The sequence below is a fragment of the Ohtaekwangia kribbensis genome (genome assembly GCF_042676245.1).
GTDB classification, from domain to species: domain Bacteria; phylum Bacteroidota; class Bacteroidia; order Cytophagales; family Cyclobacteriaceae; genus Ohtaekwangia; species Ohtaekwangia kribbensis.
The window spans coordinates 2,191,512-2,377,027 of the sequence record NZ_JBHTKA010000001.1 but is presented as its reverse complement, the minus strand read 5'-3'; the positions used below and the strand labels follow the sequence as shown (position 1 = coordinate 2,377,027).

145 protein-coding genes, 1 tRNA gene and 1 pseudogene (1 of these 147 only partly in view) are annotated in these 185,516 nt (G+C 43.6%); 75 read left to right on the top strand and 72 right to left on the bottom strand.

Going from position 1 to position 185,516, the window contains the following annotated elements:
- Positions 1-82: 82 nt before the first annotated feature.
- A tRNA-Asn gene (locus tag ACFQ21_RS09585) sits at positions 83-156 on the bottom strand.
- Between the two features lie 135 nt (positions 157-291).
- On the bottom strand, positions 292-1,056 hold the full coding sequence (locus tag ACFQ21_RS09580) for a S1/P1 nuclease (protein ID WP_377578221.1): 765 nt from the start codon (positions 1,054-1,056) through the stop codon (positions 292-294).
- Positions 1,057-1,269: 213 nt separating this feature from the next.
- Between ACFQ21_RS09580 and ACFQ21_RS09575 the strand changes: the two genes are divergently transcribed.
- The 11 genes from ACFQ21_RS09575 (at position 1,270) to ACFQ21_RS09525 (ending at position 23,717) form a co-directional block, all read left to right on the top strand.
- Positions 1,270-2,070, top strand: a complete 801-nt coding sequence (locus tag ACFQ21_RS09575) for an RMD1 family protein (RefSeq protein ID WP_377578218.1) — start codon at positions 1,270-1,272, stop codon at positions 2,068-2,070.
- A gap of 101 nt (positions 2,071-2,171) precedes the next feature.
- Entirely contained in the window at positions 2,172-6,302 is a 4,131-nt protein-coding gene (locus ACFQ21_RS09570) for a hybrid sensor histidine kinase/response regulator transcription factor (RefSeq protein ID WP_377578215.1), read from the top strand.
- Between the two features lie 580 nt (positions 6,303-6,882).
- The gene (locus tag ACFQ21_RS09565; protein ID WP_377578212.1) at positions 6,883-9,717 is read left to right on the top strand and encodes a TIM-barrel domain-containing protein; all 2,835 of its coding nucleotides are present in this window, start codon (positions 6,883-6,885) and stop codon (positions 9,715-9,717) included.
- Positions 9,718-9,780: 63 nt separating this feature from the next.
- Positions 9,781-12,840 (top strand): SusC/RagA family TonB-linked outer membrane protein, encoded by a 3,060-nt coding sequence (locus ACFQ21_RS09560; protein ID WP_377578209.1) that lies wholly within the window; start codon positions 9,781-9,783, stop codon positions 12,838-12,840.
- Positions 12,841-12,851: 11 nt separating this feature from the next.
- Positions 12,852-14,459 carry a RagB/SusD family nutrient uptake outer membrane protein gene (locus tag ACFQ21_RS09555; protein ID WP_377578206.1) on the top strand — a complete coding sequence of 536 codons (1,608 nt, stop codon included), beginning with the start codon at positions 12,852-12,854 and terminating at the stop codon, positions 14,457-14,459.
- A gap of 18 nt (positions 14,460-14,477) precedes the next feature.
- Complete coding sequence (locus ACFQ21_RS09550) at positions 14,478-15,326, top strand: hypothetical protein (RefSeq protein ID WP_377578203.1); 849 nt, start codon at positions 14,478-14,480, stop codon at positions 15,324-15,326.
- 96 nt (positions 15,327-15,422) lie between these two features.
- Positions 15,423-17,837 (top strand): beta-galactosidase GalB, encoded by a 2,415-nt coding sequence (gene galB / locus ACFQ21_RS09545; protein ID WP_377578200.1) that lies wholly within the window; start codon positions 15,423-15,425, stop codon positions 17,835-17,837.
- Between the two features lie 161 nt (positions 17,838-17,998).
- The gene (locus ACFQ21_RS09540; RefSeq protein WP_377578196.1) at positions 17,999-21,046 is read left to right on the top strand and encodes an Ig-like domain-containing protein; all 3,048 of its coding nucleotides are present in this window, start codon (positions 17,999-18,001) and stop codon (positions 21,044-21,046) included.
- A gap of 65 nt (positions 21,047-21,111) precedes the next feature.
- Positions 21,112-21,966, top strand: a complete 855-nt coding sequence (locus tag ACFQ21_RS09535) for a hypothetical protein (protein ID WP_377578193.1) — start codon at positions 21,112-21,114, stop codon at positions 21,964-21,966.
- 9 nt (positions 21,967-21,975) lie between these two features.
- Positions 21,976-22,755 carry a hypothetical protein gene (locus tag ACFQ21_RS09530; protein ID WP_377578190.1) on the top strand — a complete coding sequence of 260 codons (780 nt, stop codon included), beginning with the start codon at positions 21,976-21,978 and terminating at the stop codon, positions 22,753-22,755.
- A gap of 167 nt (positions 22,756-22,922) precedes the next feature.
- Positions 22,923-23,717 (top strand): hypothetical protein, encoded by a 795-nt coding sequence (locus tag ACFQ21_RS09525; RefSeq protein WP_377578187.1) that lies wholly within the window; start codon positions 22,923-22,925, stop codon positions 23,715-23,717.
- Between the two features lie 99 nt (positions 23,718-23,816).
- On the opposite strand, the gene ffh is transcribed toward ACFQ21_RS09525, so the two are convergent.
- The 3 genes from ffh to ACFQ21_RS09510 all read right to left on the bottom strand — a co-directional run bounded on the left by ffh (position 23,817) and on the right by ACFQ21_RS09510 (position 27,661).
- Entirely contained in the window at positions 23,817-25,148 is a 1,332-nt protein-coding gene (gene ffh / locus ACFQ21_RS09520; RefSeq protein WP_377578184.1) for a signal recognition particle protein, read from the bottom strand.
- Between the two features lie 147 nt (positions 25,149-25,295).
- Entirely contained in the window at positions 25,296-26,423 is a 1,128-nt protein-coding gene (locus tag ACFQ21_RS09515; protein WP_377578181.1) for a glycerate kinase, read from the bottom strand.
- 47 nt (positions 26,424-26,470) lie between these two features.
- Positions 26,471-27,661, bottom strand: coding sequence for a molybdopterin molybdotransferase MoeA (locus ACFQ21_RS09510; protein ID WP_377578178.1), 1,191 nt, complete (start codon positions 27,659-27,661; stop codon positions 26,471-26,473).
- A gap of 38 nt (positions 27,662-27,699) precedes the next feature.
- Here ACFQ21_RS09510 and moaC point away from each other — a divergent pair, with 38 nt between their 5' ends.
- The 3 genes from moaC to mobA are packed head-to-tail and all read left to right on the top strand — an operon-like array spanning position 27,700 to position 29,555.
- On the top strand, positions 27,700-28,182 hold the full coding sequence (gene moaC / locus ACFQ21_RS09505) for a cyclic pyranopterin monophosphate synthase MoaC (RefSeq protein ID WP_377578175.1): 483 nt from the start codon (positions 27,700-27,702) through the stop codon (positions 28,180-28,182).
- Position 28,183: 1 nt separating this feature from the next.
- The gene (locus ACFQ21_RS09500) at positions 28,184-28,969 is read left to right on the top strand and encodes an ion transporter (protein WP_377578172.1); all 786 of its coding nucleotides are present in this window, start codon (positions 28,184-28,186) and stop codon (positions 28,967-28,969) included.
- Between the two features lie 13 nt (positions 28,970-28,982).
- Positions 28,983-29,555 carry a molybdenum cofactor guanylyltransferase gene (mobA, locus tag ACFQ21_RS09495; protein ID WP_377578169.1) on the top strand — a complete coding sequence of 191 codons (573 nt, stop codon included), beginning with the start codon at positions 28,983-28,985 and terminating at the stop codon, positions 29,553-29,555.
- Positions 29,556-30,191: 636 nt separating this feature from the next.
- On the opposite strand, the gene ACFQ21_RS09490 is transcribed toward mobA, so the two are convergent.
- Both ACFQ21_RS09490 and ACFQ21_RS09485 read right to left on the bottom strand, forming a co-directional pair.
- Positions 30,192-30,620 carry a molybdenum cofactor biosynthesis protein MoaE gene (locus tag ACFQ21_RS09490; RefSeq protein ID WP_377578166.1) on the bottom strand — a complete coding sequence of 143 codons (429 nt, stop codon included), beginning with the start codon at positions 30,618-30,620 and terminating at the stop codon, positions 30,192-30,194.
- Between the two features lie 142 nt (positions 30,621-30,762).
- On the bottom strand, positions 30,763-31,005 hold the full coding sequence (locus ACFQ21_RS09485; protein ID WP_377578164.1) for a MoaD/ThiS family protein: 243 nt from the start codon (positions 31,003-31,005) through the stop codon (positions 30,763-30,765).
- A 167-nt stretch (positions 31,006-31,172) separates the two neighbouring features.
- Here ACFQ21_RS09485 and moaA point away from each other — a divergent pair, with 167 nt between their 5' ends.
- From moaA to ACFQ21_RS09470, 3 genes are read left to right on the top strand one after another with little or no spacing between them, the layout of a single operon-like run.
- Positions 31,173-32,165 (top strand): GTP 3',8-cyclase MoaA, encoded by a 993-nt coding sequence (gene moaA / locus ACFQ21_RS09480; RefSeq protein WP_377578161.1) that lies wholly within the window; start codon positions 31,173-31,175, stop codon positions 32,163-32,165.
- A gap of 40 nt (positions 32,166-32,205) precedes the next feature.
- Positions 32,206-32,727, top strand: a complete 522-nt coding sequence (locus ACFQ21_RS09475; protein ID WP_377578158.1) for a hypothetical protein — start codon at positions 32,206-32,208, stop codon at positions 32,725-32,727.
- Between the two features lies 1 nt (position 32,728).
- Positions 32,729-33,490 carry a sulfite exporter TauE/SafE family protein gene (locus ACFQ21_RS09470; protein WP_377578155.1) on the top strand — a complete coding sequence of 254 codons (762 nt, stop codon included), beginning with the start codon at positions 32,729-32,731 and terminating at the stop codon, positions 33,488-33,490.
- On the opposite strand, the gene ACFQ21_RS09465 is transcribed toward ACFQ21_RS09470, so the two are convergent.
- Complete coding sequence (locus ACFQ21_RS09465) at positions 33,459-33,818, bottom strand: hypothetical protein (RefSeq protein WP_377578153.1); 360 nt, start codon at positions 33,816-33,818, stop codon at positions 33,459-33,461. The genes ACFQ21_RS09470 and ACFQ21_RS09465 overlap by 32 nt on opposite strands.
- 153 nt (positions 33,819-33,971) lie before the next feature.
- Between ACFQ21_RS09465 and ACFQ21_RS09460 the strand changes: the two genes are divergently transcribed.
- The gene (locus ACFQ21_RS09460; RefSeq protein WP_377578150.1) at positions 33,972-36,413 is read left to right on the top strand and encodes a YfhO family protein; all 2,442 of its coding nucleotides are present in this window, start codon (positions 33,972-33,974) and stop codon (positions 36,411-36,413) included.
- 160 nt (positions 36,414-36,573) lie between these two features.
- On the opposite strand, the gene mdh is transcribed toward ACFQ21_RS09460, so the two are convergent.
- Both mdh and tilS read right to left on the bottom strand, forming a co-directional pair.
- Positions 36,574-37,503: a malate dehydrogenase gene (gene mdh, locus ACFQ21_RS09455; protein WP_377578147.1), complete on the bottom strand. Its 930-nt coding sequence runs from the start codon at positions 37,501-37,503 to the stop codon at positions 36,574-36,576.
- Between the two features lie 168 nt (positions 37,504-37,671).
- On the bottom strand, positions 37,672-38,997 hold the full coding sequence (tilS, locus tag ACFQ21_RS09450) for a tRNA lysidine(34) synthetase TilS (RefSeq protein WP_377578144.1): 1,326 nt from the start codon (positions 38,995-38,997) through the stop codon (positions 37,672-37,674).
- 55 nt (positions 38,998-39,052) lie between these two features.
- On the opposite strand from tilS, the gene ACFQ21_RS09445 reads away from it, so the two are divergent.
- The 9 genes from ACFQ21_RS09445 (at position 39,053) to ACFQ21_RS09405 (ending at position 47,736) form a co-directional block, all read left to right on the top strand.
- On the top strand, positions 39,053-40,678 hold the full coding sequence (locus ACFQ21_RS09445) for an OstA-like protein (RefSeq protein ID WP_377578141.1): 1,626 nt from the start codon (positions 39,053-39,055) through the stop codon (positions 40,676-40,678).
- A 90-nt stretch (positions 40,679-40,768) separates the two neighbouring features.
- The gene (locus ACFQ21_RS09440) at positions 40,769-41,473 is read left to right on the top strand and encodes a T9SS type A sorting domain-containing protein (protein WP_377578138.1); all 705 of its coding nucleotides are present in this window, start codon (positions 40,769-40,771) and stop codon (positions 41,471-41,473) included.
- A 129-nt stretch (positions 41,474-41,602) separates the two neighbouring features.
- Positions 41,603-42,415: an outer membrane protein assembly factor BamD gene (locus tag ACFQ21_RS09435; RefSeq protein ID WP_377578135.1), complete on the top strand. Its 813-nt coding sequence runs from the start codon at positions 41,603-41,605 to the stop codon at positions 42,413-42,415.
- Between the two features lie 4 nt (positions 42,416-42,419).
- Positions 42,420-42,731 carry a DNA-directed RNA polymerase subunit omega gene (locus ACFQ21_RS09430; protein ID WP_377578132.1) on the top strand — a complete coding sequence of 104 codons (312 nt, stop codon included), beginning with the start codon at positions 42,420-42,422 and terminating at the stop codon, positions 42,729-42,731.
- A gap of 81 nt (positions 42,732-42,812) precedes the next feature.
- Entirely contained in the window at positions 42,813-44,015 is a 1,203-nt protein-coding gene (coaBC, locus tag ACFQ21_RS09425) for a bifunctional phosphopantothenoylcysteine decarboxylase/phosphopantothenate--cysteine ligase CoaBC (protein WP_377578129.1), read from the top strand.
- Positions 44,008-44,907: a type IX secretion system protein PorD gene (gene porD, locus ACFQ21_RS09420; protein ID WP_377578126.1), complete on the top strand. Its 900-nt coding sequence runs from the start codon at positions 44,008-44,010 to the stop codon at positions 44,905-44,907. The genes coaBC and porD overlap by 8 nt, the downstream gene beginning before the upstream one ends.
- A gap of 120 nt (positions 44,908-45,027) precedes the next feature.
- The gene (locus tag ACFQ21_RS09415) at positions 45,028-45,252 is read left to right on the top strand and encodes a hypothetical protein (protein WP_377578123.1); all 225 of its coding nucleotides are present in this window, start codon (positions 45,028-45,030) and stop codon (positions 45,250-45,252) included.
- The gene (gene recN, locus ACFQ21_RS09410) at positions 45,252-46,904 is read left to right on the top strand and encodes a DNA repair protein RecN (RefSeq protein WP_377578120.1); all 1,653 of its coding nucleotides are present in this window, start codon (positions 45,252-45,254) and stop codon (positions 46,902-46,904) included. Before ACFQ21_RS09415 ends, recN begins: the two co-directional genes overlap by 1 nt.
- A gap of 283 nt (positions 46,905-47,187) precedes the next feature.
- Positions 47,188-47,736, top strand: a complete 549-nt coding sequence (locus ACFQ21_RS09405) for a hypothetical protein (protein WP_377578117.1) — start codon at positions 47,188-47,190, stop codon at positions 47,734-47,736.
- Between the two features lie 6 nt (positions 47,737-47,742).
- On the opposite strand, the gene ACFQ21_RS09400 is transcribed toward ACFQ21_RS09405, so the two are convergent.
- Positions 47,743-47,919: a hypothetical protein gene (locus tag ACFQ21_RS09400; RefSeq protein ID WP_377578114.1), complete on the bottom strand. Its 177-nt coding sequence runs from the start codon at positions 47,917-47,919 to the stop codon at positions 47,743-47,745.
- Between ACFQ21_RS09400 and ACFQ21_RS09395 the strand changes: the two genes are divergently transcribed.
- From ACFQ21_RS09395 to ACFQ21_RS09375, 5 genes are read left to right on the top strand one after another with little or no spacing between them, the layout of a single operon-like run.
- Positions 47,913-48,476: a carboxymuconolactone decarboxylase family protein gene (locus tag ACFQ21_RS09395; RefSeq protein ID WP_377578111.1), complete on the top strand. Its 564-nt coding sequence runs from the start codon at positions 47,913-47,915 to the stop codon at positions 48,474-48,476. The genes ACFQ21_RS09400 and ACFQ21_RS09395 overlap by 7 nt on opposite strands.
- 40 nt (positions 48,477-48,516) lie before the next feature.
- Positions 48,517-51,288 carry a TonB-dependent receptor gene (locus tag ACFQ21_RS09390; protein WP_377578108.1) on the top strand — a complete coding sequence of 924 codons (2,772 nt, stop codon included), beginning with the start codon at positions 48,517-48,519 and terminating at the stop codon, positions 51,286-51,288.
- Positions 51,285-52,550 (top strand): MFS transporter, encoded by a 1,266-nt coding sequence (locus ACFQ21_RS09385; protein WP_377578106.1) that lies wholly within the window; start codon positions 51,285-51,287, stop codon positions 52,548-52,550. Before ACFQ21_RS09390 ends, ACFQ21_RS09385 begins: the two co-directional genes overlap by 4 nt.
- 15 nt (positions 52,551-52,565) lie before the next feature.
- Entirely contained in the window at positions 52,566-53,117 is a 552-nt protein-coding gene (locus ACFQ21_RS09380; protein ID WP_377578103.1) for a carboxymuconolactone decarboxylase family protein, read from the top strand.
- On the top strand, positions 53,117-53,665 hold the full coding sequence (locus tag ACFQ21_RS09375; protein ID WP_377578100.1) for a carboxymuconolactone decarboxylase family protein: 549 nt from the start codon (positions 53,117-53,119) through the stop codon (positions 53,663-53,665). Before ACFQ21_RS09380 ends, ACFQ21_RS09375 begins: the two co-directional genes overlap by 1 nt.
- A 115-nt stretch (positions 53,666-53,780) precedes the next feature.
- On the opposite strand, the gene ACFQ21_RS09370 is transcribed toward ACFQ21_RS09375, so the two are convergent.
- The gene (locus tag ACFQ21_RS09370; protein ID WP_377578097.1) at positions 53,781-54,509 is read right to left on the bottom strand and encodes a LytR/AlgR family response regulator transcription factor; all 729 of its coding nucleotides are present in this window, start codon (positions 54,507-54,509) and stop codon (positions 53,781-53,783) included.
- On the bottom strand, positions 54,506-55,471 hold the full coding sequence (locus ACFQ21_RS09365) for a sensor histidine kinase (RefSeq protein ID WP_377578094.1): 966 nt from the start codon (positions 55,469-55,471) through the stop codon (positions 54,506-54,508). The genes ACFQ21_RS09370 and ACFQ21_RS09365 overlap by 4 nt, the downstream gene beginning before the upstream one ends.
- 355 nt (positions 55,472-55,826) lie before the next feature.
- On the opposite strand from ACFQ21_RS09365, the gene ACFQ21_RS09360 reads away from it, so the two are divergent.
- Positions 55,827-58,820, top strand: coding sequence for a TonB-dependent receptor domain-containing protein (locus tag ACFQ21_RS09360; RefSeq protein ID WP_377578091.1), 2,994 nt, complete (start codon positions 55,827-55,829; stop codon positions 58,818-58,820).
- Between the two features lie 232 nt (positions 58,821-59,052).
- Here ACFQ21_RS09360 and ACFQ21_RS09355 read toward each other — a convergent pair whose 3' ends face one another.
- Positions 59,053-59,799, bottom strand: a complete 747-nt coding sequence (locus ACFQ21_RS09355; RefSeq protein WP_377578088.1) for a copper homeostasis protein CutC — start codon at positions 59,797-59,799, stop codon at positions 59,053-59,055.
- Between the two features lie 219 nt (positions 59,800-60,018).
- On the opposite strand from ACFQ21_RS09355, the gene ACFQ21_RS09350 reads away from it, so the two are divergent.
- The 3 genes from ACFQ21_RS09350 (at position 60,019) to ACFQ21_RS09340 (ending at position 62,231) form a co-directional block, all read left to right on the top strand.
- A complete protein-coding gene (locus ACFQ21_RS09350) occupies positions 60,019-60,549 on the top strand; it encodes a DinB family protein (RefSeq protein WP_377578085.1) in 531 nt (176 codons plus the stop codon).
- Positions 60,549-61,664 (top strand): winged helix DNA-binding domain-containing protein, encoded by a 1,116-nt coding sequence (locus ACFQ21_RS09345; protein WP_377578082.1) that lies wholly within the window; start codon positions 60,549-60,551, stop codon positions 61,662-61,664. The genes ACFQ21_RS09350 and ACFQ21_RS09345 overlap by 1 nt, the downstream gene beginning before the upstream one ends.
- Positions 61,665-61,817: 153 nt before the next feature.
- Complete coding sequence (locus ACFQ21_RS09340; RefSeq protein WP_377578079.1) at positions 61,818-62,231, top strand: hypothetical protein; 414 nt, start codon at positions 61,818-61,820, stop codon at positions 62,229-62,231.
- Between the two features lie 77 nt (positions 62,232-62,308).
- Here ACFQ21_RS09340 and ACFQ21_RS09335 read toward each other — a convergent pair whose 3' ends face one another.
- From ACFQ21_RS09335 to ACFQ21_RS09300, 8 genes and pseudogenes are all read right to left on the bottom strand, one after another.
- Positions 62,309-62,779, bottom strand: coding sequence for a DUF3347 domain-containing protein (locus ACFQ21_RS09335; protein ID WP_377578076.1), 471 nt, complete (start codon positions 62,777-62,779; stop codon positions 62,309-62,311).
- A 19-nt stretch (positions 62,780-62,798) separates the two neighbouring features.
- Positions 62,799-63,425 carry a DUF3347 domain-containing protein gene (locus ACFQ21_RS09330; protein ID WP_377578073.1) on the bottom strand — a complete coding sequence of 209 codons (627 nt, stop codon included), beginning with the start codon at positions 63,423-63,425 and terminating at the stop codon, positions 62,799-62,801.
- Between the two features lie 40 nt (positions 63,426-63,465).
- Entirely contained in the window at positions 63,466-64,686 is a 1,221-nt protein-coding gene (locus tag ACFQ21_RS09325) for an efflux RND transporter periplasmic adaptor subunit (RefSeq protein ID WP_377578070.1), read from the bottom strand.
- Between the two features lies 1 nt (position 64,687).
- Entirely contained in the window at positions 64,688-65,968 is a 1,281-nt protein-coding gene (locus tag ACFQ21_RS09320; protein WP_377578067.1) for an efflux RND transporter periplasmic adaptor subunit, read from the bottom strand.
- A 10-nt stretch (positions 65,969-65,978) separates the two neighbouring features.
- Positions 65,979-67,238 carry a TolC family protein gene (locus ACFQ21_RS09315; protein WP_377578064.1) on the bottom strand — a complete coding sequence of 420 codons (1,260 nt, stop codon included), beginning with the start codon at positions 67,236-67,238 and terminating at the stop codon, positions 65,979-65,981.
- Positions 67,222-70,446, bottom strand: a pseudogene (locus tag ACFQ21_RS09310) (efflux RND transporter permease subunit). Before ACFQ21_RS09310 ends, ACFQ21_RS09315 begins: the two are co-directional and overlap by 17 nt.
- Positions 70,447-70,553: 107 nt before the next feature.
- The gene (locus ACFQ21_RS09305) at positions 70,554-70,961 is read right to left on the bottom strand and encodes an HYC_CC_PP family protein (protein ID WP_377578061.1); all 408 of its coding nucleotides are present in this window, start codon (positions 70,959-70,961) and stop codon (positions 70,554-70,556) included.
- A 215-nt stretch (positions 70,962-71,176) separates the two neighbouring features.
- Entirely contained in the window at positions 71,177-73,387 is a 2,211-nt protein-coding gene (locus ACFQ21_RS09300) for a bifunctional alpha,alpha-trehalose-phosphate synthase (UDP-forming)/trehalose-phosphatase (RefSeq protein ID WP_377578058.1), read from the bottom strand.
- 361 nt (positions 73,388-73,748) lie between these two features.
- Here ACFQ21_RS09300 and ACFQ21_RS09295 point away from each other — a divergent pair, with 361 nt between their 5' ends.
- Positions 73,749-75,233 (top strand): sensor histidine kinase, encoded by a 1,485-nt coding sequence (locus tag ACFQ21_RS09295; protein WP_377578055.1) that lies wholly within the window; start codon positions 73,749-73,751, stop codon positions 75,231-75,233.
- Positions 75,230-75,652: a response regulator gene (locus ACFQ21_RS09290; RefSeq protein WP_377578052.1), complete on the top strand. Its 423-nt coding sequence runs from the start codon at positions 75,230-75,232 to the stop codon at positions 75,650-75,652. Before ACFQ21_RS09295 ends, ACFQ21_RS09290 begins: the two co-directional genes overlap by 4 nt.
- A gap of 23 nt (positions 75,653-75,675) precedes the next feature.
- Here the strand turns inward: ACFQ21_RS09290 and ACFQ21_RS09285 are convergent, their stop codons facing one another.
- Complete coding sequence (locus ACFQ21_RS09285) at positions 75,676-76,104, bottom strand: SRPBCC domain-containing protein (protein ID WP_377578049.1); 429 nt, start codon at positions 76,102-76,104, stop codon at positions 75,676-75,678.
- A 570-nt stretch (positions 76,105-76,674) separates the two neighbouring features.
- Between ACFQ21_RS09285 and ACFQ21_RS09280 the strand changes: the two genes are divergently transcribed.
- Positions 76,675-77,127: a DUF2716 domain-containing protein gene (locus ACFQ21_RS09280; RefSeq protein WP_377578046.1), complete on the top strand. Its 453-nt coding sequence runs from the start codon at positions 76,675-76,677 to the stop codon at positions 77,125-77,127.
- Positions 77,128-77,163: 36 nt separating this feature from the next.
- Here the strand turns inward: ACFQ21_RS09280 and ACFQ21_RS09275 are convergent, their stop codons facing one another.
- The 5 genes from ACFQ21_RS09275 to ACFQ21_RS09255 all read right to left on the bottom strand — a co-directional run bounded on the left by ACFQ21_RS09275 (position 77,164) and on the right by ACFQ21_RS09255 (position 84,572).
- Positions 77,164-77,583, bottom strand: coding sequence for an Rrf2 family transcriptional regulator (locus tag ACFQ21_RS09275; protein ID WP_377578043.1), 420 nt, complete (start codon positions 77,581-77,583; stop codon positions 77,164-77,166).
- A gap of 166 nt (positions 77,584-77,749) precedes the next feature.
- Positions 77,750-78,592: a universal stress protein gene (locus ACFQ21_RS09270; RefSeq protein ID WP_377578041.1), complete on the bottom strand. Its 843-nt coding sequence runs from the start codon at positions 78,590-78,592 to the stop codon at positions 77,750-77,752.
- A 298-nt stretch (positions 78,593-78,890) separates the two neighbouring features.
- Positions 78,891-80,081, bottom strand: coding sequence for a glycoside hydrolase family 88 protein (locus ACFQ21_RS09265; protein WP_377578039.1), 1,191 nt, complete (start codon positions 80,079-80,081; stop codon positions 78,891-78,893).
- A gap of 11 nt (positions 80,082-80,092) precedes the next feature.
- Positions 80,093-81,493 (bottom strand): RagB/SusD family nutrient uptake outer membrane protein, encoded by a 1,401-nt coding sequence (locus ACFQ21_RS09260; protein ID WP_377578036.1) that lies wholly within the window; start codon positions 81,491-81,493, stop codon positions 80,093-80,095.
- Positions 81,494-81,518: 25 nt separating this feature from the next.
- Positions 81,519-84,572: a SusC/RagA family TonB-linked outer membrane protein gene (locus ACFQ21_RS09255; protein ID WP_377578034.1), complete on the bottom strand. Its 3,054-nt coding sequence runs from the start codon at positions 84,570-84,572 to the stop codon at positions 81,519-81,521.
- A gap of 259 nt (positions 84,573-84,831) precedes the next feature.
- On the opposite strand from ACFQ21_RS09255, the gene ACFQ21_RS09250 reads away from it, so the two are divergent.
- The 4 genes from ACFQ21_RS09250 to ACFQ21_RS09235 all read left to right on the top strand — a co-directional run bounded on the left by ACFQ21_RS09250 (position 84,832) and on the right by ACFQ21_RS09235 (position 89,448).
- On the top strand, positions 84,832-85,164 hold the full coding sequence (locus ACFQ21_RS09250) for a PadR family transcriptional regulator (protein ID WP_377578032.1): 333 nt from the start codon (positions 84,832-84,834) through the stop codon (positions 85,162-85,164).
- On the top strand, positions 85,161-87,761 hold the full coding sequence (locus ACFQ21_RS09245; RefSeq protein WP_377578029.1) for an ABC transporter permease: 2,601 nt from the start codon (positions 85,161-85,163) through the stop codon (positions 87,759-87,761). The genes ACFQ21_RS09250 and ACFQ21_RS09245 overlap by 4 nt, the downstream gene beginning before the upstream one ends.
- Before the next feature lie 314 nt (positions 87,762-88,075).
- Positions 88,076-89,110, top strand: coding sequence for an SDR family NAD(P)-dependent oxidoreductase (locus tag ACFQ21_RS09240; RefSeq protein ID WP_377578026.1), 1,035 nt, complete (start codon positions 88,076-88,078; stop codon positions 89,108-89,110).
- A 53-nt stretch (positions 89,111-89,163) separates the two neighbouring features.
- A complete protein-coding gene (locus ACFQ21_RS09235; protein ID WP_377578023.1) occupies positions 89,164-89,448 on the top strand; it encodes a hypothetical protein in 285 nt (94 codons plus the stop codon).
- Between the two features lie 269 nt (positions 89,449-89,717).
- Here ACFQ21_RS09235 and ACFQ21_RS09230 read toward each other — a convergent pair whose 3' ends face one another.
- Complete coding sequence (locus ACFQ21_RS09230; RefSeq protein WP_377578020.1) at positions 89,718-90,659, bottom strand: SDR family NAD(P)-dependent oxidoreductase; 942 nt, start codon at positions 90,657-90,659, stop codon at positions 89,718-89,720.
- 199 nt (positions 90,660-90,858) lie between these two features.
- Here ACFQ21_RS09230 and ACFQ21_RS09225 point away from each other — a divergent pair, with 199 nt between their 5' ends.
- The 4 genes from ACFQ21_RS09225 (at position 90,859) to ACFQ21_RS09210 (ending at position 96,435) form a co-directional block, all read left to right on the top strand.
- Positions 90,859-91,134 carry a hypothetical protein gene (locus ACFQ21_RS09225; protein ID WP_377578018.1) on the top strand — a complete coding sequence of 92 codons (276 nt, stop codon included), beginning with the start codon at positions 90,859-90,861 and terminating at the stop codon, positions 91,132-91,134.
- A 243-nt stretch (positions 91,135-91,377) separates the two neighbouring features.
- Positions 91,378-92,184 (top strand): SRPBCC family protein, encoded by an 807-nt coding sequence (locus tag ACFQ21_RS09220; RefSeq protein WP_377578015.1) that lies wholly within the window; start codon positions 91,378-91,380, stop codon positions 92,182-92,184.
- Positions 92,185-92,517: 333 nt separating this feature from the next.
- Positions 92,518-94,731 carry an outer membrane protein assembly factor BamB family protein gene (locus tag ACFQ21_RS09215; RefSeq protein WP_377578013.1) on the top strand — a complete coding sequence of 738 codons (2,214 nt, stop codon included), beginning with the start codon at positions 92,518-92,520 and terminating at the stop codon, positions 94,729-94,731.
- A gap of 192 nt (positions 94,732-94,923) precedes the next feature.
- Positions 94,924-96,435 carry a PAS domain-containing protein gene (locus ACFQ21_RS09210; protein WP_377578010.1) on the top strand — a complete coding sequence of 504 codons (1,512 nt, stop codon included), beginning with the start codon at positions 94,924-94,926 and terminating at the stop codon, positions 96,433-96,435.
- A gap of 135 nt (positions 96,436-96,570) precedes the next feature.
- On the opposite strand, the gene ACFQ21_RS09205 is transcribed toward ACFQ21_RS09210, so the two are convergent.
- Positions 96,571-96,972: a universal stress protein gene (locus ACFQ21_RS09205; RefSeq protein WP_377578007.1), complete on the bottom strand. Its 402-nt coding sequence runs from the start codon at positions 96,970-96,972 to the stop codon at positions 96,571-96,573.
- Positions 96,973-97,098: 126 nt separating this feature from the next.
- Between ACFQ21_RS09205 and ACFQ21_RS09200 the strand changes: the two genes are divergently transcribed.
- Together ACFQ21_RS09200 and ACFQ21_RS09195 are read left to right on the top strand one after the other, a co-directional pair.
- Positions 97,099-98,346 carry an ATP-binding protein gene (locus ACFQ21_RS09200; RefSeq protein WP_377578004.1) on the top strand — a complete coding sequence of 416 codons (1,248 nt, stop codon included), beginning with the start codon at positions 97,099-97,101 and terminating at the stop codon, positions 98,344-98,346.
- Between the two features lie 17 nt (positions 98,347-98,363).
- A complete protein-coding gene (locus ACFQ21_RS09195; RefSeq protein ID WP_377578001.1) occupies positions 98,364-99,425 on the top strand; it encodes a response regulator in 1,062 nt (353 codons plus the stop codon).
- An 87-nt stretch (positions 99,426-99,512) separates the two neighbouring features.
- On the opposite strand, the gene ACFQ21_RS09190 is transcribed toward ACFQ21_RS09195, so the two are convergent.
- From ACFQ21_RS09190 to ACFQ21_RS09145, 10 genes are all read right to left on the bottom strand, one after another.
- The gene (locus ACFQ21_RS09190) at positions 99,513-100,205 is read right to left on the bottom strand and encodes a sulfite exporter TauE/SafE family protein (RefSeq protein ID WP_377577998.1); all 693 of its coding nucleotides are present in this window, start codon (positions 100,203-100,205) and stop codon (positions 99,513-99,515) included.
- A 6-nt stretch (positions 100,206-100,211) separates the two neighbouring features.
- Positions 100,212-100,640, bottom strand: coding sequence for a FixH family protein (locus ACFQ21_RS09185; protein WP_377577995.1), 429 nt, complete (start codon positions 100,638-100,640; stop codon positions 100,212-100,214).
- Between the two features lie 43 nt (positions 100,641-100,683).
- The gene (ccoG, locus tag ACFQ21_RS09180; RefSeq protein WP_377577993.1) at positions 100,684-102,171 is read right to left on the bottom strand and encodes a cytochrome c oxidase accessory protein CcoG; all 1,488 of its coding nucleotides are present in this window, start codon (positions 102,169-102,171) and stop codon (positions 100,684-100,686) included.
- Positions 102,172-102,231: 60 nt separating this feature from the next.
- A complete protein-coding gene (locus tag ACFQ21_RS09175; RefSeq protein WP_377577991.1) occupies positions 102,232-103,170 on the bottom strand; it encodes a cbb3-type cytochrome c oxidase N-terminal domain-containing protein in 939 nt (312 codons plus the stop codon).
- 4 nt (positions 103,171-103,174) lie between these two features.
- Positions 103,175-103,369, bottom strand: a complete 195-nt coding sequence (locus tag ACFQ21_RS09170; RefSeq protein WP_377577988.1) for a cbb3-type cytochrome c oxidase subunit 3 — start codon at positions 103,367-103,369, stop codon at positions 103,175-103,177.
- A 40-nt stretch (positions 103,370-103,409) separates the two neighbouring features.
- Complete coding sequence (ccoN, locus tag ACFQ21_RS09165; protein ID WP_377577985.1) at positions 103,410-105,539, bottom strand: cytochrome-c oxidase, cbb3-type subunit I; 2,130 nt, start codon at positions 105,537-105,539, stop codon at positions 103,410-103,412.
- Positions 105,540-105,724: 185 nt separating this feature from the next.
- A complete protein-coding gene (gene hemN / locus ACFQ21_RS09160; RefSeq protein WP_377577982.1) occupies positions 105,725-107,098 on the bottom strand; it encodes an oxygen-independent coproporphyrinogen III oxidase in 1,374 nt (457 codons plus the stop codon).
- Between the two features lie 44 nt (positions 107,099-107,142).
- A complete protein-coding gene (ccoS, locus tag ACFQ21_RS09155) occupies positions 107,143-107,340 on the bottom strand; it encodes a cbb3-type cytochrome oxidase assembly protein CcoS (protein ID WP_377577979.1) in 198 nt (65 codons plus the stop codon).
- 4 nt (positions 107,341-107,344) lie between these two features.
- On the bottom strand, positions 107,345-109,744 hold the full coding sequence (locus ACFQ21_RS09150; protein ID WP_377577975.1) for a heavy metal translocating P-type ATPase: 2,400 nt from the start codon (positions 109,742-109,744) through the stop codon (positions 107,345-107,347).
- On the bottom strand, positions 109,741-110,595 hold the full coding sequence (locus ACFQ21_RS09145) for a universal stress protein (RefSeq protein WP_377577972.1): 855 nt from the start codon (positions 110,593-110,595) through the stop codon (positions 109,741-109,743). Before ACFQ21_RS09145 ends, ACFQ21_RS09150 begins: the two co-directional genes overlap by 4 nt.
- A gap of 210 nt (positions 110,596-110,805) precedes the next feature.
- Here ACFQ21_RS09145 and ACFQ21_RS09140 point away from each other — a divergent pair, with 210 nt between their 5' ends.
- Positions 110,806-112,203: an MBL fold metallo-hydrolase RNA specificity domain-containing protein gene (locus tag ACFQ21_RS09140; RefSeq protein WP_377577969.1), complete on the top strand. Its 1,398-nt coding sequence runs from the start codon at positions 110,806-110,808 to the stop codon at positions 112,201-112,203.
- A 6-nt stretch (positions 112,204-112,209) separates the two neighbouring features.
- On the opposite strand, the gene ACFQ21_RS09135 is transcribed toward ACFQ21_RS09140, so the two are convergent.
- Positions 112,210-112,671, bottom strand: coding sequence for a pyridoxamine 5'-phosphate oxidase family protein (locus tag ACFQ21_RS09135; RefSeq protein ID WP_377577966.1), 462 nt, complete (start codon positions 112,669-112,671; stop codon positions 112,210-112,212).
- Between the two features lie 149 nt (positions 112,672-112,820).
- Between ACFQ21_RS09135 and ACFQ21_RS09130 the strand changes: the two genes are divergently transcribed.
- A complete protein-coding gene (locus ACFQ21_RS09130) occupies positions 112,821-114,257 on the top strand; it encodes a L,D-transpeptidase family protein (protein ID WP_377577964.1) in 1,437 nt (478 codons plus the stop codon).
- Here the strand turns inward: ACFQ21_RS09130 and ACFQ21_RS09125 are convergent.
- The 4 genes from ACFQ21_RS09125 to ACFQ21_RS09110 form a co-directional block, all read right to left on the bottom strand.
- Complete coding sequence (locus tag ACFQ21_RS09125; protein WP_377577961.1) at positions 114,240-115,379, bottom strand: toll/interleukin-1 receptor domain-containing protein; 1,140 nt, start codon at positions 115,377-115,379, stop codon at positions 114,240-114,242. The genes ACFQ21_RS09130 and ACFQ21_RS09125 overlap by 18 nt on opposite strands.
- Positions 115,380-115,438: 59 nt before the next feature.
- On the bottom strand, positions 115,439-116,155 hold the full coding sequence (locus ACFQ21_RS09120; RefSeq protein WP_377577958.1) for a LytR/AlgR family response regulator transcription factor: 717 nt from the start codon (positions 116,153-116,155) through the stop codon (positions 115,439-115,441).
- A 3-nt stretch (positions 116,156-116,158) separates the two neighbouring features.
- Positions 116,159-118,048 (bottom strand): tetratricopeptide repeat-containing sensor histidine kinase, encoded by a 1,890-nt coding sequence (locus tag ACFQ21_RS09115; protein WP_377577956.1) that lies wholly within the window; start codon positions 118,046-118,048, stop codon positions 116,159-116,161.
- 80 nt (positions 118,049-118,128) lie between these two features.
- Positions 118,129-118,260: a hypothetical protein gene (locus tag ACFQ21_RS09110; RefSeq protein WP_377577953.1), complete on the bottom strand. Its 132-nt coding sequence runs from the start codon at positions 118,258-118,260 to the stop codon at positions 118,129-118,131.
- A 353-nt stretch (positions 118,261-118,613) separates the two neighbouring features.
- Here ACFQ21_RS09110 and ACFQ21_RS09105 point away from each other — a divergent pair, with 353 nt between their 5' ends.
- The 4 genes from ACFQ21_RS09105 to ACFQ21_RS09090 all read left to right on the top strand — a co-directional run bounded on the left by ACFQ21_RS09105 (position 118,614) and on the right by ACFQ21_RS09090 (position 129,399).
- Positions 118,614-119,384 (top strand): hypothetical protein, encoded by a 771-nt coding sequence (locus ACFQ21_RS09105; protein WP_377577950.1) that lies wholly within the window; start codon positions 118,614-118,616, stop codon positions 119,382-119,384.
- A gap of 436 nt (positions 119,385-119,820) precedes the next feature.
- Complete coding sequence (locus ACFQ21_RS09100; RefSeq protein ID WP_377577948.1) at positions 119,821-126,759, top strand: T9SS type B sorting domain-containing protein; 6,939 nt, start codon at positions 119,821-119,823, stop codon at positions 126,757-126,759.
- Between the two features lie 2 nt (positions 126,760-126,761).
- A complete protein-coding gene (locus ACFQ21_RS09095) occupies positions 126,762-127,820 on the top strand; it encodes a PorP/SprF family type IX secretion system membrane protein (RefSeq protein ID WP_377577946.1) in 1,059 nt (352 codons plus the stop codon).
- A gap of 364 nt (positions 127,821-128,184) precedes the next feature.
- Positions 128,185-129,399 carry an FAD-dependent oxidoreductase gene (locus ACFQ21_RS09090; protein ID WP_377577943.1) on the top strand — a complete coding sequence of 405 codons (1,215 nt, stop codon included), beginning with the start codon at positions 128,185-128,187 and terminating at the stop codon, positions 129,397-129,399.
- A 126-nt stretch (positions 129,400-129,525) separates the two neighbouring features.
- Here ACFQ21_RS09090 and ACFQ21_RS09085 read toward each other — a convergent pair whose 3' ends face one another.
- Both ACFQ21_RS09085 and ACFQ21_RS09080 read right to left on the bottom strand, forming a co-directional pair.
- On the bottom strand, positions 129,526-133,035 hold the full coding sequence (locus ACFQ21_RS09085) for an Ig-like domain-containing protein (protein WP_377577940.1): 3,510 nt from the start codon (positions 133,033-133,035) through the stop codon (positions 129,526-129,528).
- A gap of 25 nt (positions 133,036-133,060) precedes the next feature.
- A complete protein-coding gene (locus ACFQ21_RS09080; protein WP_377577937.1) occupies positions 133,061-134,584 on the bottom strand; it encodes a hypothetical protein in 1,524 nt (507 codons plus the stop codon).
- A 542-nt stretch (positions 134,585-135,126) separates the two neighbouring features.
- On the opposite strand from ACFQ21_RS09080, the gene ACFQ21_RS09075 reads away from it, so the two are divergent.
- The gene (locus ACFQ21_RS09075) at positions 135,127-135,600 is read left to right on the top strand and encodes a YybH family protein (protein ID WP_377577934.1); all 474 of its coding nucleotides are present in this window, start codon (positions 135,127-135,129) and stop codon (positions 135,598-135,600) included.
- Positions 135,601-135,653: 53 nt separating this feature from the next.
- Here ACFQ21_RS09075 and ACFQ21_RS09070 read toward each other — a convergent pair whose 3' ends face one another.
- Both ACFQ21_RS09070 and ACFQ21_RS09065 read right to left on the bottom strand, forming a co-directional pair.
- Positions 135,654-137,930: a carbohydrate-binding protein gene (locus tag ACFQ21_RS09070; protein WP_377577931.1), complete on the bottom strand. Its 2,277-nt coding sequence runs from the start codon at positions 137,928-137,930 to the stop codon at positions 135,654-135,656.
- Between the two features lie 311 nt (positions 137,931-138,241).
- Entirely contained in the window at positions 138,242-140,836 is a 2,595-nt protein-coding gene (locus ACFQ21_RS09065; RefSeq protein WP_377577928.1) for a cation-translocating P-type ATPase, read from the bottom strand.
- A gap of 451 nt (positions 140,837-141,287) precedes the next feature.
- Between ACFQ21_RS09065 and ACFQ21_RS09060 the strand changes: the two genes are divergently transcribed.
- The 4 genes from ACFQ21_RS09060 to ACFQ21_RS09045 all read left to right on the top strand — a co-directional run bounded on the left by ACFQ21_RS09060 (position 141,288) and on the right by ACFQ21_RS09045 (position 147,054).
- Positions 141,288-142,655 (top strand): PAS domain S-box protein, encoded by a 1,368-nt coding sequence (locus ACFQ21_RS09060; protein ID WP_377577925.1) that lies wholly within the window; start codon positions 141,288-141,290, stop codon positions 142,653-142,655.
- Between the two features lie 97 nt (positions 142,656-142,752).
- Positions 142,753-143,487: a carboxypeptidase-like regulatory domain-containing protein gene (locus ACFQ21_RS09055; protein ID WP_377577923.1), complete on the top strand. Its 735-nt coding sequence runs from the start codon at positions 142,753-142,755 to the stop codon at positions 143,485-143,487.
- 24 nt (positions 143,488-143,511) lie between these two features.
- On the top strand, positions 143,512-144,519 hold the full coding sequence (locus ACFQ21_RS09050; RefSeq protein ID WP_377577919.1) for a transglutaminase domain-containing protein: 1,008 nt from the start codon (positions 143,512-143,514) through the stop codon (positions 144,517-144,519).
- Between the two features lie 156 nt (positions 144,520-144,675).
- Positions 144,676-147,054 (top strand): ABC transporter permease, encoded by a 2,379-nt coding sequence (locus ACFQ21_RS09045; protein WP_377577917.1) that lies wholly within the window; start codon positions 144,676-144,678, stop codon positions 147,052-147,054.
- 19 nt (positions 147,055-147,073) lie between these two features.
- On the opposite strand, the gene ACFQ21_RS09040 is transcribed toward ACFQ21_RS09045, so the two are convergent.
- From ACFQ21_RS09040 to ACFQ21_RS09030, 3 genes are all read right to left on the bottom strand, one after another.
- Positions 147,074-148,012, bottom strand: coding sequence for a proline dehydrogenase family protein (locus tag ACFQ21_RS09040; protein WP_377577914.1), 939 nt, complete (start codon positions 148,010-148,012; stop codon positions 147,074-147,076).
- Positions 148,013-148,078: 66 nt separating this feature from the next.
- Positions 148,079-148,645, bottom strand: a complete 567-nt coding sequence (locus ACFQ21_RS09035) for a Crp/Fnr family transcriptional regulator (protein ID WP_377577912.1) — start codon at positions 148,643-148,645, stop codon at positions 148,079-148,081.
- 151 nt (positions 148,646-148,796) lie between these two features.
- On the bottom strand, positions 148,797-149,465 hold the full coding sequence (locus ACFQ21_RS09030; RefSeq protein ID WP_377577909.1) for a MarR family winged helix-turn-helix transcriptional regulator: 669 nt from the start codon (positions 149,463-149,465) through the stop codon (positions 148,797-148,799).
- Positions 149,466-149,570: 105 nt separating this feature from the next.
- On the opposite strand from ACFQ21_RS09030, the gene ACFQ21_RS09025 reads away from it, so the two are divergent.
- The 5 genes from ACFQ21_RS09025 (at position 149,571) to ACFQ21_RS09005 (ending at position 156,074) form a co-directional block, all read left to right on the top strand.
- On the top strand, positions 149,571-149,951 hold the full coding sequence (locus ACFQ21_RS09025) for a DoxX family protein (protein WP_377577906.1): 381 nt from the start codon (positions 149,571-149,573) through the stop codon (positions 149,949-149,951).
- Between the two features lie 15 nt (positions 149,952-149,966).
- Positions 149,967-150,443: a hypothetical protein gene (locus ACFQ21_RS09020; protein WP_377577904.1), complete on the top strand. Its 477-nt coding sequence runs from the start codon at positions 149,967-149,969 to the stop codon at positions 150,441-150,443.
- A gap of 176 nt (positions 150,444-150,619) precedes the next feature.
- Positions 150,620-151,759, top strand: coding sequence for a serine hydrolase domain-containing protein (locus tag ACFQ21_RS09015; protein WP_377577902.1), 1,140 nt, complete (start codon positions 150,620-150,622; stop codon positions 151,757-151,759).
- Positions 151,760-151,871: 112 nt separating this feature from the next.
- Positions 151,872-153,065 (top strand): hypothetical protein, encoded by a 1,194-nt coding sequence (locus tag ACFQ21_RS09010; RefSeq protein WP_377577899.1) that lies wholly within the window; start codon positions 151,872-151,874, stop codon positions 153,063-153,065.
- Between the two features lie 228 nt (positions 153,066-153,293).
- Complete coding sequence (locus tag ACFQ21_RS09005) at positions 153,294-156,074, top strand: RICIN domain-containing protein (protein ID WP_377577897.1); 2,781 nt, start codon at positions 153,294-153,296, stop codon at positions 156,072-156,074.
- A gap of 105 nt (positions 156,075-156,179) precedes the next feature.
- Here ACFQ21_RS09005 and ACFQ21_RS09000 read toward each other — a convergent pair whose 3' ends face one another.
- From ACFQ21_RS09000 to ACFQ21_RS08980, 5 genes are all read right to left on the bottom strand, one after another.
- Positions 156,180-156,962, bottom strand: coding sequence for an isocitrate lyase/PEP mutase family protein (locus ACFQ21_RS09000; protein ID WP_377577895.1), 783 nt, complete (start codon positions 156,960-156,962; stop codon positions 156,180-156,182).
- Between the two features lie 235 nt (positions 156,963-157,197).
- Positions 157,198-158,253 (bottom strand): cellulase family glycosylhydrolase, encoded by a 1,056-nt coding sequence (locus tag ACFQ21_RS08995; protein ID WP_377577892.1) that lies wholly within the window; start codon positions 158,251-158,253, stop codon positions 157,198-157,200.
- Positions 158,254-158,636: 383 nt separating this feature from the next.
- Positions 158,637-159,452, bottom strand: coding sequence for a DUF6597 domain-containing transcriptional factor (locus ACFQ21_RS08990; protein ID WP_377577890.1), 816 nt, complete (start codon positions 159,450-159,452; stop codon positions 158,637-158,639).
- 96 nt (positions 159,453-159,548) lie between these two features.
- Entirely contained in the window at positions 159,549-160,457 is a 909-nt protein-coding gene (locus ACFQ21_RS08985) for a helix-turn-helix domain-containing protein (RefSeq protein WP_377577887.1), read from the bottom strand.
- Positions 160,458-160,531: 74 nt separating this feature from the next.
- Positions 160,532-161,326, bottom strand: a complete 795-nt coding sequence (locus ACFQ21_RS08980; RefSeq protein WP_377577884.1) for an SDR family oxidoreductase — start codon at positions 161,324-161,326, stop codon at positions 160,532-160,534.
- Between the two features lie 272 nt (positions 161,327-161,598).
- Here ACFQ21_RS08980 and ACFQ21_RS08975 point away from each other — a divergent pair, with 272 nt between their 5' ends.
- The gene (locus ACFQ21_RS08975) at positions 161,599-163,164 is read left to right on the top strand and encodes a WG repeat-containing protein (protein ID WP_377577882.1); all 1,566 of its coding nucleotides are present in this window, start codon (positions 161,599-161,601) and stop codon (positions 163,162-163,164) included.
- 100 nt (positions 163,165-163,264) lie between these two features.
- On the top strand, positions 163,265-164,011 hold the full coding sequence (locus ACFQ21_RS08970; protein WP_377577880.1) for a metallophosphoesterase: 747 nt from the start codon (positions 163,265-163,267) through the stop codon (positions 164,009-164,011).
- A gap of 1 nt (position 164,012) precedes the next feature.
- Here ACFQ21_RS08970 and ACFQ21_RS08965 read toward each other — a convergent pair whose 3' ends face one another.
- Both ACFQ21_RS08965 and ACFQ21_RS08960 read right to left on the bottom strand, forming a co-directional pair.
- Positions 164,013-164,495: a thermonuclease family protein gene (locus tag ACFQ21_RS08965; RefSeq protein ID WP_377577877.1), complete on the bottom strand. Its 483-nt coding sequence runs from the start codon at positions 164,493-164,495 to the stop codon at positions 164,013-164,015.
- A gap of 57 nt (positions 164,496-164,552) precedes the next feature.
- Positions 164,553-164,855 (bottom strand): hypothetical protein, encoded by a 303-nt coding sequence (locus ACFQ21_RS08960; protein WP_377577874.1) that lies wholly within the window; start codon positions 164,853-164,855, stop codon positions 164,553-164,555.
- Positions 164,856-165,011: 156 nt separating this feature from the next.
- Between ACFQ21_RS08960 and ACFQ21_RS08955 the strand changes: the two genes are divergently transcribed.
- The 3 genes from ACFQ21_RS08955 (at position 165,012) to ACFQ21_RS08945 (ending at position 167,099) form a co-directional block, all read left to right on the top strand.
- Entirely contained in the window at positions 165,012-165,221 is a 210-nt protein-coding gene (locus ACFQ21_RS08955; protein ID WP_377577872.1) for a helix-turn-helix transcriptional regulator, read from the top strand.
- A gap of 290 nt (positions 165,222-165,511) precedes the next feature.
- Positions 165,512-166,123 carry a hypothetical protein gene (locus ACFQ21_RS08950; RefSeq protein WP_377577869.1) on the top strand — a complete coding sequence of 204 codons (612 nt, stop codon included), beginning with the start codon at positions 165,512-165,514 and terminating at the stop codon, positions 166,121-166,123.
- A gap of 82 nt (positions 166,124-166,205) precedes the next feature.
- Entirely contained in the window at positions 166,206-167,099 is an 894-nt protein-coding gene (locus ACFQ21_RS08945; RefSeq protein WP_377577866.1) for a putative phage abortive infection protein, read from the top strand.
- 183 nt (positions 167,100-167,282) lie between these two features.
- Here ACFQ21_RS08945 and ACFQ21_RS08940 read toward each other — a convergent pair whose 3' ends face one another.
- The 9 genes from ACFQ21_RS08940 to ACFQ21_RS08900 all read right to left on the bottom strand — a co-directional run bounded on the left by ACFQ21_RS08940 (position 167,283) and on the right by ACFQ21_RS08900 (position 175,878).
- The gene (locus ACFQ21_RS08940) at positions 167,283-167,561 is read right to left on the bottom strand and encodes a hypothetical protein (RefSeq protein WP_377577863.1); all 279 of its coding nucleotides are present in this window, start codon (positions 167,559-167,561) and stop codon (positions 167,283-167,285) included.
- A gap of 34 nt (positions 167,562-167,595) precedes the next feature.
- Complete coding sequence (locus tag ACFQ21_RS08935) at positions 167,596-167,961, bottom strand: hypothetical protein (protein ID WP_377577859.1); 366 nt, start codon at positions 167,959-167,961, stop codon at positions 167,596-167,598.
- Positions 167,962-168,143: 182 nt separating this feature from the next.
- Positions 168,144-168,521 carry a hypothetical protein gene (locus ACFQ21_RS08930; protein WP_377577857.1) on the bottom strand — a complete coding sequence of 126 codons (378 nt, stop codon included), beginning with the start codon at positions 168,519-168,521 and terminating at the stop codon, positions 168,144-168,146.
- Positions 168,522-168,526: 5 nt separating this feature from the next.
- Positions 168,527-169,543: a hypothetical protein gene (locus tag ACFQ21_RS08925; protein ID WP_377577854.1), complete on the bottom strand. Its 1,017-nt coding sequence runs from the start codon at positions 169,541-169,543 to the stop codon at positions 168,527-168,529.
- A complete protein-coding gene (locus tag ACFQ21_RS08920; RefSeq protein ID WP_377577852.1) occupies positions 169,512-170,309 on the bottom strand; it encodes a hypothetical protein in 798 nt (265 codons plus the stop codon). Before ACFQ21_RS08920 ends, ACFQ21_RS08925 begins: the two co-directional genes overlap by 32 nt.
- 190 nt (positions 170,310-170,499) lie before the next feature.
- Complete coding sequence (locus tag ACFQ21_RS08915) at positions 170,500-170,706, bottom strand: bacteriocin immunity protein (protein WP_377577849.1); 207 nt, start codon at positions 170,704-170,706, stop codon at positions 170,500-170,502.
- 36 nt (positions 170,707-170,742) lie between these two features.
- On the bottom strand, positions 170,743-174,228 hold the full coding sequence (locus ACFQ21_RS08910; protein ID WP_377577847.1) for a fibronectin type III domain-containing protein: 3,486 nt from the start codon (positions 174,226-174,228) through the stop codon (positions 170,743-170,745).
- A gap of 354 nt (positions 174,229-174,582) precedes the next feature.
- Positions 174,583-174,993, bottom strand: coding sequence for a hypothetical protein (locus ACFQ21_RS08905; RefSeq protein WP_377577844.1), 411 nt, complete (start codon positions 174,991-174,993; stop codon positions 174,583-174,585).
- 63 nt (positions 174,994-175,056) lie between these two features.
- Positions 175,057-175,878: an alpha/beta fold hydrolase gene (locus tag ACFQ21_RS08900; RefSeq protein WP_377577842.1), complete on the bottom strand. Its 822-nt coding sequence runs from the start codon at positions 175,876-175,878 to the stop codon at positions 175,057-175,059.
- Between the two features lie 272 nt (positions 175,879-176,150).
- Between ACFQ21_RS08900 and ACFQ21_RS08895 the strand changes: the two genes are divergently transcribed.
- Entirely contained in the window at positions 176,151-176,906 is a 756-nt protein-coding gene (locus tag ACFQ21_RS08895) for a helix-turn-helix transcriptional regulator (RefSeq protein WP_377577839.1), read from the top strand.
- A gap of 496 nt (positions 176,907-177,402) precedes the next feature.
- Here the strand turns inward: ACFQ21_RS08895 and ACFQ21_RS08890 are convergent, their stop codons facing one another.
- Entirely contained in the window at positions 177,403-177,630 is a 228-nt protein-coding gene (locus ACFQ21_RS08890) for a helix-turn-helix domain-containing protein (RefSeq protein ID WP_377577837.1), read from the bottom strand.
- Positions 177,631-177,633: 3 nt separating this feature from the next.
- Entirely contained in the window at positions 177,634-178,170 is a 537-nt protein-coding gene (locus ACFQ21_RS08885; protein ID WP_377577834.1) for a DUF2975 domain-containing protein, read from the bottom strand.
- A 310-nt stretch (positions 178,171-178,480) separates the two neighbouring features.
- On the opposite strand from ACFQ21_RS08885, the gene ACFQ21_RS08880 reads away from it, so the two are divergent.
- The 3 genes from ACFQ21_RS08880 to ACFQ21_RS08870 all read left to right on the top strand — a co-directional run bounded on the left by ACFQ21_RS08880 (position 178,481) and on the right by ACFQ21_RS08870 (position 182,205).
- Complete coding sequence (locus ACFQ21_RS08880; RefSeq protein ID WP_377577831.1) at positions 178,481-178,831, top strand: PadR family transcriptional regulator; 351 nt, start codon at positions 178,481-178,483, stop codon at positions 178,829-178,831.
- Entirely contained in the window at positions 178,828-181,458 is a 2,631-nt protein-coding gene (locus ACFQ21_RS08875; RefSeq protein ID WP_377577828.1) for an ABC transporter permease, read from the top strand. Before ACFQ21_RS08880 ends, ACFQ21_RS08875 begins: the two co-directional genes overlap by 4 nt.
- Before the next feature lie 177 nt (positions 181,459-181,635).
- Positions 181,636-182,205: a biliverdin-producing heme oxygenase gene (locus ACFQ21_RS08870; protein ID WP_377577825.1), complete on the top strand. Its 570-nt coding sequence runs from the start codon at positions 181,636-181,638 to the stop codon at positions 182,203-182,205.
- A gap of 17 nt (positions 182,206-182,222) precedes the next feature.
- On the opposite strand, the gene ACFQ21_RS08865 is transcribed toward ACFQ21_RS08870, so the two are convergent.
- Positions 182,223-184,481: an ATP-binding protein gene (locus ACFQ21_RS08865; RefSeq protein WP_377577822.1), complete on the bottom strand. Its 2,259-nt coding sequence runs from the start codon at positions 184,479-184,481 to the stop codon at positions 182,223-182,225.
- Positions 184,478-184,891 carry a response regulator gene (locus tag ACFQ21_RS08860; protein ID WP_377577819.1) on the bottom strand — a complete coding sequence of 138 codons (414 nt, stop codon included), beginning with the start codon at positions 184,889-184,891 and terminating at the stop codon, positions 184,478-184,480. The genes ACFQ21_RS08865 and ACFQ21_RS08860 overlap by 4 nt, the downstream gene beginning before the upstream one ends.
- Positions 184,892-185,138: 247 nt before the next feature.
- Between ACFQ21_RS08860 and ACFQ21_RS08855 the strand changes: the two genes are divergently transcribed.
- Positions 185,139-185,516 carry the 5' portion of a helix-turn-helix domain-containing protein gene (locus ACFQ21_RS08855; protein WP_377577815.1) on the top strand. Its footprint extends 615 nt past the window's final position, so 378 of the gene's 993 nt are visible here — the first part of the coding sequence; it begins with the start codon at positions 185,139-185,141; its stop codon lies beyond the right edge, outside the window.

The window sequence follows — 185,516 nt, the reverse complement described above, 5'->3', positions numbered from 1 at the left end:
AAGAATGTAAGCACAATAACTCATAACGAATCAAAACAACTACACAATAAAAAAGCCACCGGACTGGTGGCTCTCTCTTTTGCTCCTCCTCTTGGACTTGAACCAAGGACCCTCTGATTAACAGTCAGATGCTCTAACCAGCTGAGCTAAGGAGGAATTCGTTTGAATTTGGGAGTGCAATATTACGGACTTGTGGTTTAAATTTCAAAATCCTCACTAAAAAATCTGATAATTTTTATTCAATTTTTTCAGTGATCCTATTTCACTCCCTTATTCGTGATACAAATATAATTATCCGTAGATCTCATTTAAAATTCCTGCCAGTCTAACACCAGCCTGCAGTAAGCGTGCACGTACGATGTTAAAATGTTTGTAGCCATACTGGTAGCCAAGTTTTCCTGCACCATAATCATATACCTGTTTGCGATAGGCCATGCTCTCGTAAGCCCAGTCGCGAACGGAAGTATTTTGCCAGCTTGTGAGTTGTACCGGTGTTGGTTTGTCGAGTGATTGTGCCAACTCGGTGTAACTCAGTTTTGTATCATCGATCATATCGCTGTCCCATACACGGTGCAGGTTGCTGTCAACGCGAAACCACATGATCTTTACATCATTACCACCACGGTCATTGCCACCGCCTACGTGTAACGGCTGGTGAATATCGCCCACCAGGTGAATGAGCATTTTAATTCTCTCAGCTTCTTCTTTGCCCGTAAATTTTTTGGATTTCAATTCACTGATGATGCGTTCGATTGTCTGGATCACGTCACCATTCGGATTTTTTACACTTTGCTCGTAAGTCTGGCCATCCTGGATTGTTACCCAATGCCAGTCGGCCGTGTAATTATAGGTAGAGTCGGAGCGAATCTCATCCATCCAGGTACTCGCTATCGCAAGCGACTGACCGGAAAGAATCCGATCGATTTCCCGCTTTGCTTTTTTGGATAGGTATTTTTCAGCAATCCAGCCCGTGGCACGGTGGCCGGTTTGTCCCCAGGCGTGGGCATATCCGTAGCTCAAAAGTGTAAGCAGACAAAGTGTAGCAATTTTTTTCATGGAGGTTCGATTTAAATACAAGACTCTGCCGTAACAGCAGTATTTATAGGTTAATTGATTTTTTATAGTCGCAAATCTCGATTTTATAACCAGTTTTCAAATATCCGTTTATATAAAAGATATGTTATCGGTTTATTACGGGCAATGTTACACGCGGGCCATCGCCTTTCACTGTAACGCTATTCTTTTAACTTTATAGGCAGTAAGTTGCGTATGACACAAACCGTAAAACTTTCGGCATTTCTTATAGCCAGTCAGTTGGATATAAAGGGAATAAAATCGTTCCTGGATATTAAACCGCTGGCCGATTCATCTTCCGAGCTATACTATAATTTCAGCGGAGGCAAGTATCAATATTACTGTAACTACGGGGTTGTGGTATTTGCCGGTTACAACGAAGATGAAATGAAGTGGGCTATAAAAACCGTGTCGGGTTTTCAGAAGAACCCGTCCCTGAACTGGATGCGCGATGACCACGAGGTGATTGTTGAAGATCGAACCGGTATTGCATTTGACTTTGATCGCATCGTGCTCGATCGTCTTGACGACAAAGTGATTCGCATTGCCATGCTCAACCTCGCGCAATCTGTAGCGCTCGATTATTACCATGGCGTAAGCGAGACACTTCTCACAGAAGTAAAAAGTTTTGCCCGTCAGTTGGAGCTCACCGGTAAGCTGAAGATCAGTCGCAATAATATGATGCGGTTTATCGGCAAAGCACTCAATACACAAAACGACATAGCTGAAAATATTTACATCTTCGATGCGCCCGATTTGGTGTGGGACGATGAGTATCTTGATAAACTTCACCAGGGATTGATGAAGTATTTTGATTTGCGTATACGGTTTAGTGAGGTAGAATATACCTTGCGCATTATCGAAGACAACCTTTCTGTGTTTCGCGAAATCATTCACCAGCGTGAAAGCAGCTTGCTGGAATACATCATTATTATCCTGATTCTGGTAGAAGTATTTGATCTGCTGATCTCAAAGATTCTTAAACTCACCGCCTGACAGCCTCGGTTTGTTAATTTTCATATATCGTTAGCGGCATAATACATATAATTTTAATAGTATGCATTCTGTAAATTGCATGCAGGTTAGTGATTGGTTGAATGGATAAGAGGATTTTTTGCACAGTAGTTTTGCTCGCTTGTGCGGCCGGGGTAATGGCGCAACCGGAGCCATACAAGTTTATGCATGTGAATGTTAACGATGGACTTTCACATAACGAGGTACTGTCTTTTCTGAAAGACAAACGTGGCTTTCTGTGGATCGGCACGGCTGCGGGCCTCAATCGGTATGATGGCTATACGGTCAAAGTATTTCAGCACGACTCGCGCGATACGACATCGATTATCCATAATGCTGTACAGGATTTATTTGAACTTCCGGACGGCCGTATAGGTGTACTCACTACAGCCGGACTTACACTATATGATCCGCAGACTGAAAAATTCCAGAAAAACCTCTCTGCTTTTTATGATATCTATAAAATCCCGCAGGGAGCTTTAAATAATGTTGTGAAAGATTATGAAGGTAACTTCTGGTTTATTCATGCCTCTGCCGGGCTTGTTCGCTATACAGTATCAAGTGGTGATGCGGTTTCAATACGACATCATGAAAAGGATGCACAGAGTATAGCATCCGATTCAGTTGTATCTCTGGTGCAGGACGTAAAGGGAAGTCACTGGATTATTCATGCTAATGGTATCATTGAACAGATCGGAGTAAAAGGTAACAAGCATTATGTTACCTATAGGAATGACTACCTCTTTAAACAGAATAAAGCCGCTATACGGAAATATCGTTTGCTAACCGATAAGGATGGTGACCTCTGGATTTTTATAGCAGATGATAATCAGGGCGTTTTCTATTTCAATAGCGGCAATAAATCATTTACACATATACATAAAGATAGCCCGGGCGCGCATCTCAATACGAACATTGTGCGCGACATGGAGCAGGATAATAAAGGACTTATCTGGGTAGGTACAGATCATGGAGGTATCAACCTGATCGACAAACGGGATTTTTCCATTCGCTATATCACGCACAATGATGAAGATGAAAAGAGCCTGAGTCAGAACAGTATCAATACTCTCTATAAAGATACCGATGGTATTATCTGGGTAGGCACCTATAAACGCGGTGTGAGTTATTATCATGAAAATATTGTTCGCTTTCCGCTATATAAACACTCGCCCACCAATCCGTACGGACTGCCTTATGCGGATGTAAATCGTTTTGTAGAAGATGATAAAGGAAATATATGGATCGGTACGAACGGAGGAGGATTGCTATATTTTAATCGCGCCACCGGCAGGTTTACACAGTACCGGTATAATCCCGCGAATACCAATAGTATAGGTAGCGATGTCATTGTAAGCCTATATATAGATCACACGAAGAAGTTGTGGATTGGTACATATTATGGCGGACTCACCTGTTACGATGGCACTAAGTTTATACGCTATAATAACAACCCTTCAGATCCCTCAAGTTTGTCCAATCAAAGTGTCTGGGAGATATATGAAGACTCACGGCACCGGCTGTGGGTTGGAACACTGAACGGTGGTCTTAATTTGTTTGATGAACGTACGCAGTCTTTCTCGCATTATCGTGCCACTGATCTTAACTCTGTAGGCTCGGATTATATAGCGGCAATAACGGAAGATCGCGAAGGTGATTTGTGGATCGGCACAACGGCCGGGGTAGACGTCCTAAGTCGCCAGCGCGGACGGTTTATTCATTACGAAAGTGAAAGCAGTAATCCGCAAAGTCTAAGTAACAATGCTGTGCTTGATATTCGTGAAGATTCAAAAGGTCGTATATGGATTGGTACTGCCGGTGGGCTGAATTTGTTTAATCGCAAAAACAATTCATTTCAAGTGTTTACTAAGGAAGATGGTCTCCCGCACAACACTATATTAACCATACTGGAAGATGATCGCGGTGATATCTGGATGAGTACACCGAATGGATTGTCGCAAATGAAAATTACATCGGCACCTGATGGTAAGTCAATCTATACCTTTAGCAACTACGGTGAGCCTGAAGGTTTGCAGGGGAAACAATTCAACGAGAATGCTGCTTTTAAGACATCGCGCGGAGAACTTATATTCGGAGGTTCTAACGGGTTTAATATTTTTAAACCGTCACAGTTAGGATTAAATAAAGATGTACCCGAAGTAGTCTTTACAGATTTTCAACTTTTCAATGAGAGTATAAAAGCAGAAGAGCTGGTGGATGGAAATATACTGTTACCAAAAGATATATCGACCCTATCCGAAATCAGGCTTCCACCGGGTAAAGATGTCTTCTCGATCGAGTTTGCGGCATTGAATTTCTTTCACCCGGAGAAGAACAAGTATAAATACAAACTTGAAGGTTTTCATACCGATTGGTTGCCGGCTGATAGTAAATCGAGACGTGTAACGTTTACAAACCTTGATCCGGGCGAGTATACATTTCGCGTTATAGCCGCCAACAACGATGGCTTTTGGAACGAGAAAGGCGCTACACTAAAGATAGCAGTGTTGCCTCCATTCTGGAAAACACGCACGGCACTGGTTATATATTTTGTGTTGATCATTACCGGATTGCTCATCACGCGGAGACTTGTTCAGCAACGCGAGAAAATGAAGTTCATCATTCAGCAGGAGCGACAGGAAGCCATGCGTATGCACGAGCTGGATATGATGAAGATAAAATTCTTCACCAACGTAAGTCACGAATTCAGAACTCCGCTAACACTCATTCTTACACCGATCGAAAAGATCTTGAAGCAGGTGAAAGACACGGAGCAGCAAAATCAATTTCTGCTGATACAACGCAATGCCAAGCGACTGCTCAACCTCGTAAACCAGTTGCTTGATTTCAGAAAGCTTGAAGTGCAGGAAATAAAATTCAATCCGTCAGAAGGAGACATTATTCATTTTATAAAAGAGGCGGTATATTCTTTCTCAGACTTATCGGAAAAGAAAGCGATACAGTTGAAGTTTAATTCATCGGTAAACTCACTCGTGACTATTTTCGACCAGGATAAACTGGAAAAGATTTTATTCAACCTGTTAAGCAATGCATTCAAATTTACTCCTGAACACGGGGCTGTAACGGTAGGGGTAGAGCAAAAGACTGAGGTTGATGGCAAGTGGCTTTGTATAGATGTGAAAGATACTGGTATAGGTATAGCGCCTGACAAACAGGAGCGAATTTTTGAGCGCTTCTTTCAGAACGAACTTCCCAAGAGTATGGTGAACCAGGGAAGCGGTATAGGACTTTCCATCACAAAAGAATTTGTGAAGATACACGGTGGAAGTATATCCGTAGAGAGTGAATCGGGTAAAGGAAGTCGTTTTATAGTACGGCTACCGTTGCAGGATGCTTCAAGCCAGGCCGAAACCATTACTCAGGAAATTATAGAACCGGTGGATGAAGAACCGATAGCAGAAAGTGCAGGTGCCCGACTGGTTAAGAAACCTTTATTGTTGTTGGTAGAAGACAACGAAGATTTCAGATTCTATTTGAAAGATAACCTGAAGGCAGATTACCAGATTGTAGAAGCTGCAAATGGAAAAGAAGGCTGGAAGAAAGTGCAGGAGCAATTACCCGACCTGGTAGTGAGTGATATCATGATGCCGGAAATGAATGGTATTGATTTTTGTAAGAAAATTAAGTCCGATCAACGTGTATCCCATATACCGGTTATACTTTTAACAGCACGCGCTGCCGAAGAGCAAAAGGTAGAGGGTTTTCAATCCGGAGCGGATGATTACATCACCAAGCCATTCAATTTTGAAATACTGACTTCAAGGATTCAGAACCTGATCATGCAGCGCGAGAAATTTCATCGTGCGTTCCCGAAACAACTGGATGTAAAGGCAAGTGAGTTGAACATTACTCCGCTGGATGAAAAATTTATTCAGAATGCAGTGAAATGTGTGGAGGACAACGTATCGAAAGCAGACTTCTCGGTAGAAGACATGAGTCGTGAGTTGGGCATAAGTCGCGCTCATTTGTATAAAAAGATCATTGCACTTACCGGTAAATCACCATTGGAGTTTATCAGAACCATTCGTTTGCAGCAAGCCGCGCAGTTGCTGGAGAAAAGTCAGTTAACTGTGGCCGAAATTGCTTACCAGGTTGGTTTCAACAATCCGAAATACTTTGCCCGCTACTTTAAAGAGCAGTATCATGTGCTTCCTTCCGCGTATGCCGCGGGAAAAAGGAGGCGTGCAGTATAATTATCACCCAAAAAGAGACAATTCGAACCTATATCAAAGCGATTCTGTGACCTTCGCCTGCTGTTTCAGTTAGTAGATTTGACCCGATTAATGTAGGGAATGTCACACGAGAAACTGAAACGCATGGGCAGGATTATGCTTGCCATTGAGATCGCGATTTACATTGCAATTGCTGCTTCGTTATCCTTTATTATTTTTTATTGATTGAGATGATTTTTTCTGTGGATGTTCTGAGATCCTGAGATCTGTATCCGATCGGTCTGTCGAGACTTCGACTTTTTTCGAAATTCTAGGAAACAACGCCATGGCTAGGGGACAAATGTTTTTCAGGCAGGGGAGTTCCGTGTCAACACACGCGAGGACTATTGTTTCTCGTTGCGACAATTTTGAAAACAAAATTTCCTTCTTTGAATCGATTTCAACCAGTGTTTTGCAACATTTTGATACCGTCTGAAAACGATTGAGCCTCTAGGATCAGACATTTGAATACCCATTCAAGGCCACTTCTCAGTCTACCTTTACTGCAATCGATTACGAGTTTTTGTGCTTGGAAACCGGTTGCATTGAAGATCAAATGAGAATGAAAAAACTACTACTGTTAAACCTTTTGTTGGCGCTTTTAATAAGCGCATGTTCAACCAAATCAAACTACGAGAAACTTCAGGATGGCGTTATTGTAACCCTCAACTCTAAAGAGGGTGGTGCAAAGCGTGTAAAACTCCAGGTTATTTCAGATGACATTATTCATGTAACAGCAACTCCGGCTGATACTTTTTCAACAGCACAAAGTCTGGTCGTACTTCCAGAAGTAAAAGGATCAACGTCCTGGAAACTGGAAGAATCGGCTGATGCGCTTTCATTAATCACAAAAACACTTCGCGCCAAGATTTCACTCACTTCGGGTGAAGTATCTTTTAGTGACACAACCGGCCAGGTAATTCTGCAAGAGCGTCAGGGAGGAGGCAAGTCATTCACTCCGGTTACTGTGGACAATCTGAAATCATACGCCATCCGCCAGGTTTTTGAATCACCTGCTGACGAAGCCTTCTATGGTTTGGGTGGCCATCAGAACGGACAAATGAATTATAAAGGAGAAGATGTTGACCTCGTGCAGCATAACATCGTTGATGTAATTCCTTTTGTATACTCCAGCAAAAACTATGGTTTGCTTTGGGATAACTATTCGATCAGCAAGTTTGGTGATCCGAGAGAATATCAGCCGCTGAGCACACTTAAACTTTTTACGAAGGATGGTAAAGAGGGTGGTCTTACTGCTGACTATTATGTAAAAGACGATAAACTGAAAGAAACGAAAGTAGAGAATAAGATTGATTTTGAGTTTCTCGAAACACCTCAGGTTGACAGCTTTCCGAAAGATGTTTCCGGTGAAGGAAAAGTAGTATGGGAAGGTTCTTTTACTTCTGATGCTGCAGGTGCTCACAAGTTCCTGGTATACTCTTCAGGCTATATAAAAATATGGGTTGACGGTGCGCTGGTTATTGACAAGTGGAGACAGAACTGGAACCCATGGACAAACAAATTCAATGTTGATGTTAAGCCCGGTGAAAAACATACGCTTAAAATAGAATGGAAACCAGACTATGCCGGTTATCTGGGGGTAAAACATCTCGATCCATTTGCACAAGACGAACAAAGCCGCCTGTCACTTGCCAGTGAAGTAGGCGATGAAATCAATTACTATTTCATTAAAGGTAACAATGCAGATGAAGTAATTAGTGGCTACCGAAACATCACCGGTAAAGCTCCTATAGTTCCGAAGTGGGCTATGGGCTTCTGGCAAAGTCGCGAGCGCTACAGAAACCGCCAGGAGATGGTGGATGTAGTAAAAGAATATCGCAAGCGAAATATACCGGTTGATAACATTGTACTCGACTGGCAATATTGGGAAGATCCGAAATGGGGTTCACATGAATTTGATCTCAAACGCTTCCCGGATCCGAAAGGCATGATCAACGAATTACATAATGATCTGCACGCAAACCTGATGATTTCGGTGTGGCCTAAATTCAATAAAGGCACAAAGAATTATGAGGAGATGGAAAAGAATGGCTTCCTATACATGCACAATATCGAGAAGAAAAGAAAAGACTGGGTTGGTGTAGGATATGAATCTACTTTCTATGATCCATTTAATCTCGAAGCCGGTAAACTCTTCTGGTCACAAATTGATAAAAACTTAAACTCTATAGGAGTAGATGCATGGTGGTTGGATGCTACCGAGCCAGATATTCACTCGAATATATCTATAGAAGAACGCAAGATAAACATGAGCACGGCCATGGGCCCAGGTGCTAAATACTTCAACGCGTATTCACTCATGAATGCAAAAGGTGTTTATGAAGGACAACGTAAATCAAGTCCTGATAAGCGCGTGTTCATCTTGACTCGTTCTGCATTTGCAGGTCAGCAACGTTATGGCGCAGCAACCTGGAGTGGAGATATAGTATCACGCTGGAGCGATCTGCAAGATCAGATTGCTACGGGTATAAATTTCGCATTATCTGGTATTCCATACTGGACGATGGATATAGGAGGATTTGCCGTTGAAAAAAGATATTACAACCTGACCGGTGAAACTCAAAGCGAATGGCGCGAGTTGAATACCCGCTGGTTCCAGTTTGGAACGTTCTGCCCGCTGTTCCGTTCACACGGTCAGTTCCCGCTGCGTGAGATATATAACATTGCTCCACAAGGCACAACGGAGTATAACAGCTTGGTATACTATGATAAACTCCGATACTTGTTGATGCCGTATATCTATTCACTGGCTGGTCATAGCTACTTTGATAATTATACCATCATGCGCGGACTTATCATGGATTTCCACGCGGATAATAAAGTGTATGAGATCGGTGATCAGTTTATGTTTGGTCCAAGCCTGCTTATCAGCCCGGTATATACTTATAAGGCCAGGACCCGCGATGTATATCTGCCATCAACTACAGGCTGGTATGATTTCTATACCGGTGCTTATTTAACCGGTGGCCAGACTGTGAAAGCTGTAGCTCCGCTGGATCGGATTCCGGTATATGTAAAAGAAGGTTCGATTATACCAGTTGGTCCTGAGATACAATATACCAGCGAAAAACCTGCAGATCCGCTTACGCTCTACGTGTATACCGGTAAAGCCGGAAATTTTACACTTTATGAAGATGAAGGTGTAAACTATAACTATGAGCAAGGTAAGTATACTTCTATACCATTTACTTACAATGAAGCCGCTAAGACATTAACGATTGGTGAGCGCCAGGGCTCATTCAATGGAATGCTTGAGAAACGGACTATAAATATAGTCTGGATCACGCAAGACCACGCTGCTGCAGTAGCTGCTACTACCAAGGCAGACCAGGTGGTAACGTATGACGGTAAATCTTTAACCGTAGAACATAAATAGAATTCAAATTTCCGCAAGGAAACTGGAGATAAACAACTAAAACAGCTAAACCAAAATTAACCTATGATTAAACAAGTCTACAGAAGCATATGGTTTGCTTCCGTATGTTTCTTCCTGGTAGGACTAGCTTCGGCCCAGGCGCAGAAGCAAGTAATAACCGGAAAAATCACGGACGCAACCGGAGCTCCACTGCCAGGTGTAAGTATCCTTATAAAAGGTACAACGATTGGAACGTCCGCAGATGTTGAAGGTAATTATTCACTCGAAGCATCTCCGAACGATGTGCTGGTGTTATCTTTTATTGGTTATACTACAAAAGAAGTATCTGTAGGTAATCAGTCTCAGATAAACGTATCGATGGAAGAAGATATATCTACCCTGCAGGAAGTTGTAGTGGTTGGATACGGTGAACAGAAGAAGGCATTGAACACAGGCGCAAACTTGCAGATTAAAGGTGAAGACCTTTTAAAGCAAAGTTCAACCAACGCATTACAGGCGTTGCAAGGGCAAGCTCCGGGTGTGCAGATTACGTCTACATCCGGTCAGCCAGGTGAAACGATGAAAGTAATTGTGCGTGGGGTTGGTTCTACCATTGGCAACACTCCACTATACGTAGTGGATGGAGTAATTACCGGTGATATCTCGTACCTGAACAACGGAGATATAGCTTCGTTGACTGTATTGAAGGATGCTGCATCAGCCGCTATATATGGCTCGCAAGCGGCAAACGGTGTTGTGCTGATCACGACTAAAAAAGGTAAGGCAGGTCATGCACAGGTTACATTCGATTCTTACTATGGTGTACAAAATGTGGCACGTAAAGTAGATTTGTTAAACGCGAAAGAGTACGCAATCATTGCTAACGAAGCAGCGGTAAACTCTGGTAACTCGCCAATCTATAGCCAGCACGTAATCGATTCATTAGGTTCAGCCGGTACAAACTGGATGGATGAGATGTTTGCAAAAGATGCAGTAACGCAGAACTATTCAATCGGTGTTACAGGTGGTAGCGAAAATTCAGTTTATTCAACTTCACTTTCATACCTGTCGCAGGCCGGTATAGTGGGCGGTAAAGGTTTGTCAAACTACGAGCGCTATAATTTCAGATTTAACTCTGAGCATAAATTGTTCAAAAATATTTTGACGATTGGACAGAACCTGAATGTTGCATTTACAAACAATAACGGTATCGGTGTTGGCAACCAGTACAACAACTCGCTTCGTGGAGCATTTCAAACTACGCCGCTATTGAAAAACGATCCGCTAGATACAGCAGGATTGTACAATCAGGCGAATCCTTACTATCAAATGGTGTACAATAACCAGAACAGGAACAAGAATCAACGCGTTATAGGCAATATATACTTCGAAGTTGAGCCTATCAGTAAGTTGAAATTCAGATCGAGCTTAGGTATAGATTATTATAATTATGATGGCCAGTCTTATAAGCCTGAGTTTAAGTTGTCGATATACTCGTTCAATACAAATCCACAAGTGACTCAATCTATGAGTAAATCACAAACTATTCTGTGGGATAATTTATTGAGCTACTCTTTTACATTGGGCACACAACATAAGTTTGATGCTATGCTGGGTACGTCGATGTATCAATATGGTGGGAGCTCTCTGAGTGCGACTAAAACAGGTTCTGTATTTAGTGATGTAGAGCACGCATGGATAAGTAACGGTACCAGCAATACTGCAACGGCAACCGGTGTAGCGTACGATCCTGATCACCGAGCATCTTTTTTTGGAAGACTTAACTATAATTTTGAAGAAACATATTTGCTGAACGCAACATTCCGTGCAGACGGTTCTTCCAAGTTTGCAAAAGGTAATCAGTGGGGTTACTTCCCTTCTGTTTCTGCCGGCTGGGTTATTACTAACGAAGAGTTTATGGATAACACTTCAGGTTGGTTGAACTCCTTGAAATTTCGTGCGAGCTGGGGACAAGTTGGTAGTCAGAATGTATCTGCATTCCAATACCAGTCACCTATAACCTTCACCAATACATACTATATTTTTGGTGGAACAGAAGGAACTCTTACACCTGGAGCATATCCAAGCAGATTGTCTAATACCAATTTGAAATGGGAAACATCCGAGCAGACGGACATTGGTTTTGATGCAGCATTCCTGAATGGTAAATTCAATGTAAACGTTGATTGGTATGTTAAGACTAATAAAGACTGGTTAATTAAAGCTCCGGTGTTAGCTACCGCTGGTGCAGAAGCTCCTTACATCAACGGTGGTGGTGTTAAGAATAAAGGTGTGGAGTTGGCTCTTGCCTATAACAACAGCATTGGCGATCTCAACTATCGGGTAAGTGTTAACGGTGCATACAATAAGAATACAGTAAGTCATATACCTAACGCAGACGGTATCATTCATGGTCAGGCGAACCAGATATATGACAACTCTACTGAATTTAACAGAGCTGCCAACGGTTACCCTATTGGTTATTTCTGGGGTTATAAAACCAACGGAATCTTCCAGAATGAACAAGAAGTTCAATCCTATACTTCAGCAGAAGGTACACAGCTGCAACCTTCGGCAAAGCCGGGTGACGTACGTTATGTAGATGTGACTGGTGATGGCTCAATCACTGAAGCAGATAAGACTATGATCGGTAATCCAAATCCTGACTATACATTTGGTTTCTCGATTGGTGCAGATTATAAGGGTTTTGATTTTTCTATTCAGGCAAGTGGTGTAGCGGGTAACCAAATTGTTCAATCGTACCGTAATCCTGCAAGCAAGTATGGAAACTATACCAGCGAAATTCTGGATCGCTGGCACGGTGAAGGTACATCGAACAGAATGCCACGTGTAACCGAAACAAATGAAAACTGGACCAATTTCTCAGACCTCTACATTCACAATGGCGATTACCTGAGAATCAACAATGTTACGCTTGGTTACGACCTGAAAAGAGTTATCAAGCAAAACTTCCTGACACAGTGCAGACTGTATGTTTCAGCGCTTAACCTCTTCACATTTACCAAGTACAATGGTATGGATCCTGAGGTAGGTTACGGTACCGATGGATTTACTTCCGGTGTTGATGTTGGATACTATCCACGTCCGAGAACCTATATGGTAGGATTGAACGTGAAATTCTAAAATTGAAAAGTATGAAGAAACTTAATATATATACTGTAGTTTTTAGTCTGCTGGTATTAGGCGGATGTAGTGACTTCCTTGAGACGGAGTCGTTATCCAATTCTACCGTTGATAACTATTACAAAACTCCTGAACAAGCCTACAATGCGCTTGTTGGATGTTATGATGGTGTACAGGCCCTGTGGTCATCAGGTGTTTCCTTCCCAGTTGCATCAGAAGTACTTTCGGATAATGCATTCGGTGGCACGGGTTACTCAGATGGATACGGATATCAATTGCTGGATGAGTTTGATAAAAGCCGATCTCCTTCTGATCTGAATATGTTTAATAATAACTGGATTGCTTACTATAAAGCTATTTATCGCTGCAATATTTTACTTCAAAAACTGGATGATGTAGAATGGGGAACTGATGCAGATCTAAGAAATATATACGAAGCAGAAGCGAGATTTTTGCGCGCCTATATGTACTTCGATATGGTACGACTTTGGGGAAATGTACCTTTGTTAACAGAGCCTTCAACAGAAAACCTTCCTCAAGCAACTCCGCAGGAAGTATATGCACAGATCGCTGAAGATTTGAAGTTCGCCACCGAGAACTTAGAGGCAAAATCGTATGCGAGCCAATCTTCATCTGAGCGTGGACGTGTTACTAAATGGGCGGCAGAATCTCTGATAGGTCGCGTTTACCTATACTATACCGGATACTATGGAGCGAGCGATCTGGCGGGCGTAATTAGTAAAACACAAGCCTTAGCTTACCTGGAAGATGTAATTGCAAACAGTGGCCATGGTTTAGTGGAAACTTATGCAAATCTATGGCCTGCGGCTTCTGGTACTAACTACGCAAAAGAAGATAACAAAGAAACAGTCTTTGCTATAAAATATACCTATACCAGCGATTATACCACCGGAAATGATGACGGCAACAAATGGCTAGTTATGTTAGGTATGCGTAATTACTCCTCTTATCCCTATGGAAAAGGATGGGGAGGAGTAACTGTTAATCCAAATCTTTGGGATGCTTACAGCAGCACAGATACACGTAAAGCTGCATCAATTATATCCATCGAAGACGAAAACATTGCTTTTGATCAGCAGGCCGATCAGCGTGAATATACCGGTTACTATAACAAGAAGTATACCCCGATGATTAATTTGAACGGAGAAAGTGTATCGGCAGAGTTAGCCTCAGAACTTGGTCTTAACAGCGATTTTCAGATCAGTCAGTTTCAGGATTATGTTGTTATCCGTTACGCAGATGTACTGTTAATGGCTGCTGAACTTGGAAGCTCAAGTGCACAGAATTACTTCGATCAGGTTAGAGAGCGTGCCTATGGAGATGACTTCGTTCAGATACCCATTACGCAGCAAAGCATTATGAATGAACGCAGACTCGAATTTGCATTCGAAGGTATACGTTACTGGGATCTGCTTCGTCAAGGGGTTGATGTTGCTGCGAATACTATAGCTGAAACTACGCAGGTATTGAATGGCGGTGTTGAAACCACGAAGACGATTACGGCTTCAAAAATTCAGGAAACAAAAGGTTTACAACAGATACCTAACACGCAGGTTAGTTTATCAAATGGCGTATTGAAACAAAATAATGGTTGGTAATATTTAATGAATGAAAATATGAAGACGTTTATAAAGATACTGTCCGCATCCCTGACGCTTGCATTTGTAATGTCGTGTCAGGAGGAGCATGAATTAGACGCTCCTTTAGATAAATCTGAGATTACGTTTGAAGTAACACAAGACTTGGCAGCTGATCCAGGTGGAAATACTGTGATTTTGAAAAACACAACCCCTGGTACAATTTCGATCTGGGACTATGGTACAGGTAAATCCAATAGAGTTCAGGATACCGTTCGCATTGCATTTAAGGGTGAGTATAAAATTAAGTTCTCAGCCGTTACTGACGGTGGTATAGTGGAGATGGATCCTGTTACTGTAACGGTTACAGAAGACAATCTCAATTATGTAAACGACCCACTTTGGACAGCTCTTTCCGGAGGTGTTGGTAACGAAAAAACGTGGATATTGGATATCGATGCAAACTACTTTGCTGGTCCCATGTTCTTTTATGGAACAGATAATGGCTGGCAAGGCGGCTGCTTGAAAGATGGTGGCGATTGCTGGAATTGGAGTCCAAAATATTCCGAAAATACGTGGCTGATGCCGGATGGCGACTACGGTACCATGACATTCAGTTTAAAAGGAGGACCTTTTGTAACCTCCAACCACTTGATGATTCCAAGCAGAGGAACGGAAAGCGGAACATATTACCTTGATAAAGATGCTAAGACATTGACGATGACAGGTGCAACTCCTCTACATGATAAAGGGCGCGATGAATGTGTTGGCGCTTGGGGTTCTATCAGGTTATTCGCTTTAACAGAGAATTTTATGCAAATCGGTGTTTTGCGTACTTCCTGTGATGGACCATGCTATCTTGTTTACAATTTTGTTCCTAAAAAGTAAAAACAAATTTTTTAATGGTTGACCAGTAAAGACTTCTCGTAAACTCGAGAAGTCTTTACTTTTTTAATAGAGTATATGATATTCGCCTTAACCCATATGAAGTTTTTTTTTAAGTTTTTCGTGCTTGTCTCGGTGTTTGTGTTTTTTTCTTGCTCGCAAAAAAAAGCAACACGTACTCAGGAGGATTTCAACAACGATTGGAAATTTCAACTAAGTGATTCACTTCATGAAGCCGATGCATTCTCTGACGACTCGTCATGGCGCACACTAAATCTTCCGCACGATTGGAGTATAGAAGGCGAATTCAGTGAAAAGAATTCTGCTGGTGTTGGTGGCGGTGCGCTTCCTGGTGGAATTGGCTGGTATAGAAAAATATTTACACTTGATTCACTCGATAATAACAAACGAATTGCCATTCAGTTCGATGGTATATATCTGAATAGTGAAGTCTGGATAAACGGACATTCTGTAGGGAAGCGTCCGAATGGGTATATATCTTTTGAGTATGATATAACTCCGTTTGTCAGGTTCGGACAGCAGAATATTGTTGCTGTAAAAGTTGACAACTCAAAACAACCCAACTCACGTTGGTATTCCGGTTCAGGCATATACCGTGATGTTCGCCTCGTGAAGACATCTAAAGTATATGTTGGTTATAACGGTGTATTTATTCGTACACCGAATGTTGCGGCTACGTCAGCTTCTGTTCAGGTAACAGCAACCGTAAAAAATGATTTGAAAGAAAGTCAAACCGTAAAGCTCGTAACGGAGATTTACGATCCGGAAGGTAAGCTTGTGGAAGAGATCGAATCTTCTCAGCCTATAAAAGCTAATGAGTCAATTGATGTTGAGCAGTCTACAGATGTTCAACAACCACAATTATGGTCTGTGCAATCTCCTAAACTATATAAAGCTATAACAAGAGTTATAGTAGATGGTGATGTTGTGGATGATTACGAAACGATCTTTGGTATACGAAGTTTTGACTTCGATAGCAAAAAAGGATTCTCTCTTAACGGTGAATCATTAAAAATAAAAGGCGTTTGCTTACATCATGATTTGGGATGTCTCGGAGCTGCATTTAATGTGCGTGCAGCCGAACGTCAATTGGAGATTATGCGCGAGATGGGCGTAAATGCAATACGTACATCGCACAATCCTCCGGCACCACAATTTCTTGATCTCTGCGATCGCATGGGATTCATTGTGATGGATGAGATGTTCGATATGTGGAAGAAGAAAAAAACTGATTTTGATTATAGTATATATTGGGATGAATGGCACAAGCGTGACCTGGAAGATTTTATAAAGCGCGATCGCAATCATGCCAGTGTTATGATATGGAGTGTGGGTAATGAGATTGGTGAGCAATGGGATACTACAGGTATAGCTATTACCAAAGAGCTTGTAGATATAGTGCATTCACTTGATAAGACACGACCGATCACAACGGCCAATAATGACGTTGGATTGGGGAATAGCCTTATAAAATCAGGTGCGCTTGATGTTATTGGCTATAACTACAATCACACCAAGTTTGAGGATTTTCCGATCACGTATCCGGATAAGAAATTTATAGCAACGGAAACAACATCGGCACTGGCAACACGTGGGCACTATGATATGCCTTCGGACAGTGTTCGTGTCTGGCCGCTTGCATGGGATAAAGTATTTACGCAAGGTAATACCGATAACTCCGTATCCGCTTATGATAATGTGCGTGCTCCGTGGGGATCAACACACGAAGAAACCTGGAAGGTTATAAAGAAGCATGACTATCTCTCCGGTATGTTTGTTTGGACTGGCTTTGACTACATCGGGGAACCTACTCCATATGTATGGCCATCGCGCAGTTCATATTTTGGTATCGTAGATCTTGCTGGTTTCCCGAAAGATACATACTACATGTATCAAAGCGAATGGACTGACAAACCTGTGCTGCATCTATTTCCACATTGGAATTGGACTGCCGGGAAAGATGTAGATGTATGGATATATTATAACCAGGCTGATGAAGTTGAATTGTTTCTGAATGATAAATCGCTTGGTATAAAGAAGAAAACGGGCGATGATCTTCACGTAATGTGGCGTGTGCCTTTCGAAGCAGGAGTGTTGAAAGCTATTTCCCGTAAGGGTGGTAATGAAGTACTGAGTAAGGAAATTCGTACGGCATCCAAACCCTATAAAATTATACTTGAAGCTGACAGAAGTAACATTAACGCTACCGGTAAAGATCTTTCCTTTATAACAGTAAAAGTTGTGGATGAGAAAGGTACAGTCGTTCCGGATGCCCAAGATCTCATTACTTTCGAAGTAACCGGAGCAGGTTTTATTGCGGGCGTTGATAACGGAGATCCGGTAAGTCACGAGTCGTTTAAGTCGAATAAGCGAAAAGCTTTTCATGGCTTGGCGCTACTCGTTGTGAAGTCGAAAACACAGGCAGGCAAAATTCACGTGAAAGCAACATCAGGCGGAATACAATCTGCTGAAATTGATATTGACGTAAATTAAGGTATATAATACGTTGTTGTGATGAGGGGCAGTGCGTTAAATAACTCGTGTAAAAAACATTCATCATCTTGCGCAGTTACAAAGCGTACAACGAAGGTATAAGGAGTACAATGGACACCTTAAATAGTGAAGAAGAGAATAGACTGCATAATTATTATAGTATGAAAATGAAATATACCGGAAGGGTTGAGAAGCGAAGCATAGTACAGAAGGTATATGCGATGGTGTGGTGCCTGCTAATAACAAGTACTTTTCTAACGAACAGCGTATGGGCGCAAACCGAAAGCTATACGTGGAACAACGTAGCGATTGGTGGCGGAGGTTTTGTTTCAGGTATAATTGCCAGTAAAACGAAGCAAGGTTTGATATATGCGCGGACGGATGTAGGTGGTGCATATCGCTGGGATGCCGATAACAGCAAATGGATTCCGTTGCTGGACTGGACATCCGAAGATCAGGTTGGATACCAGGGCGTAGAGTCGCTGGCTACCGATCCCGTTGAACCCAATAAAGTATATATGCTGGTAGGCACGTCATACTTTAACAACGGTAAGACTGCTATACTTCGCTCGTCTGATTATGGTAATACATTTTCGATAACAGATGTTACTTCGCAATTTAAAGCTCACGGTAATGGTATGGGAAGACAAACCGGAGAGAAACTGGTGGTTGACCCGAATAGTAATAATATACTTCTGTGTGGAACACGGTATAACGGTTTATTCAAAAGCACAGACTCAGGTGTAACGTGGACGCGATTGTCCGGATTGAACATCACAACTACGCCTACACCAACATCAACGAACAGCGCGAGCGATGCCAACGGAATCAGTTTTGTTGTGCTCGATCCTTCTACAGGCTCATCAGGTTCTGCTACTCAAACGATCATTGCTGGTGTTAGCCGCACAGGTGATAATAATCTTTATCGCAGTGATGATGGTGGCGCTACCTTTTCGGCTATCACTTCAGCGCCTACGTCACTAATGCCGCATCGCGCTGTGTTGGCAAGCGATCGTAATCTATATATCACGTATGCAACAGGGTTAGGTCCTTGGGATGTACAAGGCAGCGGTCAGATATGGAAGTATAATTTGCAAAGCGGAACGTGGACGAATATTACTCCTTCTTTTTCGGGATCATTCGGAGGTATCAGCGTTGATCCTGCAAATCCTAATCGCTTGGTTGCTTCTACCGTTAATATATACTATACACAGGATAAGACTTATGGTTCGTATGGTGATCGCATGTTTCTGAGTACAGATGGCGGTACTACCTGGACGGATGTTGTTGACAGAGGATTCAGTGTAGATCCCCAGGGAGTAACCTGGATAAATGGTCAGTCTATACATTGGGCAGGTTCTATAGAATTTGATCCGTTTGATACCCAAAAAGTATGGGTAATTTCCGGTAACGGTGTTTTTCAAACAGATAATATAGACGCAACAGCAGGTGTGTGGAAGTTTCAGGTTAAGGAATTGGAAGAAACTGTATTACTGGATATAGTAAGTATACCAAACGGACCGATGGTTAGTGTGATTGGAGATTATGACGGATTCAGACACACCGATGTAACACAATATGCACCTCGCCATACACCGAGTGTAGGAACTACAACTGGTATAGCGTACGCTTCACTCAATCCAAACATTATGCTTCGGGCAGGAGCAAAGACTGTAAATAGTGTGCAGGTTGGTGCCCTGTTCTACTCTACGGATATGGGTATATCTTGGACTGAATGTGCAACGACTAAAGGATACAGAGGAAATATAGCTATAGCTGCCGATGGCGGAACATTTTTACATTGTCCTGAAGGATCAAGTATAACCTACAGGTCAGTCGATCAGGGAAAAACGTGGACTGCCGTTACGGGATTAAGTATCAGTAATGCGCGTCCGGTAGCCGATCCGTTGGTGCCTGCTAAATTCTATGCTTACAATAGTAGTTCAGGAGCTTTATTTGTAAGTACAAACGGAGGAACTTCTTTTATTTCATCCGGTACTCCCGGAGCAAGTGGTTCCGCAATAATCCGAACAGCTCCATATCGTGAAGGGGATGTATGGGTGCCATTATATAGTGGTGGATTGACACGTTCAACCAACTCCGGTCAGACTTTCGTAAAGCTTAGCAATGTTACCTATTGCGCAGCTGTTGGTTTTGGTAAAGCTGCTTCCGGACAATCATATCCTGCGATCTATATATGGGGAACGGTAAACAGCATTCGCGGAGTACACCGCTCCACAGACGAAGGTGCAACCTGGACACGCGTAAACGATGATGATCATCAATACGGTGGTCTTGCCAACGGTCAGGCTATAATTGGAGATATGAATGTGTTCGGAAGATTCTATATGAGCGCTTCAGGAAGAGGTATTATCTATGGAGAATCAAGTGAGACTTGTGTCCCAACGAACATTATTCCCTATATATCTGTAAACGGAGAAACAGCTAGCGAAACTGCGTATACTTCTGTTGTAAACGGAGCGACTGTTAAGTTAAGTCCGGAGCCAACATCAGGCGGATCGTGGAGCTGGACAGGACCAAACAGCTTTACGTCTTCAGACCGGGAAGTTTCGATTGCCAATATTCAATCCAGTGCTATATATACCGCTACCTATACAGATGCCAATGGGTGCGTAAGTGCTGCACAAACATTTGCTCTGGCGGTAGTGGCGCAGGCTGTATTGGTAAAAAGTATATCAGTAAAAGGAACAGGAGATCTTGCCACGATTGATCAGAAAAGTGGTACGCTTCAATTAGTCGCGACTGTTAGCCCGGTAAACGCCACCAATCAAAGTGTAACCTGGAGTATACCTAACAATACAGGTATCGCTACAATATCTTCAACCGGATTACTTACAGCCGTTGGCGATGGCGTTGCAACGGTACGCGCCACAGCGAAAGACGGCTCTGGTATTTACGGTGAAGTTGCAATAACGATCACAAATCAAACCGTAACTTCAATTGAAGAAGATATAAGTGCACGTTTCGGCATTTATCCGAACCCGGTATCAACAACGCTTACGATCGACAATGCGAGTACGGTAAAACAAGTAACGTTTCATGATCTGCGCGGACAACAAATCAAATCGTTGTCCAACAACAAAAGCTCTCTTATAATTTCATTGGATAATGTGCCGGCAGGCGTTTATATCATGGAGTTGACAGATAGTAAGAATATCCGGTATGTTAAAAGAGTAGTGAAATATTAGCTATATTAAACTATAAATTGCAAGCTTCCATTCTGTTTGAATGGAAGCTTTTTTTATACTATAAAATGAAAGATTCTATGTTGGCACGTTTTGCGATTGTACTTATTTTTATTGTAGGATGTTCGCATGATAAAGTCCGCTCAGACAGAGGCAGGTATAATCAGTTAGCCAGTGTGGCATTCGTTGATAATTTTGAAAAATATGATTTCGGAACTTTGAGTGGTTCTGAGAAATGTATTCTCAAGGAAACAATAGCTAACGATTTAGACGAATTGAATGATTGGCGCTTCGTTGAAGTTGATAATAGGTTTAGGATTCGGACTTACCATGCTCCATATCTCGACTTGGATTTCGCTTTTGTAAAGCATGGAGATCGATTTAGTTTCATTACTCTTCCTGATGTTGTGAAATACATATATGGTATTAGACACCGCTATAAGGAACAACATAACAAATGGGTCCTGAAAGACTCTTCCGCAGTTTTTACACTGAACTCAGTGTTATTAGATAATTTTCTAAATGATAACGCCATAGCTATTAAAGAATTATCTCCATTTGAAAAGGCAACGTTACTCAATCGTCTACTGCCTGAGATATTTTCTTCGCCATTTTTTCGTCCGATCAGTCGATTTGAGTTTAAAGATATGATTGATGCTCAAATCAATGCAGGTGAAATGACAAATTATGATTATGAGAAAATAAGAGGGCTTATCGACCATGCTCACCCATCAGTTGTTGAGTTATGCAACATCTTTTTTATGGAACGTGTTGGCTGGGTGTTATTAAACTATCCGGACAAGAACTTAGAGGAGAATAAAGTGAAGGTGGATGCTTATTTTATAGTTTTTAGGGAGCGGGTAATTATTACACGTGCTGACGAGAATACTAAGTATATTAGGTGTAGAGAACAATACGAATAAGGCGACACGATGAAAAAGTTACTTGCTATGATGCTGGCGACATCTGTTCTATATGTTGCCTGTTCCGATTCTGATGATGTTCAGCCACGACCAAAGCCAGGAAGTATAAATGCCGTATACCTGATTGATAAAGAGACGCATACTCCGTTGAATGTAGTGGGTGGCAATTCTAAATTCGAATACGCGGGTGATAAGGTAATAAAACGTATCGGAGGATTTATCGCGATTCCTACTTCCAGTGGTTTTTCGTGGCTCTATACTGAAAGTATCTATGACTCGGTTCAGTATCTCAATAAGAATACAGTCCGGATATTCACAGCCGATAATTTTGAAGAACTGAATGTCGCTTCCAATGAGCGGGAGATAACGTTAGAGGACGGACGCATGGTTAGAAAAATAACAGCTACCGATCTTGAAACCGGTGAAGCCGCTGACACAATCTTCTACTATTACAATGCACAAAACCGGATTGAGAGAACCGAACAGCATTTTGAGTGGACTATAATTACCAGCACCTATACATTTGATGCTGGCGGCAACCTGACGAAAATATCCGGTGTGAAAAAATATCGCGATGGTGAAGTTGCTATAACCACGGAAGAAACCTTTGGTGGTTATGATAATAAACCGAACCCACTTAAAGGACTTTGCTTGTGGCAAGACTACTACTACCGCTCACTTTCCAGTAATAATTTTACATCCTATACCTATACTTCCGGCAGCACAGAGGAAACCAAGAATTGGACCCTCGTTTACGACATTAACGGAAATGTAGATTATTCGAAATAAGATATTTCCTGTAAACGAAGCACAGTGTTTTGTTTTTATATAATCTGCATAAATCTCTGTCTGCGGGAGAATGTATAGGGGTGTCTATAATTTGGCAAGGGTAATGTGCTCTGGCATTTGCCTGTTTTTAAAATAGCGCTATCTTGCTATACTAACTCTGCCGAGCGATGAAGAAGTTATTTGCTATGATACTGGCAACGTCTGTGTTATATGTTGCCTGCTCTGATTCTGATGATGTTCAGCCTCGGCCGCACCCTGAAAGTATAAGTGCTGTGTACCTGATGGATAACGAGCAACAACATAATCCAATCAATTTAGTGGGTGGCAATTCTATATTCGAATATACCGGTGATAAAGTGATAAAGCGCATAGGAGGATTTATCGTCACTAATCCCGCCACAGGTTTGCCATGGATCTATACCAAAGACGTCTATGACTCGGTTGTGTATCTCAATAAGAATACAATCAGGATATTTGCGGCTATTAATTTTGAAGGACGGACTATAGAGCCTAACGAACGAGAGATAACGTTAGAAGATGATCGCCCGGTTAGAAAAATAACAGCCATCGATCTTGAAACCGGTAAACGTGCTGATACAATCTTCTACTACTACGATGCGCAAAATCGGATCGAAAGGACCGAGCAACATTTTGATTGGATTATAATTACCAGAACCTATACGTTTAATGCAACTGGCAACCTGATTAAAATCTCTGGTGTGATAAAAAACTCGGGCGGAGTAATGTATACGACAGAAGAAACCTTTGGTGGTTATGACGACAGGCCCAACCCGCTCAAAGGACTTTGTCTATGGCCAGACTATTTCTATCGATCACTCTCTAATAATAATTTTACAACCTATACCTATATCGCCGAAGGCGCATATTTCGGAGTCAAAGAAGAATCCAGGAACTGGACACTCGTCTATGACAGCAATGGAAATGTAGATTATTCAAAATAATATATACCTATAAAACAAAAGGTGTTGCTCATTTGAACAACACCTTTATTTATACTCTGTGTAAATCTGTCCCGATAACTATCGGGAGTCGGAACCCAATTACTTCCCAAACGGATTCAAAGCCGACAGCGCGCGCTTACCGCCACCCATTTTGTTCATCGTCTTCATCATTTTGCGCATGTCGCTGAATTGTTTCAGCAGTTGATTTACCTGTTGGATAGATGTACCGCTGCCTACAGCAATTCTGTTCTTGCGACTGCCGTTGATGATATCCGGATTCTCGCGTTCTTCCAGTGTCATGGAGCGGATGATGGCTTCTACCGGTTTGAAGGAGTTATCATCTATATCTATATCTTTTATAGCCTTGCCCATGCCAGGGATCATGCCTAAAAGATCTTTCATGTTACCCATCTTCTTTACCTGCTCGAGTTGAGACAGGAAGTCGTTGAAGTCGAACTGGTTTTTACGGATCTTCTTGTTGAGTCGCGCAGCTTCTTCCTGGTCGAAAGCTTGCTGAGCTTTTTCAACGAGGGTTACAACGTCACCCATACCGAGGATACGACTTGCCATACGATCGGGATAGAATCGATCGATCGCTTCCATCTTCTCACCTGTACTTACGAACTTGATCGGCTTGTCAACCACTCTGCGAATAGAAAGCGCAGCACCACCGCGTGTATCACCATCAAGCTTGGTAAGAACAACACCGTTGAAATTCAAACGATCATTGAATGCCTTCGCTGTATTCACGGCATCCTGACCCGTCATCGAGTCAACAACGAAAAGTGTTTCTGAGGGATTGAGCGCTTCTTTCAAACGCGCAATCTCATTCATCATCTCTTCGTCAACCGCGAGACGACCTGCTGTATCGACTATAACAATTCTATGATTGTTTTTCTTGGCGTGTTCGATCGCGGCTTTTGCAATCTTGACAGCGTCTTTGTTTTTAGGCTCTGCATATACTTCTACACCTACCTGCTCGCCTAATACTTTCAATTGGTCGATCGCAGCCGGGCGGTATATATCGCAGGCTGTTAACAACACCGAGCGACCCTGGCGCTTCAGGTAGTTGGCGAGTTTACCGGAAAATGTAGTTTTACCAGAACCTTGCAGACCGGCAATAAGAATGATAGCAGGTGAGCCGTCAAGCTTGATATCTTCACTCTGACCGCCCATCAGACCTGTCAGCTCATCGTTCGTGATCTTTATCAGCAACTGGCTTGGCGAAATGGATGTAAGTACATCCTGACCCATCGCCTTTTCTTTGATCTCGTCTGTTACCTCTTTGGCAACTTTATAGTTTACGTCCGCATCGATAAGAGCCTTGCGGATTTCTTTTACGGTGGAGGCAACGTTGATTTCGGTGATGCTTCCCTGGCCTTTGAGGGTTTGAAAGGCCTTCTCCAGTTTATAACTTAAATTATCGAACATGGTGTTTGTAATATCTTGATTTAATTCTTGCCCGCAGATTTCGCTGATTTTCGCAGAAAATACTCAAAAAGCTCCCTGCTATGGTCGATGGAAATCCGGCAAGGGTGCAAAGTTAACCCTCCCCGGATAGGGAAGCAAATTGAGTTTTTACACCGTTAAATTTTGTAGCAGCGCTTCGCGGATGCGTTGCTTCAACAGCTCAGCAGCGTGTTTCATGGCGTAGTCTTCTGAAATGTGCTCGCTGGCGATTGTAATTACTTGGGAAACGCCAAGGTTCTCAAGTTCCTGCGCTGACAGTTCGCACGAACCCGCCACCACGATCAAGCGCTTGTGATATTTTTGGGCAAGCTGAGCTACACCATTAATAACTTTACCCGACAATGTCTGGCGATCAATTTTCCCTTCGCCTGTTATGATGATGTCGGCTTGCTTCACGTGCTCTTCAAGTCCGGTAAATTGCATGATGAACTGTATGCCCGGCACAACGGTAAGGCTGGTGAAAACTTGTAGCGATGCCGGTAATCCACCACCGGCACCGGCTCCCAGAAAATTTACAGAACGATGAAAAGTTTTTTCGAGAAGTGATGCGTAATGCTTGAGACCTTCATCCAATGTCGTGACCATTTTCTCATCAGCACCTTTCTGCGGAGCAAAAACATGTGCGGCACCATGAGGTCCGAATAACGGATTGTCTACATCACAAAATATAGTCAGTGCTATATCAGCAAATCGCGGATGTAGTTGAGAAGTATCGATGGCCTGTATATAGCGCAGACTTTCGCCTGTCGGCTTGAGTTGATTACTGTGGGCATCGAGAAACCGTATACCCAACGCTTCTGCCATACCTGTACCTGCATCGTTGGTGGCACTGCCGCCTATACCAAGATAGATTTTTGTTATGCCATGGTCAAGCGCATGCCGAAGGAGTTCACCGGTTCCGCGCGTGGTGGTGATCATCGGATTGCGTTCTTCTTTCTTCAGCAACTGCAATCCTGATGCTGCCGCCATTTCCATAAAGGCAACAGAGCCGTTACCGGATATACCATAAGCAGCATTGATTAATCTGTCTAGTGGATCGTGTACCCGTACCGTTGTAAATGTACCGTGACTGAATTTCGTTAAAAGCTCGCAGGAACCTTCACCGCCATCGGCCAGTGGAAGTGTGGATATCGTTGACGTTTCATTTAGCGCCAGCAACGCACACTTTATCGTATCACAAACTTGTTGTGCTGTAAGTGAACCTTTGAATTTATCGGGCGCGATCAGGATGTTCATGTAGCTATACTATAGACTGAACGATATCTTCTGTACAGACTACCGATTTATCGGAATGAGTAGTAAGGAAAAACTTCGCCCGCTTTAAATATACTTTGCTCCAAAGGTAATTCGAGGAAGCCTGTTACATTTTTGAGATTGGCAAAGTCGCCTGAACCACCGCCGGCATCCGGGTAGGCCATCAGTCTGCCGCCTTCATTCTTTATCGTTACCTGGAGGAAGTAGGTAAGCTTCGGTTGGAAGGTGAAGTCTTTTGCCAGCACCGCGTACTGTTCTTCTTTCTTAACGTGCAGACTTTTCCATATCCATGGAAGTATATAGCGATAGAAGCACATATAGGTTGAAACCGGATTGCCCGGAAGGGCAAAAACAATTTTACCTTTCTTCGACTCACCAAACCAAAACGGTTTACCGGGCCGCTGACTTACCTGGTGAAAAAGCTTTTTTACGTTGATACTTTCCAGCGCTTCGGGTATAAAATCAAATTTACCTTTTGAGACACCTCCGGAAACGATGAGTACATCGTGATCTTCGGCAATTACTTTGAGTGAGTCGATCACGAAATCCTTCTGGTCGTAAATGTGATACTGGGTTGATTGCCACCCGATCATTTTCATGGCAGCATCTATAGCATAGGTGTTCGATCGCCTGATCTGGTGTAACTCCGGCACTTCGGTAACTTCAATCAGTTCATCACCGCTCGATATGATAGCCGTACGCGGAAATGAAAATACAGGAACATCGATTATACCAACTGAAGCAAGTAATGCAATCTCAGCCGGTGAAAGTATAATGCCGGGCGAGAGGAGGGTATCATTACGTTCAGCATCCTGGCCCTGCACATGTATATTCTGACCTTCTTCGATGGTATCGACCAGCAGCGTTGCAACGTTACCTTGTATGGATACATCTTCGTAACGGATTACCGTGTCGGTGCCTTCCGGAAGTATAGCTCCGGTCATTACCTCCATGCAGTTCTGCACATCCTTCAGACTCTTCTGCGGCTGACCGGCTCCCTGGGTTTCTTCTATATAAAATTCGCGCTTGCCGTTTTTCCATTCATCATACCAGATGGCGATGCCATCCATTGCTACACGGTTGAAAGGAGGGAAGTCGCGGTCGGCCTTCACAGCTTCAGCCAGCACTCTTCCAACAGCATCATTCAGATCAACCTTGGTTACTGTGGGTTTAAAGAGATGTGATAACACAACGTGGGTTGCTTCTTCTACCGTTACCATGTTCAATAATTATTAACTTTGTTTTGTTTCGAAGATACATGAGTAAAAAGACATTTACACACGTTTCGTCCAGCGGACTTCCGCAGATGGTAAACGTATCGGATAAAAACAGTACCAGGCGTATTGCCAAAGCGCAGGCCACTATCAACGTGGGGCCGGAGATAATTGACCTCATCCAGCACAACGAAATCATCACTAAAAAAGGGCCGGTGTTCCAAACCGCTATCATTGCCGGAGTTATGGGGGCAAAGAAAACAGCGGAGCTTATACCGTTCTGCCATCCGCTGGGCCTGGAAGATTGCCAGGTACACATCCGGGTAGTTGATTCAAAAATTGTGATTGATACCGAGGCTGTCATTACCGGTAAAACCGGTGTGGAGATGGAAGCGCTCACGGCAGCATCGGTTGCTGCGCTTACGGTTTATGATATGTGCAAGGCACTCTCTCACAACATTATCATCGAAGAAGTAAAACTCATGGCGAAGAGCGGTGGTAAAAAAGATTTCAAACGCAAGAAATAGCATGACGCTGCGCAAACGACTCTACCTGACGCTGGAACCTACGGAGAAAGGCGGCATCATCGAACGCATTTTCGAGTTTTGTCTTGTTACCATTATCATTCTCAACATCCTCGCGATTATAGCAGATTCGGTAGAGGAGGTTCGAAGTAAATATGACGTGCTCTTTATAAAATTTGAATACTTCACCATTATCTTCTTTACGGTTGAATATATAGCACGTATATACTCCATCGTAGAAAATCCGGAATTCAGTCACCCGGTAAAAGGACGACTCAAGTATATAACACAACCGCTGGCGATTATTGACTTGCTGGCGTTCCTGCCATTCTATTTTGTTTTTCTGGACTTGCGTTTCCTGCGGATCTTCCGGCTGATGTCGCTCTTTCGGTTGTTCAAGATTGCGCGTTACCTGCATGCACTTAAAATTTTTAAACGTGTTCTGGCTGATCGGAAAGAACAACTTATCCTGAGCTTTCTGTTTATACTCTTCGTGCTTACCATTATATCGTTCATCATGTTTTATACTGAGCATGAAGCGCAACCGGACAAGTTCAGCAGTATACCGGCTACTATGTGGTGGGGCATTGCTACTATTACCACCGTTGGGTATGGCGACATGGTGCCCATTACAGCGTTGGGTAAATTTCTGGGAGGTTTGTTTGCTATAGCCGGTGTAGGTTTACTCGCATTGCCTGCCGGTATTTTGTCGTCAGGATTTTTTGAGTCGCTGCATAAAGATGCTGTAGTAAAGAAATGCCCGCATTGCGGAAAGGATATTCATGAGTGACACTATACCTGAAATGAACCCTGCCATATATGGCCTGGTGCTGGCGGGAGGCAGGAGTTCGCGCATGGGACGCGACAAAGGTCTTATCGTTTACAACGACAAACCGCAGCGCGAATATATAGCAGACCTGCTGCGTAAATTTTGCGCGCAGGTATATGTCTCCTGCAAAACGAGAGAATATATACCGGCAGAGCTTAATCCTTTACCTGATCAATTTGAACTGGAGAGTCCGTTGAATGGAATCTTATCTGCCTTCAGAAAGAATGATACGGTAGCATGGCTTACGGTGCCGGTAGATATGCCCTATGTAGATGAAGCTGCACTTGCCTGTCTTCTCAATCATCGTGATACAAATAAAATGGCTACTTGCTTTGTTGATTCCGATGGAAAGCATCCAGAGCCGTTGCTTGCACTATGGGAAGCAAGAGCCGCTGCACCGTTGAAAAAGTACTATGAAAGCGGAGGTATAAGTCCGAGAGAATTTTTGAAACAACAAAATATACTCTTGCTGCAACCGCCGGATAAACGCATCTATCAAAATATCAATACACCAGACGAACTGAACGATTTCTTGAATAAGTCGTGAAGAAATTTACCCGAACAAAATGCCGTCATGTTTTTGTAACAGTCTTTTCGAACGGAGCGATACAAAAAGCTGAATCTCTGAACAGAATCTTACGCTAGGGTATAGGGTTGAAATTAAAATCAGATAAAGCGGGTAGGGTAATAGTGCTTGCCTGCATTATACTAAAGATATACTGTATGGTAAAATAGCGCAGGGCTTGTAAAATGCTCTGCCTCAACACCTGTTTGTGATATAGAAAATTGTAGTTACCGTATTTCTCCGGTATAGTATATGTAGTATAAATACGGATATCATATACGTGTTATTTCGCTGTTTGCTCACCGGAATAAGGGATTCGAAAACGATATTGTTACAGGAAGAAATTTTTCTGTACAGATTTATTACATCATCACATGTAGGATATTTTTCCACAACTTTTATGGAAGGGTGTGTTTAGTTTAGTACAAATTTTTATTGGTACATGAAGCCAATTGTTAAACCGCACTCTAATCGTATACACCGTGATCTGATTATTGTGCTCAGCGCAAGCCTGGTGGCTGCTATACTCCTGGTATCAGCGGCTGTGATGTTGATCGGATAAAATAAAGGAGGCCGTTAAAGCCTCCCTTTGTTTTTTTACGGTGTCGTAAAACTTACTCACGAATTAACAGCTACTGCCGGATGTGCAGATATCCATTCTTCGCCATCTTCAAATACTTCTTTTTTCCAGATAGGCACTTTCACTTTTAGTGTATCAATAATGTACTGGCAAGCTTCAAAAGAATCCTTTCGATGTGGCGTTGAAACGGCAACTGCTACAGCAACTTCACCAGGTTTCAACGTACCGATACGATGACTCACCGCCCACCCGAGCAACGGCCATCGATGCGATGCATCATCAATAATTTTTCTGATCTCTCCAACCGCCATGGTTTCGTATGCTTCATACTCCAACCATACTACATTCTTTCCGTGCGCATTGTTACGCACAGTACCTACAAAAACATTTACAGCTCCGGCATTCAAGCTCGAAGCTGTATCGATGACTTTCTGAACGTCAATTGGTTTCTCGGTGATCTTAATCATGTTCTATAAAGGTTGGTTGAACATTATCGTGAAGGACGAATGAAGTTAGCGATTTTAATAGTGAATATCAAGGAAAAGCCTTCCTCGCTTTCAGTCTCTGTTTAACGGTGTAACCTTGTTTACTCTTGTTTATTGTAAAAAATTACCCTCCGCTTACCGGAGGTATTAGTGCGATCTCATCGCCTTCGCGGATCTCCGCTGTCTCAGCCGCGTAACTATTATTCACAGCAATGAATAATGAACGCAGCCCGGTAAGTTTAGGATATTTTTCATTCAGGGCCGAGCGCAGATCGGCTACCGTCACGCCTGGAGCCTCAATAACCATTTCCTTCCCACCGAGGATATCTTTTGTAATACCGAAAGCTTTAACCCGGAACGTATGCATGCGTTTAATTTTTTCTGATCAATTCGTCAAATATCAAACAAATTTTAAATGCCTGCAGAAAAAATCAAAACGTTTCGGTGGCATCTGGCATTTTTACGATCCGGAGTTTGTTTTTTGTTTGTATTTTGTGATCTGCTTGTAACTTTTATTGTAAACGATCTGGCACTTTGACTTTGTTCGACAACCATAACAGGCCCATTAACTACCTGCGTCTGGCAGTAACCGACCGCTGTAACCTGCGCTGTTTTTACTGCATGCCGGAAGAAGGTATACATTATCTGCCCAAGAAGGAGTTGCTTTCGTTCGAAGAGATCTATCGCCTTGTGTCATTACTGGCAAGCATGGGTATAACCAAGGTGCGCTTAACCGGAGGCGAACCGTTTGTGCGCACAGACCTGATGAAGCTGATTCGCTCGATTGTAGAGATACCCGGTATAAAAGATCTTCACCTTACTACCAACGGTGTTCTTACTTCAACCTTTATTCCGGAGTTGAAAAAGATTGGTATAGCATCGGTTAATCTTAGTCTGGACACACTCGACAGGCAACGTTTTAAAACCATTACCAGGCGCGATGAATTTGAGCCGGTACTCAAAACGCTTGATCAATTACTGAAATATGATATACCGGTAAAGATCAACGCAGTGGTAATGGATGGAAAGAATATTGATGATATAGTGCCGCTCATTGAGCTTACCAGGAATAGCAAAGTAGATGTTCGTTTCATTGAAGAAATGCCATTCAATGGTGAAGGTAATCACTACCCGGTGCTGAACTGGACGTACAAAAAAATACTAAGCTATATACAGGAGCACTATCCTTCGCTGCATAAAATTCCGGATCCTGATTTCTCAACATCCTATAATTATACCGTGCCGGGATACCAGGGAAATATAGGTGTTATCGCAGCGTTTAGTCGCACGTTCTGCGGAACCTGTAATCGCATTCGTGTGACGGCGCAAGGCGTATTGAAAACCTGTTTGTACGATGAAGGTGTGCTGGATATAAAACAACTGCTTCGCACGGATCAAGATGACAGTGCTGTGAAAGAGAAATTATACGAGGCTTTTCGTCAGCGCACGAAAGATGGCTTTGAAGCCGAGCAAAAACGAAATAGCAACTTGCCTGTACATGAGTCGATGTCTACCATCGGTGGATAAACGAGCTACTGCACTAATTTTTAAAACCGATATTTCTTTCATGGTTCGTATATACCTCACAGCTTTTCTGTTGCTACTGGTTACGTCTAGTGTTGTTGCCCAGGAGCACAAGAGTAAACCAACATTCTCCATTACTATAAACGGTCGGGTTAAATCACCCAAGACATTTACCGCTGATGCTATCCGCCAGTATAAAGTATATAACATTGGCGATGTGGTGATCACCAATCATAAAGGTGAAGTAAAAGGAACCGCAAAGGAACTAAGCGGCATTCTGTTGAGAGACTTGTTGCAAAGTATAGAGCCTGATGCGGAAAGTCAGAAAGTACTCAGCGAGTACTACTTTACCTGCATCGCATCTGACGGCTATAAAGTTGTATTCTCGTGGAACGAATTGTTCAATACAACGACAGGTAATACAGTATATATTATTACATCGAAAGATCATAAGTCCATTGATACGTTGGATGAAAGTATACTCCTGATCTCCACAGCGGATATTCATGCCGGCAGACGTTACGTAAAGAATCTTCAATCGATTATTGTTCGCAGGGCCGAGTAGTATGGATACCGCGCAGATTATTCTTATCCTTAGTTTTTTTGTAATCGCCCTGGTATATGCTTCGGTTGGTTTTGGCGGAGGTTCAAGCTACCTCGCCTTGCTGGCGCAACCTGTGTTTATGCTGGCTCCGGAAGTTATCCGCCCCACCGCATTGCTTTGCAACATTATTGTTGTTACCAGTGGTACCATCATTTTTTATCGCGAGGGTAAAATTGTATGGAAAGAAGTGTGGCCCTTTTTGGTGGTAAGTATACCAGCTGCATACCTCGGTGGCTTCTGGAAACTGCAAGATGCTATATTTTTTGTGTTGCTGGGTATTACGTTACTCATTGCTTCGCTTCTGCTGTGGATACAACCCGAAAAAATAACTGCCTCATCCGGTAAGTATAACACCACCGGTATAAATATAGTATTAGGGGGAGGCATCGGTTTTCTCTCCGGACTGGTAAGTATCGGTGGAGGTATCTTTCTATCTCCGATATTGCATTTTCTGCGGTGGGCCGATGCAAAAAAGATCTCTGCGCTCGCGAGTTTATTTATACTGGTTAATTCAATCAGTGGTTTGGCTGGTCAGTTTCAGCACGGTCTTCCGGATCTTCAATGGCAATATATAGTGCCGTTGCTTGCAGCCGTTTTTATAGGAGGACAACTCGGCTCACGCATGGGTGCCCGCAGATTCAACCCCATCTACATCAAGCGTATAACCGCTGTGCTCATGTTACTGGCAGCCCTCAATATCCTGAAGGACCATTGGTATTGGTAGCAACCGGTGTTTTAACAACCTTATGGATGAGCATGAATAAACCGATAGCAAAAAGAACAGCTCCAATCGTACTGATGATGCCAACCGGCAAGAGATAGGCCTGATACATTGAATAGGAATCAACGCCTCCGTTTCGGGTAATCAACGGAATGCCTACTGTGTAAAACAGGTGTGTTAACAATCCGATGAGCGAACCAATGGCCATCAGGTATCCTTCCGGTGCAGAACGTTTACTGATATAGTAGATCGTAGCCGCCAGTACAGCCACACTGGGCACAACGCTTATCACATTTTGTAGTACACTCAGAACGGTATCCAGTAATCCCATAGCGAAATAATTTTGATTGACGGTGCAAAGTAAAGATTCATTCGGGAGTATCCACAATCCTTCCTATTTTGCACGACTAAAAAATTAGAGCAGGTAAGCTTTCATTCAGTATTCAGTAAAGCCAGTCCTGCAAATAAAAGTCTTAATCAACGCATGAAAAAAATCAAATTCACTGAACAGGTACTTCCGCACCTGGTAGCTGTTGGCGTGTTCCTGGTTATTACAGTATTCTTTTTCAACCCTGTATTCTTTGATAACAAAACCATCAGTCAGTACGATATCCAGCAGTGGGAGGGATCATCCAAAGCGCTGCGCGATTATCGCGACAAGACTGGCGAAGAAGGTCTCTGGGCCGATGCCATGTTCAGTGGTATGCCGGCTTACCTGGTAAATACACACTGGAGCAACGGGCCCGTAAGTTTCCTGAAACGTGCACTGTCGCTGTCGTTGCCACATCCTATAGCAAACATTTTCCTGGCCTTTATCAGCTACTATATTTTGTTGCTGGCGTTTCGGGTGCGGCCCTACCTGGCTATAGCGGGTGCGGTTGCTTTTGGACTTTCATCTTATATGATCATTGGTTTTGGTGCAGGTCATAATGCCCGCATCGGTGCCATCGCTTTTATGCCGTTGGTTATGGCCGGTATACACCTTGCCTTTTCGCGCAAGTGGATTTTAGGATTTGGTGTAACTACCGCGGGCCTTGCGTTGCATTTGAAAGAAAATCACTTACAGATAACATACTACCTGCTGTTTATTGTATTGGTATACGGACTTATACAGTTGATAGACTTTTTGAGAGAGAATCGTGCGGCTGATTTTTTCAAAACGATTGCTATACTCGTTGTAGCGGCTGTGATAGCAGCCGGTTCATTTATAGGACCGATGTGGGCTGTTACAGAATATAGTCAATACTCGATCCGCGGGGAAACACAATTGGTTTCGGCCGAGCGCAAGGAAGGACAAAGCGGTTTGGATAAATCGTATGCCTTTCGCTATAGCTATGGTATATGGGAACCGATGACGTTGCTCGTGCCTAACTTTTATGGAGGGCTCAGTTCCAATTACCTTGTTCAGGATCCGAACAGTGAAGTATATAAAGCACTGTCACGCTCGGGCGATGAACAGATGGCCAATCAACTCGCACAATATACTTCTGCGTACTGGGGTATAAATCCATTGAACGCTCCATATTATGGTGGCGCGATCATCTTCTTCCTCTTTGTATTGGGTATCGTTTTCGCGGATGGTAAATATGTTGGGTGGCTGATACCCGTAATTATATTCGGAATTATGGCGAGCTGGGGCGACAGTGCCAAATGGTTCAATTATGCTTTATTCGATTACCTGCCCGGCTATAATAAATTCAGATCGGTAACATTCCTTATGATTTTGCCGCTCTTTGCATTTCCGTTGCTGGGGATGCTGGGACTTGAAAAATTATTTACAACCGGTGTTGATAAAGCGGCCCGTAAGAAATTGCTGATCGTGCTGGGCGCAACGGGTGGGCTGTGCGTTTTGTTGTTCCTCTTTGGCGGCATGATGAGTTTCATGTCAGCGCACGAAAGTCAGTTGCCGGCATGGTTTACCAGTGCATTGGCTGACGACCGCAAGAGCCTGTTCCGCAGCGATGTGTTCCGCTCGCTCGCATTTATCGTAGCTGCATTTGTGGTGATATACTTTGAAGTATGGAAGAAGATATCACCAATAGCGTTCTATGCTTTCCTCATCATCATGATCACACTCGATCTGGCCATTGTTGATAAACGCTACTTCGGCAAAGATAAATATCAGCGTAAGCGCGAGAACACCATGTTCGCGATGAATGCTGCAGACCAGGAAATCTTAAAAGACAAATCGCACTACAGAGTATATAACCTGCAGGGTACATTTGAAGAGGCGCGCACATCGTACTTTCACAATTCTATTGGTGGATACCACGGTGTGAAGATGAGACGATACCAGGATCTCTATGACACCTGCCTCTTCCGCGAAACGAACGAGTTTATTCAGGATGTGCAAAGTGGTAAGGCCGACTTTTCGAAGTATGGTGTTATGAATATGCTCAACGTGAAATATATAGTGTTTGGTCCTGAGCGAAACAATATTATACCGAACCCCGCTGCCAATGGCAATGGCTGGTTTGTAAGCGAAGTGATCACGGTAAGTTCACCGACTGAAGAAGTACTGAAAACATGTGGCGTAAATACGCGCACAACAGCAGTTATAGATGGCTCGCGCTTTAAGGTGGAATCAGTGCAGGCCGATACCACAGCAACGCTCACACTGGCAGATCGTAATCCGAATTACCAGAAATATGAAAGTCAGTCGCAGGCAAGTGGATTAGCTGTATTCTCGGAAATATACTATCCCAAAGGCTGGAAGGCTTTTGTAGATGGTAAAGAAACCGAGATCATCTGTGCCGACTATGTATTGCGTGCCGTACAAGTGCCGGCTGGTAAACACGTTGTTGAATTCAAGTTCGAGCCTGCTGCATACTATACCGGTAACAAAATTACCATGATCTCATCCTGGCTCATGCTTGTTGCGCTGCTGGGCAGTGTAGTGTGGAGCGTGCGCAAGGAAGATGCCTAGTACATATACTATATATTGATATTTACAGGAAGCTGCTTCACCATGAGGCAGCTTCTTTCTTTTAGAGGATGTCTTTGAGACATGACTATAAACGAAAATGCCAGGCGTTAACCTGGCATTTGTTATACTATATGCTAATCTGGTTATAGCGGGCGATTTGTTATCCCAGATTCTCCAATACATCCATTACTTCGCGTACGGCTTTGCGGCTTGATTCCATCAAGGCGCGTTCTTCAGAATTAAGATCGAGTTCAATTACTCTTTCAATTCCGTTTTTACCCAGTATAACCGGTACACCGAGGTAGCAGTCTTTTATACCATACTCACCATCCAGTCGTATGCATACAGGGAATACTCTGCGCTGATCTTTTACAATGGCTTCTACCATTTGCGCGGCAGCAGAACCCGGGGCATACCATGCCGATGTACCCATGAGTTTTACCAACTCGCCACCACCTACTTTGGTGCGCTCCAGTATAGCATTCAGTTTGTCTTTGTCGATCAGTTCCGTTACCGGTATACCAGCTACGGTAGTATAGCGCGGCAGCGGCACCATGGTATCGCCATGACCACCGAGTAACATAGCCTGTATATCTTTCGGAGATACATTCAATGCTTCTGCGAGGAACGCGCGATAGCGTGCTGTATCCAGTATACCGGCCATACCAAATACTTTGGTGCGTGGCAATTTGGATGTTAAGTGAGCCTGGTAAGTCATAACATCCAGCGGGTTTGATACTACAATAATGATTGCACGAGGCGAATACTTAATGATATTCTCCGTCACCGACTTTACAATACCCGCGTTGGTTCCGATAAGATCATCGCGGCTCATGCCCGGCTTGCGCGGAAGTCCTGAAGTAATAACCACAACATCCGAGTTCGCAGACTTTGAATAATCGTTGGTAGCACCAATCGTACGGCTGTCGTATAAATCGATCGGAGCTTTTTGCCAGATGTCAAGCGACTTCCCTTCTGCGAGACCCTCTTTAATATCAACGAGTACAATTTCGTTGGCCACTTCGCGATAGGCCAGTACATCGGCACATGTAGCGCCTACATTACCAGCGCCCACTACAGTTACTTTCATAAGAATAATGATTTATGGGTTTGAATATTGACCTCAGCGGATTCACTGAATGATAATTGAGCACACAGTATAACGTTGAAAATCTGCACCTTTTTACATCAGGCAGGAATATAGTTCTGGTCTGCCATGACACCAATTTAGGATACTACCCGTCAAAAAAAAATGTTATTACAGAAAATGTGGATATAGGGTAAAGATCACAACCTCGCGGGTATGGTCGGTAATTTTAAAACGGTTATCAATTCTATAACCTGCTACCCATATAATTTCTCCCTGCGACTCCAGCACCGTAACGGAGTCTTTGTCTGTGCGTGAGAGCTTTAGGTCAATAAGAAAGTCACTTACCTTCTTGCGCTGACGCATGCCCAACGGGTAAAATGCATCGCCCGCTTTCCAGGTGCGCCACGTCACGGGAAAGTTAATATGAGCAACATCCAGGGTTGCCTGGTTAGGTATCGCTGACTTCTGAAAGGTGGTAGACCGACTGATCTCCATGCGCCATGAACCGAGTTGTGCTTCCGACTGACCCGCTCCTATAGTTATATCATGCAACGCCATACTATGCGGAGTGATGAGCAGCAGATCGCGATCAATAACAAGCTGATGCGAAGAAGAGAAAAAGCGTTTGCCCGATTGCCCGGGCAGCGATCGCACAACATCAGCACAGGTATCGTAATTGAACCCGAACATCTTGGTGAATTTCCAGAGAACGGATGCTTCGTGCGACAGGCCGGTAAAGTACTTTTTTTGTATTGTTACTTTGTCGTGAGTAATAGCGGTATATTTTCTTTTCCAGTCATCAAAACCTTCCTGTATCCAATGTACTTCGGCTGCTGATTTGGCAAAGCCACGCTGCACGGTGCTTTCCAGTGAAGGGTTAATTTCCTTTAACGCAGGGATGATCTGGTGTCGGATAAAATTACGTTGATAATCATCGCTCTGGTTGCTCACATCTTCGCGCCAGGTAATGTTATGTTGCTGTGCATACTGTTCAATCTGCCCGCGCGTAGCAAACTGCAACGGACGAATGACACCATCATGTTTTACAGGTATACCGGTAAAGCCTTCCAACGAGGCGCCATGCACCCAGTTGAGCAAAACGGTTTCAAGCGAGTCGTTAAGGTGATGTGCAGTAGCCAGTACGTTGAAACTGTATTTCTCCATCAGTTCTTCAAACCACGCATAGCGCAGTTCGCGTGCCGCCATTTGAATAGAGAGCTTCGTTACTTCTGCATACTGCGCTGTTTCAAAGCGGTTAACAAAACAGGGTATATTGAGTTGTTCGGTTGTAGCAGACACAAACGCTTCATCACCATCAGCATCTTTACCACGCAATTGAAAATTGCAATGCGCTACCGCGATGGTAAAGCCCGCCTGTTGAAACAAATGAAGCATAACCATGGAGTCAATGCCACCGCTGACGGCCAGCAGAATGCGATCCGCAGGTTTACACAGACTGTGCCGCTCAATATGGTTCAGAAATTGCTCTAACACGCTCAAATGTACGATTTACGATTTTAGAATTACGATTTGTAGCTTGCACCTGAATATGGATAGTTTTCGATTTTATAAAAATGATACACAGAACCCGAACAGCAAAACGCTATATGGTGTGAAGGGTATGCATCTGTTTGTTTCGCTTGTGTTTTTTTTGCTGTTAATGGCCGTATCGTTTCCGGGGGTTGCCCAAAAGAAAGTGAAGCTTAAACAAGCTGATCAGTTACGCGGAGGACGGGATGGTGACGAACGTTTCGATCGCCTGATCGGTAATGTGATCCTGACGCAAAATCAGACGACTATCTATTGTGACTCGGCATACTTTTTCAAGAAGCGAAATTTTGTGGAGGCTTTTGGCCGTGTAAAAATTCTGGAAGGTGACTCTGTTACGATTACCGGCCGCAAGCTGGAGTATGATGGTAACACGAAAAAAGCCAAGCTCCGCTCGAACGTGGTGTTCACCAAACTGGCAACGGCTACACTATATACCGACTTCCTCGACTTTGACCGTAATACAAATGTTGCCAACTATTTTAATAACGGAAGGCTGGTGGATAGCATCAACATACTTACCAGTAGCAAAGGGTATTACAATGTGAGCTCCAACCTGGCATCGTTCAAGCGAAATGTACATGTAAAGAATCCTGACTATACCATGACGGCTGATAGTCTGCAGTATAATTCGCGAAGCAAGATTATATACTTCGTAACACCCACTACGGTGGTTGATAAAGACAGCAGCACGTTTGTATATGAGAACGGTTTTTATGAAACCACTTCGAAGCAATCGGATCTTAAATTAGGAAGTGCTGAAACACCGGAGTATAAACTTGATGCCGAGAACTATAAACTTGACGACATCCGGAAGAAATATCTTTTCCGGAAGAACGTAGTGATGACTTATAAGAAAGAGAACCTGGTTATCTACGGGCAATCGGCCGACTATTTCAAGAGTAAGGGCATAGCAAAAGTCTACGATCATGCATACCTGGCGAAAGTTACCGAGAACAACGACACCCTTTTTATTTCGGCCGATACACTAGTATCTATTGATAGTCCCGATCCGGCCAAGAAAAGATTGCTGGCCTATCACAATGTGAAGATCTATAAAAGCGACATGCAGGGGCTGGCCGATTCGCTGGAGTATCGCTCGCTCGATTCAACTATATATTTCTACAAAGATCCTATACTCTGGTCGCAAGACAACCAGATGACCGCTGACTCTATCAGCATGCTTATCAAGAACAACACCATCGATCGCATCTATATGGTGGCTAATTCTTTTGTAGTGTCGCAGGATACGCTCATCAACTTTAACCAGGTGAAAGGGCGGAAGATGACGACCTTCTTCAAGAATAAAAAGATTGATCACGTGGTGGTGGATGGCAACGGTGAAAGTTTATACTTCGCAATGGACGAGAAGACGAACAAGGCGATGGGGATGAACAAGATTATTTGCAGCAGCATTACCATTCGCTTTAAGGAGGGTAAAGTGAACAACATGAGTTTTTATGTGAGGCCCGAGGCCAGCTTTATTCCGCCACACGAGCTTAAGATTGAAGACACCAAGCTGAAGGGATTTGAGTGGCGCGCCAAAGAAAAACCGAAGCGCGAAGATGTTGTTAAAACACCGGTAGTCAGTTCTACGAGCCCTTCATCCGAGCGTAAACGTTTGTAACAAAATTTAACAGAGCGGTGAACGAAAAAAAACTCGATCTATTATGACAATCCATATAAAAGTTTAAATTTTGTACAATATGCTGTTTCTATGAGAAGACTCTTGTTGTTGGCAATAATCATAACCCTGAGTAGGTTTTCCTACGGGCAGGGTTTTGAAATTGTCGGTTTGCAAGAGACTCACGCTGGGCTTATCGGTGAAACCATCAAGGCTCCTGTTCGATTCAAGAACACCACCGAAAAAACACTCACACTGATCATTCGCAGAGTAGATGCTCAAATAGGAAGTACACAGAAAAGCTACTTCTGTCACGATAACAATTGCCTCGATCAAAAAACAGAAGACTATATTTTAAAAGTTGAGCCCGGACAAACTCTATCTGGTTTTCAGATTGCGCTTGAAGCAGGTTTGGTTTCAGGAGAAAGTACCGTTCGCTATGTTGTGTTCAGTCGCTCTAACCCCACGCTGGCGCTTGACTTTGCCGTTAACTTTACGGTGACTGAAAAACCGGAGAAACAAAATCTATATTCATCCAGCTTCATAAACCTGCATGATGTTTACCCGAACCCAGTAACGGATTATGCTTTTGTGGAGTATAAAATCCTGAACGAACAGGTAAAAGCCAAAATCATTATGCATAACCTGCTGGGTAATGCCGTGGGCGATTATCCACTTCCGTACTCTGAAAACCGCGTTCGCATCCGCGTTGACGATTTAAGTGCCGGTATCTATTTCTATACCCTCTACCTCGATAATGAGGGGGTGATGACGCGCAAGCTCATCGTAAAAAAATAAAATCCTTAATTCTGCTCGTCCTGCCCTTAACTTTCTGCTGAAAAGAAACTTTTTAATGCCTGCTTTCATCCTATTTCGGTGAAATCAGCGTTTTTCAGTTCTAAACTCTTATATTATATTTGCGGGCTTATGCGGAATCATTCAGCGTCACTCTTTTTAATTTTAATCTTGCTGGCAGCAGCTTCGTGCAGCAAATTCAGGCGAATCGAAAAAAGCCAGGATTGGCGCGTGAAGTATGAAGGCGCTCTGAACTATTACAACAAGAAGGATTACTACAAGGCTTCTGTGTTGTTCGAGCAGATTCTGCCCATCGTTCGTGGTTTGCCCGAAGGTGAAAAAGTGCAGTTCTACCTGGCGTATTGCCAGTTTTACGATAAACTATATTTGCTGGCGTCTGAGCAGTTCAAAACATTTTACGAAACCTACGGTCGCAGTACACTCGCAGAAGAAGCGCGGTATATGTTTGCTTACTCGCAGTATGCATCATCCCCGAAAGCAAACCTCGACCAAACCAACAGCATCAACGCCATGGCAGCGATGCAGGAGTTTTTGAACCGGTATCCCAACAGCAAATTCAGAGAGCAGGCAGTGGAGGTTATCTTCACTACGCAGGCTAAATTGGAAAAGAAAGGATTTGATAATGCATATCAGTACTACCGCATGCGCAGCTACAAAGCAGCCGTGGTAGCGTTGAATAACTTCAAGAATAACTTTCCGGATTCAAAGTATGTTGAAGAAGCTTCGTACCTGGTAGTAGCAGCAGAATATAAACTGGCGCAGCAAAGTATATATTCCAAGCAGACCGATCGCTACAAGGCCGTGGTAGAACACTACAAAGAATTTATTGATCAATACCCTGAAAGTAAATTCCTGAAAGACGCTGAGAAGATGTATGCTGAGAGTCTTGAAAAATTAAACAAAACGAAAAACACAAATTCATAAACATATGGCAGCTCAATCATCAATTGTAACACGCGACATCGAAAAGATCGCAGCACCAAGCGGAAACCTGTACGAATCGGTGGTGGTTATCTCCAAGCGTGCACGCCAGATTGCCGTTAACCTGAAAGAAGAGCTTAACAATAAACTTGCTGAGTTTGCTACTACCGTAGATAACCTCGAAGAAGTTTTTGAAAACCGCGAGCAGATCGAGATCTCTAAATTTTATGAGCGTATGCCGAAACCTACCAATACAGCAATTGAAGAATTTCTGGATGGTGAGTTAAGCTTCCGCATGCGCAACGAAGATTTAGCGTAAGTTCGTTATAGGTTTATTCGTTAATCGTTATAGTTGTATTGACGATTAACGAATAACCAATCACGGATAACGGTTCATCCCATGCTGCGAGATAAAAAAATTTTACTGGGTGTAACAGGAAGCATTGCAGCCTACAAATCTGCCGTGCTTACCAGGCTGCTTGTAAAAACAGGTGCAGTAGTAAAGGTGGTGATGACCCCCGCTGCTGCAGATTTTATCACGCCTCTCACATTATCCACCCTCTCTAAAAATCCCGTACTAACCGAGTTTGTTAAGGATAACACCGGCCAATGGAACAATCACGTTGAACTTGGCTTGTGGGCAGATGCTATGGTAATTGCTCCGGCAAGCGCCAATACACTTGCGAAAATGGCAAACGGTTTATGCGATAATCTTTTATTAGCTACTTATCTCTCGGCACGTTGTCCTGTATTTTTCGCTCCGGCTATGGATCTGGATATGCTTCAGCATCCATCAACACAAAACAATATTCAAAAGCTGAAAAGCTATAGCAACATTCTTATTGATGCTGTCTTTGGTGAACTCGCCAGCGGACTTGTAGGCAACGGAAGAATGGCCGAACCTGAAGAGATTGTAACAGCGCTTGAAAATCATTTTACGTCTGAACAAAAACTCAGCGGTAAAAAAGTACTGGTAACAGCCGGTCCTACCTACGAAGCGATCGACCCGGTTCGCTTCATTGGCAATCACTCAACCGGTAAAATGGGATTCTCTATAGCAGAGGAGTTCGCCAGACAAGGTGCTGTAGTAAATTTAGTGACGGGACCTACACAACAACATATCAATCATCCTCGCGTCAACGTTATTCCGGTAACATCGGCAGAGCAAATGTATACATCCTGTGCATCGCTTTTTCCTTCTACAGATATAGCGGTACTGGCTGCAGCCGTGGCAGACTATCGCCCGGTGGAGGTGGCATCACAAAAGATAAAGAAGAAGGAAGCAAACCTCACCATTGAACTTACCAAGACGCACGATATAGCGGCATCGCTGGGTAAGCTGAAACACAACGGCCAGGTAATGGTTGGTTTTGCACTTGAAACGGAAAATGAGCAGGCTAACGCTCAAACCAAACTTGAAAAAAAGAATTTTGATCTGATCGTATTAAATTCACTCAACGATAAAGGTGCCGGCTTCGGTCATGACACGAATAAAATCACCATTCTGGATCGCGAGCAGCATGTGAAGTCGTTCGAGTTGAAAAATAAAAAGGAAGTAGCGAAAGATATTGTTAAGGCTATTATTGAAAAACTGCATGATTAAGCGAGTACTTCTGATCGGTTTTCTTTTTGCATCGCTTGCGTCACAGGCGCAAGAGTTGAACTGCACGGTTTCCATTAACGCAACGCAGATACAGACTACGGAACGTACTGTTTTTCGTGATATGAAAACAGCGATCGAACAGTTTATGAATTCACGCAAGTGGACGAACGATTCGTACAAGAATTATGAGAAGATCAACTGCAACATGCTGATCACCATAACGCGTATGCCCTCCGTTGGCAACTTTGCCGCCTCGGTGCAAATACAGTCTGCGCGCCCGGTATATAACACCAACTACTCAACACTGGTATTTAACTTTGCCGATCGCGATTGGGAGTTTGAATATGTAGAGTCGTTGCCGTTGGAGTATAACGACAATACCTATACTACCAATCTCACGTCAATGCTCGCGCTATATGCCTATATGATTATAGGTGTTGATTATGATACCTTCAGTGAACTGGGAGGTTCACCCTATTTCCAACGTGCATTGCAGGTGGTAAACAACGCGCAGCAATCCAACCGCCCGGGATGGCAGTCGATGCAGAATAACCGGAGCCGTTACTGGATCGTAGAGAATTTTAATAATCCGCAGATGACCGATCTGCGCAAGGCACTATATTCCTATCACCGCCTTGGTTTGGATACATTTGATAAAGATCCAGACAAAAGCCGCGAAGTAATTCTGAAAGGCCTCAAAGACATTAAGAAAGTACGCGATGTCAACCCGACAGCCGTTATTATAGTAAGTTTCTTCGATGCCAAAGGAAAAGAGCTTGCCAATATATTCTCATCCGGCAACATACAGGTAAGGCGCGAAGCGTATGACGTTATCAAGGCTATAGATCCATCCTCCAACCGCGCCAACTACGAGAAGATCATTCAGAATTAATCGTTAACCGTTAATGGTTTAATCGTTATGCGGAATAAAACCAGATACGATTCGTGATTAACGATTAACGTGTAACCCATAACGATTCACGGATAACCAATAAGGATTAACTTTACCTCCATGGGTACACGACAACTTCGTCTGAATGATGCAGCACTGATTCAGAAACGCATGCATGAGTTCGTTGGGAAAACTATTAACGTGGTGTTAACCGACCAGACGACCATGGTAGGCGTGCTGATGAAAGCAGATGATTCAAAAATCATTTTAAAGAATATGCGGATGAAGGATGTTTCGTGCACATTTGATAAAATTGCTGAAGTTTATTTTGACACGAACGCCTGATGTTAAAGCATCTTACCATAAAAAATTATGCATTGATCCGCCACCTCGAGCTGGAGCCATCGGCACACCTCAACGTGGTTACCGGCGAAACCGGGGCGGGTAAATCCATTATGCTCGGAGCCATTGGTTTGTTGATGGGAAACCGTGCTGAGACGAAAGTACTGTGGGACGAAAACGAGAAATGTGTTACCGAAGGAGTCTTCAATATCAAAGACTATAAACTCAAATCGTTTTTCAAATCCGAAGATCTTGATTATGATGACAACACCGTAATTCGCAGAGAGATTAGTCCGGGAGGGAAATCGCGCGCCTTTATTAATGATACACCCGTTACACTCGAAGTAATGAAGCGTGTAGGCAGTCTGTTGATGGATATACATTCACAACACGAAACATTGCTGTTGGGCAACCAATCGTTTCAATTGAAGTTGATTGATGCCTACGCAGAAAATCAATTACTGCTCGAGCAGTATGCCGAAGTATGGAGTGAATATCTCAAGGCAAAAAAAGAATATGAGACACTTACCTCCGAAGCAGAAACACTGCGGCAGGAAGCAGACTATATTCGTTTTCAACTGGATGAACTGACAAAAGCGAACTTCGAGGAAAATGAACAGTCAACGCTCGAGTCGGAAATAAAAATCATGGAGCATGCGGAAGAAATTAAAAATCGCTTCCAGACGGTGCTTGAATTATTGTCGCGCTCAGAGTATGCATCGCGCAGCAGTCTGAGTGAAGCGCGCAGTCATTTGCAAAGTGTCTCATCGTACGCTGATAAATATAGCGGTCTCTTTCAGCGTCTCGATAGTGTGTTGATTGAGCTTGATGATTTGCTGGGCGAGATAGAAAATGAGGAGGAACGGATCGAGTTTGATCCGGAACGTTCCGAGTTTGTAAAAGAACGTCTCAGCGTATTATATCGCCTGCTGAAAAAACATCGTGCAGCAGATTTGAAAGAGTTACTGGTAATCCAGGAAAACCTGCGCGAAAAGGATAGTATAACTTCGAATGTAGACGAAGCATTGAGCAAAGCAAAAAATGCTTTTGATACTGCCGACAAAAAAGTAAGAACATTAGCGGCCAAGATCAGCGATACTCGCAAGAAGACCTTGAAGCCCCTGAGCAATCAACTGGTAAAGTTATTGCAGGAGGTAGGTATACTCAATGCTACCTTGCAGATTGATGTACAGCCGACAGAGCCGACATCAACCGGTATCGATAAAATAGATATACTCTTCAGTGCCAACAAAGGTATAGCACCGCGACCGCTGGCACAGGTAGCATCGGGTGGTGAATTTTCGCGACTCATGTTTTGCATCAAATATGTAATGGCCGAAAAGACCGCGATGCCTACATTAATCCTCGATGAAATTGACAGCGGTATATCCGGAGAGGTAGCCATTAAACTTGGAAACCTCATGAAGTCCATGTCGAAGACACACCAGTTAATTACCATCAGTCACTTGCCACAGGTAGCAGCCAAAGGCGATGCACATTACTTCGTATATAAGGATAACTCCGCAGCGAAGACAATGAGTAACATCCGCGAGTTAAAGAAAGAAGAGCGCATACAGGAAATTGCCAAAATGATAGGAGGCGAAAACCCATCCAAAATAGCGCTTCAAAACGCGCAGGAGCTACTAACTGTATAAATTCTATTTTCCGCAGAGGACACAGATTTACGTACACTATTTTACTGAAAGGAATGTTATACCGAGCATTCCTTTTTTTGTTGTTGTAAACTCTCTGTGAGATATGATTTTATCAGTTGTTTGTGAAAGAAACAACGCCGTGGGTATATGCCAGTGCATTTTTATCTGCGTATATCTGTGTCCTCTGCGGGAAATACTTCCTGCGCCAGTTCTGTCGTCAAATTCGTTACCCCGGCAGTATCAATTGTCACTTTTTTTTGCTATCTATGATTACCCAAACCCTGTGCGAAGAGCTGCCGCCATATTGCTCCTGCTCGTCTTTACATTTAATGTAATAGGCTATTATGGTATATATTGGTATGCCCGAAACCACTACGAGTCCATTATGCTCCAGAAACTGGATGCTGATAATTATACTTCATACGAATCCATTACCCTTAAAATCCCGCTTTCACTTCCGTACCAGCTAAATTCAGGTAATGCCGATTTCGAGCGCATCAACGGATCGTTTCAATACAAGGGAGAATTCTACAAGCTTGTGAAACAGAAGATGAAGGCGGATACCCTCTACGTTGTGTGTATTAAAGATCACCAGGAAAAACATCTTCAGACAACCATGTCTGACTTCATGAAGATTTCGAATGATACACCTTCAGCCGGAAACATAAAAGTACTGGGTGGTTTTGTTAAAGACTTCGAAGAAATTGCGTTCGTTGAAATTACCACCGACCGCAATCCTATTTCTTATAAAGTATACATCTCGTATACCGATAGCCTGCTGAATTTGTCACGGGCTGTTCTTTCTCCACCACCGAAATTTTTCCAAGGCTAATCTTCATCAATCATCAATACGATATATAGTATACATCTGTATGCTATAGCCTGTATTTTTTATAATCACCAGCAGCGATGGTGATTTTTCGGTACCTCCTTTTTTAATCAATGTAGTAAGACGTTCTGTGCTTGTTGCGTGGTAACATCTGCTGCTATATATAACCCAAAATACAAATGCCATACATTCCAGTAGAGGAGCATTTGCCGGGCATTACCGGCTTGCTCGAGTATCGTAAAGATTCCGCTGAACCTATTCGTAACCTTACACAGGTTTTACTCCGCGGACCATCAACCCTGACCGAAGGCGAACGGGAGCTTATTGCCACCATCGTTTCGCATAACAACAATTGTCGTTTCTGTACATCGGCACATACAGCAGCAGCCGACCTGTTGTACGAAGACGCTTCTGTTGCTGAACAGGTAAAGCGAGATATAGAATCAGCACCTGTTAGTGAAAAGATGAAAGCATTGCTGACAATTGCCAAGCAAGTACAGCAAAGCGGCAAGAACGTTACGGCCCAGGCGGTAGACAGAGCAAAAGGTGCAGGGGCAACTGACATCGAAATTCACGATACCGTTCTGATTGCGGCTCTCTTCTGTCTCTATAATCGCTATGTAGACGGTCTTGCAACGGTAACCCCACACGCTCCCGAGTTTTATGAAGGGCTTGCCGAGCGCATCGTGAACCATGGCTATACCCGCCTGCCACAAGGGTACGATCATCTGAAAAAGAAATAGTTAAAATCCTAAAATCCTGAAATCCTCGACCTGACTCCCTATGAAAAAAATAATACTCTATATAAATATACTCCTGTTGTGGAGTGCTGCTGTGTATGCGCAGACTTCAAAGATCACGGGTACTGTTACTGATCCGGAAACCAATGAACCTGTACCCGGAGCTACCATCGTTATCAAAGGTAAACTTACCGGAACCATGAGTGATGCTCAAGGAAATTTTGAATTGACCACCGGTGTCAAACCTCCCTTTACATTATCGATCTCTAGTATAGGATATGAAAACCAGGAGGTACAGGTTTCATCTGAAGAGAAGATTGCGATAAAACTTCTTCCGAAGAGTGAACTGATGAATGAAGTAGTGTTTTCCGCTTCGCGCGTGGAGGAAAATATACTGCAGTCGCCTGTGAGTATAGAGAAGCTTGATTTGAAAGCTGTGCGTGAGACGCCTTCCATCAGTTTTTACGATGGTCTTCAGAATCTGAAAGGTGTTGAAATGGTAACGAGCGGACTTACCTATAAGCAAATCAACACGCGCGGCTTCAATAGCACGGGTAATGCACGCTTTCTTCAATTGGTAGATGGTGTAGATAACCAGACCCCCGGATTGAACTTTGCCGTTGGTAATCTTTTTGGTTCGTCTGACCTCGATCTGGAGAGTGTAGAACTGATACCAGGATCTGCATCAGCACTCTATGGGCCGGTAGCGTTTAACGGTGTGTTGATGATGCGCACCAAAGATCCATTTCTGTATCAGGGTATAAGTGCACAGGTAAAGACCGGTGTCAATCACATCAAAGAAGAGTACGCAGACCCGCATGCACTCTATGATTTTTCGTTACGCTATGCCAAAGCATTCAACAATCGTTTTGCGTTCAAGATCAATGCTTCTTATTTCAGTGGACTCGACTGGTATGCTACCAATTATACCGATGTAGATCCGCAGACCTCACCGGAACAACGAGGTGCCAACAACCCTTCGCGAAATGCCTTGAATATATATGGTGATGAAGTGGTACGAACCATCAATGGTATAGGACGTGTATCGCGTACAGGTTATGAAGAAAAAGAACTGATGGACTATGATGTGAACAGCCTTAAGCTGAATGCATCGCTTCATTACCGTATTCACGATAACATGGAAGTGTTATACCAGTACAATATCGGCCGTGGTAAAGCATCGTATACCGGCAGCAACCGCTTTTCGCTGAATAACTTCGTGCTGCAGCAACATCGCTTGGAGTTACGGGGTAAACAATATTTTCTGCGCGCCTATAGTGTGATTGAAAACTCACACGACTCGTACAACGCAAGAGCTTTAGGGCAACAGATAAACCGCACGTGGGTGCGCGATCTCAACGGAAATATAGTATCGCCAGACCAGGCCGATGCTATGTGGTTCACGCGCTATACCGCAGCGTTTAACGGTAATGTTAACGGTGTTACAGCCGGAAACCACGGTGCTGCCAGAACCTTTGCCGATGAAGGAAGATATATACCCGGCTCCGCTGCTTTTGAAACTGAAAAAGAACGACTGGTAAATATCGATGGACTCAACGGTGCCGGTGTTTTCAGTAATAGCAAATTCTACCATGCCGAAGGTCAGTATGATTTTAGTAGTCTCATAAAAATATTCGAAGTACAGGTAGGTGGTAACTTCAGACGGTACGATATGTTTACCAATGGAACCTTGTTCGATGATAAAGACCAGGAGATTACCATTAATGAAGGCGGAGCCTTTGTACAAGTCAGTAAGAAGTTGCTAAATGATAATCTGAAACTGACGGTCTCAAATCGCTACGATAAGAACCAGAACTTTAAAGGAAGAATGACACCGCGTGCATCCGTAGTTGCTACCGTTGCCAAGAGCCATAACTTCAGAACATCATTCCAGACAGGGTTCAGAAATCCTACTCCGGTAGATCAGTATATAAAACTCAATGCAGGCCCGATAACCATTTTAGGAGGCGTGCCGGATAACAGCACCGGTATGAATGTATATGAGAACTCCTTTACGTCTGCATCGGTAAGTGCTTTCGGTGCTGCGTTTGGTGCAGCCGTTGCCAGCGGAACGCCACCGCAGGAAGCTGTTATGCAGCATAAGGATAAACTCGTTAAATCAAATGTGGCGTATATAAAGCCGGAGCGCATCAAGACATTCGAGATTGGCTATAAAAGTTTGATAGGCGAAAAAGTATTGATCGATGCAAACTACTACTATAGCAGCTATACTGATTTTATATTGAATACAGTGGTTATCCGTCCGCAATCAGATGTTATGGGAGGGGATGGTACTGTAAATCCTGCTGCTGCACAGGATATACTGAATAGCAACGCACATGCATTCCAGTTATATACCAATGCTTCCGATAAAGTATCTGCACAAGGTGCTACACTCGGTATTACTTATATGCTGCCAAAAGGGTATACGGTAGCTGCAAACGGTACGTGGGCATCGTTCGATATTAAGGATGCGAACCCCAACAATGTACCGGCCTTCAATACGCCTAAGTACAGAACAACCGTAACGGTAGGTAACAGCGAAGTATTTAAAAATATAGGATTCAACCTCGCATGGCGCTGGCAGCATTCATTTGACTGGTATGGATCATTTAATGAAATGCGTCCAGGTCGTATCAAAGCATACTCACTGGTAGATGCACAGGTAAGTTATAAAGTGCCATCACTGAAAAGTATTGTGAAAGTTGGTGCTAACAATCTGTTCAACTATCATATATACCAGGCTTATGGTTCGCCTACGATTGGTGGAATTTATTATGTAAGTGTAACCTTCGATGAACTGTTTCATCCATGAGCAATAATCTTGAATTTACAACCATTACACCCGCGGTGCCGCAGCGCATTGCTGTGTACTGCTGGTTAACATTTGCGGTGTGCCTACTGAGTAATATACTCGGGGGTACCGTATCAACGTTGATGTCTGTTTACCTGCCAACGGTGGTTAAGTCGTTCGCGCTTACCAACGATGACCAGCAACTCAATGATATAAGTGCCTATATTAACGCCCTATATATAGTAGGCTGGGCGTTTGGTGGTATAACCTGGGGTATCATCAGTGATAAAATCGGTCGGTCGCGATCGCTCGTGTTATCCGTAGGCTGCTTCGGGCTTTTTACCTTACTGATTTCATTCGCGCCTTCGTGGGAGTTTGTAGTAGCCTGCAGACTTCTATCGGGTTTTGGTGTAGGTGGTGTACTCGTTATCTCAACAACGCTACTCTCTGAAATATGGCCACAACGTTCGCGCGCTATCGTGATCGGAATTGTCTCAATTGGTTTTCCTATAGGTGTTTTTTCTGCCGGCCTGGTAAATTATATAGTTTCCGACTGGCGATCAGGGTTCCGAATGGGCATACTGCCACTGGTACTTGCGGTAGTGGCGTTTATAATCGTAAAAGAATCGGAGTTATGGAGGAATGCACGTAATGAATCATCTGTTAAAAGTATAGTTTCACTGCAGCGCGATCATCGCAGCAACTTGTGGAAAGGCTCGGTTATTTTTGGTTCCATGCTCATCGGACTTTGGGCTATATTTTCATGGCTGCCTACCTGGGTGCAAAGTTTACTCACCAACAGTGATGGACAAACTGAACGCGGACTCACCATGATGTTGCTCGGAGCCGGTGGACTTACCGGTGGCTTTTTCTCTGGGTGGATATCCAACGCACTGGGTGTACGCAAAGCGATGATTCTGTGTTTTGGCGGATGTATGATTATGTCGGTATTGCTGTTCAAGTTTAATACTACTTTTTCATCTATAGTATATATTGAAACTGCCGGGCTAGCCTTGTTCTTTGGTATCAGCCAGGGATTGCTGTCTAATTATATACCGCAGCTCTTCCCTACGGCCGTGCGTGCGACAGCAACCGGTTTTTGTTTTAATATCGGGAGACTCGTAACAGCAGCCGCTGTATTCTTTGTCGGTACGCTTGTTACCACACTTCATGGATATGGTAATGCGATCTTTACCTTCTCCATTGTCTTTTTGATAGGCTTCCTTACACTGGTCTTTACCAGCGACCGATCACTTCAACATGAATCACAATTACAATCTTAAAAAAGTAAAATTACAATGGCATATATAACAGTACCAGAAGGTGTCCCCGGCATTCGCAGCCTGGTCATGTTTCGTCCGGAGACAGGGAAATATTTGTATGAGTTGGCGCAGGTTCTGTTGAGAGGGGATTCACCGCTCTCGCAGGCCGATCGCGAATTAATAGCTACACATGTATCATCGCGTAACAATTGTATGTTCTGTATGAGCAGTCATGCTGCTGCAGCACGCGAACTATATGGCGAAGGGCGATATGTTGTGGACTGCGTGATTCAGGAAGTTGACACAGCTCCTGTTAGTGAAAAACTAAAAGCATTACTCAACATTGCCGGCAAAGTACAGCAAAGCGGTAAAGCCGTAACCGAAGCAGATATAGCAGCAGCGCGTGAACAAGGCGCTACCGATCGTGATATACATGATACGGTGCTGATTGCTGCAACGTTCTCGATGTTCAATCGCTATGTAGATGGATTGAATAGTTATACACCTGTCGATCCGGCTGCATACGCAGAGATGGGCAAGCGCATGACAACCCTGGGATATGTATTACCTCAACCTGCGAAAGTATAATGGCCTATATAGAATTACCCGATGAACTTCCCGGCATCCGTGGCCCGATGGCATTTCGTCCGGAGACAGCCAAACCGTTGAATGATCTTGCTGAAGTGCTGCTGCGAAGTGATAATACACTGTCGCGCGGTGATCGCGAGTTGATTGCAACGTATGTGTCCTATCTCAACGATTGTTTCTTTTGTCAGAATGCGCATGGTGGCCTGGCTCAACACTATATGCAGTGCGATATGAACTATATAGATGGAATTAAGAAAGATTATTTAGCGTCTGATCTGTCTGACAAATTGAAAGCTTTACTGGCAATAGCGGCCAGCGTTCAGAAAGGAGGGAAGCATGTTACCAGCGAGCAGGTTGAGAAGGCGAGACAACTCGGAGCAACCGATCGGGAGATTCACGATACGGTATTAATTGCAGCATCATTCTGCATGTTCAATCGTTACGTTGACGGTCTCAATACCTGGGCGCCCCGCGATCGTAACTTCTATATAGAACGCGCTCCGCGCAGAGCTGTGGAGGGTTATGCTAACTACGATCCGCATAGCTGAAAAAATGTTTTCCCGCAGAAGACGCAGATCTACGAAGACTAAATACAGAAAAATAAAATGCCGGATATATATACCGGCATTTTTTCTGTCCCGATAACTATCGGGAGGCAATAATCTACAGCATTTGGTTTTTGTCAGTGAAATCCTTGAAGGCTTTTCTATAGGTATCGCTTACCGGAATGTTAACGGTACCAATCTGAACCTCGCCTTTGTGAATTACATCGATCGCATCTACGGCTACAATATAGGAGTGATGAATGCGAATGAATTTATCCGGTGGTAATTGCTCCTCCAGCGATTTGAGACGTTGCAGCGTAACAATTTTTTGAGTGCGGGTATGGATCGTTACATAATCTTTCAATCCCTCTACATATAGTATATCATCCCAGCGAAGCTTTACCAGCTTGGTTCCATCTTTTACAAATACAAAAGGTTGGACATTCGCATCCGGTAAACTTTTAGGTGCTGCAGGTGACAGTGTCGGGGCCGTTAACCGTTGATTTACTTTTTCAACAGCGCGAAGAAAACGCTCGAACGTAATCGGCTTCAGCAGGTAGTCGATCACATCGAGCTCATATCCTTCCAGCGCATACTCCGAGTAAGCTGTAGTTAATATTACCAGCGGCTTTTTCTGTAACGCTTTTAGTAAAGATATACCGGTGATCTCCGGCATTTGTATATCGAGGAAGAGTAAATCTACCGGGGTGTTTCGCAGAATCTCGATGGCTGCCAGGGGATTCGAAGTAGCGTCCAGTAAATTCAGGTATGGCACTTTCTTTACATAGTCTGTCAGGAGACTGCGTGCCAGGGGTTCGTCATCAACAATTAAACACGAGATGCTCACGATAAAACAAGTTTCAGTTCCACTGAGTAGCGCTCCGGAGTTTCCTGTATAGTCAGTGTGTGGCGCTCCGGATAACTTAAAGCTAATCTACGCTGAACATTTTGCAATCCAATACCCGACTTCCCCGCAGCATCGGTTTTAACGGTGTTGTGCTTACTGTTCTCAACTTTATAGGTGCAGGTATTGCCTTGTATAACAATATTCGCCTTTACCCATGCTTCGGTATTGTTACCACTCACCCCATGCTTAAAGGCATTCTCGAGAAAGGTGATAAAGATGAGCGGTGTAATGCGTATATCCTGTACGTTGCCTTGTATGGTAAATTCAATTGGTATCTGGTTGCTGAGGCGTAAGCGTTCCAGGCTGATATAGTTCTGCATATACTCAATCTCTTTACTAAGCAACACTTTCGGGTGGTTGGTATCGTATATCATATACCGCATCATCTGCGAAAGCTTTGCTATCACTTCGGTAGTGTTGGGCGATTGTGAATACGCCAGGTAGTATAGATTGTTGAGTGTATTAAAAAGAAAGTGTGGATTGATTTGCGCTTTCAGAAAATTGAGCTCTGCCTGTAGTCTTTCGTTTTCTACTTCTTTTTTCTTCGCTTCAAATTCAAACCACTCTTTGGCAAACCGCAGCATGGCAACAAAAATTACAATGAACAAACTGGTAGCCGCTGCCTGCACTATAAATGTAGTAGTATAAAAGAAGTGCACCTGGTGCGTATAACCATCAATCACATAACGTTGCAGGTGAACACGAAAGAACATCAGAATGGCAAAGGGAATGGAGAACTCCAGCAGGTATTGTCCAATCTTTTTCTTTTCCAGGAATCGCGGCAAAAAAATGAAGTAGTTCATATAGGCCACGATCATGTTGAAAACCCCGTTCATCGTGGCATGCAGCACCACTTCGGTTATGTCGATTTCGCGCTTACGGTAAGATGTGATCTGGTACACGAAAAAGGACAGGTAAACACACCAGAAGGAAATGTGGAGTAGTAATACCCGGTTACGTTGAATGAAGGTCTGCATGATAAACGGCAATACCGGTAAATTTAATTTTTAGTGCGCAGGGGAAGCGCTATTCTCACTGATTTTCTACCGTTAGCGGAATTTTATCGACCGATCCGCGGGGTTGTCCGTACCTTTCGGCACGGTCGAAAATGTGGCCGGAATGTCGAACCTAAATGCCTGATTGTATAAAAAGCATCATCTGTCGTCAACAATGAATTTTCTTTGCCGTTGACTTTACCCATAAGCAGGCGTTAAACCCTTTTTTTCAGGAAAACTTATTACTCTTCTTAAATATACTATGAGAAAACTATTATCTCTTTTGGTTTTTGTTACGGGCAGTGTTGCGGGCTTTGCGCAAGGACAAAGCGGAGGGAGTGCCGGTGCCAATTCGCCCGCAGCGAAGGATGCCGGCAGCAGCAAGATCACCGGGGTGGTGTTGGATGCAGAAACTCAAAAGCCGGTAGAATTTGCAACCGTAGCGCTTACACCTGTTGATTCTGAAAAACCGCTTGATGGTACCGTGTGTGACGACAAAGGTAAATTTACCATCACCAAAGTAGCAGCCGGTACATACAACCTGGTGATTTCGTTCATCGGGTATGAGACACAGACTATAAAAAGTATTTCCGTTCCGGATAAAAAGGACGAAGTAAATGTTGGTATCGTGAAGCTCAGCACCGGTGCCAAAGTGCTGAACGAAGTTGTTGTGGAAGGACAGAAGGCATTGATTGAAGAACGTGTGGATCGCACGGTATATAATGCCGAGAACGATCAGACGGCACGCGGTGGTGATGCTACCGATGTATTGAAAAGAGTACCGATGCTTTCGGTTGACCTGGATGGTAACGTATCCATGCGCGGAAGTCAGAACGTACGCGTGCTCATCAATAATAAACCGTCAACCATTATGGCATCCAGTATAGCGGATGCATTAAAGCAGATTCCGGCCGACCAGATTAAATCAGTGGAAGTGATCACATCGCCTTCCGCTAAATATGATGCAGAAGGATCAGCCGGTATCATCAACATCGTTACCAAAAAGAATACACTCGAAGGACTTACGCTGAACATCGATGCTGGTGTCGGCTTGCGCGGATCGAACCTTGGTTTGAACGGTAACTACAGAAGAGGCAAGATGGGCTTCTCGCTTGGCGGATGGGGTCGTGCAAACTATAATGTAACGGGTAAATTCTCCAGTGATCAGTATACCAAGTCATCTCTGAACGATACAGAGCCTACCTATAACATGCAACGTGCTGATACACGTAACAGCGGTCTATTCGGTAATTATAATTTTGGTTGGGATTACGACATCAACGATAAAAACTATATGGCGGCTTCGGTTCGTTTCGGAGCACGCAATGGTAAAAATCGCCAGAATGATTTGTACACCATGATCGATACACTCATCAACGATCCGGATAACGCTGTGGAAAGCAGTCTCCGAAATACGTTATCGGAAGATCTTTCCAACAACGTAGATGTAAACCTGAGCTTCACGCACCTTTATGAAAAGCCACAGCGTGAATTGAGTTTCCTCGGAAGCTATAGCCGCAACAACCGTGAGAATAATTTTGAAAACCTGATCCGCCAGGTAAATGGTGTGGACGCATTCAGCGGTATACGAAACGACAACGACAGCTATAACCAGGAAATGACATTCCAGGTTGATTACCAGACCCCGATCGGAACAAACCAGATGCTCGAGTTCGGTGCAAAAGATATTATGCGTAAAGTGTTCAGTGAGTATACATACTTTACCGATGAAGATGGCGATGGTAATTATGTGCCTTCCACCAGTTCATCATTGTCCAATAACCTGAACTATAATCAGAATGTTGTAGGCGGTTACTTATCGTATACCTATACTACCAAAACAAACTATAGCATTAAAGCCGGTACACGCTATGAGTATACCACCATTGATGCCTATACACAGACAGAGGATAATATAGAGATACCTTCCTACGGTGCGTTGGTGCCAAGTGTAAATATATCGAAGAAGCTTGCGAACGGTAAGACGATCAAGGCAGCCTATAACCGCAGAATTCAGCGTCCGTCCATACGATACCTGAACCCGAACATCCAGGCACAAAACCCGTACGATGTTTCCATTGGTAATCCATCACTCGATCCGGAATATACCAACAACTACGAAGTAGGGTATAGCACCTTTATTAAAGGTACATCGTTGAACTTCGCTGCCTTCTGGCGCAATACCAATAATGCGATACAGGATGTGCGTACGGTAGAAGAAACTTCAAGTGGCTTACAGCGTGTTGTTACTACCTATGACAACATAGGACAGGAAGACGCAGTAGGTGTGAATATATTTGCCAACGTAAGCCTGGGTAAACTTTCCCTGAACGGTGGTACCGATCTATACTACTCGATGCTTGATAACAACATTCCGGTTGATCCGAATAATCCGGATGATCCGAATCGTCAGTATCGCGCAAGCAATGAAGGATGGGTTGCTTCCTACAGAATGTTTGGAAGTTATAACCTGAACAAAGGCTGGGGCTTTCAATTCTTCGGATTTTATCGTGGTCGTCAAGTGCAGCTACAGGGTACACAAGGAGGATTCGGTATATATAGTCTTGGTTTGAAGAAAGACCTGAACAATAAAAAAGGAAGCATTGGCTTTGGTGCTGAGAACTTCTTTACAACAGCATTCAAGATCAAAGGTGAACTGAACTCGCCACTGGTGCAACGTAACACGTTAACGGAACTTCACAACATGAGCTTCCGTGTTAACTTCAGCTACCGTATTGGTAAGATGAGCATGGACGCTAAACCGAAACGTAGAAAATCAATCAGCAACGATGACCTGAAAGAAGGTGATGGTGGCGGAGGCGGTGGTGCTGACGCTGGTGGTGGACAAGCTGCCGGTGGCGGTGGTGGTAACTTCCGTCAGGGTGGTGCAGGACAAGGCGCAGTAAGCAAACCTGTAAATACACCTCCGGCTGATCCTGCTGCCGTAGTAAATGCAACCGGTAAATGGGACTATACAATCGAGTCGCCACAAGGCGGAGCTGGTTCACTTAACATTACAAAAGAAGGTGATGTATATGGAGGTACCATTAAGAATAACCGCTTCAACAGCGAGAATAAACTTTCGGATGTTAAACTGAATGGTAATGAATTAACCTTCAGCTACGAAGTAAATATGGGCGGCAACCAGATGCTGATCAGCGTAAAAGCAATCATCACAGGCGATGCCCTCACCGGTAATATGACCGTAGGTCAGTTCGGTACGTTCCCGATCAACGCCAAACGCGCAGCGCAGTAGTTGCATCGATCGCTATATATAGTATAATAAAAAAGAGAGGCACTGCCTCTCTTTTTTATTACCAGGGGGGAGTGTTGTTATCCGTTAATGGTGAATCATTATCCGTACCAAAATCCCCTTTGTGTCCGCTGAGTCTCCTTTGCGATCTCTGTGCAATTGGATTTTATAAAACGCTATAGTGTATAAAATCGTAGTAGTTCACCGTAATCTATATATCAGTTACGATTGACGGTTAACGCGTCACCGCTTCTGCGAGCGACCGCATCTTCCGCACACGCTCCGGATCCACCGTGCGCAGCTTGAACTCAGCACCTTCATCCGAGCCCATACCCGCTATCTTTTCATTCCGGTATACCATCGCACTGTTATCGAAAGCTGTTGCTGAGAAATGTATTTCTTTCGCGCCTGTCTTCGATACAATTTCTTCTACAGTATTCTCATTTACACCAGAGCCCGGCATAATAGCAATTCTTCCATTAGCACGCTTGATCAGTTCAGCAATCAGGTCAACACCTTTTACGGCATGTGTCTGGTGGCCTGAGGTAAGGATGCGATCGAAGCCCACTTCAATACAATCTTCGAGTGCTTCGAACGGATCGCGCGTCATATCAAATGCACGATGGCAGGTAACTTTCAACGGACGTGCTTTTTCGATCAGTTCCTTGCAACGCTTCTTATCCAGTGTCCCATCCGGGTTAAGTATACCGAGTACAACACCATCCACACTTAACTTCTGACACATCGATATATCACGCTTCATCGCATGAAACTCATAGCTGTCGTAATGAAAGTCACCACCCCGCGGGCGGATCATCACAAATACATCCATGGTCACGTGTTGACGCACGGTTTCAATAACACCATACGAAGGCGTTGTTCCTCCTTCACCGGGGTTATCACAAAGTTCAATACGATCTGCTCCACCTTCCTGCGCCTTGCGTGCAGACGTGATGTTGTAAACGACAATCTCGATAGTCATAGAGTAAATGTTATAACGTCAAATATCTGATAATTCAAGCGAAACAATATAATCTGTACGCACTTTCAAAGAATTATTAAAAGTGTGTCTGTGTGCTTCCGTATATACCGTTTGTTTTATAGCGCTTGCAGAAAATATAGTAATAAATTTAATGTGCTGACATAAGGCTGTCACGTATGTGTAGTTACTTAGAGTCATCAAACCCCAAACACCTCAACAATGATACAAACAGCAGAAAAATCAACTACCGCCCTGGAAGGTCTCATGAAGAACTTTGCGAAATACAACGCATGGGCTAACAGAACCCTGGTGAACTGGCTCAAGACAAAGCCTGCTGACGTAATGGACCAGGAAGTTGCTTCCAGCTTTCCAAGTATACAGCAAACCCTCGTGCATATATGGGACACCGAGCGCTTCTGGTCATCGGTTCTGCAACAGCAACCGGCACCGGTATCATTCCGGATGGAAGGTTTTCATGGAACGCTGGAAGAAGTATTGGAGGGAATCGTGCAGCAATCGGAGATACTTGCCAATTATATATATACTTTGTCTGATGAAGCGATCCAGGAAGAAGTTGAATTTAACAGTCCGTGGGTATCAGGAAAAGCCGCGCGTGCAGAATACCTGATACAGGTATTAAACCACAGTACCTATCACCGCGGGCAGGTTGTTACTATTGGCAGACATGTAGGGCTGACGGATGCACCGATGACCGACTATAATTTTTACCTGCTCTATGGAAAACAATAATGGTTCGCCTCACTAAAAAATATAACCCTATCGATACCGGCATGACACTCTCATCCATTGCACATCAACGTCTTCAGCAACAACATATAGCGCAGGCAGATTTTGAAAAGCCCGAAGATGTTGTGTCGTGGATGGGAGCTATGCAGGCGCAGGATTACCTGGGCGCATTGTGGGCAGTTGGTTTACGAATGCAGGATGTCAGCCAAGTTGATATTGAAGATGCACTGGCCAACCGGACGATCATCCGCACGTGGCCGATGCGCGGCACACTACATTTTGTAGCGCCTTCCGATGTACGCTGGATGCTAAAGACATTTACTCCGCGCGTGATCGCTAAATCTGCAGGTATATATCGCCAGGTTGAACTCGATAAGAAGATATTTACCAAGAGTGCAAAATTACTCGTGGCTGCATTGGAAGGTGGTAATCAACTTACACGCAAAGAAACATACGAAGTATTGGAGCGTGGTAAAGTGACTTCTATTGAGAAACGTGGCCTTCATATACTAGGACATCTGGCACAGGAAGGATTGATCTGCTTCGGACCACGCAACGGAAAGCAACCGACTTTTACATTGCTGGATGAATGGATACCTCCTGTAAAAGCAAAAGCAGCAGATGAAGCCATGGCTGCATTTACCTTGCGTTACTTTACAAGTCATGGCCCGGCAACCATCCAGGACTATGCCTGGTGGACAGGCCTCACAGCAACGGAAGCAAAAGCAGCACACGAGCTGATAAAGTCTTCGCTCGTATCAGAAACCATACAAGGTATAACGTATTGGATGTCGAACAGTGCTTCAGTAAAGGCTAAATCTCCAGGAGTATATTTACTCCCCGGCTTTGATGAATACCTGATGGGCTATACCAACCGCACACCGGCTATTGACACAACCCGCTTTAAAAAAATAGCAGGCACAGGCAATGGTATATTAAGCTCCACCATCGTAATAAATAGCCAGGTAGCAGGCACCTGGAAACGCACCATCCAAAAAGACAAAGTAACAATTGAGACAACTCCCTTCGAGTCATTCAACAAAACGCAGAAGACTGCGATAGCGGGAGTAGCGAAACGCTATGGCAAATTCCTTGGAACTGAGGTGTTAATTTGTTAATGTGTTGATGTATTGATGTATTGATGTTAAATGCACTCCAACATAAACACCTGAACACATAAACACCTAAACACGTCTTTCGGGAATGATTTTTTCTCCTCTATTCGTACAAAATGATTTACGAATATGAAGTTAAAAATCAACACTTTGATAATGAGCCTGGTCATGGTTTTCGTTGCAACGGGCTCATTTGCGCAACAGGCCTCCCAGACGGGGCAGAAAGTCATCGATCTGATGGTTGGCACTTGGCAGATCAGTAAAGTTTTTGATGGGAAGAAGGAGTTGAAGAGTGATGCCGATTCAACCATACAAACCATGGAGTTTACACGCGAGGCAAAGTATATATCGCGTACCAATCAGCAGAAAGTTGATTCGGGATTATTCCGGGTAAATGAAAATCACAAAATCCTTTACCTGGAAAGTGCCGGTGATGCTGATGCGCCTCCGGTAGAATGGGCCATAACCATTAAGGATAACATCCTTACGCTGGCCGGCAGGGGAACACCGCATGCTGCTCGCTTTAAATATCAGTATATCCGCAAGGGTGGAACGAAGAGCAGAAAATAACAAACAACTAAATATAGTATATATAATTTTGAAATGAATGCCTGCATGAACATTGAATCATGCAGGCATTTGTGTTTTTATTGAATGGTTTCTTTTACAGAACCACAGTGTAACATCGCATCGCCGAAATACGGATTCATGATCTTCTTTTCGTTGGAGAGCCAGTAAGCGCCTGTGTTGTTGTTCGCCATAGGACAGTATTCCAGGTATAGCGATCCGGAAGATACATTACCCGTTACCAGTGTTTTCATTTCGTTGCTTAACGATGAAAATGCTTTGCGTTGTGCAGCCAGGTCAGCCGATGTTGCAATAGCAGCTGCTTGTTCAGACGCCTTCTTTCCGTTCTGTATATCGGCCAGTGATTTTTGCAGGGCCGTTGCAGCCTGCTTGGCATCGCTTGCTTTCGAAGCCACTAACGCATCTTTCAGTGTTATATACTGTGTGTAGGCTGTATTGAGTTTCGCATCTTTAAACGATGGAGCAGGTGTTTGGGCGTGCATACCGGTACTGGCCAGTAGCACCATGCAGAATACGATTATATTTTTCATAGCTATATATAGTTTGGTGTTATTGCAGTTTTTCTTTTACAACACCACACGTTAGCATTTGATCGCCAAAGTATGGATTACGGATTTTTTCCTGATCGCTTAACCAGTAAGCACCTTCATCGTTAAACGCCATCGGACAGAACTCATAGTAAGCCGTTGTGCCGTCCAGTCCAAAAGCCTTTATGCTCTTGTACAGGTTGTCCGAAAGTTTGCTGAATGCCTTGCGCTGTACCTCGATATCTTTATTGGTCTGAATCTCTTTCAATGATGATTCAAGTCCTTCGAGGTAATGCATCCAGTCATTATGGGCAGCACCGGAAAGTAATTTCATATCTGCTTTGGAGAGCTGATTTTGAACAGAGGTTGCTTCGGTTCTTACTTTGTCATCATCCGATGAGACAAACGCTTCCTTCAATGAAATATAAGAGTTGAAAACAGCAGCGAGTTGTTGCTGAAATGTTTTGTCAACTTCAAACTGTGGTTTACCGGCTTCAGGAGTCGTTGTCGAATCTGCCGTTGTTGCTGTTTCTGTAGCTGCATGATCATGATCGTGGTCATGCTCATGTTCTTTTTTACCGGAACAATTCGTAAGCACCAACAGCGATGCTGCGAATAACAATGTGTAAAAGGTTGACGTGGTTTTCATACGTATATGTAATTATAGTTTTGTTTAAATACAATAGTTGTTAGTGTGCGTGTTGATGGCCGGCCATCGGATCGGTTCCGTTCTTGAGTATCATTTCTGAATATAGCAGGTAAGCACCGGTAACCGCTACGGTATCGCCCGCCTGCAATCCCTCCGTAATTTCAACCATGCTGAAATCTTCGAGACCGGTTTTAACCATGCGCGGCTCAAATGTATTACGTCCTTTCTGGATATATACATGTGTTCCTTTTTCAGTGCGGATAACGGCATCTGCCGGAATAGCCAGCGATTGTCTGGATGAATGATGAAGTATAACCTGTGCCTGCAAGCCAGGCGTATAGCGGTGTTGCGTGTTGTCAAGTATCGCCCGCACGATTGTTACCTGCGTATTACCTTTATACTCCGGACTTAAAAACGTTACGGTTGCTTCTGCCGGCTCTGTCTCAAAACCGCTGATGCGTAAATTTAATTTGTCACCGGTGTTAATATAGGCTGTTTCATCCGGGTATAGCTCTGCCTCAACCCACAGCTTGTCTATATTCTCGATGCGGTAGAGCATAGATCCTTCCGCTATATATTGGCCTTCTGTTGCCTGTATCTCTGTAACAATGCCCGATGCCGGGGCTACAAACGTAACGCGCGGTTGAAGTGAGTTAGAGTTTAACTGATCAATCTGTTGCTGTGTCAATCCATAGAGCAATAGCTTTCGCTCCGATGCTTTGAAAAAGGATTCGTAGCGCGGCTCCTGTTTGCCCAATGTCTCAAATTGCTCTTTGGCAAGTAAATACTCGCGTTGTAACGTGAGCAGGTTCTCGCTATAAAGTTCGTATAGTGGTTCACCTTGTTTTACAGAGCGACCGGTTTCCTTGATGAACAAGCGTTCAATTCGCCCGGCAGCGCGACTGCTGATGATCTCGGTTTTCTCTTCGTTCGCAACCAGCCGTGCATTTACAATGGAGGTTTCACCCACAGGGCGTATGCCCGCTTTTTGCGTGGTAATGTTCGCGAGCCTGATCTGACTGTTGCTTAACATGATGCTGTTAGAAGACGCCTGTGCTGAAGTAACAGGCACGAGGTCCATGCCGCATATCGGACAAGTACCCGGAGCATCTTTAATAACCTGTGGGTGCATCGGACAGGTATATTTAGCCACTGTTGATTTTGCAGCAGCATGATCATGCTCATGATTATCCGTTGCTTCGTTCTTGCTGCATGCAGATATGAGCAAGGTTATAAGTGCTATATATAGGAACGCTTTCATATCAGTCTTTCGTTTTAACAAAGCTTTCACTGTCTACCAGGTATTGCGCGTTGGCGGCAACCTCGTCTGCAGATGAAATGCCTTTTACCATGATGAAATTATTAGCGGTAATACCGGCAGTAACTTGTTGAGGTTTAAATACACCACGCTTTTTTATAAAAACAATTTTTTGCAAGCCGAGGTCTTGTACAGATTCTTGGGGCAACCAGAGTGCTTCTTTCGCTTCTACAAACACAGTTGCGTTCACCAGTTTTCCAACGGGCAGGCTCGTATTCTTCAGATATACTCTTACTTTCAGAAAGTTGTCCTGTTGGTTAAAGAAGGGTTGTATAAAATCGATCGTTGCTTTTTGTTTGCCTGTGTTGCCAAGATCTAGTTCTATAGCATCGCCTTTTTTGATCAGGTCAGTATCCTGAATGGGTAAATCGAGTTCAATGCGCAGGGCCGATGTATTTACTACTTTGAACAACGTTGCTCCGGTAGAAACATACGTGCCTTCGCGCAGGATCGTTGAGTTTGTTGTACTTGGTGCTGTCGTATTGCTGCTACTCGAATTTGATGCACTTCCCATCGCATCGCCCATACCACCCGCAGTTGCTCCCGGAGTTGTAGCGGAAGAAATAGCAGGCGCATTACTCTCACTAACAACATAACCATTGTACGGACTATAAATCGTAAATGTATTGGACAACTTCTGCTGCCGGACCAGGTTATCTACCTGCTGCTGCGATGCACCTAATAAATATAGTTTGCTTTTGGCGCTTTCGATGAGGGACGTATTAGCAGCATCGTGCTGTACCAGGTATAGTAATTCGCGTTGCGCGGTTAGTAATTCCGGGCTATAGATCTCCGCGATCTTCTGCCCCTTGCGCACAGGTTGATAGGCATATTTGATATATACTTTCTCCAGGCGTCCGCCAACACGGGCCGGTATAGTATAGCTGTTGCGTGTATCGTAGGTAACAATACCTTGCACGGTTAATGCTACCGGCAATGCCCTGTGCTCTGCCTTAACTGTTTTAATCGATGCTATAACAACTTCGTTGGGCGACTTGGTGCGTTGCACAAGATCTTCTGTGATCTTTACCTCTTCACCTTCACGTGCCTTGCGCACCAGGTCCATGCCGCACACCGGACATGTGCCCGGTTTGTCGGATACGACTGTAGGGTGCATGGGGCACGTATAGGTGTCGTGCTGCGCAGTTTCTTTTGTATTGCATGCGAATACCAACACCATCAACAGCAATGTAACACTATAGGCGAGCCATGCAATTGTTCTCATATTCGCAGATTTACTTTTCAAGTTCTTTTTCATAGCGAACAATCATGATATAATACTCTTCCATCTTTTCAAGATATTCCATCTGTGCCATGTTCATGGCTTCCCATCCATCAATAACTATCGGCAATTGCTCGCGGTTCTCTTCATACGCCAGCATAACGGTTTCATAGTTCTTTCGGAGGGCGGGTATAATCCTGGTTTCGTAATTGTTCAATTGTTGCTTCATGCGCGTAAGTTGTGTTGCCATGCCTGCGAGCATACCCCGTGCTTCGTTGAGAATAGCTTCGCGATTTTTCTTCATGGCTTCTATATCATACCGCATGCCTTTCACTTCGGCTCTATACATGCGTGACGACCACGGGGCTATCGGTATAGATACCATCGCCATAGCCGTAAATTGAGACGGCATCATGCTACCGATCGGTTCCATGTGCTCAAACCGCAATTTGAAATCTGGTTTAGCCTGGTATTGTTGCAGTTGCTGGTTGAGCCGCATCACTTCAATAGTCTGATCGATCTGTTTAATATCACTGCGGTTCGCACGAAGCGCGGCTGTATCATATATACTCTGGTTAGACTGAAAATCAACAACCGTAGCCGTATCAATCATGATCGAATCTGTAGCCGGTATATTCATCAGGGTTTTTAACCGGTAACTTTTTTCTTCGATGGTCGCCTGCGTCATTAGCAGCATATTCTGAACTTCACTCAGGCGGCCTTCTACTTTATATATATTCCCGAGACTTCCCTGGTTATAAGGGTATCGTATTTTGGCGAGTTTCAGCATGAGGTCTGCAATGCGTTCATTCTCGTGTAACACGTTTACCTTTTGTGCTGCCACCAGCCATTGATAGTATAGTGTCTTGGCTTCTGCACGTAATGCGTTGTATTGAAATGCGCGCGCCTGCTGCTCAACACCGGCCTTTGATTGCAGGTAATTTTTATTGGCACTGAGCTTGGCCGGGTTCGGTATTTCCTGTTCGAAGGAAAACATCACATAACCGCGATCACGTTCTTCCATAACCTTCTTGCCGGGATAAGGCGTCATAAAGGTTCCCGCACCTACCATCGGGGCCATCCAGCTGCGTGCACCTTCGGTATAGGCATTCAATGCTTTTACTTTTGCATCATACTCTTGTAGCATCGGGTTTTGCTTGTCGATGCGGTGCAGCACCGTGTCCAGGGTTACCACCTGGGCATATACCGGTGCTGTTACGAATAGCAACAGGATCGCTATACTATATATCGAACGATCAATGCTTAATTTCATATACTTCCATTTTACCAAACTTTCTCAATTCGTATTCTTTCGTCATCAGGAAGATGAGCGGTGTTACCAGCAGAATGTGGGTAGACGATGTTATCACACCTCCGATCATCGGTAACACAATGGGTAGCATGACATCACTGCCGACTCCGGTTGACCACAGCACTGGTATCAATCCAAACAATGCCACCGATACCGTCATGATCTTCGGACGCAAGCGTTTGGCGGCACCATTTATAACAAACTCTTTCAGCTCAGCAAAAGATATAGTCTCGCGCGAGTTGCCGCGAGCCTTTACCAGTTGCTGCATGGCATCGTTGAGGTAGATCACCATCACCACACCGGTTTCTACTGCTATACCAAACAACGCTATAAAACCAACGGCAACAGCTACCGATAAATTTACTCCGTAGAAGTATACCATGTAGGCACCACCAATCAAAGCAAACGGAATGGTGATAAGACTCAGAAATGCTTCGCGGATGGATTTAAACGCCAGGTATAGCGAAATAAAAATAATGATCAGCACGACTGGTAAAATGACCATAAGCGTTTCTCGACTGCGGATCAGGTTTTCATATTGTCCGCTCCACTCCAGGTAGTAGCCATTCGGTAGTGTACCCATACCGTTGTTAAGTACTTCCATTGCTTCTTTTACGGTGCTTCCCAAATCGCGGTCGCGAACGTTAAAGAGTACCGCTCCGCGCAGCAAGGCATTTTCGGATACGATCATCGGCGGGCCATCTTCAAATTTTATATCAGCAACAGAAGAGAGCGGTATGGTACCCAGCGCTGGTGTTTTTACCGGTATACGTTTCAATTGCGATATACTGTTGCGATAGTCTTGCGCCAGGCGTACGCTGATGGTAAACCGCTGGCGTCCTTCAATCGTCTGTCCAATGGGTGTACCTCCGATCGCTGACTCTACAATCATGTTCACATCATTTATAGTCAAACCATAGCGGCCGAGTGCTTCACGGTTTATATCGATCGTGAGATATTTACCTCCGGTGATCGGGTCAACATATAAATCTTTTACACCCGGTACATTTGCTAATGTCTTCTTGACACGCTCGGATACAGCTTGTATACTGTCCAGGTTTTGTCCGTATACTTTTACACCTACATCGGTGCGTATACCGGTAGCCAGCATGTTGATGCGGTTGATGATGGGTTGTGTCCAGCCATTCACCACGCCCGGTATCTGCATCTTGGCATCGAGTTCGTTAATGATATCTTTCTTCGTTATACCTTCCCGCCATTCTGATTTTGGTTTCAGCATAATGATGGTCTCAATCATGCTGATCGGGGAGTTGTCGGTAGCGGTACTTGCGCGGCCTGCTTTACCCAACACCTTGTCTACTTCCGGAACCGATTTAATGATTTTGTCCTGTACCTGCAGTATGCGCTTGGCCTCTTCGTTGGATACATCCGGTAATGTTACCGGCATAAATAAAATAGATTGTTCATCCAGGGGGGGCATAAACTCACTTCCCAGGCTAAACAGTAATGGTATACTGATGGCAAGTGCCAGTATATTTATACCGATGGTTGTTTTACGCCAGTGGAGACACGCGCGTATCACCGGGGTATAGATGCGTTCGAGAAAACGATTGACGGGGTTGTGTTTTTCGTCACGGAATTTACCTTTCATGAAGAATGATATAATAACCGGGGCCAATGTTACCACCAGTATAGCATCCACCAGCATAATAAAGGTTTTGGTATAGGCTAGCGGATGAAATAATTTTCCTTCCTGCCCGGTAAGCATAAACACGGGGAGGAAAGATGTGATGATGATGATGGTTGAGTAGAATACTCCGCGCGATACCTGTTTGGACGATCGTTCAATGATCGCCAGGCGTTCGGCTTCATCAATCTTTGTATAAGACTTTCGTGAAAATATCTTGTTGATCATACGCCTTTACTTTTCGGTTTCAGGGTTCAGTTCGCTGTAGCGATGTGATAAATTCTTGTAAGCATTCTCTGACATGATAATGCCGTTGTCTACAATAACACCAATGGCCAGAGCAATACCGGTTAGCGACATGATGTTGGATGTTATCCCAAAGGCATTGAGCAGTATAAAGCTTGTAGCGAGCGTAATGGGTATTTGTATAATGATGCTGATCGCGCTGCGCCAGTGCAGCAGAAAGATGAAGACCACCAGCGATACCACGATCATCTCTTCGATAAGTGTTGTCTTTACAGAAGACACAGACTCTTCGATGAGATGGCTGCGATCGTATACTATATTAAACTTTACACCCTGCGGAAAACCCTTCGCTACATCTTCCATTTTTTTCTTCACCTGGCGAATTACTTCATCAGCATTTTCACCATAGCGCATCACTACAATACCACCTACTGCTTCACCTTCTCCGTTTACATCAAATATACCGAGGCGGGTTTCTCCGGTCATTTGTACAGTGGCTACATCGCGGACTTTTACGGGTATGGTATTGATGGTTTTTACCGGTATATTTTCAATCGCCTCGATGGATTGCAAGTAGCCTGTGGTTTTAATAATATACCCGATATCGCTCATCTCAAATTTACGTCCACCGGCCTCGTTGTTATTGGCTCGTACAGATTGAATTACTTCTTGTGTAGAAAGTCCATAGTACGTGAGACGATTCGGATTAACCGTTATCTGGTATTGTTTCTGAAAACCACCGAAGGATGCGATCTCGCTTATACCCTGTACATTCTGCAATGCAAACTTTATATACCAGTCTTGCATGGCACGCTGTTCCCCCAGGTCCATACCCGGAGCATCCAGGGTATACCATAGAATATGTCCCACACCCGTACCATCTGGCCCGAGTGTTGGCGATACACCCTCCGGTAATAATCGCGATGCATAATTGAGGCGCTCGAGTACACGTTCGCGGGCCCAGTATATATCCGTAGCATCCTGAAAGATGACGTACACGAAGCTCATGCCGAACATAGAAGCACCGCGAACATATTTTACCTGTGGAAGCCCTTGCAGGTTGGTAACAAGCGGGTAGGTCACCTGGTCTTCAATGATCTGCGGGCTGCGTCCCATCCATTCGGTAAAGACGATCACCTGGTTTTCGGAAAGATCCGGTATAGCGTCAATCTTGTTGATGCGTACCGAATATATACCCCAGGCAAACAATGCCGCAGCAATGAGTAACACCAGGAACCTGTTTCGTAACGACAGGGATATTAAATTTTCAATCATGGCAGTAAACCGTGAAGAATAAAAAAAGAAAATGATTAAAGAGAATCGCTATAGTATAGATAAAGCGATACGAGTGAACCGGATCGGCTCAGAGAAGGTTAAGAAAATCAGATCAGGAAAATACTATGCGTTACGATGCGGTCTTCGGATCGTAAAGGAGGATCGTAGTTATAATAACGGGTTTGTGCCTGTTCGGATGCCGGGATGATCTCCGCTAACAATACAGGAGTTTGCGCTATATCTGTAACCGGTGAAGCAGCAATGGTGATGTCTGAAGAGGGGGTCTGGAAGCTTTGTCCTTCATGTACAATCGTCTCGTCTTCGCAGCAGGGCGCGGCTTTATGACGATGGCACGGAGGTAATTTCATTTCGCGTTCACAACTCTCCGCTTTTGTAAAGAAGGCCAGGTTCTTTACTTTACCCTGGCAGAAATGAATGCCGATCGTAAGGCTGCTTGCTGAAAATAACGTCAGCAACGCGAGCACAATGGATACTATCGGACGGATTCGTTTCATATACTGCCTCAAATATACGGATTTTACCGGAAGAAGGATTTACATTTTAGCGTTGGAGATTTTCATAATTTCTTCGATAGTGGTAAAGATGTTGAGTGTCTTTCGGCCCGTGTTGAAGTGTTGGTTTGTTGATGCTGGGGGTCGGGGCTCGAATTGCGTCAAAAACAACAATAGCGGCCGAAAGCCGCTATTGTTTTGTATTTTACATTAACACATCAACACAATTCATGAAGCAGTCGGATGACATCTCGTTGTGAGGCAATCGAATACTGAGCCGCTGAATGTCCGGGGCCGACTTTAATCGTAATGGCGCGGTCGGCCAGTGTCCGGAACATGTCTTCATCGGTTTTGTCATCGCCAATGGCCAGGATAAAATCAGGATTTATCTCATCAACCAGTTTGCGCGCAGCAACACCTTTGTCAACACCGGAAAGCCGGACTTCAATAACTTTGTTACCGTCCATGATCTGCAACTGTCCGTTGCGCACCAGGTGAAAGAGTGTATCGAGTAATTCGCGCGAACGTATAAAACCAAGTTCCGGTTCTACCGTGCGATAGTGCCACGCCAGGGTATGGTTCTTCTCTTCAATGAACGAACCCGGAGATCGTTTGGTAAACATTTCAAGTGTAGGACGGATGACCGCTTTCCAGCTCTGATCAATTTCTTTTTCCTGACTCCACACATGATCGATTCTGCGTATAGCCGCCCCGTGTTCTGCCACCAGCGTTGCTGGTATATCATGAAACCAGTTTTCAAGTATACCTGAATCGCGACCGCTGATAATGGTGAGATTGGTTTTCGGATCAGTACCCAGGCGCGCCAGCAGTTGTAAAAGGTTCCGGTCGGGTACCGCTTCACGCGGATGCTTTGCGAACGCTACCAAAGTGCCGTCATAGTCAAGGAGTAAATTTCGTTTATGGGCATCGTGAAATGACTGAATGATCTCTCTGCGGATAGACGGAGTAACAAATTTCTGCTCTTCTGCTTTTTGTTGCTGTTTGATGTCGTTGAGCTGTAACATAAAATCATTTACCCAGCTGTGTACATCGTAGTCGATCAGCCGCTTTTGCATCAGCGAAAGTTTTCGTTGCTGCTCTTCCACGGGCATCGTTAGTGCCTGTTGTATAGCCTGCGATATTTCATCCGCATCCAGCGGATTTACCTGTAGCGCTTCACTCAGTTCATTGGCAGCTCCGGCAAGTTCACTTAATATCAGTACACCTTGTTGTTCTGAACAGCACGCTACATATTCTTTTGCCACGAGGTTCATGCCATCGCGCAGCGGAGTGATCAGAGCTACATCGGCTACATGATATAGTGCACACAGTTCTTCGAATCCCAAATGATTATAGCGGTATATAACCGGCTGCCACGAGAGTGTTGAATATTTACCGTTGATGCGCCCTACATTTTCTTCAATGAGCATGCGCCTTTCATTATACTTGGAGATGATCTGCCGCGAAGGTACCACCACCATCACGAAAACAACTTTCTCGATCCACTCCGGGTGTGTCTTCAATAAACGTTCAAAGCCCAGTAACCTGTGTGTTACACCCTTGGTATAGTCGAGCCTGTCGACTGAGAATATAATTTTCTTGTCAGGGAAATTTCTGGTGATCGCTTCCATTTGCTGTGTTACTTCCGGCTGCGTGGAGGCGGTACTGAACTTTTCATAGTCAATACCCAACGGAAACATTTCGATCTTAACAAGTCTGTCTTGCATGGCAATGGTGCGGTAATGATGATCATATCCCAGCACCATGCGCACTGTTTTTAAAAAGTGCTGTACATACTCATGCGTGTGAAAACCGATGAGATCTGCCCCGAGCAGGCCGCGAATAATTTTTTCTTTCCACGGGCGGTGCAGTAATCGAAACACTTCGTAGGAAGGAAAAGGTATATGCAGGAAAAATCCGATGGAAGCTTCCGGCATTTTCTCCCGTATCAACTGTGGTAATAAAAAGAGTTGGTAATCATGAACCCATATCGTGTCACCAGGTTTAATAACTTTTAAAAGTTCATCCGCAAAGATCTTGTTTACCTCTTCGTACTTCTCGAAGAACTCCTGGTCGTATACTACATACGAAGGAAAGTAATGGAACAGTGGCCATAGCGTTGCGTTGCAAAAACCATTGTAGTATTTGTTGTAAACTTTTGTCTCGATGAACAAAGGCTCTACCGTGAAGTCGTCTGGAACAGAAGATTGTTTCTTGAATTTATTCCAGCGCTTCTCCGGGAAGTCGGCAGCACCAAACCATTTCTTGTGTTTAAAAACATCGCGGTTTGATTCTGCGTTGAAATAACTTTTAAGAGCAGTCACCAATCCGCCATCGCTCTGTTTCAGTAGTAGCTTGCCGTCCTGTTCCAGTAACTGGAATGGTAAGCGGTTAGAAACAAGTATCAGACTTTTGTCAGAATTTTCCATCTTAACGGTTATTTAAAATGATACACCTTCCGATAAAAGAATTGAAGAAGGCTATTCCATACACCATGATGAAAATCATGCCAGCCCTATGGAATATAAAAAGCGCACTTGCGGAACTCCCGCAGATCATACAAATATACCTTTGCGAAGCCTGAATTGAAAACCGGTTGTGTAATCAAAACAATTAAATTGATATCTATAGCATCTGCAACAGGCCTTTTATAAATCATGATAAGACATTTATCATGAAAGTGCTTGGTATTTAAACCCGAAGCGTTTAAACTTTGTACTTTCTGTTAACATACAGCTATACCTGCCGCAGGTATTTGTACTACTTCCTGTAAATGAAAATAAGAGCAACATGAAGATTTCGTACGCTATTCTTTTTGGTTTCCTGATGATACTCTTGCTCTTCGCTGCAACCACCTATATAAATTACAAGCAATCGGAGAAGATAAATGAGAATCATGAGTTGCTCGCGCGATCATCTGTTATTCTCAAACAAAGTAATCGCTTTCAACGCAACGTTCTGAACATGGTGAGCGGGTTGAGAGGTTATCTGCTTACTAACGAAGCGTTCTTTATACAGTCGTACGATTCAGCCATGATCGAGAACGATGAGATACTCAATGAGCTCTCGATGTTGATTGCAGACAGCGTGCAACAAAAAAATCTGCTGGAAGATATTCTGGAGTTGAATGAATACTGGATCAATGAGTTTGCTCTTCCGCTGATTGAGGCCCGAAGAAATGCATCACTCTCCGATAGTAGTATGGCTGCTTTCAATAAGCTCTATCGCGCTAAACTTGTAACCGGTCTTGAAAAAGATATCAACCGAAGTCTTCAGAAGAAATTTAAAGAGTTCAGTAATCATGAATATGCTGTACGCGAACAACAGAAAGTAGCGCTGTCCAAATTTATTCAGCAGACCAAAAATATTTCATTCTCGCTGATGGCGTTCTCGTTTGTAGCGGGTATGGGTATTGCGATTTTCATTGCTTCCTATATCTCTTCGGGTATTGTGAAAATGGTGCAGATGGCCGAGAGTATTTCGAAGGGTGAGTACGGTGTGTATATGAAGGCGGACGGTAAAGATGAGTTGAGCAAGCTCGGGCGCTCATTGAACAATATGGCGAAGATACTCGCTGAAAATATTTCACTGCTGAAAAGAAAGAATGAAGAACTCGATCAGTTTGCCTATATCGTTTCGCACGATCTGAAAGCTCCGCTGCGCGGTATCGACAATGTTATAACGTGGATACAGGAAGATCATTTACCAGAGCTTTCACCAAAGGTAGTCGAGTACCTCGAAGTGATTAAAGGTCGCATTGTACGTGCAGAGAATCTGTTGAACGGTATATTGTCGTATTCGCGTGTAGGCCGGGAGTTGCAACCCAACGAAGTGGTGGATGTAAAGGATTTGATAGAGGAAATACACGGATATTTGCCTAAGAAGACTGGTATAACATTGCATGTGGAAGAAAATATGCCGAGGCTGTTTACAGAAAAACTGCCGCTGCTGCAGGTATTTACAAACCTGTTGGTGAATGCCTACCGGTATCATGATAAGCCTGATGGTTATGTGAAGGTATATCATAAAACGCTGGCCGGGTATTACGAATTTTATGTAGAAGATAACGGTCCTGGTATATCGAAGGACTATCATAAAAAAATATTTGTGATCTTTCAGACCCTCGAAAACAGAGATGCATTTGAGAGCACTGGTGTGGGACTGGCGATCGTGAAAAAAATACTCGATGATCGTAAGTTATCGATACGGTTAATATCAGAACCTGGTAGGGGTTCTGTGTTTATCTTTACATGGCCTTTAAATGAAATAGTATGATGCGTGTAGTAAATATTCTGCTGGTGGAAGACGATAGTCTGGATGTTATTGATGTGAAGCGAACGCTGGATAAGCTGGCAATTGTTTACAATATGAAGGTGGCCCGTAATGGCGAAGAAGCCATTCGCCTGTTGCATGATAAAAGAAGTGATTCCTTTACGGTAAAGCCTGATTTTATTATCCTGGATCTGAACATGCCGAAGATGAACGGCCTGGAATTATTGCAGATACTGCGCGGCAGCGAAGACTGGAAAGACATCAAGATATTTATACTCACTACATCAGAAGACAGTGGTGATAAGCGAGCAGCTCAGCAATATGGTATATCTGGCTATATTGTTAAGCCGCTCAAATTCAATAGTACCGGATCGATGGATGCGTTTAACCTGATGATCGATTTGATGAACATGCAGAATTAGCGTACAGCCTGTCCGTTGTAACGCTATACGTATTGGTTCGGGTAGGCGCTTCCTGAACCCGACTCGCAATATCGCTTGAGACTTCGCAGGTATAGTGCCCAGTTAAAACTCCATTCAGCAAACTTGCGCGAGGAGTCCTGCCAGTTACTGTGAATAAATTCAACGATGGTAACTTCCGGATGTGATTCGAGAATGAAGTCTACCTGTGTATTAACCCATTCATACTCACCACCGGTGCATTGCCACTGCACCCACAAGCCTGAGTCCAGCTTGGTAACTTTCAGGTCCACGGTTTCTCCGCCGAACGCAAGATTAAAAGTACTGTTAAGATAAGGTTGCCCCTGTACGGCTGGCGTGAGCCACGCTTCAAGGTCTTGTTTGGCTGTTAAGGCTTCATAAACTTTTTGTCCGGAAGGATCAATGATACCGAGCAAGTGACGAATTTCAGGCATGATGTTGAGGGGGTTATAATAGCGTTTAAAAATTAAAAACAGGGTTTGTTATATATAGTTAATCGTTAGCCGTTAATCGTTATATATAGCATACAATGACGAAAGAAAATTAAGCATACAAAATCAATTTACCCAAAACCGTTGCATGCGCTTCGCAAGCCGATAAAATTATACCGTAACCGTCAACGCTATATCCTATACCTTAAAAATCCGGTATTGCTTCAGGTGTTATCCCTACACGATTGATTTTTTACAATTAACGATTCACGAATAACTGATAACGATTACTGTTAACGGATAAGATTAACGCGTATTGCAGACAATTTGCATCAAACATAGTATAAACAGGCAGCCAAATAACCCGCTTTACCATCTTAATACAGAAATTGATCGATTAATTTGGGGAATTTCGTGGACATTTCTATACATTTGTATCTCTTACCTGAGACACAGGTAGGTTAGGTTAAAAGCAGGCCATATCAGACGGATATAACCTGCTTTTTTTATTCCCGGCACAGAAACCAATAAGTAAGTTACTATTACACTTCTGGAGTGATTCAGGAATTATATATGAAAATCTGGGCTGCATTAAGCGAAGAGGAATGCAATGACGTATGGGAAAAGCTGCATCTACACTACAACTTCCCCGCGATCAACACCGACAAACCTATTCTCACCTTCTCCATTCAGGATGTATGGGAGAATGATTACTTCCGCGAAGACCTCGAACGAAAAGCACTGGATATACTGATCTCTATTACCCGGCCGGGCGAAAAACTGCTGGCGCTCGATTGGGAGCATACCTGTTATCGTGTTGATCTGCGACTGCACAAAGAAAATCCGCACGCTGAAAACATCTTTCACATTCCGTTTATACCGGATGGCGATTACTATATATTCGTAACAGAAGATTTTGAGAATGTATGGTTCGGTCATCCGTGGAAAGAGACCATAACCGTCATTGGTGAAAAACTGGCGGCTGCTGTAAACAAGAATTTACCGGAGGTCTTTAAGCAATTCTGATCAACGGTATACCTGCAAAAAAACAGGAGAACTTCATTACTGATGTTTGGCCAGATCCGAGAGTGAGTTGCCGGAAAGTATCTTTAACGTTTCGTCACGCACTTGCCCGAAGAGGCGATTGATAGAGCATTCATGCTCATTAGTACACATGCCGCACGACTCGTAAAAGTTTAACGAAACACAGGGCAGCATCGCCACGGCACCATCAATGATGCGGATGATTTCGATGATGCGGATGCTGTCGGCACTGCGCTTCAGGTAGTAGCCACCACCTTTGCCTTTTTTGCTTCCCAGTACACCCGCGTTTTTAAGATCAAGGAGTATAACCTCGAGAAATTTTTTCGGGATGCGTTTGGTCTCCGCGATCTCGCTAATGGTAACAGAATCTTTCTGTTGATCTTTATCTGCTAAATACAGTAATGCGTGTAACGCGTATTGACATTTTTTCGACAGCATAGTAGCGTTCTTTTGAACAAGCAGGTTGCTGGCTTCTTACGGCCGGCAGATTAGTATATTCTGCAAAGGTATTGATTTCAATTCATAACGCTATACCTTTTGCCACAAGCAAAAAGGCTTCCCGTGGGGAAGCCTTTCGCGGAGCACAGGAAAACGCTCCGAAACGTTACGATGGCTTTAGTATATAGGTCCATATCGGACAGCTAACATGGTTTACCAGATCTTCGGCAATGCTGCCCGCAAAGAAATGGGCAAGGCCTTTGCGACCGTGCGTTGCCATGGCAATCATGTCGGCATTAATGTCGTTGGTAAAGCGCATAATGCCGTTCTCTTCTGTAGTATCGTTTATGATGTTGAGGGTATAATCGGTAAGACCGTAATACTGGATATAGTCGTTGAGCGATGCCTTTACCTTGCGTTCATCAGCCGCGTGAATAGTGGTGTTTACGTGCAATACATGCAGGTGAGCACCCATAAAATTCTGAAGTTCCTTGATCCGGTCTATAAAATCCTGCTGGTGCAGATCCGGATCTACCGGAAATACAATGTTTTTAATGGACTTCAGGTTTACCTGGGATTTAACCGACAGCACAGGCACATGTGAGGAACGCACTATTTTTTCGGTGGTGGAGCCTATAAAGAATTCTTTTAAGCCACTCGCACCGTGTGTACCCATTACCACCAGGTCTATATTATGATCGTCTATAAACTGTCTAATAGTGTCTGTTACCGGGCCGTGGTCAGTGTAAAAACCAACGGTTAATTCGTCCAGGTTATGCGCGTGTATCATTTCATCAAAGCTCTTACGGGCATCGTTCTCCAGTTCTTCTATAACCGTGGAGTTAAACGCATAAGGCTGTGCTACAAAAGATGTTTCGTAGGCCGGAACAAACTCGATCGCGTGTAATACCATTACTTCACCTTGATGGATGGCGGCAATTTCGGCCGCTAACTCAAATGCCTGAACGGCTGTAGAGGAGAAGTCGCAGGGAACAAGAATTTTTTTCATGGGGTTTGAAGGTTGCTGTTGATGAGAACTGCAAAATTCAGAATTACCTATTCAGGCATGCTTGATCTATTGCTAGATCCTACTGTGCAAGGCATAAAAATGTATATATCTGAAAAAGATATGCCACCCACTTTTTCACACAACAAAATTTAGGGATTTGTTGTTCGTATACATCGGTAAATGTTGCAGCATGCATTTGCGAAATTATAGTGCATCTATAAAAAAACGGCTGATCGAATCGACCAGCCGTAGAAACCATATAACCCAAAATCTATTTCGTCTTCTTATTTTTCTTTTCTTACTTCTTCTTTGGTTTTGCTTTCATCCGGTCGTAGCGCAACAAACCTTCTATATAGTAGTAATCAGCATATACAAGCGGTACATCTATTTCTGACTTGGCAGGTTTGTGCCCTACACTGTGCATCAGCACAAAGTAATTATTGGCTCCCGGCTTGGCGAGGTACGTTGGTGAACTGAGGCTCGCCAGCATCTGCTCGGCTGCGGCTATATATGCTTTACCATTTTTTGTATAGCCACTCAATTCCAGCAAGGCAGATGCAGCTACTGCACCGGCCGAAGCATCGCGCTCTTCATTTGGTATACCCGGTGCGTTAAAATCCCAGTACGGAATTTTATCCGCTGGCAGATTCGGATGATTCAAATAGAAGTCAGCAATCTTAACAGCCTGCTCCAGGTACTTTTTGTCTTTTGTTTCGCGATACATTACTGTATAGCCATAGAGCCCCCACGCTTGTCCGCGGGCCCAGGCCGACTCATCCGCAAAGCCCTGGTGTGTTACACGCGCCAGTACGTTGCCGGTAAGCGTATCATAGTCTATAACGTGATAGCTACTGTTATCAGCTCTGAAATGATTCTTCAGTGTAGTGTTGGCATGCGTAACAGCGATCTTGTAAAAACTTGAATCGCCTGATACACGTGTGGCCCAAAACAGAAGCTCCAGGTTCATCATATTATCGATAATTACCGGGAACTGCCATTTGCCATGATCCCACGAACGGATACACCCGGTCTTCTCGTTGAAGCGCGTGCAGAGCGAACGTGCACCCTGCAAGAGTATATCTTTATAGGCAGGATCATTCGTAAGTCTGTATCCGTTGCCGAACGAGCAGTATAGCATAAAGCCAAGATCGTGCGTGCGCGTGTTCAGCTTTTCTTTTTCAAGTCCGGCTGTCCAGCGCCTTGCAGCAGTCTCCCATTTTTTATCCCCGGTATATTCATACATATACCACAGACTTCCGGGGTAGAACCCGCTGGTCCAGTTGGAAGAACCCGTGCCGTTAAAACTACCATCGGGTTTAGTACTTCGCGGAAACGCCAGCGGATCTTTATAGGAATCAAGACTCAGGCTGAGTTGTTCTTTCGCTTTATCAAGATTACCTCGTGCATCCAGCTTGGTCTTTACCACGAACGCGCACAATGTCAGCGTGGCTATACCTATATATACTATATTTCTGCTCCTTCTTATCATACCCGTTTTTGCTATTGAGGATAACCGTCATTCTGTGGTTTGAGACTTTGATTCAGATCGATTTCAATTTGTGGTACCGGAAATACATTGTGATACTCTTGTGTATTGGGAATACCTTTCGCATGCATGGTGGATACCAGTCGGCCGGTGCGTACCAGGTCATACCAGCGATGTCCTTCGAAGCACAGTTCAAGGCGTCTTTCCTGCAACACCGCGTCTCTGAATTCATCTTTTGTCAGACCGGCAAGATCGGCCAGTCCGGCACGCTCGCGAATCGAGTTAATAGCATCGTATGCTTCCTGCGTTGGTGTATCGCTCACTTCATTGGAAGCTTCCGCAAAGATCAACACAACTTCAGCAAAGCGCATGTGCGGAAAATTATTGTCGGACTGATTTGCTGTTGTTGCATCGGAGTCAATCCATTTGTTGCAATAATATTTGCCATCGGTACCTTTCGTAAAGAATACAGGCAAACGTTTATCGGTCGGGTCAAAAGCATTATATATATCGGTGGTGGGTTGAAACGAACCGAAGCCACGGCCTGCTACACTATTGTTCTCTTGTGCCCAGAAGGCGATCAGGTTGCTGCCTTGTCCGGTCGGACCGCTGATAAACTGTGCATCGAAGATGGCTTCTTTACCAAACTCATTCGGTATAGCAAATACATCTGTATAGTTTGCCCACAGTCCATAACCAAATTCTGGCGCCATCACTTCTTTTGCTTTCTCGGCAGCTTTGGCGTAATCTTTCATGGTGAGATATACCAGGGAGAGATAAGCTTTGGCAGCACCTTTTGTAGCACGACCGCGATCTGCACCGGTATAGGACACAGGAAGTACTCCTTCGGCAGCCTGGAAATCCTGGATGATCTGTGTATATACGGCACTTACTTCTGCGCGTGAAGGATATACAATGTTGGAGAGTGATTCGGTAACTTCAGTAACCAATGGAACTTTACCAAACAGCCTTACCAAGTGAAAATAATAGAAGCCGCGCAGGAAGTATGCTTCCGCTACAAGTCTTGTGCGCAGTGTTTCATTCATCTGAATTTCAGGTACACGTTTTATTACTTCATTGCATCGTGTAATGCCGAGGTAAAAATTCTGCCACGATTCACGGAGAATTGAATTTTGTGGTGTATGCGTATACTGATCGAGTTGCACACGGTCGTTGTTGTTTTGCAGGGGCGATACATCATCGGTGGTTACGTCACCCAGAATGTTGAAGTTCCGGTTTGTGTCACCGTTTGTTTTATTGGCCGTATAGGCACCGGTTACAGCTGTAATAGCATCGCTTTCTGTTTTATAGAATTTATCGTATGCTATAAAAGATTGAGGATCTTCTTCCAGAACGTTGCAGGCTGACAGCACAAGCGCAGCTGCGAACATGTATATATACTTTGAATTTTTCATGGTTGAATCTGTTTTCTGTTATACACTAAAAACCGATGTTAATACCTACGAGATACATTTTGGCTGTAGGGTAGCTTCCGTAATCTATACCCTGGCTCAGGTTGTCCTGACCAAAGCGGCTTACTTCCGGATCATATCCTGAGTAATTCGTTATTGTTAGCAGGTTCTGGCCGCTGATATATACTTTGGCACTTGAAAGCTTGATGCGTTCCACCAGCGCTGTCGGGAATGTATAGCCTAACTGGATATTTCGCAGACGTATATAGGAACCATCTTCAACCTGCCGGCTTGTAACCTGGTACGGTACACCGGTAGATAGTGCGCGTGGAATTTCGTTGCTTGGGTTTGTTGGTGTCCAGCGATCCAGTGTGGCAGCAGATTGATTACTTACACCTGTGAGCGACTCCAGTTCATAGCGGTTGATATTATACACGCTGTTGCCTTGTGAGCCCATGAAGAAAATGCTCAAGTCAAAACCTTTATAGGAAAAGTTGTTGGTGAAACCAAAAATGAAATCCGGTTGTACATAGCCGAGAATCGTGCGGTCTGCAGAATTGATAGCACCATCAGGATTCAGATCTTTATACCGGCGGTCGCCAGGCTTGGCCGTTTTCTGCGCTGATGCATTGATCTCTTCCTGGTTCTGGAAAATTCCATCCGTTACCAATCCGTAGAACACCCCTATCGGTTCCCCTATACGCAGAATACCCGAGTTGGCAAGTTGCAAGTGTCCACTCGCACTACCAGCAGGTATATCTCCGCTAACATTGCCGAGGTCCAGTATCTTGCCGCGGTTTGCCGAGATGTTGAAGTTGGTTGTCCAGCGTAACGCACGGTCTACGTTTACAGTGCTGATGCTAAATTCTATACCCTTGTTTTCAACCTTACCTATATTTTGAAGCGAAGTAGAGTAACCAGTAGTGATAGGCAACGGAACACTATAGAGGAGGTCACGTGTCTTCTTGTAATACCAGTCTGTTGTGATGATTACGCGATCATTGAAAAGTCCGAGATCAAGACCTATATCTAACTGTGCCGTAGTTTCCCATTTCAGATTCGGATTTGAAATGCGGTTTGGAGCATAACCAATGGTAAATGTATTTCCATAGTTATAGTTCTGCGTACCCATAGAACCTATCGATTGATAATTACCAATCTCTTGGTTACCGGTTAATCCGTAGCTGGCGCGCAACTTCAAATCACTCACTTGTCTGATGTTTGACATGAACGATTCATTTACAATCCTCCACGCCACGGAACCAGATGGGAAGAAACCATTTTTATTTCCTTTACCGAATTTGGATGAACCATCAATACGGGTGGTTAACGTCACCAGGTATTTACCATCCATGTCGTAGTTAACACGACCGATGTAAGAGCGCAGTCCCCAGTCGTATGTGTTGGATGTACTGGTGTTGGTTTGTTGTCCTGTACCGAGGTTGTGATACTCTAATATATCATTCGGAAAATTCTGTGCACTGGCGCGATACTCTTCCACATGTGCTGCCTGCAAAGTATATCCCAGCAGAAAATTGAGTTTGTGGCGTTCGTTCAACGTTGTCTGGTAGTTTAGCGTATTTTCATTTAGCCACTCGGTGTGTTGCGAAGAGTTTATATAGGCAGAACCTTTCGTTCCAACACCGGCATATACCGTACGCGGTTGATAGAAATTTGTTTTGTTGTTGATCAGGTTGGCACCCAGTAATACTTTAAAGGTAAGGCCTTTTGCCAATGTATACTCTCCGGATATATTTCCGAGCATACGGGTTATCGTATTGGCGTTGGTAGTTTCGTTGGCAAGCGCTACCGGGTTGCTGATCTTGATACCACCTATACGGTTATCAATAGTGTAGGAACCGTCTGCATTATATACCGGTACGGTAGGTGAGAAATTCAACGCAGCATATACTACCCCCGCACTTCCACCGCCATCGGTATCAGTAGCTACCGAGTTGTTAACGGCTCTGGATATAGTCAGGCTATTGCTCAGCTTTAACCGGTCATTAACCTTTCGGTCGAGGTTTACGCGGAAGGCAGTTCGTTTGTAGTTAGAGTTAATTACAATACCATCCTGATCATATATATTTCCGGAAATGGAATACTGTGTCTTGTCATCTCCACCGGATACCGTCAATTGATAATTTTGTACAGGAGCTGAACGGAAAATTTCGTCCTGCCAGTTTGTGCCCGTGCCTAACCCGGCAATCTGCTCATCGGTAAAGGCAGGAGGATTAGCAGGGTTTGCATTGGATATACCTTCATTAACAAGCAGTGCCAGTTGTGTAGCATTCAGCATGTCTAATTTCTTGCGCACTTCCTGTACACCGTAATAACTTTCAAAGAGTATACTGGGTTTGCCGGCTTTACCTCTGCGGGTTGTAATGATCACCACACCGTTGGCACCACGTGATCCATAGATAGCCGTGGCCGAAGCATCTTTTAAGATCTCGATCGACTCAATATCATTCGGACTGATGGTAGGACCGTTCTCATTATATACCGGGAAGCCGTCAATTACATACAATGGTTCATTACCACCTTGAATGGAATTACCACCGCGTATACGAATCGATACACCGCCACCAGGGGCATTGGAAGTTTGAGACACCTGCACGCCTGCAGCACGACCTTGCAACGCCTGCGATAAAGAAGCAACCGGAACCGTCTTTATATCTTTGGAGGTTACGGATGATACAGAACCCGTGAGATCACTTTTCTTTTGTGTACCATAACCAACCACTACCACTTCATCGAGTTGAGATACATCAGCATCCATCGTCATGTTAACAACGGATTGGTTATTGATATTTACTTCCAGTGTTTTCATACCAATGAAGGAGAATACCAGCGTGCCGGCAGGAGGCGCATCGAGACTATATTTACCTTCGGCATCTGTAACGGTACCGGTACTGGTTCCTTTCACCAATACATTTACTCCGGGAAGTGGAGAGTTGTCTGAGGATGTTACCGTTCCGGTAACTAAAACATTCTGTGCCTGTATATATAAAGGCACGATCATCGCTACAAAGGTGAGACCTAGCAGCCACACTCTTCGGCAGTACAGTAAAGTTCTAATCATAAATAATTGAGGTTTGGGTAAATTAATTGTGTTAATCAATCGCTTACATAAATAGGAGTTATAAGGGTTGCACGATAAACATAACAGCCGCGGCATGCTCCGGGCATTCATAGGTTATGACGTACTTCACACGATTGTTCCCTGACGATGGGCATAGAAAAAAATCTACAGTGCAAGAAAACGATGTCATGATATACGTTGTCACGTATTTGCTCTTTTCGAAAATCTTTGTTTTATTTACTTAACAAAATATAAGGAAATGGGCAAGGAATATCTTGGTGAGTTTGAAGAGCTGATCTTAACGATGGTGGGTGCGCTGCAGGAAGATGCCTACGGTGCGGCCATAACGGAAGAGATTGAAACGCGATTGAAACGCGAAGTAAATCTGAGTGCCGTACACGTTACGCTCTATCGCCTGGAAGACAAAGGGTATATCAAATCGAAAGTAGGCGGTGCAACAAATGAGCGGGGCGGAAGACGCAAACGAATATATACTATTACCAGTGGTGGCCTGGCTATGTTACGCAATATGAAAGAGGCCCGCCTGGAGCTATGGAAAATGATTCCGCAACTGAAAATGTCAGGACAATGAAAGACGCCAGACCTGCGTGGGCATGGCGCCTGCTAAGTATACTTTGTCCGGATTACCTGCTGGAGGAAATTGAAGGTGATCTGTTGCAACGCTTTCATAAAGATACACGGTTACTGGGTGAACGAAGCGCGAGAAGGAGGTTGGTGTGGAATATACTTCGTTATTGCAGACCCGGTATTCTGTTTCGACATAGATTCTCGCTTGATCTAATCCCCATCTATATGCTTGCCAATTATTTTAAAGTTGCTTCGCGCGTCATGGTGCGTAATAAAAGTTTTTCTGTCATTAATATACTGGGCCTTACCATGGGGCTAACCGGTGCCTTGTTGTTGTTTCTTTGGATCGGCAAAGAGTTTACATACGATGAATTTCACGCAAACAAAGACAACATCTATAAAGCGTGGAACCGTGCGCGTGTAGACGGTGCGTTGCAATGCTGGGACCGCACACCGCGCGTGCTGGCACCTACGGTGACGCAAGAGTTCGCTGCGGTTGAACGTGCCGTGAGCTACGCCGATTATAACACCGCGTTCCTGTTTACAAAAGGTGATGTGCGCATCATGAAGAACAGTGGTGCATTTACCGATCCGCAGTTTCTTACCATGTTTTCATTTCCATTGGTGAAAGGTGATCCGTTAAAAGCTTTAGGTAATCCGAATTCCATTGTGCTCACGGAAGATTTTGCCCGCGAGCTGTTTGGAGGCAAGGAAGCGTTTGGAGAAGTTATTACGATATGGGAAGAGAATAACAGCTTTGATTTTACCATCACCGGTATTGTGAAAGAGTTACCGGCCAATACATCATTCAGTTTTCAATACCTGATTCCGTTTCAATTCCTGGAGAGTATAGGAGAGAAAGATACCTATTGGGGCAATAATTCGGTTGATACCTATGTGCAGTTAAAACCTGGCACCGATGCTAACCGGTTTAACGAAGAGATCAAAGACATTACGCGCAAACATACTTCCGGTGAAAACATCACAGAAATATTTTTATATCCGCTCACCAAGATGCGCCTATACTCGCGGTTTGATAATGGTGTGCCGGCCGGTGGTCGTATTGAAGTTGTGCGGCTGCTGGGTATCCTGGGTATATGTCTCATTGTTATAGCCTGCATCAATTTTATAAACCTGAGCACTGCGCGGGCACAAAAACGTTCGCGCGAAGTTGGTGTTCGTAAAGTTACCGGTGCGCATCGCTATTCGCTGGTGGTTCAGTTTCTGTGCGAGTCCATACTCATAACAGCATTGGCGGGTATACTGGCCGTTGTATTCGTTATGCTTCTTCTGCCAGCCTTCGGTGCACTGGTAGAACAGAAGCTTACATTAGACTATACCAACGTAGCGGTATGGGGAGCTATCGGTATCGGCATTCTAACGATAGGTATACTGGCAGGAGGTTATCCGGCTTTTTACTTGTCATCATTTAACCCGGTGCGCGTGCTGAAAGGTTCTCCATCAACAGGTACCAGTCGTAATTTCTTTCGCAAGGTGCTGGTGGTATTTCAGTTTTCGTTTGCCATGACGCTCATCATCGCTACACTTGTAGTGCAAGAGCAGATCGAATATGCGCAGCAGCGTGATGCCGGCTATGCGCGCGAGAATATGATATACCAGTATATAACCGGTGACCTGGAAAAAAATTATGAGGCTTATAAAAATGAATTGCTGCAATCGGGTATAGCGGTGTCTGTAACCAAAACAAGTTCTCCCATTACCGAGGTGTGGAGTAACTCGTGGGAGTTTGGATGGAATGGAAAAGATCCGCAAAGTAAAATTGCAGTCGATCGTTTTTATACCGATGAAGATATAGTTTCCACAGCAGGATTAACGCTGGTTGCCGGGAGAGATATGGATCTGGATAAATACCCTACTGACTCAACAGCGTTGTTGTTAAATGAAGCAGCCGTAAAAGCAATGGGTTTTGATAATCCGATCGGAGAACTTATTACCGATAGCGGTACCGAGTGGCACGTGGTAGGTGTAGTAAAAGATTTCTTACTGCGTTCTCCGTTTCAAAAAGTAAAGCCTATGGTGTTGCAGGGAAGCAAAGGTTGGTTTACAGTAATCCACATGCGATTGAATCATAACCGTCCGTTGCAGGAGAACCTGGCGACTTTGGAGAAGTTATATAATAAGTATAACCCGGTATATCCGTTTGATTACAACTTTGTAGATGATGTATATAAAAACAAGTTTATTGACCAGGAGAAAACGCAAACCATCACTACCATTTTTACTTCGCTCGCTATTTTTATTTCATGCCTCGGTCTACTGGGATTATCAACCTATATTATTGAATCGCGTGTTAAAGAAATCGGGATCCGAAAAATACTCGGAGCTTCCATTGCCAATATAGCGCAGCTGTTGTCGAAGGACTCCATGCGAATGATCATCGTTGGTATATTGTTGGGATGTCCTTCCGCCTGGTGGGGACTTAATCAATGGCTGATGTCATTTGAATATCGCACTACGCTTGAACCGTGGATATTCCTGGTGGCTGCTGCTGCTATCATCATCATAGCCGGTCTCACCATTGTTGTACAGATCGTACGCGCTGCGCGTACCAATCCAGTTTCCAGTTTAAAGCAGGAGTAACGTCTGCTATAATTAGCACATAGAATACTATAATTAGTACATAAAAAGAGCACATTCATAGACGGATGTGCTCTTTTTTTATTTTTTTTCTTTTTGTCAGAATATCAGAACGTTATATATACTTAATATTTCTAATGCGAAATTAATGTCGTTCCGGGATACCAATGCCCGCGGTTCCTGCGTTTAAATTGTAACAGTCTTGTGACTTTCTTCTTTTACATCCATCCAACGGATGCACGGTGGAAATATTCTAGGGGCTATATGTAAGCCCCGAACACCAGTATGGAGGTATGTTTTTTTAACAGCGGCATAATATGTCATTGATTCAGAAACTAACATCCCTAAATCGTGGTTTGCTGTATGGTGCAGCAGGCGTAACGGTACTGCTGGCTGCCCGTGCATTGTATAAAGAAGCTACTAAATATAGCTTGAAAGACAAAGTTGTGCTGATCACCGGAGGTTCGCGAGGATTGGGCCTGGTGATGGCGCGTATGCTGGCAGCGAAAGGTGCACGACTTGCTATATGCGGTCGCCATGCAGAGTCGCTGGAAAAAGCCAAGGAAGAGCTTGAAGCAACCGGTGCCGAAGTTATAGCGATTACAGCAGATGTAACGCGGGTAACGGAAGTAAACCGGATGATCGCAAAAATAATTCGTCACTATGGTGTGCTGGATGTACTGATCAACAATGCCGGTATAATTCAGGTTGCACCATACGAGGCAACGGAAGTGAAAGACTATAAAGAGGCTATGCAAACAAATTTCTGGGGACCTCTTTACACTATATTTTCTGTTCTTCCACACATGCGTAACCAGGGTGGTGGCAGAATTGTAAATATAACTTCTATAGGAGGTAAAGTAGCGGTGCCACATTTACTTCCCTATACCGCTAGTAAATTTGCTTTGGTGGGCCTATCGGAAGGATTGCACGCAAGCCTGAAAGAAAATAATATACTTGTTACAACGGTAGTGCCTACGCTGATGCGCACCGGTAGTCCCGGAAACATTACGATAAAGGGCGATCATGCAAAAGAATATGCATGGTTTAAAGTATCATCATCGTCTGCATTGCTCTCGGTGAAAGCAGAAACGGCTGCTTCAAGTATAATTAAGTCCATCGAGTATGGACGATCAGAAGCCACAATTGGTTTAACAGCCAAACTCGCTACGGTTATGCAGGGAATTGCTCCCGGTTTGGTAAGTGAAGCGATGGCAATGGTTGAGCGTTTATTACCACAACCTGGTGAAAATTATACCGAGGCAAAAACAGGCTATGAGAGTGAATCAGCTCTGTCTGCCGCACTTGGTAAGCGCACTGCGGCGGCTGCCCTGAAAAACAATGAAACTTAGTCTGTATTGGCATGATAATTTAATTACTATTCAATCCATTAAAATTTATAACCATGCTTACATTTGAACCGGAACAGGGGTATACCGAGGTGTTTGAGCCCAATTACAACACCATGTCGTTAATGGTAGAAGCGAAGACAGCGTGTAACGAGGTTTATCTGAAGACTGGCGCCAATGCGAATCGTACGTATAATATGCGATTCTGCCGGGCGGCTACTACAGAGGAAGTTGAAAGATATACTGCGCTGAAATATAGCTCACCATATTTTCCATATAGCAGCTACCAACAAAAAATTGCTGTACCTGAAAAACCAAAATTCAAACATATATATGCCTGATCGCAGGCCGCGCTCCGCGCGATATTAATTGTCACAGCATTTCCTGGAGAAATACAATAAACGTAATTTCTCCGGGTATTTTGCTGCCGACAGTCCATCAAATTTCTCTGCATAGTTTCCTCTCATTCGCATAGCCATCAAACTCTTGTCACGTACCAGTTTGATAATTTTTTCAATCTCCTCATTCGGAAAAAAACTTATGGGAATTCATAGCTGTAGTACTATAGTTTATGTTTATACTCGCGGCACAAAAGGCTCACAGCTCGAAGCTAAATATACTTCGCACTCGAGCCGGAAGATGACGATGTTGTTGAGTAGTCTCCGCTTTCACCACCGGTCGTCTGGTTGATGTGCTCGCGTGCAGCACGTGAAGGAGCATGATCCGATCGCACGCGACCTTTTGGTTCGATCTCATCGCTCGGTTCCATAACATTTCTGCTGCTGGCAGCATTACTTTCGTCAGACATCAGTTTCGACTTGAATACATTCATCTTCGTCCTTGTTCCGGATATCACACTGCTCTCACCACTCATCATTGCCTCATAACCATCTTTGGCCACATCTTCAGCAGGCGCAAGTTTTTGCTCTTTATAGGTCACTGTATTTTCGGCATGTGCTTTATGAAAGAAATCAGTATCACTCGCGCCTGGTAACAACACGGTTATGGTTATGTTCGTATCCTGCAACTCGTTGGCCAATGCTTCTCCAAATGAAACTACAAATGCCTTGGTGGCTGCATATATAGATAAAAGCGGCATAGGCATTTTGCCCGCTTCTGATCCTAACTGTAAAATTCTTCCACGGTTATTTGCTATCATATCATTCAGGAAATATTTAGTCAGGGATACCAGTGAGATAATGTTGAGTTGTATAATGTCCAGACTGCGCTTCAATTCGATATCTGTAAATTTACCCCACTCACCCTGACCGGCATCGTTTACCAGAAACTCTACCTCAATTCCTTTTTGTTTAACCGTATTATATATTTCGCTTGCAGCATTTGAATTGAACAAGTCTTTCGCAAGGGGTATAATATCTACAGTACTATGTTGTCCTAATTCATCAGCAACTTGCTGAAGTCTTTCTCCACTTCTCGAAACAAGCACAAGGTTATAGCCATCGCTGGCAAATAATTTTGCAAGTTCATAACCTATACCGCTCGAAGCACCTGTAATCAGAGCATAGGTTGATTTGTTATTTTCTGCTTTCATACTATTCAATTTTTAGATGAATAAAATAAAATAGTGCCCGTGAGTATTGTGACTTTTTATCGATGTGGAATAGTATTTGATTTTCAGAACTATAGAAATAGAATAAGAATATTGGCAACGCGTATTTCTGTGGCTGATCTCATAGAAATGGTTGCCGGCAGATTAGTAATTATAGATCTGGAATTGAAGTATAAATTGAATGAATACGAGTCATCCTACACAACAATTTTATGAAGCATTTACTGGCGAAGAAGCTGCTTTAATCGAACTTACACTTGATGCGTTGGGTATTTCATACACACGTATCGATAATCACATGGATACTGCGCAGAAGTCCATTCGATTTTACGTAACGGACAAGCGTCATTATTTTGAAGATATGAAAGTAAATGTTGTAGATAGATGTCTCAAGAATAAAGATCTGAATTCGAAGTTTGAATCGCTGCTGACAGATTACCAGAAAGTTTTGTCGTGAAGGATGGTAAGCGTAGCGTGCTATAGATGAAGTCTGCTGACTAGTGTAGAAAACGCTTGAAGTTATGCAACGGTATAGGCAACGGCCTACCAGACAATGTAGATAAGCATCTGGGAGGGAATAGTTTTTACACTGGTTTGGATAAGATAAAGTGCATGTAAAAACATTGGTCGCACCACTGGCAATGGTGTTAGACGTGTACAACATTATGATAATCGTAAAACGCTATAACTATATATAACTATGCTCGATCGAAATTCAGACGAACTGAATTCAGTTCAGCTTCCCCCGGCTACCGGGTCAAGCGTTATTAATATAGGCATGGGCGAGCGTATAGCTTCCGTATTAGGCGGGCTTGCGTTGGCATCATTAGCACTGCGCGATATCAAGCGTCCTAAGAATATAGCGATGCTGTTGAGTAGCGGCTACCTGGTGGTGCGCGGTGCAACCGGCTATTGTGCTTTAAACACAAAGCTGCAACGAAACACAGTCAACAAGCGTGCATCGGCTATTCAGATTTCGAATGTGCTGACGATTAACAAGCCGCGTGCTGAAGTATATGCTTTCTGGCGCAAGCTTGAAAATCTTCCGCGATTTATGAAGCACCTGGCTGATGTAACGCAGATTGACGAGACGCGTTCGCATTGGACAGCTGCAATGCCACATGGCCTCGGAAGAATTTCGTGGGAAGCCGAAATTACAGACGATCGCACGAATGAGTATATAGCGTGGCAATCGCTGCCGGGAAGTCTCATTGATAATGCGGGCTCCGTTGTGTTTCGGGATGCGGCTGGTATAGATGGCACTGAAGTGAAAGCCGTTATATCGTACAGGCTACCCGCTGGCGATGCAGGAGCACTGGCTGCAAAGTTGATCAACCCGGTTGCCGAGCAGATCATCCGCAAGGACTTACTTCGTTTCAAAACATTTTTGGAAACCGGTAAAGTGCCCGAAGAAGAGCAGAATTCCGGACGCTTTAAAGATAAGATACGCGCCAAAATATCACGGATGAAACGTCACGAAGATGCTATTTTGAAGAGAAGTCAATAAGTATATATAAGGTATATATGTTTTACGTTACACAATATAGCTATGCCGCTATAGAGCAAGATTTGTTTGGTAAGTCTTCTCTATAGCGTTTTTTATAATTTAGCATACAGGGCTTGAATTTTTTTGAGCAGCCTCGTCAATACCAATATCTAATCTTTTGACGTTACGCGGTGGTGTAAATGTTTTTATGCCGGAGTCCTTTACGTGGTAAAAGCAATAGTATCAGCAACCGCTTGTCTCATAACACGATTTGAATTTAGCAGGATATTGCTATTTTTAATAGCTGTGTGATGACGATGTTGAGATTGCACAGCCGAAAACAACCAGCCTTTTATGCCCACGTCACAACGCTACCACTATGCTCATCGGGTAATCTTCCGGATGAGACAATCGCGCTTCATCTTGTACTTTTTTATCACTATACTTCTGGCAGCCTGTTCAAAGCCGGATGCAAAATATAGTCGCTGGGAAGTTACCGGGGGAACGCGTGAAGGCATCCGGTATTCGTCACTTACGCAAATTGATACCACCAATGTCCAACAATTGCAGGTTGCATGGACTTATCGTACAGGAGATGCCGATACGGTAAATCACTCGCAGATACAATGCAACCCGATCATTATTGATGATATACTCTATGCGACTACGCCTCAATTAAAACTGATCGCGCTGCACGCTGCTACCGGTAAAACGAAGTGGGTATTCGATCCGCGACAGCCGACATCGGATAACCGCGTGCTGGATTTTATACTTAACAACAATCGCGGTGTTACCTATTGGACAGATGGAAGTGCAGCTACTATATTTTATGTAGCCGGTTCAACGCTATATGCCGTAGAAGCAGCGACCGGAAAATTGAGTGAACCATTTGGTACAGGAGGTAAGATTGATTTGCATGATGGACTTGGTGAAGATGTTCACGATCTTTTTGTAACCGCTACATCGCCCGGTGTCATTTATAAAGATCTGTTTATTATAGGATCACGCGTGTCGGAAGGACCTGATGCTGCTCCCGGGCACATTCGCGCCTATGATGTACGCACGGGTAAACAGAAGTGGACCTTTCATACCATTCCGCAGCCCGGTGAATATGGTTATGATACCTGGGAGAACCCCGATGCCTGGAAATTTACAGGTGGTGCCAATGCATGGGCAGGGTTCACATTGGATGAACAACGCGGTATACTCTTTGCGCCTACAGGCTCTGCATCTTTTGATTTTTACGGAGGCAATCGCAAAGGCAATAATCTGTTTGCAAATTGCATACTCGCACTCGATGCGGCTACCGGTAAACGCATCTGGCATTTTCAATATCTGCATCATGATATATGGGATCGCGATATACCTACGCCACCGGCATTGGTAACAGTAATGCATGAAGGTAAAAAGATCGATGCAGTAGCACAGCCTACGAAGACCGGGTTCATCTATATATTCGAGCGGGAGACCGGAAAACCTTTGTTTGACATCAGGGAAGAACCTGTGCCACCTTCAACTATACCCGGAGAGAAGATATCGCCAACGCAACCCCTACCCGCCAAACCGGAGCCTTTTATGCGGCAATCCTTTACGGAAGCTGATCTGAATGATTTGTTGCCGGCAGCATCATTTGATACGATCCGCAAACAGTTTCACGCTTATCAAAAAGGACACATGTTTACTCCGCCTTCGCGGGAAGGAAGTATATTTTTCCCGGGCCTGGATGGTGGCGCAGAGTGGGGCGGACCTTCTGTTGATCCCGCTACCGGTATACTCTATGTGAACGCTAACGAAATTCCGTGGGTAATAACAATTGCCGATGTTGAAAAGAGTAATGCAACAAAAGAAACGTATGCTATTGCAGGCAAACGGCTATATTTGAATCACTGCAGCAGTTGCCACGGTGTTAATCGCGAAGGCGGTGGTAATTACCCGGCCCTCACCGGTATAAAAAGTAAGTATACCACACCGCAGTTTACTGATTTGGTCGCTACGGGCAGACGGATGATGCCCGCCTTCAAACATTTATCGGAGCAGGAGCGAGAGGCTATAGCATCCTTTGTGCTGAATATAGAAATGCTTCAGAAGAAAGAATTTATACCGCAGGATTCATCGGTTGATCTGCGCGCGATACCATATCGTATTACCGGCTATAACAAATTTGTGAGTAAAGAAGGATACCCCGCCATTAAACCACCGTGGGGAACATTGAATGCTGTTGATCTTAACTCCGGCAATATTGTGTGGCGTATTCCATTCGGGGAGCACCCGGAGTTTCCGCAGGCAACAGCGCCTACCGGAACAGAAAATTATGGTGGTCCTGTGGTAACAGCGGGAGGGGTTTTATTTATAGCAGCTACGCAGGATGGAAAATTCAGAGCTTTCAACAAACGTACCGGTAAGCTTTTGTGGGAGACAAGATTGCCTGTTCCCGGTTTTGCAACGCCTGCGGTATACGCTGTAAAGGGTAAGCAGTACGTGGTGATAGCCTGTGGCGGTGGAAAGCTGAAAACAAAGTCAGGCGATACATATATAGCTTTTGCCTTGCCGGAAGATCTTGCAAACTAGTATCCATTGATACCTATACCTGTTATAAATCGTACCGGAAAAATATTTTACCTGATTTTTGTCATGTTTTACAGGAGATAAGATTCCCACCTTGGCTTTCGAAAAAGGCTGTTGGAAATCCTGAACAACCCCACTGTGTAGAGACGGCCTGTTATTGTTGAATAACTATTCTCAATTCAGACTATATATACTATGGAATCTTTTTCGAATACGTATAGTGGTACGTATAACTTTCTGTCACTCAATAATCATACGTTCAAATATCGAATGGCTTATCTCGGTGCATTTCTCGGGGTAACGCTTATCATCATCGCGATGGTGGTAGATCTGTTTGCCAAAGACCTGCCGTTTACTTTTGAAAGCGTAGATATTTTGTACACATCCAATCCCACGCACTGGATCATTCTCACATCTCCTTTTTTTCTTACCACACTGTTCTACGCCATGGGCAGAATGATAGGAGAACAGGAGTATAAAATCGAGCAGCAACTTCAGCGCGAGAAGGATCAGTTTAGTATGCTCGAGCAATTTATAGCTGAACTCGAAAATGGAAATTATACAGCTTCGGTGTCGCAGGAATTTGAAAACGCAACGGTAGCAGGACAGCTCGAACACTTCCGTGACAAACTGTTGGAAGGAAAAAGTGCCGAAGAAAGAAGAGCATGGGAGAACCAGGGGCTCGCTTCTTTCGGAGATTTACTTCGCTCCGTCAGTGATATAGATAAATTATCGGATGACGCGATCCGGTATATCGTAAAATATTTATCCTGCAACCAGGGATCGGTCTATATCCTGAACGAGCATGATGCCGATACGCTGGATATGAAAGCCTGCTACGCATTTGATCGCAAGAAATTTGGTTCACAAACGATAGGTGTAGGACAGGGGCTTGTAGGGCAATGCTTCCTGGAGAAAGAGCCGGTTATACTATATGATGTCCCCAGGAACTATATTAAGATTACTTCCGGACTGGGCATGGCTACTCCGAGTTGTGTGGTTATTGTTCCGTTAAAGCATAACAACGAAGTAGCGGGTGTTATTGAAGTGGCATCATTTCACCGATTGGAGGAATACCACATTAAGTTTCTTGAAAAGGTGGCGGAAGCTTTCGCGTCTGTAGTACTGTCGGCACGCAGCAACCAGGATATAAAACGTCTGCTGGAAGAATCGCAGGTACACATGGAAGAACTGCGCTCACAGGAAGAAGAGATGCGTCAGAGTCTGGAAGAGTTGCAATCCGTACAAGAGCAAATGGTGCGACAACTGAGCGAAAACGTAAATATGAAAAACCAATTGGAGGCTCGCGAAAAAGTACTTGGTCTTACGACAATATTATCGGAGTCTGATCTGTACGGCACCATCACGTTTGTGAACGACAGATTCTGCGAAGTGTCTCAATATAGTGCAGACGAGCTGATCGGGCAAGGGCATAACTTTGTGCGCCACCCGGATATGCCTGCTGAAATTTTCGCGCGCATGTGGAAGTTGCTTAAAAGAGGACAGCCGTTTCAGGGTATCATTAAAAACAGGAAGAAAGACGGGACACATTATTGGGTAGATGCTACCATTATGCCGGTAATTGAAAATGGAAAGATTGTGAAATATATAGGGGCACGCTATCACATTAAAGATGATACGCATGCACAGCGATTATTTCTCCGTCAATTGAATACATTGGGGTTGCTTAGCCCAGCCGTTGTGTAACCGATAAAAAGCAGAATAAATAACAATAAAGGGATATGCTTCGGTATATCCTTTTTTTGTTTAGAACCTGTTGAAATGAAATGTGGCGGTAGAGTTAAGAGCGTAAAAGAGGGGATGGGCGGGAGCTATGGTACTTTAAGGTATAACGAGTGTAGGCACGTGCACATGTTCCATTAACTCTTCAAATGTTTCTTTGGAGTTCGTGCTTACATTTTTATCAATCACCAGGAAATTAAGATTGTTCTTTTTTGCATGATCTTCAATACGATCTGAAACAAAGCCCACCTCCGTTCGGAAGTCATAACTTATTCCTTTGCCAATCAGCAAATCTTTTTCAATATCCTGAAATTGTTTGCTGGCTTCCTGTTCAATTCGTTTCTTGAGCTGCACAATTTCACCGGATTGCGACTGGATGAGCCGGTAAGTATATAATATCGTAAGGTGTGCATCGAGCTGCTGCGCCATGGTTACAGCCCATTGCACCGCCTGCTTGGACGATTCCGGTAAATTAATAGTACACAGTATTGTTTTTGCCATAACATCGGGCATTAAAGTCTCTTTCACGCTACAAACGTATAGGTATTTTAAAGCCAAAAACGCAATTTTGATCAACGTGAAATATGATTTTTGTCAGGATTTGAACGAATATAACTTTGCAATTTTATGGATGTGAGTGCTCCTTTATCTTTAGTGACGGACGATGCCTTTCGCGAGATCTTTCAAAGTATGTCGGAAGGTATCCTGATGGTTGATGAATCTGGTAAAATTGTTGTCGCCAATCCGATTGCCGAGCAGATTTTCGGATATGAAAAAAATGAATTGACCGGAGTTTCGCTTGAAAATTTACTCCCCGAACGATATCGCGGCAGACATATCAATTTCAGAAAAGGATTCAACGAACATCCCGAGCCTCGAAGAATGGGCTTTGGCCGAGACCTCACGGCACTTCGAAAAGACGGTGTAGAGTTTCCGGTGGAAATCAGTCTCAGCTATACCAAAGTGAAAGGTAAATTACTGGTGATGTCGTTCATCAGTGATATATCGCAGCGCAAGAAGGCAGAAGAAGCACTCAAGCGAAGTGAAGAGCAGCTTATTGTATATGCAGCCGAACTGGAAAAGAAAGTACAGTCGCGTACCGAAGCGCTGCACAAAACGATTCAAAAACTTGAGAATGAAATAACAGAACGCAAGCGTGCCGAAGAAGAAGCGCGAGGTGCCCTGGAGAAAGAACGTGAGCTCAATGAACTCAAAACAAAATTTGTGTCCATCGCTTCGCATGAGTTTCGTACACCGCTCAGTGCTGTGTTGAGTTCTGCTTCGCTCATCAACCAGTATAACGAGCGGGGTGAAAAAGATAAGGTAGATAAACATGTGCAGCGGATAAAGTCTTCGGTTAACCACCTGACATCTATCCTCAATGATTTTCTTTCACTTGGTAAACTGGAGGAAGGCGTTATTGATATCAATAAAGAACAACTGGTGTTGAAAGACTTTATTGATAGTATAAATGAAGAGATGAGTCCGTTGCTGAAACAAGGTCAACGACTGGATATTGAATTTGCACCCGGAACAGAGGTATATGCTGATTCGCGCATACTCCGGAATATATTGTTCAATCTCATTACGAATGCCAGTAAATATTCGCCCGAGCACGAAACCATTCTGTTGAAATTTGAAAAACAAAATGGTGAACTTATTTTTAGTGTACAGGACGAAGGTATTGGTATACCCGATGAAGATCAGCGGCATTTATTCGAACGCTTTTTCAGAGCGAGCAATTCAGGAAATATACAGGGTACCGGTCTGGGGTTGAATATAGTAAAGCGTTATGCTGAATTGTTGGGAGGTACTATTTCGTTTAAAAGCAGTTATGGAAAGGGTAGTACATTTACAGTAACGATACCGATATAAAAAAGTAATTTCAATCTATGAAAAAGATACTCTTGATAGAAGACAACGCTGAGATCCGAGAGAATACCGGTGAGATATTAAGCTTGGCCAATTATAGTGTGATTACAGCCGAGAATGGAAAGATTGGTGTTGAATTGGCACAACGCGAGCGCCCCGATCTGATCATCTGCGATATCATGATGCCTGAACTGGATGGCTACGGTGTGCTGCATATTCTGAGTAAGAAAGAAGACACGGCCAGTATACCCTTTATATTTCTTACTGCTAAAACTGAAAAGACCGATATACGGAAAGGAATGAATCTGGGGGCAGATGATTACCTGACCAAACCATTTGATGACACGGACCTGCTCAACGCTATTGAGACAAGGCTTCGCAAAAGCGCGATGCAGCAAAAGCATTATGAGTCTACACCGGAAGGTCTTGATAACTTCATTAAGGACGCACAAAAGTTTTTGAACCTGAAGGATCTTGGAAAAGACAAGAAAGTAAAGCAGTATAAAAAAAAAGCCGAGATATTTTCAGAAGGCGATATGCCTCTGCATGTATACTTTATCAAATCGGGGAATGTAAAAACATTCAAGTCGCACCCCGATGGAAAAGAGTTTATAACAAACCTGTATGCAGCCAATGACTTCTTTGGCTTTGAACCGGTATTGGAGAACGAGAACTATAAAGAGTCTGCCGTAGCATTACAGGATTCTGAGTTGATCTCTGTTCCGCGTCATGATTTTATGTTGATGATTCAAAGTCACCCGGATGTATCCGCGAGCTTTATCAATTTACTTTGCAAGAAAGTAGCCGAACGCGAGCGACAGCTTCTGAGTCTCGCCTATAATTCCGTGCGCCAGCGTACAGCCGATGCTTTGCTGAAGTCAGCTTCATTGAAAGATGATAAAGCTGTTATAGCTATTTCGCGCGAAGACCTCGCCAAGATGGTAGGCACAGCTTCTGAATCAGTGATCCGCGTGCTTTCAGATTTTAAAGAAGAAGGAATTATAGAAATAGAAAGTGGCAAGATTAAAATCACACATCCGGCCAAGCTTGAAAAAGTAGTTCGCTGGAATGTAGCAAGGTAACTGGCGCAAGTTTGAAAACTTGTGCCCGTAATATTTCAAGTTTTCAAACTTGAAATAACATGAATATTCTTTCTGCCAAAGTTATCGTTAACGACAAATCGTAATCTCAGTAGCAACATCGTGAGTTTGCACGCGATGCGAATCATGATCATGTCCTATAAACACCCGGGCAATCAATAAACATCCGGAAATGAATAGCATAGTAGTAGTAACTTTTCGAAAGTTAAGGTTGAATCGCTTCACCATGTACTGAAATAAAGTAGTAAGTCCCAGCATAACCGGCAAAGTTCCTACACCAAACAACAACATAAAGTAGAAACTATTGCCGATACTGCCGAGGGTTAAACAATACGTCAGTGCAAGAAAAGTAAGACCACAGGGGAGAAGTCCATTTAAAGTCCCCAGTATAAAAATGGATATATAGTTCTTGCGTTGCAAAAATTTTCCAAAAGCTGATTTTAGTATAGTCGTTAGCTTTTGAATAGCGGAGGTCAGCACAGGAATGTGCACACTGGTTACACCTAACGCTGCGAAGGTCAGTAAAGCTATGCCCAGCACCAGCGTAAGTATATTTTGAAATCCAGAGATTGGTAATGCCCAGCCGGCACCTCCTACTATAGCGCCCAGTAAGCTATACGTTAATATTCTGCCGAGGTTATAAACCAAACGATTCACTGTTGCTGCGGGACTCAGGTTACTAACCATCATGGCCAACGGACTGCACATACCTACGCAATGCATGCTGCCGGCAAACCCCATAACCAATGCAGTAATAATCATGACTTGTTAGATATAGATCACTTCTTCCTGGTAAAATTCTTTGCCGTTCATTTTCCAGAACAGCTTGGCGCGATACATACCTTTTTGTAAAGAGTTAATATCGAATGTGCGCGTTGTCTCATTTGATGTGGTTACGGTAAATATGCGGTCCATCTTTGCATTGGAGGGACAGAATAGTTTCAACTCACCATTTTCAATTTTCTCAGACTGATTGAATTTTACCTGCAGCGTTTGGTTTACTACTTTAATTACCGGCTTCGCTGCCAGTGATGCAGTATTATTCAAGCGGTGTATCTGTTCCTGGTAGCCCAGTTCTTCTTTGTAATAATCTTTAGATACCAGGCTTACATCCTGTCGTACGCAAACCGTAACCAGCGTTGCTATGAAAGTTGCAAACAGTATAAAAGCTACAACGATCCAATTCCCGAAATTCATACGTTTTTAATTTATAATTCTTTCTGATATATATAGTGCAGTGTTAATTGCGCTTGGCATCGGAGGCCTTGCTTACCGGTCCGATGAATTTAGCCTTGACAGTTTCTATCCGGTTGCCATTTTGGTAAATACCCAGCTTTACCACCGTGCGTGCCGTAGTCACTGCTTCCTCCGGTATGCGAATGAAGTATACTCCTTTGGTAAAACCCTCGGACGGTATCACGATAGCTTTTCCATCTACCTTGTGAATCTGTGCCGATGCCGGTGATTCTACCTTAATCTCAAGCGTCATTTCATCAAATGTTTTATTTACAAACTCAACATTGTACAGGTTGGTTATAAAACCAGGTTCACGTTGGTATAGAGTGCCAGGGACTTTTAATATAGTTGTCTCAACGTCTGACCGCGTAATAAGCGCAGCGCCCAGTATAATTACCAACGTTAAGAGTACGATCGAGTATGCTATAACTTTCCCTGTTATGATTTTTGAAATGCCATCCTTGATCGAGTTGTAAGACGCATAACGGATCAGTCCTTTCGGTTTGCCGATCTTCAGCATAACATCATCGCAGGCATCGATACAGGCTGTGCAGTTTACACACTCCATCTGGGTGCCGTTGCGTATGTCGATACCGGTAGGGCACACATGTACACAAAGTTTGCAGTCGATGCAGTCACCGGTGTTCACGGCAGGTTCAGCATTCTTTTTTAAATGACCGCGTGGTTCACCGCGCAGCCAGTCATACGCCACTACGATTGACTCTCTTGTTAGGAGAACACCTTGCAATCTTCCGTAAGGACACACCGCTATACATGCCTGTTCACGAAATTTGGCATATATACCATAGAAGATTGCCGTGAAGGCCATCAGACCTATGAACCCTGCTATATTTTCAGATGGCGATTCGCTTACGATAGCCTGTGTTTGTTCAATGCCAATCATGTACGCCATCACAGTATGCGCAATGAGTAGTGATATAGCCAGGAAGATAATATGCTTGGATGTCTTCTTGAAAATTTTGGAAGCTGTCCACGGTTCTTTACTTAATCTGCGCTGAGCAGTAGCATCACCTTCGATCCAGTATTCGATCTTGCGAAATACCATTTCCATGAATAACGTCTGCGGGCACATCCATCCGCACCATACACGACCAAACACAACGGTGAATAAAATGACGAATACAAAAAAGATAATCAGCACAACGGCCAGCAGGAAAAAATCCTGTGGCCAGAAGGCTTGTCCGAGTATAACAAATTTCCGTTCGAATATATTCAGCAGCAGGAACGGTTGACCGCTGATCTTCAGGAACGGTCCGCCCAGCAGAATGGTAAGCAACACAACGGTAACGGCTATACGCCAGTTGTGATAGCGCCCCGATGGTTTTTTGGGATAGAGCCAGATTCGCTTACCTTTCTCATCAACGGTAGCGATGCTGTCGCGAAACTCTTCCTCGGCATCAATATCCTGGCGGGCAGCGGCACTCTTGGCCAGTCGCTCTTTCCTGATATCGATTTTTATACTCCCTTCCATACGCTTCTCAAAAAGAATTTCCTGTATACCTATATTTCGTTCTGCTTTTGGTCGCTATAGCTATAGCGATGCCTGTGCATTTGTACTGTCAGACGCTGCGGTCGGAGCCGGTGCTGTTGCTTTAAATAATTCCCCCTGCGGAGCTTTGGCGTTGGCAGGATTGCTTCCCTGTAAGCTCATAATGAAGAAGGCTACATTTCGTACATCCTGCGGACTCATCGATTTTCCCCACGCTGGCATACCCTTTTCCACAACGCCATTTTTGATGGTGCTGAAAACTTGTTTAACATCACCGCCATGCAGCCAGTACTCATCCGTAAGGTTCGGGCCGATTGTGTTTCCTCCACCATCGTTCCTGTGGCAGGCACCGCAGTTGTTACCGTTGAATACCGATTTTCCTTTTTCAATCAATGCCGGGTCGTTGGTAAATGCAAGTGCATTTTCATCGATCTCTTCCTGTGGTTGCGCTGCTTTCAGCTTCCGTGCCTGCTCTTCAGCCAGTGCCACCTCTTGTTGATACTCTTGATCCTGTAATGGAAGTGTATCGGAGAAGTGATATATAGCTATATATACCACCGAGAAAGCAATTGTTCCGTAGAAAAGCCACTTCCACCATGGCGGCAAATGGTTGTCGAGTTCTTTTATACCATCGTAATCGTGATGAAGCTCGATATCTTTTTCAGCTTCCATTGGAACAGAGGCATTCATCTTCTGTGCAAACCTGTTCCATAGCGATGGCTTTACAACATAGGGTATTCCGAGTTTGGCCGCTTTTGCTTTTTCGGTTTCCGTCATCAGCATGTTTACTACTTTTACCAGGTATAGCGCTACAACGCCTACGAGTATAATTACTAATAGTATAAATGCTGTTACGAGGTATATCGGAAACATGGGATCGTTAACCGGATCGTCCCAGAAAGTTTTCGCTGCCTGCGCTTCCTGAGCGAAGGCGCTGGCGGTATAGATCATGAATACAATAAACAACACTGCTTTTCTCATGGTCTTACTGTTTACGGTTTGTGTTTTCATTTTCAGAAGTTGCATCTTCCATGGGCAATGCCTTCATTTTGTCGATGATCTTTTTATCGGTAGTAAATACCCACAAGAGCAGGCAAAGGAAAAATGCGAAGAATATAACGAAGGAGATTACCGGCCAGATCGCGATGTTCTCTATACTTTGAAGGACGTTTTTATACATGGCTTTACTGTTTTAGGTTGAACTTGTCAGTTCTCAATTTTTATTCTGACTGTGCTGTTTTCTCTGCTTTTATATCCGTACCCAGTCGTTGCAGGTAGGCGATCAGCGCGATGATCTCAGCATCTTCGGCTACTTCTATACCATCTGCTTTCAGTGTGCCTGCTATTTCACTGGCTTGTTTTTCGAGATCGTTGTTCGCATCGTTCTCATATCCTTCTTCATAAGGAACACCAATGGTACGAAGCGCTGTTATCTTGCCACGTGTGTCTCCCTTGTTGATCACCTGCTCGAACAACCACGGATACGCTGGCATGATAGAACCTGTTGAGACGGCATCCGGAGCAAGCATGTGATTGTAGTGCCAGCTGTTGGAATATTTAGCACCTACACGATGCAGATCCGGTCCGGTACGTTTTGATCCCCACAGGAACGGGTGATCGTATACGAATTCTCCTGCTTTGGAATATTCACCGTAACGTTCAGTTTCTGAGCGGAATGGACGAACCATTTGTGTATGGCAGTTCACGCAACCTTCGCGGATATATATATCACGACCGTGCAGCTCAAGCGGTGTATACGGTTTTACACTGGTGATGGTCGGTACATTAGACTTTATCAGGAATGTTGGTATCATTTCAATCGCACCACCAATGAGTATAGCTACTATGGTTAACACGGTGAACAATACCGGCTTGTGTTCCAGCAGGCGATTGTGCCAGCCTCCGGTTTTCTGTACATATACTTTGGCAAGCGGTGCGGCTTCGGCATCTTCGTTCGCGAGGAAGCTTCCTGCGAAAGCTGTCTTCACCAGGTTATAGGTCATGATGATGGCACCGGTGAGATATAGGGCACCACCGATTGCGCGCAGTCCGTGCAGCGGCAGTATCTGTACCGTTGTCTCCAGGAAGTTTTTATATACCAGGAATCCTTCCGGGTTAAATTCTTTCCACATCAAACTCTGCACAACACCGGATACATACATCGGCAGGGCATAGAAAATGATACCGAGTGTGCCTAGCCAGAAGTGTACGTTAGCAAGTTTGGTAGAGTATAATTTTGTGTTCCACATGCGTGGTGTTATCCAGTATAGCATGGCGAAGGTGAGGAAACCATTCCAGCCTAAACCACCTACGTGTACGTGTGCTACAATCCAATCGGTAAAGTGTGCTATAGCATTAACATTCTTGAGGGATAGCAGCGGACCTTCCAGTGTAGCCATACCATACGCAGTAATAGCGACTACCATGAATTTTAAAACAGGATCTTCACGAACACGATCCCACGCACCACGGAGTGTCATCAGACCATTCAGCATACCTCCCCATGATGGGGCGATGAGCATGATGGAGAATACAGTTCCCAATGATTGTGCCCAGTCAGGCAGTGATGTATATAGTAAGTGGTGCGGACCTGCCCATATATAGATGAAGATCAATGACCAGAAGTGAATGATCGACAAACGATAGGAGTATACCGGACGATTTGCGGCCTTCGGTAAGAAGTAATACATGAGACCGAGAAACGGAGTGGTAAGAAAGAATGCAACGGCATTGTGTCCATACCACCACTGCACCAATGCATCCTGCACACCGGCATACCAAGAGTAACTTTTGAAAAATGTTACCGGCATCTCGAATGAATTTACCACGTGCAGTACCGCTACCGTTACAAACGTGGCGATGTAAAACCAGATAGCAACATACATGTGTCGCTCCCTGCGTTTGATGATGGTGCCGATCATGTTCCATCCGAACACAACCCAGATGAGTGTGATCGCTATATCAATCGGCCACTCGAGCTCTGCATATTCTTTGGAAGTAGTCATACCCAGCGGCAGTGTGATCGCGGCCGCGAGAATGATAAGTTGCCAGCCCCAGAAATGTATCCAGCTCAACTTGTCGCTGAACATGCGTGTCTTCAACAGGCGCTGCATTGAATAGTATACTCCGGCAAACATGGCGTTGCCTACAAAGGCAAAGATGATGGCGTTGGTATGCAATGGACGAATGCGCCCGAAAGTTGTGTACTGCGTGTCGAAATTAAAGATCGGGTATACCAACTGGATGGCCGCAGTAAGACCAACCAACATACCTACCAATCCAAACACGACCGTAGCGATCATGAACGCTTTTACGATCTTGTTGTCATAACTGAATTTTTCTACTTCCATAAACTTGCTCAGCGTTTTGTATCAAATATTCTTGGCAATAAAAGTAGAGGTGGTATGATGTATGGAAGATGACTGTTGTTATCAGGATACCTGATTTTTGTCAGGATACACGCTGAAGGGTATATATGCAAAAAGACCCTCGCCAAAGAGCAAGGGTCATGCATTGTTTAGATTACTGAGTTATGTTATATCGCTTTGCTGAATATCACGCGGTTGTTGTCTTCTTCGTTCATCCGCTTGTCGAACACACGGCAGATATTTCGAATGAACGGTTCGCCTGCAGTTGTCACTTTAAGTCCTCCTTCTTCATAGAGAAAAAGTATTCCTTCTTTTTCCATTTCCGTTAACGTGTTGAGAATGTTGGCATCGACAACCTGCATCATTAACTCGCGACTTAATTCACCCTGGCAGCTTATCTGCAGAATGCATTGTTTTACCAGCAGATCTTCATCGCTGTGAATGTGTCCTTTTACAATAGCCGATGCGTTGTGCTGAATAGCACCGAGGTATTCTTCTACTTTCTTTTCGTTCTGCGCATACGCGTACTTGGCATCACTGATAGCAGAAGCACCAAGACCAATCAGTAACTCGGTGTTGGTAGTGGTATAGCCCATAAAATTGCGATGAAGCTTGCCGGAGACATACGCCTTGAAAAGGGAATCATGTCTCAGTGAAAAATGATCCATACCAACATCAGCATAGTCGGCTTTGCGAAGTAAATGTCTTCCTATTTCATACAGGTGTCTCTTCAGCGCGTGTGAAGGTAAATCGGATGTCTCATAATTACGTTGTCCCGGTCTTAGCCACGGCACGTGTGCATAGCTATAGAATGAAATACGATCGGGTTTCAGTGTCAATACTTTCTCAATGGTATCGGAAACTGTAAATGGAGTTTGAAAGGGAAGACCGTAAATAAGGTCGAAGCTTACGGATTCATAACCGATGGCACGAGCCTGTTCGGTTACCTGCTGCAGGTTCTCAAAAGGTTGTATGCGGTGAATGGTGCGTTGTACTTTCTCATCCAGATCCTGTACACCAAAACTCACACGGGTTGCACCGAGTTCGTGTAGTGTCTGCAGGTGTTCGTAGGTCGTGTTGTTCGGATGTCCTTCGAAGCTCATCTCGAAATCATTATGCAGCTCAACATCTTCGAGTAAGTACGAGATCATCCAGCGTAAATTCTGCGGACTGAAGAATGTAGGCGTTCCACCGCCCAAATGTAATTCACGCACTACGGGCTTTTCACGAAATATATACTTGTAGTGATCCCACTCCTTCAGCAGAGCCTGTATATAGGGAATTTCGATCTTGTGATTTTTGGTAATGCGTGTGGAGCAGGCGCAATATGTGCAGAGGCTTTCGCAGAACGGCAAGTGTATATATATACTGATTCCTTTTTCGGTATTGGTTTCGTGGAACGTTCTTCGCAGGGCTTTGGTCCATCTTTCGGTAGTGAAAGACTGCGTGTCCCAATAGGGAACGGTCGGGTAACTGGTATAACGTGGTGTTGGTACGTCATACTTCTTTAGTAAGGCAGCTTGTGATGGATATGAAGTCATGATTCAAAGTAGCTTCATCCATTAATTTTTATGAATGACCCGAATCAAGCATGAACCTGATTTTTGTCAGTTTTCTCCGGAGAGCTTTTTTCAGGCAGTGCAGGTTTGTCATCAAACAGCATTCTAACGGAGGGGGTATACGTATCGTCATACTGCCCGTTTTTCATATTCCAATAGAACACCGCCAGGAAAACTACTGCGATGGTAATACTGATCGTAATTAATAAGGTGATAATTCCCATAATTCTATACTTTAATACGTGAGGCTGCAATCTTTACGGCAAGTGTGCTGAACCCAACAACACTAATGCTGCTGATCGGCATAATGATAGCGGCCACAAGTGGTGTTAAGTGTCCTGTTACTGCAAACGACAATGCTATAGCGTTGTAGAAGAATGAAATTCCAAAACCAATTTTAAGTATGATGGAAGATGACTGTGCAAACTTCAGAATTCTGCAAAGCTGCGTGATGTGCGCACCGTAGAGTATACCATCGCATGCCGGTGTAAAGATTCCGGTGTCATCGGTAACGGCAAGGCCAACATCACTTTGTCTCAGAGCACCAGCATCATTCAGGCCATCGCCAATCATCATTACTTTTTTACCCTGGCGTTGCAAGGCTGCTATATAGTCCAGTTTATCTTGTGGACTTTGATTGAAGAGCATTTGCGTGGAAGCCGGAAAAAGTTTTTTCATCTGCTCTTTATCAGTTTCATTATCGCCACTGAGCAGGGCAGTGCATTTACGGCCCAGTCGCTGCAACATACCCTTCATGTTTTTACGAACCGATGTTTTGATCACAAAATATCCCTTTACTTTATCATCGATCGCTATAAATACATGCGATGCCTCCTGATCAATTTTATAGCGGAACCCGGTAAATGCAGCCGATCCGATCTTATATACTTTGCCAGCAACGGTAGCTTGTATCCCTTGTCCCGGTAGTTCTTTAAAATCCTGAACGGCATCTTTCGAAAGATACTTCAGGTGTTTGGTGATCAGCATACTTAACGGGTGCGTAGAATAACTGGTGAGTAGTTTGATTCTTCCCGGATCTTCTTCCTGTAACTCACCTGTAAATGATATGTTGGGTTCATCGCCATGTGTTATCGTGCCGGTTTTATCAAATACAATGGCATCGATGGTGGCCATGCGTTCAATGACATCTGCATTCTTCAGGTAAAGTTGTTTTTTGCCCAATATACGCAGCATGCTGCCCAGGGTAAACGGAGCTGCGAGCGCCAGCGCACACGGACAAGCCACCATCAATACCGAGGTAAGCACGAGCCACATGGAAGATGGTTCGGTGATCTGCCAATATATAGCCGTGATAAAGGCTATACCGAGCACGATCCAGGTAAACCTGCGTGCGGCACGATCGATGATCTTTTGATATTTACTTTCTTCTATTTTTTTGAAGGCATCGTTGTTCCACAAACTGGTGAGGTGGCTCTGCGATGTTTGTTTCTCAACTGCCAGTGTTACGGGAGTGCCGATGAGGCGGCCACCGGCATATACTATATCTCCCTGCAATGCTTTTACTGGTTTTGATTCGCCTGTAACAAAGCTGTAATCGATATATGCGAAGGCATCGAGTAATTTACTGTCAGCCGGAATGATCTCCATGTTTCGAATGCGGATCTGATCACCTCTTCGTAATTTGTAAATAACAACAGGTCTCCATTCGCTTTCTTCAAGCCTGTTAACGGCTAATGGAAAATAGGCGGTGAAATCGCGATCGAACGCGAGACTTTCGTAGGTCTTATTCTGAAACCATCGGCCAATGAGTAAAAAGAAAACCAGGCCGGTAAATGAATCAAGATAACCTGCGCCCGTAGCTGTAATAATGTCGTAACTGCTGCGTACAAATAATGCGATGAGTCCTGCAGCAATCGGTACATCAATGTTTACCTGCTTTTGTTTGAAACTCTTGAAAGCAGACGTTATATAGTCGAAGCCGCTATAGAAAAATACCGGTATAGCTAATGCGAGGTTTAGCCATGAGAAAATACGCATGAGGTCTTTCTCCGAATGATCGATGCCGAGATATTCCGGAAAACTAAATAACATGATGTTGCCAAAACAAAAGCCCGCCAGCGATAATTTCATTACCAGCGATCGGTCTGTTTTAGGTTTGTCCACTATATGATCTTCCAGTGTTATCTTCGGTATATATCCAACTGATGCGAGCAATTGTGCGATGGTACTCAGCTTTACCAACTGCGGATTGAAATCTACACTGACTGTCTTTTTCGTAAAATGTACTTCCGAACGAAGGACACCGGGTTCGATCTTGTGAAGATTTTCCAGGAGCCATATACACGATACGCAATGTATAGCCGGTACGAAGAAATTTACCTTGGCAAAAGTATCAGAATCGAAATCGAGTAATTTCTTGCGAATGTCTTTCTCATTGAGGTAGGCATACGTTTCATCGCTTTTATGCTTCAGTTGTATACCGGGATTTTTATCCAGGTCGTAATACTGACACAGGTTGTTGCTGTTCAGAATTTCATATACTGTTTTACAGCCGTAGCAACAGAATGCTTTATCATCCAGCCACAACGTTTCTTCACAGGTTTGTCCGCAATGAAAACATTTTAAATCAACGCTCACGTCAGGAGCAACATCAGTATCCATCATCATGCTTCAACAAGTTCTTCTTTCATTACATACGACCATACCAGTTTTTTAGAGTGATTTACAACGGATTCGGTAAGACTTCCGGAGATCAGGCGATCGAGTCCGGTGCGACCATGCGTGCCCATGGCGATTACGTTTCCCTTTACGGAGTTGCTGAATTCCAGTATGCCTTCCTCCAGTTCAACGTGGTTATAAATATTTATAGTATAATCCTTGAGATTGTAGCGTTTTGCAAAACTGGTTAATCGCTCGAGGCTTACGGAGTCGTTTGTAAAGTTCAACGGTGTGTTAATCCAGACAATGTGCAGTTTTGCTTTAAAGAAATTCTGCAGCGCTTTTACTTTTGCTACCAGATCTTCTTCGTCTTCTATATCTAATGTGTGCGGAAATACAATGTTCTTCACCGGTCCTTTATAGTAATCTTTCAGCACGAGTACGGGTACACTGGCGTGTCGTACAATCTTCTCGGCTGTGGAGCCAATGAAGAATTCCTTGACACCACTGGCGCCATGCGATCCCATGATGATGCAGTCAATTGCATGGTCTTTTGTATAGTTCTGAATAATTTTGGAAGGTGCTCCAAACTCTACTTTCATCGCGACATCAACAGCGTCAGTCTTGTTATACTTGCTCAGGATTTTGTCGAATCCCTTTTCAGCTTTGTCTCTCAGTTCATCCAGCATTTGTTGTTCAAAAGACAGAACCGGCATAATGATCGAGTCATGAAGCACGGGTAACTCAATGACATGCAGTAAATGCACAGTGCCTTTTGATTGTGCAGCTACATCCAGCGCAAATCGGAATGCATTAACGGCAGTGCTGGAGAAATCGCAGGGAACAAGAATCTTTTTCATATCGATATAGCTTTATGGGTTAGATTTGAGACTGCTGTTTTATTGCTGTTTGTAGCGGCACGGCAGTAATCGTGTCGTTGATCCACTTCTTTTGTATATCAAAAGTATTTACAGTATTGTGCGTATCTTTTGAGATCGGTCATCGGTAAAAATGATTTTTGTCAGGTTTTATAATTTTTTATTGTCTCATTCTTAACTAAAAATTCAGTAATGGATGTACAGGTAAAATTTCTGGGAGGCACGGGCACGGTAACAGGTTCACGCTATTTATTGAGTGTAGGAAAATTCAGACTGTTGTTTGACTGTGGATTGTTTCAGGGATTGAAAGAACTTCGCCTTCGAAACTGGGATGAGTTTCCGGTTGATCCTTCTACCATTAACGCAGTAGTGATCAGTCACGCACATATCGATCACACCGGATATTTACCCAAACTTGTAAAGGAAGGGTTTAACGGAACAATATATTGTACCGAACCTACGGCTGACCTGATGGAAATTATGTTGCTCGACTCAGCCAAGCTGCAGGAAGAAGAAGCATCGTTTGCCCGTTCAAAAGGATATTCGCGCCATGAAAAGCCTGAACCGCTTTATACTACACAAGATGCGCAGTCTGTTTTTCCATTGGTGAAGAAGCTGCCGTATGGACAACGGGTGAATATTAATAATAACATCACGATTGTTTTTTCGGATGCAGGTCATTTGCTCGGGTCGGCTATTACGGAGATGTTTATTACCGGAGAAAAGCAGGAGAAGAAAATAGTTTTCTCGGGCGACCTCGGGCGTGATACTGATGCTATTCTCAATGCACCGACTGCGATTGAAGAAGCCGATGTGCTGTTCATAGAATCAACATACGGTAATAAGGATAACCCGGTGTACGATCCCGCCAAAGACCTGGAGCGCATTGTAAACGAAACGGTGTCCAATAATGGTGTGCTGCTGATTCCGGCTTTTGCCGTTGGCCGCACACAGGTGCTGCTATACTATCTGCATAAGCTGATGCAGGAAGACAAGATTCCGGATATACCGGTATATATTGATAGTCCGATGGCGATTTCGGCAACGTATCTATACTATAAATACCCGGACTACCATAAGGTTAAATTCAATCATGCAGTTTTTGCGCGTGAGATGGAAACGAACATGCTGGTGTTTGTAAAAAACTCGAAGCATTCCAAAACACTGAATGAAATTAAAAACAACGCGATCATAATTTCTTCCAGTGGTATGATGACGGGAGGGAGAATTTTGCATCACCTGTATCACCGGTTGCCTAATGAACAGGATACATTGTTGGTAGCCGGCTATCAGGCCGAAGGCACGCGCGGCAGAGACCTGGTAGACGGTAAACCGTTTATCCGAATATTTGGTGAGCAAGTGCCTGTAAAATGCAGGGTGGCTAATGTATCATCGTTGTCAGGGCATGCCGACCGACCGGAGTTGTTTGCATGGATGCAACATTTCAAAGCAAAACCTAAACTTGTATTTACCGTGCACGGTGAAGGTGCTAACCTTGCAGCCTACGCACAGGCTATACGCCAGCAGCTGGGGTGGAATGTTGTGGAACCGCAGTACCTTGAAACTGTTACGCTGTTCTCCGGAATTTGATTCTGATTATAGTGTAGTTTGCTTTTCGTATCGACCGGTAACTTCGGTAAGGCCTATGCGGTATAGTATAGGCTTTCTCTTTTTCTGTACAATGTGTGGCGGATCGGCAAATTCGCGCGCGACATTTACGGTTTCTCCAAGCATTAACGGAGCCAGTCGTTCGTGAAACAACCGGATGACTTTGTTTTGTGCCACTTCAGTTTTCAGTTCTTCAAACTTTCCCCACGCAATAACGCTGCGCCAGTTGGCGAGGTTGTCGATCGAATCTACCTGGAAACATACCTGCGGATTCTTTCGCATCATGCTGATCTTGGTTCCTTCCCACGAATGCCCGTAAATACACTTCTGACTGAATACGTACGTGATGGGTATTATCAGTACCTTGTTGTTCGCGTAGCACCCGATTCTGCCTACGGTGTTGCATTGCAAAATATATTCGCTTTGCTGTTGGGTTAACAAACCGATCATAATGCTTGGTTTTATATAAAGGTATATCTCAGAAAACCATTTTGCACTGACTTTCGTCATGGCATGTCTTGATGGTGGTCATAGGCGAAAATGCAAATCACGACTAGGTTTGTTTGAATAAATTCAGAGCATCTCTCATACTTATTGCGATGAACGATATAAAACAAATCTTCCATGTATGTGTACTGTTGTCTGTAGTCATCCTGACCGTATGCTGCCGGTCATCGCTTACTACGGCCGGTCAAGCAGGCGAGTTGTCCCTGGATTATGAACGCGAACCGATACTGTTGCCACGCGATTCTGCACACCCGGTATATGCTCGTCTTTTAAAACGACAGTCGGTGCTCACGTTCTATGAGCGCAACGGACATTTACCTGTATGGCTGGCAGGCGATGGATTTTCTGCAAAGGCTGATACGTTTGTAACGATACTGCGGACATCCCGCAGGTATGGTTTATTGCCACAGCATTACCATATGCCGGAAGTTATGGTTTTGTATAAACATAAGCAGGACACTGCCGCGCAGCTCAGGCTGGATGTATTGTTAACCGATGCATTCTTTCAGTTTGTGTCGGATGTTAGTGTAGGAAGAACCGCTGCAGTGTTGTGCGACAGCAGTGTGTTTGCTGCATTGCGGGCGTTGAACGATCAAAATGTTCGTAGTGTGATCGAAGAACATGAACCGGAACAACGGCCCTATAGCGATCTTAAAAAAGCGCTGCATACGCTGCTGGATACAGTGCCACAGTCTGAGCATATAGCGCTGATGGAAGGATCAACGTCTGATACACTTGCTGCCAATAAAACGATTCAATCTATAGCTATAAATATGGAACGCTGGCGCAAGGATACAACGAGCTTCGGTGATCCTTACGTATGGATCAATATACCTTCGTTCGAACTGAAGGTAATGGATGGTGATCGTTCTGTACTTGAGTCGCGTATTGTTGTCGGTAAACGTGATACGCCTACGCCCATTTTGAGTAGTTATATTGATTGCTTTACAATCTATCCTTTCTGGAGTGTTCCCAGAAAGATAACTGTCAATGAATTTCTCCCTGAAATAAAAAAAGATAGTTTGTTCCTGAGCCGTAACCGGTTTGACGTGCTTGATAAAAAAGGAAAGATTATAGATCCATCAACGATTAACTGGCAACAGTATAATAAGCGCAATTTTCCATATATACTCCGTCAACGCGAAGGCACTGATAATTCGCTGGGTATTATTAAATTCTCATTCGATAATCCGTATGCTGTGTACCTGCACGATACCAATGCCAAAAAGCTTTTTAGTAACGTGGTGCGTGCTTACAGTCACGGCTGCATTCGAATGGAGAAATCAGTAGAACTGGCGCGGTATCTTTTTGAGCGTTCAGGGGAAGAGCATTCGAATACCATTGATCGCTATATATACCTGGAAAAGAAACGAACCTTTAATGTAGTGCCGGCTGTTCCTATACACATACGATATTATACCTGCGAAGTGGTTGCAGGTGAATTGAAACTGTATCCGGATTTATATGGACTGGATCGAACGTTACTCAGAGAACTTTACAGGCCTGCAGAATTATTCCACAGTCTTTAGGATCCATACATCATTTTCATGAGCAAAGGTATAGGTTTCTGCCGGCCGTAAAGCCGTGATGTCCGTCTGCTGATATTTAGTGCCCTTATTTGAAAATGGAAACGTAAGCGTGGTGTATACCATGCGCATGGGGTTTTCATAGGTAACGCTTACTTTATGCTCACCTTCTTCGTTGGTTGCTTTTCCGATCTGGTAAGTTACCGGTTGCGTATTGTAGAAGAGGTATCGTTCCCTGCGATGGCTCCGATCAAGCGCAGAGTCAAGTTTGTATATGTGTGGTGATGTAAAGCTATAGAGATTAAAAGGTGAGATGTTGGATATATCCGTGGCAAGGGCAGCTTCTACATTACGCTTGGCGCGGATCACGGAGTAACCAGTTTGCAATATATACTCATTGCGATAATGGGAGCGGGTGTTGACGTATGCCGAGTAAATATCTTTGATCTTTTGTGCCGGCGCTACTTTACCATTCTCCGTTTCGATCATGGCATTCAGATCGTGATCTGCTTTTTGCTGCAGTAATTCTATCCGCTTGCGAATGGTTTGTTCGACCAGGTCGGATGGAGGTGTAAACTTGATAAAGGTTGTAGAAAAATATACTATAGACAGCACAAGTACAGTTAGTGCTGATATGATGAAAGACCTTTTTCTAATGGTATCAGCTATAAATTTCCTGGGTGTGATTTTTTCGCTCTTGAGTTGCTCTTGTATCTCCTCGAATAGTTTGTTCGCAACGAAATCAATTCCACGCTCAGATCTGAGGGAAACAATATTGGCCATCGGTGCGAATTTAGTAGCTAGTTCCTCTGGGGTAATGTTATAAAGTACAGGCAATAAAGTCCTTTCGCCATCTACTTCACGTTTCATAAAAAAGAAGAACTCATTCAATGTCCAATACTTCGAAATGTAGGTTGGACTTAGTATTGTTACTCCGAAACGGCATTGATTCAGGTTGACATGAATTGAAGTTGCCAGAGGATTACCGACTTTAAGATTTCTTCCAGAATACCATACACGCAGTCCCTTCTCAACAAGTTTTTTGTCGAGCTCATTAGCAATGGCCTCTTTGTCTTCCATCGCATGCGATATGAAGACGTCATAGGTATAGTTCTTGGCTTTCATGGTTCCGGTTCATATAGTGCTATGCGATTCGGAAATATACCGTAAGGCTTTGTAAAGTATTACCGTATGATCTTTAAAAGTCCCATCAGGTCATCACGATATTCCTTGCTCATTTGTATTTCTATTTCCCCCATCTTAATACTGTTTCCATCGAGCGAGGTAATCCGGCTTACGTTCACGATGTACGAGCGATGCACCTTAACAAAATCTTCATGGTTCAGTTGCTCGTAAACGTTGTTCATACTGGTAGACAATGTAAACGTGCGGGTGTCGGTAATTACTTTGCAATACGACCGATCAGCTTCCAGGTATAGAATCTCCTCCAGGTTGAGCTTGGTATATACCTGGCTTTCTGTTCTTACAAATGCAGGTCGCGCTAAACGGTTGCCGGCAGCGGGTATATGTTTGGCATTGCTAAAGGCGAGATCAATAGCCCGTATCAGATCTGCTTCGTTAAATGGCTTTGTTAAATAATTAGCAGGTTGTGTTTTCTTGGCGCGATCCAGTGTTTTGTTGTCAGTATAATCGCTGAGGTAGATAATCGGAATTGCCAGTTGTTTTGAAATGATCTGCGCGGCTGATATACCATCCAGCGCTCCTGCTAATTCAATGTCCATCAGGATAAGATCCGGATTTTTGCTTTTTGCTTTTTCGATCGCTTCTTCTCCGCTGGAACATGTAGCAACAACTTCGAGTGAATGCTTCTCCAAACGCTGCGCGATATCTTCCGCGATCAGGAGCTTGTCTTCAACAATAAGTACTTTAATCTTTTCCATAGGTCAGGTAACTGGTATTTGTAACGTGAAAGTAGTTCCGGTATAAGATTGTACGCTGATCTTGCCTTTAAGCTCGCGTGTTAGTGTTTTTACCATGCGCAGTCCAAATGATTGCGGTGTCTCATGCTGTGCTGCCTCCGGTATACCGGGGCCATTGTCAGTGACCTGAAGGATCAGTTCACTCGACTGGGGAGCCGATATACTTATTTGCAAGGCTGGTGCAGGATGTTCGTTATAGGCATACTTCATGGCGTTGCTTACAATTTCATTCAATATTAGCCCGGTGGGAATCGCTTTGTCAACATCCAGGTATATATCAGTACTGTTCAGGGTAAACTCCAGCTTATGTGACAATCCGTATGTGTGCATCAGGTACGTCACCAGTTCCTGTATATACTCCTTCATGTTAATGGTACGGTTGTCCTGATCACTATATAGTTTTTTGTGAATGAGTGCCATGGTGTTAACACGACTTTCACTGCTCTTGATTACTTGTATCGCATTCTCATCTGTAAGGTGTCGTGATTGAAGACTTAATACACTTGAAAGTACCTGGAGGTTATTTTTTACCCGGTGATGCAGTTCCTTTAACAAGTTCTCTACCCGGTTTTTATTACGCTGGCTCTGCCGATAGCCATAGTATAACAATGCTGCTATAACAGTTATAAGGGTAACTATAATGATGAGACTTTGTATCCAGGTTTGCTTGGTTTTTATTTCAGCATGTTGCAGTGCTTTGTCTTGTTCGAGAATACTGATCTGCTGTTCCTTCTTCTCCGTTTCATATTGTATTTGCATCGAGGTGAGGCTTTCCACCTTTTCATGATCCAGGAGACTGTCTTTTACGATCATCAGTTCATTGGCAAAATGCAGTGCCTTTTTATAATCAGACCGGTTGCTGTAGAGTTGTACTTTTAGCTCGAGGTTTTTTCGCAGTTCGTCCAGCGAACCCGCCACGCGTATGTGATCTTCCGCTTCGAGTATAAAATTTTCTGCAGCGGGTAAATCATTCGATAGCAGTTTTACTTTGCCCAGGTTATTTAACGCGATGGCTTCGTTAAGGCGTTCTCCAAATTCTTTCTTTATAGCCAGCGACTCCCGGAAATACGACTCCGCTTCTTTTACTTTATTTTGAGACAGGTATGTTTCACCGATCAGGTTCAAGGTGGTGCCAACAGCATTTCGGTCGCCTGCATTCTTTTTAATATCAACAGAACGGAATAGATTTTTCAAGGCACTGTCATACTGATGCAGGCTGATATATACTTCACCTATGTTGTTGTAAGATTGCCCGATGCCCTTCGTGTAATCAATTTGCTTTCGTATTGCCAGGGCTTTGCTATAGTATAGCAGTGCATTGGTGTAGTCTTCTAATTTGGCGTATACTGCGCCAATGGTGTTATAGCAAGATGCCAGCGTGCGGTCAGGCTTTTGATGTTCTAATATAGTCAACGCACGAAAGGCGTGTTCCAGAGACTTCTCGTACAAGCCGAGATTTTTGTAAAGAAGCGAAAGGTTCGTCTCAATAATTACAATATGCGTAGTGTCACGGGCTTCTTCATAAAGTGCGAGTGCTTTGTTGTAATAGAATAACGTGCTGTCTGAGAAACCCTTGTTGTTATAGGCAACGCCCATGCACTCGAAGGTTGATGCGGTGAGATCAGGCTTTTTAGTGGAGTACCGGATGGATCTATAGTAGCAGGACAGGGCGCTGTCATATTCATGTGCTGTTAAGAAATCATAACCGATATGTGAAAGGTGCGAAGCTGCTTTGTCGGGATCGTTCTCGCGAATGGCTGTAGCTAATAGTGTTTTGAGGCTGTCTGTTTTTGATTGGGCAGTGCAGCACAACGGGATACATAGAGCAAGCGCGAGCAGGTATGCAAGCTTCATAGGTATAACTACAGGTATTGCTCACAAGATAAACAAAAAAACGGTGAAGTATAGCTTCACCGTTTTTAAATAACACACGCTTACGGCTTGGTAGGAGGAGGGGGAATTGCGATCGGATCGTCCTCGGAGTTAGTCGGTGTTACCGATTCTTCTGTGCAGCTTACAGCCGTGAGGCCCGCTATAAATAAAAAGATGTATGCTAGTTTTTTCATTGTTATAAATTTTTGGTTAGGGTCGTCCGTGACGTGCTGCTTGAGAAAGGGCATGGAAATCCCGGGTCAGGTCAAGTGAATGACCTGATATTGATTTACTGCCGTCTCCGCGGCAGCCTGCCGCAGACATTTACTTTTTGAAATGTGGGGGAGTGTGGGGCTTATAGCTGGTAACTTTCCCCACGGAAGCAACACAGCTGTAAGCGCCTTACTATAGTTTGATCGATCGCGCTAGCGTGATGTAAAGGTGTAGATATAGGATGGTTAAGATATTGTCGATAGGACTGCGTATTCTTCCTGTTTTTTTACTCTTTTTTCTAAATTGTTTTCTATTTCTTTTAACTTGTTAGTATATGAGTAAAGTAAAGGTTGATCATTTGCATAAACTGTTGTATGCATTGCATAAGAAGACAGGGCTGGAGCTTTCGACAAAAAATTTGCAGACTATTTCAGAGAAGATAGAAGGTATAGGGAGTGATTACCTGTATTGGAAAATTCAATACCCAATAAAGGACAAGAAGAAAAATGATACAATTGGATTGCGAATCACTCAGTTGGATAATATTGCTCGATATTTAGGATTTGAAAATTTTCAAAATTTTATAGCGCATATAGAGCTGGATAAAGATCCGCAGATCATGAGTCTTATCGGTAATTATTATAGTTATGTTCGCAGAAATTCAGAAAAAGAAAAATATATACTCCGGTCGCCCGTAAAAATCGAGCAGCGTAAAGACGGTAAGATCGAATTTCAGTTAAAAGGACCTGCCTATACATTCAGAGGCGAGATATATAGTAAGAAGGGGTGTATTTTCATTTTAATGAAAGCAGATGAAGGAAAGGTATTTCATCACATCTATAAAATAGGAGACCGGCAAACTCCCTCGGTGATGCAGGGAGTTTTTTCAGGTGTGTCCACTGCGTTTGATCCCATTGGCGGAAGAACGGTGTTGGTGCGTACCGAAGAGCCCTATACATCGCTGAAGAATGCAAGCCTTTCGGTTCATGAACTTCGTAAATCAAAAATGGCGGTGGAAAAACGCCTCGCTGTATATTTTAAAGAATATTCCAATAATAATATAGCGCCCAACCGATCTTCCACTTTTGGAATAAGTGACTTGTAGCGGAAGTTGTCTCATGTTGCAACGTATCTTTTGCCCTGGTTACCACGGTGAGGGTATACGTATTATTGTTTCAAAATCTCAAGTTGATTTATTATGCTGTTATAGCGGTGAGCAATTCTCTCTACACTGCTATATTTTCTTTAGCGAGACCAAAACTTATTTACCTGCACTACCTGCGTAAGATTCATTCTTCTTTTTGAAAAATGTGCCGTAAGTGGTATATTATTTTTGTATTATAAATGTACAGGATATAGAAGTATCAACATTGGTTTATAACAGTTTCTCGTAAGCCTAAGAATTACCGTGTTGCTATTCGCCTCTTTCTCATCTACTCTACCTAAGGCGAATATTATTTGTACTGCGATGTCGGAATTGTCTTTAGCTGAAATTATAGGAAGGTAGTCGTATTGAACTTTTGAAAAAACAACCCCCAACTATGATCCGTTTATCAGGTATAAAACTGGTATTGTCTGTTACGTTCCTAATTCTATCACTCTTTCCCGCAGCGGGAGTCTTTGCCCAATGTGTAGGCTTGCCTGCTGTCTCATCGCTGGGTAGTAACAAATTCCCGGTAGGGCTATGTGCCCCCGTTAATGCCAACGTAACGTACAACGTTTCATTTACATCACCGGTACCGGCAGGAACGTTGGAACTTATATATGACTGGAGTGATGGAAGTCCGCAGGAAGTAATTCCGCTAGTAACTGGTAATACACAATATTCAGCTGCACGAACACATACTTTTCCGGCCGAGAGTGATTGCGAGTATCCGGTGGTTATCACGCTGCGATATAACGGTGTGCTCTGTACAAATACAAGACAGTTGCAGAAGATCGCTTCCTGGAGAACGGATAATCACAACGGAGCTGAGATTGGACTTGTTGTTCCGGGTACCGGACTAACGGAGCACTTTGTCTGCGAAGGAGATAACATTGGTATATCCTTTAAAGACGAAAGTAAATGGAACTGTAGTTCTCAATATATAGAGACTCCTCCCAATCCTATTGAAACTCCCAATACGGAAGGCCGCTGGCAACAGATCATTTACAATACAGGAAGTGGAAGCAAGATTCCGAATATCAGCATTGATGGTATTCCGGTAACGGGTAATGGCGGTGCTAATGTCATTACAAACTATAACGACCCGCGCGGTATAGCCTTTATGGCAAGCCCCGTATATTATGAAGATGCACGCAGAAGACCTTCGTTGCTCATCTCGGCACCCGGTGGCTTTGGTGCAGGTTTTCCAAAGGCAGGCGATTCATTTGCGATCACGTTACGCTACTGGAACTTTTGTAATCCGTATGATGATCCTGCTATACCAGGTCCTCCGGTTGATGCAGCGAATGGTGATCACCCTCCCGTTGTAAGAACATCCTATATAAGAATTGTAGCTCCGCCCACGGCACCTGTAGCAACCAATCAATCCGTTTGCAATGGTACAACACCGTCTGCTTTTACGGTAACCGGTGTACCTACTGCTAATATAGTTCGTTGGTATGCAAATATTCCGAACCCGGATCGTCCCGGCAGTTTGATTGCAACGAGCAGGACACTCGCCATAACAGCGCATCCGGAATGGGTAAACAACACAACAGCAGGTGCTATGAAAGTGTGGGTAAGTCACCAGGCGACAACAGCTGGTGCTACCAATTGTGAAAGTCCAAAAACTTTAGTAGTGCGTGCTATACGTGAAAGTCTCACCGTTCCCGATCCCGTTATTCCTCTTCAAACCGATGTTTGTAACCGGAGTCCTGTAACGGTATCACTGCCTGCACCGGTTGTTGAACCGGTAGGCGGTGCTACATCCTATATATGGACAGGTTCCAGCGGTGTAACGCTTACTTCGAGCTCTGCGTCTTCAGCAACGTTCTCAACCAACATTACAAACTTTGGTACGGCCCTATATGTAGATCGCACCATAACCGTTACGCGTCAGTATACTGCGGCACCTACCTGTGCCAAGGCACGCGTGTTCACCATTCGTATTTACAAGCCTGCTGTTGCAGGTGTGCTGGCACCTGTAGCCGATGTATGTGAAAATGTAGCTGTGAGTCCGATAACGCTGAGCGGCTATACCGGTGACATTGCGCGCTGGGAAGTCAAAAAAGATGCCGGTAATTATGAGTTATATACCGGAGGTGCTTCGGGTGCATCGATCACACCTGGAATTTTAACTGCGGGTGTATATACCTTTCGTGCTGTTGTCAAGAATGGCGGATGTAATGAAGTATATAGTAATGAAGAAATCGTTGAAGTTTTTGCGCAGCCTGTAAAAGCAAGCGCTGGTCAGGATCAGTTTATCTGTACATCATTGAGTTCTGCTGCACTGGATGGAAGCAACCCGGCTCCAGGCACCGGGGTATGGTCGTATGTGTCCAGTATACCGGCAGGTTTACCGGCACCGGCTTTTTCTACCCATGCGAATGATCCACATACATCTATATCGGTGCAGGCCGCGTATGCCGGTGTATATAGAATGCGTTGGACTGTAGTCAATGGATTATGTTCCAGCTTTGATGATGTTATTATTGATTTCGGTACCAATCCTTCTGATCCGGACGCAGGACAAGACCGCGCCGTATGTGCGCAGATTGCAGACCTGCAAGGCAACGCACCGGCTATTGGTTCTGGTACTTGGACTGTAGTAAGCGGGCCCGGTTGTAGTGGCGATGCTTGTCCGGTTACAATTGTTACACCTACATCTCCAACTTCGATGGTGGAGTTGAAAGGACCAACCTATACCTATGGTAATTATACTTTTCGTTGGTCGATCAGCAGCGGTGGTAATAATTGCTTTTTGAAATCCGATGAAGTGACCATTCGCTTTGATGAGCCGATTCGTGTGAGTGCTTCCAACGTACAGGATATATGCCTGGATGCAACGAAGCTTGATCCGATTAAAATTACCGGCACGGTAGAAGGTATATTTTCACAAGCCTCCTGGCAACTTGTTTCCGGCACGGGTACGGTAACGGCCAGTACCATAACCGGCTCGGGTATATATACTGTTGAAGCTTCCTATATACCTACTGCGAATGACTATACGAGCGGTGCTCCCATACAGGTAAAACTCTCAGCGCAACCCAATGCCTCCAGTTCCTGTAATTCGGTAGAGCAAACAATTAATATTATCATGGATCGCAAGCCGAATGCAGATGCCGGTGTAAATATGCCGTTTGTTTGTAACGACTATGTGAAACTGAATGCAGCAGCTCCGCTCTATGGCGCTGTTGGTACATGGACCAGTACGCAACCCGGTATAATGTTCGATAATCCGAACGATCCGCAGACAACGGTACGAAATTTACCGGCAGCACCGGGCAGTGCTGTAGTAACGTGGACGGTAACAAGTGCCAGTGGTAAATGTATATCAGATCCATCGTCTGTTACCCTTACGCGTGTAAACCCTCCGTTGATAAATGACCTGAATCTTACCGAATGCGAAGTAAGCAATGGCACCACGAGTGTGATCCTTTCTAATTATGATAATTCAGTTACACCGCTGGCAGCTGGTCAGCGTGAAGTAACGTGGTATAAAGATGCGGCACCTCCCACCGGTACGTTGATCACCAACCCGGCTACAGCACAGGTAAATGTTGCCAACGGACAGGTATATATAGCACGCGTCCGCGAGTTGAATACGAGTTGTACAAGCGATGCCCGTGTTACTGTCAACGTAAGACCGTTGCCGAAAGTAATGAACGGACTGGTAACACTTTGTGAAGAGACTCCGGGCAGTGGCACAGTTTCCGGAATTAACCTGATGGGTGCGCAGTATACCGGTTCCATTACCAGTGAAGCGAACGTGAATATAGCCTGGTATAACAGCGAGGCTGATGCTTTCAATAATGTAGCTCCGATCACACAACCTATTATGGTTACCTATGCCAAAGAAGTTTATGCGCGTGTTACCTATCGCGATGCACCGGCATGCTATACCCTGGCGAAGCTGAACATCGTGGTAAACTCTAGTCCGTCTATCACAACAATCTTCGGTCGCGAGTCGGTTTGTCAGGGATCAATAATGTCCAATGTGGAGATATACCAGGTTACACCTATACCGGGAGCAAAATACTATTGGGACATACCGACACAGTTCGTGGTATTTGGTGGTGGAACGGAAAATGACTTTTATGTGATGCTGCAATTCCCGAATGTATATACCGGCACCATCCGGGTGCGAGCTGAGCGGAGTGGTTGCAGTGGTCGTGTGATTGAAAAAACGATCACCGTACTATCAGCGCCTGCGCGACCGGTGATCCGCGGTGCAGATGTGGTTTGTGAAGACAATACCGGTATAGCATTTAATGTATCGCCCAATAATTATCCTGCATCCGTATATAACTGGGAGATTCGCAGGGCTTCGGATAATTCCATTGGTGGTGCTGATATTATTGAAGGACAGACGACCGGAAATATACTTGTAAACTTTTTGAAAGAAGATGTTATTCTTTCAGTTCGTGAGAACAATGCTATCTGTGCGAGTCCGGAGGCTACCAAAGTAATTACGGTTACAGATGCTCCACAGGCAACGCTGGCGGTGGAGAAAGATATAACGTGCTTCCTGGCAAAAGATGGTGCTATACGCACTACTGTTGCCAGTGGAACAACTCCGTATACCGAGTATAAAATATTGCAGACGGGTGCGACCGATGCGAATCTCGATGGTGTATTCGAAAATTTAGGACAAGGCAGTTATAGCGTTCGTGTAAAAGATGCCAATGGCTGCGAAGCTACTACCAATACCGTTGTGCTGATGCAACCTTCGCAGGTAACTATCACCGGTGTAAATGTACTGACGGATGCCAACGGCTTTCATGTCAGTTGTAAAGATGCCAGCGATGGTGCCATAACAGTTTCATTCTCCGGTGGCAGCAATACTGCTGACTATTCGGCCACGCTCAATCGTGCCGGCGATCTGAATGTTGTAAAACTGACGGGTAGTAATTCTTTAACGTTTACCAACCTGTTGCCCGGTACCTATACCATTGTAGTAGAAGATGCGAAAGGCTGTGCTTCTCAACCTGCCGTGGCATTCCTGGTGAATCCGCCTGTGTTCTACGGTGGTCTTATCGGTACAAATCAAAGTATATGTTCAGGAGCAGATCCTGCGCGCATAGAAGAATTAGCACCTGCCTCCGGTGATGTAGGCAATTATACGTATGAATGGCAGGAGTCGGCAACGGGTAATTTGAACAATGATGCGGAATGGACAACGATACCGGGTGCTACGGGTATAGCATACGATCCTACTGTATTGACAACAATACGTCCGGAAGGAGAGCAGCGTCATTACAGGCGATTAACGCGCAGTATATCTACGTTACATGGTACACCTGTGTCGTGTGAGGTAAAAGGAAAAACCGAAAAAGTGACGATCACTATTAATCCGATTCCGCAGGTAACATTCCGCGCAAATGCAACCGAAGTTTGTTACGGTGATCCGCTGTCGTTGCTGCTGGATGTTACCGTGGGTACGGCACCCATCGAATATGAATATAGCTCTGTCTTAACGGGAAGATCTCCGAAGCGTCAGGGCGGAAAGAATACGATCATTGCTATACCTGATTTTAAAGCGAATGATACCTATACATTGGTAAGTGTTACGGATGCGAATGGTTGTGCTGTTGGGCAATTGCCACCACCGGTATCGGTAAATGTTATACTGGTAAATCCTGTATTTACCGTATCAGGTTCGGGTACACAATGTGATGGCGGAGAGTTTACGTTTGGCTGGAATGTTGAGAACGGAGTAGACTATCGTTGGGAATGGTCTGACGGAACCATCACAGAAATTACAGCGGGTACATTGCCGCTGGGCGCACAACAGATCACACACCGTTTCCCGATAGGGTCCAACCAGGAGTCCACAGTATACCCGGTGAAATTGTTTGCCAAGCATCCAGCCTGTATTGAGAAATATACCACGCAGTCAATAACGGTGTTCCCGGCTATTGCGATTAATATAGGGGAACCAGATGCTTCGGTTTGCAGTGGAGAAACTGTAACGTTCCGCGACAATTCAGCCGGTGTTGATCATGGTAAATGGTTTTACCGCGAGCTGGGCACAACGGCACGCCTGGACGAAAAGCCTGGCGCACAACGTGCCGTAAGCTTTACATTGAACAATTATACTTCGAAAGATCCGATCATCTACGAAGTGGTATATGAAGCTTTCAATAATGAAGGTTGCAGAGCAGAGTATAAAAAGCCGATAACTGTTTATAGAGGAACCGTAGTAGACTTTTCGGTCGGTCCGGTATCCATTGTAAAAGGAGAGGTGTCTCAGGTTACGATTACCAACACAAGTCCTTCCATTGAACCACAAAACTTCGAGTATATCTGGGACTTCGGACAGCACTCTGCGGTTTCCGAAGGTGATGGCATTACAAACGATGTACAATATTTCTCTCCGGGCCAAAAGAATGTTACACTCACTGCGGTTAACCGGATGGCATCGCAGGCCGGTGAGTACTGCGTGTCTATCGTAAGCAAACAGATTAATATACCGGTACAGGAATTGAAGGCTTCGTTTATCGCAACACCTACTGCGGCATGTTACCCGGTAAGTATACAGGTGATGAACTCCACCACCGGTGCCGATACGTTCTTGTGGAAAGTATATAATCAGGGAGCCTTGGTTACTACCTCGAACCTACGCAACCCCGTGTTCAAGATCAGCAACCCCGGTATATATGATCTGTACATGACGGCCAGTTATTCTGCTACAGGACAATCTGCGGATGCAGAGTTTAAAGGTATACAGGTGTTTGATGTTCCGCAGGCTTCGTTCGCGGTGCGCTCGGGTGTTATCTATGTTCCGGATACGGAACTGGATATAACCAATTTTTCTACAGGCGCAGATATATATACCTGGCTCTTTGGTGATGGCGGTACATCCTCTGACTTTGAACCGAAATATACCTATCAACAGGAAGGTACGTATGTAGTTACCCTGCTGGCCGGAAGAGACTACGGTGATCAGGACCGGAATGGCGATGGCATATCGGATGGTGTACTGGCATGTTACGATACAGCACAGCAGGAGATCGTAGCCGTTGCGGGCGGTTCGATTGTAATACCCAATGCCTTTACACCAAGTGCTGCCGGTCCTTCGGGTGGGCGTCCTACAGCAGGCAGCATCAACGATGTGTTTATGCCGAAAGTGAGCGGTATCACGGAATATACCATGCAGATCTTTAACCGTTGGGGCACACTGATTTTTGAAAGCCGTGACCCGGATATAGGATGGGATGGCTACGATCGTAACGGCAAGTTTATGCCGGCCGGTGTATACGTTTACAAGATTGCCTTGACACAGTCAGACGGGCAACGCATTACACGATTGGGTGATGTTACCCTGATTCGTTAACCATGATTATATATTTCAAGACACTCTTTGCAGAATCAAACAACATGAAAACTATATATCTTAGCCTTAGCTTTATTCTGATTACGTGTGCTGCCTTTGCACAAGACCCGCAGTTCTCCCAATATTACCAGGCACCACTCTATCTGAATCCGGGGTTTACGGGCATTACGCCACGGCAGCGTTTTGTGTTGAATCACAGGTTGCAGTGGCCCAGTCTGCCGCAGGCATTTTCAACGTATGCGGCATCGTACGACATCTTTATAAATCAGATACGAAGTGGTATAGGTTTTATGATCACGTCTGATCGCATGGGCTCCGCCAACTGGAGAAGTACAACGGTAAGTGCGCTATATTCTTATAAGATAAAGCTGAATGATCAGATTGTTTTTTCTCCCGGACTTTCATTCGGATACGGAACCAATGGTATAGATCGTTCGAAACTGCGCATGGGCGATGATCTTGAATATAACGGTACATCGCTCGACCCCGCTCTGAACCAGATACAACGTCCGAGTTATTTTGATTTTGGTTCCGGCTTTTTACTATACTCGAAGAAACTCTGGTTTGGTGCTTCCTTCATGCACATGAACCGACCCAATCTTTCCGTGTTGGGTGAAGAGAGCCGTTTGCCAATCAAGACTGCTATACATGCTGGTATGCGACTGGAGCTGAATCAAGGACTTCGCTCCGGAAGAGCAGCCTACCTGACGCCATCATTTATATACCGCATGCAAGGTTCTTCTTTTTCACAACTTGACCTCGGAGTAAATTTTCACATCGACCCGGTATCGGTAGGGGTGTGGTATAGAGGAAAGCCTTTTTCAAAAGATATCGCTAATTCAATCGAACAGGATGCACTGATACTTTTTACCGGCCTATATCTCAAGCGCATAACCGTAGGCTATAGCTACGACTTTACAATCTCTCAACTGGAAACTTCATCCGGAGGTGCTCACGAATTTTCATTGACCTACGAACTACCTTCACGCAACGACAAAACCCGCAAGAAAAATAAACTCATTCCATGCCCCGCATTCTACAGTAAACCTGACTTCTGGTAATAATACGCTAAATATACCTCGTTCTTCAAAATATTTCCTGAAGTCTTTCTCAGGAAGATTTTACGAAAATCAAAGCGGACAGCGAGTAAAAAATATTTTTTTCTTTTAAAGAATGAAATTAGTTTTGTGACATATTGAATCACTAATCTCATATAGGGTGATTCTACGTCTACCGTGACGATGATCTAGCAGAAAAATCTTGTTAAGGAAAAAACGGCAGTCATAATCTAAAAAGATATGTCATGCTGATTTTTTTATGCGTTTTACTCAGGCAGAAAGTTCCGCCTTAGCTCGCGTGGTATATATGGTCTATAGATCATCAACTTAATCTGAAAACTTTTTTGACATTTTTTTAAAAAATACTATGACAGTAATAATTATTGGCGCAGGTATAGGTGGATTGTGTCTTGCTCAATTTTTGAAGAAGAACGGAGTAAATGTTCAAGTGTTTGAACGAGACGCAAGTCCCTGGGATAGAAAGCAAGGATATCGTTTGCACCTTGATGCTGACGGTATTGATTCTATTCGGGAATCCTTATCTGACAATCTATTTCAATTGTTTGAGCTAACGTCAACCCATGCACTTCCTTATACAACAATCCTGAACACGGATCTTACATTAAAAAGGAGAATTCCTATTGATGAATATAGCAAGACAAAACATCATATTGAAAATGGTGTAGCAAAACACCTTAATGTAAACCGTGCAACATTGCGAGAGATATTGTTGATGGGCCTGGAAGATATATGTCACTACGGTGCGAAGTTCCGTCATTACGAATCCGAGGGTAATACTGTCACTGCATATTTCGAGGACGGTAGATTTGCAAAAGGTGACTTGCTGATTGGTGCTGATGGGACAAGCTCTGTTGTAAGAAAACAGAGAGCGCCAGAAGCACAGTTTATGGATTCAGGAGCGAGAGCAATCTATGGAAAGTTTAGACTTGAAGATGCAAGAAGAGTCTTGCCTCAATTATGTACGGCTGATGTTTTTACAGCAGCTTCAGATTCACGAAAGTTAATCTTAGGAGTAGGTCCGGTTATTTTTCCGGTGAGACCTGATCTGGCAACCCAATGCCTGGGTATTGAAAATGTACTGCATGAACAGCATGACTATGTAGGCTGTATTGTATCAGGGCGCAAAGAATTTTTTGGTAGCGATATAGAGAACCGGAATAAGACGAGTGACGAATTGCAACAGATGGCTATAGATCTGTTACATCAGTGGCCTGGTGATGCACATCTTGCGCCCGCTGCTGCCGAGAAAGGTTCTTTCTTTTATATCCAGATGAATTCAAGTATACCTTTTGCATTATCGTCTCATCCGAATGTAACTCTTTTAGGCGATGCCATTCATACCATGACACCGAGTTTAGGACGAGGAGCAAATGTTGCTTTAAGAGATTCTATCCTGCTTGGTAAGGAAGTTATCAATGTTGTAAACGGAAGTAAAACGCTTTCAGAGTCTCTCAGGGATTACGAAGCAGAGATGACCGAATATGGATTTGGCGTAGTACGATATTCAGCTGAAATGGGAACCCGGTTATTAGGGCAAAACGCACTGCCGCAGTTTCTATAAAACATCTATTTGAATCCTGAAGTTACCCTCATTCTGATATATAGGTTGATTCAGTTTGATGTTTGAAAAAAAACAAAACAGGGCGCAAGGGTGCGTCCTGTTTTCTTGGTTAAATTATTGAATGTTCTAGTTCTTGATAATTTTCACTTCGATTGCAGAAGCGGCATCTGTACTTTGTATGATATATATTCCCGAGGCAAAACGCTTCATATCAAACGTTCCTGTCCAATTGCTTCCGTTACGCTGAAGTTCTAGTGTTGCTACAGGCTGACCAGCAGCGTTGATCAATCGGAATATATTCAGGTCATGATTGGAGGCCGGTACTTCAATATGGAGTTCATTTACTACCGGGTTAGGGTATACCGATACCGAAACAGCATCATGTTCGCTGCCAGCGATGATCATCTCGCGCGTTGCCGAAGTTATACAGCCGTTAAACGTTGCTTCCACTGTATATACACCCGATTTTGTTGCTGTTATAGCCTGTTCCGTAGCACCCGGTAATATACTTTGATTAAAGTACCACTGGTTACCGCCGGTATAGTTACTTACCAGCGAGTCGCCTTTCACTTCGATCGTGACATTTTTCGGAGCTACAATTTCCGCTACTACGGCCTGGCGTGTTCCTTCACAACCCATCGCGCTCACCGCTGCTACATAGTATGTTTTGGTTTGTTGCAATACCGGTGTAGTATATGATTTCTCTTTCTGACCGGCTATCGGTGTTGTTGCCTGTGCGGATTCATACCAGCGGTAAGAGCCATTGCCAGGAGCACCGCTAGCGTTTAATGTTACGGCACCGCTGTCGCACAGTTTACCATTCTGTACTGATACTTCCGTAGGCTTCTCCACCTGGATGGCAACAGTCTTTACAACGGACTGGCTACAGCTGTTGATAGCCGCAGTAACAACCAGGGTATCGATGCCTGCTGTTAAACCTGCGTTCGGAACTTTTACCTGTATCGCACTACCGTTACCCGTAACCGGTGCTGATGCCAGGGTTGAATTTTTTACCTGTGCTGTATAGGTTATATAGGACTGTGAATTGCTGATCTGAACCACTGCGTCTGAACCGGAACAAATATTTTGAGCGGTTACAGCAAAATCAGATTGAACGGTTGGCCATCCGAAGTTTACTGTAAAGCGATTGTTGCCATAGCTTGCTGCCTGCGATGTTACTGCGAAGCTATACGATTTAGCATCGCGTACGTTGATGGTGCTGTTGGTGAAGTTATCGGTTAATGATATCTGTAATGCGGCAGGGAACGTTTCATACTCTGAAAAATTAAGGGTATAGTTACCGGCCGCTATATCGGTTACATTCAGTTTTATACTGTTGTTACAACCCAGTGCAGGCAGTGAGTTGATGGCGAGTGCTTGTCCATCTGCCATTAAGCTCGACAGGTTGAAAGTAGCGTTGGCAAGTTTTAACGCATCAGCGTGCGAGTCAAATTTTTCAGAGGCATCATCACGGAAGTGTACTACGGCTTCATCGCGTGTAGTTGTATTCGCCAGCGTGATGCGCAGCAGATTTTCCGGAGTAGCTTTTCTGTAGAATGTAGTTTGTGTACCGGCTGCCTTCACGTTTTCGTCAGCTGCCAGCACAGGCGTTCCGTTGCCGTTTGCTTTCACCCAAAAGCCTTGTCCCATTGCGATGCGGCTAGACCCACCGTTGGTTCCGGTAACACCATTCCACGCTGCAATTTGTGTATTGGTCAAACCGTTGTCGCGTATATATATAGCGGCATCAACGTTTGTCTTGGTCCAGCCTTTTGCAGCATCCCAATCAATGGTTGAAGGAAAGGGATTACCCACCAGGTTCCAGCCGTCATTACCAATTTTACCACTGGATGTAAAGGTCAGTGGAAATGCTACTGGCGTTACGTTACCTGCGTTGATCTCCCCGCGAACATCCCACAATGCCGTTGTCATCAAGTTACCGCGAACAAACATGGCGTAACCTTTTCCCGGTGTAAGTGTTTCTGTGTTTGATGCAACCGGAAAGTTTTCATAACCATCATCCGCATCGGCTATACCATTCTTGTTTAAGTCGGTAAGAATTTTTTCGTTGTATGCGAACATCGATGCTGCCGTGGTACAGCCGCTGCATTTGCTGGTTCCGGTAAATGCACCGGTAATGGAAATTTCTTTCTGTATATCGGCTACCGTAGCGGCTTGCAACGGAGAGGCTATGTAACGATAGATTCTGCCTTTGCCCGGTCCTTCAATCGCCATATAGCGTTGTACGGTAACACTACCCGATACTTTAGCTCCTGCAGGAAGTATACCGATGGCTGCATCGCGTGTAGGACTGTCGCCTGTCGAGAGCAGCGTAAGTATAGCTGTGTTTGCACTTCCGTCAGCATCAAAAACTACGTTGTTCCCAAGGGTAAGCACACCAGCCAGATTCTGACTGCTTTCTATACTTGCTCCTGTAGCAACCGATGTATTGGTTACCGTTATATTGTTGAATGTGTTTACGCTGTTGCTGGTAATGGTTTGTTTACCGCTGGTACCGGATAATTTCAATGTACCATTGTTGTGTGTATAGGTACCTGCAGTAAGGCTGAAGTTATTTTTGAGATCAAGTGTTGAAGATGGTGCTGTAAACTTCGTGCCAGCTATAGCCAACAGTCCATTTACGGTTACATCAGCTGAGCCACCCTGAAATATACCATCGCCAAAAGTGGCAGTACTTCCCACACTCACCGGGTTGGCGCCCTGGCTGATCGTACCGGTATAGCCTGTCTGTATATTCAGACTATACATGGTGGCGTTCATGTCAATGGTACAGTTTGTTACTTTGTTACTTTCAAAATATACTGCGTCAGCGGCTGTTGGTACACCTGCTCCGCCCGTACCACCTGCTGCTGTTGACCAGTTTGCTGCATTGCTCCAAACGGAATTCGATGATGCCACCCAGTGCATATTTGATCCGGGATAAGCTACCATCCACCAGGGTTGTAAGTTAGTGGCGTTAATTGATGGAATCGTAACTGTGTTAGCTGTAGCGTTAACAACACCTCCGGAGATATAGTCAACCCAGCTTGACGTAGTAGCATTCCAGCGCTGTGCTGTTAATTTGCTTTCGAGACTAACTTCGTTGGGAGCGTCATACTCCGTACCTACATAAGATATGATCACATTGTTCAATGTAGGTTTTGTTGTATACCCTACAGCATTGATCTGCCAGAAGCGGTCTACCGCGAATGAAGATATATCAGCACCGGTTGCACCGTTCAGGTTTGTTACTCCCGTAGGGCGCACACTGTTATTGGAAGTTGTATGATACGTTGAGAATTTGAATAGACCGCTGCCTGTACCAGCCGTTTTGGTAAATGTAAGCGGTATATAATTGCTGCTGCCATAACCCCACGGTATAGTATAGGTACCGGTAGTGGTGCGCATGTTCCATTGCACAATATTGTTTTCGCCTTCGCTGATAATGTGCCCGCTGCTGTTCCGCGTAATTGCGTTGGTAGCAGGGTTATCAATTACCACAGTGGCACCATTGGCAAGTGTAACTTTTCCTCCATTCAGTATAAGTCTTCCCTGTGCAAACACCGTGGATGCGGTGAGGAGTAACATGGCAACCCCGGCCATGCACACAACGATATTTCTTATTTTCTGGGCCATGGTATAGCAGGTTAAAAGCGTTGTCTTATTGAATAACGGTTATATCTAATGTAACATTACCGATCGAACGAGCCGTAACATCCGAGTTGGTGAAGCCGATGGTAATGCTGTTGTTTGCATCAACACGTGACCATGCTATACCGATGCCGGTAGGCAATGAAGTTCTTGGGTTGATGATTACCGTTGCGTTGGGAGTTGCTCCGGTTACGGTTACTTTTACCTGGCGTGTACCCGTATAGTTGAAAGCTGTATTGTCGTTAAAGCTCACACTGGTCTTCATCATGTTGGTAAGTACTGTACCGGCACTTCCTAATTTATAGGTGCCTGCTACATCCAGTTTCGCGGTCGGACTTGTCGTACCTATACCTATATTACCACTTCCATCGATGCGCATGCGTTCGTTGGAACCTTGTGAAGTACCACCGGTCATGAAGATAACGGCTTTGGCAACTGTACCGGTACCAATCAACAGGTTCTGTCCTATATTATACAGGTAAGCATCGTTGGCCGCACCCATTACACCACCGTTATAGCTTCCGCTGTTTATACCCATGTTTACATAGTTGGTGGTTTCGCTTCCATTGTTGGCAGTAGCTACAACATCCGAAGATGCATTGTTGCCTGATGAAAGGTTCTGTATATTAAACTGCAGGTAATTATTGATTGTACCTTTTGAGTATAGCGCGTTAACAGAAGTTGTTGTACCGGCATCGATCAATACCTTTTCAGGGTTGGTGCCATCAAATGTAGCGCTACCGACAGCCATTCTTCCGTTTTGCAGACGCATGATTTCTGTTGTGGCTGTAGTCTGAAAATTATAGCTGCTGAAAACCATCGGCTCATCACCGTCATCGCCTACTATAAAATCAAGACCTCCGTTGTTGTTACTGCCGCGTGCACCGAACTCGAAGAAGTCAGTACCAGCCGAGCTACCTTTCATACGGAAGTTCCCATTGGCATCTACAAAAAATTTAGGTTTGTAGAAGTTTGCTGCAGGCGCTTCAAACTGCATGGCGGAGCGCACGTAACTTACTTTCTCAGTACCATCCGTATAGTCAGTATAATTTTGAATAAGTCCTAAAGTTTCGCGTGTACCCATTTCGAGATACGACTGACTGTTTGATTTAAAGATGAGTTGTTTGTTATCGGTAGTTCCGATAAAGTTGGTGGCCGCTGCTGTGCCGGCATTACCTTTCAGTGACCAGCCTCCGTTGCCGGAAGAATTTTGCACCATAAAAGGTATCCAGGTCGTACCACTCCAGTAATAAAAACCAGGCACCACATTGTTAGGCTCCGTGCCTGCAGTAGCTGTGTTATATACCAGCAAACTTACTGCTGGTGATGTTACAGGTCCTGCAGTGTTAGTAGCAGTCAAGGCTACGCGTGGTATAAGAACTCCGGATGTGGTGGACGAAATATCCAGCATCGCAGAAGCGTCAGGTGTGGCACCCGTTGCATTAACGCCAACGTTCTGTGCGCGCAGTGTGGAGAAAAATCCCAGGCTAAGTATACCTGTCAGCAGCACAGACATCCATACAAACTTTTTCATACTTCTCATTTCTTTTAACTCTTGATTGGCATTTGACAAGAAGTCGACCAAAGCAGGTAGCGTGTCTGAAGGCAATGAAAATGCATGTACTATATTTGTGCTTTGTCAAGAAAAATGAGATTCGTTTTTCCGGAAAGTTAGAATACGATCAGTTAAAGAGCTTTTAAAGCTTTGACCGGCTTCATTTTTAAAATCACATCATACATAAAATGTGATTTTTTATAAGGGGATCATTGGAGGATAATCCGTTAATAAGATTCATAAAATCAAATTGGGAATAATTCCAGAATGGATTTGAACGATGAAAGGTAAAATCTGGCGTTGAATGCTTTACAAACGTTGCTGAATGGATGTTTGTGAAATCCACACTCCACTCTTTATTTATATGGAACGGTGTATTGCTGATGCCTGCCCGCAAGAGAAAGAAGTCCGCAATAATTTTACGCTGTTCGCTTTTTTACAATTCGTGCCGCTGCCCGTCTGTTTCCTTTGCTAAAGATTTTTACCGGGACAAATCTTTAAAAATTGTAAAATCAAACATCATGAAAACGAATAACATTTTAATGGTGATCAGTGTATTCACCATTTTCCTATTGTCAAAGTGTAATACCCAACATCCACAGAACAATGCGAAACTCGAAGAAGCGAAGGCAGCCATCGCAGCCAGTAACAATATTTACTTTGAAGCTTTTGCAAAAGGTGACTCTTCGATCTTTATTAATCGTTACGCAAAAGACTGTTGTATTCTCGCTCCCAACGTACCGGCTATGTGCGGTGAGGATGCTCCACTCCATTTTTTCAGAGTTGCGTATCACGATATAGGTTTACGAAACGGAAAGTTTATTACTACCGCGGTATATGGCGATGGTGAAGAATATGTTACCGAGGAAGGACTATGGCAATCATTTGATGCCAACAACGTAATGTTCGATGACGGTAAATTTCTTGTCTTGTGGAAGAAAACTCCGGAAGGCTGGAAGATGTACCGCGACTCCTTCAGCAGTAATAAGAAGTAATTATAGTATGCCGACTGACAGGCCACTCATTGAACCGGTCAGTCGGTATAGAATTACTTTTTAACGAAACGAATAACTTTACTTCTGCGCGGACTTTGCAGTTTCACAAAGTGTGCTCCGGCAACCAGATTCCCCAGATCCAGCGTAATTACATTTCTGCCTTGCAGGTTTGATTGCGTGTAGTGTATTCGGCCATATACATCCATAACCTCAAGTGCAGTATAGGAACCATCAGAATGGATAGTGAATTCCCGTTCTACCAGCGTTGGCCACGCGGTCACTGTTTCTCCTGCTATATATTTTTCGATTGCCTCATTACTGGTGCGGGCGGAAGTACTCACGGGTTCCAGTAGCCATTGAGCGCTTTGCCAACTGGTATAGATCGTGCCGTGCTGCGCATAACTAGCAAGGTTCTCAATATGTATAAAGTGATTGCTCTGCCATACATTCTTAAACCGTATATATCCACTGCCGGCATCTTCCGTAGACCATCGCGAACTGGACCATCCGGGTGTGCGCGTGGTACATTGTATATAACCGGTAAGATTTTCAATATGCATGTATTCGCCTGTACTGACGTTGCGCAGCTCACGCTGTCCATTGCCTATATCTTCCATTGCCCACTGATACGTTGTGCCCGAGGGTGATGTGCCGTAGCGCACGCGATCACCACCATCGTACAAGTATGTATTCTGCCAGCGGTTCCTGATATAGTATGCGGACGATGGTTGTGATGTGCCACTGGCAAATTGTACCCAGTTTATGTTGTAGCCGCCTGTTGTAGCGTATAGTCGTAACGTTTGCACCCCGGCTGTTAAAACCGCTGTAGTTGTGATGGTAGTCCAGTTTTGCCAGCCACCGGTGTTCGGTATAGCAGCAGTAGTCAGCATGGTGGAGCCATTTCGTAATTGTAGTTGTCCACCGGTGTTCGGACTTGCCACCCGCAGGCTAATGGTATAGCTACCGGCTGATGCTACATTGACAGAATAATCCATCCAGTCGTTGGCATCGATCCACCCTACATTTGTGCCACCACCACTGTCTGATGTGTTTTCGGTTTGTATACCATTCATGGCGCTATAACTTTCAGCCTGAATGGTGCCTGGTATGGGAGAAGCTGTAGGCGGACTTCCGCCATCTACATTGTTCATAACAGCTACAGCATCATTCAGGCGCAATGCTACAAAGTGATTGAAGGCGGTGTTCAGCTGTGCCTGTTTAGCAGCATCGTTTAAATATTTTTTACGAAGTGTAAATAACCGGTGTACATTCCGGAGATCATTTTCCGTATAGGGCACTCCGGTATATTGCTGAATGCGTACCAGGTATCGGAATCCGTTTTCAACGGTGGGTTCAAATATAGTGCCCTCACCAAAATCGTTGAAGGTGGCAAGTTGAAGGAAGTCCAGGTTGGATTTATACTGATCATATCGGCCGAGTGTCTCATTCAGAGTCACTCCGTTGTTTTCAGGTATATAAAAATAGCTGGATCCTGCACCGCCTTCCACATAGTAATCATGAAAGCCGGGATAGGCGACACCCATCACCGTTTTCAGTGTTGGTGCGCGGTTGCTATAGAAGTTTGTAATGCCGGTAAGATAGTCGCTATAAATCCAGGTATATTCTCCGTCAGCAGCAGAGCCGGCATCGCTCGACTCATACCAAAGTGTCAGGAACTCAACATCTTCACCGGCATGGGAGAGTATATCTGTCCAGGCCGCCGGTGTCTGATGTGTGATCGGTCCGAATACACCTACCAACGGGTCGTTACCGCTACCATGCCGTATATAGTTTGACTTATTGAAATAGTTATCACGCGCATACGCTATACTGTTTCGGGCATTCTGAATATTTCCCCAGAAGCGATCCTCGAGTATCAGTCCGAATTGTATACCTACCGAAGATGTCTTGTCGATCATGGCGTTGGAGTTGGTGAGCAGACTTCCTACATCACCATTGCTCCCTTCTGATCCATACCAATCCATCAGTACACCATCTATACCGGCAAGTTTCATAAGCAGAAGGTGATATTCGACTACATGAGGATCGTTACTCGCATACGGCCCGATAAGCGGATAGTAGTGCGAGGCGATCTGCCGTCTGCCATTCGCATCTACTATATTCGGGTTACGCGTATTCATTGTCCAATGCCAGCCCCACGAGTAATTTTGTCCGGCAACCGGATTTTGTGGAGCATCGAACCACGGCATATAGTGCATATATACTTTGGTGGTATTGGTTTTAGGAACCTGGGCAGGCTGACTATAGAGGGATACTGTACCCGTAAAAACCAGCAGCCATAAAATGAAGAACCGTAAGAATGTTTTCATAATGCAAACAAGTTTTGGTTAAATGAAACTATATATTGACCGGCAGGGCAGGCGAAGGTCAAGATCAGCGAGATATCACGGAATAGCCGTAAACGTTTTCGATGTTATAGAACAATTTTGATTTCGGGAAAAGAAAAAAATAGAAAAATAGCTTTTGATCTTTTTCAAACGGTTGCAAAAATGGAGGTGATGATTAACGTTTTAACAGTTGATGAAAAACAGCCGAGATGTTGTCACACTCATGTCTTAACAATATATACTATAGCAGCAGTTAAATGGTGCCGTATAGTTTACACGGTAGTGATGTCGATTTATAGTCTTACGATATTGAATTTCTTGGCAAGTTGATTCACAATCATGCCGGCAAAGCTGAATGCAAGCACAACCATCCAGTCTGACGTGCTGATCGGAAAAATAGATAACACTTTTTTAACAGGTTCTATCAGATGCAATATCGCGATGATACCTATACATATACCAAGCGAAAACCAGACGTATCGGTTGCGTACAATTTCAGAACGAAAGAAATTACTTTCTGATGCATGCATGTTAAATACATGAAGCAATTGCGAACCGATCATCGTAAAGAAAAGTATATTGTTAGCGCGGTTCGTGTCCCATTCACTGCCACTGTCCAGACTATAGTGTCCAAAGAATACAGCACCTATACTGGCAGCACTGATTATCGCAGAGTAGAAGATAATGCCTTTCCAATGTGGCGTGTCAATGATTGGTTCGCGGGTACTGCGTGGCGGATGTTTCATCACCATGGCGTTACCGGGTGTAAGCCCTAAAGCAATAGCAGGGAGTACATCCGTGATCAGGTTTATAAAGAGTATCTGCAATGGAAGCAGTGTAAAATTCAGGTTAAGTGTTGCCGATACAGCAATGGTAAACAATTCACTCAGGTTACAGGATAATAGAAAGATCACGAACTTCCGGATGTTATCGAAGATGACGCGGCCTTGTTTAATAGCACGCACGATCGATGAAAACGAATCATCTTGTAAAATCATGTCCGCTACATCCTGGGCAACCTGTGTTCCGCGTTGGCCCATCGCTATACCTATATCTGCTTTCTTGAGTGCAGGCGCGTCATTAACACCATCGCCTGTCATGCCTACGATGTGTTCTTTATCCTGGTATACCTGGATAAGATCGAGTTTATGGCCGGGCGTAACACGGGCAAAGACGTGGCTGTTCAGCCACTTGTCTTTATCCTGGTCGGTTAGCTGATTATATGCTTTCATGGATACACCCAGTATAGCATCTTCTTTGACACCGGATACGATACCCAACTGGCGGGCAATCTCTTTTGCGGTCTGCGGATGATCGCCCGTGATCATCACTACTTTTATACCGGCTGTTTTACATTCATGTATAGCCTGCGCAACATCTGCTCTGGGGGGATCGATCAATCCGATCATGCCGAGAAAAGTAAGATCAGTGGCTTCTGCAGTTTCACTGTTGTTTTCTTTTGATGCCAGCCCGATAACTTTATACCCGGACGCAGCAAGTTTTTCGCCTTCGCGCAAAAGGTTTTGCTTTGATTCATTTGAAAGTATCTCCTGGTTCTGATGCTGCTTTTGACAGAGTTTCAGAATTTCTTCCAGTGCTCCTTTTGCATAGAGTATATATCCTGATTCTTTCTTGTGCACCGTAAGCATCCGCTTGCTTTCTGATGAGAATGGTTCTTCATTTACTTTCGGAAACTGTTTGCGTACTTCTTCAATCGCTATATACTGTTGAGCATAGTTTAGCAACGCAATCTCCAGCGGGTCGCCAATTTCTTTGCCATCTCCATCGGCTGTCGCTGTGTTGCAGAGAATGCAAGCCTCTAATATAGGTTGATGTGTATCCTGGGATGACTCCGCAGAAGGGAAGATCTCTTTCACCGTCATGCGGTTTTCTGTAAGTGTACCAGTCTTATCCGTGCAGATCACCGTGGTGCCTCCCAACGTTTCCACTGCCGATAATTTTTTTACAAGTACGTTATGCCGTGCCATGGCAAGCATGCCGCGCGCTAACCCCAGCGTGGCAACAATGGGAAGTCCTTCCGGTATAGCGGCTACAGCCAGTGCAATTGAAGTGTTGAGCACTTGCATCAGGTCTTGTCCCATCTGCCATCCTATAATAAAAATGATCACTACCAATACCACGGTAATCTGAATCAGCCGCTTGCTGAGCACTTCCAATTTCTTTTCCAACGGAGTGGCTGTCTGTTTTGCCGATTGAACCATGTTAGCAATTTTACCAAGCTCAGTTTTCATGCCGGTGCCCGTAACAATACACCAGCCGTTTCCATTAGTAACAAAAGTTCCTTTGAACAACATGTTGGTTTGCTCAGCCAATGGAGTATCGTTGCCCAGTATATCGGTCTTTTTTTCGGCTGGTACTGATTCGCCTGTCAAGGCAGATTCATTTACCTGCAGACGCGAGAGTTTAAAAAGTCTGCCATCAGCGGGCATCATATCACCCGCCTCGAGAAAGAGTATATCTCCGGGCACTATTTCAGCAGCATCCATCTCGTTAAGCTTGCCATCGCGCATTACTTTGGCGCGTACGGTAGAAAGTTTTTGCAATGCTTCCATCGAACGGCTTGCCTGGAATTCCATATAGAACCCGATGAGCGAATTCACCAGGATCACAATCAGTATAGCACCTGCATCAAGCCACTCCTGAAAATATAGCGACATACCCGCTGCGAATATCAACAGGTATACAATCGGACTTTTAAACTGTCGTAACAGAATCAGCCACCAGGGTTGCTGCTTGCTTTGTTCAAGCACGTTGCGGCCAAATTCCTGTAATCTTTTTTGCGCGAGCCCGGTTGAAATACCGCGGTCCGTATCGGTCTGTAACTGATTAACGACAGTGTTGATATCTATACTATATTCAGCTTGCATACGTGTAAATTTATTCTGACCATAGCGATCTGGCCGCACTCTTCAAGACAATCTGTTCCGTAAAAATATATGCCACTCGGGTTTTGCCGGATAGCAAACTATAGAGATATCTTACAATCTCATCAAGTAACGTATGTCCTGTATCGTAATTTATATAAAGGTTCGTGTGTTTCGTGCAGAAGGTAAAGATCGCCTGCGCGCAAATGCAAAATTGGAACGGATACGTGCAGGAAACCTGATTTTTGTCAGGTTTTGATGCGCTGGCGACCTGTGCAAATCATAATCGAACACGGATGGGCTACGTGCGGCACTTAGGTATGCTAAGGGTAATACTTAGATTCATTTTCTTTATATAGGTGATAGCCGGAATATGCGAGAGTTTCGAGTTTTGTACTGTGTTATGTGAGACAGTTGTTGTAATTTCAGCAATCGTGTTAATGCTCCCCTTGCTATGAACCCTATAGATGTGAACAGGAGCCACCCCTTCCAGATTGTGCTGAAGAAGCTACGTTCAGCCTGGAAGCGGGGACTGAAGATCGGGTATCGATCTACAGTGCCGGGTCTCTTGCGTGGACGTATCATGCTGTTGAACGGACTCGCATTTATCGTATTGATTTCCGTAGTCTCATTTTCCGTAGTATATGCTGCGATAGGGTATACATATTTTTACGGTCCGCTATATATAGTGCCGGTGTTGATCGTTGTACTGGTGCTGAATCGGAACGGAAAATTTCGTGCTTCCCAGAATCTTTACCTGGTTGGTTCGTTGCTGGTCATAAGTTACTGGTGTTACGAAGGGCGGGGCACTGGTAACGAATATACCCTGATCGGGCTCGCCACTACCGCTACACTGATCTCGGAAGATCGTGTCTCGGTAATATTCGCCAACGTGATGTGTGCAATTATATTTATAGCATACCTCGTTTATCACACGCAAACTCCTTTTGTTCCCGATCCTGCTATTAATTATACTATTGTTCCGGCCGCTATATTACTCAATACCGTAGCTGTTATATCTTTTCAGATTGCGTTCTTCCGCGACCTGGCCAAACACTATGATGAAAAACTTACTGTAAAGTATAATGAACTTCGCAAGGCTGAAGCGGAATTGAAATCGAACAACGAAGAGATCAAAGCCATCAACGAAAAACTGCAGGACTTGACCAATCAATTGGAAAGTCTTGTCAGGCAAAAAAGCCGGGAGTTGCAAACCTATATTGATGCGATCGATATAAATATGTACTCATGCATCAACGACAAGGAAGGGAAATTTGTGCAGGTAAATGAACAGATCGTGAAGGCATCCGGGTATACAGCCGAAGAGCTTCTGGGTAAACACTATAGTATGCTGGCAACGCCCGAGCATCAGGCGGCAAATGAAGAAGAGCGAAGAGCAGCGTTGCTGGAAGGCAGGGTATGGCGTGGTGAAGTTGAACATCGCAGCAAGAGTGGACACTTGTACTGGTTTGATTGTGTAGTTATACCCATTCGAAATGATCATGGGCAAATTGAACACTTCCTTTCATTAGGACTTCCCATAACCGAGCGTAAACTGCATGAGCAGATCCAGGAGAAGACGCGTGGTATATTAGAATCGATCGCGTTCAGTGCATCGCATAATATCCGCGGACCGATGGCGCGTATAAAAGGATTGGCCAACCTGATCGAGATGGATGTTTTTGACCGTGATGAATTTAAAATGGTAGCAAGGAAATTTTCGGTCTGCAGCGATGAACTGAACACGGCCACCAGCGAACTGGTGGACTTCGTGCATAATCACCAGGAGCTATTGCTTCGCGTAAAGTCCCGTAAACCATAGCCGGTCGCACGCACGGCACATCCCCGGTAAAAAAGTAAAATTTTTTTATGGAATTGGTGTGAACACCGCATCTCATGTGAAAATAAATCGATTCACTATGAGTAAACGTATTTCTCTTTCCATTGAAAATCCCTGCCATGAGCAATGGAGCGATTTTACACCTACCGCAAACGGAGGCTTTTGCAGTTCGTGCAGTAAAAATGTAGTCGACTTTACGAAGATGAGCGATGCCGAGGTTCTCGCTTTCTTTACCAACAAGCCCGCCAATATGTGCGGACGTTTACGTACCAACCAATTGAAAAGCTATTCGTTTCAGACGGCACCGACTTTCAATCCGGGACTGACATTATTGAAAGCTGGTTTTCTGAGTCTGATGTTTGCGTTGATGGCTAAAGAAGGTTCTGCGAATGTTATACAGCAGCAGATATCTCCGGTATATATGGAACATACCGCATCTATGCAGACTGCAACCCTGCGTGTTGCAGATGAAGAACGCATTGTAAAAGGCGTTGTTCGGGATGAAGTTAATCAACCCATGGCCGGTGTAAGTATATATCTGAAAGGATCAATGGAAGGAACTGTAACCGATGCTGACGGAAAATTTGAATTCCCCCGGAAATTAAAAGAAGGCGATGTGCTGATGCTGAGTTTTATCGGGTATGAGACAATGGAATACACCGTAACAGCCGAAACGATTGATTCGATCGAGATCCGATTATCTGCTGCGTATTATGAGATGATGGGGAAAATTGTAGTGGTGGATGATATATATACTGAAAAGGAACAGTCTGGCTTGCGCAAATGGTGGGGAAAGGTGAAGGGTATATTCTGAGTATATAGTCAGTAATCTGAATCCATGAAGATATTCGTCTATATCGTGTTGATAACGGTAACTTGTTCGGTGCCGCTATATGCCCGTGTATCAGATTTTGCTGATGTCGATTTTTCGAAGGCAGATAGTATAGCCGCACGCTATCCGCGACATTCGTTGCGTGACCTGCGAGCGCTTGCCGATAAACTCACCAAACCGTTATCAACCGATGTGGAGAAATTCAGAGCGATCTATACCTGGGTGTGCACAAATATTGCGAATGACTACGGGTTATATTTGAAGAACGAACGTCAACGTGAAAAATATTCAGACCCGGTTGCACGCCAAGCCTGGAACCGCGAATTCAGTGCACGCGTATTTGAAAAATTACTACATGAACATAAAACAGTTTGTACCGGCTATGCCTACCTGGTAAAAGAGCTTGCTTTTCATGCCGGTATAAAATGTGTAATAGTTGATGGCTATGGACGAACCGCTCAATCGAATATACGAGGCGAAGGTATAGCCAATCATTCCTGGAATGCAGTGCAGTTAAATGGTAAATGGTATTTGTGCGATGCCACCTGGTCCAGTGGTGCTGTTGATGCAAAGACAGGTCGTTTTGTTAAAAAGTTTGATGCTATATATTTTCTGATGGACCCTGCTTTGTTTGTACGCAATCATTATCCGATTGATCCTGCCTGGATGTTGCTGTTTTACAAGCCCACGCTGCATGAATTTTTATATCGCCCTTTGATCTATAGCAATATATTCCAGTATAACATTCAGATGCTGCTACCGGAGACATTTGATCTATCTACTTCAAAATCCGGTACGGTCTCTTTTCAGTGGAAGGTTGATCATGACAAGCAACCGGAAACTATAGCATTGCAAATAAAAGGCAACGATTCTCTTGATATGCTCTATCCGGAAGTGCATCGCGATGCAGGTATACTTCGCATCGATCATACCTTCCGGACAAAGGGAACGTATACAGTACATATTCTTTTTAACGGCAGTTATGTGTGTACCTACATGGTACATGTAACGTAGATGGATAATGTAGTTTGAGTTACAACCTTTAAAAAATACACCCCGTCCCTTTTGTTTCGTAGAACTTTTTTCTGACTCACATCATCCAGTATAGCGGAGACTTCGTGCTGTCTCATCGGATTTTTTATCAGGGCTTATCATTTTAACAGTAAAGCGATGCTAAAGAATTACCTGCTCATTGGCTGGAGAAATCTTGTCCGTACCAAAGTGTTTTCATTTGTAAATATAGCCGGATTGTCTGCCGGTATGGCTGTTGCCATATTGATTGGTATATGGGTTTGGGATGAGATAAGTTATAATACATCTTTTCGGAATTACGATCGGCTTGCCGCGGTGTATCATCATGTAACGTTTGGTGATGAAGTCATGACGATCAACGATGTTCCCGAGCCTTTAGGTCGTGCGCTGAAAGATGCCTGTGCAGACTTTGAACAGGTCGCGATGACTTCGAACGAGCGCAGTCATATTGTTCAATATAAAGAATCATCGCTTACGGAAACCTGCATGTTTGTAGAGCCTGCCTTTGTTACCATGTTTTCAATGGATATACTGCAGGGAAGTGCCGTTGCATTGAACGATATACATTCGGTGCTGATGTCGCAGACACTCGCGGCATCGCTTGTGGGTGATGATCCCGTGGGGAAGTCGGTGAAGTTTGATAACCGCGATCACCTGGTAATAGCCGGTGTATTCAGGGACTTTCCTGCGAACTCAGAATTTGCACCGGTAAAAATGATACTGCCGATGGCGTATTACCTGTCAGTGAATGAATCGAAAAAGGACAACTGGGAGGATTATACTTTTGTGAGTTATGTGTTGATGCGCGATCATGCTTCTTTTGAGGATGCTGAAAGTAAAATGAAAGATGTACTCTATCAGCATGCATCCAATGATGGTAAATCCATCAAGCCAAAAGGAATTTTATTCCCGATGTCCCGGTGGCATTTATATGCTGATTTTAATGATGGCATTAACACCGGTGGACAAATCCGCTCGGTGTGGATGTTGGGGATCATTGGTGTTTTTGTGTTGATGCTGGCATGCATCAACTTCATGAATCTGAGTACGGCACGAAGTGAAAAACGATCGAAAGAAATTGGTGTTCGCAAAGTGATGGGTTCACTGCGCGGACAACTGGTGAATCAGTTCCTGAGTGAATCACTGTTGATCGTGTTCATAAGTTTTTTGCTGTCGGTGCTCATCGCACAACTCTCCCTGCCGTGGTTCAATACACTGGCTGGTAAAAACATGTCTATACCGTATGGTAATCCTGTATTTATACTGTCGGTAGTGATTTTTATTATAGGCACGAGTCTGCTGGCCGGAAGTTATCCTGCGCTATATCTTTCATCCTTCAACCCGGTAAAAGTCTTGAAAGGTATATTTCATGCGGGGCGCGGCACATCGGTTCCGAGAAAGGTGTTGGTGATTTTTCAATTCACCACATCGATCATTATTGTTATTGGTACGATGGTTGTATATCTCCAGATTCAGCACGCCAAGAACAGGCCCGTTGGTTTTGATCGCAAGGGGATTGTACATATAGCGGTTCGCACCGAAGAACTGGCCAAAACAGACTATAACATTTTGCGTGATCAATTGCTGGCAACAGGTGTTGTCCAAAATATGGCAGTATCGGATTTTCCAATTACGGGTTCCATGGCCGCAGATGCATCGCTTACGTGGAAAGGTAAAGATCCGGCTTTGCGACCGCTCGTTGCCCTGAACAGTTGCAGTCATGACTTTCCGGCAACAAGCGGTTTTCAATTTATAGAGGGCCGTGATTTTTCGCGGGAATTAGCGTCCGATTCTTTCGCGGTTGTTATAAATGAAATGGCAGCACAACTCATTGCAGGTGGCGAGAGTGCGCTTGGTAAAACAATACGTTTCGGATATGCCAAAGACCGTGAGATTGTTGGTGTTATAAAAGACCAAATACGCTGGACTCCCTTTAGCAAACAAAGTCCACATATATACTATATCCGCTATGATCTTGCCCGGTATATAACCGTTCGTCTGTATCCTGATGCGAACCCTCACGATGCACTGTCCAAAGTTGAAGCGGCCATAAAAAAGATTGATGCAGCGGCTCCCTTCGAGTATAAGTTTGTAGATGATGATTACGCGCGATTATTTCATAGCGAAGAGCGCATGGGTAAACTGGCGGCTGTGTTTGCTGTGCTGGCAATCTTCATCAGTTGCATCGGTATATTTGCACTGGCTGCATTTGCCGCCAGTCAGCGCACAAAAGAAATCGGTATACGAAAAGTTCTTGGTGCTTCGGTGTTTGCCTTGTGGCGCATGCTGGCGAAAGACTTTCTCATACTGGTGGCAGCGGCAATTTTACTGGCATCTCCGCTGGCGTATTATCTGCTGCAACAGTGGCTGCAACGTTACGAGTATCGCATCGATATACCATTCCAGGTCTTTATTGTTACAGCTTTGTTCGCGTTGACGGTAACCTTGCTTACCATCAGCTACCAGACGCTGAAGGCAGCATGGGTAAATCCGGTAAAGAGTCTCAAGTCCGAATGATGCTTATACAGCCCGTTTTTTATGCTACCATATCGGTGAGTGCCTGGAATACATTCAATGGATATTCCGCCAGTCGGTTACAAAGGTATAGATACCATTCTTTACCATAAACGAAATATAGCTTGGTGGGGTAGCCTTCATCCTTCAATGCCTGTAACTGCTGAGTTTGTATTCCATACAAGCTTTCAAATTCATATAGGTTGCTGTCGGAATTATAATTTTGTATCAATTCTTTTACGGTCTGCTGTATTTTGTGGTGATGGGTAGCGATGCTACAAAGATGGTTACTCGCTAGCAGTTGTTCTATATAGTGTAAATAACGATTGTCCAATTCCTCGCCACGCGGTAATGAAAGTCCGGCCGGTGTTTCAAAAGCTCCTTTTACAATTCTTACTCTGCCGGCATGTTTAAGGGCTTCGTCAAAATCATCTTTTGTGCGATGAAGGTAGGCTTGCAACGTAATGGCTACGTTGCTATAATTTCTGGCAATATCATAGTAAGTTCGTAGTACGTCATCAGTTCTGCCGGTGTCTTCGGCACTTATTGTAACTTCTATATTGCCGGTGGCGGCTTCGTTGCAAATCATATCCAGGTTATGCAGGCATAGCTCGCGGGCAATAGCCAGTCCGATGTGCGATAAGTCCAGCGAAACAGTGGCGTTCAGATTCAGAAGTTTTATTTGCCGGCATATCGCTATAAATTCATTTCGCGCAGCATTGGCTTCAGTTTCTGCGCGCGTACTCTCGCCCATAAATTCAATGGAACACTTGAATCCATTTTTATTCTGGACTTTTACTTTTTCGGTGGTCTCCGCGAGCGTCTCTCCACCGATATAGCGCTCTGCGGCTTTTTTCAAAGTCGCGAAGAGAACCGGGTTCGCCAGGATATATTCCTTTGCTTCTTCATGGAGTGCCGCTTTGCGAAGCGCGGCTGATGCCTGGTGTAACAATGGTTCCATTACGTGTTGTTATAGTATATATGTTCAAAGGTAGAGCATGTCCGCGAGAGTAGCGATTGATCTATGTTAAGGAATGAGAGCCTTTCGTATTCTGCTGAGACTTTCTGCCTGTATACCCAGGTATCGGGCAATTTTATTACCGGGTAAGCGCTTTACCACTTCCGGATCTTTTTCAAGAAGTACGTTGTATCGTTCTTCAGCCGAAAGCGTCAGGAAGTCTTTCTCTCTTCTCGCCCGCGACAGAAACAACTGATTGGCTATATGCAGATTCAGGTGAGCGGATACCAGCGCTGTCGCATTAGCACGAATGAAATTTTCACGCTGTATGACGCTAATGGTGCAAGACGTAAGCGCAACTACCTGCACATCGGAAGGTTGCTGTAGCACAAAGGAAGTATAGGCTGCGAAGAATTCCCCGGCAAAAACAAATTCCAGTATTTTCTCTTCTTCACCTTTTAATGTACTCACCTGCACTACACCTTCCTGCAATAACATGATCTTGTCTTCTATCTTGTTATAGTCGGTTATGATGGTGTGTGCCGGTATAGTCTGTTGATCAACATTAAACGGCAAAGTAAAATTACCCGCTTCATATCCGGCTATGTTTTGTTGTATGAAAGATTCTACTGTCATGGTGTAGGTCGTTACTCGTTATCGGTTAATTGTATTCGTGGGTGTGAGATTGGTGTGTGAGGTGCTCCTATTATATAATTGGTTTTTGTTATATCATTAATCATCAGTATTTATGGTTGACGATTAATGATTAACCGATGACGGTTAACGCTCAACTCCTCCTGCCTTTATCCTTCCCAACACCAACATCTGCCTTCGTTATACTCATATATACCTCTGAAAAGGATTTGCTCTTGTGCTGGAGCCAGAGTGAAGAGTATTTCATTTCTATTCCTTTCAGTAATTGTATCGCGAGTTTTTTGTCGTCATCGGCCAGCTCGTGCGTCATCATGCGTGCGTTCTTTACAATCTGCTGGTAGCAATGTTCAACCGTTCGCTCGCCTTTGGTTGTTAATTCCACACGCTTGGAGCGCTTATCATTTTTGTCTACATACTCTTTTATCAGACCACGTTTTTGTAAACGTCTCAGCATATCAGTTCCGCTGGAGAGTTCGTGAAGGTTGTCGTATATAACATCGGTTTTTCGCGGGCTCTTGTTTTGTCGTATTGTCATCAGCATTCCGAATTCTTCGATCTGGTTTACTTCGGTATCTTTCAACGCCATGTTAGCGTAGAGCATATTTAGTTTACTGATCCTCCCGATTACTTTCATCAATAAGCCTCCGGTAAAGTTAGGCACTACGCCACCGACAAGTGTTCCTTTTGCCTTGTTCTCATTTTGATGGGCGAGAAAGTATCGACAGAAATCAGCAATGCTTCCTTCCGGGTGATTGATCTCAAATTTTGCCCACTCGTTCACCAGTTCAACAGTCTTGTTCATAAAAGTAATTACTTCGGTTTCGTAACAAATCTATGACTTTTATTTCCATATCATAGTTTGTGCCAGATGCACTATAATACCTTTGGATCATTAACAACAACAATTATGGAGACATCGAGACGAAAGACACTCTATTGGGTGGCGAAGGGATTTATTAGTTTTTTTATGCTGTTCAGTGCGTACTTCTCCTATACACATGCAGAAGATTTACGACTTCTGGGTTTCCCGGATTACTTCAGAATTGAATTGGTAACGGCAAAAGTAATGGGAGCTTTTCTTTTACTGATACCGCAGGTTTCACTGCGTGTAAAGGAATGGATCTATGCAGGGTTTATGATCACCATGATCTCGGCACTGATCGCCCACATCTGTAGCAACGACCCGATCGGCAGAATACTGTTTGTGGCGGTTGATTTTATACTCATCGCAACCTGTATCCAGGTGGTATATAAATATGAACATCAGCAGGTGCCAAAGGAATCATAAACTATATAGTCGGTTATGGGGGGGTATCTTTATAATATAGCACTGGTTACGCACGTGGTGGGTATAACTTTAGCGGCAGGTGCAACAGTTTTTGATTTCGTGATCGTTTCGATTCATGGGCAAAATCGTTCAAAAAGTATATTGGATAGTTTTGTGTCGGAAACTATACATAACAAAGTATCCCGGTTGATTGGCATAGGCATGTTGCTGATTATTCTTTCCGGAATCGGTATGATGGCTTTTCTCCATGGCGTATGGGGACAACAAACATGGTTTCGAATCAAAATGATAATTCTTGTTATTATTGTCGTGAATGCTATAGTCGTCCGCCGACTACTCGGAATTCGTTTTCAGAAAATGCTGCAGGCAGAGGATGTTGAAGTTGCTTCTCAACAATTGTTAGATGTTCACAGAAATATCAGGATTGTACAGATTGTGCAGATGCTTTTGTTCGTAACAATCTTTGTACTCAGCATTTTTAAATTTAATTAGATGTCGTGTAGAGTAGCTTGCTGAAGTGTTGGAATGTAGCGATATTAGTTTCAACTCTTCAGCAGGTACGTGCGGTTTTGAGACAGATGTAGTATAGAGGACTACTGCAGGTATTACGGGCGAGTTAACGTTCTGTTATATTCAGTACAGCCTATTCAACCTAACTACATATCTCCATGAATGCAATGTTTCGTTTCTCCGGGTTGCAGCGCACGCTGCTTTGTGTGCTATTCATTGTGTTTGTCGGCTTTTCTACTTCTGTAATCGCGCAGAAGAAAGATAAGGGCAAAGAAAAAGGTAAGAGTAAAGACAGGGAATTTGTATCTGCCGATAACCTGAAGCAGCGCATCGATCACCTTGTACAAGCGAAAGTAAAAGAATTCGGTATACCCGGATACTCGCTTACGGTGATGTATAAAGGTGAAAAAATTATAGAGAAGGGCTATGGCTTTGCTGATCTCGAAAATAAAATTCCGGTAACACCGCAGACCGTATTTGGTCTTGCCTCTATAACCAAAACATTTACCGGCCTTGCGTTGCTGAAGTTGGTAGACGATAGAAAAGTAAATCTCAACGATCCGCTATCCAAATACTATGAAGGATTGTCTCCGGCTTATCAGAAGATTACCATCCTGCAACTTGCCAGCATGACGGCTGGTGTACCGGCACATGTTAATGAAGATGTTGACTGGAAAGGACAAATAAAAAATGCACAGGAATCACCGCTCGAATCAAAACCCGGAACGCAGTACGCTTATTCCAACCTGAGCTATCGAATACTCGGAGGCGTGATAGAAAAGGCAAGCGGACAAACCTATATAGAGTATCTGCAAAAATATATACTCACACCGTTTGGCATGACTAACACCAAGCCCAGCGACCAGGCATTTTCATCCCCGGTAGCTATACCCTATAATGATAATCTCAAGCCATTGAAGGAGGGGCTCAAATCGCCTTCGATAAATTTTGCCGCCGGTATGCTTGCGTCCAATACCGTGGACATGGTAAAGTATGCGCAGGCGCTTGTTCATCGAAAATTACTCACACCTCAGGGATATGAAAGTCTATGGAAAGAACGGCCAGGAGTTGTTAATGTAAAGAAAGACAAAGAATCGGCATGGGCGTTTGGCTGGGGATCGGCTCTCGTTAACAAACACTTGAAAGTTGGTATGAATGGTGGTTTGCCCGGTGTTGCGTCTTCCATATTTATTTTTCCGGATGATGATCTGATCATTGTGGGACTCTCCAATAAGAATGGCGAAGCGCACGAAGTCTCAAAGCTTGTGCTGGACGAAGTGTTGGGCAGATCAGAATAAATATATAGCTTTCTTGATTTAGATATAGCGATCCATCAGCATAGATATGTCATCCTGGAACACAACTACAAAATTATTCTTTCGGCTCGGGTTCATATATTTTCTTTTATATGTGTTTCCTTTTCCTATCGGGTGGATTCCGTTTACAGAATTTATACAGGCTCAATATTATAACGCATGGCTCGGGCCGGCTAACTGGATTGGTAAGAATATACTTTCAATTCCGTATGAGATTACCATACTCCCCAACGGGAGTGGTGATACCACCTTTAACTATGTTTTGATTTTTATATTCCTGGTGATTGCTGTAGCGGGCACCATCGTCTGGATAATACTTGACTCTAAACGTACGCATTACGAAAAGCTCTGGTACTGGTTTATTGTTGTGCTTCGTTATTACCTCGGAGTTGTGCTGCTTGCATACGGCTTCGTTAAAATAATTCAGACACAATTTCCTGCTCCTTCCCTGGAGACTATGCTTCAATCGTATGGCGAGTCAACGCCTATGAAATTACTATGGACGTTTATGGGATACTCCAAAGAGTATAACTTTTTTATAGGCCTGACGGAAGCAACATCTGGTATGTTGTTATTTTTTAGACGCACGCGGTTGCTCGGGGCTCTTCTGTCTATTGCTGTTATGAGTAATGTGGTTGTACTGAATTTCTGTTACGATGTGCCAGTTAAATTATTGTCAACACATTTGCTTGTCATCTCTGTTATTTTACTTCTGCTGGATATAAAGCGACTTGTTGCATTTTTTATTTTGAACAAAACCGTAGCACCTGTGCCGGTACAATCGGTCTATCGGAAGCCATGGGAGAAGACTCTATATATAGCTGCAAAGGTTGTTTTTATTGGCGGCTTTCTGTTGATCTATATAGGACAGGGTGTAATGAGACAAGCACAATTGTCTCAATCTACAGAAAATGGAACTGCGCTCTATGGTATATATGATGTGCAGGAATTTATACTGAACGGAGATACACTTCCGCCCGTAACGACCGACACCAGGCGCTGGAAGCGCATGTATATTCGCAGCGCTGAATCGGTTGATATTCAGTATATGGATGGTGCTTCCATACGCTGGACCTGCCAGATAGATACAGTACACCATGCCATTAACCTGGCATCGATGGGGGCTGCCGTTGGCACTCTCTATAATTATGAAGTCAGCCACAATACCATGATCATGACCGGTGGTGAACCCAGGACAATGATTACATTCCTGGTAAAAAAACACGACAACTTTCCGTTGCTGAACGGTCAATTCAACTGGATTAATGAGTATCCTAATAATCGGTAATTGATTGCGTTGGGACACCGGAATATATAGCGTATCCAGACAACAGAAGTTTAACCTCTTAATCGCTGGCTGCACTTGGTCCCTTCTTTTATGTATCTTAACTCAAACGTTTGTTAATCATTATTCAATCGATTGAATAATGGTTCATGGTTTATCGCTTTTGAGTTTTAATTCTCACCCGGATACAACCACTATTAGCAAATTGATTTCATAACAAATCCCTTTATTATGAGATCAATCAATTACTTGAATCCTTTCGGACTCGGACGGAGTCTGAAGAAAGTGAAGGCAATTTTATTGCTCATGTTTGTCTCGTCAATCGCTTGTGAGTTGGTACACGCACAAGCTTTCATTCACCCGGGAGGTTTGCATACACAGGCAGATCTTGACCGGATGAAAAACCAGGTAGCTGCCGGAACCCAGCCGTGGCTTACCGGGTGGAATAAACTGTTGGAAGATCCTATGGCCCAAAGCACTTACACAGCTGCGCCTTTGGCAAATCTGGGCTCGAATCGTCAGCGTGCTTCGCGCGATGCCCATGCTGCATACCTCAATGCTATACGCGGATATATAGCCAACAGTACCGAACACATTGATTGTGCTATACGCATCTGCAACGCATGGTCTGCTACAGTGAACCAGGTGCCTAGCGGTACAGATATACCCGGACTGAGTGGCATACCTATATTTGAATTTGCACTTGTAGGCGAGATACTGCGGATATATAGTCCCAGTCGATGGGCGACTGCGGATTTTGATCGCTTCAAAACCATGATGCTGACTTATCTATACCCGGTGTGTAATAATTTCCTGACGAACCACAATGGTGCCTGTATTTCAAACTACTGGGCTAACTGGGATGCCTGTAATATAGGAGCCGTAATGGCCATCGGTGTATTGTGTGATGATCGCGCCAAGTTTGATGAAGGTGTCGCTTACTACCAGAGCGGTGCCGGTATGGGCAGTATCATGAATGCTGTATATACTATACATCCCGGCAATTTAGGACAATGGCAGGAGAGTGGCCGCGACCAGGAACACGCACAGCTTGGTATAGGACTACTCGGTGCAGCATGCGAAGTAGCATGGAACCAGGGACTTGATCTGTACGGTTACTCCAATAACCGTCTGCTGGCAGGTGCTGAGTACGTTGCACAGTATAATTTATGGAAGCCCGTTCCGTATACAGCTTATAATAATTGTCAGAATGCCAATCAGCGTTGGGCTTCTATTAATGGAAGAGGTCGTCTGGATGATCGTCCGTTGTGGGAGATGATCTACAACCACTATGTTATACGCAAAGGACTCAGTGCACCAAACACACAAGCGGTGGCTCAGTTAATGAGACCGGAGCACGGCAGTGCCGATCACTTCGGGTATGGTACATTAACCTTTACACGCACAGCTTCTGCATTTCCGCCATCACCAATCCCCCCTGTACCCACAGGACTTATTGCTACACCCGGTGTAGGACGTGTCTTTTTAAAATGGAACAGAAGCGGAGATACAGCCTATGGTTACGATGTTCTGCGGGCTACTGCAAGTGGCGGCCCCTATACCAGTATAGCAACGTGGACAGACAACACGCGCTGTGAGCATACTGACGCTTCAGTAACCAATGGAACAACGTATTACTATGTAGTTGCTGCGCGAAACCAGGCAGGCACCAGCGCTAATTCTGCGCAAGCCAGTGCCACGCCTTTCACAACGGGAAGCCTACCTGCAGGATGGACCAACGCGAGTATCGGAACGGTAAACGGGGCAGCTTCCGGTTTTGCCAATGTAAGCAGTGGTACATTTGTAGTGAGTGGATCGGGTACCGGTATAGGTGGAACATCGGATGGACTTATGTATACCTATACCAATACCTCTGGTGATGCTATTATTACTGCGCGCCTGTCAAGTATAAACTGGAACGGAGGTGGCGGTGCTCAAAAAGTAGGTGTAATGATTCGCGAGTCGCTTAACGCTGATGCAAAAGCAGTAATTATGAAGTTAGGCGATGTAGGCACGCGCAGAGCCGAGTTTGGTTCACGCACGACAGATGCCGGTAACATGACGTGGACTCGCGGCAATGATTATACATGGGTGCCCGCATGGTTCCGCCTGCAACGATCCGGAAATACATTTACCGCGTATGAGTCTTCAGACGGAACTACGTGGTTTACGGTGGGGTCCAGTACTATATCCATGGCTGGTACATATCTGATTGGACTTGCAGTGTCATCTAACAATGCCAATGTAAACACAACACACTTTGATAACGTAACGATTACCAACAGTACAACCGGCCCCGCCAATGGTATATATACTGTTACTGCGCGCCACAGCGGTAAAGTAATGGAAGTAGCAAATAACGGCACAGCAAACGGATCGAACGTGAGGCAGTGGCCTTCTAACGGCTGTGCCTGCCAGCAATGGATTGTGACGAATATAGGTAGTAATCAATATACCCTTGTTGGTGTTGCCAGTGGAAAGAATCTCGATGTGAATGGCGTCTCAACGGCCGATGGTGCCAATGTGCAGATATGGCAATATACCGGGGGCAACAACCAGAAATTTACCATTACACCCACCAGCGGAGGATACTATCGCATAACACCCGTACACAGCGGTAAAGCCGTAGATGTAGCCGGCAACTCAACAGCCGATGGTGCCAACATTCAGCAGTGGACCTACAACGGAGGCAACAACCAGCAATGGAGTTTTACAAATGTTACAGCAGCAGCGCGCGAGGCGGAAGTACTTCCGGAAGAAACAGAAGAACAAAAAGCAGTACAAGTCTATCCGAACCCAACCACTGGAGAGATAAATATAGCATTACCATTGTCCTATAAAGAAGGCGAAAAGACAGTCGATCTCCTGGACAATTCCGGTAAAAACGTTGCATCAGAAAAATTCGGAGGCACCACCCACACCCTGAAAATTACCACACTCCCTGCGGGCCTCTATATATTAAAAGTGAAAAGTAACAAAGCCTTAATTATAAGAAAAGTAATAAAAGAGTGACTAGAGCCTAATAAAAATAATTTATCACCAAAGCGTACAAACTAAAATCAACGAAGAGCACGGATATATACCGGCTCTTCGTTAATCTTTAAATCTTCCAATTTTCTAATCTTCCGCCAGTACAGGCGAAAACGTTCTTGCAGCAACAATTGCTTTGCAGAGTTGACTGATCTCGCCGTAGACTTTATGAAACAGGAACGGTCCCATCGATACACGCTTTACTCCGAGTTTGTTCAGCGTATCAAAGCCCGGGAGGTTCGGGGCACACATTACATTCAATGGAAGCGTTGAGTTTTTGACAGCTGCCGCTATATCTTTCTCATCACGGATAAATGGTAAGAAAATACCATCGGCACCCGACTCATTATATAACTTCAACCGGTTTGTAGTCTCCTGCTGTTTGTTGTCTACGTTCAGAATATAGGTATCGCAGCGAATGTTTATGAAAAGATCAACACCTCTTGCGTGTAGTTTATTCTTGATAAACGATATAGTCTTGGCGAAAGCAGTTGCATCTTTTAACGCGCGACCGGATTTCTGAATAACAGAGTCTTCAATGTTAATGCCGGCAACTCCGAGATCAGCCAGATGCAATACATTCTCGGCAATCTCCAGGTTGGTGGTTCCATAGCCGGTCTCTATATCTACCGTTAGCGGAACGTTGATGGATGAGAGTATACGCCTGATAACAAATGTATAGTCATCAAAGCTCATGTTCTCGCCATCTTCATAGCCAAGACTGTTGGCTACAGCAGCACTCGATGTAGCGACTGCAGGAAATTCACTTTCCTCGAACATAATGGCGCTACGCGCATCCCATGCGTTGGGTAAAAGAAATAACTCGTTGGACGCATGAAGGGATTTGAATTCCTGATAGGGTGTTGACATAATTACTTTGTGTTTTACGGAAGCAAAAGTATACAGGCACCTTACCGGGAAATTGTACAGATCGGAACTGCTTGGTCGTTATTCGTTGCACGCTAATGGTTATCTGTTATGAAAATCCAATTACACAAAGACCAAGAAAACGTAGAGGAGCACAAAGGGTTTTTCTCTGTGTAACTTTAACTTTGTGCCTCCATTGTGCTCTCTGTGCAATTGGATTTTATACTCGTGCTACATGCTACAACAATCCCCAACCATATCTTACGCGGAATGCCCCGCGAGTATTTACAGTAGATATAGTGATGTTGTTGCCACTGCCACCGCGTCTTAACAAGCTGTAGGAATCATTGTCGCGCAATCCCGGCCAGTATACACTTGCCACCTGGTCGTTACGGAATACGTTGCTGGCGGCAACTATATATGCTATCTCGTTATCAGACTGCGGGCCGTTCTGATAGTCTTTGCCGGAGTTCATCGGTGCTCCGAACTCTGTTACAACAACGCGATTCTTATAATTACCCATGCGACTTCTCCAGTCACTTTCCCAAGCTGCGGTTGAGCGTTTGCTTGCCCAGTACGCGTAGTTATGCAGCGATAGCAGGCAACCGTTAAAACGACTATCGGCTCCTATACCGGTTACATTTTCAGAGAAACCTGTACCTGACAATAGTATACGACCTCTCGGTACATTGGGGAACCTGGAAAGGAACTCTACATATATAGACTTTAACTGCGATAAGTTATATCCGTGCGGTTCGTTGAATACTTCAAAATATACATTGTTGTTGCGGCCGTATTTATTAATTACTGTTGTCCACATGCGCCAGAAAGCCGCGGTGTTGTCGATTCTTCCATCTTTGGATGAATTCGATTCCCAGCATCCTAAAATTACTTTCATACCTTTATTAAGGGTCATATCGATAGCACCGGTATAAATGCCCCACCAGCGTTCAGCAACAGACGGAGGATTAATTGGCAGTCGCACGGTATTGACACCCGTCATTCGGTTCTGAAAACCTGAAATGATAGCGTTCGCTTTCGCCGATGCACTGCTATAGGTATCACTGCTGGTAAGCCCGGATGGAATAACCCAGCTGTCCACAAAATTGTCGCGACCATCCGCCCAGTTGATTCCCGAAATACCGGCAGCGCCAACACGCGCGTTGCTTTGATCTTCGATTGTTGCGGGTGTCTCGGCAGTCGTTTCTACAGGCGTTGCGATTTCGTCATTTTCGCACGCATTCAAAAACGTTGTAAGCAGGAATGCTGCAACGAGTAACTTTTGTTTTCTCATAACTTTTTTGATTTGGTTTTGTTATGCAGCAAAATTAGGCAGGCGTTGATTCGGCAGCGGGGATAGTTTGATACTTTATAGGGGACGATTGTGGATTTATTAAAACGATTTTTTGGCCCCGTCCGGAACAATATACCCCTCGGTAAATATACATATATAGATGAGGTAACCTGTTTATAGGTATATATGTTGCTACATGTGTGATTATATATATACTATATGATGCGTTATTGTCTTTTTATCTGAGATAATGGCCTTTATTGTGCATGTTTTATTATTCTTATTGCGATATTAATGCTGGATTATGAAAGTCCATGGCAAAGAGAACACGAAGAAGATACAAATAAAATCACAAAGCCAGAGCAACAGATAACGACTAACGATTAACGCCCTGACGATGCCAGCACAACCGTAGAATCAGCAGTATCAAAAGCAGAAGGTGCAAAGCCAGTAAAGAACTTAAAGTCTCTCACAAAATGAGACTGATCGAAGTAGCCCGACTGATACGCGATCGATGTGAGCGATTCTTCTTTATTGCTTGTCAGGATGAGACTCTTCTGGAAGCGGTTTATCTTAAAGTATAGCTTGGGCGAGAGCCCCGTATATTGCAGAAATAACTTTTGAAGATACCGCGAACTTATTCCATAGCGAAAAGCAACGTCCTGTATAGTGTCCGTGAAGTCTTCATGCTTCATTTCAGTGATCACATTATGAACGAGCTCAAATTTGGAATTTTTCTTTTGAAAAGTATACACCTTCTTTACGAGAAATGCTTCCAGCAATGCAATTTGCCCACGGAGTAACGATGTGTTCAGTAACTGCTCGTGAAGCTGTCCTATTTCTATACTGTCCAGGGCAGTGAAGTCGGTAACGTGATCGTTGAATTGATCTACGTGATCGTTCAATACCATCGATGCCGTGTGCGGATAGAAACGAATGCCGAGCATTTTATTTTTGCCAAGCGATTTGAATTGCAGCGGCTTGATGATTTGTCCCCACAGCTCAACGCGTGGCGTTGTATTGAATGAATTGTCGCGACCGGTTTGGAAATAACCGTTACCGAGATTGAACATGATCTCCATACTTCCTGTAGCACAGGCCATGTCCTGAAATACAACGTCTGTATCGTATTCACACACGTAGAAGCATTTTACAAATGCTCGCAGATGTTCACCGGGTGTAAATTCCTGATACTTCATACCGTTTGGATAAAGATAACAATATACCGGCAAATCTAGATGAAGGCACCGGCAATGTCTTGTACAAAACGGAACACCCCGAAAAAGAATTCAGATTTAACTAAAAGATTGCCGGAATTCCAGGGGCGACTGACTCGTTTTCTTTTTGAATAACTTGTTAAACGACTGCGGATGTTCAAACCCCAACTGGTACGCAACCTGCGCAACGGAGAGGGTACTGGTAGAAAGCACTTCCTTCGCCTTTTCAATAAGCTTCTGGTGAATGTGCTGCTGTGCATTTTGTCCCGTTAACGTACGCAGCATATCACTTAAATAATGAGGCGATACATTTAGCTGGTCGGCCAGGTATTGCACCGTAGGTAATCCTTTTACCGAGGGTGTATCGTTGTTGAAGTAAGTGTTCAGTATATCTTCCAGTTGTGTGAGCAGGTCGCTACTCACCGCTTTTCGTGTAATGAACTGGCGCTTGTAAAAACGGTTGCTATAGTTTAGTAGTAATTCGATTTGTGTTACGATCACATCCTGACTGAACTCGTCAATGGAAGAATGCAACTCATCATCAATGTTGGAAAGTATATTGGTGATGATCGTGCGTTCTTTATCCGACAAATACAACGCTTCATGCACCGAATACGAAAAGAACCCGAGGCTCTTGATAGTCTTGCCCAACGGATAATTACGAATAAAGTCTGAATGAAACAGCAATGAATAGCCGTAGTACTGCGTATCATCCGTTACCGCCAGCAATTGATTGGGCGATGTAAACACAAGACCACCTTCATCAAAATCATAGTAATGCTGCCCGTATCGCATCTTGCCGTTAAGCCCTTTCTTATACGACACTTTATAAAAATCAAGCAGGAAAGATGAAGGCAGATTTTGCTTCTCGATAGATATAGCCGCATTGTCAACCAAACTTACCAGCGGATGCAGGGGCTTTGGCAACCCCAGCACCCGGTGTAAATCTGATATAGAAGTGAACTTATAAGGTTCTTCTTTTTTCACAGTATAAATATAGTTTTGATTTTACTTATGTGCTGTTTTTTCTTCTCACAGCTCACAGCTCAAAACTCGCAGCTTTACCCCAAAAACGTCTGTGCCATTTGTTTTCTGAACTGCTCATCGCCAACCTGCAGGCGTTGTGCGTAGAGCGTCTTGGCATCTTCACCGGCCACATAGCGTAATTTGTCCTGTCCGTCTGTTGCTGCTTCATATACCACTTCGGCAATTTGTTCTGCCGTGCTGAAGGAATCTTCATGTATGGCGCCCATCATTTTAGATACCCACTGATCATAAGCAGGGTGCGAAGGCATTTCGAGCGAGCGATTCAGGAAGTCTGTTTTTATACCACCGGGTGAAACCGTTTTTATACCGATACCAAGTTTGGTTAACTCAAACGTCATGCTTTCGGCCCAGCCTTCCAGCGCCCACTTGGTGGCATGGTATATCGAGCTGAACGGGAAGGTGAGAAGTCCGCCCATAGACGTTGTGTTTATAAACAGTCCGCTTTTCTTCTCGCGGAAGTAGGGTATAAATGCCTGTGTTACGCGGATAACACCGAGCAGGTTGGTGTTGAGTTGTCGTACAATCTGTTCGTCAGCTATAGCTTCGAGCGGACCGATCAATCCATAGCCTGCATTGTTGAACACTACATCGATGTTGCCCGATGCTATAGCTTTCTGTGTAGTTTCTTTGATCTCCTCCGGGTTGGTAACATCCAATGGAAGCAATGTAACATTGGCTATACCGTTCAGTTCTGTCTCATTTTCAGGTTTGCGCATGGTGGCAATAACGTTCCATCCGCGAGATGCAAATAATTTAGCTGCAGCTTTACCGAGGCCTGTAGAAGCGCCTGTAATAAAAATTGTTTTCATGACTTGTTTTGTGTTTTAAACTTTACATAACAAAAGTCGAAGTACCCCGGCCGAATCGTGTAGCCAAAACGGACCTTGTTGTAGCTGAAATGGAGCGGGGCGAGGTTGGCCGTTATCCGTTACAGGTTAATCGTTATCCGGAAGCTTGGTCTATGTAGTATTGAGCGTTGAAATGTTCTTTAATTGATATCAAAAACCACGTTATTGTGGCGTGTAAATAAGAAGTTGTACCTGCTCAAATAATTGTTTTACAACTTCGTTTAGCTATAGCTATGACTCTACCTAACCTGATGCGAATTGCAACTTTCTTTATCTCTATCTTACTTATCCTGTTTTCGTGTACCACGCGGGAACATGACCAAAAAAAGAGACCACTGTTTCCCATTAAGGAATATGGAAAATGGGGCTTTATTGATGACACCGGTGCAAAGGTTGTTGTCTGTAAATTTGACTATGTCTATCCCTTCTCGGAAGGCATGGCTGCTATACAAGTGGATAGCTTGTGGGGTTTTATTGATGAGACTGGAGAAATAGTTATACCCCCAAAATATATAACTACCGACTCTAAACATTTTCCTTTCTTCTATGATGGACTATGCCACGTGGAGTTTAAGACGGATACGGGTGTAATCAATTTGTTCATCGATAAGCATGATAAGGTAGCATTCGTGTCACCTTACGAGTATTGGCAAATAAGTTCTTTTCATAACGGACGAGCCCGGGTCGAAATCAATGAACAGATATGCTATATCGATAAGAAGGGAAAGGTTGTGTTAAGAACTCGATTTCAAGCTGGCGGTTGGTTTAGCGAAGGAATCGCTAATCTTTGGATGATTGACAGTGACAGTTCCGTGTATATAGACACGACAGGTCGTGTACTTGCTAAATTTTCTGATTTTGGAAATGGAGATTTCCACGATGGTCTGGCTATGATATCCAACGATTCGACTTATTATATTGATAAAACAGGTAAGCATGTTTTTACTGCTGAGCGAAACGATTTGGTTTATCATGACTTTAGTGATGGAATGGCCGTGGTGTATGACCGAGATCACGGATACGGATTTATGGACAAGACAGGTAGAATTGTTATTCCTCCGAAGTATGACATGACGGATGAATTTTATGATGGTTTATGTGCAGTGATTGTAAATGATGCGTGGGGGTTTATTAATAAGAACGACAGTATGGTTATAGCTCCGCAATTTGATTATTTACGCGGCGGTTTTACGAATGGGATTTGCGAGGTGGAGAAAAATAATCTGAAAGGGTATATTAATAAAAAAGGGAAATATATCTGGCGTGAACAGTATCCGGTACAGTATGGTAAAATTGATTTGAAGCAGTGGAAGCTGGATACACTCGAGATTCATCGCGCCTTATTGGATTATAAATTTGAAACATATTTCAACTATGTTCGAATGGGTGGTTTCCGTTATGGAAATCAACCATCCTTAATCCTTGATACAACTGACCTTACTGCATTTGCCGACAAGTACCTGGCGTATAAACTATACCTCATTAATCAAACAAGGGACACGGTAACTATTCCGATTCGGGGCGGCAGGCCTAAACTTATTCCGCAAGCTATTAATCCGAAAGGGGAGTGGCAGGATCTGGATATCTACGATATTTTTATATGTGGAAACGAACCTCATGAATATAGCATGCCACCCGCAGGCTATCAGGTTTTCGCAGCACCGTTCTTTAAAGGTTCCTATAAAACGAAGTTCCGGTTTAAACTTTACCTCGAAGATGATAAGGAATTATATTCCAATACCTATACCGGCTATATGAACCCGGAACAGGTTGTTACAGAAGAGACTCGTTTGTGGTAATGTTACAACTTGTAATCAACAGATGCTTTAGGAAAAAATAGTATGCGCTTAAATCGCAATCATTACTCTTACGAATAGTGTAGTGTTTTCAAGTATAGCGATGAAGATACAAGTGATTAGCGATTTACACCAGGAGTTTGGGTATGTCGAGTTGAGTTTTACGGGTGCCGATGTGGTGGTGTTTGCGGGGGATGTAAACCTCGGGGTGAAGGGGATTGAATGGATATTAAATACTGTTAAAGATATTCCTGTAATCTATATATTAGGAAACCACGAGTACTATAAAGGCAGCTATCCTAAAACACTTCGTAAAATTCAAGAGCTGTCGCAAGATACAAATGTGCATGTGCTGGACAACCGGTCCGTTGTGATTGACGATGTAACCTTTCATGGCGCAACACTCTGGACTAATTTTGAATTGCTGGGCGACTCGCGCGTTAACGGAAGTATATGTCAGGAGAAGATGAATGATTACAAAATGATTCGCAGAGATCCTTCATATTCAAAGCTTCGCTCTGTTGATACGTATGTTATACATCGGTCGTCTATGAAGTGGCTGGAGGAAAGTCTGGAGTCATCTTCTACAAAAAAGAATATAGTGGTAACGCATCATGCACCCAGTATACAGTCTGTTCCGGAGAAAGATCGAACCAACGTGTTGTCGTCAGCGTATGCTTCGAATCTGGAGGCAACCATTCTGAAGTATACACCTGATTTTTGGATTCACGGGCACATCCATGAACCGGCAAGATATACCATAGGTAACACAACCGTGCTTTGCAATCCACACGGCTATATAGATGAGCCGTATAACGGATTTAATAAAAATCTGATTATTGAAATATAGTCTAACTATTACTCCGCGCCTTCTTCCGCTTGCGCCACTGCCATGGAGGCGTTGGGTTTTTAGCTGACCATATTTTCCGGTGATGGTGTTGGGCCTGGTGTTCGAGGTCGGCCCAGCGTTGGGTGTTATCGTATTCTTTATAGTGCCACGCCAAACCTGCGCGAAGCAGCGATTCATTTACATTGGTGGTGTCTACTTTTACAATGGCAACGATGCGGCCGTAGCGGTCTTTCTTTGTAGGTAGAATGGTTACCGATTTACCCGCTATGAGACTTGATATATACTCTTTGGCAACGGCACCAAAGTCTTGTCCTTTTTCGGGGCAGTCTACTCCGTGCAGGCGGATCTTCTTTTGTTGCTTGTTATCCAGCAGTATCGTAAAGGTATCGCCATCGGCTATCTTTACTACTTTACCGGTATAGGATTGTGCGTAGAGTAAAACGTTCGTTAAAAACAGGAACGCAACGAAAAGAGACAGGCGCATGCAGAGATTCTAAACTATAAAAAATACTAACGACAGACTTCTATTTTAGTGTGCAACCTACTGCTTTTGTTTCAATAGCTCACTATATATCTCGGTGGCCAGCCGGGTTAACTGTTTTTCGCGGTTGGTGATGTCGGTGAGGTCGAGGGTTTCGCTTTGTTGGGTGAGGTTGAAATATAGGTCGTGGATGGCATCGTTCTCCGTATCGAGACCGATAAGGTTCAGAATGGTTTCGCTCAGGTGCAAGTGATAATCGCCCGCACTAAGTCCAAGCGTATTTAACCCGTTGATGAGTTTGTTGTTGATGAGGTCGTCTTTGATGAGGGATAAGATTAGTTCGAAAGTATGCTGTTGAATCATTGCAATAACATTTATTGTTCAATGTTATATTAAAATTATATAAAACACAATTTAAATTGTGTTTTAAATTATATTAGTTTTGTTTTTATTGATTTAATTGTCTGACTATCAGTGTGTAGTTTTGATTGCTAGTAGAAAATACTTTAGATCAAATTTATGCCAAAGAAAGAGATCAATAGAATAAAAGTTGTGCTCGTAGAGAAAAAGAGAACGAACAAATGGTTAGCAGAGCAATTGGAAGTTAATCCCTCAACCGTTTCACTTTGGTGTACCAATGATGCACAGCCATCGCTTGAAACTCTTGTTGCAGTGGCAAAGGTTCTTGATGTTGATGCGAGGGAGTTGATTGTGTCGACTAAGAAGTAGAAAGGACAATCGCTAAGTATATTTTGATAGTTATTTAATTTTTTTATATTCGTAAGTATGGAGCCCATCTATTGTTTCTGAAGAAGCAATGGATGGGCTCGTTTTACTTATATACATTCTTACTCTTATGTTTACCACTATACGCTATATGTCAAGGTTTGTCTTTTATTCGGAAACAACTTCACGCCATTCGGAAGAAAAATTGTGCCCTTTGGAAATTTTCTTTAGTCGAATCTTCTGTATGGTTTAATTTTTTGATCGCAAGTAAATTAAGAACCAATAATCTCACTATGAAAAAAATACTACTATGCCTAATTCCGTTGCTGAAGCTCGCGATTGTATTCGGGCAAATTGAAGCAACAACTAAAGATGGGAAAGCTGTTATTCTTAATAGTAACGGAACATGGAAGTATGTTGAAGAGGATAAGAAAGTCGTAGAGAGCACCATTACACCTATTAGCTATGAATGTAAAGATATTGTCATTGATAAAGTAGATAAAATGACCGGAGAATCTACAAGAATGATGAAAGAAGGAATGGTAGTGTCAGAGGATAACGAAAATGGCTTCGGTATAATAGCTTTTGAGGCATCGGGATCTGTAATTTTAAAGATCATCGCTGCTGGCGCGGGGTCCTGTATCGAGGACGCTGCCGAAATGAATATTCTTTTTCGAGACGGTACCAGACTAAAGATGGTGAATGGTGGTAAGTTTAATTGCGAAGGAGTGTTTACTGTATACTTTGGTGGCGGTTTTGGGAAAAGAAAAGAACTAGAAATTCTTAGGTCAAAAGAGATCGAGACGCTACGAGTTTGGACTTCCAAAAGCTATGTGGAGAAAGATTTTTCATCTGAAAATAGTAAAATGCTCATGGCTTCTCTCAGTTGTTTAAATGTAAAGTAGTAAACATCTGAGACGTATTGTCTATTATGTACACAGCAGTTTAGTTATTCAGCGCCTCACATCGATAATAATTTCAATGTAAATGTTCAAAGAGTTTTTTAAATGGGCTAGCATTAAGCTAAAAAAGGTAAACGATTTACTCGCTTTGCTTACAGACGAGTTTGAAATTGGTAAACTGTCTACGTTCTTATTCGTAATGCTAGCTATTGTATTTCTGTGGTTGTTGATTAGTGTATACGAAATAATTCCTAATTACTATTCGAGTTTGAACGTCGGTGATAAATTAGATCCAGGAAGATTAGGTGATAGCTATGGCGCGGTCACTTCACTTTTTAGTGCGCTGGCGTTTGCGGGATTAGTCTATACTATTTTGTTACAGAGAAAAGAACTAAAGGAAACACGAGCTGAGTTTAGTGAACAGAACCTGACACTAAAAACGCAGAAATTTGAAACGACCTTTTTTCATCTTCTTGAAAACCATAACAATATGGTGGAGAATATGGTGGTTGCTGATGATAGTATTATTAGGGGACGCCAACTCGGACAAATTAAAGGTAGGTTGTATATAAAGATGTTCTATGACCACATCAAAGCCATTTTGGCAAGTAATAAACCTCTTTCGAATCACGCAAAAGAATACTTTAACTTACTAGCTAAATTCAGAGATACTGAACTTTACTTTGCAAGTATGCGTGTTATTTTGATGTATATCCACAGTACCTTGCTAATACACCAAGAGGATAAAAAGATGTATATAGATATTCTAAGATCAAAACTTGGGTATTTTGAAATACGTATTTTGTTTTATCATGTCGCTTTTATATTAAATCATGGCGATACGGTTCAATTGAGAAAGCTGGTTCTCTATTATGATTTGATCAATTTGAGTGATTTTAAATTTTTTAGATCTGAACATATAGAGCTGGTTAATAAATTAAAGGAGGAATCTAAGTACTTGAAGTATTCGGATATTTAATGATTGGCCCATGCCTTTGTTGGTGTTCTTCACCAACAAAACACCCACACTCGTGCTTATCCATCTCCGCTATATATAGAAGGAGGCGTTGGAATAGTGATAATCCTCAGTGTATTTACAAGACTGGCTTTAGCCGGGTTCTGATGTATATAATCTATTGACCTATAGCTTATTCCTTGTCTACTATTTCTCTAAGCTTCTTGATTCAAGAATGCTCTTTGCATATTCGAACGCCATAAAGAATACACTAAACTTGATATATTCATCGGTTAACTCTGGTTCACAGAACCAATCATTCAATGCGTTCGCCTTATCGTCACCAATAGAATTAACTAACTCAGTAAGATCGCTGTTACTTGAATTAAAAACCAATTCATCACGGTAGCCATCATCTTCAATGCCCCATTTTTTAGCTAAATTGATTAAGTGATGCAAGCACGAAGGAATTTTTTGCCTATTCATATTACAATGCAAACTTCTACACTAAGGCTTATCATCATGATTCCTTACTAAATCGTTTGATCCAACCATCTTCAGTTATCAATTCTGCTTTCAACATTTCACTTATTTCTACCAAGTTCACCCTTTGATTAGCGGACTCATAGTAAATCTTAAATTGATCGTTTTCTTCAAACACTCCCAGTAAATCAAAAACTAAGGAGTTCATATTTTCAATGATATACGCATGAAGTAAACCTTTTTCCTCCTCTGTCAACCTCTCGAAAATCAGATTGTACTTCTGAGAATTTACGTTCTTGATTCCCTTGTTAATTTCCTGTCTAAGCCCTTTATAGTATCTATCCAGAATCTTAGTAACTATTAGTGCTCCGTATTCATCAAGGATTTCTTTATTGGATTTCATTCAAATTAGAGTTGAATAGGTTTATAGCTTAGCGCCTTTATATATATCTTTAAAAATACTGTACTGAGTAACTTCCCATTGTGCATTTTCTATGTCAAAATAGATACACTCTAAGTGATTCAATCCAGCGTTTTCCTTCCTAAAATCATTAAAAAATAAGCTGAAAGCTCAAGGCTTTTTAGTCATTTCATTTCATCTGAATATTCACTAAACCTATCAATCCAACCTCCTTCAATCATGTGTTCTGCTTTTAGCATTTCACTTATTTTTGTTAAGTCAACCTCGTTACTCTCTTCGGAGTATAAAATTTTATAGCGAGGGTTTTCTTCAAAAATTTTAAAAAATTCGAAGAAAGAAACTTCGAAACTTCCCCTCAAAATTTTTTTCAAATCTGAAAATTGGTCATCAGTTAATGATTTTAAGAAGTCACATTTCTCCTTAAAAATAGCAGGAGGATTCTCCTTAACTCGCAAACTAGTTACTTGCTTAATGTATCCATCAAAGCAGTCTTTAATTATTCGCTCGCCCAATTCATCTAGAATTTCTTTATTGCTTTTCATTTATATTACTTAATGTTTGGTCCATTCCATGGAATATTTTTTATTTCTGTGACACCCTGAGCTTTTAAGTCTTCCAATGCTTTTACTACCCAGCCAATAGAAAAATCTTCCGGGACACCTGCGTTTTTCATTGCTAGTATTTCTATGTCCGCCATTATGTCAATTGTTAAAGATGCATCAGGGTTTGCCTTTTTCCATGCCGTATACAATTTATTTTGTTGTCCTGTAATAAAAGTGTGGACTTTATCTATACCTGAGATCTTGTCAAGTTCCGATGTAGCCACACTGAATGCTTTTTGATAGTCATAAGCCAAATCTTCTTCAAACGCTTTCTTAGCGACAGGATGATGGCCTCCAACACGACTATATTGTCCCGTGTTATTCAGTGAATATTTTGCTTTGCCCTTGAGACGAGCTAGTGTATTATCAATTTGATCACTTAGCTTAACTACGCTTTTGGCAACTCTAAGACCAGCTTCACTACCCTCTTCAACAACTTCCAACGAACCCTCTACAATCTTCTTCGTGTTATTATCAAGGTATTGTACGTTGGCTAATTTTGCCAAAATTCTTTCTCCGCCGTATTTCCAATATATATCTTGAAGTACACCATTCAGTAGTCTTCCTATTTGCTTCTTGCTAGCTCCGGCAAAAATGAGAATCTCATCCTTCGATTTGATCATCAGTTTAAGACCAGATTTATAGGCAGTAGATATAAAGTTCTTAACCGGTTGGCTGAACTTCGAAATATCAATAACCTTACTACCAATCTTTATTACCAAAGCTGTTACACCGGCTTTGGCAAATGCTTCGGCAGGTATCACATCGAGTATACCCAGTACATGCTCCCACATCGCCAACTCTTCACCTGTACGCCAGTGCTTGCCAGTGATCCAACCTTCTATTGTACCCGGTGCAGCCATTAACATGTCGGCAAAAAATACTAATGACTTAGCTTCCCAATTTGTACCGTGATATAGCTTGTCATCTTTAATGGCCCATGTAGTTCCAGAACCACTCACCAAACTCTTCCAGTGTTATATCGCGCGCCTCAAGGTAATCGATCTTATAGATGTCGTGCAGAATATGGAATATGTCTACTGCTGACTGTTTACTGGTAAACGTAACTTCTGTAGTTATACTGGCATCCTCAGATATTTTGAGAATAGCAATCGTCTTGCATTCATTCTCTCCATATACCAAGTATACATCATCGTATAAATCCTGGTCTTCAAACTGCTCTTTGAGAATTTTTGCGGCACGCTCCCAGTAAGGCGCCCGCCACCATGACTCTAAAAACTCCTGCTTGGCAGCTTCCGCTACGTAAGGGCAAAGGACATCCTCAGCTTCCTGGAGTTGTTCTTTTGTGAGTATATCGGCAAATTTCTGATTGTCTTTTAAATCTCCTTTGGCAAGTTCAGTGATTGCTTCTTTCGCAGACTGATTTTTAAAGACACTTGAAACAAGCTTATTTAGTAAATCCTTGTTATTCTCGATCTTATCCGTGTACGACTTTGTTATCTTTAGTTGCTCCTGATTGTCGGGCATGCAGGTTGGCGCATAAGAGAATATATCTGCCATTGGCCCTGCACCTTTCGGAAATATAGGTGAACGGACAGATGTTATTTTTGAAGCTAACTGATTGCTAAATCGCTTAACGATTTCAGCTATCAACTTTGCTTCCTTTGTACCTGAATAATCGGCAACAGCTGCACCGCCTGTCGCCTGAGGAGGATTGTCTTTCTTCGTTACCTTCCCATCCGCGCCAACGGTATAGCTATTGCCCACAGCGTCCGCTATAACTGTCTCCTTTGCCTTACCGGTTCGTTCATCCTTCTTCGGCTCGAGCGTTTCCTATATCTTCACCTAGCCTAATTTTTTTTGCACTACTCGAAGACCCGTCCATCTCAACCTCTGTAAAGGATTTCGCTGCATCAAAGAAAATCCACATACCATTTTCGATCTACGACAAAGATTATTAAAGCTGAATGGGTTTATAAGTCAACGCCTTGTCTACGATTTGTTCTGGTGTCAAATCATCGTAATAGATCAAATCTGTTACAGATGGATGTGGAACATTCATTTCTAAAATATCGATAAGTTTATTGACTTCTTCCTCAGTTTTTCCTGTCGGGGTAGTAATGTCTTTTACTAATTGGATTAGCTCTTCTCTTGTCATCGCCATAATTATTTTCTTAAAAGGTAAATGTATAGTCTATTATTAGTATCCATATCCATAATGGTATGCAGGATCTAGTATCTCCTTATGATACTTAGGCGTCACTATATATAAGTTATCCATATCATAAACTCCACCTCCTTGATTGATAGGAGTTTTATGGTGAAGAACATAATTTCTTTGTCCTCCTAATTGCTGGGACGATCTAACAAACGGTGCTCCTCCCTCTTTCATTCTTGAAACTTGTTGAGGCTCAAATTGGCTCGCCAAGCTTGGTTCGTTAGCAACTTCCTTCCAAAATGCTTCTCTAAATTCATCAAAATTCTTGAACTGTTTGCCTTTCAACTTGTCCGCAACTGACTTGGGAAATAGACCGGCATTTCGCTCAGTCCCTCTCAGCCATTGTCCAATTATTGACTTACCATTCCCTGTAGCAGTGCCGGGTAACCTGCGCGCATTAGCTAGGACAGTAAAATCTTCACCACTTCTTACAAGGTCTGTTGTGATCTCACTAACATCATCCGCTATTCTAACGCCAACTTCTTTTCCTTCTTCAACAATCTCCAACGTTCCCTCTACAACCTTCTTAGTGTTGTCATCGAGGTATTGTACGTTGGCTAATTTCGCTAAAATTCTTTCACCACCATACTTCCAGTATATATCTTGAAGCACACGATTGAGTAGCCTTCCTATTTGCTTTTTACTGGCTCCGGCAAAAATGAGAATCTCATCCTTCGATTTGATCATCAGTTTAAGACCAGATTTATAGGCAGTAGATATAAAGTTCTTAACCGGTTGGCTGAACTTCGAAATATCAATAACCTTACTACCAATCTTTATTACCAAAGCTGTTACACCGGCTTTGGCAAATGCTTCGGCAGGTATCACATCGAGTATACCCAGTACATGCTCCCACATCGCCAACTCTTCACCTGTACGCCAATGCTTGCCCGTGATCCAACCTTCTATTGTACCCGGTGCAGCCATTAACATGTCGGCAAAAAATACCAATGACTTGGCCTCCCAGCTGGTGCCGTGGTATAGCTTATCATCTTTAATGGCCATGTAGTTCCAGAACCACTCGCCAAAGCTCTCCAGTGTTATATCGCGTGCCTCTAGGTAATCTACCTTATAGGTATCGTGCAGAATGTGAAAAATATCTACATCTGACTGCTTACTGCTAAACGTAACTTCTGTAGTTATACTGGCATCCTCAGATATTTTGAGAATAGCAATCGTCTTGCATTCATTCTCTCCATATACCAAGTATACATCATCGTATAAATCCTGGTCTTCAAACTGCTCTTTGAGAATTTTTGCGGCACGCTCCCAGTAAGGCGCCCGCCACCATGACTCTAAAAACTCCTGCTTGGCAGCTTCCGCTACGTAAGGGCAAAGGACATCTTCAGCTTCCTGGAGTTGTTCTTTCGTGAGTATATCGACGAATTTCTGATTGTCTTTTAAATCTCCTTTGGCAAGTTCAGTGATTGCTTCTTTCGCAGACTGATTTTTAAAGACACTTGAAACAAGCTTATTTAGTAAATCCTTGTTATTCTCGATCTTATCCGTGTACGACTTTGTTATCTTTAGTTGCTCCTGATTGTCGGGCATGCAGGTTGGCGCATAAGAGAATATATCTGCCATTGGCCCGGCACCTTTCGGAAATATAGGTGAACGGACAGATGTTATTTTTGAAGCTAACTGATTGCTAAATCGCTTAACGATTTCAGCTATCAACTTTGCTTCCTTTGTACCTGAATAATCGGCAACAGCTGCACCGCCTGTCGCCTGAGTAGGATTGTCTTTCTTCGTTACCTTCCCATCCGCGCCAACGGTATAGCTATTGCCCACAGCGTCCGCTATAACTGTCTCCTTTGCCTTACCGGTTCGTTCATCCTTCTTCGGCTCGAAGGTTGATTTGTTGCCGTCAGTATCAATGGTAATGATCTTTCCGTCTTCAATATATACTGTGTCTATGGTGCCGGGAATGGTATAGTCTGATGCTATAGCTATAGAGGTACTGTCGCCAGATTTTTTCTGTGCTACTGGTTTTTCTCCTATACGGTGTGCCTTCTCTAAAAGCTGGTCCGCCCTGCCACCCGGAGTGTGGATTGACTCGAAACTGCCTCCATACATTTCATGGAATTCGTTAACTGGTCCTGAAAAACTAACATGTACCCATGCTCCGTTGAACCAGGGTACCTGCATCCAGCCTTTACCAGTATAATTACCATGGCCACCTGTAACTTCTTCGACACGAAGCTTAAAGCCACGCATCGTTATTGTATCGCCGGGTACCAGCGCCATCAGTGGTGTGGTATTTCCGGAAGGTATATAGGTATCTTCTTTGCCGCACTCGTACTGCGGTGCGGTCTTCTTTTCGGTGTGGAAATAAACCGAACCTGAATAGTCGCTATACTGTGGCTTTGCTTCTGACCGGATTTGTACTTCGTATTCAGTGTCCGGTTGCAGGTCGGTGATTCTTTCCCATAGCTGATCGCTTACTTCTTCGTACCAGATACCGGAAGCTTCTGTTCCTTTTTTTCTATACCGAAGCCGGTATTGTTCCGGGGCAGCGCCATCACCGGCTGGTTGCCATCGTAAAATCAGTACCGAGGAATTACCAGTATTATAGTCCTGTCTCAGATTCTCGGGTATACCTAAATAGCTTCCATACTGAAAGATATATACTTCGCTTTTCCCATCGTTCTTAAATAAATCCCTGCCATCAACATCCCGGGTCTGAACCTGCCATGCATACTTTCGTCCTGGTATAAGTGCAGGTTCAGCAGGACCGTATACTATTTGGGTTGCGTTTGTGGTTGTCTCGTATAGCGGTTGCTGACTGAGAAAAGCGTCATACGGATTTCGGTTGGCAGGCCAGAGTTCGATCAGCCTGAATATATATTCCGTTGTGAAAGCTGAATTAGGCGAGCCTGTGTGTCGTGGCGTCCATGTAAAGGCAATGTTGGTGGGGTCAAGTATTTTTACTTTGTCATTATTCTGCGGCAGGTTCAGTAATACAGGGTCGTTGAGGATAATCCAGGCGATAGAAAAGCCTTTGTTACTTACGGTTGTTCCCCGATTATAGTCCAGTACCTCAAATGAAAACCGGTATATACCTTCCGGCAGCTTTGCGCCTTTGGTATAGTTAGCTTTACTGATGCCGGCAAAATCAAGATTAGCAGGATTAAAGTACTCTGCTAAATCTTCTCCATACAGAATGTTAGGCACGCCACCACCCTGAAGAATGGTTGGTTGAGGAATAAAGTTTTGCCGGGTACGAATGGTTATACCTACACCTTCTACGGTAAGTCTGAACTTGCACCGGTACTCTGGCAGTGTGGGATCTTTGAGCTGTATAGTTACCTGCAGCTTTTGAGATCCGGGTTCTACATAGTCAGAAAGGTATGGCGAATACGGACTATGGATTGCCGGAGTGATATTGACGGGGAACGACTGCGCTATTGCCTTCTGTGTAAGCGACACGATAAGGACAATCAGCAGGTACTTTATAAAACGCTTCATACTTACTTCAGCTCCACTACTCTAAACCTTCATTCAGGATAGTGTTGTATAACATTCAAAAACACATTAAGGTAAAGCGTTATTCAGATAATAGATTTAGGGAGTACCATTTTTGAATATCAGGTTATGAAATCCAGATATAGATGTGCACGGATATCTTCGTGACTTTGGGAACATAAATTGATAGGCGGTATAGTTTTGAATAAACTCCTAACTTTAAAAGTATCAAATCACCCGGAAGGACATATATTTTAAATCATGTAAGGTTAGCATGAAGATTATACTTCAAAAACATCCTATACTGGATTTATCCGGTATAGGATGTGTCAGAAAGTTTACATACCACACTCATACCTATCCATCAACGTGTAGAAGGAAATCCCAACGTCTGTCTCCGCTATAATAAAATGAAGCACTGGAGTAGTAATAATCCTCAGCGTATTTACAAAGACGGGCTTTAACCGGGTTCTGATGTATATAGTATATCTTCTGCCAAAGAACTTTGCTCGACCACAACGATATACTCAATGAATTGCGCTCCCACACCTGGCGCTTTCTGTCTTTAGCATTTACAACTAAATCTTCTTGAATCGGTGATTGCTCGTTGCGTAAAACTTTTAGTATCTGCTGACTGGTATATCTTAAAAAATCACGTTGGACTGCTTCGCGTGTATTTAATGTAACGTCAAACTTCAGTGTGGGCTGCGGGTGTGTTTTGTTGGTGAAGAACATCAACAAAGGCATGGTCGAATAAAAAGATTCCAAGCAATAGAATGTATTATATATTACACGAGCCCACCTCATTCTTCAAAAGAAGAAGCTGAAACGCTAGCTGGCATTTGCACTATCAATAAAGCTACTAATTGCATCGTACAGATCCTTCGGATTGTCATAAAAAACAAAGTGATTGCTATTAGGAATTTCTTGAATCGGCACATTACTACTCCTTAGCTGAGGTATATATGAAAGTGATCTGTTTTCGCTACCATAGATAAATATTCTTGGAATGTCCATTTTTAAGAATTGCTTCAGTAGCTCGCCTGTAGCAGAATATTGTACCGTTTGGAAGCTGTAATGAAAATAGGACTTAATGTTCGTATTCAACTGCAAGTTGTTTGCAATGATATGGTATCCCGCGTTACCCTTAGCCCTCATCTCGTGTATTGTTCTGGCGAAGATTTGGCTACGAAAAGTTTCGAAATCGTAGGTAACGACTTTTCTGGAAAACATACAATCCTCGGGCATTAAATTTCCTTCAATGTTTATGTATGCCTTCACTTTTTTGCGCCCCGCTCCATTCAAATAAAGCATTGTTGTTAATCCTCCCATGCTTGTTCCGCACAGGATGAAATTATGGAGCTTTAGCGCTTCGATAAAGGCATCAGTAATTGCGACTAAGTCATCAACATTGAACGGTGAGTCATCGTAATACGTTGAGTTGCCAGTTCCTGGATTATCGAAACCTATCAAGGTATGATCGGCTAGCGAATTAGATTTACACGCCTCCCAATAGTTTTCCTTGGCGCCTCCCAGACCATGCACAAAAAGTATGGTCTGTTTCGTTCCTTCCCGATAGAAAAACTCAATATCGATGTTTCTCTCTTTATACAAAATTTGAATCATCTTGATTTGTGGCTGCATTTTTTTCATTGTTATGGCGCGTCAGTGAATTGTACGATAATCAACTATTGGGAACGTAACTGTTATCGTTGACGCCAAGATAATTGAGGAATGCGCATAACTTATGTGCGAATATTGCTAGTTTTAGGAACGCTTGACGCATGGTCGTTAATACCTGTCCATTTACGAAGACCTCCGATCTCCACTTAGCCAAGTCCCTTGGAAGTAGAAATGTTATAGCACTACATAACGCGAATCAGGATTATATCGAACCACACACAGCTCCATTTTCAGTAAAATATGTGTTAAAAGGAACGGAGTTGTACAAATGCGAAAAGCAAACATTGTCTGTTCATCCTCACAAGTATCTTATCATCAATAAAAATCAAACGTACTCAAGTACAATTGATACTATTGATACGACCGCATCTTTTTGTGTATTCTTTTCCGATGAATTTGTATCGGATGCACTTCAATTTGCTACGTCTTCAAATGAATATCTCCTTGAAAACCCATCCGGTTTTTATACCCGAGAATTGAATTTTGACCAGAAGCTCTTTTGGTTGGATAAAAAAATGAATGCCCTACTGACTATACATAATGATGAGGCCTATTTAAATGATGATCTAAAGACGGATGAATGGTGTGCTCAACTCTTGAAATTACTGATGTCTACTCATAAGGAGGAACAGATAAAAAGATCCCGTGTTGTGGCACTCAAACACTCAACTAGGCAAGAGTTATATAAGCGCCTATGTTATTCAATAGATTTTATTAACGAATACTTCAATACTCCTATTTCGTTAACGCAATTATCAAAGGTATCGTGTCTTTCGAAATTTCATTTCTTGAGAACATTTCAGCAGGTATTTAAAACAACACCGTATCAATACATCACATCATTGAGATTGCAGTATGCTTGTCAATTGTTAAAAGAAACCGACCTACCCATAGGTGATGTTTGCCTTGCAAGTGGTTATTTTGATGAAAGCTCATTCACTCGGCTATTTCATTCTAAATTAGGCGTAACTCCTCGATGGTTTAAAAAAAATAGTTAAGCAGACCCGGAACATTGCTTCTTTATTTCGCCTTTATTTTTAAGTTACTTTCTCCCTTGCTGCTTCCGAAATAGTATCCGTAAACACCCTCGACAAAGCTATGCCTTTGGTGTTCTTCACCAACAAACACCCACACGCATACCTATCCATCTTCGCTATATATATATAAAGGAGGCGTTGGAATAGTAATAATCCTCAGCGTATTTACAAAGACCGGCTTTAACCGGGTTCTGATATATATAGTTTATCTTCTGCCAAAGAACTTTGCTCGACTGCAACGATATACTTAATAAATTGATATACTTAATAAATTGCGCTCCCACACCTGGCGCTTTCTGTCTTTAGCATTTAAAACTAAATCTTGTTGAATCGGTGATTGCTCGTTGCGCAAAATTTTTACTATCTGCTGACTGGTATATCTTAAAAAATCACGTTGGACTTGCTTAGTATAAACCGTAACGCGATTGCCGTTCAGTCCCGCTTTGGCAATACATTGTTAGCGGTGAGTTTTTTTATCTTCATCGCTTTTATATTCTAAAATGTCGCCAGGTTGGCAGTCCAACGCTTTACAAATAGATTCCAATGTGCTAAAGCGAATTGCCTTCGCCTTGCCTGTCTTTAAGATAGAAAGGTTAGATAATGTCAAATCAACTCTTTCTGAAAGTTCATTCAAAGAGATTTTGCGCTTTGCCATCATCACATCTAAGTTTACAATGATCGGCATAGCTTAAACAGTTAAATCATTTTCGTTTTGAATATCTACACCTTTTTTGAAAATAGTAGCAATGATATAGATTACAGCGCCCATCAAAATGAATGCTTGGCTGTCTGCCCAAAATTGATTTAAGTTGTCTGGAACAAAACCGTGATGCATTAAATTTTTAACGAACTGCCGGGCGATGTAACTCAACAGTCCTATAGTAATAGTATAATAACTAAGGTGTGAAATTTGTGTCGAAACAAAGCTGTTGAACGGTTTTGATAAATCCATTTTGTGCATTAGCCTGATAACTATGTAAAACAAGCAAGCTTTTAAAATTGAAATGATTAGAATGAAGCTATAGATGCCGAAAAATGCTAATCTACTGTCATTATACATTTGAATTAAGTCCAACTTTTGATAAAGATTTTGGATGAATTCAGGTTTGTAAAGACTGAAAAAGAAATTTACCAGTAAGCCTCCTGCTTCAATAGACAAGCCTACAAAAATGAACCAAGCCACAATATATAAGCCCCAAAATATGAAGTTGTTTGTTTTTGACATAACAGTTTAATTTAAAACTATGTCACAAAAATAATAAATATTTATCGATAAACAATAAATATTGATTTTAATTCAAAATATTCTGTCAATTCTCTTTGGCAAGCAGTGTTGTCAGTTATAATGACGCCTAACGCATCAGAGCCTGGGCGCAGTATTTTTTTTTGAGAGCATCGGATTGATACACCATCGTCCGTTACTGTACACATCCCATCACATAGGAAAGTAAAATTCCTTTCCTATAGCGTCTAATCAAAGTATAAACTTTCGGCACGATTATTATTTCTACATTTAGATAATATTATTTCATGTCATGAAGAAATACCAGCTTGGCGAGTTCGAAGAGATCGTTATCCTCGCGATCGCCATTCTCAACAACGAAGCCTATAGCGTTGCTATAAAAGATGAAATTGAATCGCGGCTTGCGCGCAGTGTGAGCATGGGTGCACTCCATACCGCGCTCAACCGACTGGTTGATAAAGGCTATCTCCGTTCGTTCGCAGGCGAAGGAACTGAAGAACGCGCAGGCCGCCCCAAGCGCTATTTCGAAATTACAGCGATGGGTAAAAAAGCGATGATCCATGCAAAAGAAACGCGCGATGAATTGTGGCGTGCTATACCAAAAACAGTTTGGCAAATTACGATAGCAGGAGCAGGCCAATGAAAAATTATACCGAACAACCACCCCGGCTCTTCCTGAAGTTCTTCCGCTGGTTCTGCCACCCGCGCATGCTCGATTATATAGAGGGCGATCTGCTGGAAGTATATAAAGTGCGTGTAAAGAAGTTAGGCAAGCGTAAGGCCGATATCAAATTCATGATCGATGTGCTGCTGCTCTTCAGGCCCGGCATCATCAAACCCCCTGGTAAATATAGAAATGTAAACAACCCTGTTATGATTAGAAACTACCTCAAGATCGGCTATCGAAATATAGCGAAGAACAAAGGCTACTCGTTTATCAATGTTACCGGGCTGGCCCTGAGTATAACGTGTGCCATTTTTATTTTCTCGTTCGTAAAGTATAACCTGAGTTTCGATAACTTCCACCAGAACCCGGATCGTATCTACCGAATTGTAACGGAGCTTCATCGCGATGTTATCGCCTACAGAAGCAGTGTGCCTTCGCCACTCGGAGAATTCTTTCGTAACGACCATACCTACGGTGAAAAAATAGCGCGCGTATTTACCGAGCGTAATGCATTAATCACGTTACGAAACGGAGATAACCTCGTCAAGTTTGAAGAAACAGAAGGTATAGCATTCAGTGAAACCGAGTTCTTCGATATTTTCAATTTCCCTTTGCTGCAAGGCTATAAAGAAGAAGTGCTTGCTGAACCCAACACTGCGATCATTACCGAACGCATCGCGAAGAAATACTTTGGCGATAAAGATGCGGTCGGAGAAACGTTTTGGCTACAAAATAAATTTCCCTTTACGGTTACGGGTATATTGAAAGATTTACCTTCTAACACCGATATAAAGTCGGAGATTTTTGTATCGTATAGCACCCTTAAAGCTTACGACCCGTGGCTGGCCAGCGATACCGATGGCTGGGGAGGTATACGCGATGGTATGAAATGCTATACATTGCTTCGCCCGAATACGTCTATTACGAAGGTAGAAGAAGTGTTGTCTGCTTACGTGAAGATATACCGGCCTACCAGTAAAAATGTACATCACTATAAATTGCAGCCACTTGCTGATATACATTTCAATTCGAATTATGGCGGTGCTATGGCAAAAAGTAACCTGACGATTGTGTTTGTGATTGGTTTGTTTCTGATCGTAACGGCTTGTGTAAACTTTGTAAACCTGGCTACGGCACAGGCACTGAAACGTTCCAAAGAAGTGGGCGTGCGAAAAGTACTGGGCAGCTTAAAGACGCAACTCTTCTGGCAATTTATATTTGAGACAGGCATTATCACTTTTGCTGGTATAGTTATAGCAGCCATACTGTCGTATACTATATTTCCGTTCGTCAACCAGTTTTTCAATACGCAGATTCCTGTTAATGTATTTTCAGATCCATACCTGGTAGTATTTATAGTGGCATTGGGTATAGCCGTAACATTCTTTGCCGGCAGTTATCCGGGTTTGGTGCTGGCAGGCTTTCAGCCGGTTGCGGCACTCAAGGGTAAACTTTCACGGCAAACCATTGGTGGTTTTAATACCAGACGTACGTTGATCGTAGTGCAGTTTGCTATATCGCAGGTGCTGATCATCGGCATGGTGGTGATCACAAACCAGATGCGCTATACACAGCAGTCAGACCTTGGTTTTAATAAAGATGCTATTGTGCTGGTAGCAATGGCAAACGGTACTACACGCGAACAGGCCAAGACCATGAAAACGGAGATACAGCGCATTCCGGGTGTTGAAAAACTTTCACTGTGTTTTACAGCACCTTCATCCGAAGAGGATTGGGGCAACTCGATCCGCTTCGAGAACAGCAGTGAAGAAGTAAACTTCAGAACGAGTATAAAATCAGCAGACGCAGACTATATATCTACCTTCGATCTGAAACTGGTGGCCGGAAGAAACATTCAACCGTCTGACACCGTGCGTGAGATGATCATCAACGAAGCGATGGTTCGCAAACTGGAGTTGAAGTCTGCCGAAGATGCCATCGGTAAAATGATTACCGCCAACGGAGGTTCCATGTATGCGCCTATCGTGGGCGTTGTAAAAGACTTTCACGATAAATCATTTCACGAAGAGATCAGTCCCATACTGATCACAACCTATACGAACGACTATTTAAATTATGCAGTGAAGCTGAACCTGGCCGAAGCAAAATATACTATAGCTGCCATCGAAAAGTTGTGGTTGCGACAACATCCTGACCAGATCTTTAAATACCAATTTGTAGATGAGAGTATAGAACGCTTTTATGAATCGGAGAAAACAACGCTCAGGCTGATCCAGATCTTTTCGTTCATCGCGATTATCATCGGCTGCCTCGGGCTCTACGGACTGGTGTCATTCATGGTGTCTCAAAAAACAAAAGAGATCGGCATTCGCAAAGTATTGGGTGGCACGGCCTCGCACATCGTCTGGATTTTTGGACAGGAATTTACGCGTCTTATCGTAGTAGCATTTTTAATCGCGGCTCCTATAGGCTGGTGGTTCATGAACGACTGGCTGCAGGATTTTAAATTTCATACAACAATAGGGCTATCCACCTTTATGCTTGCTATAGGTTGCTCCCTAGTGGTTGCTGCCGCTACGGTGTGCTACCAGGTAATTCGTACTGCAATGGCTAACCCGGTGAAGTCGTTGCGGATTGAGTGATGTAGTTATTGAGGTGTGAGGTGTATAGGATAATAATTGTTCTATGCATCTCACGTGTTACTGTCAGGCGTTTCGGAACTATTTTCAAGTATCAACCGCTGATCATAATCAGCGTAATCGCGTGCGGAATAGTTTTTTATTTTTAGGCTGTAACATCCGTTCATAAACCATCCCGGCATGATTAGCACTGAACTTAAAGAGAGAACAAAAGACGCGCACATGGCGCTTGAAAAAATAGTAGTAGAACATTTGAAAGCTATACAGACGCGTGAAGACTATACACGTCTGCTAAAATATTTTTATGCGTTCTTCCAAGAGGTAGAGAAAGCTATAGCTCCGTTTGTAACCAGCGAAGTAGTGCCCGACTATAGCGAGAGGCGCAACGCAAGCCACCTGAAAGCAGATATAGAAGTGTTGGGAGGCGATGTTGGTAAAGATATGCCGCAGGCTGCCGCACCATCGATCACAAATAAATACCAGGCACTCGGTGCACTATATGTTATGGAAGGATCGGTGCTGGGCGGAAGGACCATTGTGAAAATGCTCGGGAAAAGTAATATCAGCACCGGAATTTCTTTCTTCTCTGGCTATGGCGAAAATACACCGGTGCTGTGGGGGCGCTTTATAGAATTGCTGAATCAGCAAATCACGCGCGAGGAGCATAAGCAGGAAGCTATACAGGCTGCGAAAGATACCTTTGATCTGTTTGCTGTTACCTTTCGCGATACTGCTGTACTGCAACGGTAATACGATACTATATCTAGTCAGGATTCTTTTTTAATCACCGGAAAGTATAGTTCGAAAGTAGCTCCGTTGGTGCTGCCGATAGCAACTATCTTTCCAAGATGATTCTCCATAACTTTTTTACAAATGGCTAGTCCGATGCCGGTGCCCTGAAAGTCATCGCTATGCAGACGTTGAAATACATCGAATATTTTTTCGTTGTGAGCGTTGCTGAACCCTATACCATTATCGGAGACGGTTACTTTGTTGTAGTGTATATTCTCAATCGTTACGTCAGCTGCCTTTATTTCAATTTCGGGTATATTGTCTTTTTTGGCGAACTTAAAACTGTTGTCGATGAGATTTACAAATAGCTGCGCTAGCTGAAACGGTATACCTTTAACGGTTGGCAGGTTTAATACTTTGATGGAAGCTTTAGTTTCTTCCATGTCAGTTTCAAATTGTCGTGCTACATCTTGTACAACATCGTTGAGATTAACTTGTTTAAAAGCTTCATTCGGACTACTGATGTTCAGTTTCGAATATTCCAGCAAATCGGTAATCAGTTGTTGCATGCGAGTAGCAGACTTCTGCATTCTGCCCACGAAATCAAGAATCGTAGGAGACGCTTCGTTGCCGGAGCGAAGTATACGCGAAGCAAAGATCTGTATTTTTCGCAGCGGTTCTTTCAGGTCGTGTGTACCGATCCAGTTTATATTCGCTAACTCTTCATTTGCCTTTTTTAAACTATTGGTGAGCTGTATATAGCGTTTCTCTTCTTCCTTCAGGTACATGGAGTAAAATTGTCCCTGAAGCAAGTGTGCTAATTTAGCGGCAGCGTTCCGTTCGGGAGTTTTCCAATCTATACTTAGATTTTTTACTTTCTCCTGCCACAGCTCGAACGACTTTCGCGGTGTTAATCGTGCACCCGGATCTTCGCTGTCTCCCTTCGTAGGATTACCTGCCCAATTTATCGTTGCATCCATTTCGGAGCGAAACCATATGATGCCATCCTTGTCGGTATTGCCTAAATTATGATATAAAATTCCGGATGCTATTCTTCCGTATGCCAACGCAGGATGGAAATGTTGAGACAGTGCATCGGTTGAATAACTTCCGTCAGCCGACTGGCTGATGAGCCAGGGCAACAATTCTTTGATTTGTTCCTGTGTGGGCGTTGATCGCGATAGTGCAATGATGCCGTTACGAATTACAGCAACTCCGTTGGCGTTGGGTATATCTGCAATTCTGTGTAGTATATCGGGTTGTGCTAAGAAATTATCAGACTTCGCTATATTTTTTAACAAACGATCGAGTCGTACATCGAGTATACCTGCCAATTCGTTTTCAGCGGCCGACTCGCGCACCGATATCTGTGAAGTCAGGAAGTGTCCCTGAAGCTGTGCTGCCAGCCGGGTATAGAACGGAACCTGCTTGGGCGCATAGTGGTGGCATGCAATCAGACCCCAGAGCTTCTTATTTTCAATCAGCGATATGGTGAGCGTTGCACCAACACCCATGTTCTTGAGATACTCGATGTGCAGAGGCGATACACTTCGAAGTATAGCATGGCTCATATCTAACTGTTGCGTACCGGCTCCATTATCAAGCGTGAGTACAGGCACCGGCATATAGTGCACATCAACAATAATGCGCAGCAGATTTTTCAGGTATAGCTCCCGCGCTTGTACCGGTATATCCGTGTGCGGATAATGATGGCCGAGAAAGCTTTGTATATCATCACGTTTACTTTCGGCAAACACTTCTCCATTGTAGTCTTTATCGAACCGATAGATCATAACACGGTCGTAACCGGTTATACTTCGTGTCTCATCGGCTATAGACTGACAAACTTCCTGCAGACTTTCGGCTTGCTGTATGTTACGTACAAATCGCTTGGTCTGGTTAAACTGATCCGTAACGGTAAGGCTGCCATCCGGGTATTGCTCAAACTCAAGGGTGTATAAATCGTCTACCTTATGTGCTGTTACGTTGAACTCGGCACCGGTAATGGTACAGGCAAAGCTGGTGTCGAATAATTCGTTGGTAAGATAGTATTCCAGTCGTGTGCAGTCATCTGCCGAGAGCATATCACAAACCGGTTTGCCGAGTATAGATATAGCTTTCCGGTTCAGTATATCCATACAATTGGCACTGCAATAGCGTACCCTATGCTGCGGACTTGAATCGACTGTAATTAAAAAGCCATGCGGTTGAATTGCACCGGGAATGTGAATAGGCTCCTGATCACAACTTTCTATTGACTGATTTTCTTTGTTAACAATATCAACTACTCTCATTTTACACTTTCAAACTCTTGAAGACAATTTTCGATAGCGATCTTCAGGTCAAGGAAGTCAGGAGGTTTAACAATATATTTGTTGGCTCCAAGTGAGTATGATTTGGATATAACATCTCTTGATTCCGAGGTCGAAAACATAACCACCGGTTTGTCTTTCAGTTGCTGACTTGCTCTGATTTCTGCCAGGCACTCAAAGCCATTCTTCACCGGCATATTTATATCCAGGAATGTGATGTGTGGAATTATATTCTTCTCACTCAAAAGATTAAAAAACTCTTCACCGTTTCCGGCCTTGTACAAAGTCAGTGCAGATGCAGAGGCGTCCTTGATTTCCTGAAATGCCTCACTGAATAACATCTGATCATCAGAGTCGTCATCGACATAAAAGATATTAATGGGAGCGGGCATTTTTCTTTATAAATCTTTCTAACTACTTGAATTTTTTTAAAAGAATAAAACGATTTTTGATAAAAGGCATTGTGTATAGTCGCTGTTCGACTTGTGTTCATTTTCGTTGTTTCCAGGCACGTGAAATATACTATCGCGAAAAGTGTTTCGTATTTTCCACACTTCGTGTCTTTTTACTTTCTTGCTGTCTCATAGCATTGTTCATACGTGATAAAGCTATAGTAACCTACATTATTACGAAGTACTCATGGTAAATATTGTGCTCGTTCTCAGTTGCCTGGGCGTAGTGCAGGCGCTTCTTTTATGTGCGTACCTGTTTTCATTAAAGGATAAGAAGGCAAATATAGTACTCGCTTGTATGCTGCTGGCGCTTGTCATGGTGGTTGGTAAATCAGTTGCCAGCAACTACATGATGGTAGCCCTGTGGCTACGCAACCTGGGCATTGCCGGAAAGTTACTCACGGGGCCATTTCTCTGGCTTTATGGCAAAATACTTTTTGAGCGGAGAGATTTTTCGCAGCGCGACTTTATTCACATTATTCCATTTATACTCTATGCGTTGTTTTGCTGGGCTATTCCTAACGCTACTGATTTTACCTCGTACCTCATGGCTTCGCTGGTATTT

Excerpts from the sequence above, each read along its gene's own strand:
- ACFQ21_RS09580 (WP_377578221.1), bottom strand. The coding sequence starts at position 1,056 with ATGAAAAAAATTGCTACACTTTGTCTGCTTACACTTTTGAGCTACGGA.
- ACFQ21_RS09575 (WP_377578218.1), top strand. The coding sequence starts at position 1,270 with ATGACACAAACCGTAAAACTTTCGGCATTTCTTATAGCCAGTCAGTTG.
- ACFQ21_RS09570 (WP_377578215.1), top strand. The coding sequence starts at position 2,172 with ATGGATAAGAGGATTTTTTGCACAGTAGTTTTGCTCGCTTGTGCGGCC.
- ACFQ21_RS09565 (WP_377578212.1), top strand. The coding sequence starts at position 6,883 with ATGAAAAAACTACTACTGTTAAACCTTTTGTTGGCGCTTTTAATAAGC.
- ACFQ21_RS09560 (WP_377578209.1), top strand. The coding sequence starts at position 9,781 with ATGATTAAACAAGTCTACAGAAGCATATGGTTTGCTTCCGTATGTTTC.
- ACFQ21_RS09555 (WP_377578206.1), top strand. The coding sequence starts at position 12,852 with ATGAAGAAACTTAATATATATACTGTAGTTTTTAGTCTGCTGGTATTA.
- ACFQ21_RS09550 (WP_377578203.1), top strand. The coding sequence starts at position 14,478 with ATGAAGACGTTTATAAAGATACTGTCCGCATCCCTGACGCTTGCATTT.
- galB (WP_377578200.1), top strand. The coding sequence starts at position 15,423 with ATGAAGTTTTTTTTTAAGTTTTTCGTGCTTGTCTCGGTGTTTGTGTTT.
- ACFQ21_RS09540 (WP_377578196.1), top strand. The coding sequence starts at position 17,999 with ATGAAAATGAAATATACCGGAAGGGTTGAGAAGCGAAGCATAGTACAG.
- ACFQ21_RS09535 (WP_377578193.1), top strand. The coding sequence starts at position 21,112 with ATGAAAGATTCTATGTTGGCACGTTTTGCGATTGTACTTATTTTTATT.
- ACFQ21_RS09530 (WP_377578190.1), top strand. The coding sequence starts at position 21,976 with ATGAAAAAGTTACTTGCTATGATGCTGGCGACATCTGTTCTATATGTT.
- ACFQ21_RS09525 (WP_377578187.1), top strand. The coding sequence starts at position 22,923 with ATGAAGAAGTTATTTGCTATGATACTGGCAACGTCTGTGTTATATGTT.
- ffh (WP_377578184.1), bottom strand. The coding sequence starts at position 25,148 with ATGTTCGATAATTTAAGTTATAAACTGGAGAAGGCCTTTCAAACCCTC.
- ACFQ21_RS09515 (WP_377578181.1), bottom strand. The coding sequence starts at position 26,423 with ATGAACATCCTGATCGCGCCCGATAAATTCAAAGGTTCACTTACAGCA.
- ACFQ21_RS09510 (WP_377578178.1), bottom strand. The coding sequence starts at position 27,661 with ATGGTAACGGTAGAAGAAGCAACCCACGTTGTGTTATCACATCTCTTT.
- moaC (WP_377578175.1), top strand. The coding sequence starts at position 27,700 with ATGAGTAAAAAGACATTTACACACGTTTCGTCCAGCGGACTTCCGCAG.
- ACFQ21_RS09500 (WP_377578172.1), top strand. The coding sequence starts at position 28,184 with ATGACGCTGCGCAAACGACTCTACCTGACGCTGGAACCTACGGAGAAA.
- mobA (WP_377578169.1), top strand. The coding sequence starts at position 28,983 with ATGAACCCTGCCATATATGGCCTGGTGCTGGCGGGAGGCAGGAGTTCG.
- ACFQ21_RS09490 (WP_377578166.1), bottom strand. The coding sequence starts at position 30,620 with ATGATTAAGATCACCGAGAAACCAATTGACGTTCAGAAAGTCATCGAT.
- ACFQ21_RS09485 (WP_377578164.1), bottom strand. The coding sequence starts at position 31,005 with ATGCATACGTTCCGGGTTAAAGCTTTCGGTATTACAAAAGATATCCTC.
- ACFQ21_RS09475 (WP_377578158.1), top strand. The coding sequence starts at position 32,206 with ATGGTTCGTATATACCTCACAGCTTTTCTGTTGCTACTGGTTACGTCT.
- ACFQ21_RS09470 (WP_377578155.1), top strand. The coding sequence starts at position 32,729 with ATGGATACCGCGCAGATTATTCTTATCCTTAGTTTTTTTGTAATCGCC.
- ACFQ21_RS09465 (WP_377578153.1), bottom strand. The coding sequence starts at position 33,818 with ATGGGATTACTGGATACCGTTCTGAGTGTACTACAAAATGTGATAAGC.
- ACFQ21_RS09460 (WP_377578150.1), top strand. The coding sequence starts at position 33,972 with ATGAAAAAAATCAAATTCACTGAACAGGTACTTCCGCACCTGGTAGCT.
- mdh (WP_377578147.1), bottom strand. The coding sequence starts at position 37,503 with ATGAAAGTAACTGTAGTGGGCGCTGGTAATGTAGGCGCTACATGTGCC.
- ACFQ21_RS09445 (WP_377578141.1), top strand. The coding sequence starts at position 39,053 with ATGGATAGTTTTCGATTTTATAAAAATGATACACAGAACCCGAACAGC.
- ACFQ21_RS09440 (WP_377578138.1), top strand. The coding sequence starts at position 40,769 with ATGAGAAGACTCTTGTTGTTGGCAATAATCATAACCCTGAGTAGGTTT.
- ACFQ21_RS09435 (WP_377578135.1), top strand. The coding sequence starts at position 41,603 with ATGCGGAATCATTCAGCGTCACTCTTTTTAATTTTAATCTTGCTGGCA.
- ACFQ21_RS09430 (WP_377578132.1), top strand. The coding sequence starts at position 42,420 with ATGGCAGCTCAATCATCAATTGTAACACGCGACATCGAAAAGATCGCA.
- coaBC (WP_377578129.1), top strand. The coding sequence starts at position 42,813 with ATGCTGCGAGATAAAAAAATTTTACTGGGTGTAACAGGAAGCATTGCA.
- porD (WP_377578126.1), top strand. The coding sequence starts at position 44,008 with ATGATTAAGCGAGTACTTCTGATCGGTTTTCTTTTTGCATCGCTTGCG.
- ACFQ21_RS09415 (WP_377578123.1), top strand. The coding sequence starts at position 45,028 with ATGGGTACACGACAACTTCGTCTGAATGATGCAGCACTGATTCAGAAA.
- recN (WP_377578120.1), top strand. The coding sequence starts at position 45,252 with ATGTTAAAGCATCTTACCATAAAAAATTATGCATTGATCCGCCACCTC.
- ACFQ21_RS09395 (WP_377578111.1), top strand. The coding sequence starts at position 47,913 with ATGCCATACATTCCAGTAGAGGAGCATTTGCCGGGCATTACCGGCTTG.
- ACFQ21_RS09400 (WP_377578114.1), bottom strand. The coding sequence starts at position 47,919 with ATGGCATTTGTATTTTGGGTTATATATAGCAGCAGATGTTACCACGCA.
- ACFQ21_RS09390 (WP_377578108.1), top strand. The coding sequence starts at position 48,517 with ATGAAAAAAATAATACTCTATATAAATATACTCCTGTTGTGGAGTGCT.
- ACFQ21_RS09385 (WP_377578106.1), top strand. The coding sequence starts at position 51,285 with ATGAGCAATAATCTTGAATTTACAACCATTACACCCGCGGTGCCGCAG.
- ACFQ21_RS09380 (WP_377578103.1), top strand. The coding sequence starts at position 52,566 with ATGGCATATATAACAGTACCAGAAGGTGTCCCCGGCATTCGCAGCCTG.
- ACFQ21_RS09375 (WP_377578100.1), top strand. The coding sequence starts at position 53,117 with ATGGCCTATATAGAATTACCCGATGAACTTCCCGGCATCCGTGGCCCG.
- ACFQ21_RS09360 (WP_377578091.1), top strand. The coding sequence starts at position 55,827 with ATGAGAAAACTATTATCTCTTTTGGTTTTTGTTACGGGCAGTGTTGCG.
- ACFQ21_RS09355 (WP_377578088.1), bottom strand. The coding sequence starts at position 59,799 with ATGACTATCGAGATTGTCGTTTACAACATCACGTCTGCACGCAAGGCG.
- ACFQ21_RS09350 (WP_377578085.1), top strand. The coding sequence starts at position 60,019 with ATGATACAAACAGCAGAAAAATCAACTACCGCCCTGGAAGGTCTCATG.
- ACFQ21_RS09345 (WP_377578082.1), top strand. The coding sequence starts at position 60,549 with ATGGTTCGCCTCACTAAAAAATATAACCCTATCGATACCGGCATGACA.
- ACFQ21_RS09340 (WP_377578079.1), top strand. The coding sequence starts at position 61,818 with ATGAGCCTGGTCATGGTTTTCGTTGCAACGGGCTCATTTGCGCAACAG.
- ACFQ21_RS09335 (WP_377578076.1), bottom strand. The coding sequence starts at position 62,779 with ATGAAAAATATAATCGTATTCTGCATGGTGCTACTGGCCAGTACCGGT.
- ACFQ21_RS09330 (WP_377578073.1), bottom strand. The coding sequence starts at position 63,425 with ATGAAAACCACGTCAACCTTTTACACATTGTTATTCGCAGCATCGCTG.
- ACFQ21_RS09325 (WP_377578070.1), bottom strand. The coding sequence starts at position 64,686 with ATGAAAGCGTTCCTATATATAGCACTTATAACCTTGCTCATATCTGCA.
- ACFQ21_RS09320 (WP_377578067.1), bottom strand. The coding sequence starts at position 65,968 with ATGAGAACAATTGCATGGCTCGCCTATAGTGTTACATTGCTGTTGATG.
- ACFQ21_RS09315 (WP_377578064.1), bottom strand. The coding sequence starts at position 67,238 with ATGAAATTAAGCATTGATCGTTCGATATATAGTATAGCGATCCTGTTG.
- ACFQ21_RS09305 (WP_377578061.1), bottom strand. The coding sequence starts at position 70,961 with ATGAAACGAATCCGTCCGATAGTATCCATTGTGCTCGCGTTGCTGACG.
- ACFQ21_RS09300 (WP_377578058.1), bottom strand. The coding sequence starts at position 73,387 with ATGGAAAATTCTGACAAAAGTCTGATACTTGTTTCTAACCGCTTACCA.
- ACFQ21_RS09295 (WP_377578055.1), top strand. The coding sequence starts at position 73,749 with ATGAAGATTTCGTACGCTATTCTTTTTGGTTTCCTGATGATACTCTTG.
- ACFQ21_RS09290 (WP_377578052.1), top strand. The coding sequence starts at position 75,230 with ATGATGCGTGTAGTAAATATTCTGCTGGTGGAAGACGATAGTCTGGAT.
- ACFQ21_RS09285 (WP_377578049.1), bottom strand. The coding sequence starts at position 76,104 with ATGCCTGAAATTCGTCACTTGCTCGGTATCATTGATCCTTCCGGACAA.
- ACFQ21_RS09280 (WP_377578046.1), top strand. The coding sequence starts at position 76,675 with ATGAAAATCTGGGCTGCATTAAGCGAAGAGGAATGCAATGACGTATGG.
- ACFQ21_RS09275 (WP_377578043.1), bottom strand. The coding sequence starts at position 77,583 with ATGCTGTCGAAAAAATGTCAATACGCGTTACACGCATTACTGTATTTA.
- ACFQ21_RS09270 (WP_377578041.1), bottom strand. The coding sequence starts at position 78,592 with ATGAAAAAAATTCTTGTTCCCTGCGACTTCTCCTCTACAGCCGTTCAG.
- ACFQ21_RS09265 (WP_377578039.1), bottom strand. The coding sequence starts at position 80,081 with ATGATAAGAAGGAGCAGAAATATAGTATATATAGGTATAGCCACGCTG.
- ACFQ21_RS09260 (WP_377578036.1), bottom strand. The coding sequence starts at position 81,493 with ATGAAAAATTCAAAGTATATATACATGTTCGCAGCTGCGCTTGTGCTG.
- ACFQ21_RS09255 (WP_377578034.1), bottom strand. The coding sequence starts at position 84,572 with ATGATTAGAACTTTACTGTACTGCCGAAGAGTGTGGCTGCTAGGTCTC.
- ACFQ21_RS09250 (WP_377578032.1), top strand. The coding sequence starts at position 84,832 with ATGGGCAAGGAATATCTTGGTGAGTTTGAAGAGCTGATCTTAACGATG.
- ACFQ21_RS09245 (WP_377578029.1), top strand. The coding sequence starts at position 85,161 with ATGAAAGACGCCAGACCTGCGTGGGCATGGCGCCTGCTAAGTATACTT.
- ACFQ21_RS09240 (WP_377578026.1), top strand. The coding sequence starts at position 88,076 with ATGTCATTGATTCAGAAACTAACATCCCTAAATCGTGGTTTGCTGTAT.
- ACFQ21_RS09235 (WP_377578023.1), top strand. The coding sequence starts at position 89,164 with ATGCTTACATTTGAACCGGAACAGGGGTATACCGAGGTGTTTGAGCCC.
- ACFQ21_RS09230 (WP_377578020.1), bottom strand. The coding sequence starts at position 90,659 with ATGAAAGCAGAAAATAACAAATCAACCTATGCTCTGATTACAGGTGCT.
- ACFQ21_RS09225 (WP_377578018.1), top strand. The coding sequence starts at position 90,859 with ATGAATACGAGTCATCCTACACAACAATTTTATGAAGCATTTACTGGC.
- ACFQ21_RS09220 (WP_377578015.1), top strand. The coding sequence starts at position 91,378 with ATGCTCGATCGAAATTCAGACGAACTGAATTCAGTTCAGCTTCCCCCG.
- ACFQ21_RS09215 (WP_377578013.1), top strand. The coding sequence starts at position 92,518 with ATGCCCACGTCACAACGCTACCACTATGCTCATCGGGTAATCTTCCGG.
- ACFQ21_RS09210 (WP_377578010.1), top strand. The coding sequence starts at position 94,924 with ATGGAATCTTTTTCGAATACGTATAGTGGTACGTATAACTTTCTGTCA.
- ACFQ21_RS09205 (WP_377578007.1), bottom strand. The coding sequence starts at position 96,972 with ATGGCAAAAACAATACTGTGTACTATTAATTTACCGGAATCGTCCAAG.
- ACFQ21_RS09200 (WP_377578004.1), top strand. The coding sequence starts at position 97,099 with ATGGATGTGAGTGCTCCTTTATCTTTAGTGACGGACGATGCCTTTCGC.
- ACFQ21_RS09195 (WP_377578001.1), top strand. The coding sequence starts at position 98,364 with ATGAAAAAGATACTCTTGATAGAAGACAACGCTGAGATCCGAGAGAAT.
- ACFQ21_RS09190 (WP_377577998.1), bottom strand. The coding sequence starts at position 100,205 with ATGATTATTACTGCATTGGTTATGGGGTTTGCCGGCAGCATGCATTGC.
- ACFQ21_RS09185 (WP_377577995.1), bottom strand. The coding sequence starts at position 100,640 with ATGAATTTCGGGAATTGGATCGTTGTAGCTTTTATACTGTTTGCAACT.
- ccoG (WP_377577993.1), bottom strand. The coding sequence starts at position 102,171 with ATGGAAGGGAGTATAAAAATCGATATCAGGAAAGAGCGACTGGCCAAG.
- ACFQ21_RS09175 (WP_377577991.1), bottom strand. The coding sequence starts at position 103,170 with ATGAGAAAAGCAGTGTTGTTTATTGTATTCATGATCTATACCGCCAGC.
- ACFQ21_RS09170 (WP_377577988.1), bottom strand. The coding sequence starts at position 103,369 with ATGTATAAAAACGTCCTTCAAAGTATAGAGAACATCGCGATCTGGCCG.
- ccoN (WP_377577985.1), bottom strand. The coding sequence starts at position 105,539 with ATGGAAGTAGAAAAATTCAGTTATGACAACAAGATCGTAAAAGCGTTC.
- hemN (WP_377577982.1), bottom strand. The coding sequence starts at position 107,098 with ATGACTTCATATCCATCACAAGCTGCCTTACTAAAGAAGTATGACGTA.
- ccoS (WP_377577979.1), bottom strand. The coding sequence starts at position 107,340 with ATGGGAATTATCACCTTATTAATTACGATCAGTATTACCATCGCAGTA.
- ACFQ21_RS09150 (WP_377577975.1), bottom strand. The coding sequence starts at position 109,744 with ATGATGATGGATACTGATGTTGCTCCTGACGTGAGCGTTGATTTAAAA.
- ACFQ21_RS09145 (WP_377577972.1), bottom strand. The coding sequence starts at position 110,595 with ATGAAAAAGATTCTTGTTCCCTGCGATTTCTCCAGCACTGCCGTTAAT.
- ACFQ21_RS09140 (WP_377577969.1), top strand. The coding sequence starts at position 110,806 with ATGGATGTACAGGTAAAATTTCTGGGAGGCACGGGCACGGTAACAGGT.
- ACFQ21_RS09135 (WP_377577966.1), bottom strand. The coding sequence starts at position 112,671 with ATGATCGGTTTGTTAACCCAACAGCAAAGCGAATATATTTTGCAATGC.
- ACFQ21_RS09130 (WP_377577964.1), top strand. The coding sequence starts at position 112,821 with ATGAACGATATAAAACAAATCTTCCATGTATGTGTACTGTTGTCTGTA.
- ACFQ21_RS09125 (WP_377577961.1), bottom strand. The coding sequence starts at position 115,379 with ATGAAAGCCAAGAACTATACCTATGACGTCTTCATATCGCATGCGATG.
- ACFQ21_RS09120 (WP_377577958.1), bottom strand. The coding sequence starts at position 116,155 with ATGGAAAAGATTAAAGTACTTATTGTTGAAGACAAGCTCCTGATCGCG.
- ACFQ21_RS09115 (WP_377577956.1), bottom strand. The coding sequence starts at position 118,048 with ATGAAGCTTGCATACCTGCTCGCGCTTGCTCTATGTATCCCGTTGTGC.
- ACFQ21_RS09110 (WP_377577953.1), bottom strand. The coding sequence starts at position 118,260 with ATGAAAAAACTAGCATACATCTTTTTATTTATAGCGGGCCTCACGGCT.
- ACFQ21_RS09105 (WP_377577950.1), top strand. The coding sequence starts at position 118,614 with ATGAGTAAAGTAAAGGTTGATCATTTGCATAAACTGTTGTATGCATTG.
- ACFQ21_RS09100 (WP_377577948.1), top strand. The coding sequence starts at position 119,821 with ATGATCCGTTTATCAGGTATAAAACTGGTATTGTCTGTTACGTTCCTA.
- ACFQ21_RS09095 (WP_377577946.1), top strand. The coding sequence starts at position 126,762 with ATGATTATATATTTCAAGACACTCTTTGCAGAATCAAACAACATGAAA.
- ACFQ21_RS09090 (WP_377577943.1), top strand. The coding sequence starts at position 128,185 with ATGACAGTAATAATTATTGGCGCAGGTATAGGTGGATTGTGTCTTGCT.
- ACFQ21_RS09085 (WP_377577940.1), bottom strand. The coding sequence starts at position 133,035 with ATGGCCCAGAAAATAAGAAATATCGTTGTGTGCATGGCCGGGGTTGCC.
- ACFQ21_RS09080 (WP_377577937.1), bottom strand. The coding sequence starts at position 134,584 with ATGAAAAAGTTTGTATGGATGTCTGTGCTGCTGACAGGTATACTTAGC.
- ACFQ21_RS09075 (WP_377577934.1), top strand. The coding sequence starts at position 135,127 with ATGAAAACGAATAACATTTTAATGGTGATCAGTGTATTCACCATTTTC.
- ACFQ21_RS09070 (WP_377577931.1), bottom strand. The coding sequence starts at position 137,930 with ATGAAAACATTCTTACGGTTCTTCATTTTATGGCTGCTGGTTTTTACG.
- ACFQ21_RS09065 (WP_377577928.1), bottom strand. The coding sequence starts at position 140,836 with ATGCAAGCTGAATATAGTATAGATATCAACACTGTCGTTAATCAGTTA.
- ACFQ21_RS09060 (WP_377577925.1), top strand. The coding sequence starts at position 141,288 with ATGAACCCTATAGATGTGAACAGGAGCCACCCCTTCCAGATTGTGCTG.
- ACFQ21_RS09055 (WP_377577923.1), top strand. The coding sequence starts at position 142,753 with ATGAGTAAACGTATTTCTCTTTCCATTGAAAATCCCTGCCATGAGCAA.
- ACFQ21_RS09050 (WP_377577919.1), top strand. The coding sequence starts at position 143,512 with ATGAAGATATTCGTCTATATCGTGTTGATAACGGTAACTTGTTCGGTG.
- ACFQ21_RS09045 (WP_377577917.1), top strand. The coding sequence starts at position 144,676 with ATGCTAAAGAATTACCTGCTCATTGGCTGGAGAAATCTTGTCCGTACC.
- ACFQ21_RS09040 (WP_377577914.1), bottom strand. The coding sequence starts at position 148,012 with ATGGAACCATTGTTACACCAGGCATCAGCCGCGCTTCGCAAAGCGGCA.
- ACFQ21_RS09035 (WP_377577912.1), bottom strand. The coding sequence starts at position 148,645 with ATGACAGTAGAATCTTTCATACAACAAAACATAGCCGGATATGAAGCG.
- ACFQ21_RS09030 (WP_377577909.1), bottom strand. The coding sequence starts at position 149,465 with ATGAACAAGACTGTTGAACTGGTGAACGAGTGGGCAAAATTTGAGATC.
- ACFQ21_RS09025 (WP_377577906.1), top strand. The coding sequence starts at position 149,571 with ATGGAGACATCGAGACGAAAGACACTCTATTGGGTGGCGAAGGGATTT.
- ACFQ21_RS09020 (WP_377577904.1), top strand. The coding sequence starts at position 149,967 with ATGGGGGGGTATCTTTATAATATAGCACTGGTTACGCACGTGGTGGGT.
- ACFQ21_RS09015 (WP_377577902.1), top strand. The coding sequence starts at position 150,620 with ATGAATGCAATGTTTCGTTTCTCCGGGTTGCAGCGCACGCTGCTTTGT.
- ACFQ21_RS09005 (WP_377577897.1), top strand. The coding sequence starts at position 153,294 with ATGAGATCAATCAATTACTTGAATCCTTTCGGACTCGGACGGAGTCTG.
- ACFQ21_RS09000 (WP_377577895.1), bottom strand. The coding sequence starts at position 156,962 with ATGTCAACACCCTATCAGGAATTCAAATCCCTTCATGCGTCCAACGAG.
- ACFQ21_RS08995 (WP_377577892.1), bottom strand. The coding sequence starts at position 158,253 with ATGAGAAAACAAAAGTTACTCGTTGCAGCATTCCTGCTTACAACGTTT.
- ACFQ21_RS08990 (WP_377577890.1), bottom strand. The coding sequence starts at position 159,452 with ATGAAGTATCAGGAATTTACACCCGGTGAACATCTGCGAGCATTTGTA.
- ACFQ21_RS08980 (WP_377577884.1), bottom strand. The coding sequence starts at position 161,326 with ATGAAAACAATTTTTATTACAGGCGCTTCTACAGGCCTCGGTAAAGCT.
- ACFQ21_RS08975 (WP_377577882.1), top strand. The coding sequence starts at position 161,599 with ATGACTCTACCTAACCTGATGCGAATTGCAACTTTCTTTATCTCTATC.
- ACFQ21_RS08970 (WP_377577880.1), top strand. The coding sequence starts at position 163,265 with ATGAAGATACAAGTGATTAGCGATTTACACCAGGAGTTTGGGTATGTC.
- ACFQ21_RS08965 (WP_377577877.1), bottom strand. The coding sequence starts at position 164,495 with ATGCGCCTGTCTCTTTTCGTTGCGTTCCTGTTTTTAACGAACGTTTTA.
- ACFQ21_RS08960 (WP_377577874.1), bottom strand. The coding sequence starts at position 164,855 with ATGATTCAACAGCATACTTTCGAACTAATCTTATCCCTCATCAAAGAC.
- ACFQ21_RS08955 (WP_377577872.1), top strand. The coding sequence starts at position 165,012 with ATGCCAAAGAAAGAGATCAATAGAATAAAAGTTGTGCTCGTAGAGAAA.
- ACFQ21_RS08950 (WP_377577869.1), top strand. The coding sequence starts at position 165,512 with ATGAAAAAAATACTACTATGCCTAATTCCGTTGCTGAAGCTCGCGATT.
- ACFQ21_RS08945 (WP_377577866.1), top strand. The coding sequence starts at position 166,206 with ATGTTCAAAGAGTTTTTTAAATGGGCTAGCATTAAGCTAAAAAAGGTA.
- ACFQ21_RS08940 (WP_377577863.1), bottom strand. The coding sequence starts at position 167,561 with ATGAATAGGCAAAAAATTCCTTCGTGCTTGCATCACTTAATCAATTTA.
- ACFQ21_RS08935 (WP_377577859.1), bottom strand. The coding sequence starts at position 167,961 with ATGAAATCCAATAAAGAAATCCTTGATGAATACGGAGCACTAATAGTT.
- ACFQ21_RS08930 (WP_377577857.1), bottom strand. The coding sequence starts at position 168,521 with ATGAAAAGCAATAAAGAAATTCTAGATGAATTGGGCGAGCGAATAATT.
- ACFQ21_RS08915 (WP_377577849.1), bottom strand. The coding sequence starts at position 170,706 with ATGGCGATGACAAGAGAAGAGCTAATCCAATTAGTAAAAGACATTACT.
- ACFQ21_RS08910 (WP_377577847.1), bottom strand. The coding sequence starts at position 174,228 with ATGAAGCGTTTTATAAAGTACCTGCTGATTGTCCTTATCGTGTCGCTT.
- ACFQ21_RS08900 (WP_377577842.1), bottom strand. The coding sequence starts at position 175,878 with ATGAAAAAAATGCAGCCACAAATCAAGATGATTCAAATTTTGTATAAA.
- ACFQ21_RS08890 (WP_377577837.1), bottom strand. The coding sequence starts at position 177,630 with ATGCCGATCATTGTAAACTTAGATGTGATGATGGCAAAGCGCAAAATC.
- ACFQ21_RS08885 (WP_377577834.1), bottom strand. The coding sequence starts at position 178,170 with ATGTCAAAAACAAACAACTTCATATTTTGGGGCTTATATATTGTGGCT.
- ACFQ21_RS08880 (WP_377577831.1), top strand. The coding sequence starts at position 178,481 with ATGAAGAAATACCAGCTTGGCGAGTTCGAAGAGATCGTTATCCTCGCG.
- ACFQ21_RS08875 (WP_377577828.1), top strand. The coding sequence starts at position 178,828 with ATGAAAAATTATACCGAACAACCACCCCGGCTCTTCCTGAAGTTCTTC.
- ACFQ21_RS08870 (WP_377577825.1), top strand. The coding sequence starts at position 181,636 with ATGATTAGCACTGAACTTAAAGAGAGAACAAAAGACGCGCACATGGCG.
- ACFQ21_RS08865 (WP_377577822.1), bottom strand. The coding sequence starts at position 184,481 with ATGAGAGTAGTTGATATTGTTAACAAAGAAAATCAGTCAATAGAAAGT.
- ACFQ21_RS08860 (WP_377577819.1), bottom strand. The coding sequence starts at position 184,891 with ATGCCCGCTCCCATTAATATCTTTTATGTCGATGACGACTCTGATGAT.